Below are 230686 nucleotides of genomic sequence, written 5' to 3' on the forward strand. Positions count from 1 at the left end.
ACCCGGGCCAGGCCGACGATCTCGCGCAGGAGACCTACCTGCGGGCGTTCGCCGCGCTGCCCCGCTACGAGGGCCGCTCACCGGCCCGGATGTGGCTGCTGGCCATCGCCCGCCGCGTCGCCGCCGACCACGTCCGCACCGCTCAGCGCTCGCCCCGCACCACCAGCGTCGACGGCTGGCTGGACACCGAGGTCGCGGGCCCCGAGGGACTGGTCGCGCTGCGTGCCGCCATCGACGCCCTGGACCCGGAGCGCCGCGAGGCGTTCGTGCTGACCAGGGTCGTCGGCCTGTCCTACGCCGAGGCCGCCGAGGTCTGCGACTGCCCGGTCGGCACGATCCGCTCCCGCGTGTTCCGTGCCCGCAACGAACTCGTCGACGCCCTGGACACCCGGCTGGAGATCGCCCGCTGAGGCCGGCGGCGACACGCCCCACCATGATCACCCGTTCGGCTCAAACGGACCGGTAGGCTGCGGCCACCCGTTGCCAGATCCCGTGAGGACCGATCCATGGCCGAGGCGGCCCCGAAGATCACCGTTGTCGTGCCCACGTACAACGAGCGCGAGAACCTGCCCGTGCTGGTGGCCAAGCTGCGCGAGCTGGACCTTCCCGGCCTGCACGTGCTGGTGGTCGACGACAACTCGCCGGACGGCACCGGCGACGTAGCCGACGGCCTGGCCGGCGACGACCTCGGCGTGCTGCACCGCACCGAGAAGGACGGCCTGGGCCGGGCCTACATCGCCGGCATCAGTCGCGCGCTGGACGAGGGCGCGGACGTCGTGATCCAGATGGACGCCGACCTCTCGCACCCGGTCGACCGCGTCCCGGCGCTGGTGGAGAAGCTGCTCGGCACCGATGCCGGCGTGGTGCTGGGTTCCCGTTACGTCGAGGGCGGGCGGACGGCGTCGGAGTGGCCGTGGCACCGCAAGGCGTTGTCGGCGTGGGCGAACTTCTACGTGAACGCGATCCTGCACCTGAGGGTCAAGGACGCCACCGCCGGCTTCAAGGCGTGGCGGGCGGCGACGCTGCGGGCCATCGACCTGCCGACGATCCGCAGCAACGGCTACTCGTTCCAGGTCGAGATGAACTACCGCACCGTCAAGCGGGGCCTGCGCATCCTGGAGGTGCCGATCGTGTTCGAGGAACGCGCCGAGGGCGCCTCCAAGATGACCTTCGCCGTGCAGCTGGAGTCCGCGATCACGCCCTGGAAGCTGCTTTTCGGGCGGATGTAGCCCACACCGTCGACACCGCCGCCAGCACGCCCGCCGCCGCGCAGCCGATTCCGTACGGCAGCGCCGGTTCGTGCTCGGCCAGCACCGCCACCAGCAGCCACCCGCCGAGTCCGAACAGCGCCCCCAGCGGCACCGCCGTGACGTACTTGCCCGGCCCTGTCCGTCCACGTCGGACGGTTCGGAGCGTGGATTCCAGGTACGCCAACGAGAACAGGCAGGCCAGCAGACTGCCCGCCCCCATCGCGCTGGCCAGCGGGAACTGCTGCGCCACGGCCGGGAATTCCTGTGTGCCGGCAGCGGACTGCAGCCTGCCGGTCACCGCTCCACCCACCAGCCACCGCGTGATGGCCGGGAACGCCACCGAGTCCTGCCCGGCCGCACTGGCGATCTGGATGCCCGCGAACGACAACGACATCGTCGCCGGTCCGCCCGTGATCGGCACCGGGATGCTCAGATCGACGCTGGCCGGCTGGCCGGGCCCGGTGCCGAGGACCGCGAGCTGAGTGACGGCGACCCGCGGACCGGGTGTCGGGGCGACGAAGGCGAGAACCACCATGGCGATGAGGGAGATGGCGGCGATCAGTCCCGGCAGCAACGCGGACCTACGAGCCGGCGGTGCTTCGGAGCGGCCCGACCGGCCGCCCCCGAACTGGTCCGCCTGTTCCCGATCGAACCGGCCCGGCTGCCTTTCGCCCCGGCCCGGCTGCCCGCCGTCGAAGCGGTCCGGCCGGGTCTCCCCAGTCCGGCCCGGCTCGAACCGATCCGGCTGCGTTTCCCCGAGCCGGCAGGATTGCCCGAACCGGCCTGGCTGCCGTTCGCCTGGCCGGTCCCGATCGAATTGCCCCGGCTGCGTTTCCCCGAGCCGGCCCGACTGTCCGAACCGGCCCGGCTGGTCTTCCCCCGACCGGCCCGGCCGACCCCGATCGAAGCGGTCCAGCTGGTCTTCCCTGAACTGGTCGGACTGTTCCCCGTCGAACCAGGCCGCCCTTGTCCCCTCCTCGAACTGCGTCGCCCGGAGCGTCGGCCTCGGCGCCGCGATCGGGCGGGGCCCCGATCCGCTGCCGGCCACGCGGGGTGTGAGGTGCACCGGAATCCCGGACCGCTGCAGCCACCCGGACCCGAAGGTGGCCTCCGCGGCGGTGGCGAGGTCGGCGGCGAAAGCCTCGGCGTCGCGGTAGCGGTGGTTGGTTTCCCTTGCCAGGGAACACATCACAACTTCGGCCAGCGGCGCGGGAACGCCGGTGATGGGGCGAGGATCGCCGAAGATGTGTTGCCGCATCATGCTCAGCGCCCCGCGGTCGGTCGCGAAGGGGAGCGTGCCGGACAGCAGTTCGTAAAGGACGGTGCCGGCGGAGTAGACGTCGGCGGCGGGCGTGAGGGGGTTGCCGGAGGCCTGCTCGGGTGAGATGTAGGCGGGCGTGCCGAGCACCTCACCGCCGTGAGTCACCAGCGTCGCACCCTCGCTGATCACCTGCGCGACGCCGAAGTCGGCGACCTTGAGCACGCCTTGCCTGGTGAACAACAGGTTCTTCGGCTTGACGTCCAGGTGCAGGACGCCGGCGGTGTGGGCGGCGTGCAGGCCGGCGAGGGTGGCCAGCGTGATGGCGCAGGCGGCGTCGGGCGTGATGCCGTGGGTGTGGAAGCGGTCGAAAACCGTGCCACCATCGAGCTTTTCCATCACCAGCAGGCTGTCGCGGCCGGTCTGCACGTAGTCGTACACCGGCACGATGTGCGGATGGTCAAGGCTGGCAAGGACTTTCGCCTCGCGGTCGAACCGGCTGCCCATGCCCGGCTTGTCCAGCAGCTCGGCCGGCAACTGCTTGATCGCCACGTGCCGGCCGAGCGACCGGTGCACGCCGGCGTACACCACGCCCATGCCGCCGGCCCCGATCATCGACCCGACCTGGTACTGCGGCAACGCATTGACGACGTTGGCGGGGGCAGTCACCCGGTCACCTCGTGGGTCAGCGGCATGCGGGTGGTCTCCGGCTCGACGACTTGCGGCAGCGGGTGCGGCGTGAGGTAACCGAGCACGAGCCCGATCACGGTGGTCCCGACGACGATCGGGATCTCCACGCTCGGTTCCGGCGGAATCACGCGCAGTACGGACAACGTCACGACGGCGACCAAGCCGGTGCCGAAACCGGCGGGCATGAAGCGCAGGGCCCGGCGCAAGCGATTGGCGGGGAGGCGATGGCGGGCCAGGGCGAGCAGACACGTCACCCAGGCGGCGATGGTGAGCAGCAGCACCGCGATGCCGAAAACGCCGTACACGGAAAGGATCGAGCCCCGGACGTCGGTGACGGTGTCCACCGCGGCGAGTTCGTTGCGGCCCACATCGAACAGTTCGACCGACGCCGGCAACAGGCCGATCGCCTGCCCGTCGAGGTCCGCGAGGTCGAGACCGAAGGTGCGGGTGGCCCGGCCGTGGGCGGCGATGTCGAACGGCAAAGTCGTGTCGTAGGCGAAGAACGTGAGCGCGAGGGCCGTGCCGGACAACCGGATGCTGCGGACGTGAACCGGGCTGGGGCCGTTGTTCGTGACGGTCACCGACAGCTGCACCGGGCGGCGCGGCGTGACCACCATGGTGTGGCCGGCGATGTCCTGGCCGTCCAGTGTGGCCGTGAGCGTCAGCGGATCATCCGACGCCTGCGCCGGGGTCGTGCCGGCCAGAATCATGCCGGCTGCCAGGGCAACCGCGACACCGGTGAGACGTCCCATCGAGAACTCCCAGTTGAGCCGGGCTTGACTGGCGGGAGATGCTACCGCCGGCCGGCCGCGCATGGGCTGAACGAACCACAGTGGATGGGGACGATGCGGTTTCTTGTTCGGACAGTGACGTTGCTGGCGCTCTGCGTGGGCATCCTGGCACCGGTGACGGCGATGGCCGCGACGGCGCCGGTCGTGTCGGTGACGCCGACGAGCGGGCCGGCCGGGAGCCAGTTCACGATCCACTGGAGCGGTTTCACCCAGTGCCGCGTGATCACGTTCACCTGGGCGGGAGCGCCGCTGGCGAGCGGATCGCCCGGCACGCAGGGAAGTGTGGTGGCGACCGCTCCGGCCGACGCCAAGGCCGGCACGTACGCGATCAACGCGACCTGCGGCAAGGAAACGGGGCTGACCCGCTTCACCGTTACGGTGACAACAACCACAGTCACCAGCGCGCCGCCGCCCACGACAACAACGCCACCGGTTGTCACGACAACGACGCCGCGCGTGACGACCACAACCCCGTCGCCCGTCACGACAACGACGGCCACGACCACCACGACGACCGTTGTCACCACAACAACATCCGCGCCGCCGCCGGTGACCGACGAGCCGAAGACCGACGGCGGCCTGAAGCTGGATCACAGCAGCATCCAGCCCGGCGACACGCTGTCCGCGTCCGGAACCGGTTGCGAACCGGGTCATGACGTGACACTGACCGCGGACGGGGAGCGGGTCGGTGAGGCGAAGGCGGACGGCGGTGGCTCCTTCACCGCGCCGGTGCAGTTCACCAAGATCGAGCCGGGCCGGCACACGATCATGGCCAGCTGCGGGGTGGAGCTCACCGGGGTGGTGGACCAGGCGCTGACCAGCTCCAGCGGCGACTACTCGTCGACGTTGATCGTGCTGGTGTTCTTCGTGCTTGGGGGGATCGTGTTCGTGCGGTTCGCTTATTAGGCGGGTGTCGGTGATGGCGGGTGGTGGTGGGGTGGGTTTTTGCGGTGGGGGTCGCGTGGGCGCACTTGTGGGTCGCGTGGATTTTGTGTGGAGCCTCTGGACGATGGCCTCCGAGGGGCAATTCCGGGGCAGGCTCCGCCTGCCCCTCGCGCGGAGAGCTTAGGCCATCGTCCACCTCCACACAAAATCCACGCTTAGGTGTTCGGTGTCGACGCTGAGGTGGCGGCGGCGCGATTATGCATGAAACACCAGGGTGCGCCGATTATGCATGAAACAATCACCCGTTAGTGATTCGAGTTCGATCTTCGCCGCGCGTATTCTGGACACATGAAAGAACTCACCCGTGAACTAGAGAATCGGGAACCCAGTGGGGACCTGTTCGATGTGATCATGGGTGTGGACTGGGCGAGGCTGGACGCCGACCAGTTGGTGACGGTGTCCATTCTCGCCCGGAAGATCAAGGCCTTTGCCGAGTGGGTCGAGCTGGCCGCCTTGCGCCGGGTCGAGGACATCACCGAGTTGGCCATGGCCCTCACCGAGCCGGAGCAGACCGTGGCTCGGCGCAAGGAAGCCGCCACGGTGCTGGACACGCTGCCCCGGTTGGCCGAGCTGCTACGGCGCGGCGAGTTGGACTTCCGCCGGCTCGACGCCGTGCGGGAACGGGTCCAGCACCTGTCCCCCGACCTGGTCGCCCAGGTCGAAGACGCCCTGGTCGGTGTGGCCGCCGGGTTGAACCGCACCCAGCTGTGCCGCAAGACCACCGCCCTGGTCGCCCACGCCGACCCCGACGGCTATGAGACCCGCTGCCGCAAAGCCACCAAAGACCGCCGAGTCGAGTTCGCCCCGCTCCCCGATGGCATGGCCAAGCTGACCTGGATCCTGCCCGCCGCCGAAGCCCACCTCGTGTTCCAGCAACTCTGCAAAGACGCCAAGGCACTTCCCGCCGACGATCGCACCACCGACCAGAAACGGTCCGATGCCCTACTCGACCGGTTGCGGGGCGCGTCCCGGGACTGGAACGTCCGAACCTTCGTCACCCTCTCCATGGAAACCCTGATGGGCCTGATCAACGACCCCGGCCACCTCGCCGGCTACGGCCCCATCGCCGCCGACACCGCCCGCGAGTTGGCCATGCACGGCCCCTGGCGCGGCATCCTCCTCGACCAGTACCGGCATGCCACCGCCATCACCACCGATACCTACCGCCCGACTGCGTTGATGAAGGAATTCGGCCATGTGTCCGCCGGTGGGACTTGTACTGCCCCCGGTTGCGCCAGCCCCATCCAGGAATACGACCACATCACCCCCTGGCCAACCGGCCACACCAAACCCGCCAATCTCCAGGGCCTCTGCCGGTGGCACCACCACCGCAAACACGACAACTACACCGTGACCAGAGACCCTAACGGCACCTCACACTGGACCACCCCCACCGGCCGCCACTACACGACCCACCCCACCGAATACTGACCGCCCCGGTTCTTTGACAATTCCACAGCGACCAACAACCGCCAACTCACCGCCCTCTCCGCAAGCTTGGGCCGATTTTGTGTGGAGGTGGACGATGGCCTAAGCTCTCCGCGCGAGGGGCAGGCGGAGCCTGCCCCGGAATTGCCCCTCGTAGGCCATCGTCCAGAGGCTCCACACAAAATCGGCCCACCCAACAGCGCTAATACTACAGCCGCACGGTGTGATACTTGTCGGCGTGTCGTGTTCACGGAGACCGCCGATGCGTGATCGACTTGGGTGTGCCGGACATGGAGCAGGACCTCACGGCCCTACCGGAGACGAACGCGGACGATCGCCTGGCGCGGTGGCGGGCAGGGTTCGAGGACATGTTCGCGCTGGTCGCAGGCCGGTTCGCACAGGCAGACTCACGCCACCGGGCCAGGATGTACCTGCTGGGCTTGCTGTCGGGCGCCGAGCGCAAGAACTCCTGGACGATCGCCGAGCAGGCCGGTGACCTGGCCCCTGACGGCATGCAGCGCCTGCTGAACTTCTACCGCTGGGACGCCGACGCGGTCCGAGACGACCTGCGGGACTACGTGCTGGACCAGATCACTGATCCCACCGGGGTCGTGGTCGCCGACGAGACCGGATTCCTCAAGAAAGGCACCAAATCCGCCGGTGTCCAACGGCAGTACTCCGGCACCGCCGGTCGGATCGAGAACTGCCAACTCGGCGTGTTCTTGACCTACGTGTCGGCCCGGGGGCGGGCGTTGATCGACCGCGAGCTCTACCTGCCCGCGTCCTGGACCGACGACCGCGAGCGCTGCGCGGAGGCCGGGATCGACGAGGATGTGGAGTTCGCGACCAAGCCCGTGCTGGCCCAACACATGCTGGCTCGCCTGCTGGAGGCGGGAAGGGACATCGACTGGTTCACCGCGGACGAGGCATACGGCGACAATCCCGGCCTGCGAACCTGGCTAGAAGACAACGACATCGACTACGTCATGGCCGTTTCCTGCGATCAGCGCTTCACCACCCCGAAAGGCGCTGTGCGGGCGGATGCGTTGGCTCGCAGCGCACCGCGCAAGGGCTGGCAACGCCTGTCGGCCGGTGAGGGCAGCAAGGGGCGCCGGCTGTATGACTGGCTGCTGCTGGACCCGGGCGCGGACGAGCACCTTCTCGTGGTGCGCCGGTCGATCAGCAAGCCGGACGAGTTGGCGTACTACATCTGCCACACCCGCCGTCCCGTGCCGTTGGCAGAACTTGTCCGGGTCGCCGGCAGTCGTTGGGGTGTCGAGGAAACCTTCCAGTTCGCCAAGAACGAGACCGGCTTGGACCACTACCAGGTCCGCAAGTATCAGGCGTGGTACCGACATGTCACGCTGTCGATGCTGGCCGCCGCGTTCCTGGCCGTGACCGCGTCCGCTGAACGCGACCGCGACGCAAAGGGGGCGTCACAGCCGGCCACGAGTGTTTGATCCCGTTGTCGTGCAACGAGATCAGACGTTTGTGGGCCATCCTGACGCGACCGACGCACCCCCGAGCGCACACTGATCGATGGTCGGACTGGCGGCGACTTCATCAGACCCACGCCCGGCGATGCCACTACCAGCGGCAACACCGCAAACATCACAGCCTGCGGCTGTAGTACTAAATACGCCCCTCACATCGGCCCAACCCAACACCTCTGGCTACCAGCCACCCCCTCACCGGCATTGCTCACCCAGCCCCGGCCCCGGTCGCACAACCTCCCGCGCCGCCGCCCGGCTTGCGTTCCACTCACGGGCGTCGTCGATCGGCAATGGACGCCACGGCATCGCGCACGCCTTCAATCCGTCCGGCAACCCGTCCAGCGCCGGCAGGATGTCCACCGACAGTCCTGACAGGTACAGCGAATCCAACCGCTGCGTCTGCTGCCACCGCTGCACATCCTGCCGTGCCACCAGGTATTCCGGATTGATCGCCGCCAGCACCAGCAGCGACCCCACGGCCGTGGTGATCATCGCTTTCGGCAGCCACCGCCCGCTCAGCTTGATGCCGGCGACGATCACCATCACGTACACCAGACCCAGCCAGATCTCGCACGCCTCCACCATCAACCGCAGCACGGTGAAGCCGTACGCCTCCTGGTACGCCCACATGCGACTCAACGCCGACGCCACCACGACCAGCGTCAGCAATGACAGCGCTCCGACAATTCCGCGCAGCCACAACCGATCCGCCGCCGTCTCGCGCGGCGCGATCCGTGCCGTGACGGCGATGACCGCGAGCGTCAGCACAGTGACGGCCGTCAGCTGCCAGAAGGCCGTCCGGGCGTACTGGGCATAGGTCAGGTCGGCGGTCCGCTGCACGTAGGCGCTGCCGCCGAACCACGACACCATCTGCACGCCCACGAACGCCGCGAACAGCACCACCAGCATTCCCACCGGAATCGCCCACTCCAGCCGGCGAACCACTGTCTGGCTCGGCTGCATCCGCCGCTGCCGCACGACCGGCCGCAGCGCCCCGGCCGCGAGCAAACCGCCGCCGAAGAACAGGAACAGCATCCGGATCACCGAGCCACCGTCCACTTTGGGCAGACTGTCGCTCAGCAACGTCGCGAAGTCCGGGTCCGCCGCCGCGAACAGCGCCCCGAAGATCACCACCATGCCCACGCCGACCGACACGGACAGCGTCATCCGCCCGCCGCCCCGGATCCGGCTGAACCCCTTGGTGAGGGACGGAAACGCCAGCACCGAGCCGAAAACCAGTGCCGTCGTCGTGCGGCCGCCGCTCACCGCGAGCGACCCCGTCACCAGCGCCGTCAACAGGCACAGCACGAACAGCCACTCCGCCGCCCGCAGCGTGCCGACGCCGACCAGCAGCACCGTCACCGCCGCCCAGCCGACGCTGATCAGCTTCGGCCGGCTGATCTGCGTGCACACCACCACGACCAGCAGCAGCGCCGCCGCCAACCAGCCGACGCCCGGTCTGTCCAGCGGCACCAGCGCCGCCGTGATCACACCGGCGAACAGGACGGGCCACGGTTTCGGGGCAGGATTCATCACGACTCCAAGACAGGTGTCATCGCCGTCGCGCCCGAACGGGCGGACGGGGCGTGCTTCATCGGCCGTTCCTGAGCGAACGGCGACCAGGGAAAGGTTCCGGACGGTGAAAGTGAGGTGTGGTCAGGCCGCTGGCAGTGTCACCTTGATCCGGCAGCCGGCGCGTCCCGGGTCGACCACCGCGATGGTGCCGCCGTGCAGGTCCACGACCCACCGCGCAATGGCCAACCCCAGCCCCGTACCCCCATCGCCGGAGCGTTCCCCACGGGTGAACCGCTCGAACACCCGGTCACGGTCGGCGGCGGCGATGCCGGGGCCCTGGTCGAGCACCTCGATGACGGTGTGGTCGGCGTGCGCCGAGGCCAGCACCCGCACCAAACCCCCACGGGGACCGTGCCGGGAGGCGTTGTCCAGCAGGTTGGCGACGACCTGGTGCAGCCGCCCGCGGTCCGCGTAGACGGTGGCGTCGGCGGGGGAGACCTTGACCTCGAACCGGGTGCCCCGGTCGGCGACCTCGGCCTCGGCGACCATGTCGGCCAGCAGCGGAGCCAGCTCCAGCTGTTCACGGGTCAGCGTCAGCACCCCGGCGTCCAACCGGGACAGGTCGAGCAGCTCCTCGACGAGCCGGCCGAGGCGCTGGGTCTGGGCCAGGGCGGTGCTCATGGTGGCGGGATCGGCCGGGACCACGCCGTCGACGACGTTCTCCAGCACGGCCTGCAGCGCGGTGATCGGGGTCCGCAGCTCGTGGGAGACATTGGCGATCAGATCCCGCCGCTGCTGGTCGGCGGCGCCGAGATCGGCGGCCATCTGATTGAACGCCGTCGCCAGCTCGCCGACCTCGTCCCGGGCAGTCGCCCGCACCCGGACGGCATACTCGCCGCGGGCGATGGCCTTGGCCGACGCGGTCATCTCCCGCAGCGGCCGGGTCATCCCGTGCGCCAGCACCTGCGAGGTGAACAGCGCCAGCACGATGGCCATGATGGACGTCGCCGGCGGCAGCCAGCCGATCTGCCACCGGAAGAACGCCAGCGCGGTGGCGCCGGAGGCGACCAGCAGAATCCCCAGCTTGAGCTTGATCGACCGCACCGGATCCAGTGGCCGGGGCAGCAGCTCCAACCCCGTCAACACCCGATCGGGCAACTTCATCGCGGCACCTCCAGTGCGTAGCCGACACCGTGCACGGTCCGGATCAGGTCCGCGCCGAGCTTGCGTCGCAACGCCTTCACGTGACTGTCCACGGTGCGGGTGCTGGCGGCCTCGCCCCATCCCCACACCTCGGCCAGCAGCCGCTCCCGGGGCAGCACCGCCCGCGGCCGCCCGGCCAGGTGCACCAGCAGCTGGAACTCGGTCGGCGTCAGGTGCACCTCGTCGCCGCCCCGGTGCACCCGCCGCTCGACGACGTCGATCTCCAGGTCGGCGAGCACGATGCGGTGCCCGTCCAGCTGCTCGGCGCGGCCGGCGCGGCGCAGCAGGGCGTGCACCCGGGCGGCCAGCTCCCGGATGGAGAACGGCTTGGTCAGGTAGTCGTCGGCCCCGACGGCCAGCCCGACCAGCAGGTCGGTCTCCTCGTCACGGGCGGTCAGCATGAGCACCGGCACCGGCCGGTCGGCCTGGATCCGCCGGCACACCTCCAGCCCGTCGAAGCCCGGCAGCATCACGTCGAGCACCACCAGGTCCGGCCGCCGGGCCGCGGCCGCGGCCACCGCGGACGGCCCGTCGGCGGCGATCTCCACCTCGAAGCCCTCGGCCCGCAGCCGCGCCGCCACCGACTCGGCGATCGTCGGCTCGTCGTCGACGACCAGCACCCTGCGCTGTCCATCCGCCATGGGACCGACCCTAGACGCGGGCCGTGGAGAGCGATGGCGGAAGATGTGAAGGTCTCGTGGAGGGGGTTCGACAGCGTGAACCGGGTGGTGGCCGACAGGTACGTGATCGTCGGCGAGCTGGGCCGGGGCGGCATGGGCGTGGTGTGGCGCGCCGACGACCGGGTGATCGGGCGGCAGGTCGCGCTCAAGGAGATCCAGGTGCCGCCGGGCGGCCTGGACCGGGTGCTGCGCGAGGCGCGCACCGCGGGCCGGCTCAACGACCCGGGCGTGGTCACCGTGTACGACGTGCTCACCGACCGCGGCTCCACGTTCGTGGTGATGGAGCTGGTGGAGGCCCCGACGCTGGCCGACATCATGGCCGCGCAGGGACCGCTCGACCCGAACCGGGTCGCCGCCATCGGCCTGGCGCTGCTGTCCGCGTTGGAGGTCGCGCACGCGGCCGGCATCGTGCACCGAGACGTCAAGCCCAGCAACGTGATGCTGCTGCCCGGCGACCGCGTGAAGCTGGCGGACTTCGGCATCGCCCGTGCCATGGACGACCCCGGCCACACGGCCAGCGGCGTGCTCGGCTCGCCCGGCTACATGGCGCCGGAACTGTTCAACGCCGGCTATCCCAGCCCCGCGTCGGACCTGTGGGCACTCGGCGCGACCATGTTCCACGCCGTCGAGGGGCGTGGACCGTTCCACCGCGACACCACGGCCGCCACCCTGCACGCGATCATGTACGAGGAGCCGCGGCTGCAGCTGTGCCAGGGGCCGCTGGCGGACGTGATCATGGGGCTGTTGACGCAGGACCCGTACCAGCGGTGGACTCCGGCCCAGGTGCGGCAGGTGTTGTCCGGCGGCCCTCGACTGGCGTCGACGCGGCCGGTGGATCCGTGGGCGGACGAGCCGAAACCCGGCCGCCGCAAGGCTTTCCTCATCGGCGGCGCGGCCGTGGCGGTGGTCGCCGTGGCGACGACGTCCGCGGTGCTGCTGACCAATTCGGGGCAGCAGGACGGGGTGGCATCGGCCGCGGCGATCGCCTCGACCACGGCGACGACGTCCGCGCTGCCGACGATGACGACCACGACCGCCACGACAACGTCATCGACCACCACCACAACCACCACGACGACGACCACGACCACGTCGAAGGCGCCGCCGCTGGCGTTGCTGCTGCTGACCCGGTACGCCAACCCGAAGGGCTTCCACTACAGTGGCACGCCCAAGGCCGCCGTGCCGACCGGGTTCAAGGCGGAGGGGCCGCTCGGCTCGCTGGTGGCCAAGCCGGAGCCCGGCACCGTCAAGTTCTACTCGTGCAAGATGAAGACCACCGACGACCACTTCAGCTCGCTGGACCAGACCGGCAAGTGCGAGGGACAGACCACGGTCGCCCTGCTCGGATACGTCTACCAGAGCAAGCCGTCCGGCGTCGTCACCATCCCGCTGTACCGGTGCAACGCCGGGGCCAGCCACTTCGACTCGGTGATGGCGAACTGCGAGAGCTCCAAGGTCGTCAAGGAGGGCACGCTCGGCTACCTCGTGTCCACCGGCGGCTAGCGGATCTTCGTCCGGGCGGCGACGGCGTTTTTGACGTCACGAGGTCACGTTCGGGTCCGTAGCGTTGTCCTGGCCGCGCCCCGTTTCACCCCCCGTAACGGGGACCGGCCCGCTGTCCCCGGCTCCTCACCCTTCTGGAGCCGGGGCAGCCTCTCTCAGCGCACCGGCAACGGCTGTTTGCCCAGCTCGGCGACCAGTTCCGTGAGCTGCGACCGGTACTTGCGCACCGAATCGACCTTGATCTGCTCGTAGCCGCGGACCAGGTCGGGCAGGCCGGCGATGCGCACCGCCAGCTCCTCCGGCGCGCCGTTCAGCCGGCCGACGACGTCCACGTACTCGGCGATCAGCTCCCGCTCCAGCCGGCGCAGCGCGGTGTGCCCGAACACGTCGAGCCAGCCGCCGCGGACCCGCCGCATCGACCGCAGCACGCGGAACGCCGGTCCGGCGGTGCGGCCCAGCGCCAGCTTGCGGCGCATGCCCAGCGCCCGCAGCAGCGGCGGGTGGAGCATGACCTTGACCTTGGCGTCGGGGCCGAACTGCTGGCGCACAGCCGGGTCGAGGTGCAGGCGGGCCACCTCGTACTCGTCCTTGTACGCCATCAGTTTGTAAAGGTTGCGCGCCACGACCTCCCGCACGGCCTCGCTCTCCACCCCGGCGAGAACGTCGACATAGCGGCGGGCGTAGCGCGCGTTCTGGTAGCCGATCAGGTCGGCGGTGCGGGTCAGCGCGACCGGCGAGTCGATGCCGGTCTCCACCAGCATTTCCCGTGCCGCGTCGAGGAACGGCTCCGCCCGCAGCAGCTCGTCCGGCTTGGCGTCCTCGGTGGCCGGCCAGCCCGGTTCGAGGACCAGCTTGCGGCCGGCGCGGAACGCCTGGATCGTGGTGGCGACGCCGACGCCGTTCTGCTCGATGGCCGCCTCGATCGACCTGGCGGTCATCGGCAGCAACCCGGACTGGTAGGCCGCGCCGATCACCAGGAAGTTCGCCGCGGTGGTGCTGCCGAACAACCGCGCGGCGACGCCGAGCGCGTCCACGGTGACCATCCGGCCGCCGATCGTGCGGTCGGCGATCGTGCCGAGAAGCGTTGCGCTGGCCGGGAAAACCGCCGACGGGTCGGTGACCGTCGCGCCCGTCGGCGTCTGGCTGGTGGACACCACCGCGACCGTGCGGTCCGGCGCGCAGCGGTCCAGATTGGACGAAGCCGTGGCGGCGAGGGCGTCGAGCGCCAGGTACGTGTCGGCCGCGCCGAACCCGACCAGGCCCGGCCGTTCCCGGTGCTCCGGGCCGACCCGCAGGTGCGACACCACCGCGCCGGCCTTCTGGCTCAGCCCGGTCTGGTCCATCGCGCGGGCGTCCATGCCGTCCAGCAGCGCCGCGGACGCCAGCACCTGGTTGGCCGTCACCACACCGGTTCCGCCGACGCCGACCAGCACCACGTTGGCCTGGCCCGGTCGCTGCGCCGGCTCCGGCAGGTCGCCGCTCAGCTCCGGCGGGCGAACCTTTGCCTTGGCAGCGCCGGGAACCACGGTCATGAACGACGGGCAGTCGCCGAGCAGGCAGGAGAAGTCCTTGTTGCAGGACGTCTGGTCGATGCGGGTCTTGCGGCCGAACCCCGTCTCCACCGGCTCGACGCTGAGGCAGTTGGACTTGGCGCCGCAGTCGCCGCAGCCCTCGCACACCGACTCGTTGATGAACACGCGCTGCGGCGGCTCGGGTGCCTTGCCGCGCTTGCGCTTGCGGCGCGTCTCCGCCGCGCAGGCCTGGTCGTAGAGCAGGACGGTCGTTCCCTTGACCGTCCGGAGTTCGCGTTGTACGGCATCGAGATCGTCACGATGCCTGACAGTCACGCCGCCGGCCCATGCCGTTCCGCGCGGGTACTTGCCCGGATCGTCCGTCACCACAACGATTTTCGCCACGCCCTCGGCGTGCAGCAGGTGCGTGACGCCGACCGGGTCGATGGCGCCCTCGGCGTCCTGACCGCCGGTCATCGCCACCGCGCTGTTGTAGAGCAGCTTGAACGTGATGTTCGTGCCGGCCGACACCGCCTGCCGGATGGCGAGGCTGCCGGAGTGGAAGAACGTGCCGTCGCCGAGGTTCTGGAACATGTGCCCGGTGCCGCTGAACGGGGCCGCGCCCACCCAGGTCGCGCCCTCGCCGCCCATCTGCGTCATGCCGAGGCTGCGGTCCATGAACGTGGTCATCGCGTGGCAGCCGATGCCGGCCGAGGCAAGGGATCCGTCCGGCACCACCGTGGACCGGTTGTGCGGGCAGCCGGAGCAGAAGAACGGGGTGCGGCTGACCGGCGTCAGCGTCAGCTGCGGGCGCTTGCGGGGCAACGGATGCACCGCGTCCCTGCCGAACCGTTCCGTCAGCAGCTTGGTCAGCGACAACGCGATCCGGTCGGCGTCGAGCTCGCCGTTGACGGGGATGATGTCCTTGCCCCGCACGCGTGGCCGGGTCGGCAGGTCGTACAGCGCGTCCCGGACCATCGGCTCCACGAAGGCCCGCTTGTCCTCGACCACCACGATCTCGTCCAGGCCGTCGGCGAACTCGCGGACCGTCTCCTGGTCGAGCGGGTGCACCAGGCCCAGGCGGAGCATGCGCACGCGGTGGATCTGCTCGTCGATGCCCAGCCGGTGCAACGCCTCGCGGAGCTCCACATAGGACCGACCCACGCCGATGAAGCCGATCCTGGCCCCGTCGCCGGCGCCCTCGATGCGGTTGATCCCGTTGGCCCGCGCGAAGGCCGTGGCCGCGGCCAGCCGGCCGTCCAGCACCTCGCGTTCCATCTCCAGCGCCGCCGGGATGTCCACGCCCGGCTTGCGCGACGGCTGCCACGGGCGGCCCAGCCAGCTGAACTCCGGCGTCGTCACGTCGAGCGGCTCGTCGACGTCCACCACCTCGGTGGCATCGGCGATGCTGGTCAGGACCGTCATGCCAACCCACGTGCCGCTGAACCGGGACATCTCGATGCCCAGCCGGCCCAGCCGCAGCACGTCCGCCACCGAGGCCGGCGCCAGCACCGGCATCATCGACTCCGCCAGCGCCATCGCCGAGTTCGACGGCAGCGTGGAGGACTTCGCCGCCGGGTCGTCGCCGGCCACGACCAGCACGCCGCCCTTGGGGGTCGTGCCCATCCAGTTGCCGTGCTTGAAGGCGTCGGACGAGCGGTCGACGCCGGGGGCCTTGCCGTACCAGAGGCCGAACACGCCCTCGTAGCTCGGATCGGGCAGCTGGGTGCTCAGCTGCGAGCCGTAGACCACGGTCGCGGCCAGCTCCTCGTTGACGCCGGGCACGAACCGGATGTCGTGCTCGGCCAGCAGCGCCGACTGCTTGAGCAGGAGCTGGTCGAGCCCGGCCAGCGGCGAGCCGCGGTAGCCCGAGACCAGGCCGGCCGTGCGCCACCCGCGGGCGCGATCGGCCTTGCTCTGGTCGACGAGCAGCCGGGCCAGCGCGTGCACACCGTTGAGCAGCTGCCGATCGGACACTTCGACCCTCCTTCACCCTGCGCAGGTTGACCTAGATTGCACGTCGACCGAGGGCTTATGCGCAATATGAGGGTCGTCCGATTGAGCGATATGCTCAGCCGGGATGGCCCAAGGGACGAGAGGGTGAGCAGAACGGTGACTCTCGACACACTGGACCTGCGCATACTGCGTGAGCTGGTGCGACGGCCCCGGGCCGGCATCACGGAGCTGGCCAGCCTGCTCGGCGTCGCCCGCAACACCGCGCACGCCCGCGTCCAGCGCCTGGAACGCGAGGTCGTCGGCGATCGCGGCCGTGGCGTCGACCTGGCGGCGATGGGGTTGGAGGTCACCGCGTTCGTGACGCTGGAGGTCGCCCAGGGCCGCTTCAACGAGGCCGTCGCCGGTCTCAAGACCGTGCCCTACGTGTTGGAGGCGCACGGCATCGCCGGCGCCGGCGACCTGCTCGTGCGCGTTGTCGCCCGTAGCAACCAACACCTGCACCAGGTGGTCGCGTCCGTATTGGCGTGTCCGGGCGTGCTGCGCAGCACCACCGCCGTGTCGCTCACGCAGCCCGTGTCCTACCGGGTGGATCCGCTGTTCGAGGTGGTCCAGGGCGAGTGAGGGTCATCCCGCCTTGTCGGCCTTGGCCTTCAGCTGCTGCTGCTCCCGCCGGAACTCCGCCTGGATCTCGCGCTCGCGCACCAGCCAGTCGGGGTTGCTCTCCTTCAGCTCGTCGATCTGGGCGGTGGTCAGGGCCTCGGTGATGCCGGCGCGGGCCAGGCCGCCGATGGAGACGCCCAGCTTGGACGCGATCACCTGGCGCGGGTGCGGGCCGTTGCGGCGCAGGTCGCGCAGCCACTCCGGCGGGTTGGCCTGCAGCTCGTTCAGCTCGTCGCGCGACACGACCCCGTCCCGGAACTCCTCGGGCGTGGCCTCCAGGTACACGCCCAGCTTCTTCGCCGCGGTCGCCGGCTTCATCGTCTGGGGTGTCTTCTGCGACGTCATGGGCACAGGGTAGTGGCCGGTAGCCTTGGCCCCGTGACTGCACCTGCGTCGTTCCGGCTCGCCTACGTGCCGGGGGTGACTCCCGCCAAGTGGGTGCGCACGTGGCAGGAGCGGATGCCCTCCGTCCCGCTGACCCTCGTCCGGGTGACGGCCGCTGCCGCCGAGGACGCCGTCCGTGCCCGTGACGCCGACGCCGTGCTGCTCCGGCTGCCCGTCGACCGCACCGGCCTGCACGCCATACCTCTCTATACGGAGACCACCGTCGTGGTCGTCCCCAAGGACCACTTCCTGGCCGCCGCCGACGAGCTCACCGCCGCCGACCTGGCCGACGACGTCGTGCTCCATCCGCTCGACGACGTCCTGGAGTGGACCGAGCCCCTCCCCGGCAAGCCCGCCCTCGAACGCCCGGCCACCACCGAGGACGCCGCCGAGCTGGTCGCCGCCGGGGTCGGGCTGCTGGTCGTGCCCCAGTCGCTGGCCCGGCTGCACCACCGCAAGGAGCTCACCTACCGCCCGTTCCCGCCGGCCCCGACCTCGCAGGTGGCGCTGTCGTGGCCGGCGGAGGAGACCACGGACCTGATGGAGCAGTTCATCGGCATCGTGCGAGGTCGGACGGTGAACAGCAGTCGCGGGAGCCAGCCGGAACCGGCCAAGGCCAAGCGCGCCGAGCCGCGGAAGCCGGCGGCCGGCGCGAGTCGGCAGCGGAGCGCAGGCGCCGCGCGAGGTGGCGGGCGAGGAAAGCCGCGCCGCCGCGGCTGAGCGGTGGCGGGCCTGGAACCCGCCGCCGCATCCGATCAGTCCTTGTTCGCGGCGAGGTGCTCCAGCAGCAGCGGGATCACCTTGTCCGCCGAGTCCTCGGGCAGCCAGTGGCTGGCCCCGGCCAGCTCGACGAACCGGTACGGCCCGTCCACCCAGTCCTTGGTGGCCTCGGCGGCGGTCCGTCCCAGCGCCTGGTCCTCGCTGCCCCAGACGAACAGCGTCGGCGCCGACACGCGGCCGGCGGGGATGTCCAGGTCGTCGGTGGCCACGGCCCGGTACCAGTTCAGCGCCGCGGTCAGCACTCCCGGCTCGGAGAGCCGCTTGACGTTGCGCTCCACCAGTTCCTCGGACACCCGGCCGCCGTAGGCGGCCCGCAGCCGGTTGCCGTTGTCGGCGAGGACGGCCTGCTCGGCGCCCCCGACGTTGCCGCGGAACAGTCGGATGTAGGCGAACTTCTCGTACTGGTCCCGGTCGGACTGCACGGCGGCGTGCAGGGCCTGGGGGTGCGGCGTGGCCAGCACGGTCAGGGACTTGAGCCGGTCGGAGTGCGCACCGGCCAGCGTCCACGCGACGGCGCCGCCCCAGTCGTGGGCGACGAGGTGGAAGCGCCCGCCGCCCTGGGAGTCGGCGAAGCCCAGGGCGTCGGACACCAGGTTGTCCACGGTGTAGTCGGAAACCGACGTGGGCCGCGCGCCGGGGGAGTAGCCGCGCTGGTCGACGGCCACAGCCCGGTAGCCGGCCGCGCCCAGCGCGGTGAGCTCCTCGGTCCAGCAGTCGGCGAACTCGGGGTAGCCGTGCAGCAGCAGCACCAAGTCGCCGTCCGCGGGACCGGCGGCGAGCGCGTCGAACACGTGCTCGCCGAGCGTGATCGTCAGTGATTCCATGCCGGCAGTCTGCCGGAGAACCCCCGGGTCAGCGGCCGAGAGTGGCGGCGATCGAGGACGTCAGCGGCGTGGTCGGGTGCCCGATCAGCCGCGACAGGTCGCCGGAGCCGTCGACCAGCGCCCCGCCGGCCAGGTTGCCGTCGACCTCGACGAGCAGGTCCACCACGTGCGGCGGCAGGCCGGCCTCGGTCAGGGCGGCGCGGTGCTCGGCCGAGCTCAAGTTCCGGTACTCGACGGCCTTGCCGGTCACGTCGGCGACCGCGGCGGCCAGGTCCTGGTAGCTCCACGCCACGTCGCCGGCCAGCTCGTAGATCTTGTTCTCGTGCCCGGTCCCGGTCAGCACGGCGACGGCGGCCTCGGCGTAGTCGGCCCGGGCGGCGGTGGCCAGCCGGCCCTCGCCGGCGCTGCCGATGAAGGACCCGGTGGCCGCGGCCTGCTGGAAGGTCGGCGCGTACATCTCCGTGTACCAGCTGTTGCGCAGGAAGGTGAACGGGATGCCGGCCTCGCGGATCATCACCTCGGTGGCCTTGTGCTCGGCGGCGAGGCTCAGCGGGCTGGTGTCGGCGTGCAGGATGCTGGTGTACACGAGGTGCGGCACGCCGGCGGCCTTGGCCGCGTCCACGACGGCGCGGTGCTGGTCGACGCGCTTGCCGACCTCGCTGCCGGAGATGAACAGCACCTTGTCGGCGCCGTCGAACGCGCCGGCCAGGCTGGCCGGGTCGTCGTAGCTGCCGACCCGCACCGGCACGCCGAGGTCGGCGGCCTTGGCCGGGTCGCGGACCAGCCCCACGGTGTCGGCGGCGGGCAGACCAGCGAGAACGAGACGGCCGAGGGCGCCGGTGGCGCCGGTCACGACAATCATCTGACGTGCTCCTTCGTTCAGGTTCGTACCGTCACGAGGATTGCACTAACTTTTAGAAAGTGCAAACTGCAGGGTTGTGCTGTGCGTGAGCTACCATGGGTGGCATGAGCGGGTCCGACTTCGAGGAGCACGGCCGCGTCCTGTTCGACGTGTTCGCCCGCAACTGCTCGTCCCGGGCGACTCTGGAGCACGTCACCGGGCGGTGGGGAATCCTGGCGCTGGCCGCGCTGCGCGACGGCACGATGCGGTTCAACGCGCTGCGCAGGCGCGTGGACGGGGTCAGCGAGAAGATGCTCGCCCAGACCCTGCAGGCGCTGGAGCGGGACGGCTTCGTTCGCCGCGACGCGCAGGCGACGATCCCGCCGCGGGTGGACTACAGCCTCACGCCGCTGGGTGAGGCGACCGCGAAGCGGCTGTTCGAGCTGATCGAGTTCGTCGAGGACCACATGCTGGAGGTCACCGCGAACCAGGCTCGGTACGACGCTGAGAAATAGCCAAGTCAGGACAGGCCGCGAGGCCCCGCCGATGCTTCGCACGGTTGCTGGATTTCGCCCGCCGCCACCCGACGCGCGCCGTCACCCGAGCCGACGCGGCGGGCGAAATCCAGCAAGGGCGAGGCATCGGCTACCCGGGGGCCGAGCCGCGCGCGGAACGCGCGCCATACATACGGAAGGGCCCGCGCCGGTCGGCGCGGGCCCCTCTGTTCGGCTCAGATGGCGCGGACGCTCTGGGCCTGCGGGCCCTTCTGGCCCTGGCCGATCTCGAACTCGACGCGCTGACCCTCGTCCAGGGTCTTGAAGCCGCTACCCTGGATCTCCGAGTAGTGCACGAAGACGTCGGGACCGCCACCGTCCTGCGCGATGAACCCGAAGCCCTTTTCGCTGTTGAACCACTTCACATTGCCCTGCGCCATACCACTAACTCCCTGTAAGCCGAGCCAGGCCATCACAACGAAAAGCCCCGGTCTCACGGCACATCATGCCACCACGAGGGCCCGTAGCGGAGTGTGCGGCGCGGATAAGTTCGCGATTCTCGCCCGATAGGGGAGTTTTCGCAGGTCAACGGGGGTAGGCCCGGTACGGTGCGCGGCTCGTCGTCACGTTCGGTGTGCCTCGATCGGGGTAACCAGTGCCGCCGAACGGCCTGATCAACAGGCCTTCCCGTCCACCCGGTGGTACCGCCGTGACACCATGGGCCGAGCACCTCAGGGGGAGACATGACGGACAATCCGGAGCAGTACCTCCAGTACCCGCAGCAGTACGTCCAGCCGCCCCCGGAGGCGCCCCAGCCAGGTGTGCTCCCGCTGCGCCCGGTGGACGTCGGAGCCATGATCAACGGCTCGTTCCGGGCGATCTTCCGCAACTGGCGGTCCGCGATCCTGGTGCCGTTGGCCGCTTACCTGACCGCCATGCTCGCCGCCTTCGCGCCGGCGCGCGGCATGATCGCCGCGTTCGCGGACATGGCCGGCCGGCGGCGGCCGACCGACGATCAGTTCTGGGCCTTCCTCCAGAGCTGGTTGGTCTTCGCGGCCGTGCTGCTGGTGGTGTTCGCCGCGGCGTACGTGGTCACCCAGGCCGTGGTCACGGTCGTGGTGAGCCGCGCGGTGCTGGGCCGAACCACCACTTTCGGCCAGGCGCTGCGCGCCGCCGCGCCACGGATGCTGCCGCTGTCCGGCCTGGTGGTGCTCGTCGGGCTGATGGTGTTCGGCTGCGTTTTCGTGCCGTTCGGACTGATGGTGCTGGTGGCCGTGGCCACCGGCTCCGGCGGCGTGGTCGGCATCGGCATCCTGCTGTGCCTGGGTGGGGTGGTCCTGGCCTACTACCTTCTGATCTCCTACGTGCTTGCGCCGACCGCGCTGATCCTGGAGCCGGCGCCGGTGCTGACCGCGCTGCGCCGCTCCAGCTGGCTGGTGCGCGGCGGTTGGTGGCGGGTGTTCGGCATCTTCCTGCTGGCCATGGTCATGAGCTACGTGGCCAGCTACCTGGTGCAGATCCCGATCTCGGCGGTGCAGTTCACCCAGCTGCCGAACATCATGAACAGCCGGAACCCGGATCCGGCGGCGATGTTCGGCGCGCTGCTCTCGCCGCCCGTGATGATCGCGTTCGGCGTGCTGTACGCCGTGGCGATGGCGATCACACAGCCGTTCATGATCGGCGTGCTCACGCTGCTCTACCACGACCTGCGGATCCGTAAGGAGAGCTTCCACCTGCCGCTGTGGGAGATGTCGCAGCAGCCGGACGATCTGGTCACCCCACCGCCGTCAGCGCATCCCGAAGCCACGACGTGAGGTAGCCGGCGAACGAGGGTCGCACCAGCAGCCGGTACGTCGGCGCGTCGTCGACCTGGTAGAGCACCACGTTGGCGCGGGCCAGCATGGTCTGCGCGCACCGGCCCGGGCCGAAGGCGCGCGGGTGCAGGTCGATCGAGCAGCCCTGCTCCAGCACCTCACGGGCGTCTGCCCCGGACAGCTCCAGGGCCACTCGGTTGGCCGAGACGTCCACGACGGAACCGGGGGTGTCGCCGAGCGCGGCCCGCAGCTGGGCTTCGGTCGCGCCGAACACCAGCCACTGGTCGGGTCCGAGCCACAGCACGGCCTCGGAGCCGGTGTTCGGCACCACCGGCAGCGGCGTGCCGAGCAGCTCCCCGATCCGGGTCACCGCCGGGCCGACGGGATCGACCCGCAGGTCGACCTGGTGCGGCAGGTCGACCTCGCGCAGCTCGACGGTCGTGGTGTGGCCCTCACCCATCTCGGCGCGTCCCCTCCGGGTCGTAGAAGATCGGCTCGGTCACCGTGGCGGCGATCGTCCGATCGGCCAGCGGCGCCAGCACGGTCCGGCCGACGAGCTGCCTCCCACCCTTGACCAGCGCCAGCGCGAAGGTCCGTTCCAGCGCGGCGCTGTGGTAGCTGGACGTCACGTGGCCGATCATCGGCACCGGCGGCTCCAGCGGCGTGTCCGGCGCGATCAGCTGCGCGCCTTCGGGCAGCAGGTCGTCGGGGTTCTGCGGCAGCAAGCCGACCAGCTGCTTGCGGTCCGGCCGGGACGTGTCGGGCCGCTGGTACGAGCGCTTGCCGACGAAGTCCTTGCGTGGCGAGACGATCCACTCCATGCCGAGGTCGTGCGGGGTGACCGTGCCGTCGGTGTCCTGGCCGACGATCACGTACCCCTTCTCCGCCCGCAGCACGTGCATGGTTTCGGTGCCGTACGGCGTCGGCAGTCCGGTCGCCATCACGGCGTCCCAGACGCGGGCGCCGTGCCGGCCGTCCACATGGATCTCGAAGGCCAGCTCGCCGGAGAACGACACCCGGGCGATCCGCGCCGGGGTTCCGTCGCCCAGCTCGACGTCGCGGAACGTCATGAACTCGAACGCCGCCGCCGAGCAGTCCACGTCCGGCGCGACCAGGGCCATCACGGTACGGGCCTGCGGTCCGACGACCGCGATCGTCGCCCACTGCTCGGTGACGGAGGTGAACCACACCTTGAGGTCCGGCCACTCCGTCTGCGCCCACTCCTCGAACCAGTCCAGCACCGCGGCCGCGTTACCCGTGGTTGTCGTGGCCAGGAACCGGTTCTCGGCGATGCGCATGACCACGCCGTCGTCGAACACCATGCCGTCGGCCTTGCACAGCAGCCCGTACCGGCAGTGGCCGACCTTGAGCTTGGCGAACGCGTTGGTGTACATGCGGTTCAGGAACTCGCCGGCGTCCGGACCCTGGATGTCGATCTTGCCAAGGGTGGACGCGTCCATCACCGCGACGCCGGTGCGCGCGGCCCGGCACTCGCGGAGCACGGCCGCCTTCATGTCCTCGCCGGGCCGCGGGTAGTACCAGGGACGCTTCCACTGGCCGACGTTCTCGAACACCGCGCCGTTGCGGACATGCCAGTCGTGCATCGGCGTCATGCGCACGGGATCGTGCAGCTCGCCTCGATCCCGACCGGCCAGCAGGGCGAACGACACCGGCGTGTAGGGCGGGCGGTAGGTCGTGGCGCCAACGCCACCCGGCGTGGACGCCCCGAGCAGCTGCGCGATCACGCCGATCGCCGCGAACCCGGCGGTTTTGCCCTGGTCGTGTGCGGTGCCGATGGTGGTGTACCGCTTCACGTGCTCCACCGACCGCATGCCCGCTCCGGTCGCCCGGCGCACGTCGGCGACGGTCGCATCCCGTTGCAGGTCAACGAACTGGCGGTCCTCCGGGCCGTCCACGAACCACACCGGTTCCGGGGGTGCGGTGGCTTCCGTCGTGGTGTGAGGAACTTCCGGCAGGGTGCCGGCGAATCCGGTCAGCCGTGCCGCCTCCAGGCCGGCTCGGAAGCCTTCGTCCAGGCAGCCGGCGAGGTCGTAGACGGCGTTCGCGGCGCCCACGATGTGCTGCGCCTGCACGGACTTGTCCGGCACGAAGGCGGCGACCCGCTCGTCGTACCGGGTCTTGCCCTGGGACTGGGAGAACAGGTGCACGGCCGGGTTCCAGCCGCCGGACACCGCCAGCAGATCACAGGCGATCAGTCGGTCGCCCACCCGCACGCCGCCGATTCGGCGCGTGCCCAGCGCCTGCCGCACCACCGAGCCGGTGAGCACCTCGATGCCGAGTTCCCTGGCCCGGCTGACCAGCCCGGCCGGAGGATTCGGTCGACTGTCTACAATCGCCGATGTACGGTCGGCCAGGTCGAACGCCGTCTCGTATGCGCTGTCGTTCGTCGTCGCGACCACGATGTTTTCGCCCGGCAGCGCCGCGTACCGGTTGACGTACTGGCGGACCGCCGAGGACAACATGATGCCCGGCAGGTCGTTGTCGACGAACACCAGCGGCCGCTCGTGCGCGCCGGTCGCCAGCACCACCCGCCGTGCGCGAACGTGCCATACGCGGTGCTTTTCCGCCAGGGCAACGAAGTTCTGGTCGTAGTAGCCGAATGCCGTGGTGCCGGTGAGAACCCTGGTCTCCGGCAAGGAGTCGAGCTCCTCGACGGCGTCGGCCAGCCAGTCCAGCAGCCGGTTCTCCGTCAGGAGCGAGCCGCCGAGCTCGCGCTGCTCGTCGGCGAGGATCGTGCGCGCCCCGGTCCGCCCCGCTGCCAGCGCCGCGGCGACGCCCGCCGGGCCGCCGCCGATCACCAGCACGTCGCAGTGCACGTTCCGCTTGTCGTACCGGGCCGGATCCGGCGTGTCGGTCAACCTTCCCTTGCCCGACAACAGGTTTGCCGCCAGGCCGTCGACCAGCTCGACGGTCGTGGCCAGCTGCATGGGATCGTCCAGCTGCACCAACGCGTTCGGCTCGTCCACGCCCGCCGCGAAGATCCCGCGCGGCCGTCCCCGGTACGTGCTCGGCGCGACCTCCAGCAGCCCGTTCGCGATCATCGCCGACGCCAGCGTGTCGCCGGCGCAGCCCGTGTACTCGATGTCGTCCACGGTGAAGCGCAACGGCTTCGTGCGGTCGATTCGACCGCCCTCGGGGAGTCTCATCGGACGATCTCATGTGTCGCCGTGTCGCGGACGATGCTGAACCAGCGCCGGCACCCGGCCGCGTGCGACCAGCGTTCGGCGAACGGGCCCTTCGGATTGTCGCGTACGAACAGGTATTCGCCCCAGTCCTCATCGGACAGTTCCGCCGGCCGCTCCGGGTACGGCACACCCGCCTGGCCGCCGTAGTGGAACTCGGTCTCGTCGCGGTCGCCGCACCAGGGGCACGGGATGAGCAACATCGGTACCTCCCTCTAGTGTGCGACGGCCGCGGCGCCGTGCTCGTCGATCAGCGCCCCCGTGGTGAACCGCTCCAGGGCGAAGGGCGCGTTCAGCGGGTGCGCCTTGCCGGTCGCCAGCGTGTGCGCGTACGTCCAGCCGGAGGCCGGTGTCGCCTTGAAACCGCCGGTGCCCCAGCCGCAGTTGACGAAGAGGTTGTCCACCGGGGTCGGGCCGATGATCGGCGACGCGTCCGGGGTGACGTCGACGATGCCGCCCCAGGTGCGGAGCACGTGCGCCCGGGCGAAGATCGGGAACAGCTCCAGCGCGGCCGCCATCTGCTGCTCGATCACGTGCACCGAACCGCGCTGCGCGTAGGAGTTGTACGGGTCGATGCCCGCGCCCATGACCAGTTCGCCCTTGTGCGCCTGGCTGACGTAGACGTGCACGTGGTTCGACATCACCACGCACGGGTGCACCGGTTCCAGCAGCTCCGACACCAGCGCCTGCAGTGGATGGCTCTGCACCGGCAGCCGCACGCCCGCCAGGCTGGCCAGCACACTGCTGTGCCCCGCCGCCGCGAGCCCGACCCGGCCGGCGCCGATCGGCCCCAGGTTCGTCTCCACCCCGACGACCTTGTTGCCGTCCTTGAGAAATCCCGTGACCTCGCAGCCCTGGACCAGGTCCACGCCCAACTCGTCCGCCTTGCGCGCGAACGCCCATGCCACGTGATCGTGCTTGGCGATGCCCGCTCGCGGCTGCAGCGTCGCGCCCAGCACCGGGTAGCGCACGTCCGGCGAGGTGTTGACGATCGGGCAGAACTTGCGGACCTCGTCCGGGTCCAGCCACTGCGCGTCCACCCCGTTCAGCCGGTTCGCGTTCACCCGGCGGGTTCCCTCGCGGACGTCCTGCAGCGTGTGCGCCAGGTTCAGCACTCCCCGCTGGCTGAACAGGATGTCGTAGTCCAGCTCGGCGGACAGGCCCTCCCACAGCTTGAGGGCGTGCTCGTAGATCGCCGCGCTCTCGTCCCACAGGTAGTTCGAGCGGATGATCGTCGTGTTCCGGGCCATGTTCCCGCCCGCCAGCCACCCCTTCTCCAGCACCGCCACCCTGCGGATGCCGTGGTTGGCCGCCAGGTAGTACGCGGTGGCCAGCCCGTGCCCGCCACCGCCGACGATGACCACGTCGTAGCCGGACCTGGGTTCGGGATTCCGCCACAGCCGGTCGGGGTGCTCGGACATGACACCTCCAGGGAGCCTGCGCTGTTGCAGATTAAGCGCACCGTTGCGCTCTCCACAACACCCGTGCCGTGGCACCCCGCGAGTCCCGCTCTCCGTCCTACCGAAATACGGTTTCGGGCATACCCCCGCGAGTCCCGCTCTCGGGCACCTCGGCGAGTTCCGCCCTCGGGCTACTTCCGGCGTGGTTGCGTCAGGTGGGTGGGCCCGAGGACGGAACTCTCCAGCCCGAGAGCGGGACTCGCGTGCTGGCGGTCAGCCGGTGTGGCCGATGCGGTGGCTGATCTCCTTCGCGCCATCGGCCGCCAGCCGGGCGACCTCGGCGAACCGGTCGGTCGTCAGCCGGTACGACGGCCCGGACACGCTCAACGCCGCCACGACGTTGCCGTCCATGCCGCGGATGGGCACGGCCACGGCGTTCAACCCGATCTCCAGCTCGTCGGCGGTGCTCGCCCAGCCGGCGGCGAGGGCGGCGTCGAGCTCGGCGCGGAGCAGGCCGGAGTCGATGATGGTGCGAGGGGTGTACATGGTCAGGGGCCGGGCCAGCAGTTCCTCGCGGATGGTCGCGGGCTGGTTGGCGAGCAGGACCTTGCCGCTGGAGGTGGCGTGCAGCGGCGTCCGCTGCCCGACCCAGTTGATGGTGGCGACGGTGGCGTTGCCCCGCACCTGGCTGACGTTGATCGCGTAGCCGCCGTCGAGGATCGCGACGTTGACGGTCTCGCCGACCTGGGCGGCCAGCCGCTCGCACACCGGACGGCTCTCCCGGGACAGGTCCATCTGCGCGGCGGTGGCCCCGGCCAGCCGGACGATGCCGAAGCCGAGCCGGTACTTGCCGCGGTCGCCGGTCTGCTCGACGAGCCCTCTGGAGTCCAGCACGGACACCAGCCGGAACGCGGTGGACTTGTGCACCCCCAGCTCGGCGGCCAGTTCGGTGATGCCCATCTCGCCGTGCAGGGCCAGGAACTCCAGGACGGAGACCGCGCGGTCGACCGACTGCACGAGTGCGGCCGACCCCTCGCTTGAAGCCATGCGCGCACTGTAGTCGAGCTGATGGAGCCTTGACGGCGCATCGCCGGGTGCTCACTCTGTTGCGTGCAGCACGACAAGTTGTGCTATACGCAACCGGAGGTCGAAGTGATCGAGGTGTGCAGAGTCGCCGAACTGCCGCCGGGGGAGGCGGTCAGAGTCGCGACCGTCGACCCGCCCATCGCCGTCTTCCATACGGAAGGCGGCGAACTGTATGCAGTCGACGACACCTGCACGCACCAGGACGCCTCGCTGGCGGACGGCTGGCTGGAAGGCTGCACGGTGGAGTGCCCGCTGCACGCCTCCTGCTTCGACCTCCGCACGGGCCAGCCGAGCGGCCCGCCGGCGACGAAGCCGATCCGCACCTACCCGGTGATCGTCGAGGACGGCGTTATCCGGGTGGCCTACAGCGAAGTGGCCTGCTGATGCGCACGGCGGCGGTGGTCGGCGCCTCCCTGGCCGGTCTGTCCACGGCCCGCGCCCTGCGCCAGCAGGGCTTCGACGGCCGCCTGGTCATCGTGGGCGACGAGCCGCACCGGCCGTACGACCGGCCACCGCTGTCCAAGGAGTTCCTGGCCGGCAAGAGCTCGGACATCGGCCTGCGCACGCCGGACGACGAGGCGCTGGACTTCGACTGGCGGTTGGGCACGCGGGCGCTGAGCCTGCACCCGCGCGACCGGTCCCTGCAGCTGTCGAACGGCCAGACGCTGCGCTGCGACGGCGTGGTCATCGCGACGGGTGCCCGGGCGCGGTGGCTGCCGGGCACCGAGGGCGTCAACGGCGTCCACGTCCTGCGGACGTTGGACGACGCGATCCGGCTGCGCAGCGAACTCGTGCCGGGTGCCCAACTCGTGGTCGTCGGGGCCGGCTTCATCGGCGCCGAGGTGGCGTCGACCGCCCGCTACCTGGGCGCGGACGTCACGGTCATCGAGACGGAATCCGTGCCGCTGGCCCGCCAGCTCGGGTCGGAGATGGGTCTGGTCTGCGCCGGCCTGCACGCCGACCACGGCGTCCGCCTGATCACCGACGTCCCGGTGAAGCGCATCCTCGGGGCGAGCCGGGTCCGCTGCGTGGAGCTGGCCGACGGCCGGCAGATCCCGGCGGACGTGGTGGTCGTCGGCATCGGGGCGACGCCGAACTTCGAGTGGCTTGCCGGCTCGGGGCTGCAGCTGGCCGACGGCGTCGTCACGGATGCGGCCTGCGCGACCGGGTTGCCCGAGGTGGTGGCGGTGGGCGACGTCGCCGCGTCGTACAGCGTGTACCTGCACGACCGGCATCGCGCCGAGCACTGGACCAACGCCCTGGAGCAGCCTCTCACGGCGGCGGCGACGCTGCTGGGCGAGCCGCGGCCGCACCTCTCCGCGCCGTATTTCTGGTCAGACCAGTACGGGGTTCGCATCCAGTTCGCCGGTCGCCGGAGGGAGGGGGACACCGTCCGGGTGATCGAGGGCAACACCGACCAACGCAGCTTCCTCGCCGTCTACGAACGTGGTGATCTGCTGGTCGGGGTGCTCGGCATGAACCAGCCGAAGTTGTTCTCCCGGTGGCGACGGCAGCTGGCCAGGCCGGTGCTGGCCCCTTGACGAGCCGGCGGGCACCGTCAATGCTGTTGCGAATTCAGCGTGCCGTTGCGTAATCAGCAACAAGCCTGATCGGGGGTCCTCGTGGCGGAACTGTTCATCGGCGGGAACTGGACGGCCGGGAGCGACACCCGTCCGGTGCTCAACCCGTTCGACGGCAGCGTGCTCACGACAGTCGCCGAGGCCGACGCGAAGGACGCCCTGAGAGCCGTGCGAGCCGCCAGGGCGGCCTTCGATGCGGGCTCGTGGCCGAGGACGCCGGCGGCCGAGCGCGGCGCGCTGCTGAACACCGTCGCCGACCTGCTGCTGCGCGACCGCGACGACATCGCCAGAACGGAGACGCTGGACACCGGCAAGACGCTCGGCGAGAGCATCGCGGACGTGGACGACGTCGTCCGCGTCTTCCGCTACTACGCCGACCTGGCCGACAAGCACCCGGGCCGGATCGTCGACACCGGCATCCCGAACGCGCAGAGCAAGATCGTGTACGAGCCGGTCGGCGTCTGCGCGCTGATCACGCCGTGGAACTACCCGCTGCTGCAGGCGTCCTGGAAGATCGCGCCGGCGCTGGCCGCCGGCAACACGATCGTGGTCAAGCCGAGCGAGATCACGCCGCTGACCACGATCGCCCTGGTCCGCCTGATCGAGGAGGCCGGGATCCCGGCCGGCGTGGTCAACCTGGTGTTGGGCGCGGGCGCCACGGTCGGCGCGGCGCTGGCCGAGAGCGACGACGTGGACCTGGTGTCGTTCACCGGCGGCCTGGCCACCGGGCAGCGGATCATGGTCGCGGCCGCCGGCAACGTCAAGAAGGTCGCCCTCGAACTCGGCGGCAAGAACCCGAACATCGTGTTCGCCGACGCCGACCTTGAGACCGCCAAGGACCAGGCGCTCAACGCCGTCTTCCTGCACGCCGGCCAGGTCTGCTCGGCCGGGGCCCGGCTCCTGGTGCAGGACAGCATCTACGACGAGTTCGTCGCCGAGATCGCCGCCCGCGCCGACCGGATCCGGATCGGCAACGGCCTGGACGAGAACAGCCAGAGCGGGCCGCTGGTGTCCGAGGAGCACCGCGCCAAGATCGAGCGGTACGTCGAGTCCGCGATCGCCGAGGGCGCGAAGCTGCTCGCCGGCGGCCGCCGGCCCGACGAACCCGAGCTGCAGCAAGGATTCTTCTACCGGCCGACGGTGTTCGCGGACTGCCGCCGCGACATGACCGTGGTGCGAGAGGAGACGTTCGGCCCGATCCTCACCGCCGAACGCTTCTCCACCGAGGAGGAAGCCGTCGAGCTCGGCAACGACACCGACTACGGCCTCGCCGGCGCGGTCTGGACCCGCGACGCCGGCCGGGCCGCCCGGGTCGCCGGCGCGCTGCGGCACGGCACGATCTGGATCAACGACTACCACCCCTACCTGCCGCAGGCGGAATGGGGCGGCTTCAAGCGTTCCGGCATCGGCCGCGAGCTCGGTCCCACCGGCCTCGACGAGTACCGCGAGGCGAAACACGTCTACACCAACACCGATCCGAAACCACTCGGCCTGTTCCCGGGGTGATGAGGATGTACGACTTCGTCGTGGTCGGCGGCGGGTCCGCCGGCAGCTGCCTGGCCAACCGACTGTCCGCCGATCCCGCCACGAAGGTCCTGGTGCTGGAGGCCGGCCGGCCGGACTACTTCTGGGACGTGCTGGTCCACATGCCGGCCGCCCTCACCATGCCGATCGGAAACCGCTTCTACGACTGGAAGTACGAGTCCGAGCCGGAGCCGGCGATGGGCGGCCGGCGCATCTACCACGCCCGTGGCAAGGTGCTCGGCGGCTCGTCCAGCATCAACGGCATGATCTTCCAGCGCGGCAACCCGCTGGACTACGAGCGGTGGGCCGCCGACGAGGGCATGAAGTCCTGGGACTACGCGCACTGCCTGCCGTACTTCAAGAAGATGGAGAACTGCCTGGCCGGCGCGGATGAGTACCGCGGCGGCGACGGGCCGCTGGTCCTGGAGCGCGGGCCGGCGGACAGCCCGCTGTTCAAGGCGTTCTTCCAGGCCGTGCAGGAGGCGGGTTACCCGCTCACCAAGGATGTCAACGGATACCAGCAGGAGGGCTTCGCCCCGTTCGACCGCAACCTGCACCGCGGCCGGCGGCTCAGCGCGGCCCGCGCGTACCTGCACCCGGTGCGCAACCGTCCCAATCTGACGATCCGGACCCGGGCCTACACGACGAGGATCCTGTTCGAGGGCACGCGGGCGGTCGGGGTCGAGTACGTCCAAGGTGGACGGACGAAGGAGGTCCGGGCCGGCGAGGTCATCCTGTGCGGCGGCGCGATCAACTCGCCGCAGCTGCTGCAACTCTCCGGCGTCGGGAATGCCGAAGAACTGAAGGCATTGGGCATCGACGTCGTGCACGACCTGCCCGGCGTGGGGGAGAACCTCCAGGACCACCTGGAGGTGTACATCCAGTACGCCTGCACCAAGCCGGTGTCGGTCGCGCCGTACATGAAGTGGTACCGCAAGCCGATGGTCGGGTTGCAGTGGTTGTTCCGCAAGGGACCCGGCGCCACCAACCACTTCGAGGGCGGCGGCTTCGTGCGCGGCAACGACGAGGTGGCCTACCCGAACCTGATGTTCCACTTCCTGCCGATCGCCGTGCGCTACGACGGTTCCCTACCGGCCGGTGACCACGGCTACCAGGTGCACGTGGGACCGATGTACTCCGACGCCCGCGGCTCCGTGAAGATCACGTCCCGTGATCCGCGGGTGAAGCCGGCGCTGCGGTTCAACTACCTGACCACCGAGCAGGACCGCCGCGAGTGGGTGGAGGCGGTCCGGGTCGCGCGGAACATCCTTACCCAGCCGGCCTTCGACCCCTACAACGGTGGCGAGATCTCGCCCGGGCCGTCGGTCCAGACCGACGAGGAGATCCTGGCCTGGGTGGCCAAGGACGGAGAGACGGCGCTGCACCCCTCGTGCACGTGCCGGATGGGGGTGGACGAGCAGTCCGTCGTGGACCCGGAATCGCTGCGGGTGCACGGGGTCGAGGGGCTGCGGGTCGTCGACGCGTCGGTGATGCGCTACGTCACCAACGGCAACATCTACGCGCCGACCATGATGATCGCGGAGAAGTCCGCGGACCTGATTCTCGGTCGGCAGCCCCTGCCGCCGGCCGAGGTGGAGTTCTACCGCCACCGGGAGCAGTGATGAGTTCTGACGACGGACACGGGCTCGCTGAATTAGGCTACAAGCAGGAGTTCGAGCGAACTCTGGGGAACTTCCACACGTTCGCCGCCGGCATCAGCTACATCTCCATCCTCACCGGCACGTTCCAGATGTTCTACTTCGGCTTCTCCGTTGGCGGGCCGGCGAACTGGTGGTCCTGGCCGATGGTGTTCGTCGGCCAGCTGATGGTCGCGCTGTGCTTCGCCGAGCTGTCCGCCCGCTACCCGGTGGCCGGCTCGATCTACAACTGGTCCAAGAAGCTGGGCAACCCGCACGTGGCGTGGCTGGCCGGCTGGATGATGCTGGTGGCCTCGATCGTCACGGTGGCCTCGGTGGCGCTGGCCTACCAGATCACGCTGCCGCAGATCGCCGACTTCTTCCAGATCGCGCCGGACAACGCGGTGAACGCGGTCATCCTGGGCTCGGTGCTGATCCTGTTCAGCACGGTGGTGAACGCGTGGAGCACCAAGCTGATGGCGCGGATCAACAGCGCCGGCGTGTTCATCGAGCTGATCGCCGCGGTGCTGCTGGTGGTGCTGCTGGCGTTCGAGGTCGTGCGCGGGCCGCAGATCGTGCTGGACACCGCCCACAAGGGCGACGGAATGACCCTGGGCTACTTCGGGGCCTTCCTGGTCGGCTCGCTCGCGTCCGCATACGTCATGTACGGCTTCGACACCGCCAGCTCGCTCGGCGAGGAATCCCTGAACCCGCGCAAGAACGCGCCGCGGGCCATCCTGCGCGCGCTGATCGCCTCGTTCGTCATCGGTGGCCTGATCCTGCTGCTGGCGCTGATGGCCGTGCGCAACATCAACGCGCCGGAGCTGAGCACGATCGGCCTGCAGTACGTGGTGATCGACGTGTTGGGATCGGGGCTGGGCAAGGTGTTCCTGGTCGCCGTCGCGATCGCGATCACCGTCTGCATCCTGGCCGTGCACACCGCGGCGATCCGGATGACCTTCGCGATGGCCCGCGACAACAACCTGCCGGCCGGGTCGTGGCTGGCCAAGGTGCACGGCAAGCAGCGCACCCCGGTCCGGCCGGCGGTGCTGATCGGCGTGATCGCCGTGGTCCTGCTGGTGGTCAACATCGGCCAGCCGCAGATCTTCCAGCTGGTCACCAGCATCGGCGTCGTCCTCATCTACGTGGCCTACCTGCTGGTGACGCTGCCGATGCTGATCGCCCGCCTACGCGGCACCTGGCCCGGCAAGGACACGCCCAAGGGCGGCTTCTCGTTGGGGCGCTGGGGTTTGCCGGTGAACGTCCTGGCCGTGTTGTGGGGCGCGGGGATGGCCATCAACCTGGGGTGGCCGCGCAGTGAGGTCTACAACCCGACCCCGCCGTTCCACTGGTTCCTGCAATGGGGTGCGGTGTTGTTCGTGGGTCTGGTGGCGCTGGTCGGCTTCGGCTACTACTGGATCGTGTTGCGGCACAAGACCGGCGTCCTCGCCGACCACGCCGCCGAGGTGCCGGCCGTGGCGGCGGAGGAGGCGGTCTGATGCCGAAGGTCGTGATCATCGGCGCCGGCGTCGTCGGCTGCGCCCTGGCCGACGAGCTGACCGAGCGCGGCTGGACCGACGTCACCGTGCTGGACCAGGGGCCGCTGTTCGCCACCGGCGGCTCCAGCTCGCACGCGCCCGGCCTGGTGTTCCAGACGAACCCGTCGAAGACGATGGCCGAGTTCGCCACCTACACGGTGGAGAAGCTGGTCGGTCTCGGCGCGTTCACCCAGCTCGGCGGCCTGGAGGTCGCGACCACTCCCGAGCGGCACGCCGACCTCGCCCGCCGGCACGGCTGGGCGACGTCGTGGGGAATCCCGTCCTCGCTGATCGGTCCCGACGAGTGCCGGGCGCTGGTTCCCCTGCTGGGCAGGAGTGTTCTCGGCGGCCTGCACACGCCGACCGACGGGCGGGCCAACGCCGTGCTGGCGTGTGAGAAGCAGGCGCGGCGGGCGATCGACCGCGGCGCGCTGTTCGTCGGCCGGCAGAAGGTCGTCGCCGTCGAGCAGGCGAGCGGCCGCGTCACCGGCGTCCGCACCGAAACCGACACCTTCGCGGCGGACATCGTCGTGTCCTGCGCCGGATTCTGGGGCCCGGCGGTCGGCGAGCTCGTCGGCCTGACCGTGCCGCTGACGCCGCTGGCGCACCAGTACGCCAAGACCACGCCCGTCGCTGGGCTCACCGGCAGGATGCCGATCCTGCGGCACCAGGACCGGGATCTGTACTACCGCGACCACGGCGACCGGCTCGGCATCGGCTACTACGGCCACCGGCCGATGCCGGTCGACATCGGTGACCTGCCAACGGATCCGATGCCGTCCATGCTCACGTTCACGCCAGAGGACTTCGAGGACGCCTGGACCGCGTCCGCCGAGCTGCTGCCGGCGCTGGGCCGGTCGTCGGTCGGCGAGGGCTTCAACGGCATCTTCTCGTTCACCCAGGACGGCTTCCCGCTGATGGGGGAATCCCCGTCGCTGCGGGAGTTCTGGGTGGCCGAGGCGGTGTGGGTGACCCACTCCGCCGGCGTCGGCCGGGCGATGGCCGAGTGGCTCGTCGACGGGCAGCCGGCGACCGACGTGCACGAGTGCGATCTCAACCGGTTCGAGGAGCACCAACTCGCGCCCGCGTACGTGTTGGAGCGCGGCCAGCAGAACTTCGTCGAGGTGTACGACATCCTGCACCCGTTGCAGCCGATGGAGTCGCCGCGTCCACTTCGGACCTCACCGTTCTACGAGCGGCACCAGGAGCTCGGCGCGATGTTCCTGGAGGGCACGGGCTGGGAGCGGCCCCACTGGTTCGAGGCCAACGAGTCGCTGATCGAGCGGATCGACGTGCCCGAGCGTGACGACTGGTCGGCCCGCTACTGGTCGCCGATCGCCGCGGCCGAGGCCCGCACCACCCGGGAACGCGTCGCCCTGTACGACATGACCCCGTTGAAGCGCCTGGAGGTCAGCGGTGCGGGGGCGCTGGAGTTCCTGCAGGGCTTGACCACCAACAACCTGGCCAAGTCGGTCGGCTCGGTCACGTACACGCTGATGCTGGACGAGACCGGCGGTATCCGCAGCGACCTCACCGTGGCCCGGCTCGGCGAGAACAGGTTCCAGGTCGGCGCCAACGGCAACCTCGACCTGGACTGGATGCTCCGCCGCGCTCCCGAAAGCGTCTGCGTCAAGGACATCACCGCCGGCACCTGCTGCCTCGGCGTGTGGGGTCCACTGGCTCGCGACCTCGTGCAGCCGTTGGTGGACAAGGACTTCTCGCACCAGGCCTTCGGCTACTTCCGGGCCAAGCGGGCCTACCTCGGCGCGGTCCCGGTGACCGCCATGCGACTGTCCTATGTGGGCGAGCTCGGCTGGGAGCTGTACACCACCGCCGACATGGGCCTCAAGCTGTGGGACACGCTGTGGGCCGCCGGGCAGCAGCACGGCATCATCGCCGCCGGCCGCAGCGCGTTCAACAGCCTGCGGCTGGAGAAGGGCTACCGGGCCTGGGGAACGGACATGACCCCCGAGCACTCGCCGTCCGAAGCCGGCCTGGACTTCGCCGTACGCATGGACAAGGGCGACTTCGTCGGTCGTCAGGCACTGGAAACCCGTGCTGTCGAGCGGAAGCTGGCCTGCCTCACGGTCGACGACCCAGGCTCCGTCGTGCTGGGCAAGGAACCCGTGTGGTGCAACGGTTCCGCCGTCGGCTACGTGACCAGCGCGTCCTTCGGCTACAGCGTCGGGCGGACCGTCGCCTACGCGTGGCTGCCGCCCGCCGTCGCCGAGCCGGGCACGGCCGTGACGGTCGAGTACTTCGGGGAGAAGATCCCGGCAACGGTGCGCGCCGAGCCGCTGTTCGACCCCGAGATGGCCAGAATCCGCCGGTGAGAAGGGAATGTCCGTGACCGCCAGCCTCATCCCCACGCTACCCGGCGCGTACTACACGGATCCGGAGATCTTCCGGCAGGAGCAGGAACGCGTCTTCGAGGCGATGTGGTTCTGCGCCGTCCGGGCCACGGACATCCCGACGCCGGGCAAGTTCCGCACCGTCCAGATCGGACGGGAGAGCGTGCTGGTCTCGCGCGCAAGGGACGGTGCGGTCAAGGCGTTCCTGAACATCTGCCGCCACCGGGGTGCCAAGCTGTGCCTGGACGAGGAAGGCGAGGTCAAGCGCGCCTTCCAGTGCCCGTACCACGCGTGGACGTACGGTTTGGACGGCAAGCTCGTCGCCGCCCCGAACCTGACCAAGATGCCCGACATCGACCGGGTCGAGTACGGCCTGGTCAACGTGCACGTCCGGGAATGGCTCGGCTATGTCTGGGTGTGCCTGGCCGACAAGCCGCCGTCCTTCGAGGACGATGTCGTCGGCGCCTGCACCGAGCGTCTCGGCGACGCCGACGCCATCGGCCACTACGATGTCGCCAATCTCGAGGTGGGCCGGCGGATCGTCTACGACGTCAAGGCCAACTGGAAGCTCATCGTCGAGAACTTCATGGAGTGCTACCACTGCGCCACCATCCACCCCGAGCTCACCGAGGTGCTGCCCGAGTTCACCGAGGGCCTGGCCGCGCAGTACTACGTCGGTCACGGCGCCGAGTTCGGCGACGAGATCCGGGGCTTCACCGTCGACGGCAGCGAGGGTCTGGACCGGATCCCGACCGTCACCGAGGAGCAGGACCGGCGCTACTACGCCATCACCGTCAAGCCGCAGGTGTTCATCAACCTCGTGCCCGACCACGTGATCCTGCACCGCATGTTCCCGCTGGCCGCCGACCGCACCGTGGTCGAGTGCGACTGGCTCTACCTGCCCTCGGTCGTCGAGTCCGGCAAGGACGTCTCCCGGTCCGTCGAGCTGTTCCACCGGGTCAACGAGCAGGACTTCGAGGCGTGTGAACGCTGTCAGCCGGCCATGAGCTCCCGCGCCTACGCCAAGGGCGGTGTGCTCGTGCCCAGCGAGCACCACATCGGCGTCTTCCACGAGTGGCTCCTGGGCAAGCTCGTCCAGGCGCAACGAGGCCGGGTCCGCCCGGCGTAGGAGCCGGCGGCGACCAGCAGCCCGATGCCGAGCCCGCCGAACGCCAAACCGCCGAATCCGGTCATCCACGCGGTGTCGGTCGCGGTCGGCAGTGGCCACACCGGAGCCGGGGGAGCGACCAGACCAAGCAGCCACGCCGCCGACAGGACTGTCAGCACGATGCCGTACGCGCCGAGGCTGACGCCGGTGAGCCAGGCCGGCGGTAGCGGCAGCAGCCGAGGCAGGCGGGTGCCCCAGCGCTGGACCAGGCTGAGCATCAGCAGCCCGCACGCCACCGCGGCCAGCACGGTGAAGTCGATGCCCGCCGACGACAGCGCGTTCATCAGCGCGGAGTCGCCGGCGTTGGCGGCCCGCCACTGTTCGCCGGTGACGCCGAGCGCCGTGCCGCCGAGCGTCCAGACGATCTTCGTGGCGGCCCACGGCACGACGCCGAGCATTGCCGAGTACACGGTCCAACGGACGCCTCGACCCGCCGTCGAGGCAGCCGGATGCACGAGCGGGCCGCCGTAGCCGCCGGGATGATCACGGCCGCACCGAGGGCACCGACCGCGTGACACCCGGAGACGTGACACCAGCGTCGCCAGCAGCGGCCCCACACCGAGCACGTCGAGCGCCATGTGCACCAGCGCTATGCCGCCGACGCCGTCACCCGAGCCCGAGGCCAGGGCCACCAGCTCCATCGGCGAGCCGAAGGTGCCGATTCCGAACACGATCGTCGTCACGAACAGCAGCGGCACATGGCCGCGAACCGCCGCGACCGCCGCCACGACGGCGGCCAAAGCAAGGAACACCTGCACCCAGGCCGGAAACGCGAAGTGCGGGCCGAGTGGCAGCTGAGCTCCGGCCAGCACCCACCCGACCTGCACGCCGGCGTAGCAGACACCCCAGACCGCCGTCACCCACGGCACCCACGCCGGCCAACGCCCCCACATGCCGCCGAGCATGCCCGCAACCGGCTGAGTGACCTCTCAGACGGTTTGATTTCCCAGCTCATAACGGGTATTTAGAACGAACGGGGGCATGACGGTCGGGAGTGCGGGTGGGCGCGGAGTTCCGCGTGCTGGGTGAGCTCCGGGCAACGGTCGACGGCCGTGACGTCGACCTGGGACCCCGGCGGCAGCGGTGTGTGCTCGCGGTCCTGCTGGTCGAGACCGGCCGGGGGGTGTCGGTGGACGAGCTGATCGACCGGGTGTGGGGTACGGCGGCGCCGCAGCGGGCGGCCGGCACGCTGTACAGCTACCTGTCCCGACTGCGCGGGGCCCTCGGCGGCGCGACCCTGGTCAACGCCAGCGACGGCTACCGGCTGGCGATCGGCCCGGACGACGTGGACCTGCACCGCTTCCGGCGGCTGATCGCGGAGGCCCGGGCGAGCGACCGGGACGAGGTCGCCGGCGAGCTGTTCCGGCAGGCGCTGGGGTTGTGGCAGGGGCAGGCGCTCAGTGGCCTGTCGAGCCCGTGGCTGGACGACATGCGGAGCCAGCTGGAGCAGGAGCGGCTGGCCGCCCGGCGCGACCACGTCGACATCGAACTCCGCGCCGGCCGGCACGCCGAGCTGCTGTCCGAGCTGACCACGGAGGCGACGCGCCGCCCGGAGGACGAGCGGCTCGCCGGGCAGCTGATGCTCGCCCTCTACCGCAGTGGACGGCAGGCCGACGCGCTGCGGCACTACGACCTCACGCGACGGTGGCTGGCCGAGGAGCACGGCGCGGACCCGTCGCCGCCGCTGCAGGAGGTCTACCAGCGGATCCTCACCGGCGACCCGCGGTTGGCCGGCACCACCGCGCCCGTGCCGCGGCAGCTGCCGGCCGCGCCGGCGTGGTTCACCGGCCGCCGCCGGGAGCTCGCCGAGCTGGACCGCGCCGGGGCGATCTCGGTGATCGCAGGCACGGCCGGCATCGGCAAGACCTCGCTCGCGCTGCACTGGGCGTACCAGCGGCTGGACCGGTTCCCGGACGGCCAGCTGTTCGTCAACCTGCACGGCTTCGCACCCGGCGGCGAGCCCGTCTCGCCGGCGGGGGCGATCGGGGCCCTGCTGGACGGCCTCGGCGTGCTGGTGGGGGCGCGCCCGGTCGATCTCGACGCCCAGATCGCGCTCTACCGCAGCCTGGTCGCCGGCCGGCGGATGCTGATCGTGCTGGACAACGCCGTGGACGCCGCGCAGGTGGCGCCGCTGTTGCCGGACAGCCCGTCCGGCACGGTGGTCATCACCAGCCGGAACCGGCTGAGCGGGCTGGTCAAGACGCCGGTGCCGATCGAGGTGCTGTCCGAGGAGGAGTCCCGGGACCTGCTCGTCCGCCGGCTGGGCACGTCCCGTGTCGCCGCCGAGCCCGATGCCGTCGAGGAACTCGTCGCCTACTGCGGCGGCTCCCCGCTGGCGCTGGGCATCGTCGCCGCACGCGCGGCCGTGCACCCCGACTTCGCGCTGGCCGGCCTGGTCGCCGAGTTCCGCGACGCCTCGACCCGACTCGACGCGCTGGACGAGGACCACCCGATGGCCAGCCTGCCGGCCGCGCTGTCCTGGTCGTACAACGCTTTGACGCCCGAGCAGGCGGAGATGTTCGCGCTGCTGGGCCTGGCGCCGGGGCCGGACATCGGGCTGCCGGCCGCCGCCGCCCTCGCCAACCGTCCCGCGGCCGCCCTGGTACGGGCGTTGGAGCGGGTTTCCCTTGTGCAGCAGGACAAGCCGGGCCGCTACCGGATGCACGACCTGGTCCGCCTGTACGCCCGGGACCGGGCCTGCCACGATCTCTCGTCGGAGCAGCGGACCTCGGCGCTGCTGCGGTTGACCGACCACTACCTGCACTCCGCCTACGCCGGCGACCGGCTGATGTACCCGTCCCGTACGCCGATCGAGCTCACCGAGCCGGTGCCGGGCAGCCGCCCGCACCACCACGCCGACGTCGCCGGCGTGGTGGCGTGGTTCGACGCCGAACACTCGTGCGTGCTGGCGACGCTGCGGCTCGCCGAGGAGCAGGGCTGGCACCGGCTGGTGTGGCAGCTGGCGTGGAGCCTGGACACCTTCCACCACCACGGCGGCCACGTGCACGACGACCTGGCGACATGGACGGCCGCCGCCCGCCACGTCGACGACGACCTCCGGGGGCTCACCCTGCGCCGCCTGGGCACCGCCTACTCCCGCCTCGGCCGGCACGCCGAGGGCATGGAGCACCTCCTGCGGTCCTTGGCGCTGGCCGAGGAGGCCGAGGACGACGCCGCCCAGGCGCACTGCCACCGCGCGCTCGCGGCGGCCGCGGGCTTGGCCGGCGACAACCGGTCCGCCCTCGACCACGCCATGTCGGCCCTGCGCTACTACGAGAAGCTGGACAGCCCGATCCAGCAGGCCAACGCCCTCAACCAGGTCGGCTGGTACGCGGCCCAGATCGGGCAGTACGCGATGGCCCGCAGCCACTGCGAGGCCGCGCTGGCGGTGCTGCGGGACCACCCCGACCCGCAGGGCGAGGCGGACACCCTGGACAGCATGGGCTACATCTGCCATCACAGCGGCGAGCACGCGCTCGCTCTCGGCTACTACCGGCGGGCTCTCGCCCAGTGGCGCAAGGTCGGCGCGGCCGCCCTGATCGCCGAGGTGCTGGAGCGGGTCGGCGAGACCCACACCGCCCTCGGCGACCACGAGCAGGCCCGCGCCGCGTGGCGGCAGGCGTTCGAGCACTACCGGTCCCAGAACCGCCCGACCGATGCGGCCCGGGTCGAACGACTCCTCTAGACCGCGGCGGGTTCCTCGGAGCGTTCCTTGGCGTCGTCCAACACGATCCGGCCGAGGACGGCGTACGTCTCGGGCCGGAACCGCCGCAGTGCCAACGCTCCGACGACGCCCAGCACGAACAGCGCGCCGACGATCCACGGGATGGCGTGGAAGAACGGCGTCGAGGCGGCGGCGCCCGCGGCCGCGTCGAGATTGTCCACCAGCAGCCACACCACGGCGATCATGCCGATGCCGCCGAGCAGGGGAGCGGTGAACGTCGTGAACCAGTGCCGGGATTCCTTGTGGTTGCGGGAGAAGTAGCCGATCACCGCGAACGAGCAGAGCGTCTGCACGATCAGGATCGCCATCGTGCCGAGGATCGCCATCAGCGTGTACAGGCTCAGGTACGGGTCCTGGCCGGCCAGGCTGAACAGGGCGACGATCACCACGGCGATGACGGTCTGGGTGAACGAGGCGACGAACGGCGAGCCGTGCTCGGGATGGGTCCGCCCCAGCCGCCGCCAGATCAGGCCCTCCCGCCCGATGGCGTACATGTACCGCGCGGCGCACTGGTGGAACGCCATGCCGCACGCGAACGAGCCGGTGATCAGCAGCCACTGGAACAGCAGCACCGCCCAGTGACCGACGAACGTCTCGGTGGGACCGAAGAAGAAGCCCAGCGGGTCCTGGGCCGCCACCTGGACGGAGCGGGCCAGGCCGTTGCCGGCGATGGCCATCCAGGACACGAAGACGTAGAAGATCCCGACGCCGACCACGGAGATCAGGGTGGCCCGCGGAATGGTCTTCTTCGGCTCCCGCGACTCCTCTCCGTACATCGCGGTCGACTCGAAGCCCACCCACGACCAGAAGGCGAAGAACAGCCCCAGCCCGGCCGCCGGCCCGCCGAACGCGTTGAGCGGGTCGACGGGAGACAGGGGGATCCCGTCGGGTCCGCCGCCGCGCACGAGGACGGCGACGGCCATCAGGAACAGCATGCTGACCTCGCCGACCAGCATCACGCCGAGCACCCGTGAGGTCAGGTGGATGTCGAAGTACGACAGGATCGCCGTCGCCGCGAGCATGATCGCCGCGAACAGCTGCCACGGCAGGTGCACGCCGAACTGGGCCAGCACCGTGCTCTGCGCGAAGTACGCGAAGATCCCGACGATCGAGGCCTCGAACACGATGTAGGCCATCACCGCCAGCAGCCCGCTGGCCAGGCCGACGACACGGCCGAGGCCCTGCGACACGAAGCCGTAGAACGCGCCGGTGGCGGTGATGTGCTTGGTCATCGCCACGTAGCCGACGGAGAACACCGTCAGCACCACGGTGGCGAACAGGTAGCCCGCCGGTGCGCCGATTCCGTTGCCGAAACCGACCGCGACCGGAACGTTGCCGGTCATCGCGGTGATCGGGGCGGCGGTGGCGATCGCCATGAACACCACCCCGACCACGCCCACCGAGTTGGCGCGTAAGCGATCCATCAGATGAGCTGCCCCTTCACAGGAGTTGTTGCGCCTTCTCGAGGGAGGCGCGCAGGATCTGCTCCATCTCGTCGAAGTGCGACTGGTCGCAGATCAGCGGCGGCGACAGCTGCACGACCGGCTCGGCGCGGTCGTCGGCGCGGCAGTAGAGGCCGTTGTCGAACAGCGCGCTGGACAGGTAGCCGCGCAGCACCCGCTCCGACTCCTCCGCGGTGAAAGTCAGCTTGGTGTCCTTGTCCTTCACGAGTTCGATGCCGTAGAAGAAGCCCGCGCCGCGGACGTCGCCGACGATCGGCAGGTCCCGCAGCTTGTCCAAAGTGGACCGGAACGCGGCCTCGTTGGCCAGCACGTGGTCGTACAGGCCCTCGTTCGCGATCAGGTCCAGGTTGGCCAGCGCCACGGCGCAGGACACCGGGTGGCCGCCGTAGGTTGAGCCGTGCATGAAGATGTTGTGGCCCTTGAGGAACGGCTCCATCAGCCGGTCGCTGGCCAGCACCGCGCCCAGCGGCGCGTAGCCGGAGGTCAGTCCCTTCGCGACGGTGATCATGTCGGGCTGGTAGCCGTAGCGGTTGGCGCCGAAGTCGTGGCCCAGCCGGCCGAACGCGCAGATCACCTCGTCCGACACGAGTAACACGTCGTAGGAGTCGCAGATCTCGCGGACCCGCTGCCAGTAGCCGGGCGGCGGCGGGAAGCAGCCGCCGGTGTTCTGCAGCGGCTCCAGGAACACCGCGGCGACGGTTTCCGGGCCCTCCATGAGGATGGCCTGCTCGACCTGGTCGGCGGCCCAAAGCCCGAACGCCACCAGGTCGTCGGCGTGCTCGCGGGCCCGGTAGAAGTTGGTGTTGGGCACCTTGATCGCGCTGGGCACCAGCGGCTCGAAGTCGGCCTTGGCGCCGGGGATGCCGGTGATCGACAGCGCCCCCTGGGAGGTGCCGTGGTAGGCCATCGACCGGCTGATCACCTTGTGCTTGGTGGGCTTGCCGGTGAGCTTGAAGTACTGCTTGGCCAGCTTCCACGCGGTCTCGACGGATTCCCCGCCGCTGACCGTGAAGAAGACGCGGTTCAGGTCGCCGGGCGCGTCCGCGGCCAGCCGTTCGGCCAGTTCGACGGCGGCCGGGTGGGCGTGCGACCACAGCGGGAAGTAGGCCAGCTTGCGGGTCTGCTCGGCGGCGGCCCGGGCCAGCTCCTCGCGGCCGTGGCCGACCTGCACGGCGAACAGGCCGGCCAGGCCGTCGATGTAGCGCTTGCCGTTCGTGTCGTAGACGTAGGCGCCCTCGCCGCGCTCGATCACGGGGATGTCCGTGTCCTCGAAGGCGGAGTGGCGGGCGAAGTGCAGCCACAGGTGGTCGCGGGCCGATGTGGACAGCGCGGCCGCGCCGGCGGTCCCGGGGTGGGCGGTGGCAGTCATGGCGTCCTCACCGATTTCGTCGTTCAACTGCGTCTCGACTACGTTTATCGCACATCGGTGAGGTTGATACAAGGGATTCCGTAGCTGCTAGCGGGTGCCCCACTGGTAGGACTGCTTGTGCAGCCGCAGGTAGGGCATGGTTTCCACGTCCCGCACGCCCTCGACGGTGCGGATCCGGTTGGACATCAGGTCCAGCAGGTCGGCGTCGTCCTCGCAGACCGCCTCGCACAGGATGTCGAAGCGGCCGGCGCAGACCACCACGTAGTCGATCTCCGGCATCGCCGCGAGCGCGTCCGCGACCGGCTCGATCGGGCCGCTCACCTTCAGCCCGAGCATGGCCTGCCGGAACAGTCCCACCTGCATGGGGTCGGTGACCGCGACGATCTGCATCACGCCCGACTGCACCAGCTTGGCGACCCGCTGCCGCACGGCGGCCTCGGACAGGCCGACGGCCTTGCCGATCGCCGCGTACGGCCGCCTGCCGTCCTCCTGCAGCTGCTCGATGATCAGTTTCGACGCCTCGTCCAGAGGCTCGGTGTTCCTGCGCACCGGCGCATCATCGCAGTTCCCCGCCGGTTGGCACGGCAGCGGCGACCGTGTCCGCCTCGACGGCGGTGCGTGCGAAGTACGCCGAACCCTTCCGCCACGCCGCCAGCATCGGCACGACGCCCACCGCGAGCAGGCCCAGCCCGATCCCGTTGACCACGGCCGAGTTGGAGCCGATGGCCTGCACGAACATCCACAGCAGGAAGACCGCGCCCAGCCCCGGCCACAGCCCGATCAGCACGAAGTTGCGCAGGCTCTTGAACAGCTCGGCCCGGTGCGACACCACGACGGCGAGGCCGGCCAGGCCGTAGTAGAAGGCGATCTGCAGGCCGATGGCGCTGATCGCGTCGGACAGGATCTCGCCGACCGTGCCGAGGAAGTTGGCCGCCACGAACAGCACCACCGACACCACGGCGACGGTGATCGTGGCCAGCGTCGGCGTGCGCCGGCGCAGGTGGGTGCGGCCGAAGGCGCGCGGCAGCGTGCCGTCCCGGCCCATCGCGAACATCGTCCTGGTGACCTGGATCAGCGTGGTCTCCAGCGTGGCGATCGTGGACAGCACCACCGCGATGGACAGGATCTTGCCGCCCGGGCCGGGCCAGATCGCCTGGCCGAGCAGGTCGAGGAGGTTGCCGCTGCTGTTGCCGATGGTGTCCGCCGACAGCAGCAGGTTCACCAGCACGGTGAAGCACAGGAACAGGCCGAACACGATCACCACGCCGACGATGCCGCCCAGGCCGGCGGCTCGGCGCGCGGACCTCGTCTCCTCGTTCAGGTTCGCCGACACGTCCCAGCCCCAGTAGTAGAACGCGGCGACCAGCGCGGCCGCGGCGAAGCCGCCCATGCCGTCGAAGTGCGTGAAACCCAGCCAGGACCAGGAGAAGTGCTCCACCGCGATGCTCGGCGCGCGGAGCAGGCCGACCACCAGGAAGATCACCAGGATGGCCACCTCGATGCCGGACATGATCCACTGGGCCCGGGCCGTGACGTGCGCGCCGAGGTAGACCACCAGCGCCATGGCCGCGAACCAGACCGCGCCGACCAGCGTCACCAGGGCCGTGTTCGAGGCCAGATCCGGGTCGAACAGCGACAGCGTCAGCGAGCCGGCGGGGATCGCGCCGGCGACCATGAACAGCGTCGCCGAGACGATCAGCGCCCAGCCGGACAGGTAGCCGAGCACGGGGTGCAGGGCGCGGCCCACCCACGCGTAGCTGGCGCCCGCGTTGACCTCGGTGCGGCCGAGGTGGCTGAACGCCCAGGCGATGCCGAGCATCGGGATGCCGCACCAGAGCAGCGCCGCCGGGCTGCCGAGACCGGCCACCGCCACCAGCGCGGCCGTGCTCGCGCCGATCGAGTACGCCGGCGCGCTGCCCGCGACGGCCATCATGGCGGTGTCGGCCGCGCCCAGCACGTCCGCTCGTAACGTGCGCTCCTCTGACATCGAGCCTCCAGCGATCGGCGGGTGACGGGGGCCACACCCGTGCGGCACAGTGAAGGCGTTCCGGCGTGCGAAGTCAATGCCCTGGGCGACCGAAACAGCAACTTAATCGACTGGTTGCAATCGATACCGTCGCGCGGGAGCATGGTTCGCAACTAAATCCGTGTCTGGGAAGGATCCGTTCGGTGGCCGACAAGACCGTCTTCACCAACCTCGTCAACGGCGAGCGGGTCGGCGCGGCCGACGGCCGCACCCTCGACGTCGTCGACCCCTCGACCGGCGAGGTGTACGCCACCGCGCCGCTGTCCGGGCCCGCCGACGTGGACGCCGCCGTCGGCGCCGCGAGCGCCGCCTTCGAGACGTGGCGCGACACCACACCGGCGGAACGGCAGCTGGCGCTGCTCCGGATCGCCGACGCCATCGAGGCCCGCGCCGACGAGTTCGTTCAGGTCGAGTCGGCCGACACCGGCAAGCCGCTGGCCGTCACCAAGTCCGACGAGATCCCGCCCTGCGTGGACCAGCTGCGCTTCTTCGCCGGCGCCGCCCGGGTGCTGGAGGGGCGGTCGGCGGGGGAGTACCTGGCTGGGCACACCTCGTACGTGCGGCGCGAGCCCGTCGGCGTGTGCGCCCAGGTGACGCCGTGGAACTACCCGCTGATGATGGCCATCTGGAAGATCGCCCCGGCTCTGGCCGCCGGCAACACCGTGGTGCTGAAGCCGTCCGACACCACGCCGGCGTCGACGACCCTGCTGGCCGAGGTGTGCGCCGAGTTCCTGCCGCCGGGCGTGTTCAACGTGATCTGCGGCGACCGGGACACCGGCCGGTCGCTGGTGTCGCACGACCGCCCCGACATGGTGTCGATCACCGGCTCCGTGCGGGCCGGCATGGAGGTCGCGTCGGCGGCGGCTCTGGACCTGAAGCGGACGCACCTGGAACTCGGCGGCAAAGCGCCCGTTGTCGTCTTCGAGGATGCCGACCTGGAGGCCGCCGCTTCCGGCATCGCCGCCGCCGGCTACTTCAACGCCGGCCAGGACTGCACCGCCGCCACCCGCGTGATCGTCGCCGCCTCCGTGTACGAGGAGTTCGCCGCGGCCTTGGCCGCCCAGGCCCGGGAGACGTCCACCGGCGCGCCCACGGAGGACGTCACCTATGGGCCGTTGAACAACGCTTCCCAGCTGGACCGCGTCGGCGGCTTCATCGGCCGGCTTCCCTCGCACGCCTCGGTCCTGGCCGGTGGTTCCGCCGTCGGCGACCGCGGCTACTTCTACGCCCCCACCGTGGTTTCCGGCCTACGCCAGGACGACGAGATCATCCAGAACGAGGTGTTCGGGCCGGTGATCACCGTGCAGTCCTTCGCCGACGAGGCCGAGGCGGTGTCGATGGCCAACGGCGTCAAGTACGGCCTCGCGTCGAGTGTGTGGACCCGCGACCACGGCCGGGCCATGCGGATGGCCAAGCGCCTCGACTTCGGCTGCGTGTGGATCAACACCCACATCCCCATCGTGGCCGAGATGCCGCACGGCGGGTTCAAGCACTCCGGCCACGGCAAGGACCTGTCCATGTACGGGCTGGAGGACTACACCCGCATCAAGCACGTCATGTCCTCGTTCGAGTAGCCGCCCCGGTCTCCGCACGTGAGTGGCTCACTTGGTCCCGGGAGCCAAGTGAGCCACTCACGTGCCTCGGCCCTCGTCACACCGCCGCGGTGGCCAGGGTTTCGTGGATGAGGCCGCGGATCATCGGCGACGGCGCCATCCCCAGCTCCCTGGCCAGCAGTGCTCGGTAGTGCTGGTACGCCGACAGCGCCTCCGCCACGTTGCCTTCCGCCAGGTGCACCTCGATCGCCAGGCGGTACGGGCTCTCCCGCAGCGGATCCGCCCGCACCGCCGCCAGCGCCGCTTGCAGTGCGTCGCCGTGCCTCCCCGCCCGCAGGCACGACGCCGCGAAGCCCTCCACCGTGTGCAAGTACAGCTGGCGCAGGCGTTCCCGCTCCACCAGCACCCACTCGTCGTACCAACCCGGCAGCAGTTCGTGCGGGCCCGCCAACAGGCTCGGCGGTAGCTCCTCGCCGCCCTGCCTCGACATCGCCACCAGCTCGCCCACGTCCAGCCGTAGCCCCGGGGCCAGACTGATCGTGTCGCCGCCCACCCGCACCGTCGGCGCGGGCAACTGCTGTAGCCGCCACAACGCCGTTCGCAAGCTCGCCAGCGACTTCGCCTCGCTGCCCTCCGGCCACAGCATTCCCACCGCCGTGTTCCGGTTCGTGTCCCGCCTCAACGCCACCAACGCCAGCAGCCTCTGCTGCGCCTTCGGCACCACCAACTCCCGGCCGCCCACCGTCAGCGCGAAGCCGTCGAGCAGGGACAGGCGCGCGGCGTCGGACATGGAGTACCCCCGAAAGATGAGCCGTTCTACGCCGTCATGGTCACGCACAACCAGAGGAGTCACTCCGGCATCCGGCCGATACCACCCGAAGGGGCAGCGTGTATGCCGCGCGTGCCGCGCGGGGCTCGGCCCCTTCGGGGGCCGATGCCTCGCCCTTGCCGGATTTCGGCCGCCGCGTCGGCTCGGGTGGGTGGGTGCGTCGGGTGGCGGCGGCCGAAATCCGGCGACCGGGCGAAGCATCGGCGGGGCCTCGCACTCTCCTGTGTCGGAGGCCGAAGAAGTGGTCAGGTCGCCGCATTCCTGGCCTGTGACCACAAGGTCAGGCGTAGCCCCGTTTGAGCATCATGGCTGCGGCCTTGTCGAACTCGGCGTCGGTCGGAATGGCGAAGTCCAGGGCGTTGGCGTAGCGGGTGATGATGTTGAACAGGGCCGCGACCGCCGACGCATCCACGAGTTGTCGCCGTGTGACCCCAGCGGCCGTCGCCGCTCGGGCTTGGGCGGCTTGCAGTTCGTCCGGGTGCAAGGTCATCGTTTCCAGGACGGCGAGCGTCGCGCGCAGTTGGTCCGAGATGGGGGCGGTGCGGTAGTCGGTGAGGCACGCGTCCGCCACCGCCTTGTCCATGCCACGCACGGCGACGGCCCGGTGGGCCCCGACGCAGAAGGGGCACGAGTTCCACTTGGCGACCATCGCGGCCATCAGTTCCCGCTCCGCCACGGACCACTCACTCGGTCCGCGCATCGCCCGCTGTGTCCACGCGCCGAGTGCCGTGCCCACGAAGTTCTTGTGGTAGAAGGCAACCCGGGCCGCATCCGGGAGACGTGCGCCCAACGCCGCGGAGATGATCCGAATCAGCGCCCTACTACGGAGGCTGTCGCCGCGCTCGACCTCAGGCAGACGCATCGCTCGCCTCCTCGATGATGCGAGCAGCGGCGTCCCAGCGCGCCAGTCCCGCCCCGACACAGGCCGACATGATGATCTCGAATGCCGCTTTGTCGGTGCCCGCTGCCTGCCGGACGGCGTCGACCTCGGCGTCGGTCACCCGGTAGGAGGCTGCGCCGATCTCTCGGGCGAGGGTGTTGTAGGGCTCGGCGATCGGCGGGCCATCCGCGGCCCTGGCCGACACAGCGGTCCGCAGCGCCGCGTCGGTCACTCCAGCGTCGTTCGCCACCGCCGTGCGCAGGGCTTCCGCGAGCTCGTGGTGCCGGGCGCCGGTGTCCGTGCTCATGGGACCTCCATCGGTTCGGCGTGGACGGTAGCGGTTTCAGGAATCCCAGGCATGCCGGGCGACGAACGCCCTCGGCGCGAGGTGTTGGTTCGAACGGCCTTCCGTGATCGCCGGCGCCTGGCGCATACACAGAGTAGAAAAGGACGTGCCCGGTGATCTGATCCGGTGATGCGGACGAATTCCGGGTTTACGGAATGTGATCGGAGATGACTGGTAGGTCACGCCTGGTGTCGCAATTGGCGCAGCGCGTGAGAGTATCCGGCTCATGTACCACCGTCGCCGCCCAGTGCTGATCGTGGGGTTTTCCCCGCTCACCCGAATCGGATTGGCGCGAGTGTTGTCCCGGCTGCCGGAGGTGGGGGCGGTGAGTGCGGCGTCGTCGATGGCGGCCGTACGCTTCGCGGCGCGCAACGGCGCGGGGATGGCAGTGGTGGACCAGGCGGCCGACCCGGGGTTCACGCTGGTACGGACGCTGAGCAGCGGATATTCCTCCTGCCCGGTGGTGGTGCTGCTGACGCCGTCGAGTCACGCGGACGAAGACGCGAGGTTCGCCTTCGGACAAGGGGCGCAGGCGGTGGCGCTGGCGACGGCGTCCGCCAGCTATCTGCACCAGGTGTTGGCCGGCGTTTATCTCGGGGTCCCGATACAGTCGAAAGGCGAGGCATCCACCGGCGACCAGAAACGCGCCCACACGTTGTCCCAGCGCGAAACGGAAATCCTCGCGCTGATCGCGGAAGGCATGAGCAGCAAGTCGATCGCGGAACGCCTCGTGGTCTCGGTGGAAACGGTCCGCTCGCACGCGAAGAACATCATCCGCAAGCTGGAGGCGAACGGCCGAGCGGAAGCGGTTTCCATCGCCTACCGCACCGGCATCCTCGACTCCGACGCCCTCCCACTGGCCTGAGAGCGCATGGTTGGGTGGGCTCGCCCCGCCTCTGACGCCGGAGAGTGCTCGGGTGGCACGCGTGGCATAAAACACTGAACCGTGGTTCACTGCTTGGGTGCCCTACCGTCGCACGCCCCGGGTGCAGGCCCGGCTCGACGCCCAGCGCGAGGCGCTGCTGGCGGCTGCCGTCGCGCTGCTGTCGGAGCAGGGATACGCGGGCTGCTCGGTGGCGGGGGTGGCGGCGCGGGCGGGCGTCTCCACCGGCAGCGTCTACCGGTACTTCCCGGGCAAGGCGGAGCTGGTGGTCGAGGTGTTCCGGGGCCTGGTGGGCCGCGAGGTCCAGGCCGTCGAGGATGCGGCGAACGGCCCGGGCGACCTGATCGACCGGGTCGTGGCCATCGTGGAGACGTTCGCCAACCGAGCGCTGAAGGCCCCGCGGCTGGCGTACGCACTGCTGGCGGAGCCGGTGGACGCGCCGGTGGAGGCGGAGCGCCTGGTGTTCCGGCAGGTGTTCCAGAAGGCCTTCGCCATGCACGTCACCGAGGCGATCAAGGCCGGCGTGCTGCCGGCGCAGGATGCCGGCGTCACCGCCGCGGCGCTGGTGGGGGCGGTGGCGGAGGTGCTGGTGGGCCCGCTGTCGGCGGGCGTCGCGAGCGCCGACACCGTGCCGAATCTGGTCCGTTTCACCCTTCGTGCCCTGGGAGCCGACGATGCCGCCCACTCATGAGGTCACCAACCAGGTCCCGCCGCTGGTCGGCTACGACGTCGCGGCGCACGCGTCGCTGATCGCGGGCCTCCGCCGCGAGGGAGCGGCGTGGGCGGAGCCGGAGCTGCACGAACTGGGCCGGCTCGCGGGCAGCGCGCAGGCGCAGGAGTGGGGCCGGGGCGCCAACGCCAACCCGCCGGTGCTGCGCACGCACGACCGCTACGGCAACCGCATCGACGAGGTGGACTTCCACCCGTACTGGCACGAGCTGATGACGGTCGGCGTCGAGCACGGGCTGCAGGCCGCGCCCTGGCGGGACGAGCGGTCCGGCGCGCACGTGGCCCGTGCGGCGAAGTTCTTCGTGTGGAGCCAGGTCGAGGCCGGCCACACCTGCCCGCTGGCCATGACGTACGCGGCGGTCCCGGCCCTGCGGCACAACGAGGAGCTGGCGAAAACCTACGAACCGCTGCTGGCGGCCAAGATCTACGACTACGGCCTGCGCGAGCCGAGCACGAAACGCGGCCTGATCGCGGGCATGTCGATGACGGAGAAGCAGGGCGGCTCGGACGTCCGCGCCAACACCACGACGGCGACGCCGACCGAAAACGGCGAATACGTCATCCGCGGCCACAAGTGGTTCACGTCCGCGCCGATGTCGGACATGTTCCTCACTCTCGCGCAGGCGCCCGGCGGCCTGTCCTGCTTCCTGCTGCCGCGCGTCCTGCCGGACGGCACCCGCAACCGGATCCACCTGCAGCGGCTGAAGGACAAGCTGGGCAACAAGTCCAACGCCTCCTCCGAGATCGAGTACGATGACGCGCTCGGCTGGCTGGTCGGCGAGGAGGGCCGGGGCGTGCCGACCATCATCGAGATGGTCAACAACACCCGGCTGGACTGCGTGATCGGCAGCGCCGCGGGCATGCGCGCCGGCGTCGCCCAGGCGGTGCACCACGCCAGCCACCGCAGCGCCTTCACCAAGCTGCTGGTCGACCAGCCGCTGATGTCCAACGTCCTCGCCGACCTCACCGTCGAGGCCGAGGCCGCGCTGGTGGTGATGCTCCGGCTGGCCGGCGCGACCGACCGCGACGAGACGGCGTTCCGCCGGCTCGCGCTCGCGGTGACCAAGTACTGGGTGTGCAAGCGGGCCCCGATGCACGCCGCCGAGGCGCTGGAATGCCTGGGCGGCAACGGTTACGTCGAGGAATCCGGCATGCCGCTGCTGTACCGGGAGGCGCCGCTGCCCTCGATCTGGGAGGGTTCCGGCAACGTCGCCGCGCTGGACGCGCTGCGGGCGATGGCCCGGCAGCCCGAGTCGGTGGAGGCGTTCTTCACCGAGGTGGAGCTGGCCGCCGGCGCGGATGCCCGGTTGGACCGGTCCGTCGAGCTGCTCCGCAAGGAGCTGGCCGACCTCGACGACATCGAGTTCCGGGCCCGCCGGCTGGTCGAGACGATGGCGTTGGTGCTGCAGGGATCCCTGTTGGTGCGGCACGGCAACCCGGCGGTCGCCGACGCGTTCTGCGCCTCCCGTCTCGGCGAGGACTGGGGCATCGCGCTCGGCACGCTGCCGTCCGGTGTGGACAGTCGCGCGATCGTCACGAGCTCGTGGACGGAACCCCGCTGAGCTCGGCGGCCATCCGCGCCCGCACCAACGCGACCGCCTTGGAGTGCGCGAACGCTCGCGACACCTGCGCCAGCCAGCGGGTTTCCGCCGCCAGGCTGGGATCCACGCGGTGCGGGTCGGCCACCCCGGCCGGGTAGCTGACGCCGGCGTCGTGAGCGAGCACGGCGGCGGCGATCGTCGCCGCCTCGATGGTCGCCTCGCGACGGGAAGGATGGGTGCCGGCGCGGCGCACCGCGTCCGAAGCCCACTCCTGCACCGAGGGATGGATGTGCCCGCGCAGCGCCAACTGCGCGTCGCGGATCTCGATCACGTGCCGGTACAGCGCGAACTCCACGCCGCCCTGCTGACGGGCGACGGAACTCAGCGCGATCGCCGGCATCGCTGCGTGCATCGCCGCCCACAGCGGCCGCAGCTGCGCATACCGCCACTGCGCGCCGAGCCAGCGGACCGGGCCACTCAGGTACGGTCCCCACACGGTCAGCGTCGCCCCGGCGGCCGACACCAGCACGCAGCAAGCGGCCAGCACCGCCGACACCTCGTCCTCGCTGGTGGTGTTCTGGTGCTGCGACAACGCGATCCGGATGTCGTCGAACTGCCACGCCGCCCACAGCACGCCGATCAGCGCGCCGACGGTGATCAGGCGTAGCCCGGTGCGCAGCAGGCTCGGCTCGACCATCCGGGCGTAGCGGCCGATCAGCGTGGTGAACGTCAGCAGCCCCCACACCTCGTAGCAGATCAGCACCACGTCGTAAGCCACGAAGAAGCCGACCCGGTCCGGCGTGAACGTCACGACGTCGGCCGACTGGTCCGCGCCGGAGACGAAGAACAGCACCAGGCAGGTGGCCATCGTCCACGCCGTGACCAGCACGTACCGGCGGCCACGGATCGCCGCCGGCCGCACCGAGTTGGCGAACAGGATCAGGAAGCCCAGCGCCGCCACCTTCAGCTCGTCGCTGACCAGGCCGGCGATCGCCGGCATCGGGCCGGTGATCTCCAACGTCATCCAGGCGTCCAGGCCGAGCGCGCCGGCGATGCACACGGCGAAGCCGGCGATGTGCCGGTGGCCGGGCGTCTGCCGGTCCGCGCCGGCCAGCCGCACCTTGTAGCAGACCACCACGACGGCGACCAGGCAGCCGAGATAGGCCAGGACCTCAATCATCGTGTCGCCGCCGCGGCCGGGAGCCGAACAGCTGGTCCAGCCGGACGACCTCGGCCGGCGCCCCCGCCGACGGCGGCCGCGGCAGCCGCGCCGCCCGCTGGGCGATCAGCGACGCCAACAGCTCGGCCTCGCGCTCCTCGATCTCGGTGTAGACGGTGCGGCCGAGCACGCGGCGCACCAGCTCCGGCGACAGGTTCGGCATCAGCGCCCGCGTCGCGGCGGCGTCGATCTCCGCGGTGCCGGTGTGCCCGCACAGCAGGTGCGCGACCTCGTGCATGAGGATGTGCTGCTGGTGCAGTTCGGTGGTGTTGACCGGGTACAGGATGTAGTCAGCGCTGTCCGTGGTCATCAGCAGGCCGCACGGGGCGCCGGCGGTCGCGGGCACCGGCATCAGCTCGATCCGCCGGCCGCGGTGCTCGGCCACGGCGTCGGCGAACGTGTCCGGGCGGAACGGGGCGGGCATCGGCACCGAGTCGGCCAGCTCCCGGCAGCGTCGCCACAGCTGCTTGTCCTGCCGCACCATCACTCCTGATCAGCGGGAGTCCCCGTCGCGGATCGCCTCCCTGCGGGCGATCGCATCGATCATGTCACTGATGGTGTCGAGCCCGGCGGGTGAAAGCGTTACTGCTCTCAGCGCAACATTGCGTACGCCGGCGTCCCGAAGGGCGCCGAGCAGCTCCAGCTCCTCGGCGATCTTGGCGCTCTGCTCGTCGTCGAAGAAGTAGGCGGGGGAGACCTGGAAGAACTGGGCCAGCGCCTCCAGGTGCCGCTTGGTGGGGTTGTCCCGGCGGCCGGTGCGCAGCTGCCACAGGTAGGTGGTCGAGAAGCTCTCGCCGGTGGCCTCGCGGCAGGCCTTGGCCACCTCGTCGTGGCTGTACTGCTCGCGGTTGGGCTTGCGGACCACCTGGAACAGCTTGTCGATCTTCGCGGCGAGTGACGTCCGCTCGGGCTCGGGCGCCGACACCGTCCACCTCCCTCAGCACGGATGAAGCCGACGTACCTAGGTATTCATCACAGTTTACAGGCGGCGACCGGGGTGCACGCGCCGACGGCGAGGCTACGCCGACCGGTTACGGCGTTGTCGCACCGGTCAGAACGCCCAAAACACCCGATGATCGATTGGCGCAACCCTGCTACCCAGCGGTTTCGTGCCGTCGACGGTGCCGATCACCGTCGTCGAATGTGACGATCAATTCGGTGAGTTGTCCCGTGGCTGCGCCGATCAGCATGCGGGCCCTTGGTCCGAACCGGTCGGAGTCCGCCCCGGACGGGTCCGCCGGGCGCACGTGCAGTGCACTTGCGACTGTCGCCGGCTCCCGAATTCGTGGTGTGTCAGCGGATCGCGAGCTGCGCCCGCAGCGTCGCGTCGAGGTGGGCGGTGATCGCCTCACGTGCCGGGCCGGGATCGCCCGCGGCCAGCGCCGCCACGATCGCCTCATGCTCCGTCAGAACGGCCTCGCGGCGGCCCGCGCTGCCGCCACGCAGTGCCACCAGGCCGGAGACGACCTGCCGCGCTCGCAACGTCTCGTAGGTGCGGGCCAGCATCTCGTTGCCGGCGGCGCGCACCAGGATCGTGTGGAAACGTGTGTCCGCCTCGATGAACGTACGGTCATCCTTGCCCCTCTGGTCGGCCAGCGCCGCCAGCAGCTCCTCGATCGGCGCCGTGCCGGTGGCCAGCACGCGTTCGGCCGCGAACCGCTCCAGCACGCCGCGCAGCTCGATCAGCTCGCGCAGCTCGCCCGCCGTCAGCTCCGGAATGTACGCGCCGCGCTTGGGGACGAGACGGACGAGTTCCTCGGCGGACAGCATCAGCAGCGCCTCACGGATGGGCGTGCGGGATACGCCGATGCGGTCGGCGATGTCCTGCTCGTTCAGGAACGTGCCCTGGGCGGCCGGATCGGCCAGCACGGTGTTGCGCAGGTAGTCGTAGGCGCGGTCCCGCCCGGAAACAGACATCCTCCGAGTATACGGACGGTATACACTGAAGCCCGTGCGTATCGCGCTGAGCCAGTTCGTGTCCGACACCGACCCCGAGGTCAACCTCGCGACGATCGGCGAGCAGGTCGCCGAGGCGGCCCGCCTCGGCGCGCGGATCGTGGTGTTCCCCGAGGCCGCGATGGCCCGCTTCGGCATCCCGCTCGGCGGCCTCGCGCAGCCGCTGGACGGGCCGTGGGCCTCGGCCGTGCGGGACATCGCCAAGCGGCACGACGTGCTGGTCGTCGCCGGCATGTTCACGCCGTCGGACGACGGCCGGGTGCGCAACACGCTGCTGGTCACCGGTCTCGGCGTCGACGAGCACTACGACAAGATCCACCTGTTCGACGCCTTCGGCTTCGCCGAGTCCGCCACCGTCGCCCCCGGCGACCGCAGCGTCACGGTCGAGGTGGACGGCGTCGGCATCGGCGTCGCCACCTGCTACGACCTGCGCTTCCCCCAGCTCTTCCAGAAACTCGCCCGGTCCGGGGCGTCGGTGATCCTCGTGCCGGCGTCGTGGGGATCGGGGCCCGGCAAGCGCGAGCAGTGGGAGCTGCTGGTCCGGGCTCGGGCCCTGGACTCCACCAGCTGGCTCGCCGCCTGCGGGCAGGCCGATCCGTCGACCGTCGGCGTCACGACCAAGCCCGGCGTCCCCACCGGCATCGGCTACAGCGCCGTCGTGTCGCCGCTGGGCGAGATCCGGGCCCAGGCGGTGGACCGGCCGGAGTTGCTCGTCGTGGACATCGATCCGTCCGAAGTGGACGATGCCCGCTCGAAGGTTCCGGTGCTGGCCAACGCCCGCGACTTCAGCTAACGGTCGGCCCCGCATCTGCCAATACCGGGGTGAACCGGCGGGCGGATGAAGGTGGTGTCGCTGTGGGGTCGTGGCGATGTTCAGCGGCATCACCGTCACGGACATCGTGTCCAGCGCGTTCCCGCTGATCCTCGGCTACTTCTTCGGCCAGGCCGGCGGCCGATCGGCGGGTGGGTCCTAGCGGACGTTGCCGAGGACCCTGTGGATGGCGATCTCCAGCACGACCCGGTTCGGGTTGACGCGGGGCTGCCGATAGCGCTCCGCGTAACGTCGCACGGCGTCGGCAATCGCTTGCGGATCCTCGTTGAGGGTGGCGACACCCTCCACTGTGGACCAGCGTCGACCGTCCACCTGGCACACGGCGGCGTTGACCTTGCCGGCCTTGCGGAGCTGGCGGGCCTTGGCCGAGTTGCCGTCGGTGATGACGCGGGCGATGCCGGCGTCGAGGTCGAGGGTCACGCCGACGGGCACGACGTGCGGCGTGCCGTCGGGGCGGACGGTGGTGAGAGTGCACAGGTGCCGCTCCCGCCAGAACTCGGCGAAAGCGGCACCGGTCGTGCTGAAGTCGGACACCCTGTCAGGGTATCAACGCCGCCGCCCGCGCCAGGCCGGGCGACGCCAGGTGGGACGGTTCGTGCCGATGCCGGCCAGGTGCAGCGCCACGCACAGCAGGCCGGCGGTGAGCAGGTTCGTCGGCGTCAGCACGGATCCGAGCGAGATGCCGGCGAGGTCGATCAGCAACGCCAGGGCGAAAAGTACCGCCGCGATCACGGCAACCATGACTGCGCTCCTCCTTGTCGGCCCCAGGAGCCCTGGAATACCCGGCGCCGGCAACGGCGGAACGAGCCATTCGGAGCAATCGGCGAGTCACGCTGTGGGGCACACCGAATGTAGGTTTCGGGCAGAAGTGAGCTCCGGGGCTCACTTCTGCTCCAGTCTTACATTCGGTGTGCCTGAGAGCGTGACTCGCCGGGGTTCTCAGGCGATGGCGCGGTCGGTGGGGCGGATGGGGGCGGGGAGGACGTCGCGGCCGGTGAGGTAGGTGTCCACCGCCGCGGCGGCGGAGCGGCCCTCGGCGATGGCCCACACGATGAGCGACTGGCCGCGGCCCATGTCGCCGGCCACGAAGACGCCCTCGACGCTGGTGGCGAAGGACCGGTCCCGGGCGACGTTGCCGCGGGGATCCAGCTCCACACCGAGCTCCTCCACCAGACCCTCGCGCTGCGGGCCGACAAAACCCATGGCCAGCAACACGAGTTGGCACTCCAGCTCCCGCTCCGTGCCCTCGACGGGCACGAACCGGCCGTTCTCCATCCGAACCTCGACCAGCTTGAGGCCCCGCAGCTGCCCCTCGTCGTCGCCGAGGAACTCGACGGTCGACACGGAGTACAGCCGCTCCCCGCCCTCCTCGTGCGCCGACGTGACCCGGTACAGCATGGGATAGGTCGGCCACGGGTGGTGCGGGGCCCGCGACGCCGGCGGCTGGGGCATGATCTCCAGCTGCGTCACGGAAGCGGCGCCCTGCCGGTGCGCGGTGCCAAGACAGTCGGCGCCGGTGTCGCCGCCGCCGATCACCACGACGTGCTTGCCGGCGGCGTTGATCGGCGACTGCGCGTACGCCTTGTTGGCCGGCGGCAGGTACTCCATCGCCTGGTACACGCCGGTGAACTCACGCCCCGGCACGGGCAGGTCCCGCCACGCGGTCGCGCCGCCGGCCAACACCACGGCGTCGTAGGAACTGCGAAGCTCCTCTACCGTCACGTCAACGCCGACGTTCACGTTGGTGCGGAACTCCGTGCCCTCGGCCCGCATCTGGTCGAGCCGGCGGTCCAGCCGCCGCTTCTCCATCTTGAACTCGGGGATGCCGTACCGCAGCAGCCCGCCGACGGCGTCGGCCCGCTCGTACACGACGACGTCGTGCCCGACCCGGGTCAGCTGCTGCGCCGCCGCCAGCCCGGCCGGGCCGGAGCCGATCACCGCCACCTTCTTGCCGGTGCGAGTGGCCGGCGGCTGCGGGACGACCCAGCCCTCGTCCCAGGCCCGGTCGATGATCTCCACCTCGACCCGCTTGATGCTGACCGGGTCGGAGTTGATGCCGAGCACGCACGCCGCCTCGCACGGCGCCGGGCACAACGTCCCGGTGAACTCCGGGAAGTTGTTGGTGGCGTGCAACCGCTCGATGGCGTCGCGCCAGTCCTGGCGCCACACCAGCGTGTTCCACTCCGGGATCAGGTTGCCCAGCGGACAACCCTGGTGGCAGAACGGGATGCCGCAGTCCATGCAGCGGCCGGCCTGCTTCTCCAGCCGCTGGTGCCCGAACTCCTCGTACACCTCACGCCAGTCGGTGAGCCGGATGTCCACCGGACGGTGGCTGGCGTTCTCCCGCGGCGTGGTGAGAAAGCCCTTGGGGTCAGCCATGTGCGGCCTCCATGATCGCGGTGTCCACGTCCCTGCCGTCGGCCTCCGCGCTGGCCCGCGCGGCCAGCACCCGCTTGTAGTCCTTGGGCATCACCTTGGTGAACCGGCCCACGGCCAGCTCCCAGTCGGCCAGCAGCAGGTCCGCCACCGCCGACTCGGTCTCCCGGCGGTGCCGGTCGATCACCTCGTGCAGGAACGCCTGGTCCTCCTCGGTCAGCTCGTCCAGGTCCACCATCTCCTGGTTGACCCGCACCGGGTTGAGGTCCAGCACGTACGCGACGCCGCCGGACATGCCGGCCGCGAAGTTGCGGCCGGTCGCGCCGAGCACGACGGCCCGGCCCCCGGTCATGTACTCGCAGCCGTGGTCGCCGACGCCCTCGACGACGGCCAGCGCGCCGGAGTTGCGCACGCAGAACCGCTCGCCGACCTTGCCGCGCAGGAACAGCTCGCCGCTGGTCGCGCCGTACGCGATCACGTTGCCGGCGATGATGTTCTGCTCGGCCACCAGCGGCGCCGACGGATCCGGGCGGACCGTGACGCGCCCGCCGGACAGGCCCTTGCCGAGGTAGTCGTTGGCGTCGCCGACCAGCCGCAGCGTGATGCCGCTGGGCAGGAACGCGCCGAACGACTGGCCGGCGGTGCCGGTGAACGTCACGTCGATGGTGTCGTCCGGCAGGCCCTCGCCGCCCCAGCGCTTCGTGAGCTCCGAGCCGAGCATCGTGCCCACGGTCCGGTTGACGTTGCGTACGGGCAGCTCCAGCCGTACCCGGTCGCCCGAGCCCAGCGCGCCCTCGGCCAGCTGGATCAGCGTGTTGTCCAACGCCTTCTCCAGCCCGTGGTCCTGATCCGTGGTGCGGTGCCGGGCCGCGCGGGGCGGCAGCTCGGGCACGTGGAAGATCGGCGTCAGGTCCAGCCCGGCCGCCTTCCAGTGCTCGACCGCGCCGGCGGTGTCCAGCAGCTCGGCGTGCCCGACCGCCTCCTCGACGGACCGGAAACCCAGCTGCGCCAACAGTTCCCGGACCTCCTGCGCGACGAACTCGAAGAAGTTCACCACGTACTCGGCCTTGCCGCTGAACTTCTCCCGCAGCACCGGGTTCTGCGTGGCCACACCGACCGGGCACGTGTCCAGGTGGCACACCCGCATCATCACGCAGCCCGACACCACCAGCGGCGCGGTGGCGAAGCCGAACTCCTCCGCGCCGAGCAGCGCGGCGATCACCACGTCCCGGCCGGTCTTGAGCTGGCCGTCGGTCTGCACGACGATCCGGTCCCGCAGCCGGTTGGCCAACAGCGTCTGCTGCGTCTCGGCCAGGCCCAGCTCCCACGGCGCGCCGGCGTGCTTGATCGAGGACAGCGGCGACGCGCCGGTTCCGCCGTCGTGGCCGGAGATCAGCACCACGTCGGCGTGCGCCTTGGACACGCCCGCCGCGACCGTGCCGACGCCGACCTCGGACACCAGCTTCACGTGGATGCGGGCGGCCGGGTTGGCGTTCTTCAGGTCGTGGATCAGCTGGGCCAGGTCCTCGATGGAGTAGATGTCGTGGTGCGGCGGCGGCGAGATGAGGCCGACACCGGGCGTGGAGTGCCGGGTCTTGGCGATCCACGGGTACACCTTGTTGCCGGGCAGCTGCCCGCCCTCGCCGGGCTTCGCGCCCTGCGCCATCTTGATCTGGATGTCCTGCGCGCTGACCAGGTACTCGCTGGTCACGCCGAACCGGCCGCTGGCCACCTGCTTGATCGCCGAGCAGCGCTCGGGATCGTCGAGCCGGTCGGCGTCCTCGCCGCCCTCGCCCGTGTTGGACTTGGCGCCGAGCCGGTTCATCGCGATCGCGAGAACCTCGTGCATCTCCTTGGAGATCGAGCCGTACGAGATCGCGCCGGTCGCGAACCGCTTGACGATCTCGGAGACCGGCTCGACCTCCTCGATCGGCACCGGCGGCCGCACGCCGTCGCGGAACTTGAACAGCCCGCGCAGCGTCATCAGCCGCTCGGCCTGGTCGTCGACCGCCTTGGTGTACTCCTTGAACACCTCGTACTGCCGGGTGCGGGTGGAGTGCTGCAGCTTGAACACCGTGGTCGGGTTGAACAGGTGCGCCTCGCCCTCGCGGCGCCACTGGTACTCGCCGCCGACCTCCAGCTCGCGGTGGCTGGCGTGCACGCCGTCGGCGGGGAACGCCTTGCGGTGCCGGCGGGCCACCTCCTCGGCGATCTCGTCGAAGCCGACGCCGCCCAGCCGCGACGTGGTGCCGGTGAAGCACTCGTCGACGACCTCCTTGCCGACGCCGATCGCCTCGAAGATCTGCGCGCCGGTGTAGGAGGCCACCGTGGACACGCCCATCTTGGACATCGTCTTGCGGACGCCCTTGCCCAGCGCCTTGATCAGGTTGCTGGTGGCCTTGTGCGGCTCGACGTCCGGCAGCTCCTCGACCGTGGCCATCGCCAGGTACGGGTTGACCGCGGCGGCCCCGTAGCCGATGAGCAGCGCGATGTGGTGCACCTCGCGGGCGTCGCCGGCCTCGACGATGAGGCCGACCTTGGTGCGCGTCTTCTCCCGTACCAGATGGTGGTGCACGGCGCCGGTCAGCAGCAGCGAGGGGATCGGCGCGTACTTGGCGTCCGCGCCGCGATCGGACAGCACGATCAGCCGGGCGCCGTCGTCGATCGCCTCGGACACCTCGGTGCGGATCTCGTCCAGCCGGGCCCGCAGCGCCTCGCCGCCGCCGTCGACCCGGTACCGGCCGAGCACGGTGACCGCCTGGAAGCCGGGCATGTCGCCGTCGTCGTTGATGTGCACGAGCTTGGCCAGCTCGTCGTTGTCCAGCACCGGGAACTCGAGCGAGATCCGCCGGCAGGACGCCGGGGTGGCGGCCAGCAGGTTGGTCTCCGGGCCGACGGTCGCGGTCAGGGAGGTGACCAGCTCCTCCCGGATCGCGTCCAGCGGCGGGTTGGTCACCTGCGCGAACAGCTGCGTGAAGTAGTCGAACAGGCTGCGGGAGCGGTCCGACAGCACGGCGAACGGGGCGTCGTTGCCCATCGAGCCGATCGGCTCCGCGCCGGTCAGCGCCATCGGCCGCAGCAGGATCTGCAGTTCCTCCTCGGAGTAGCCGAAGACCTGCTGCCGGGTGACGAGGGCGGCGTGCTTGGGCACCTCGCGCTCGCGGGCCGGCAGCTCGGCCAGCCGGACCATGCCGGCGTCCACCCAGTCCTGGTACGGGTGTTCGGCGGCCAGCCCCGACTTGATCTCCTCGTCGTCCACGATCCGGCCGGCCTCGGTGTCCACGAGGAACATCCGGCCCGGCTCCAACCGTCCCTTGCGGACAACCTTGGCCGGGTCGATCTCCAGCACACCGGCCTCGCTGCCCAGCACGACCAGGCCGTCGTCGGTGACCCAGTAGCGGGCGGGCCGCAGGCCGTTGCGGTCGAGCACCGCGCCGATCACGCTGCCGTCGGTGAACGACACCAGCGCCGGGCCGTCCCACGGCTCCATCAGCGCCGAGTGGAACTCGTAGAACGCGCGCCGGGCCGGATCCATCTCGGTGTGGTTCTCCCACGCCTCGGGGATCATCATCAGCACCGCGTGCGGCAGCGAGCGCCCGCCGAGGTGGAGCAGCTCCAGCACCTCGTCGAAGGACGCCGAGTCGCTGGCGTCCCGAGTGATCACCGGGAACAGCCGGGCCAGGTCGCCGGGGATGAGGTCCGAGGCGAGCATGGCCTCCCGCGCGTCCATCCAGTTCCGGTTGCCGCGCAACGTGTTGATCTCTCCGTTGTGCGCGATGTACCGGTACGGGTGGGCCAGCGGCCAGGACGGGAACGTGTTGGTGGAGAACCGGCTGTGCACCAGGCCGATCGCGCTGTCCACCCGCTCGTCCACCAGGTCGGGGAAGAACCGGGCCAGCTGCGGCTCGGTGAGCATGCCCTTGTACACGATGGTGCGGCCGGACAGGCTCGGGAAGTACACGTCGGCGTCGTGCTCGGCGCGCTTGCGGACGCAGAACGCGATCCGCTCCAGCGCGATGCCGTGGACCGCGTCGTCCACCGGGGCGAGGAACAGCTGGGCGAAATGCGGCATCGTGCTCGCCGCGGTCGGCCCGACGTGCTCGGTGTCGACGGGCACGTCCCGCCAGCCCAGCACTCTCGTGCCCTCCTCGGCGGCGATCCGCTCGACGGCGGCGATCGCCGCCGCGCGTTCGGCGGTGTCGACCGGCAGGAACGCCGTGCCGACGAGGTAGCCGCCGGCCGCCGGCAGCGGCAGGTCGGTCACCTCGCGGAAGAACGCGTCCGGCACCTGGATCAGCAGGCCGGCGCCGTCGCCGGTCTCCGGCTCGGCGCCGCGCGCGCCCCGGTGCTCCAGGTTGCGCAGCGCGGTCAGGGCCTTGCGCACGATGTCGTGGTCGCGGCGGCCGGCGAGATCGGCCACGAAGGCCACGCCGCACGCGTCGTGCTCGAACTGCTCGTCGTACAGGCCCCCGATGTGGGGGTGGTGGTGGATCACGGCTTGCGGCCCTCCCGTGGTGGGACGCCCTGTCGCGGGGGCGTGCGTCTGACGCGGGGGTGCTCGAAATGGCCCGGGAACGGGCGGTTAGGGTGTTCGCACGACGCTGTGCGTTGACCGACGGCCCTCTTGAGGCAGGTCGATGTCGCCCCGGGGGTGGGCGGGGTCTTGTGACGATAGTGTGAACGTGGGGTTATCCGCACTACCCGTGTCGCAGGCCACAGCAACTTGCATCTCAATTGTTGCGCAGATGGCCGTGTTTCGCCTGGTCGGCGGTACCGCGGACTAGGCTCGATGATCTCAGCATCCGGGAGGTCACTGGTGTCCGTGAAGATCACCGCAGATCCGGCCGAGCACGGCTTCGACGCCGGGCGGCTGGCGCGCGTCGACCGCCGCTTCGACCGCTACGTCGACGAGGGCAAACTGCCCGGCTACCTGGCCGTCGTCACCCGACACGGCGAGGTCGTGCACGTCGGCCACGGCGGGCTGCGGGACGTGGAGGCCGCGCTGCCGGTCGCGCCGGACACGCGCTGGCGGATCTACTCCATGACCAAGCCGGTCACCTCGGTCGCCGCGATGATGTTGTTCGAACGGGGCGAGTTCGAGCTGACCGACCCGATCTCGCGGTGGCTGCCCGAGTTCGCCGCGCCGCGGGTGTACGTGAAGGGATCCTCGGCCGCGCCCGGCACCGTGGCGGCGACGGAACCGATCCGGGTCTGGCATTTGTTAACCCACACCGCCGGCTTGACCTACGGCTTCCACCATGCCCACGCGGTGGACGAGATCTACCGCCGCAACGGCTACGAGTGGGGTTTCCCGGCCGGGCTGGACCTGGCCGGCACCGTCGAGGCGTACGCGTCGATGCCGCTGGTGCACCAGCCCGGCGCGGAGTGGAACTACTCGGTGGCCACCGACGTGCTCGGGCGGCTCGTCGAGGTCGTCTCCGGGCAGCGGCTGGACGAGTTCTTCGCCGAGCACATCTTCCGCCCGCTGGGCATGGCGGACACCGGTTTCTGGACCGACAGCGACCAGCTCGCCGCCCTGTACTCGCCGGAGCCCGGCACGGGCCGGTTGCTGCGCAACGAGGCCATGGGCGCGGCGGCTTCCCGGCCGCCGGCCGTCCTGTCGGGCGGTGGCGGCCTGGTGTCGACCGCCCTGGATTACCACCGGTTTACGCAGATGTTGCTGCGCCGCGGGGAACTCGACGGCGTGCGGCTGCTGTCGCCGCGGACCGTCGACCTGATGACGGTCAACCACCTGCCCGGCAACGCCGACCTGGAGGCGTTCGGCCGGCCGCTGTTCGCCGAGACGTCCTATCTGGGCGTCGGTTTTGGGCTCGGCTTCTCGGTGACGCTGGACCCCGTCGCCGCGAAGTCCTTGGCGCCGGCGGGGGAGTACGCCTGGGGCGGCGCCGCCAGCACCGCGTTCTGGGTCGACCCGGCGAACGAGGTGACGGCCATGTTCTTCACCCAGCTGCTCCCGTCCAGCACCTACCCTCTCCGCCCCCAGTTCCGGACCCTCACCTACCAAGCCCTCCGGTGAACCCCCGCGAGTCACGCTCTGCGGCACACCGAATGTAGGTTTCGCGCAGAACTGAGCCCCGAGGCTCAGTTCTGCCTGATTCCTACATTCGGTGTGCCTGAGAGCGTGACTCGCCGGGGTGGGTGTGGCGCACCCAGGGTGGCGCTCCCTTCCTGGGCGTGGTGGCCGACGGTGGACTGGTCGGCATGTCGAAAGTCGTTCTTGTCACCGGAGCCAGCAGCGGTATCGGCGCGGCCACCGCGCACCACCTGGCCGCCGCCGGCCACCGCGTCGTCGCCGGCGCGCGCCGCGTCGACCGGCTCGCCGCGCTCGCCGGCCCCTCCGTCGACGTCCACCCGCTGGACGTCACCGACCTGGACAGCGTCCAGGCATTCGTCGACGCCGCCGTAGACCGGCACGGCCGGGTCGACGTGCTGGTCAACAACGCCGGCGTGATGCCGCTGTCGCCGATCTCGGACCTGCGGATCGACGAGTGGAACCAGATGATCGACGTCAACCTGCGCGGTGTGCTGCACGGCATCGCCGCCGTGCTGCCGAGGATGCGCGCGCAGGGTGGCGGCCACATCGTCAACGTCTCCTCGGTGTCCGGGCACCGCGTCGACCCGACGGCGGCCGTCTACAGTGCCACGAAGTTCGCCGTTCGGGCGCTGTCCGAGGGTTTGCGCCAGGAGAACACCGACATTCGCGTCACCGTCGTCAGTCCGGGCTTCACGGAGAGCGAACTCACCGACCGCGGCGGGGCGCCCGAGGCGCAGGCCGCCGCCCGCGCCGCCGCGCGGCAGTTGGCCATCCCGGCGTCGGCAATCGCCGAGGCGATCGGGTTTGCCGTGGACCAGCCGTCCACTGTGGACGTTAACGAACTCGTCGTGCGGCCGACGGCCCAGACCTGATGCACGTCCGGAGCTGGTCCCGCTCCAGCTCGCGCCGCGTGGAAAACCTGTAGGGTCAGTGAGTTCGGAGGATTTCTACGCATGGGGTGACGATGCGAGCGACCTTGCTCTACGGAAAGGGCGACATCCGCGTCGAGGAGGTGCCGGACCCGAAGATCCAGCAGCCGACCGACGTCGTGGTGCGGGTGACCCGGTCCTGCGTGTGCGGCAGCGACCTGTGGCCGTACCAGAGCGCGCCGGAGGTCGAGGGCGGCCGCCGGATCGGCCACGAGTTCATCGGCGTGGTCGAGGAGATCGGCGCGGACGTGGCGACGCTGGCCAAGGGCGACGTCGTGGTGGCGCCGTTCCTGGTGTCCGACAACACGTGCGACTACTGCCGCGCCGGCCTGCACACCTCGTGCCGCAACGGCGGCAACTGGGGCGCGCGGGGCGTCGACGGCGGCCAGGGCGAGTACGTGCGCGCCCCGCACGCCGACGGCACGCTGGTGAAGCTGCCGGTCGGCGAGGACGACGAGCTGATGCCGTCGCTGCTGACGCTGTCCGACGTGTTCAGCACCGGCCACCACGCGGCCCGCACGGCCCGGGTGGAGAAGGGCTCCACGGTCATCGTGATCGGCGACGGCGCGGTGGGCCTGTCGGCGGTGCTGGCGGCCAAGCGGCTCGGCGCCGAGCAGATCGTGCTGCTGGGCCGGCACCAGGCCCGTACGGACCTGGGCCGCGAGTTCGGCGCCACCGACGTCGTGCCGGAGCGTGGCGAGGAGGCCATCGCCAAGGCCAAGGAGCTGACCGACGGTGACGGCGCGTTCCACGTGCTGGAGTGCGTCGGCACGCTGCCGGCGTACGAGACGGCGCTGGGCGTGGTCCGTCCCGGCGGCGCGATCAGCCGTGTCGGCGTGCCGCAGTACACCGAGGGGCCGGTCGGCCGCGTGCTGTTCAACCGCAACGTCACGCTGACCGGCGGCGTCGCCCCGGCCCGCGCCTACATCGAGGAGCTGCTGCCGGACGTGCTGTCCGGTGCGATCCAGCCGGGCCGGGTCTTCGACCGCACGATGCCGTTGACCGAGATCCCCGAGGCCTACCGGGCGATGAACGACCGGGAGGCGCTCAAGGTCCTGATCAAGCCCTGAGCCGGCTCAGGCGGCGGGAGCTGGGCCAGCGCACGTCGTGCACCCAGCCCAGCTTCTCGAAGATCCAGATCAGCCGCGCCGACACGTCGACCTGGCCCCGCAGCACGCCGTGGCGTGCCGAGGTCGGGTCGGCGTGGTGCAGGTTGTGCCAGGCCTCGCCCATGCTCAGGATGGCCAGCGGCCAGAAGTTCGCCGACCGGTCCCGCGCCGCGAACGGCCGTTCGCCGATCATGTGGCAGATCGAGTTCACCGACCACGTGACGTGGTGCAGGAAGGCCACCCGGACCACACCCGCCCAGAAGAAACCGGTTACGGCGCCCCACCACGACCAGGTGACCAGGCCGCCGACCAGCGCCGGCAGCAGCAGCGTGACGGCGGTCAGCGGGCCGAACAGGCGATGCACCAGACGCATGTCTGGATCGGCTTCCATGTCCGGCGCGAATCGCTGCCGGTTGGTCAGGTCCCGGTCGAAGATCCAGCCCATGTGGGCGTGCCAGAAGCCGCGGACCAGGGCCGCCGGCGAGGTGCCGAAGTTCCACGGCGAGTGCGGGTCGCCCTCGCGGTCGGAGAACGCGTGGTGCCGGCGGTGGTCGGCGACCCAGTGCAGGACGGGGCCCTGCACGGAGAGGCTGCCGGCCACCGCCAGCGCGATCCGCATCGCCCGGCCCGTCTTGAACGAGCCGTGGGTGAAGTAGCGGTGGAATCCGACGGTCACGCCGAGGCAGCTGACCGTGTAGAAGAACGCCGCCGAGATGAGGTCGGCCCAGCCGACTCCCCAGCCCCACAGCACGGGGACCGCGGCGACCAGCGCTATCGCCGGCACTGTCGCGAAGATGTACACGGCGACCTGCGCGGGCATCTTGCGCTTGCCCTCGAGCAGCGTGGTCATCCGGCGGGTGTCCTTGGCTTCGGCCAGGGTCGTCATGCGCCGAGAGTACGGGTCCATGGTGCGGGTTACCCCAAACCCGCCGGTGAAGACTAGTTGTCTAGTGGTTTGCCTCGGCCTGCACGTTGGCCGCGAGCAGCGCCAGCGTGTCGCCCAGCTCGGCCAGCCGCTCCGGCGGGATGCCTCTCCGCAGCCGCTCGTCGAACTCCGTCGCCGCCTTGCGGAGCCGGTGGAAGGCCTGCTCGCCCTCGTCCGTCAGCTCGATCTGATGCACCCTCCGGTTGGCCGGGTCCCTCCTTCGGGTGATCAGCCCGTCCCGCTCCATGCCGGACAGGTGATGCGTCATCGTCGCTTCCCGCAGCTCCAGCGCCTCGGCCAGGTCCCGCTGGGTCGCGCCGGGGTTGATCTTGAGCTGGAGCAGCACGAGCCAGGCCGACTGGGAGCTGCCGGCCGCCGCGAGCGCGTCCTCGAAGGCCCGGCTGAGGGTGCGTGCCACGCGGGCGACCGCGAGTCCGATCGGTGGCTGGTGTGGACGGCCCATGCCGGTGAGCTTAGGCGGGGCGGCCGATGGGGCTCAGCTGCGTGCCGGCCAGCCGCCATCCGTCGTGCTCTCGCACCCAGATGTGGGTCGACCGGAACTGCCCGTCCGACGGCGTTCCCCGATACGCGGCCTTCTGTTCGTGGACGCCGACCACCAGCGCCGTGTCGCCGATCTCCCGCACCTGCCGGTCCCGCCAGTCCAGTTCGGACGTCACGAGGTCGCCGCTGCGGTACCGGTCGAGCCACTGGGTCTTGTCCAGCACGAACCCGAACGGCCCCACCAGCGTGAAGCTCTCGGTCGCCAGCTCGTCCAGTGTGGACACGTCTCCGGCGATCTCCGCCCTGGCCCACCGGTTCTCCAGCTCGTCGATGCTTGTCATGACTCCTCCTTGAAGTGCTTTTCCGCCCAGCTCCTGAACGTCGTCGCCGGCCGGCCCAATACCTGCTCGACGACGGGCGAGATGTCCGCCCCGTAGTCGCCGTTCATGACGTGCTCCACCATCGCCTCGGCGATGTCCCGGGCCATGCCGCCCCGCACGATGCCGTCGATCGTCTGTTCCACCGTCGGCTCCGCCAGCGTCAGCCGACGGCCCAGGATCTCCCCGACGATCGCCAGTTCCCGTTCCGGCGTCAGGACTTCCGGCCCCGACAGCTCCAGCGTCTCGTTCGCGAGGTCGCTGTTCGTGAACGCCTCCACGGCCACCGCCGCGATGTCCTCCGGCGCGATCGGCGCCGTCGCCTTCTTCGCGAACGCCACCTGCACGGTGTCGCCTCGGCGCAGCATGTGCTTCCACACCAACGTGTTCGACATGAACCGCCCCGGCCTGAGCATCGTCCACTCGATGCCGCTTTCCGTCACCGCCGCCTCGTCCTCGCGATGCCAGTCCGCCACCAGCTCGTGGCTCGATTCCCCTCCCTCCGCCACCGACAGCTTCACCAGGTGCCCGACGCCCGCCTCCCGGGCCGCCCTCACCTGTTCCACCGTGTGCAGCTTTCGGCTCCCCGTGGCCTGCGCCGTCATCAGGAACGCCCGCTCAACTCCCTCGAACGCCTTCCTCAGGCTCTCCGGCTCGTCACAGTCGCCCTGCACCACCTCCACGCCCTCCGGAAACCGCACCCCTTCCGGCCTGCGCGTCATCGCCCGCACCGGCAGCCCTCGCTCCAGCAGCTGCCCCACCACCTCGGCGCCCACGTGCCCCGTCGCCCCCGTCACCAGGATCATGCCGTGAACCTTAGACACCTAAGACTTAGATGTCAAAGTATCGCCCCGGGAGATGCCACATGCGCCTTCCCATGTGGCATCAGGGCGCACACGGGAAGCGCATGTGGCGTTTGGCCGTCAGCGGCCCGTCCACCTCGGCGGACGCTTCTCGGCGAAGGCCTGGGCGCCTTCGCGGGCGTCGGCGGAGGCGAAGACGGGGCCGACGATGTCCTGCTGACGGTCGAAAGCCTCCGACGCGGGCCAGTCGGGGGACTCCACGATGACCTTCTTGGTGGCGCGAACGGCGAGAGGGCCGTTGGCGGCGATCTCGGCGGCCAGGGAGCGGGCGACGGACAGGGCCTCGCCGGGGGAGGCGAGGCGGTTGACGAAGCCGAACGCATGCCCTCGGGAAGCGTCGAGGAAGTTGCCGGTGAGGGCGAGCTCCATGGCGACGTGGTACGGCAACCGGACGGGCAGCCGCATGACTCCGCCGCCGGCGGCGACGAGGCCGCGCTTGACCTCGGGGATGCCGAACTGGGCATCGGTGGCGGCGACGACGAGATCGCAGGCCAGGGCGATCTCCAAGCCACCGGCCAGGGCGTAGCCCTCGACGGCGGCGATCAGCGGCTTCGACGGCGGCCGCTGGGTGAGGCCGGCGAAGCCACGGCCCTCGATGCTGGGGAACTCGCCGCGAACGAACGCCTTGAGGTCCATGCCGGCGCAGAAGGTCCCGCCGGCCCCGGTGACGATGCCGACGACAAGATCGTCGCGGCGGTCCAGCTCGTCGACGGCGGCGGCGAGGCCCTCGGCGACGGCCCGGTCCACGGCGTTGCGCGCGGACGGGCGGTTGATCGTGATCACGGCGACGCCGTCGGCGTACTCGGTCAGCACCTCGTCGGACATGATCCCCAGGCTAGAGCCAAGCCGCCGGACATGCTCAAGGAGCCAGGATCGCGCTGGCGTAGCTGCTCAACGCCTCCCGGTCGGGCTGCTGCGTCTTGGCGATCAGGCTGGCCACGTGTTTCTCCACGGTCCGGGGCGAGATGTGCAGCCGGTTGGCGATGGCCTTGTTGCCGAGCCGCTCCACCAGCAGCCGGAACACGTCGTACTCCCGCACGGTCACGCCGACGGACCGCAGCGCGCTGGGAACCTGCTCGGCGCCGACCCGCCGCTGCTGCACGGAGACGCCGACCTGACGCAGCAAAGCCCGGCAGGCGGAAGCCGTGCCGGTGACGCCGTTGCGGTGGAAGTACTCCTCGGCATTTCGTAGCCACGTGACCGGATCGCCCCACCCGTCGGCGTGCGCCGACTCGGCCACGAGCCGCAGACCCAGGTTGCGGGCCATCGGGAACGCGCCGCCGACCTGCTGCGCCGCTGCCATGGCGCACTCGGCCTGCTCGGCCTTGCCCTCACGGCCGTACAACACCGCCCCGGCCAGCTCGGTGAAGTGCCGGTTCCACCGCATCCCGCCGGCCGGCGTCGCGGTCACCTGACGGTGCTGCGCCCAGTCGAAACGGCCCTCCAGCACGCCCAGCAACAGGTCCAGCCCGTGCCGACCGGCCAGATGAAAGGTCGTCGGGTTCTCCGCCTCCAACGTCAGCGCCTGCGCCAGCTCCCGGTCGGCCAGCTCCCGGTTCTCCTCCAGCAAAGCGCAGAAAACCCGGGCCAGACCGAAGGAAAGCGGCAGCTCCTGCGACCTTTCCCCGCCCCACTGCCGAAACTCGGCCAGGGCGTCGTCCATTTCCCGCCGCCGCCCCTGATGCGCGGCCAGGGTCGCCTTCGCCATCAGCGCGTACCGGACGATCGAACTGAGCTGCAGCCGGGTCGCGGACTCGCTGCAGGCGGCGATCCGCTCGGCCGCGAGGTCGAAGTCCCCGCCCAGCACGGTGTGCAGCGCGATGATGGCGTCCGCGTTGTACGCCATGGTGATCGCGCCGATCCGCAGCGCCTCCTGACGGGCCCGCTCCAGGCTGCCGATGTCCGATGTGGACAGCCAGTCGATGCCGGCCAGCCGCATCATCGCGTACGCCCGCTGCATCGGCAGCTGGTGCTTCTCACCGAGCTGCTTGGCCTTCTCCAGGCAGTCCATCGCCCGCGTGATGTCGTGTTCACGGGCGATGATGCCGAGCAGCTCCCACGCCTCGCACGCGACCACCGGCTGCTCGGACCGCTCCGCCGCGGCCACCGCCCGCCGGGCCAGTTCCTCCGCGCGAGTCAACCGATCCGGCCGGGGCGTGTCCAGTTCCAGGTACGCCGCGACGACATCCACCGGCGCGGTGTCCTCGTCCGCCGCGTTCGAGCCGAGCAACGCCCGCGCCGCAGCCACCTGCTCCGCGCCGTCCGTCGGCCGCCCGGCCAGGTATGCGACCTTCGCCAGCCGCGTGTGCAGGGCGGCCCGCCGGCGGGCGTCGAGACCGTCGCCGTCGAGGTCGGCCAGCTTGCCGGCGAGCTGGAACGCCCGTTCGAAGTGCCCGGCCTCGGCCAGCGCCGGCAGCAGCGACTCCAGGATGTCGGCGCGGATACCGGTGTCCAGCTTCCGGGTCAGCAGCCGATGGGCCTTGTCCAGCAACGTGATCGCGGACCCGGCGGCGCCGTCCCGCAACGCCCGGCGACCCGCCTCGGCGAACAGCCGACCCGCCGCCGCGTCCTCGCCGGCGTCCAAACGCAACGTCGCGACCAGCTGGCACCAGTGCCCCGGCAGCGCCGGATGCAGCTCCATCACGGCATCGGCGGCCTTCGACGACAGCTCCGCGCGGTCGATGGGCGTGAGCTGGCTGAGCAACGCCTCCGCGGTCAGCGGGTGCCGGAACGCGTACCAGTCCGGCGCCGGCTCGTCCGGCGTGACCAACTGCGCCGCGACGCCGGCGTGCAGATGGGAAAGCAGTCCACGATCGTCGATGTCGGCGACCTTGCGTACCACCGAAAGTGGGAACCGGTGACCCAGCACCGCAGCCACCGAGAGTAGCATTCTGCCTTGCGGGCCAAGGCGATCCGTGCGGTTGGCGATGCTGCGCACGACCGCCGCCGGCACCTCGGTGCGGAGCTGCCCGACCACCTGCCAGCCGTCGCCGCTGGGCACCAGCAGGCCGTTGTTCACCATGCCGTGCAACAGTTCCTCGACGATGAACGGGTTGCCGGCGCTGTCCACCCACAGCCGCTGCACGACCTCGTCGGCGACCTCGCCCCCGGCAACCTCCAGACAGGACGCCGCCATCGCCCGCACCTGCGCCCGGTCCAGCCGCCGCAGCTCCAGCAATGCCCCGGTGCGCCGCTGCTCGCTGGCCCGCGCCAGATCCAGCGCCGCGCCGGGCTCGCCGCGAATGGTGGCCAGCAGCATGATCGGCTGCAGGTCCAGGTTGTCCGTCAGGTATTCGACGACGGCGAGCGTCTCGGCGTCGGCGTCGTGCAGATCCTCAAGCACCAGCAGGCATCCGCGCCCGCGACCGGCGACCGACAGCAGCCGCAGCACCGCCTCGGCCAGCACCACCAGCGACACCGGCTGCGGCGGCGCGCCCGCGCCCCACTCCGGGATCAGCCGCCCCAGAACGGGACGGTACGGGCCGAGCTCGTTGTCGTCGAACGGCTCGCCACCGCGGAAGAGCGAGAGCAGCGCCTCGGTCAGCGGCCGGAACGGGACCATCGGGCCGATCGTGCTGCCGCGCCCGCGCAGCACCCGCATGCCGGAGTCGAAGGCCCGGCCGGTGGTCATCGCGGCCAGCCGTGACTTGCCGATGCCGGCCTCGCCGACCAGGAACGCGGACCCGCCGCGCCCCGCCCTGGTTCCGGACAGCGCCCGCGTCAGCTCGGTCAGCTCGGCGTCGCGACCGACCAACAGTGGCGCGCGGGTCTGCATGGAGCGACCCTAATCGCCTCAGCTGGGAAATCCAGAAGAACACCGCCGGAGTGACCGAATTGCGGGACGGTCTGCCCCAAGGTGTACGGCGAATCCCCCCATCCGGGCACATCGGATGGGGGGACCGGCGATCACGTGGTCAGACCGTGCCCGGCGCGCTGACCGTGGTGAACGGCATGGCCGTGACCGCCATGAAGGCGCTCATGCCCAGCGTCATGCCGGCCAGCGCCCGGGCCCGCGCCCCCGCGCGAGTTCTGGCGGTCACCACGATCTCGCCCGCCGGGTTCTCGCCACTGGCGGTGGCGAACTCGACGTCGGTGGCGGTCTCGTCGGCGGTGAAGTCGTTCATCCCAGTCTCCCTCAGTGAATTCCCTCAGTGGCACAACAGAAATCTGTTTCCCCAGGTGCAGGAACTAGCGATGGTGCGAGACGTCGAGCAGGAGCACGGACGGCACCTGGTCGGCGAAGCCGAGGCGCAGCAAGCCGTAGCCGATGCCGGCCAGGCCGCTGAGCAGTCCGGGGGTGGGGACCTCGTTGGGCGTGCCGCAGCGCGCCCCGTACTGGTCGAGCGAGCCGAGCACCAGGCCCGCGCGGCGACCGACCGCCGCGGCGGCCCGCTCGTCGCCCGCGTGACCGAGCACGGTGAGCGCCTCGATGGCGCCGAGCTCACCGTGACACAGGCTCAGGTCACGCAGCGGCGGGTGTCCCGCCAGGGCGTCCACACAGCGGGCGAGCCCTTCGTCCGCACGGCCCATCCGCGCCAGCACCGCCCCCGGAACGCCGGCGCACCAGCCGTGATCGTCCAACCGTGCCGCGGGATCCCCGTCCGCGGCGAGATACGTGGCGCCGACGGCCTCGTGCCGGTCGCTGCCGATCGCGGTCGCCAGCCGCAGCAGCGCCCAGCCGGCGCCGGCCGGGCCACGGGCGAAGCCGACCTGGTCGGTGGTGGCGTGCCGGCCCGTGGCCAGCCGGTCGGCGTAGCGGATGGCCAGCGTGCCGGCCGTGGACAGGCCGGTCTCGGCGTGCACGGCGAGCATCGCGGCCAGCCCGCCGGCGAGGCCGTTGGCCACGTCGGCCGGCTCGTCGCCGGCCTCGGTCTCCAAGGCCGTGGCCAGCCGCACGGCAGTGGTCAGCCAGCCGAGGACCTCGGCGTCGTCGCCGAGCAGCCGGTGCAGGCGGGCCAGGGCGTAGCAGATGCCGCCGAGCCCGTGGAAGCCGCCGGAGCCGACCGCCAGCGCCAGGGCCAGGTCGTCGCCGAGCGCGTCGAGCAGCCGCGGGATCGGCTGGATCGCGCGCCGGGCCAGGTCGCCGTACCGCGGCGCGCCGGTCAGTTTCGCCAGCTGCGCAAGGAACAGCGCCAGGCCGGGGTAGCCGTTGGCGAGGCCGGCGCCCATCGGCAGCACGGTCCACTGCTTGTCGTCCACGAGCTCGAGGCCGAGCCAGTTCGTCCGGTCCGGGCCGGGAACCGCCCGCCCGACCAGCTCGTCGGCGATGCCGCAGGCCGCCGCGAGCAGCCGCTGCGGATCCGGCACGATCGTGGCCACCGAGCCCGGCAGCACGTCCGTGCCGCGGTGGTCGACCGGCCGCGGGCGGGTCGCGAACGAGGCTCGGATCAGCCACTCCTGGTTGTGCCGGTCCACCTCGCCCATGTCGGCGATCTTCGCCTCGGCCGCGGCCAGCCCGGACTCCGCGAGCAGGTTGGGCAGCCGGACCCCGGTGGCGGAGAAGACGTCCCGCGAGCCCACCCGGCAGGTGAACATCGGCACGTCACCGGCCCACAGGTCGGCGATCTCGTGCGGCACCAGCCGGCGGCGCATCGGGTCGTCCAGCGAGTCCGTCCACAGCAGGTCGAACACGCTGTCCCGGTCCAGCGCGTCGCGCAGCACGTCCGGGTGCGTCGACTCGTCCAGCAGCGTCGTGTACAGCTGCGTCGGGCGGGCCACGAAACGCAGCTCGGCCGTGGCACACGTGCGCAGCAGGGGCACGAACTCGGCCCGGTGCTCGACGATCGCGTCGTAGCCGGCCTGGAACCCGGTCAGCAACGCCGCCTGGTAGTCCCGCGGCTCGGCCTCCTGCTCGCCGAGCCGCGGCCGGTTGCGCCCGCCCCGCATCGCCACCGGCCGGCGCACCAGCCGCATCGAGTCGGTGCCCGCGCCGTCCCAGCCCACCCCATCGGTCGGGAAGACGCCCTGGTCACCGCCCAGCCCGGAGACGTCGAACGAGCCGTTCTCGCCCAGCATCACCTGCGGCAGCAGGGCCGTGCGGAACACCGAGCGCACCAGCTCCTGCGCGGCCGGGTCGTGGCCGGTCGCCGTGTCCACCTGCATCGTCGGGTGGAACAGCGTCTCCACGTCCACCAGCACCGGCTGGTCCCCGGCGGCGATCAGGTTCTCGTAGTGCATGTCGCTGCCGTCGACGGCGTACAGCAGGGCCAGCAGCGCCCCCTGGCGGCGGTAGAACCGGCTCAGCCCGGTCACCTCGTCGCACGGGGCCGCCGACACGAACTCCTGCCAGCCGTAGCCGTCGCCGCACAGCAGCGCGACCTTGCGCAGGCCCAGGTCCGGCACCCGGCCGTTGAGCCAGTCCAGCATGTCGTTGAAGTGCGCGTGCAGGTCCAGCGGCCGGGGCTTGTAGACGACGGTCCGGCCGTCGGAGAACGTCACCAGCGCGACCGACCGGCCGTGCTGGTGCGCGTCCCCGCCGGTGGACTCGATCTTGGCCAACGGGCCCGGGTCGCGGCCGTCCAGCAGCGTCTCGACGATCGCGTCCCGGTCGGAGTCGAGCCGCTCCAGCAGCTCCAGGTGCGCGGCGACGGCCTGCTGGCACGCCTGCGCCAGCAGCCGGGCCAGCACCGGGTACTCCGCGAACAGCGCGTCCAGGTCGGGGCGGCGGGCGAACTCCGCGAACCGCTCCGCCGGGGTGCGGCCGGTCAACTGCCCGCGGGCCCGGGCCCGGTTCAGCTCCAGCACCAGCGTGCGGGCCGCCAGCCGGGCCAGGCAGCGGCCGAGGCAGTGCACGAAACCGGCGGTCACGTCCGGGTTCGCGGTGCCGGCGACCGCCGCCTCCGCGATCTCGACCAGCGGCCGCAGCCCGGTGGCCAGCGCGCCGATCCAGTCGTCGCCGAACGCCTTGCGCCGGTCGCTCGCGCCCGTCAGCGCCGAGTCGACGAAGTCGGCCCAGCCCGGTCGGGCCACCCGCTTGGCCAGCGCGTCCGGGGCCTCCGCGAGCAGGCCGGTCAGGAGCTTCTCGTCCAGGCCCGCCGCCGCCAGCCGGCGCTCGAACCAGTCCGGGGCCAGCTCCTCGTGCGCCCGGCGCCACCGCTCCAGCCGCTCAAGCGCGTTCGCGGTGCCGCTGACCTGCTGCGACGGGCGGGGTAACCGCTCGTGCAGGGTCAGGCCCCCGGCCCACCAGAACGTCGCTGACTTCGTCACGTCGAGAAAGGTGTCACGTTCGGCATCCCCCTACATGGGGGTGCGGCCCCCATATTCCCCACCCCCACTCCCGGGCCCACCGCCACCTGCGCTCCTCATGTGGCTCCTGGTGTCACATATGGCGCGCATGTGACATTGGAGGTCACTCGTTGGGGTGTATGGGGGCCGTGACCACTCGCGCTCGGGGTGGTCACGGTCGCGGTGACTCAGGCGTTCTGGGCTCCGTTGTAGACCTGCCACGCGGCGTCCCGGTAGTAGGCGAAGTACGAGTCGCCCCAGCTGCCGAAGAAGCTGGCGGTCTGCATCGCCGAGCCGTCGCCCTGGTAGTTGACGATGAACGCGCCGCCGCTGGCCCCGCCGGACAGCCCGATGCAGTTGGGGATCTGCACGCCGCCCTGCGGCCCGTCGTACGGCTGCCCCTCGCACCAGACGGCGTAGTCCTTGTCGCCCGGGATGCCGATGCCGTGCGCGTAGTTGTTGCTCGGCTGGTTGAAGCCGATGCCGGAGCTGCCGACCGCGTCCTGCACGTGCCGGTTGCCGTTGCCGCCGGTGCTCAGCACGATGAACGCGTTGTCCCCGCCGGGGCTGGTGTCGTCGATCCGCCAGCCCATCGACCGCCAGTTCCACCAGCCGTAGGGGGCGCTGCCCCGGTTGTAGGACGGCGCGAAGCGGAAGTTGTTGTAGGTCTGGCCGGTGGCGATGTCCATCACGCAGTGCCGGGCCGTGGCGATCACGTCCCGGTTGTTGCTGGTCACCACGTTCGCGGAGCAGAGGTAGTCGCCCTTGCCCGGCACGGAGAACACCAGCCGGCCGATGGTCGTCCAGACGCTGCTCATCGGTTGGAAGCCGCTGGGTTCGGTGGCGTGGACGAACTTCGGCGCGCCCGTCTGCGGCTGTTCGTTGCTCTGCACGGCCTTCGGCGCCGGCATCGGTTTGGCCTGCGCGAGGCGTTGTGGCGTCCAGTACTCGTCGAGTGCTTCTGCGGACACGGTGTTGGTGGCGGTGGCCACCGCGGCGTGCGCGGGAGCGACGGTGACCAGCAGGGACAGTGCGGCGGTGAGCAGGATCGCGGCGGTTCTGTGCACGATGTCAACCCCGTTCATGAGCAGCGGTTGGAATCGTGGCGGCCGGACCATGGTGCCAGAGCAATCGGCGTAATCGTTGCGGTGCAGGCGATTCCTGTCCGGTAACGGACATGGGCCGCCCGCGATAAGCCTCCCGTGGTGTTCCGACGTGCATCTGAGCTGGGCGACCGGCTGCTCGAACTGTCCCGGTTCAAGTATCCCGCGGACACCACCGCGCTGGAACACGGCGCCCGTCTCGCGGGCTATTTGGACGACGACGAGTCGATGCTCGAAGTCGTGCACGCCCGGCACTCCTTCGGCGCGACTGTCGCATGTGGACTCGTGCTCACCGAGCGGCGGTTCATCTTCATGCCGGAGACGCGCCACTTGAGCGAGGTCCGTCGGCTTCTGCCCGGCAGCGGTGGTGCTTTCGGACTACCGCTGTCCGACGTGACCGCCGTGCGGACCGAGGGCTCGGCGGAGGAGACCGACTGGCTGGAGGACCTCTTCACCCACCAGTCATCGCACGCCGGCCTCGTGATCTCGGCGCGCGGTCTGGACGACCTGCACTTCGGCTCGGTCGTCCCGGTCGACGGCCCGACCCGGCTCGTCGACCGTCTGAGACAGATGGGCATCCGCGGCTGACGAGGACCGGCCGCGGAAGCCTTGACGGCCTGCTCGGCGGCCGGTGCAGCGGAGGGCGCCGTACGTGAGTGGCTCGCGTGGGCACAGGAGGCAAGTGAGCCACTCACGTGGGCAGCAGGTCGCGGGGGCCACCGGGCGTCCGCACTACCCTGGACCGTATGAACGTTGATATCCGACGGGCCGTCGCCGCCGACGTGCCGGCGATCGTGGCGATGCTCGCCGACGACCCGCTCGGCGCGAGCCGGGAGAATCCGTCGGACATCGACGCGTATCTCGCGGCATTCGACAGAATCGACAGGGATTCCGATGAGCTGCTGATGGTGGCTGATCGCGACGGGGAGGTCGTCGGCACGTTGCAGTTGTCGTTCCTGCACGGTTTGTCGCGGCAGGGGGCGACCCGCGCGCAAATCGAGGCGGTGCGGGTGCGGGCCGATGCCAGAAGTGAAGGACTGGGCGCACGCCTGATCGAATGGGCGGTCGCGGAATCCCGCCGCCGCGGCTGCCATCTGGTCCAGCTGACCTCGGACAACAGCCGGACCGGCGCACATCGGTTCTACGAGGGCCTTGGCTTCACCGGCAGTCATGTCGGCTACAAGTTGACATTGGTCTGACTCGGTTCACCTGCCGTTCGCCTACGCCGTTTACGTTGCGGGCCTGACGATGCGGCAGGAGGCGCGGATGGATCTCTCGCTCCTGGTCATCGTGGTCATCGTGACCGCTTTGGCCTTCGACTTCACCAACGGTTTCCACGACACGGCCAACGCGATGGCCACCTCGATCGCCACCGGGGCGCTCAGCCCGCGGGTCGCGGTCGGCGTCTCGGCCGTGTTCAACCTCGTCGGCGCGTTCCTGTCGGTGCAGGTGGCCAAGACCATCTCCAGCGGCATCGTGGACGAGACCAAGATCAACAGTGCCATCATCTTCGGCGGCCTCGTCGGGGCCATCGTCTGGAACCTGCTGACCTGGCTGCTCGGGCTGCCGTCCAGCTCCTCGCACGCCCTGTTCGGCGGCCTGATCGGCGCCACCTGGATCGCGGCCGGCGCCGACGCGGTGCACTTCACCACCGTGGTGGAGAAGGTGATCGTGCCGGCGGTCGCCTCGCCGATCATCGCGGGCGTGGTCGCCACGGCCGCCACCTTCCTGGCGTACAAGGTCACCGAGAAGGCCGACAGGACCGAACGGGCCAAGGGCTTCAAGGCGGGCCAGATCATCTCGGCGTCGCTGGTCTCGCTGGCCCACGGCACCAACGACGCGCAGAAGACCATGGGTGTGATCACCCTGACGCTGATCGCCGCCGGCACGCTGCCGGCCGGCTCGAACCCGCCGCTGCTGGTCATCCTGGGCTCCGGCCTGGCCATCTCGCTGGGCACCTTCCTCGGCGGCTGGCGGATCATCCGCACCCTGGGCAAGGGCCTGACCGAGATCGAGACGCCGCAGGGCTTCGCCGCCGAGGCCAGCGCCACGGCGACCATCCTGGCGTCCTCGCAGGTCGGCTTCGCGCTGTCCACCACGCACGTGGCCACCGGCGCGATCATCGGCTCCGGCGTCGGCAAGCGGCTGTCCGAGGTCCGCTGGGGCGTCGCCGGCCGGATGGCGGTGGCGTGGCTGTTCACGCTGCCGGCCGCGGCCATCGTCGGCGCGATCGCCGGCCGCACCGCGGCGCTGGGCAACGTCGGCACCGTCATCGTGGCGCTGGCCGCGGTCGCCGTGGCCGTCGGCGCCTACCTGCTGTCCCGCCGGCAGCCCGTCTCCGCCGGCAACGTCAACGACACGCCGTCCGTCGCCACCCCGGCGCCGGCGTCGGCCTGAGCGGGGGTCCCCATGACGATCAACTGGAGCGGCCTGGGCGAAGTGTTGCTGGTCGCGATCGTGGCCTCGGTGCTGTTCGTCGGCCTGTTCTCGGTCGGCATCGGCTCGTGGACGCGGCGCGGCGAGGCCGCGCTGAACAACGTGCTGGCGATCGTGTGCTTCGTGCTGTGCGCCGCGATCGTCGGCTACGGCATCTTCGCCATCGCCGTCAGGTAGCCGCGTTCATCAAGTCCAGTGCGCTCTGCTGCCGGGCCGCGTCGGTCTTGTCGAACGGCCCGGCCCAGAGCAGGCCATATGTCGAAACCGTTGCGGTCGTTGAGATAGGTCGATTCGCCCGCCGCCACCCGGCTTGTCGCCCGGGTCGTGCAGGATCCCATCGGTGTTGACGCAGGTCGCCGTGATGCCGTCGTTGACCATGTTCTCGATGTTGATCATCCCGCTGGCCCTGAACCACGCCCAGCCGTCCCCGGCCCGCCGCCGGTACCCCGTGTCGCCGGGAATCCTGTTGTGCAGGGCGGCATCCAGCTCGACATAGAGCGCGTTGGTGATGGCGTTCTGCGGTCGCCGGTCAGTCGTAGGCTGGCACAGGCGGGGCGGCCGCGGCGAGCGGCAAATTGAGTGGCATCCGGCGGCCGGTTTCCCGCAACCTGGTGCGATGGAGACCGATCGCCTGCTGCTCCGACCGGCCCAACCGTCCGATGTGGACGACCTGCGGGCGCTCGACGCCGACCCCGAGGTGATGCGTTTCCTCGGCACGGACGGCGCCAGTTCGGTTGGCCTCATAGGGCGTGACGGCTACTGGGTTGGCATCGAGCGTGCCACCGGAGACTTTGTCGGCTGGTTCGGGCTCGGCGACGAGCTCGGGTACCGGCTCCGTCGCGACAAGTGGGGGCTCGGCTACGCCACCGAGGGCGCGTTCGCGGTGCTGCGGAAGGCGTTCGCCGACGGGCTCGAGCGCGTCACGGCGCAGACGATGTTCGTCAACAGCGGGTCACGGCGGGTGCTGGAGAAGCTCGGCATGCGGCACGTGCGGACGTTCCACGTGGACTGGGACGACCCGCTGCCCGGCTCCGAGCACGGCGAGGTGGAGTACGAGATCACCCGGGCGGAGTTCACCGCTTGGCCAGGTACGACAGGAACTGCTCGGCCGCGTGGGCGGTAGCGACGGTCCGGGCGCTGGCGACGGAGTCGAAGGCGTGGTGGGCGTAGGGCAGCTCGGCGTAGCCGAACGGCGAGCCGAGTTCCCGCGCCCGGGTGGCGAACTCGCGGGCCTGGTTGACGGAGACGATCTCGTCGCGATCGCCGTGCACGACCAGCAGCGGCGGCGAATCCGGGGTGAGCCGGTGGCTGGGGGAGGCGTCGCGGAAGGTCGCCGAGTCGGGCTCGTCGTCGATCATCACGCGGCGGATGTGGTCGCGCAGCCCGGTGGTGCCGTCGTCGTTGAACGCCGACAGGTCGTAGACGCCGTAGAGCAGCGCGCCGGCCTGGATCGACGTGTCGGCGTCCTCGAAACCGGGCTGGAAGGCGGGATCGTTGCCGGTCAGCGCGGCCAGACCGGCCAGGTGGCCGCCCGCGGAGCCGCCGGTGATCGCGATGAACGACGGGTCGCCGCCGTAGCGCTCGATGTTGGCCCGGACCCAGGCGATCGCCCGCTTCACGTCCACGATCTGCGCCGGCCAGCGGTTCTTGGGGCCGAGCCGGTAGTCGATCGCCACGCACACCCAGCCGTTGTCGGCCAGGTGCGCGAGGACCGGCAGGTTCTGCTGCCGGCGGTTGCCGCCCGTCCATGAACCGCCGTGCACCTGGATCACCACGGGCGCACCGGTGACGCCCGGCTTGCGCCACACGTCCAGCAGCTGGTCCTCGCTGTAGCGGACGCCGTCGGCGACGATGAACTCCGCTCGGCGGTACCGTCCCGGCAGCGCCGGCGTCGGGGCCCACAGCTCCACCGCGCCGCGGCCCAATGCCTCGTCGACCGCGCCCTGCAGGTGCCGGCGCGTGTCGTTGGCCGGCTTCTGCAACGCCGCCAGCCCGATCGCCGCGCCCGCCGACACCGCCAGCGCGGCCGCGCCGATCTTGCTGCGATGTGCCTTCAACGCTGCGGCGGCACCCGTCACCGCGAGCTGGGCCGCCGCCGCGGGCACCGGCAGCTCCGTGCCGACGACACCGAGCGCCGTGCCCGGCAGGTACCAGGGGTAGTGCCGCCACGGCGACCGCCGCGCGATCACGTTCAACGCCACGCCGCCGACACCCGCCGCCACCGCCAGTGCGGTCCCCGTCCTGCTCACGATCCCTCAACGAAGCAAGGTCCCATGAACGCCGCTACCGCCGAGTGAAACCGATCACAAGACCGCAGGCACGGTCCCCCCAACAACCCCGCTTCGTCCCATACCCGTCGAACCCTCAACTGTCAACCCCTTGATGTTGGGAAAGGACCATTCCTCTCATTCAATGACAGGAATGGTCCCTTCCCAACGCTGGCTGGATCGGTCAAGACACGGTCAGGGCGGTGTCGTCGAGCACGAACGAGGTCTGCTTGGTGTAGTCCTCGCTGCCGGTGAACTTGATCGTCACCGACTGGCCGGCGTAGGCGGAGAGGTCGACGCTGTGCTGCTGGTAGCCGGAAGCGGCGTCCTGGTTGGAGTAGCTGGCGACGGTGCTGGAGCCGACGGCGACGGTCAGCGTGTCGTACTTGGTGCTGGTGGGTTCGGCGGTGTCGATGTGCAGCCAGTAGCTGAGGCTGGCCGAGCACCCGGCGGGGATGGAGACGGTCTGGCTCTCGGTGTTGGTGGTCGTGGTGCCGGTGCCGTCGAACAGGGCATCGGCCGAGCCGGAATGCGGCGCCTCGACGGAACCGATGCGGGCGTTGCCGCTCCACGACGCGGTCCCGCTCTCGAAGCCGGGGTTGGCCAGCAGTTGGCCTGGGGCGGCGCAGTTGCCGCCGCCACCACCGGACGTCGACCCCTGCGCCAGCCACGCCGTCGCGTTCAGGGCCAGGGCGGCGTCGTTGGCCGACGAGTCGGTCCAGCCGTTGTACAGGGTCTTGCCGGACTCGCCGGTTCCGTCGTCGATGGGGGAGCTGTCGTCCCAGATCGCGACCCGGCCCTTGCCGAAGGTGCTGGTGACGAAGGCGGCGTTGGTGTTGCCCGGCGACGAGCTGCTCAGGTACAGCAGGCCCTTCACGTTCGGGTTGTCGGCCGGCTTGAGCGTGAACGTGGTGCCGTCGGCGATCAGGCTGTGCTTGACGGTGCCGAACGAGCCGTTCAACACCGGATCGGACGAGTCGCTGATGGCGACCGGATGATCGGAGTTGACGTCCTTCAGGTCGACGGAGAAGCCGAACGGGTCGGTGTTGTCGACGCCGTTGCTGGTCATGATGTCGTTGATGATCTTCGGTGAGTCCCAGCCGTCGTTGTTGCGGTCGCTGCCGGTGTGATCGGACACCAGGAACAGCCCGCCGCCGTTCTGCACGAAGGTCAGCAGCGCCGTCTTCTCCGAACTGGACAGCCGGATGTTGGGCTCGGGCAGCACGAACTCGTCGAAATGGCTGAGGTCCAGGGCGTTCGAGGAGTTCCCGTACGTGATCGTGTTGCCGGCCGGCAACGTGTCCAATGTGTACTGACCGGTCTTCTGCAGTGCGATGCCCCACGAGGACAGCGCGCCCGTCCAGTCCTTGTCGCTGCTGGGCGTGGAGTCCTGTTTGAGCGGATCCGGCTGGCTCGTGCTGATGATCCAGTCCGCGTTGCCGGCGGTTTCGGCCTTGCTGGCGTCGAAGAGGACACGATGCGTGGTGGCAGCGTGTGAAACCGCCGCCAGGCCGGGTAGGACGGCAGCGGTCAGCGCGGCGGCGAGCGCCGCGCCGGTGATGGGGCGCATGGGTGCGTACCTCCGGTGCAGGGAGCGGGGATGTCGCCGCACGAGGATCTCCCGCCCACGCATCGGGATCAATGATTCAATCTTCACTTCACCGAGACGTCATCGATTAGCCTCCGACACGTGGACGCGGTGGTTTTCGATCTCGACGGCGTGCTGGTCGACTCCGAGCGGACCTGGGACGAGGTGCGCCGGGCCGTGACGGCCGAGCACGGCGGGACCTGGGACGGGGAGAACACGACCCGGGCCATGATGGGCATGAGCACGCCCGAGTGGGCGGAGTACCTGGCTACGGCGCGTGGTGTGCGGCTGCCGCCCGACAAGATCGCCCAATTGGTGGTCGACGGCATGGTGCACCGCTATTCCGAGGGCCCGCCGCTGCTGCCCGGGGCCGTCGAGGCCGTACGCGCGACGGCGGAGCGCTGCCCGGTGGCGATCGCCAGTTCCTCGCCGCCCGCGCTGATCACCGAGGTGCTGCGGGTCACGGGGCTGGACGACGTCGTGAAGGTCGCCCTGTCCAGCGAGCTGACCGGCGCCGGCAAGCCCGCGCCCGACGTGTACCTGGCCGCTGCCAAGGGCTTGGGCGTGGACCCGACGAAGTGCGTCGCCGTCGAGGACTCCACCAACGGCATCAGGGCCGCGCTGAACGCCGGGATGATCACGGTGGCCGTGCCGAACGAGCACTTCCCGCCGGACCCGCAGGTCCTGGCCCGGGCGGCCAAGGTCATCACCGGCGTCCGCGAGCTGCCGGCCGTGCTCGATCTTTTGTCAGGGCCGTGACAATCCCGCTGTCGGCCGATCCCGCGCCGTGACGGGAAGGCCCTATCCTGGCCGCTTGCGGAAATTGACCCTGCGTGAACGAGCGATCATGGAGCTCGACCGGGTCGTCGCGTGGCTGGAGACCGGTGCGGTCGACGACGCCCACGTGCTCGGCTCCGACGACGAGCGTGACTGGATGCTGCGCATGTGCGCCGCGCTGCTCGCGCTGCTCAACGAGCACGAGGTCGACGAGTTCGGGCGCTGCACGCGCTGCCGGGAACCTCGCTCCGGGCTGCGCAAGGCGCTGCCCGGCAGCCGTCGCGCCAGTTCGTGTGCCGTGCTCGATCACGTGATCGCCGCCTTCGGCGACTCCGTCGAGACCGTGTGGACCCGGGTGCTCACCACCCTCGGCGCCGACATGACCGAGGACGAGGTCCGCGAGTGGCTCGCCACCCCGCCCGTCCCCGAAGCGCCGAGCCCCTCCCTGTTCAACGTCGACGTCATCGGCGGCTACGGCTTCGGCGCCGCCGAGTTCAACCTCGAACAGGTCAAGTCCCTGCCCGAGACGCCCGACGAGAGCACCGACCCCATCTCCGGCTGGTTCCGCCGCCCCTACATCTTCGCCGAGGACCCCACCGAGCCCGGTACCGCTCTGCGAGCCGTCAACCAGTACCGGCAGCAGGCCAAGGTGTGGCGCACCCCCGAGGAGCTGGCCTGCGAGTCCGACACCGCCGTGCTGCCCCGCCTCGAGTTCGCCGACACCGTGCCGATGTACCTGCCCTCCTTCGGGCCGGCCGTGCGGGCGTGACCCCCGCTCACGTGATCCCGCCACGCTCGTGCGTGGGCATTCGCGTGGTCGCTTCTCCACGCTTCCCGGTCAGCATATGGCTATGTCGCGTCAGAGTCGGCGTCTCGCCCGGCTTCGACATTGCTTCGTCGAAGCCGTGGGAGTACGGCTGATCGTATGCGTATTGGTCTGGTTTCGATGATTACTCTGCTGGCGACGTTGATTGTGGTGCCGGCGACGAGCGCGAATGCGACGGTTGTGACTCCAGGTTCGATCGTCGCGAGCCCGACGCAGGTCCACCGGGTGTACGTCGGTGGCGGCGGTGCCTGGAAGCCTGGCCCGGCCCTGCAGGCGGCCATCGAGAACGCCAGGCAGAGCACGCGAGCAGACGGCGTCAGCAACGTCGAGGCGTGCCGGTTGGTCGACTACAAGATCGACTGGGACCCCGAAACGCATTGGTACATCGCGGAGGCGACGATCTCGTGTTGACGTGACGCCGCAGCGATCGGCTCGGACCGCAATGGTGGCGCGAACCGGGGCGCGGCCTTCCTTCTGAAAGGTCGGGTTTGCGAAGGCGGTGTTTTCACATGCGATGGTGTAGCAGGGCTTTGGTAGGCGGCGCGGCGGCAGCGCTGATCGTGTCGAGTGGAACGGGAATCAGCAGCGCCGCCCCCGCGACCATCCCGGCGGCGGATCGGCAGGTCCAATTCGTGGTGGACGGCACCACCACCTACGGCACCCTGCATGTGCCGGCCCACCGTCCCGGGGCTCGGTTGGCCGTGGCGCTGCTTCTTCCCGGTAGCGGCCCCACCGACCGGAACGGCGACCAGCCACCGGGCTTCACCCCCGCGACACTTCGGTTGATCGCCGACGTGCTGGGGCAGGACGGGGTGATCAGCCTGCGCTTCGACAAGTACTTCACCGGACGGACCGGCCCCGGACGCTATCGGGACGACCCGGGTCGGATCGACATGGCGGCGTTCACCCGGCAGGCCGTGGCCGCCTACGACGTGATGCGGGAACAGCCCGAGACCGATCAGCATGCGCTGCTCATCGTCGGCCACAGCGAAGGCGGCCTCCAGGCACTGCTGGTCGCACGGGCCGCGCGGCCGAAGCCGGTCGGGCTGGCCCTGCTCGAACCGCAGGACCTGCCCGCCCTCGACATGATGGACTACCAGGTCGCCGGGCAACTCGACCAAGCGGCGGCGGCGGGCGTCATCACCCGGGAGGTGGCCGAACGGAACAAGGCGGCCGTCCGCGAGGGGATCACTGACTTCCGTGCCCGTCACCCCGTGGTCGTCGAGGGACTGCTGCCGGGGGTCGCCGCGCTCCTGCGCGACCTGGACAATCCGCTCAAGTCCCGGTTCATCCACAGCGTCGACGCCATCTACCCGCCGGACGTGGCGCGGCGGATCGGCCCCGGCACCCGGGTGATGGTCACCTGCGGGACCGCCGACACCCAGGTTCCTTGCTGGACAACGTCTCCGCTGCTCCGTGCGCTGTCCGCGGCGCATGCCACCGGTCCCGGGCTGAGGGTGCTGCCCGAGGTGGATCACTTCCTCCACCCGGCCGGCACTCCCGTCGACGACCAGATTCTCGCCGAATCGGCGCGGCTGGCCCTCCACGAGTTCCTCCGGCCGTGGTGGAACGACGGCGGCGGTGATGCTCGGTTGAGGTGAACGCAGGGCTACGGGGGTTGGGCCTCACCGGTAGGCAAGGCCCAACGCGGCGTCGTCAGGACGAGAACAGGAAGCGACCGAAGCCGCCCTTGCGCTGGCGGCGGTCGCCCCAACCGGGGCCGCCGTGGTGGCCGCCGCCGTAGTCGCGGGAACCGGCGTAGTGCTGCTGCGGACCGCCCCACTGCTGGCTGGACCACTGGGCCTCGGCGCGGGTGAGGGCCTCGAGCTCGCCGTGGTCCAGGAAGATGCCGCGGCACGTGTCGCACTGCTCGACGTGCACGCCGTTGCGCTCGTAGCTCCGCATGGAACCGGGGCACTTGGGGCAGTTCATCGGGTCTCCTCACTATCGGTCATCCGGCGGCACGCGGCGAGCATTGCCCGGTCCACGTCGTCCAGGGGGCGGTCGGTCAGCAGGGCCGTCGCGGCGGTGTAGACCACGAAGGCGCGGGCGATGGGTTCGAGGAACGGCCAAGGGTCGCCGGACAGGGGCAGGGCGGGGCCGTGACCGGCGCGGTAACCGGCGAGGAACCGCTGCCAGCCGTACTCCGGCAGCGCCCCGACGGCGTAGCCGGCGGCGATCCGTCCGAGGTCCCACCCGGGATCGCCGAGCCCGAGGTCGTCGACGTCGATCAGAAGCCACCGGCCCCGATACTGCACGAGCTGCCCGAGGTGCCAGTCGCCGTGCACGAGGTGGTAGCCGGGTTCGAGCGGCGCGACGGTCTCCCACGCGGCGAGAACCGTTGCGGCGTCACGACTTGCGGGTAAGCGGGAGATGGCGCCGGACAGGCGCGCGGGGGTGCCGGCGGCGGGGATGGGGCCGAGCCGGGACGGGTCGACGCGATGCAGTCGGGCGAGCAGCCCACCGGCCTCGGCCCACGGCGCGGTCGCCTCGTCGTCGGCGACCGGACGGCCCAGCGGCCACACGCTCACCCAGCGGTCGCCGACCGCGATCGGCCGGCAATCCTTGGGCGGCAACAGGATTCCGTGCAGAGCCGGATGCGCGGCCAGGCGCATCCGGTCGGCGAGCGCGCGGCCGTCGACGCCGTCGTGATGGGCCTTGACGACCTCGTCGGCCGTGCTGACGACAACTCCGGCTGCCACGCTCCACCTCCTCCGTTCACCAACACTGGGTAAACGGTCTGTAATGGAGCGAAGGTTCCCGGAGAACCTGTCAATGACCTGAGAAAGTCGCCTTGCCGGGACCGTCGGTCAGGAAGGAGCGCACCGCCCCGCGCAGGTCGTCGGTGTCGAACAGCTCGGCGGCGATGGCGGTGACGTGCGCGTTCGCCTCGGCGACGCCACCGTGCTCGAAGTGCCGCAGCACCTGCTTGGTCGCCGCGTGCGCCTTGGTCGGGCCGGCGGCCAGCCGTCGCGCGTACGCCAGCGCGGCGTCGTCGAAGCCCTCGTCCGGCAGCACCTTGTTGACGACGTTCCAGCGCTCCAGCGTCGCCGCGTCGTAGCGGTCGCCGGTCATCACGAACTCCTTGGCCCGGCCGACGCCGGCCCGCGCCGCGAGCCGCTGCGTGCCGCCCATCGTCGGCGTCAGGCCGATCACGTTCTCCACCAGCCCGAACTTCGCCCGCTCGGCGGCGAGCAGCACGTCGCAGGCGACGGCGATCTCGAACGCCCATGTCAGGCACAGCGCGTGCGCGGCGAACACGGTCGGGAACGGCAGCGCCGCGATCCGGTCCGGGATCGTCAGCATCTCGTCGAAAAGTTCCTTGGCGGCGGCGGCCGACGGCTGCGCGTCGAAAAGGGCAACGTCGACGCCTCCGCTGACCACGCGGCCGGCGGCCCTGATCAACAACGCCCGTGGCTGCGACGCTTCCACCTGCCCGATCGCCTCGCCGAGTTCTGCCTGCATGGCGGCGGTGTAGAGGTTCAGCGGCGGCGCGTCGACGGTCAGCACGGCCAGCCCGGCGTCCTCCCGGTCCAGTCGCAGCAGCTCCACGGCCAACTCCCGTCTGCAGTGATCTTTGCTTTACCCACCCTCTCACGCTCATGATTGCCGGGTGTCGGAGATTGCGTCGTGGAACGGCGAGCACCCGCAGGTGAAACTGCTCGACCCCGTGCTGTTCGCTCAGCTCGGGGCCGGCGAGGGCGGGTACGCGGAGTTGCTGCTGGCCGAGTACGGCCGGCCGGAGCAGGTGATCGTGCGCAACGAGGTGCCGCACGGAGTACTGCACTACATCCAGTTCGAGGAGCGGCCGGACCGTCCGGCCTGGACAACACATCTGATCTTCGGTGGCGCCACCGAGCCGCAGGTGCGCGAGTACCTGGTGACGATCGGCCTGGGCTCGGTGGAGATCCACACGGTCTACGGCGCCACCGAGCCCATCTACGACGCCCCCGAAGAGGTCGACGAGCTCTAGACCGTCGACGGCGCCGGGGCGCCGGTTCCCGGGTCGGTGATCGTCGACGTCGTCGGGTCGGCCGGCGCGGAGCTGACGATCGTGCCTGGGTCGTAGGCGGGCGGTGGGTCGTTGTGCGGCACGCCGGCGGGGCTGCTGTCCGTGGCGGGCGGCGGGGTGTCATCGGTCGCCGGCGGCGGCGTGGCCGACGCCGACGGGCTGTCGTCCGGGGGAGGTCCGATCATCGGGGCTCCGGTGCGATCCTCGGCGCTCGTGGTCGGGCCCGGCTGCCCCGGCGTCTGAGCGGAGCTGCCTGCGGTGGAGCTGCTGCCGGACGTCTTCGAGGTCGACGTCGTACTGCTGTGCCCGGTGGTCTTGGACGGCTTGCGCGACGCTGCGTGCGCGGCGCCCGACGCCGGCGGCTCGGCGACGGTCGGCGTGGCGCCGGGAGTCGCCGCCTGGGCCGGGGAGCCGACCTCGGTGGTCTGCGCGCTGTACACGAGCGCGCCGCCGGCCATCGCGACCAGCGCCAGCCCGGCAGCCCCGGCGAGCATCCGAGGCCGGACCATCCGTCGCGGCCGGACCGGCGTGGCCAGGTGCAACGGGATCTCGGGCTCCTTGGGACGCACCGGCGGCGCGGCCATCGCGACGACGGCGGGCACCGGTTCCACGACGGTGTCCAGCGACGCCGACAGCGCCGCGCCAACGGCAACCGTCGCCTTGGGATCGGCGTCGACGGCGACGGGACGCCCCAGCCCGGCCGACAACAGCTCAGTGACCAGCGGAATCCGGGACGAGCCGCCGACCAGCAGCACCGCCGCCAGGTCGGACTCGGTGAGGCCGGCGGAGCGAACGGTCCGCCGCATCAGGTCGACGGTTTCCTCCAGCGCGGCCCGGATCATGGCCTCGAACTCGGCGCGGATCAGCCGGGCCTGCCGCTGCCCGGACGGCAGCAGGACGGGGATCATGACCTCGGTGTCGAGGGAAAGAGCCTCCTTGGCCTCGGTGATCTCCCGCCGCAGCCGGCCGACGGCGCTCACCACGAGCGGGTCGTCGGCCGACAGTCCCGTCATCAGCTCGGGGAACTGGTGGCGGATCCGTTCGAACACGAGCTCGTCGAAGTCGACGCCGCCGAGGTGGTCGTCGCCGGCGGGCTCGCCGAGCAGGTCGAACGAGCCGACGGAATCCTTGCGCAGCACGGCCGTGTCCACGGTGCCACCGCCCAGGTCGTAGACGCCGATCGTGTCGCCGGGCGCGACCCGCTCCGTCGCGGCGTACGCGATCGCGGCGGCGGCCGGCTCGGTGAGCAGCAGGCAGTCACCGAGCCCGAACTCGGCCAGCGCGGCGCCCAGCAGCGCGGTCTTGTGCCCGCCCCAGCCGGCCGGGTGCGTGATCGCGATCTGCTCGGGTTCGCCGCCCTCACGGGATCGCACCAGGTCGACGACCCAGCGCGCGAGCAGCGCGGTCAGCTCGTGCGCGGTGTGTCCGCCGTCGCCGAGCAGCATCGGGGTCTCGTCGCCGATGCGGCGCTTGAACTCCCGCGCCACCCCGGACGGGTCGACCGCGGCCCGGCGCTCGGCCGCGTCGCCGACGAGCACGCCGCCGTCCCGGCCGATGTGCAGCACCGAGGGCACACACGTGCTTCTGTTACCGAGGGTGACCATTTCCGGTGACCCACCGCCCCGCCGGATGGCGGCTGCGGTGAACGTCGTCCCGAGGTCCAAGCCGAGCAGATAGCCCACGGGAGGCACATCGCGACACTCTGGGTGGTCATTAGCGTCGAAATCCCCCAACAATCCCCCAACGCACCCCCGTACCGGATCCCCCAACGCCGGGGATGCGGGACGGGGGACGGCACCCGATGCACCCGCGGGTGATCGCTACCTAGCGTTATGGGCAACTCGCCGATCGAGGAGGAGATTCCCATGGCGACCGGAATCAGCTTGCTGGACTTCATCATGGAGCTGCTGGGCAACCAGACCGCCCGCGACCAGTTCGAGTCCAACCCGCAGCAGTCGCTCGACGACCACGGCTTCAGCCACCTGTGCGCCGCCGACGTGCACGACGCGATGCCGCTCGTCATCGACGCCGCGCAGTCGTTCGACAGAACCTACGACGCCGGCGGCCCGAGCCATGTGGTGACCCCGCCGCCGCCCCCGCCGGTGCACGGTGGCGGCGGCGTCGAGCACGCCATCGAGCAGATCCGCTACATCACGCAGAACTACTCCTACTCGGTGGACAGCCACAACACCGTGGTGGACAACTCGGTGAACCAGAACGTGTGGGCCCGCGACGTGTGGCAGAGCTTCGACAACCACTCCGTGGTCACCACGGGCGACCACAACGTCGTGGGCAACGGCAACGAGGTGCTCAACGGCGACCTGTCGGCCGATCACGGCGGCGCGGTGGCGGTCGGAGGTAGCGCCACGGGCTCCGCGGACGACTACTCCACCGACGTGCACGCCTACGGCAGCGGCAACGTGGCCGTGGCGAGCAATGGCAGCAGCACCGGCCAGAGCGACTCGCACAACAGCACCGACAGCCACAACACGACCGACTCGCACAACAACACCGCGATCGGTTCGGGCAACGACTCGCACGACAACACGGCGATCGGCTCCGGGAACGACTCCCACGACGACTCGCACGACAACACCGCCGTGGACTCCGGGAACGACTCGCACGACGACTCCCACGACAACACCGCGATCGGTTCGGGCAACGACTCCCACGACGACGTGGCCTCGAACAACAACACCGCGATCGGGTCCGGGAACGACTCGCACGACGACATCGGCTCGGACAACACCACGGCGATCGGTTCGGGCAACGACTCGCACGACACCAGCCTGACCGAGCTCGACTCGCACGACCACACGAACATCGCCTCGAACAACGACATCGCGTCCGACAACGACGTCGACCACACCATCATCCACATCTGACGGGAGCCGTCACCATGCCGCCGACCGCCGCCGAGCTGCTGGACCTCGCGATCCGGGCCACCACGGCCTACCGCAGGGAGGACCTCGGCGCGCGGTTGGCGGTGACCCGCCGGCGGCTGCTGGACCCGGAGGTCCGGGTGCTGGTCGTCGGCGAGTTCAAGCAGGGCAAGAGCATGCTGGTCAACTCCCTGGTGGACGCGCCGGTCTGCCCGGTCGACGACGACCTGGCGACGGCGGTGCCCACGCTGGTCCGCTACGCCCCGGAGCCGTCGGTGGTGCTGGTCGGTGACGACGAGCACCAGCGCCGGCCGGTGCCGATCGACCAGCTGGCCCGGCATGTCTCGGAAGCGGGGAATCCCGGCAACCGCGAACGTCTGCGCCACGCGGAGGTCGGGGTTCCCCGCACTGTGCTGTCCGGCGGCCTGTGCCTGGTCGACACGCCCGGCGTCGGCGGCCTCGACTCGGCGCACGGGGCGAGCACGATGGCCGTGCTGCCCACTGCCGACGCCGTGATCCTGGTGTCCGACGCGGCCCAGGAGTACACCGGCCCCGAGCTGGATTTCCTGCGCCAGGCCATGAAGATGTGCCCGACCGTCCTCTGTGTGCTGACGAAGACCGACCTCTACCCGCAGTGGCGGCGGATCGCCGAGCTCAACCGCGGGCACCTGGCCGCGGCGGACGTGGACGCCGACCTGATCGCCGTCTCGTCGACGCTGCGGCAGCACGCGATCCGCACCCAGGACGCGCAGCTCAACGAGGAATCCGGCTTCCCGGAGCTGATCTACCGGCTGCGCAACGACATTTTCGCCCAGGCGGCCGCGCTCGCCGACCGGTCGGTGGCCAACGACGTGCTGTCGGTGACCGTGCAACTGTCGGCGTCGATGCAGGCGGAGCTGGCCGCGTACCGGAATCCGAACCACGCCGAGGACCTGATCGCCGAGCTGACCCGCGCCCGCAACCGTGCCGACGCGCTGCGGGAACGCTCCGCCCGCTGGCAGCAGACCCTCAACGACGGCGTCAGCGACCTGATCGCGGACATCGAGTACGACCTGCGCGACCGGATGCGGCACCTGTTGCGGGAGGCCGAGGAGGAGCTGGAGCTCGTCGATCCGGCCACTGTGGACGAAGAGTTCACGCTGTGGCTGCACCAGCGCGGGGCCGCCGCGGCGTCGGCGAACTTCGTGTGGACGCACCAGCGGACGCAGTGGCTGGCGCGGCAGGTGGCCGAACACTTCGGCGACGCGGGCGACCAGGCCATGCCGGACCTGAGCTTCCACGCGCCGACCGCCACGAGCACGTTCGAGATGCCGGTGGCGGAGTACTTCAGCCTGGGCCAGAAGCTGATCACCGGCATGCGCGGCGGCTACGGCGGCACGATCATGATCGGCATGCTGAGCACGGTCGCCGGGCTGACGCTGCTCAACCCGGTGTCGGTGGGGGCCGGCGTGCTGCTGGGCCGCAAGACCGTGAAGGACGAGCGCAAACGCATGCTGCAGCGGCGGCAGAGCGAGGCCAAGGCGGCGGCGCGACGATTCGTCGACGACCTGATCTTCCAGGTGGGCAAGGAATCCCGTGACCTGCTGCGCGAACTGCAGCGCACGCTGAGGGACCACTTCACCGCCCACGCGCAGGAACTGTCCCGGTCGGTGCAGGAGGCGCTCGCCGCGGCGCAGCAGGCCGTGAAGGCGGACTCGGGCAGCCGGGACGGGCGGATCAAGGACGTGACGGCGGAACTGGCCCGGGTCGACCACCTGGCCGGCCTGGCCCGGGAGCTGGCCCGATGAGCCGGCTCGGCGGGCAGGTGCGGACGCTGGTGCGCGACGCCGTCGACGTGTTCCGGGAGTCGCCGGAGATCGCGCAGTCGCTGCGTGATCACCTGGACCGGCTGGACGGGCCGTTGCGGGTGGCGATCGCCGGCCAGGTCAAGGCCGGCAAGTCGACGCTGCTCAACGCGTTGGTGGGGGAGCGGCTGGCGCCGACCGACGCCGGCGAGTGCACGCGGATCGTCACCTGGTACCGGCAGGGGCACCGGCCGCGGGTCAGTGCGCAGCCGCTCGTCGGCGGCCCGCGTCAGCTGCGTGTCGACCGCGAGGACGGGGCGCTGCGCATCGACCTGGAGGGCCTGAACCCCGCGCACGTGGAGCGCTTGGTGGTGGACTGGCCGTCCCGTGGGCTGTCGGACACCATCCTGATCGACACGCCCGGCATCGCCTCGCTGTCGACCGACGTTTCCGCACGGGCCAACGGGTTTCTCGTGCCGGAGGACGAGCCGAGCGAGGCCGACGCCGTCGTCTACCTGATGCGGCACCTGCACAGCGCCGACCTCCGGCTGCTGGAGTCGTTCCACGACAACGGGATCGCCCGCGCGAACCCGGTGAACACGATCGCCGTGCTGTCCCGGGCCGACGAGGTCGGTGTCGGCCGCGTGGACGCGCTGATGTCGGCCACCAGGATCGCGCGGCGGTACCGGTCCGATCCGCGGCTGCGGCGACTGTGCCAGGGCGTGGTGCCCGTCGCCGGGCTGCTCGCGGAGACCGCTCGGTCGTTGCACCAGCACGAGTTCGACGCCCTGGCCGAGATGGCCGCGAAGCCGCGCTCCGACGTCGAGTCCGCGCTGCTGTCGGCCGACCGGTTCGTGCAGTACGCGGGCGGGTTCGGGCTGCTGGAGCGGTTCGGGCTGTTCGGCGTGCGGCTGTCGCTGGCGCTGGTCCGGCAGGGCTTCGGCGATCCCGGCCGGCTGGCCGCGGAGCTGGTCCGGCGCAGCGGCATCGACGAGTTGCGGGCCGTGTTCGCCGCCCAGTTCATGCAGCGTCGCGACCTGCTGAAGTCCCGCTCCGCCTTGCTGGCCGTGGATGCCTTGCTACGCAAGGACGCCCGCCCCGGTACGGATGTCCTGCGCGACGAGGTCGAGCGGATTCTCGCCGGCGCCCACGAGTTCACCGAGCTCCGTGTCCTCGGCGCGCTGCGCACCTGCGTGACCGGCCTCAGTGAGGACGCCATGGACGAGGCCGAGCGCCTGCTCGGCGCCGGCGGCGCGCAGCCGTGGTCCCGCCTCGGCCTCACCCCGGACGTCGACCGTGCCGAACAGCGGGCGGCGGTGCTCGACGCCCTGGCCCGATGGCAGCGTCAGGCCGAGAACCCGTTGGCACGCAAGGCGACCGTTGACGTGGCCCGCGTGATCGTCCGCACCTGCGAGGGCATGGCCGCCGAGCTGTCGTGACCGCCACGGCGAAAGCCCCCGCCTGGCACGGAAAGCGCTGGTGGCCTGGTCACTGCCCGTTGACCAGGGCGCGCAGCCGGGCCAGCAGCTCTCGGCGCGAGGCCGAGCCGAGACGCTGCCGGATCCGGGCGACGTGGTGCTCGACGGTCTTGGCCGAGATGAACAGGCGCTCCCCGATCTGCTTGTACGTCATGCCGCCGACCAGCAGCTCCGCCACCTCGATCTCCCGGGCGGACAGCTGCGGCGCGGGCGATTCCTCGGCGCTGTGCGGGACCCCGTGCAGCGCGCGGGCACACGTGAGCAGGGTCGTCATCTCGTTGCGGTCGGCGGTCCGGATGGCGGCCTGCCCGGCGAGCCGAGCGCCGTCCCAACCCAGCCCGACCGCCCGTAGCTCACGGGCGGCGGCCACCACCTGCTCCACCTGCACGTCCCCGGCCAGCACCCGCAGCCACGCCCGCGCGCACCCGGCCAGCGCCGCGGCGTAGCGGGAGCTGCGGGCCATCGTGGACAACGCGGCGGCGTGCCGCGCAGCCGTCGACGGCGACTCCGACGCGACCGCCGCCTGCAACGCGAACCAGTGCAGCGGCACCGACCACAACGCCGGCCGGCCCAGCCGTGACAGCAGGTCGTCGGCTTCCGCCAGCCTCGGCGCCAGCCACTCGTCCTCGTGCAACCGTGCCGCGGCAACGGCGATCTCGCCGACGGGCTGCAGCACGAACAGGTCCACCGGATGCGCGATCACGGCGTCCCGGGCTCGTGGCCACGCGTCGAGCAGGCCGGCCAGGTCGGACCGCCGTCGGGCCACGCCGATCTCGATCGCCGCCGCGAACAGCTCGTCACGGGGACGGGCGCACTGCCCCGGCACGTCGGCGGCGGCAAGATCGCCGCGCTGCAAGGAGATCCAGGCGCGGAGCAGGGCGTGCCGCATGGAGTCGTCGCCCACCGCGGACTCGGCCATGTCCAGCTGCCCCAGATGCAGCGCCACCAGGCACGCCAGCGCGGAAGGGGTGTCCGGCAGTAACACCTTGCCGGCGTGGGGTTCCAGCACCGCGGCCGCCTGCACGAGCTGGGACAACGCGGCCACGGCCGACCCCGTCACGGATTCGGTCACCGCATGGGCCACAAGGGATTCGACTGTGGACAGCGAAGTGGGCGTGCGCACGGAGTCGTCGAACGCGGCGAGTTGCTCCCGCGCCTGCGCCAGGTCGCCGACGCCCAGCAGCGCCGCGACCACGAAGCCGGAGCGGACACCGTCCACGCTCTCCGCCCACCGGTACAGCGTGACGCTGTCGGCCAGCATGCCGCGCTGCGCGAGCACCGCCGCCGCGACCTCCGCGCCGCGCCGGTCGCCGTCGAGGATGGCCTGGTCGGCCAGTACGGAAGCGGTGTCGAGGTCACCGTCCAACGCGGCGGCCACGGCCTGTGCTGACAGCGGCCCGGTCTCCACGGCGTCGTCGACCACGTGGGTCATCTCGCTCCCGACGGTTGTCGTTCGGACCTACGCATAGTCGTACCGTCGAGTCGTTTCGTTAGTTCAACTCCAGCAATGCCTTACCCTTTCGGGTGACGGAGTGCAGCACAGCCTGTCCGTGGCGCCGGCTCACCACGAAGCCCGCGTTGCGCAGCAAAGTCACCTGCTGGCTGGCCGACGCCAGCGACATGCCGATCGTCTCCGCCAGTTCCGACGTGGACCGCGGCGTGCGCAGCGCGACCAGGATCCGGGCGCGCGTACGGCCGACGACCTGCGCCAGGTGGAACTGCGCACGCTCCTCGGCGACCGGGTCGCGGCGCAGCGGCCGGGCCGGAAACACCAGCACGGGCGGCAATTCCTCGTCGATCAGGGTCACGGGATCGCCGACGCAGAAGAACGACGGCACCAGCGTCAGCCCGCGGCCGCCGAGCCGGATCTCGTGCGAGCGCGGATAGTCCGTCTCCAGCCACGGCCAGCGCCATCGGAAGGACGGCCCGAGCCGGGCGAACATGCCGCCCAGACCGTCGTCGAGCAGCTCACGCAGCCGCGATTCGCCGTCGGCACGGACATGGTCGCCGACCTCGTCCCACACCGGCGCGATGGCCGTGTCGTAGTAGCGGCGCAGCGCGCCGACCAGGTCGGTCATCTGTTCGGCGTTGCCGGCGGCCAGGCCGCGGCAGAACCGGGAGCCCTCGACACGCCGCAGCCGAGCGGGGCTCATGTCCAGGGTGAGTCGGGAGCGCGGTGTAGACCGTATTACGTCGAACGTCCCCTCGATGCCGTCCGATGTGGGCAAGGGCGTCAGGAAGTCGGGAAAGTTGCCGCGGCGCGGCACGAGCTGGCGCAGCAGCCGGAACGCCTGGAGCGATTCGGCGTCGGCCAGCCGAGGTCGGACCTCTCGCCGCCACACCGCGTGACGGTCCGGTTCGCCGGTGGGCAAGAGGTGATCGACGCTCAGCACCAGCTCCCACATGGGGTCCGGCTCCGTGAGCACCCGCGTGCGCAGCAGATCCTCGGCCGTGAAGTGCAACCGCAGCGTGCCCGCCATCTCTCCCACCCCCCTGACCGGACAATGGTCCCACCCCGGCCCGCCGGACCTTTCGGACCTGCCTGAAAGGTCCTACCAGCCGCGCGTCCGTCGTGCCATGGTGACTGTGCACGATCACGTTGGGGGGCTCGCTGATGGACGACGCGTCGCTGCGCATGCGCGTGGCCTTCGACGAACGGATCGGCGATTCCCGGGCCGAGCTGGCGGAACTGCTCGCGTGCTGCGGCACGACCACCGCCCGCACGGGCTACCTGGCGGAACTGGCCGCGCGGCTGGAGGTGTTCGGCAGCGCGGGCGAGCCTTCCTCCACGCCGATCCTGGACGCCGGCGCCGACGGGCTGGAGTACTTCCGCCGGCACGGGCCCGAACACGCCCGCCGACGGCACCGGGCGTTCGACTTCGACACGGAGATCGGCGCCCGCTACGACAGGCAGCGCGACATCCCGCTGGCCGAGTTGCGGGCCGACGCCGAGAGCCTCGAGTCGCTCTGTTCCGACATGCTCGACGCGCGCCGCGACCCGTGGCAGCGGGTGGTGTGGCAGCGCATCGGCGGCTTCGCCGACACGCTGCGGGTCGCCTGCGACGCGGTGGAACGCATCGTGTTCGACAAGGCCGACGCCGTCCACCGGCTGGCCGAGGGCATCGACTCGTACGACGGCGACCGCTACGAGGCCCGGCTGGCGGTGTTCGACGCGGCCTGCCGCCACGCCGACGCCGACGTCGCCGACGTGCTGCGCCGGCTGGGCGACGAGATGGCCGCGACGGGCACGCGTGACCTTGCCGAAAACCGGTACGCAACGTGACGAGGCCGCTACCCTCGTGAAGATCGGTGCTGTGTCGACTGACATTTGGGGATGCACCGGTTACGGGGGACAACTTGATGGATGCCGAACCAGCACGGGTCACCTTCGGGACCGTGCTCAAGACCGGCGAGTTCCGCGCGCTCTGGTTGGCTGAGCTGCTGTCCACGCTCGGTGACCAGGTGGCCAGGGTGGCGCTGGCGGTGCTGGTCTTCAACACCACCGACTCGGCCGTGCTCACCGGCCTGACCTTCGCGCTGACCTACGTGCCGACGCTGCTCGGCGGGATCTTCCTGGCCGGCCTGGGGGACCGGTTCCCGCGCCGCGAGGTGATGGTCGCGGCCAACGTCGTGCAGGCGGTGCTGGTCGCGGCGATGGCCGTGCCGAACGTGCCGCTGCCGGTGCTGTGCCTGCTGCTGGCGGTGTCGGTGCTGGCCACCGGCCCGTTCAACGCCGCCCAGCTGGCGATCCTGCCGGACCTGCTCAGCGGGCAGCGCTACGTGACGGCGATGTCGCTGCGCAACGTGACGACGTACTCGGCGCAGCTGGCCGGCTTCGCCGGCGGGGGACTGCTGATCGCCGTGCTCAACCCGTACCTGGGGCTGGCCATCGACGCGCTGACGTTTGTCGTGTCGGCGCTGCTGCTGTGGACCGGGCTCCGGCCGCGGCCGGCGGTGCGGTCGGAGGAGCACGCCGAGCCGACGTCGATCCTGCACGGGTTCACGGTGATCTGGCGCGATCCGCGGACCCGGATCCTGCTGGGCATCGGCGCGCTGGCGCTGTTCTACATCGCGCCGGAGGCACTGGGCGCGCCGTACGCCGAGCAGCTGGGCATGGGGCCGACCGCGGTCGGGCTGCTGATGGCCGCCGACCCGATCGGCGCCGTCGTCGGTTCGCTGCTGTTCGACCGGCTCTCCGAGGTGGCCAGGCTGCGGTCGGTCGGCTGGCTCGGGGTGGCCGCCGGCGCGCCGATCGCGGCCTGCGCGCTCTACCCGAACCTCGTGCTGTCGATGGCGTTGTTCGCGTGCAGCGGGGCCGCCGCGACGATTTACACCATTCAAGCGATGACCACCGCATCGCGTTTACTGCCTAATTCGGTACGGGCCCAGGGAATGGGATTCGCGTCCGCCGTCATCCAGTCGGTGCAAGGGGTCGGCGCACTTGTCGCCGGCGCATTCGCTCAGGTGTTCACGCCGGCGGGCGGAATGGCGGTGGTCGGCTGCGTCGGGGTGGTGCTGGCGGCCGGACTGGCGCTGGCGTGGCGCCGGGTGGCGAATCCCGCGCAGTTGGCCGTGCAGCTGACCGGGTGAGTGGACACGGTCGGCGACGGATGGCGGTCCGCCGCCGACCCCGTTGGATGGATCACCTTGACCTGATCAGGTTGTCCTACCACGCATTGTCCGACCTCCGTTGCGCTAGCCGGGTGGTCCTGATCCGTTTCCAGAACACACTCCGCAGCTTCCCGCATACTCCATGGAAACCGTGGGGGGAGAGCCATGGCGAGCATACGACAAGATGACCTTGGGTTGGGTCGAATCGGAAAATGGCCGTTGTGGGGGCGGCCGGTGCTCTCGATCTGGTATGTGCTTGCCGTCGATCTCGGCGCGCTGGCGGTCATCGCCACCGCATTCGCCGAGCCCGGCGGCGCGGATGTGCCCGTGGTGAGCGCGGCGGCCCTGGCGGCCGCCGCTTTTGTTCAGGGGGAGGCCTCTCGGCGAATCGAGCGTTTGCGCCGCGTGATGAGCGGTTCCGTGCACATCAACATGGTGTCGGTGTGGGTGTTCGCGGCCGTGCTGACGCTGCCGATGTCGTGGGTGGCGGTGCTGACCGGGCTGGTCTCGTCGCACGTCGTGCTGCGCAGCTACCGGATCCAGCGCAGCTACCCGCACCGGCAGGTGATGAATGCCGCCGCGATGGTCCTGGCGGCGTGGGCCGCGCGGCTCGTGCTGGACGCGGGGGGCGTTCCGGTGCTGACCCGCGCGACCGACCTGGACGCCGTGTCCATCGGGATCGTGCTGGCCGCGGCGGTGGTGTTCTTCGCCGTCGACGGGGTGCTGATCGCGGTCAGCCTGCTGGTCGACGGCGGCGGCGAGCGGTCGCTGCGCGACCTGGTCGGCTCCGCCGACGACAACGCCCTCGAGCTGGCCACGATCTGCATCGGCGCGGTGATCGGGCTGGTGCTCGTGTACCAGCCGTTCGCGCTGCTGTTCCTGTTCGTGCCGCTGTTCGTGCTGCACCGCAGCGTGCTGGTCAAGCACCTGGAGGAGCTGGCCACCAAGGACCAGAAGACGGGCCTGCTCAACGCCTCGACCTGGCGGGACGTGGCCGGCAAGGAGCTGACCCGGGGGACGGCGTTCGGCGTGCTGATGGTCGACCTGGACCACTTCAAGCGGGTCAACGACACGTACGGGCACCTGGCCGGGGACGAGGTGCTCAAGGCCGTCGCCGGCGCCGTGCGGCGGTCCGTGCGGGACTACGACTCGGTCGGCCGGTTCGGCGGCGAGGAGTTCGTGGTGCTGCTGCCCGGGCTGCGCAGCGGCGATGTGCTGGCCATCGCGGAGCGGATCCGGCGGGCCATCAGCGAGCTGCGGGTGCCGCTGTCGGACAGCGACACGGTGTTGTCCACGCTGACGGCCTCGATCGGCGTCGCCGTGTACCCGGAGGCCGCGTCCGGTGTGGACGAACTGCTGCACGCCGCCGACACTGCCCTCTACCGGGCGAAACGCGCCGGCCGGAACCGGGTCGTCAGCAGCATGGCGGTGTGTGACACCCGAACGGGCTAGGCGCTGGACGCGCGGCGCCGCCGGTTCGCGGGTACCAAAGGGGGACGACTCCAGCGAGGAGGTGGCCTCCATGACCGAGCCGAACCGCGGCGCCGCCGCCCAGCACGAGACGCCCGAGGTCCCGCCCATGCGCGACGCCGTGCCCGAGACGCCCGCCGTCCCGGCCATGCCCGGCGGCATGGTGCCCGGCGGCGGGGCGGCGATCGAGCCCGCCGCCACCGACACCGAGGTCGGCCGCCCGGGCGCCGTCGAGCCCGGCGTCGCCGACACCCCCGCCGCCGAGCCCGTGCGCCTCAAGCGGACCCGCATCAGCGGCCTCTGGGTAGGCATCACCGTGGCCGCCGTCGTGTTGTTGCTGCTGCTCGTCTTCATCGTGCAGAACAACACCTACGTGACCATCTACTTCTTCGGCTGGGGCGGCCAGTTCCCGCTCGGCGTCGCCCTCCTGCTGGCGGCGATCTGCGGCGTCCTGCTGGTGGCGATCCCCGGCTACGGCCGGATCATCCAGCTGCGGCGGTCGTTCCGAAAGGCGTCGAAGCAGGCCTGACGCCGTCGGCGTCAGGCCCGCTTCCCCGCTCAGCCCCGGGGCAGGACCTCGGGCAGCACGGTGGTGAGCTGCCGCCAGTCGGTGCCGACCACGCTGGCGCCCTTGCTCGCCACCAGCGCGACCCGGTCCTGCGCCTGCTGCACGGTCGGGTTGACGTCGTCGATCGCCGGCTTGACGTTCTGCGCGTCGGTCATGATCAGGAAGTAGTGGTTGGCCACGTAGAACGAGGTGTCGATGCCGCCGTCGATGTAGGCGCTGGCGTCGCCGTCGAACACCACGAACCACGGCCGCAGCGAGGCGTCGCTGTACTGGCTGCGCGGGTCGCCGGCGGCGGCGTTGTGCACCGCCGGGAAGATCTGCGCCTGCGCCAGGTTGCCGGAGCTGGCCAGGCCCTTGAGGTACTGCGCGTACTCGACGTCGGTGCGCAGGTGGTCGGTCGGGTTCTGCTCCTCGACCGTGCCGGGGATGATCTCCACCAGCACCTTGCCGGCGAGCGCGGCCCGGGTCGGCCAGTTGTTGGCCTTGGCGGCGTCGTCGAGCGACGGGTACGAGCCGAGCAGGTCGACCGGCCGGAACACCCGGCTGCCCAGGCTGTTGTGCACGTAGCTGTCCAGGCTGGCCGGGCCGAGGCCGATGGTGGCGTCGAAGCCGGCCTTGAGCTCGATCTTCACCGTGAGCGGGCCGGCGTTCGGGTGGTTGCCCAGCCACACGTTGATGTCGTCGAGGCAGTCGTTGAGGTTCTGGTTGCGTGTGCCGCTGTACAGGTTCGCGGTCGGCGACTTGGCCTGCACGCAGTTGTTGTCGCTGCCGATCGGGTTGCTGTGGCTGACGTTCCACTTCTTCGTGAAGATGTTGAACCACGCGTCCAGCTCGACCAGGTTCGCGCCGGCGTCCAGCGACTGCGCCAGGTACTGGTAGGCGGCGGTGTCGTAGGTGTTGTGGATGCCGACCGTGGTGGCCTCGGACAGCCGCAGCGATCCGGTCCCGTCGGCCGTCGCGGTCCCGGCGGTCAGGCCCGCCAGCGCCAGCACCGCGACCGCCACCTTGCTCACCCGCATAGGGATCTCCTCAGTTCTCGTCCGATCACGGGGTGTGGCGGCACCCGGGTGCGACCCTACGGGCGCGCAGGCGGCATCGACAGGCTCAACCGATAACGGAAGCGTGCTGGTAGCCGGATGGATGAACGGTGTTAACCCGGCGGCCGTGCGGACTGTCGTATTCGCCGGTCACGCCCGATTTTCGGGCGGCCGTGTGAGCGGCGCCGCACCCGCATTGGTTGCACTCCCGATAGTAGGAAGGCAAAGTATTTGGGAGGCCACCCACGAGGAGTCCCAGTGAGCGAGCTTGCGAGCGAACCATTCAACGCCGAGCGTCCGCGAACGCGGACACCGAGCGCTAGCGAGGTGGCGCAGTGAGCGGAGCAGTTGCTCTCCACAAGCCGAGCAACCCGGTCCGGTTCATCACCGCCGCCAGCCTGTTCGACGGGCACGACGCCGCCATCAACATCATGCGGCGCATCCTCCAGTCGCAGGGCGCCGAGGTGATCCACCTGGGCCACAACCGGTCGGTGGACGAGGTCGTCACGGCCGCGATCCAGGAGGACGCGCAGGGCGTGGCGATCAGCGCCTACCAGGGCGGCCACGTCGAGTACTTCACGTACCTGGTGCAGCTGCTGGCCGAGCGCGGCGCCGGGCACGTCAAGGTGTACGGCGGCGGGGGCGGCGTGATCGTGCCGCGGGAGATCGAGCTGCTGCACTCCCGGGGCGTGGCCCGCATCTTCTCGCCGGCCGACGGCCAGCACATGGGCCTCGCCGCGATGATCAACACCATGGTCGCCTCCTGCGACACCGACCTGTCCGAGCAGGTCCCGGCCACCTGGGACGGCCTGTTCACCGGCGCGCAGGACGCGCTGGCCCGGGCCATCACGGTGATCGAGGCCGGCAAGCTGCCCGGCGAGCTGCGGTCGGCGATGACCGAGGCGGTCGGCGACCGGCGCGTGCCGGTCCTGGGCATCACCGGCACCGGCGGCTCCGGCAAGTCCTCGCTGACCGACGAGCTGGTCCGCCGGTTCCGGCTGGACCAGCAGGACAAGCTGCACATCGCCGTGCTGGCGGTTGACCCGAGTCGTCGCCGCGGTGGCGGTGCGCTGCTGGGCGACCGGATCCGGATGAACTGCCTCGACCGGGAACGGGTGTTCTTCCGCTCCATGGCGACCCGCCGGGCCGGCGCGGAGGTGCCGGACGGCCTGGCCGACGCGATCCTGGCCTGCAAGGCGGCCGGCGCGGACCTGATCGTCGTCGAGACGCCCGGCATCGGCCAGGGCGACGCCGCGATCGTGCCGTTCGTCGACCACTCGCTGTACGTGATGACGCCGGAGTTCGGCGCCGCGTCGCAGCTGGAGAAGATCGACATGCTGGACTTCGCCGACGCGGTGGCGATCAACAAGTTCGAGCGCCGCGGCGCCGAGGACGCCCGTCGCGACGTGGCCCGCCAGCTGGTGCGCAACCGCGAGGCGTTCGGCTCCACCTGGGAGGACATGCCGGTCTTCGGCACCAGCGCCGCCACCTTCAACGACGACGGCGTCACCGCGCTGTACCAGCACCTCGTGGCGGAGCTCGGGTTCGAGCACGGCGTGCTGCCCAGGGTCGAGGGCAAGGTCTCCACCTCGGCGTCCACCGTCGTGCCGGCCGCCCGCGCCCGCTACCTCTCCGACATCGCCGACACGGTTCGCTCGTACCACAGGCGGACCGAGGAGCAGGTCGAGGCCGTCCGCCGGCACGCCCACCTGGTCGAGGCGCAGAAGGCGCTGGACGCCGCCGGTAAGTCCACTTCGGACCTTTCCGCCCTGGTGGACGAGACCGAGCGCAAGGTGGACCGGGACAGCGCCGACTTGCTGGCCGACTGGCCGCACACGGTCGAGCAGTACTCCGGCGACGAGCTGGTGTTCACCGTGCGGGACAAGGAGATCCGCACCGCGCTGACCCGGGAGACGCTGTCCGGCAACAAGGTCCGCCGGGTCAGCCTGCCCCGGTTCGACGACGACGGCACGCTGCTGCGCTTCCTGCGCAAGGAGAACCTGCCCGGCCGCTTCCCGTACACGGCGGGCGTCTTCCCGTTCAAGCGGGACGGCGAGGACCCGGCCCGCATGTTCGCCGGCGAGGGCGACGCCTTCCGCACCAACAAGCGGTTCAAGCTGTTGTCCGAGGGCTCGGCGGCGACCCGGCTGTCCACCGCGTTCGACTCCGTCACGCTCTACGGTCGCGACCCCGACACCCCCCCGGACGTCTACGGCAAGATCGGCACCTCCGGCGTGTCCATCGCGTCGCTGGAGGACATGAAGGCCCTCTACGACGGCTTCGACCTCACCTCGCCGACCACGTCGGTGTCGATGACGATCAACGGCCCGGCGCCGACGATCCTGGCCTACTTCCTGAACACGGCGATCGACCAGCGCGTCGACGCGTTCCGGGCCGAGCACGGCCGGGAGCCGTCGGCCGAGGAGACCGCGGAGCTGCGGGCGTGGGCGCTGGCCAACGTGCGCGGCACCGTGCAGGCCGACATCCTCAAGGAGGACCAGGGCCAGAACACCTGCATCTTCTCCACCGAGTTCAGCCTGCGCATGATGGCCGACATCCAGGAATGGTTCATCGCCAACAAGGTGCGCAACTTCTACTCGGTGTCGATCTCCGGCTACCACATCGCCGAGGCCGGCGCCAACCCCATCAGCCAGCTGGCGTTCACGCTGGCCAACGGCTTCACCTACGTGGAGTCGTACCTGGCGCGCGGCATGGACATCGACGACTTCGCCGCCAACCTGTCGTTCTTCTTCTCCAACGGGATGGACGCCGAGTACAGCGTGATCGGCCGGGTGGCGCGGCGGATCTGGGCCATCGCGATGCGGGACCGCTACGGCGCCAACGAGCGGTCGCAGAAGTTCAAGTACCACGTGCAGACCTCGGGTCGCTCGCTGCACGCGCAGGAGATGAACTTCAACGACATCCGCACCACGCTGCAGGCCCTGTGCGCGCTGTACGACAACTGCAACAGCTTGCACACCAACGCCTACGACGAGGCCGTCACCACCCCCACCGAGAGCTCGGTGCGCCGCGCCATGGCCATCCAGCTGATCATCAACAAGGAGTGGGGCCTGTCGATGAACGAGAACCCGTTGCAGGGTTCGTTCGTCGTCGACGAGCTGACCGACCTGGTCGAGGAGGCCGTGCTGGCCGAGTTCGACCGGATCTCCGAGCGCGGCGGCGTGCTCGGCGCCATGGAGACCGGCTACCAGCGCGGCCGGATCCAGGACGAGTCGATGCTGTACGAGCAGCGCAAGCACAACGGGACGCTGCCGCTGATCGGCGTGAACACGTTCCTGGCGCCGCAGGCCGACGAGGGCCCGGTGGAGATCGAGCTGGCCCGCGCCACCGAGCAGGAGAAGGAGTCCCAGGTCGAGCGGACCCTGGACTTCCAGCGCCGCCACCGCTCCGAGGCCGCCGACGCGCTGGCCCGGCTGCGCACGGCCGCCACCAGCGGCGAGAACGTGTTCGAGGTGCTGATGGACGCCGCCCGGGTGTGCACCCTCGGCCAGATCACCGAGGCGTTCTTCGAGGTCGGCGGTCAGTACCGGCGCAACATCTGACGGGTTCGCCACGTGAGTGGCTCACTTGCTCTCAGCGGCGAAGTGAGCCACTCACGTACGCGTCGACGGGCTGGGAGAGCGCGGCTTTGGTCCGCCGGGTCGGCTCGTCGGCCAGCACCTCGGCCTGGTCCGCCAGCAGCGCCCGGACGGTCTGCTCGGCGACGTCGTCAGCGGTGATCTTGGGCCCGGTGACCCAGGCGCTCATGTCGGTGTCGACGAAGCCGGCATGCACGCCGACGACGAGCGTGCCCTGGTCGGCCAGGCCGGCGCGCAGCGTCTGGGTGAGGGACCACTGGGCGGCCTTGGAGGCGGCGTAGGCGGGCCAGCGGGCGCTGCCGACCCACGAGGCGAGCGAGAGCATGTTGACCACGGCTCCGCCGCCGTTGCGGGCGAGGATCGGGGCGAAGGCCCGGGACACGGCCCAGGTGCCGAAGTAGTTGACCTCCATGATGCGCCGCGCCTCGTCGAAGTCGCCGGTCATGAGGTCGCCCTTGCTGCCGATGCCGGCGTTGTTGACCAGGATCGACACGTCGCCGGCCGCCGCGGCGGCGCGGGCGATGTCGTCCGGGTCGGTGACGTCGAGGCGCAGCGGAACCAGGTCGGGGTCGGTGATCGACGTGAGGTCCCGGGCCCCGGCGTAGACCTTGGCGGCGCCGTGGGCGAGCAGCGAGCGGGCGAAGGCGTGGCCGATGCCGCGGTTGGCGCCGGTGACGAGTGCGACGGATCCCTTGATGTCCATGGTCTTTCCCCTGTCCTCGATCGCCGGCGCCTTCGGTCGGCGGTGTCCCCGGTCGGCGGCTCACGACCGCGACTCCGAACCTACACGCCTGGATATAATTTTGCTATCCAGCTGCGGGTGAAGCAGGTCACGGAGGGTGGCCGGGGGAGATCTGCTGTCGGTGGCACGGGCGGTTGCCGGTGATCGGCGGGGGTATGTGCGGGGCGCTCTGCTGTGGGCAGAGCGAGCGGTTCGGGACGGAACCAGGCTTGTAGGGTCGCGTCCGTGACGTTGCTCTTGCGGTACAAGGACTTCCGCCGGCTGTTCGTCGGGAACTCCGTGTCCCTGCTGGGATCCAGCGTGACGACGGTGGCGCTGCCGCTGGCGGCGGTGGTCTACCTGCATGCGACGCCGTTCGAGATGGGCTTCCTCGGCACGGTCGCATTCCTGCCCCACCTGATGCTCGGTCTACCGGCCGGGGTATGGGTGGATCGGTTGCCGTACAAGCAAATCCTGGTGATCACCGATCTGTGCCAGCTGGTGCTGATCGGCTCCGTCCCGGTCGCCGCGGTGCTGGGCGTGCTCTCGTTGGCGCAGCTGTACGTTGTGGTGACCTTGGTCGGTGTGTGCGCGCTGTTCGACGCCGTCGCCGCGCAGTCGTTCACCCCGATGTTGGTGCCTCGTGAGCAGCTGTTACCGGCCAACAGCGCCCTGATGCTCACGAGTTCCACCGTGAACGTGGCCGGATCCGCGCTCGGCAGCGGGCTCGTCGTGCTGCTGACCGCCCCGCTCGCGACGGCCGTCGACGCCGTGTCGTTCCTTGTCGCCGCACTGTGCAAGAGCCGGATCACCGTTTCCGGCGGCGGGAACCCCTTGCGGGGCAAGCCCGACCTTTTCGGGGGCCTGCGGATCGCCTTCACGCATCCGGTGCTTCGACCCGTCACCATCGCCGCCACCCTCGGCGCGCTCGGCGGTCAGATGCAGAACGCCGTGCTGGTGCTGTACTTGGTGCGGGTGCTGGGTTTCTCGCCTGGCCTGGTCGGCGTCGCCGTGACGATCGCCGGTGTCGCCGGCATTTCCGGCGCATTGATCACGCCTGTGGTCACTCGGAGGCTGGGCCCCGGTAAGACCTTCGTGCTGGGCATGCTCCTGTCCTCCTGCGCCGGCCTCCTCCTCGCCGCCGGCCCCGCCCTGCTCTCCCAGGCGCTTCGCGGTGCCGGGCCCGCCCTCTACGGCGTCAACCAGCAGACCTTCCGGCAGGCCATGGTCGCCCCAGAGCAGCTGTCCCGCGTCAACGCCGGCTGGCGCTTCCTCGTCTACGGCACGCAGCCGGTCGGCGCCGTCCTCGGCGGCTTCCTCGGCACGGTCGACCTCCGCGCCGCCCTGATCTTCAGCGCCGCTGTCATGCTCGCCGGCACCGCCGTCGCGCTGCCGGTCGGCACCGCCCGCTGAAGCCTGTCACAGATCCGGGCTGCGCCGGAGCACGTGATCAAGGCCGGCGAGCCGATGGTCACGCTGGTCGAGTACGAGGAACTTGCGCGGCGGGCACCACCGCGCCGTGGTGCCCGCGCGGACGCCTACAGCGGCTTCGTCAGCTCCTCGTTCATGATCAGGAACGTGCCCAGGCCGTGCTGGTCGTTCGTGGTACGCGGCCGGCCGTAGTAGCCGGAGAGCGATCCGGTGACGCCGGTTCCCGGGCAGATGTCGGCGATGTTCGTGCGGCCGTCCGAGCCCAGCGTCACCTTCTTCAACACGCCCTGATAACCCTTCTGCGCCGCCGCGGACAGGCTCGACGACACATAGCCGGCGCGCACCGCCCGGGAGATCGCGTAGGTGTACATGGACGAGGCCGAGGTCTCCGTCCAGTTGTTCGGATCCGTGCCCTTGTCGACGACCTGGAACCAGCGCCCCGTGGCCGGATCCTGATACTTCACGAAGGCGTTCACCAGCTGCTGCACGTTCTTGACCAGTTGCGCCCGCCGGGAGTCGTCGGCCGGCAGCGCGTCCAGCACGTCGAAGTGCGCCAGCGCCACCCAGCCGATCGCCCGGGCCCAGAAGTACGGCGAGGTGTGCGTCGTCTTGTTCGCCCACGACGCCTTGCCGTCCGCCGAGTACGCGTGGAACAGCAGCCCCGTCGGCGACGTCAGGTGCCCGAAGTACGTCGTCAGGTTGTGGTACGCCTCCTGGAAGCAGTACGTCTGGTCGTTGTACTGCTTGCCGTAGTCGGCCAGGAACGGCTGCCCCATGTACAGGCCGTCGCACCACAGCTGTTGCGTGAACGACGTCGAATGCCACATCGCCCCGTCGCTCGTGCGGGGGTAGCTCGGGTACCGGTTGCGAAGCTGCTGCGCCGCCGTGCGGTAGCGGCTGTCGCCCGTCTCCCGGTGCAGGATCGGCAGCAACACGCCTGCCTGCATCGAGTCCAGGCTGTTGAACGAGTTGTTGATGTGGCCCGAGCTGTCGACGGAGTAGTCCACCCAGCGCTTGATGTAGGCCAGGTACGAGGGCGTGCGCAGGCGTTGGTAGACGAGGTACGTGCCGTACAGGAACAGGCCCTGCGTGTACCCCCAGCCTCCGAGCGACTTCGGGTCCGGGTTGCGGGCGATGGTCGAGTCCACCACCGCCTTCGACCAGTCCGTCGCCGCCTCGGTGGTTTCCGGCGCTGCCTCCGCCGTGCCGGCCGCTGCCGCCAGCGCACCGCCCGTCAACACCGCCAGGCGGCCGAATTCCCGCCGCGAGATCGAGCTGGACATGCTTTCCTCCAGCCGAGCCGGCGGCGTGGCCCGACGTCGTAGTGGGGACGACTTTCTCTGCAGGCGTACACGGATATGCGTCACAGCCGCAAGAGGTCGGACGCCCCGTGTGGTGGATCCACGGCGGGGAACCGTCCCGTACCGTCGAAAACGAGGTGACGGGACGGGGGTGCCGTGGACAACGAGGTGAATGCCGATTCCATAGCCAATGTCGTGCAGACCGGCGTCATTCACGGGGGAGTGCATGTGCACACGGCGGTTGGTGCGGACCGGCCGCCGCTGCCGCGGCAGTTGCTGCCCGCGCCGGTGCATTTCACTGGGCGGCGAGCCGAACTGGCCGCGCTGGACGACATGCTGATCGAGGCGCAGGCGGGCGAGTATCCGCTGGTGGTCGTGCTGACCGGGCAGGGTGGCGTCGGAAAGACGGCGCTCGCGTTGCAGTGGGCGCATGCCCGACGGAACCGCTTTCCCGACGGCGAACTCCACGCCGATCTGGCCGGGTTCGGCGGCTCCGATCCGGTGCCGCCGAGCGAGATTCTCGGCGCGTTTCTCCGCACGTTGGGCGTCGACCCGCAGCGGATGCCGGTGGGCCTGTCCGAGCAGGCGGCGCTGTTCCGCAGCGTGACCGCCGACCGCAAGCTGCTGGTGTTCCTCGACGACGCCTTCTCGGCGGCGCAGGTCCGGCTGGCGCTGCCGGCGTCGCCGGGCTGCGCCGTCGTCGTGACCAGCAGGCACCGGCTGACCGGGCTCGCCGCGGACGGGGCCCGGATACTCGAGGTGGAACCGCTCACGTCCGCGGCCGCGGTCCGATTGCTGGCCAGGACTGTCGGGGACGACCGGGTGGACCGGCAGCCCGATCAGGCGCAGAGCCTGGTGGACCTGTGCGGCGGCCTGCCGATCGCGGTCAGGGTGGCGGCGGCTCGCCTCGCGAGCAGGCCCAAGTGGTCGGTGGCGAGGGTGGTGACCGAGCTGTCCGACGAGCGGCGTCGGCTGGACGCGCTGTCCGCCCCGGGGCAGGTGTCCGTGTTGGCCAGCTTCGATCTGTCGTACCGGGCGCTGTCGGACGCCGAGGCGACGCTGTATCGCCGGCAGGGGTTGCAGCCCGGCGCCGAGTTCGGCGTGGGCCCGGCCTGCGCGGTTCTGACGGGCGCCGATCCGGCGGTGGCCAGGAAGCTGCTCGGCGAGCTGGTCGAGGTGAGCATGGTGGAGGAAGTCGGCGAGGACCGGTTCCGGCTGCACGACCTGCTGCGGCTGCACGCGCGTGAACAGTGCGTCCGGCACGACGGCGACGACGAGCGGGCGGCGGCACTGCGGGCCGTGGTGGAGTGGTATCTCGCCGCGGCCGGCCGGGCCGATCGGCTCGTGAGCCCGAGCCGCCGTCGGTTGCCGTACGCGTTCGCCGCCGAGCCGGTCGAACTGCCGGAGTTCGCCGGCCGTGACGAGGCGCTGGACTGGCTGGACGGCGAGCGGGTCAACCTGATCGCCGCCGGGCGCGCGGCGATGGAGCAGGGGTGGGCGGAGCTCGCGTGGCAGCTGTCCGACGTGATGTGGCCACTGCTGCTGTACCGCAAGCACTATCTCGACCGGCTGGAGATCGACCGGCGTGGGGTGGCCGCCGCCCGGACGTGGGGCAACGTGTTCGCGGAGGCCGACATGCTGAAGCGACTGGGCCGGGTGTGCGCCATTCTCGGCCGGCGCGACGAGGCCGAGCAGTGTTTCCGGCTGTCGATGGACTGCGCGCGGTCCATCGACGACGACCGCGGTGTAGCCGACGCCCAGGAGGGACTCGCGCTGTTGCACCTGGAGTCCGGCCAGCCGGAGCCGGCGATCGACGAGTTCAGGTCGCTGGCCGCGACCAACCGTCGGCTGGGCGCGGCTCGTTCGCTGGGGCTGACGCTGATCAATCTCGGCACGGCGCTGTCGGCCGCGGGCCGCCACCGCGAGGCGCTCGACGTGCTCGCCGAGGCGCCCGCGGTGTTCGCCGGCTTGGACGTCGCCGATCCGTACAACGAGGCGAGGGTTCTCGTGGCCCGGGGCCGGGCCGCCGCCGGCGCGGGGGACACGGACATGGCCCGCGAGACGGCCACCCGTGCCCTTTCCGAGCTGGCCGCCCTCGGCTCGCCGGCCGGGGTGGCCGAGAGCCACGAGGTGCTCGCCGACATCGCACGGCGGTGCGGCGACGTCGCCGATGCCGTCGAGCATCTCCGTGCCGCGGTCGAGATCTTCACGACGTTGCGGTCGTGGCGGTTGCCCGCGGCACGGAATCTGCTCAACGACTTGACCACATCGCATGCAGCACGAGAGCCAGCTGGTCCACAAGGGACCGACCGGTGTGGACCGTGAACGTCGCGCCGCCCCGCACGGCGACCACGAAACCGTTGTCCGGCAGTACGAAAAGGAGGACACCGGCGGGATGGTCGGCGAGCGTCTCCCGTGCCAGGCGGTGTGCGGTTCGTTCGTCAGGGGCTTCGGCGACGAGCACATCCGCCAGCTGCGCGAGTCCGTCGTGGACGGTGCAGACGGTGGTGCCGTCCACGGCGCGGTGCACGGTCACCACCCGCCCGGGGCCGGCACCGGCACGGGCTCGACAGCGCGATGCCGACCCGAGGGAGTCAGTCCGAGTAACCGGTACAGCTGCTCGGCCAGCGTGGCCATGGCGGTGCCCGGCCGGGAGGTGATGCGGTTGGCCACCAGCGTGCTCACCGTGACGGCACGGCGCCGGGCAGCGGCGAGCTGGGGCTCCACCGGTTCTCCCGGCGCCAGTCGGACCGCCGCTGCCGACAGCGACTCCTGCGCCGAGCCGGCGGAGTGCACCGCTCGCAGCGGCTGGTCGGTGAGCAGCACCGGACGGCCGATCGAGGCGGCGTAGGCCGGGACGGAACCGTGGTCGCCGATCAGATAGTCGGCCGCCACGACCACAGCCCGCCAGTCGGCCTCCGGTGGCACCAGCAGGAGGCCGGCCGCTCGACTGTCCGCCAGCCACGACCGCAACTGCCGCCGCCCGTGACCGAACCACACCGCCGGGTGCATCAGCGCGGCCAGCCGGTAGCGGTCGGCGGCGAGGTTCTCGTGCAGATGCGGCAGCAGGTCGCCGTTGCGGGCGAACAGCGAGTTCCCTCCCCACGTCGACGCGACGACGACCAGTTCCTGGCCCGGTGCCAGGCCGAGCGCCGCGCGGTAGGCATCGCGCTGCGGGACGCTGGCCTTGAGACGGTCGTAGCAGATGTCGCCGACCACGACGGCTCGGTCGACCGCCTCCGGGCACTGTCGGCGTAGCAGTTCCAGTTGGCTGTCATGGGAAAGCACGACGGCGTCCATCAGCACCCGGCCGTTGTGGGTCAGCCGCTGGGCGTCCAGCCCGTAGCTCTCGGCCCGTACGCCGCCGTCGTGAGTCTTGCCGTACCCGGCGCCGTGCGGCATCACCAGCAGCGGTGCGTGCAGTTCGTGCAGCCCACCGTACGCCGCGCTGATCGCAAGATCGAAATGCGTGTTCACGGCTTGGTGCCAGTCCAGCACCACGCCTTCGGTGTCGCGCAGGAAGTCGCCGACCCCGTTGCTGAAGGCGTCCGGGCCCTGGGTGAACAGGATCTGCACCCGTGGGTCGGTTTCGACGGTTTCGATCGCCTCGAGCAGGCGCTGGCCGCTCGTGACGGTGTGGACGACGGCGAGCACGGTGCGCAGGCCCGAGCGCGTCACCCAGCGGGACGCGTTGATGCCGACCGGCGCGGTCAACCATTCGGCGGCGGACATGTGGTACCCCCTTGCGTTATCCCCGACTCCGCGCGTCCAGCGTGACCTTCACGGTTGACGGCGCACTTGCGGTTCGCTTGCCGACTAGACCGATCGGGAGAACAACCCCGAATTTGCGGTGGTGCGGCGCGCGCACTGGTGCACACTGGAAATCCGAAGTCTTAAAGGGTGACCAGCGAAGGGCGGCGCTGGTGGAATTCACGATCCTCGGACCTACCCGGCTGCACGTGCACGGGGTTCAGGTCGATCTTGGCACGACCAAGCAACGCGGCCTGCTCGCGTTGCTGCTGCACGATGTCAACAACTCCGTTCCGATCGACACGCTGGTGGGTGAGTTGTGGTCGCCGGACCGGACTTTCGAGCAGGTCAGAAGCAACTTCCACGCACTGGTGAGCCGCCTGCGCAAGGCGCTGGAAAAGGCGGCCGCGCCGGCGCGGATCGAGCGTGACGGCAATGCCTATCGCATCAGCACCGATCCCGGTCTCATTGATCTGCACAGGTTCCGCGCGATTGCCGAACAGGCGTACGAATCGGCGGCGCGGCACGATCATTCGAAAGCGTCCGCCCTGCTCAAGGAGGGATTGGCGCTGTGGACGCCACGACCGCTGGCCGAGGTCAAGGGTCCTTGGGCCGATCACTGCCGCGAACAGCTGGAGACGTTCGACCGTCTGCGCGCCCACTACGCGCTGTTCGACAGCCAACTTGCGCTCGGCGAGAACACTGAGGTCCTTCGTGTCGTTCGCACCCTCGTTCGCGGCCGCGAACTCGACGAGGAACTGATCCTTCGGCAGATGCGCGCACTCGCCGCGCTCGGCCAGATCAGCGAAGCCATCAGGGTCTACAACCGCTTCCGGGAGCGGGTCGCCGACGAACTGGGCACCGATCCCGGCCCCGAGCTCCGCGCGCTGTACACCGGCCTGCTCCGCTCGGAACGCGATTCCGTCGTGCACACGCAATCGACCGTGCAGACGCGCTCGGCGCGCCAATTGCCCCGAGCCGTCCCCGACTTCGTCGGCCGCGCCGATCTCCTCGCCCGGCTGGACACACTCCTCGCCAACGGCGAGGCCGCCGGGACGCATCGGGTGTGCACCCTGCACGGAATGCCCGGCGTCGGCAAAACCAGCCTCGCCGTGCAGTGGATCGATCGCAACCGCGACCGCTTCCCGGATGGCCAGTACTCGATAGACCTGCGCGGCTACGGCCCCACCGGACCGCTGGCCCCGGAAGACGCCCTGTCGGTGTTGTTGCTGTCGCTCGGCGACCATGACATCCCGAAGAGCGTGGACGAACGCCAGGCCCGCATACGCAGCATGTTGGGACAGAAGAGGATCGCCCTGCTGTTCGACAATGCCCGGGACACCAGTCAGGTCAAGCCCTTACTCGCCGCCGCGCCGAACTGCGTCATCCTGATCACCAGCAGAGACCTGCTCGCCGGACTCGTCGTGCACGACCACGCCGAGTCGATGACCGTGTCCCCGCTGGACGCCGAGGAGTCCCTCTCGCTGCTCACCTCGTCACTCGGCCCGGTCCGCGCCGCCGAGGACCGCGACGCGGTTCGACATCTGGCCAGCCTCACCAGCGGACTTCCGCTCGCGCTGCGCATCGTCACCCAGCGCGTCGTCGAGCGCCCACACGCCCGCCTCGTCGACCTGGCCCGCGAGCTGCAACGGCAGGACGTGCTCGGCGCCCTCGGCAGCGACGACGACGAGGCCGCCACCCTCGCCGCTCCGTTCAGTTGGTCGTTCCAGGCCCTTTCGCCGTCGGCCGCCGGCACCTTCGCCGCACTCGGGCTGTTACCCGGCACCGACTTCTCCGCCGACGCCGTGTGTGCCCTGCTCGACGCCGAACGGTCCGAAGTGGACCAGAACCTGCGCGCCCTGGTCCGCGTGAACCTACTGCAGCACGGCACCGGCCGCCGTTTCCGCTTGCACCAGCTTCTCCATGGCTATGCCGCCCAACTCGCCGAGCGTACCGAGGCAGTGCCGGACGCTCGGGCCGCGCAACGTCGAATGCTCGACTGGCTCGTCTTGTCCCTGGCGGCCGGCTATCGCCGCCTGGTCCCCAGTGGCGCGGAGATTCCTTCCTTGCCTGCTCCGGCCCCGGTGCAGCCGATGACCTTCGAGGACGATTCGGCCGTCATCGCCTGGGCGAGCGCCGAGTCGGCCACCCTGAGTGCCGCCGTGGCCATCGCTCGCCGGGGATTCCCGGAGCACTGCTGGCGGCTGGCCGCGTACTGCCAGGAGGTCATGGATCGGCTCCGCATGCACACCGAACTGCTGGCGATCCATCGCATCGGCCTGGACGCGGCCCGCGAACTGGGCAATTCCGAGGGCGAGTGCGGAATGTACAACGACCTCGGCATGATCAATCACCGCCTCGGCAAGTACGCCGACGCCGAGACGGCGCTGCGCCGGGCGTTGGCCATCGCCTCCGCGCATGATCTCCGCGAGCTGCTGCCGATCGTGTTGTCCAATCTGGCCAGCGTGCACGTGGCGACCGGCGATCTGGACACCGCCGTCGGCCTGTACGAGAAAGCGCTGTCCGCTGTCCAGGAGATCGGGACTCAGAACACCGAGGCCGTGGTCATCGATCAGCTGGCCAACGCCTACCGCAAACTCGGCCGCGACGACGAGGCACTCGAACTGTACCGACGAGCCCTCAGTATTCGCGAGAACATCGGACACACCAGGGGAAAGGGCACGACGCTGGCGGAAATGGCGACTCTCTTGCACGAGCACGGCGAGAATTCGGAAGCATTACCCCTGGCTCGCAAAGCGCTCGCTCTACACATCAGGAGCGGCGATCGGGTGAAGGTCGCCGAAACGCAGGTGACGCTGGCCGAGATCCATTACGATTTCGGCTCCTTCGACAACACCATCGCATGGGCTGACCGCTCCCTTGGGCTACCGGAAACGGCGAAGTCGCCGGATTTGCGGACTCGTGCCCTGCTTGTACGCGGTTATGCGCTTGCCGCCCGCGGTGATCACAGCGGCGCGCGGTCCTCCTGGCGTGCCGCCCTGGACTTCCTGACCGACACCGCCGTCCCGGACACGGATGGCCGAGTGACGCAGTTGCGCAACCTTCTGCGCGGGGCCGGCGGTGACATGAATCCGGGCGGGCCGGAGTGGCAGCACGGAGCGTAGCAAGGACACGCTCGTCACCCGGACGAATAATTTAATGGGCAACTAACAACGTTCGGTGCACGTGCACGAGTAGCGCACGAACGGGGGGTTGACCCCAGACAGGTGACCCCCGGCGAGGGGGCGGCTTACGCCGTCTGGCATCCTCCCCGCTCATGACGTTGATCGTTTGTAAGCGGGCGCTTGCCGCTGCGCTCTTCGTTGCGGTTGCACTCACCCCTATTGCCGTGCCGGCCTTCGGCTCGGCGCCCGCCAAGGCGGAGAAGGCCGCCTGGGGGCTCATCAACCGAGTGGACAGCCCGTCCACGACAACCACGATGGTCTGAACCAGTAAACCGACACGCGGGGGTGTCGAAAATGGAAGCTAGCGGTGTTTTAGTCACGAGAACGACCCGTCGGGGCTGGCTGGAACAATCGCCTCGGAAAAGCGGTCGCTGGCCTTGACACGAACCGCGTGGTGGTGGCGCCGGGCAACACTCGTCCGCCACCATCACGCGGGCCGGCTGCTACTTCTCTTCGTGCGCTCAAGGCGGCCGATGGGTGCTCCTCCTCACGGCGGCGTCGAGCCACGTGGCGGCCATATCTACGGAGCGATCGACCCGACCTGGGCGTCGCGGGTGAGCCCGTGACCGCCGCCACGTGACGCTGTTCACCGCGCGGCTGCGGGCGGGGGCCGCCGTGGCACACTCCCGAGAGGGAGGTTGGCTTTGGCAACTGATATCGCCGATGCCCGGACGGCGTGGATGGAGCCGGGGGCGTACGAGGTGGCGCCGGGGGTGCACCGGATCCCGCTGCCGCTACCCAACGACGGCCTGCGCGCGGTCAACGTCTACGCGGTCGCGGACGGCGACGAGCTGGTGCTGGTGGACTCGGGCTGGGCCCTTGACGAGGCGCGTGACCAGCTGGAACAGGCCCTGGGCAGCATCGGGCACGGCTTCGAGAGCATCAGCCGGTTCCTGGTGACGCACGTCCACCGCGACCACTACACGCTGGGCATCACGCTGCGGCGCATGTTCGGGTCCCGGGTGAGCCTGGGCATCGGGGAGCAGCCCTCGCTGGAGGCGATCCTGCACGGGCGGGTCGAGGGCCAGCTGAACGACCTGGTCCGCTGGGGCGCGGAGGACATCGCGGAGCGGATGCGGCAGGGGATGAAGAAGGGTGGCCCCCGGCAGGACGGCTACGAGCAGCCGGACGAGTGGATCCGGGGCGCGACGGACATCCGGCTGGAGACGCGGACGCTGCGAGCGCTGCCGACACCGGGGCACACGGCGGGCCACCTGGTATTCCTGGACGCCGACTCGTCGCTGCTTTTCGCCGGTGACCACATCCTCCCGCACATCACGCCGTCGATCGGCTTCGAGCTGGTCCGGCAGGAACTGCCGCTCGGCGACTACCTGGACTCGCTGCGGCTGGTCCGCGAGCACCCGGAGATGCGGCTGCTGCCGGCGCACGGCCCGGTCGCCGACTCCACCCACGTCCGCGTGGACGAGCTGCTCGACCACCACCGCCGCCGCCTGGACGAGACGGAACACGCCCTCGCTCAGGACGAGGCGACGGCGGCCGAGGTGGCGGCCCGGATGGGCTGGACCCGGCACAACCGCAAGCTGTCCGAGATGGACATCTTCAACCGGATGCTGGCCATCGGCGAGACCTCCGCCCACCTGGACGTGCTCGTCCGGGACGGACGGCTGCGGTCGTCCACAGTGGACGGAGTCGCGCGCTATCGCGCCTAGCCCTTGGTGGCGGTGATGAGCACGGTGTGCCGCAGGCCAGCGGCGCTCGGCCGGAGCGGACGGCCGTAGCCCTCGGCCGCGGCTAGGACCGGCGTGCTGGTGACCCGCCAGCCGTGGTCGGCCAGCCACTGCACGGGGGCGAAGGTCTTGTCGTTCGGCCACATGTCGGTGATGTCGAACCCGAAGTCCTTGGCCATGTCGGCCATCGGCTGCTGGTTGGCCAGGTCGCTGACGTCGATGTCGATGTGCTCGACGGCGAACCGGCTGCCCGGCGCGGACAGCTCGTCGACGAGGGTGAACAGCCGCTCGACGGCGTCGTTCGGCAGGAACGGCAGCAACCCCTCGGCCAGCCAGGAGGTCGGCGCCGTGCGGTCGAAACCGGCGCGTTGCAGCGCCGTCGGCCAGTCGTCACGCAGGTCGACGTCCACGTTCCGGACCTCGGTGCGCGACGCGACGCCGTTGTCGGCGAGCACGTTCTGCTTGAACTGCAACACCTTCGGCACGTCCAGCTCGTAGACGACGGTGCCGGCCGGCCAGTCCAGCCGGTAGCCCCGCACGTCCAGTCCGGCCGCGAGCAGCACCGCCTGCCTGGTCGCGCCGGCGGCGAAGTACTCGTCGAAGAACCGGGACCGCACGCCCAGGTAGTCGCCCATGTCCTGCCACGGATCCGGCGCGTCGGCCGGCCGTGTCGGCATCGGCGGCTGCGGCCGCGCCGCGGCGACGAAGAGCTCCGCGTACGGATCGGACACCAGCGGATTCGCCCGGTGGCTCTCGATCGCCCGCGCGGCGGCGACGGCCAGCGCGGTGATGCCCACGTCGGTGACAATGTCCCAGTCGGCCTGCTGCGTCATCGGTGACCCCTCCCGACATCGCGTAGTCAGTTGCGTACGCAACGTATCACTTAGTAGCCCTAACCAACCTTGTGAGCCGGGTCACCGGTCGACCCGCCGTTGTGGCGTCTGGGGACGTGGGAATATCAACCGGTCTGCCCGCCCTCTCATTGAGGTCGGAAGGAACGGATCTGGTAGTTGCCCTGTAGGTTTCCGCCCGCATGGGCGAGGGTGGATCCGATGCGGTTGTGATAATTGTTCCCGGTGTAGTACTGCACCCGGTGTCCGGTTCCGTTCCACACAGAACGGACGTTCTGTCCTTTCTGGATGAAGGAACAGAGGTCGGCGGTGTCCCGCACGCTGGGGTCCGACCACTGGCATTTGGTGCCTCCGCCGTTCCAGCCGCTGTAGATGCAGAACCAGCCGGGTTTGCAGCTGTCGTAGCCCATGGGCTGTGCGGATGCCGCTGGAGCGGCGGCTGCCATCGGGGCGGTGCCGAGCGCGGCGAGCAGGGCGACCGCGGCGGAATAGATGCGAAGCACGAATAGCTCCATTCATGGTTTTGTGTGGAACATGCATAATCAGCTCTACTCTCGCCGCTTCGGTCGAACAAGCTCGACCTGCGGCGAGATGCCGCCGCTGGCGCCATCTCGCCGCACGATTGTTTGTGGCCGCAATTACGGGGATTCGAATTCTGGAATTGTTTCTTCGGGGTCGTTGGCGAACTCGGGCCGCCTCGCCTTGCCCTTCTCGCCCCGCCTCGCTCCGCCTGGGCCCGCTCAGCCCCGACTGGGTGAGCGCCGGCCTTCCTTGGGCAAACTAGTTGATGGAGTCCATCAACTACCTCTACAGTGGGCGCATGGTGAGCCGGGAGGACGTCGAGGGACTGGTCGCGGCGCTGTTCGTGGTGAACAACGGCATGACGCGGGCGATGAAGCAGCGCCCCAAGGCCGGCGAGCTGCGGCTGCTCCAAACCGTCGCCATGCACGAGGGCAGCCGGCCGTCGGAGCTGGCCGAGGCCATGGGGGTGGACCGGTCGCTCGTCACGCGGCAGCTGCGCGACCTGGAGGACGAGGGCAAGGTGACGGTCCGCCCGGACCCCAGCGACGGCCGGGCGTTCGTCGCGGAGCTGACCGAGCAGGGCCGCCAGGAGATCGCGGAGCTGACCGAGTTCGGCATGCGCCGGTTCGAGAGCTTCGTCGAGGACTGGGACGCGGACGAGATCCGCGAGCTGACCCGCCTGCTGTGGAAGTTCGAGCACAGCAAGGCGGCCGTTTCGGAACGTGAGCAGGAGGAGCGGCCCGAACGCGGCCGCCGCCGACGTTGAGGGGGAACCTTTCCATGAACACGGCCAAAGCACGCGTCTTACTCGTCGCGCTGCTCGACATGGCGCTGGACATCGTCGTCCCGATCGCGGTCTACCTCGCCTTGCAGCCGCTGGGCGTGCCGTCGGTCCTGTCGCTGGCGGCCGGCGGCATCCTGATCGCCGGCAAGGCGGCCTTCGGCAAGCTGACCGACACGGGTGAGCGCGACACCGCGCTGCTGCTGACCTGCACGATCGTGTCGCTGGCGGTGATGTTCGGCCTGTACGCCCTTGGCGTCGCGGCGGCGATCGCGCTGGTGGCGGGTGTGGTGCTCCAGGGCGTGGGCATGGCGGTGTCGATCATCCGCCGCCGCAAGCTGGACGGCTTCGCCCTGCTGGTGCTGACCGAGCTCGCGCTGGGCATCGTGCTCAGCTTCGTCACCAGCGGCGACCCGCGGTTCCTGGTGGCCCGCCCCGCCTTCTACACCTTCGTGGCCGCGGTCTACGTGTTCGCGACGGTGTTCCGCGGCAAGGCCTTCATGTTCGTCGTCAGCCGGCCGATGGCCGTCGCCGGCGACCCGAAGCGGGACGTGGCCTACGACAAGGCCTGGGAGAACTCCGCGGAATTCCGTCGCCTGGAACGGATCGGCACCGCCGCCTTCGCCGTCGTGCTGCTGGCCGAATCGGTGCTGCGGGTCGTGCTGGCGTTCCAGTACAACGCCGACGAGGTCGTGGCCTCGAGCCTTGTCTCACAGTTGCCGGTGATCGGTCTGCTGGCGCTGTTCATCCTGGGCTACAAGGTGATCCTCGTGCCCAGGCTGAGCCGGCTCGTCGAAGCCGAGATGGCCGTCAGGGCCTAGCCCACTGGGCGCCGCTGCCGGGATCCTCCTCGAACACCAGCCAGGTCCGGGTCCCGCGCACCCCCTTGATGCTCTGGATCTTCTCCAGCACCACCTCGCGCAGCGCCACGTTGTCCGGCGCGTGCACCAGCGCCAGCACGTCGAAGTCGCCGCCGACCAGCGCCAGGTGCTCGATGTAGCGGATGCCGCGCAGCGCCTTGGCCACCGAGCGCCATGTGTTCTGCTCGATCGTCAGCAGCACGTACGCGCTCGTGCCCAGGCCGGCCCGGCGCGGCGAGATCTCCGCGGTGAAGCCGGTGATCACCTGGTCGGCCAGCAGCCGGTCCAACCGCGCGTAGGCGCTCGTGCGCGAGATGTGCACGCGCTCGGCCAGCGTCCTGATCGACATCCGGCCGTCCCGCCGCAGCTCGGCCAGGATCGCGCGGTCGGTGTCGTCGAGCTCGGCGGCAGAACGTCCGGCCGGCGACGGTGTGACGTCGGTCTCGATGGACAAATGGCCCTCCAGACGGCCCGGTGGCGGAAATCTGTCTCGGATCTTCCGCCAGTGTCGGACAAGGAGCTCAGAATGTCGAGAAAGCGCCTGCAAACGTCTGCCGAAGGAGGACCCCGGTGTCCGATCACATCGCCACGGACCTGCTGCCCTCGGCCACCCCCGTCCGCTACCTCGCCGAGGACGGCACCACCGTCGACGGCCCCGCCGGCTACACCCTGCCGAGCGTCGAGGAGCTGCGGGACGCCCACCGCCGGATGGTGGTGGGCCGCCGCTTCGACGCCCAGTCGACCGCCCTGACCAAGCAGGGCCGGCTCGCCGTCTACCCGTCCAGCCGCGGCCAGGAGGCGTGCCAGATCGCCGCCGCCATGGTGCTGCGCGAGGACGACTGGCTGTTCCCGACCTACCGCGACAGCATGGCGATGGTCTCCCGGGGCATGGACCCCGTCGAGGTGCTGACGCTGCTGCGCGGTGACGCGCACTGCGGGTACGACCCCAATGCGGCCCGGGTCGCCCCGCAGTGCACACCGCTGTCCACCCAGACGCTGCACGCCACGGGTCTGGCGTACGCGTTGCGGCGCAACGGAACCGACAGCGCGGTGCTCGCGCTGATCGGCGACGGCGCGACCAGCGAGGGTGACTTCCACGAGGCGCTGAACTTCGCGGCGGTGTTCGAGGCTCCGGTGGTTTTCCTGGTGCAGAACAACAAGTACGCGATCTCCGTGCCGCTGGACAAGCAGAGTGCGGCGCCTTCGCTGGCGTACAAGGGAGTCGGCTACGGCGTGCGCTCCGAGCAGGTCGACGGCAACGACCCGGTGGCCATGCTCGCCGTGCTGCACAAGGCGTTCGAGCACGCCCGCGCCGGCGCGCCGTTCCTGATCGAGGCCCACACCTACCGCATCGAGGCGCACACCAACGCCGACGACGCCACCCGCTACCGCGACAGCGCCGAGGTCGACCGCTGGCTGGACGCGGATCCGTTGGCCCGCCTGGAGAAGCACCTGCGCGGCATCGGCGCGCTGACCGACGAGGACGTCGCCGAGGCGCAGGCCGAGGGCGAGCGCCTGGCCGCGGACCTGCGCAGCCGGATGAACGCCGACCCGCACCTGGACCCCATGGCCCTGTTCGACCACGTGTACGCCCGGCCCACCACGCAGCTCGTCGAGCAGCGTGACCTGCTGGCCACCGAGCTCAAGGCCCAGGAGGGCTGATGGCCGCCACCACCATGGCGCAGGCGCTCAACCGCGCCCTGCGCGACGCCATGACGGCCGACGAGCGGGTGCTCGTCTTCGGCGAGGACGTCGGCCAGCTCGGCGGCGTCTTCCGCATCACCGACGGCCTGACCAGGGACTTCGGCGAGCAGCGCTGCTTCGACACGCCGCTGGCCGAGTCCGGCATCGTCGGCTTCGCGCTGGGCATGGCGATGGGCGGCTACAAGCCCGTCGTGGAGATGCAGTTCGACGCGTTCGCCTATCCGGCGTTCGAGCAGATCACCTCGCACGTGGCCAAGATGCGCAACCGGACCCGTGGCCACCTGTCAGTGCCGATGGTGATCCGCGTGCCCTACGCCGGCGGCATCGGCGGCGTCGAGCACCACTGCGACTCCAGCGAGGCGTACTACGTGCACACCCCGGGTCTCAAGGTGGTGTCGCCGGCGACCGTCAACGACGCGTACACGCTGCTGCGCGAGGCGATCGACGACCCGGACCCCGTGATCTTCATGGAGCCGAAGAAGCTGTACTGGTCCAAGGAGGACATCGAGCTCCGACACGTCGACGAGCCGCTCGGGCACGCCGCGATCCGCCGGCACGGCAAGGATGCCACGCTCATCGCGTACGGGCCGTCGGTGCCGGTCGCGCTGCAGGCGGCTGCGGCCGCCGCCGAGGAGGGCATCGAGCTGGAGGTGATCGACCTGCGCTCGCTGGTGCCGTTCGACGACGACACCGTGATGCGGTCGGTGCGCCGGACCGGGCGCTGCGTCGTCGTGCAGGAGGCCTCCGGCTTCGCCGGCTTCGGCGCCGAGATCGTGGCCCGGATCCAGGAGCGCTGCTTCCACTCCCTGGCCGCGCCGGTGATCCGGGTGTCCGGCTTCGACATCCCGTACCCGCCGCCGATGCTGGAGCACTCGCACCTGCCCAGCGTGGACCGGGTGCTGGACGCCGTGGACCGGCTGCAGTTCACCGACGAGCCCGATCACCGGTACCTCACGGGGGCGCACTCATGACCGCCGACACTCTCTTTGCCGTGGAGGCGGTGTCATGACCGTGGAACAGCTGTTCCGGCTGCCCGACCTGGGGGAGGGGCTGACCGAGGCCGAGGTGCTCGGCTGGAAGGTCGCCGTCGGCGACACCGTGCACGTCGACCAGGTCGTGATCGAGGTGGAGACGGCCAAGGCCGCCGTCGAGGTGCCGGTGCCGTTCGAGGGCACCGTGCTGAAGCTGTTCGCCGAGGCCGGTTCCGTGGTGTCGGTGGGGGAGCCGCTGATCGCCGTCGGCGCGGCCGTTTCCGGGGAATCCGTCGGCGCTGAGCAATCCAGTGGCTCCGAGCAAGCCGCCGGCTCCGGCAACGTGCTGATCGGCTACGGCACCAAGGACGACCAGCCCCGCACGCGTCGCCGCCGGGCCAAGGTCGCCACCGTGGCCAGGCCCGCCGAGCCGGCCGTCGCGCAGGCGCCGAAGGTGATCTCCCCGCTGGTCCGGAAGTTGGCCCGGGACAACGGGATCGACATCGCGACGCTCACGCCCAGCGGCCCCGACTCGATCATCCTCCGCAAGGACGTCGAGGCCGCCATCGCCAAGCCCGCGCCGGCCGTCGACGGGGAGCGGATCCCGCTGCGCGGCATGCGCCGGGCCATCGCCGACAAGCTCAGCCGCAGCCGTAGCGAGATCCCCGACGCCACCACCTGGGTGGACGTCGACGCCACCGGGCTGATGGACGCCCGCAAGGTCATCGGTGTCGGCGTGCTGGCCCTGATGGCCCGCATCTGCGTCGCCGGCCTGGCCCGGTACCCCGAGCTGAACTCCACTGTGGACACCGAGCGGCAGGAGATCGTCCGGCTCCGGTCGGTCAACCTCGGCTTCGCCGTCCAGTCCGACCGCGGCCTGGTGGTTCCCGTCGTCCGTGGGGCTGACCGCCTCACCACCCTGGAACTGGCCGCCGAGCTCACCCGCCTCACCGAGCTGGCCCGCGCCGGCACGCTCGGCGTCGAGGACATGACCGGCGGCACCTTCACCCTGAACAACTACGGCGTGTTCGGCGTGGACGGCTCGACCCCCATCATCAACCACCCGGAGGCCGGCCTGCTCGGCGTCGGCCGCATCACCGACAAACCCTGGGCCGTCGACGGCCAACTCGCCGTCCGCAAGGTCACCCAGCTTTCCTTCACCTTCGACCACCGCGTCTGCGACGGCGGCGTGGCCGGCGGATTCCTCCGCTACGTCGCCGACTGCGTGGAAAACCCGCTGACCCTGCTGAGAGGTTTGTAGAAACCCGGATCCGTAATCGCCGGTCAATTCGCGTCAAAAAGGCGGCGGGGACATCCCCGCCGCCTTTGCCGCTACGGAACAATCACCGGCCGAGCGGACCGGGCGGGCCGTCGCCCCGCTGGCCGGGGCCGCCGCGGCCGCGGCGGCGCAGGTAGCGCTCGAAGTCGGCGGCGATGGCGTCGCCGCTGGTCTCGGTGAGCTGGTTGTCGGCGTCGCCGCGCTCCTCGAGGGCGCGGACGTAGTTGCGCACGTCCTCGTCCTCCTCGGCCATCTCGGTGACCGTCTGCTCCCACTCCTCGGCCTGCTCCGGCAGCGCCCCGAGCGGCACCTCGATGTCGAGGGCCTCCTCCACCCGGTGCAGCAGCGCCAGCGTGGCCTTGGGGGCCGGGGGCTGCGAGACGTAGTGCGGCACGGCGGCCCAGAACGAGATCGCCGGCACGCCGGCCTGCACGCACGCGTCCTGGAACACCCCGACGATGCCGGTCGCGCCCTCGTACCGCGAGCTCTCCAGCCCGAACTTCGCCGCCGAGTTGGCGTCGTAGGCCATGCCGGTGACCGGCACGGGGCGGGTGTGCGGGGTGTCCATCAGCATGGCCCCCAGCGTCACGACGGTGGTCACGCCCAGCTGCTCGACGTAGCCGATCAGCTCGGCGCAGAACTTGCGCCACCGCATGTTCGGCTCGATCCCGTGCACGAGCACCACGTCCACCGAGGATCCCGGCGGGCGGCAGACCGACAGCCGGGTGGTTGGCCACTCGATCCGCCGCGTGATGCCCTCGACCATCCGGACCGTGGGTCGGGTGACCTGGAAGTCGTAGTAGTCGTCCGGGTCGAGTTCGGCGAGGGGAGTGGCGTCCCAGGTGAGTTCGAGGTGCTCGATCGCGGTGCTGGCGGCGTCGCCGGCGTCGTTCCACCCTTCGAAAGCGGCCACGAGGACGGGGTCGGTGAGCTGACGCTGCTCGGCCGAGGCGCCCTCTGGGTTCAGGTCCGGATCGGTCACCGGCCCAGCCTACGACCCGGGCCGCCGCCTACTCGTTCGGTGCACCTCATAAGTGCCCGCGCGTCGTAACGACGTCGCCTCGGCGCAGGGGTGTGTCGCTGGCCGCACCGGCCCTCGCAACGGCCGGTCGGCGGGGTCGGCTCGGTTACGGTGGGACGCGGTTGCACCTCGACAGGCGGGAGTTACCGTGCGCAGGCCGGCGGCGGTCTTGTTCGACATGGACGGCACTCTGATCGACTCGGAGAAGGTCTGGGACGTCTCGCTGGCCGATCTGGCCGCCGGCCTCGGCGGCGTGCTCTCGCCGGAGACGCGGGCCGTGATGATCGGGTCCAACATGGACCGGACCATGGTCCTGATGTTCGACGACCTCGGGCTGCCGCACGACCGGCTGGCCATGGAGGAGGGCGGCCGATTTCTCACCAAGCGAACAGAGGAGTTGTTCCGCGAGGGCCTGCCGTGGCGGCCCGGGGCGGCCGATCTGCTCGCGGCGGTGAAGGAGGCGGGCGTGCCGACGGCGTTGGTCACGTCCACCGAGCGCGCCCTGACCGAGGTCGCGCTGGACACGATCGGCCGTGACTTCTTCGACGTGACCATCTGTGGCGACGAGGTGGACGGCCGGAACAAGCCGCTGCCCGAGCCGTACCTGAAGGCGGCGCGGCTGCTGGGCGTCGACCCGGCCGACTGCGTGGCGATCGAGGACTCGCCGACCGGCTCCGCGTCGGCGGCCGCCGCGGGCTGCACGGTGCTGGTCGTGCCGTGCGACGTGGAGGTCCCGATCGGGCCGGGCATGGTGCACCGCGAGTCGCTGGTCGGCGTGGACGTGCCGGCACTCGGGGCACTGCTGGACCGGTAAATAGCGCCGCCAACTGGTATATCACCCGTTCGGCTGGCATTCTGGCAGGTACTACCGGGGACGGACGGGCGCCGGGGCCGAACAGGCCCCGGCGCCCGATTTCTTTCCCGCATTAATCGAAACGAGACAGGGTCGTTTTTTGGTGTGGCGGACGCGACCGTCGGCGGAATTGCCTTACCGATCGGTAGCGGATCTCCTTGACGGACCGTGTTTTTCCGCGCCGACGACAGGAGCCGCCGCTGTGAGGGCGTCCATCCGCACCAGCGTCCCCGTGCGCCACGCCGCCATGCTCGGCGTCGGGGCGTACCGGCCACGGCTGGTCGTGGACAACGACCAGGTGGCGGGGCTCATCGACTCCTCGGACGAGTGGATCCGCACCCGGTCCGGCATTCGCAGCCGCCGATGGGCGAGCGAGGACGAGACGATCGTCGAGATGGCCACCGCGGCGGCGTCGGCGGCGCTGGAGAGCAGCGGCATCGACCCGGAGCGGATCGGCTGCGTGCTGCTGGCGACGATCTCCAACCTGCGGCAGACGCCCGCGGCGGCCAGTGAGGTCGCCACCCGACTCGGCGCGGTGAACGCCGGAGCGATGGACATCTCCGCCGCCTGCGCCGGTTTCTGCTACGGCCTGGCGCTGGCCGGCGACATCGTGCGCGGCGGCAGCGCTGAGCACGTGCTGGTGATCGGCGTGGAGCGGATGACCGACCTGATCGACGACCGGGATCGCGGCACCGCGTTCCTGTTCGCCGACGGCGCCGGCGCGGCCGTCGTCGGCGGCAGCGACGAGCCCGGCATCGGGCCGGTGGTGTGGGGCAGCGACGGCAGCCAGGCCGAGTTGATCAGCCAGGACCACAGCTGGCTGGACTGGCGGGACCAGCTGGCCAAGGACCCGTCGGCGGAGGCGCCGGCGCTGCGGATGAACGGCCAGCCGGTGTTCCGGTGGGCGACCGTGGAGATGGCCAAGGTCGCGCGCCGCACGCTGGAGGCGGCCGGCATCGACGTCGCCGATCTCGACGCGTTCATCCCGCACCAGGCCAATGATCGGATCACCGAAGCTCTGGCCCGGTCGCTTCGGCTGCCGTCGTCGGTCGCCATCGCGCGGGACGTGGTCGAGCAGGGCAACACCTCCGCCGCGTCGGTTCCGCTCGCCATCGACGCGTTGCTGTCCTCTGGCGCCGCCCGCAGCGGCGACACCGCGCTCTTGCTGGGATTCGGCGCCGGCCTGAGCTTCGCCGGCCAGGTTGTCGTGCTGCCGTGACACCCGCCCGCTTGTTGCATATGAGTTGCAACTAGCCTTCGAGTGAACTGATCCGGTTCTCCGCGCGAAGTGATCTGGTGACCCGACTCGCGCCAGTTCGTACCTTCTGTCTGGAGACCCGGATCATGACAAGTCTTTCCCCAGTGTCGCGCCGCAAGCTGCTGCGCGGCGCGCTGGCCGTCGGCGCCGCCGGTGTCGTCGGCGGTGTCGCCGTCGAGGCGTTCACCACGGGCGCGTCGGCGCAGACCGACCCGCAGGCCGCGGGCGGCACGGCCGAGCCCGTGGTCGCGCACGTCCGGGACGTCGCGTCGGGGGACATCGACATCTTCGTCGGCACCAAGCTGGTCCGGCTCAAAGACCCGCAACTGGCCGCCCGACTGGCCCAGGCCGCCCGCTGACGAGGAGATTGACGTTGTCATCGCATCGCGAAGCCCCCGAGATCTCGCAGGACCCGGTCGCCGACTCCGCGGACCTGTACGCGTTCGTCAGCCCCGACGTGCCCAACACCGTCACGCTGATCGCGAACTACGTGCCGCTGCAGTCGCCCGCCGCCGGGCCGAACTTCTTCGAGTTCGGCGAGGACGTGCTGTACGAGATCAACATCGACAACGACGGCGACGGCCGGGCGGATGTCACCTACCAGTTCCGGTTCAAGACCGAGCTGGGCAACAACAACACGTTCCTGTACAACACCGGCCCGATCCAGTCGCTGGACTCGCCGAACTGGAACCGCAAGCAGTTCTACGACGTCACCCGGATCAGCCGCGGCCAGAGCCAGAAGCTCGGCGCCCACCTGCCCAGCCCGCCGTGCAACATCGGCCCACTGTCCACTCCGAACTACGCCAAGCTGGCCCAGGACGCCGTGCGCGACCTCGGCGGCGGCCGCAAGGTGTTCGCCGGGCAGCGTTCCGACGGCTTCTACGTCGACCTCGGCGCGATCTTCGACCTCGGCCGGCTGCGCCCGTTCGACGGCGCGCACAACAACTTCGGGCTGGCCAAGCTGGTCAACTCCGGCGGCGTGAACGCCACCAAGGACCTCAACGTGCACACCATCGCGCTGCAGGTGCCGATCTCGGACCTGACCCGCGGCGGCTACAACGCCAGGGACGTCAACAATCCCGCTTCCGTGATCGGCGTGTGGACCGCGGCGTTTCGGCAGCAGGTCAAGCTGTGGGACGACGTCAAGCGCAAGCACGAGTGGTCCGGACCGTGGAACCAGGTGTCCCGGCTGGGCAACCCCCTCGTCAACGAGGTGCTGATTCCCATGTCCCGCAAGGACGAGTGGAACCGCTCGCAGCCGTCGGACGACAAGAACTTCGCCCAGTTCGTCACCAAGCCCGAACTCGCCGGCCTGCTGCCGGTGCTGTACCCCGGCGCCTTCCCGAACCTGGACGCCCTGAACAAGTCCGGCAAGTCCCGCGACGACCTGGCCGCCGTCCTCCTGACCGGTCTCCCCTCCGGCGTGGTCAACGGTTTCCAGAACAACACCGGTCATGTGCAGGCCGACATGCTCCGCCTCAACACCGCCGTTCCGCCGGCCAGGAAGCCCAACATCCTCGGCGTCGTCGGCGGTGACCTGGCCGGTTTCCCCAACGGCCGCCGGGTTTACGACGACGTCGTCACGGTCGAACTTCGCGCCATCGCCGGGGTCACCTTCAGCCTCATCGACAAGAACTTCAAGCCCGACGCGGTCGCCGGGCAGGTCACCGACGGCCTTACTCCCGCCAACCTCGACATCCCTTTCATGCCGCACTTCCCGTACCTGGGCGTGCCCCACGACGGTTTCGACACGCCGGCGAAGTAGGAGCGAACTCCCGTGGCTGACAGCCTCGTTCTCGACATCGGCGGCGACATCGGCGCCCTCGTCATCCACACCGGCCCCGAGCTCGACTCCGCCGAGATCGAGCTCAGCCCCGTCGGTTTCGACCACCAGCGATTCCACAACCAGGTGCACGCCCGGCACTTACCCGACGGTGTGCGGCACAACGCCGTGTTCCCCCGGGTCCATGCCGGCGAGTACAGGGTCTGGCGGGATCACGACACCGTCCACGGCACCGTCCGCATCGAAGGCGGCCAGGTCGCCGAATACACCTGGTAGAACCCCGGTGAGTCGCGCTCTGGAGCACACCGAATGTAGGTTTCCAGCACATGCCTGAGGCTTACATTCGGTGTGTCTGAGAGCGCGACTCGCCGGGGTTTTCAGGCGGCGAACACTGCTCTGACGGCTGCGGCGCCGGTTTCGGCGGCGCGGCGGAGGCGGGGGATGTTGGTGGTGAGGCCGTTGATGCCGCAGTCGGTGGTGGGGCGCAAGGCCAGCAGGCCACGGCCGGTCAGGAGTTGCATGGCGGTGGCGTGCTTCTCGGCACGGCGACGCAAGGCCTCGGCGACTACGGGATCGAGGCCGCGGGCCACCACGGACATGAGGGGGTGTTCGCCACCCTTGGGGGATTTCTCGGTGGGGGCACGGGAAAGCAGCACCAGCACATGGGTGGCCTCCCGCTCCAACGCGCGTTCGATGGCGATGGGCTCGGCCACGGAGCCGTCGATCCACTGAGCGCCCTGCAACGAGATGGCGGGGCCACAGAGGAAAGGGACACAGGAGGTGGCCCGCAACGCCGCACGCCAGTCGTCGGCGCAGTCGAGGCCGGAGAGCTCCTCGGCGGTGCCGGTGTCGAGGCGGGTGGCGACGGTGCGCACGGGGATGTCGGAGTCGGCCAGCAGTTCGTAGTTGAGGGGCTTGGCCTTCTCCAGGACGTGCTCGACGAGGTAGTCGAGGCTGATCAGCGGCCCCCGACCGGTCAGCGCCCGGCGGTAGTTGATGAAGTCACGGGACGCGAGGTCCTCGTAGTACACGGCGCCGGCCTCGGAGCCCTTGCCGACGGCGAGCGCGACGGCGGAGAAGGCGCCGGCGGAGGTGCCGTAGACGTCGTCGAAGGCGTCGCGAAGGCCCAGCGCCTCGAGGGCGGAAACCATGCCGCCGGAGTAGACGCCCCGCATGCCGCCGCCCTCGACGACGAGCGCCACCCGCAGCCCGTCCTTGCGCCGTCCCGGCCTGCTGCCGGCGGCCCGCCGGGCCCGCAGCACGTCCAACACGTCCCGGTCGCCGTGCACGAAGTCCAACGCGCCCCACCTCTCAGGCGGCGCTCACTGCCTGCCTCGCCAGCAGGTCCCGGACCTCCCGGGCCGCCGCACGCCCTGCCCTCGTCGCGCCAACGGTACTAGCCGACGGCCCGTACCCGACGAGGTGAATTCGAGGGTCCACGACAACGCGGGTTCCGTCCATGAGGATGCCGCCGCCGGGGGCACGAAGACGCAGCGGGGCGAGGTGGTCGAGGGCAGCCCTAAACCCGGTGGCCCAGAGGATGACGTCGGCCGGCACGTGCCGGCCGTCGGACCACTCCACGCCGTCGGGCACGACGCGGTCGAACATCGGCAGCCGCTCCATCACACCGCGCGCCCGCGCCTCGGCGACGTCCGGCGTAACGCCCAATCCGGTCACACCGACCACGCTGATGGGTGGCAGCCCGGCCCGCACCCGCTCGTCGACCAGCGCCACCGCGGCGCGGCCGTCCTGCTCCTTGAACGGCCCCTCACGCCAGACCGGCGGCCGCCGCGTCACCCACGTCGTGTCGGCCGCGACCAGGGAGATCTCCGCCAGCGCCTGCGTCGCCGAGGCCCCACCGCCGACCACGACCACGCGCTTGCCGGCCATCTCCTCCGGCCCCTGGTAGTCGGCGGTGTGCAGCTGCCGGCCCTGGAACGTGCGCTGGCCGGGGTAGTGCGGCCAGAACGGCCGTTCCCACGTGCCGGTCGCATTGATCACGGCCCGGGCCACCCATTCACCCTTGTCGGTGACAACAAGCAGTCGACCGTCACCCTTCTCGCGGACCGACGTCACCCGAACCGGTCGAATTATCGGCAGCTCGTTCTTGCGCTCGAACGCCGCGAAGTACTCGGACACGACCTCGGACGCCGGCCGCGACTCGTCGGGCCGGCCCAGCGGCATGTCCGGCAGGTCGTGGATGCCGTGCACCTTGCCCAGCCGCAGCGACGGCCAGCGGTGTTGCCACGCCCCGCCCGCCACCGGCGCGCCGTCCAGCACCACGTGCCCGACGCCGTAGTGACGCAGGAAATAACTGGCCGACAACCCCGCCTGACCGGCTCCGATCACCATGACGTCGACATCCACACCCTGGGCAACGGCTACGGCAACCGGGTGCTTCCGCACTGCCTGTCGGATTGCTCACAGCGACCCGTATCAGCGGTCCTGGTCGGGGCTCATGGACAACGAGGAGGGGAGACCGAAATGTTCACCTTGACCTTCTGGCAGTGCACGATCGAACGCGCCATGAAGACGTTCTGCCAAGCGCTGGTTGCCGTTCTGGGAGCGGGAAGCGTCGGTTTGCTGAACGCTCCGTGGTCCACGTCGCTGTCCACCGCCGGCATGGCCGCGCTGCTGTCCGTGCTGACCTCCGTCGGGTCCGCCCCGCTGGGCAAACCCGGCACCCCGAGCCTGGTGCCGCCCGTGCACCAGGCCACCCCCAAGTAGGAAGCGGCCGTACGGGGGATGGGAGGATCAGCTCCCGTGAAGACGTTCGACGAGCTGTTCGCGGAGCTGACCGACCGCAAGAAGGACCGGCCCGCGGGGTCGGGCACGGTGGCGGCGCTGGACGACGGCGTCCATGCCCAGGGCAAGAAGGTCCTGGAGGAGGCGGGCGAGGTGTGGATCGCCGCCGAGCATGAGTCCGACGAGCGGCTGGCCGAGGAGATATCCCAGTTGCTCTACCGCGTCCAGGTGTTGATGCTGGGCCGTGACCTGACCCTCGACGACGTCTACCGCTACCTATGAGCGACAACGGGAGTAAGCAGATGCTGCGCGTCGCGGTGCCCAACAAGGGCGCCCTTGCCGGGAACTCAGCCGACATGCTGGCCGAGGCGGGCTACCGGGGACGCCATGAGCAGCGCGACCTCACCGTGCTCGACACCACCAACGACGTCGAGTTCTTCTTCCTCCGGCCCAAGGACATCGCCATCTACGTCGGCTCCGGCGAGCTGGACCTCGGCATCACCGGCCGGGACCTGGCGATGGATTCCGGCGCCGGCGTCGAGGAGCTGCTGTCGCTGGGCTTCGGCGGCTCGCAGTTCCGCTACGCCGCGCCGGCCGGCCGCGACTGGAAGGTCGACGACCTGCAGGGCATGCGGCTGGCCACGGCCTACCCGCGGCTGGTCGTGGACGATTTGAGCCGGCGCGGCATCGAGGCGGACGTGATCCGCCTCGACGGCGCCGTGGAGATCTCCGTGCAGCTCGGCGTCGCCGACGCCATCGCCGACGTCGTCGGCTCCGGCCGCACGCTCCGTCAGCACAACCTGGTGGCCTTCGGCGACGTGATCTGCAAGTCCGAGGCGATCCTGGTCAAGCGCGACGGCTCGGAGCTGACCGCGCCCATGTCGCAGCTGACCGCCCGGCTCAAGGGCGTCGTGCTGGCCCAGCAGTACCTGATGCTGGACTACGACTGCCCCAAGGCCATCCTCGACGACGCCCTGACGATCACGCCCGGCCTGGAGTCGCCGACCGTGGCGCCGCTGGCCGACGAGACCTGGGCCGCCGTGCGGGCGATGGTGCCGCGCAAGGAAGCCAACAAGATCATGGACGAGCTGGCGGCGCTGGGCGCCAAGGCGGTGCTGGCCTCGGACATCCGCTCGTGCCGACTGTGACCCCGGGCCCACGCTGACCCACCCGCCCCAGTGCTGGCCGCGTTCGTGCCCATCCGGGCGCTGACCGTGCTCGGCGACCGCGCCGAACTGGTGCTGGGCCGGCTGGTGTTCCACGTCGCGATGCCGGCGGTCCTGTTCACGACGCTGAGCAGGACGCCGGTGTCCCGGCTGCTGACGCCGGCGCTCGGCCTGGACGGGCACCTGCTGTCCATGATCGCGCTGTCCGGCGTAACAGCGTTCACGCATGCCTAGTGCAACGATCCCGGCCATGCCCGGGAACACGATCGAGCGCACCCTGGACATCGCCCTGGCCGCCGTGCCGGCGCCGCGTCGCGTCCTCGACGTCGGCTGCGGGCTCGGCACGCTGCTGCGGCTGCTCGCCACGCGGGTGCCCGAGGCCGAGGCCCTGGTCGGCATCGACGCCGAGGCCGACGTCGTGAAGGCCGCCTCCGCCGTGCCCGGCCTCGATCCACGGATCCGCTACGGCAACGCCTTCGCCGAGCACCTGCCGTTCGCCGACGGCGGCTTCGACCTGGTCGTCAGCACCATGTCCTTCGACCGCTGGCACGACCAGCGCCAGGGCCTGGCGGAATGCGCCCGCATGCTCCGGCCCGGCGGCACACTCGTGCTCAGCGACCTGTTCTCGCCGCTGCTGGGCCCCTCCGCGTGGCTGCGGTGCCGGGCGCGTACCCGCCGCAGCGCCGACCGGCTGCTGGCCGCGGTCGGTTTCCGCGAGCCGACCTGGCATTCGTCGCTGCTGACGGCGACCGTCGTGGCGAGGACCTAGGCCGTCAGCGCCGCGATCGCGTCCGGCACCGAGGCGTGCACCTGGAACGCCGGCATCAGGCCGCTGACCTGCAACGGACGCAGCACCACCCGCTGGTCGCCGACCAGCCGGAGATCGACGCCCGAGTCGTTGGCCCGGTCGCGTGTCGACAGCAGCACGCGCAGGCCGGTCGAACCGAGGAAGCTCACCCGGTCCAGGTCCACGATCACCGCCGGGGCGCCGCTGCCGACGGCCTGCCCCAGCTCGGCCTCGGCGACGTCGGCGGTCGACAGGTCGAGCTCGCCGCTGACGTGCACGACGACGGCGTCGCCGGCGGCCTCGGTGCGGACCGTGATCAGGTCGAAGTCCTCGACGGACATGCACACTCCCTTCGCCGGGCCACCCTGGGTGACCGGGCGTGCGGGTCGGGTGAACGACAGCCTAGTCCGCTCGATCCAGCGCCGTCTCCACCCCGGGGTCCGGTTCCGGCCAGCCCGGGTACGGCGGCGGCGTGCCGCCGAACTCCGGGCACAGCGCCTTGTGGTCGCACCAGTCGCACAGCCGGCTCCGGTTCGGCCGGAAGTCACCGGTCTTGCCGGCCTTGAGGATGGCGTCCCAGATCGCCTCCAGCGTGCGCTCGAACCGGCGGAGCTCCGCCTCGTCCGGCTGGTAGGCCAGGTTCTGCCGGTCCGACAGGTACATCAGCAGCAGCTGCCGGGGCACCACGCCGCGCAGCCGCCACAGCACCAGGGCGTAGAACTTCATCTGGAACATGGCCTTGGCCTCGCCGATCTCCCGCGGCGCGGCCCCCGTCTTGTAGTCGACGACCCGGATCTCACCCGTCGGCGCCACGTCCAGCCGGTCGATGTAGCCGCGCAGCAGCATGCCCGACGGCAGCTCCGCCTCCACCAGCAGCTCGCACGCCTCCGGCTCCAGCCGGCGCGGGTCCTCCAGGCCGAAGTAGCTGGTCAGCATGCCCTCCGCCGAGGCCAGCCACTCGGTGAGCTCCTCCTCCTGCTCGAACAGCTCGCCCAGCTCCGCGCGCTCCGCCAGCAGGTCCTGCCAGGCCGGCCCGAGCAGGTCCTTGGCCGTGTCCGGCACCCGCTCGTTGGCCGGCAGCCCGAACAGTCGTTCCAGCACCGAGTGCACGACCGTGCCCCGGATCTGCGCCTTGGTCGGCTTCTCCGGCAGCCGGTCGACCGCCCGGAACCGGTAGAGCAGTGGGCACTGCTTGAAATCGCTGGCCCGCGAGGGGGACAGCGCCGGCCTGCGCACGACCTTCTCCATGATTCAAACGCTACCCAGCGGGTCTGACAGTCCCGATGCGGCCCGTGCGCCGGCGGGTGAAGACCACCCGAATGCCGTCGCGGCGAATACGGTCGCGGGTGGCGGGCCGGAGGACCGCCGATCCCGGGGTCAGTACTCGTTCTTGATGACGAAGTAGGAGCCGCGGATGGTTCCGGCCAGCTTCGACTTCTGTCGGGCGAACTTGAACGAGGCGAGTTCCGCGGGGACTTCCATCCCGTCGGAGAGCTTGAAGCCGACCGCTCGTTTCCCGGACTCGTCGACGGTGTACATCACGTTGATGGAAAGACCGTTCTCGTAGAAGACATAGGCCATCCGAATGTTCTCGACCTGGAACGCGGTCGCCTCGAGCGGGCGAGAGGAGATGACGATGCCGCGTTCTTCCGCAAGGATCCGGTGCACCCAGTCGATGGTCGGCCCGGCGTCGCTCGCGGGCTCGACCGTGAAGACGTGGTCGTACTTGTTCTTGAAGTACCGGGCCTCGTTCGCCCGCAGGCCGGCCAGCGCGGCCGCGACCGGCGACGACTCCAGGCCGACGGTCGACACGGTGTCGAAGTCCACGACATAGGGCATGACGAATTCCTCCGCGTGCATGTCCGGTGGAGTCGAACCTCTTCCACCGATGGTCGAACTCAGCGTATGCGCTGGTAGCGAAGGTGGACGACCCGGGAGCTCGGCGTCCGGGACTCGGTCAGCCGCAGGTCGAGGGTGGCCAGCGGCGGGAAGTGCGGGTGCCGCCGCCTCGTCACGGCGGCCCCACACCAGGGGCTCTACCCTGCTCTTGTGGCCACCACCAGCTGGACCCGTCCGGGCGACCCCGATGGTGGCCTTCGTCTGTTCCGGGTCGGCACCGTGCCGGTGCTGCTGGCGCCGTCCTGGTGGATCGGCTCGATCGTGGTCACGGCCCTGTACACGCCGATGGTGGGCCAGCTCATGCCGGGCATCGGCACGGCGGCGGCGCTGGTCCTGGCGGCGAGCTTCGCCCTGCTGCTGGGGGTCTCGGTGCTGGCCCACGAGCTGGGCCACTGCATGGTGGCGCTGCGCTACGGCCTCCCGGTCCGCCGGCTGAGGCTGTTCCTGCTGGGCGGCATCTCGGAGGTGGGCCGCTCGCCGGCGAAGCCGGCGCAGGAGGGCCTGGTCGCGGCGGCGGGTCCGGCGGTGTCGATCGTGCTGGCGCTGGTGTTCGGCGCGACGCTGTTCGTGGTGCCGCAGGGCGGCCCGATCTGGCTGCTGCTGCTCGAAACGACGCTGGCGAACGCGGCGGTGGCGGTGTTCAACCTGCTGCCGGGCCTGCCGCTGGACGGCGGCCGGATGCTCAGGGCGGCGGTCTGGGGCCTGACGGGCAAACGCGGCACGGGAACCCGCACGGCGGTGGTGGGCGGCGGCATCGTGGCGGGCCTGCTGCTGTTGTGGGCGCTGCTGCGCCTGGTCCAGGGCTCGACGGACCGCTGGTTGTGGCTGGGCGTCTGCGTGGTGACCGCGTGGTTCGTGATCGCGGGCGCCCGCAGCGAACTGCTCTCCGAGGTCCAGCGGACCTGGCCGGAGGGGGTGACCCTGGCCGATCTGGTACGTCCGGTGCTGCAGCTGCCGGCGGAGAGCCCGGTGGCGGACGCGCTGGCGGCCTCGGCGGGCAGGGGAGTGGTGCTGGTCCGGGCCGACGGAGTGGCCGCTGGCCTGCTGGACGAGGACGCGGCCCGCCGCATCGCGGAGCAGTCGCCGCTGACGCCGGCGGAGGTGGCGGCCGAGCCGATCCGGCCGGAGACGGTGCTGCTGGACTCGGACCCGAACGACGAGATCGCGGAGCGGGTCCGCACCACGGCCGCCTGGCAGTTCCTCGTGGTGGACGACGAAGGGCGACCGGCGGGCGTGCTGCGCCGCCAGGACCTCAGGGCCGCCTCGATGGGCCGCAAGCGGGGTTGAGAGGATGACGGCCGAGAATCCGCCGGCACATGCGGGTCCGGCCTGAATGGCGGACCGGCCCGCCGCGGAACGCGGCGAAAGGAACGCAGTGAGTGTGAGTGGGCCCTTCCAGGCCGGAGACCGTGTGCAGCTGACCGACTCGAAGGGTCGGCACTACACGATCATCCTCGAACCCGGCAAGGAGTACCACACCCACCGGGGCGCGCTCGCGCACGACGACCTGATCGGCAAGCCGGAGGGCTCGCTGATCACGTCCGCGGCGAACACCTCCTACCTGGCGATGCGCCCGCTGCTGCCGGACTACGTGCTGTCCATGCCGCGCGGCGCGCAGGTGATCTACCCCAAGGACGCGGCGCAGATCGTCATGTGGGGCGACATCTTCCCGGGCGCCCGCGTGCTGGAGGCCGGGGCCGGCTCGGGCGCGCTGACCTGCTCGCTGCTGCGCGCGGTCGGCGACCAGGGCAAGGTCATCTCGTACGAGGTGCGCCAGGACCACGCCGACCACGCCGTCCGCAACGTGGAGCAGTTCTTCGGCAAGGTCCCGGACAACTGGTCGCTGACCGTCGCCGACCTGGCCGAGCACCCGTCGGCGGCCGACGGCGGCGAGGTCGACCGGGTCATCCTGGACATGCTGGCCCCGTGGGACGTGCTGCCGACGGTCAGGAACGCCCTGATCCCCGGCGGCGTCCTCGTCGTCTACGTCGCGACGACGACGCAGCTGTCCCGGGTCACGGAGGCGCTGCGTGAGCAGCAGTGCTGGACCGAGCCGGAGTCGTGGGAAACGATGATGCGCCCGTGGCACGTGGTGGGCCTGGCGGTGCGTCCGGAGCACCGGATGATCGCGCACACCGCGTTCCTGCTGACGGCCCGCCGGCTGGCCGACGGCGTGGTCACGCCGAAGCCGCAGCGCCGGCCGACCTCGACCGGCAACAACTAGGCGGCCCCGCAGACCTTCCAGCCGCCGTCCTGCTTGACCAGCCGGACGGCGGGAACGTCCACGTCCTGACCCGGCTGCGGGTGCTTGACCAGCACCAACGTGCCGGTGGAGCCGTTGACGGCGAGCTTGCGAACCTCGTACGGCACCTTCACGCCGGCGGCCTGCGGGTTCTCCGACGAGCAGACGACCAGCTTGGCCGCCGCCACGTCGTCGTTGGCGAGGGCGTCGGTGAACTGCTGCGCGGCGGCCGCGGCCAGCGGGTCGACGGGGGCGGCGGCCGGCGAGCCGGCGCCCTGGGGCACCGGCTGGTTCCGGCTGCTGGTGATCGCCACGACGGCCCAGGCGCCGATGCCGAGCATGGCCAGCACGCCCACCGCCGTGCCGCCGATGATCCAGGCGTCCTTGCGCCGGGTCGGACCCCGGCGCACGGTGGACGAGTCGAACGGCGGTTGCTGGAAGCTCACGGCTGATCAGCCTAGCTGCCGCAGATCGTCCAGCCGCTGTCGTGCTGGACCATGGTGATGACGCCGTCCTGGCTCTGCGCCTGGCCGTCCACAGTGCCCTCGGAGTGCACCTTCGCCGCGGCGTGCGTGCTGTCCGACTGCGAGAGGCTCTTCATCTCCATGTGCGCCTGGTTGGCCGGGTTGAATATCGACTTCGGACCTTTCGCGCTGGTCGCGTAGGAGTCCCGGTCCGTGCTGCACACGAGCGGCAGGGCGGCGTCGGCGTCGTGGTTGTTGACGGCGGCGATGAACGCGGTCGCCAGGGCCTTCGGGCTGCTGGCCGGCGCGCCGCTCGATCCGGAGCCGGTGCCGGAGCCCGCGCTGCCGGACGACGGCGGCGAGCTGTGGCTGGTGGTCGGGGTGTGAGTCGTGCTCGTGCCGACCGAGACCGTGGTGTTCTGCGGCGCGTTCGCGTTGTTGAACCACACGATCCCGCCCAGGCCGAGGCCGATGACGACGACAACGCCCAGGACGATGAGGATCGTCCTGGAGTTGTTCGGCCGCGGTGGCTGCGGCGGCAGGCCGCCCGGGTACATGCCCGGCTGTTGCTGCCCGAACTGCCCGTAGGGCTGCTGCTGGGGATACGGCTGCTGCGGGTACGGCTGCTGGGGGTACGGATTCGGGGGCGGCGGCGGGTACTGCTGCTGGCCGTAGCCGGGCTGCGGAGGCGGCGGCGTGTACTGCTGGCCGTACGGATCCGGTGGCTGCGGCGGATAGGTCACTGCGTTGTCTCTCCCCCTGCTGGTTTGCCCTGGGTGACGCCATGGGTATGCCCAGGTGTCCACTCCACGGGACGGTTGTCACGTTCGGGTGGATGTTCACGCTGCCGGCGTGGACACTTCCGGAACCACGGCACTTCCGGTGCCTGAGACGCACGGTAGCGGTTGGGAGGTTCCCCCTGACACCGGTATGGAGTAGTTCATCCGGCCGAGCGGGCGTTTCGTGGCCGTTTCGCGACCAGCGCGCGGCCAGAGGTCCTCTCACTTGTCAGTGATCGCCGGTACCGTGGGAAGACGTAGAGCGGGAGGAGGGTGCCGATATGTCGACCGACCGTCCCGGCAGCCAGCCCGATGAGGGTGGCGAGCTGAACCACGGTGCGAGTGGCGCCGAATTGTCCGCGCAGATCAGGTTCCTCGAGGACGAGATCGCACTGCTGCGGCGCAAGTTGACGGAGTCCCCACGACACGTCCGGTTGCTCGAACAGCGCCTCGCTGAGGCGTCCGAGCGGGTGAGCCAGCTGACCGAGCGCAACACCAAGCTGGTCGACACCCTCCGAGAGGCACGTAGCCAGCTTCTCGCCCTCCGTGAGGAGGTGGACCGGCTGGCCCAGCCGCCCAGCGGCTACGGCGTCTACCTGGCGGGATACGAGGACGGCACGGTGGACGTGTTCACCGCCGGCCGCCGCATGCGGGTGGCGGTGTCGCCGGCCGTCGACGGCGGGACCCTCAAGCTGGGCCAGTCGGTCCGGCTGAACGAGGCGCTGACGGTCGTGGAGACCGGCGGCTTCGAGCGCACCGGCGAGGTGTGCATCCTGCGCGAGCTGCTCAACGACTACGAGTCGGGGGCCGTCCGCGCGCTCGTCGTCGGGCACGCCGACGAGGAGCGCGTGGTGTGGCTGGCCGATCCGCTGGTCGACGCCCCGCTCAAGCCGGGCGACTCGCTGCTGGTGGACTCCAAGGCCGGCTACGCCTACGAGCGGGTGCCCAAGGCCGAGGTCGAGGACCTGGTGCTGGAGGAGGTGCCGGACGTCGACTACCGCGACATCGGCGGCCTGTTCCGGCAGATCGAGCAGATCCGCGACGCGGTGGAGATGCCGTTCCTGCACGCCGAGCTGTTCCACGAGTACCAGCTGCGGCCGCCGAAGGGCGTGCTGCTGTACGGCCCTCCCGGCTGCGGCAAGACGCTCATCGCCAAGGCGGTGGCGAACTCGCTGGCCAAGCAGGTCGCGGCGGCCCGGGGTGACGACGACGGCCAGGCCAAGTCGTACTTCCTCAACATCAAGGGCCCTGAGCTGCTCAACAAGTTCGTCGGCGAGACCGAGCGGCACATCCGGCTGATCTTCCAGCGGGCCCGGGAGAAGGCTTCCGAGGGCACGCCGGTGATCGTGTTCTTCGACGAGATGGACTCGATCTTCCGCACCCGTGGCTCGGGCGTGTCCTCCGACGTGGAGACCACGATCGTGCCGCAGCTGCTGGCCGAGATCGACGGCGTCGAGGGCCTGGAGAACGTCATCGTGATCGGCGCCTCCAACCGCGAGGACATGATCGACCCGGCCATCCTGCGCCCCGGCCGGCTCGACGTGAAGATCAAGATCGAGCGGCCGGACGCCGAGGCGGCCAAGGACATCTTCTCCAAGTACCTCAACGAGACGCTGCCCATCCACACCGACGACCTGGCCGAGTTCGCCGGCGACGCCAAGCGCTGCATCAACGCGATGATCCAGCACACGGTCGAGCGGATGTACGACGAGTCCGACGAGAACCGGTTCCTGGAGGTCACCTACGCCAACGGGGACAAGGAGGTCCTGTACTTCAAGGACTTCAACTCCGGCGCGATGATCCAGAACATCGTCGACCGCGCGAAGAAGGCGGCGATCAAGGCCGTGCTGGAGACCCGCGAGCCGGGCCTTCGAGTGCAGCACCTGATCGACGCCATCGTCGACGAGTTCGCCGAGAACGAGGACCTGCCCAACACCACCAACCCGGACGACTGGGCCCGCATCTCGGGCAAGAAGGGCGAGCGGATCGTGTACATCCGCACCCTGGTCACCGGCAAGAACCAGGAGTCGGGCCGCGCCATCGACACGGCCAGCAACACCGGTCAGTACCTGTAAGTCCGATTCACGTGAACGGCCCGGGTCCTCGGACCCGGGCCGTTCGTGACTCTTTCGGGCGAGGACTCGGCCCGATTTTCGTAACCATTCGGTAAATCCTGGAATAGGGTCGATCACCACTCTGCGTGGTCATTCGCTCGTGCTGTCGTGCGAAAGCCGGGTCGCCCGGTTAGCGTCTTGCCGTCAACCGCGTTCGAAGGGGGAGACGTGCTCGAACGACTCGGCCTGGGGCTGGCCGCGCTCGGCCGGCCCGCGTACATCAACCTGGGTCGGCAGGGCGCGCTGCCCGGCGTGCGGTCCGTGCCGGCGATGCGGGCGGCCGCGTGGAAGGTGTTGGACGAGGCCTATTCCACCGGCATTCGCTGGGTGGACGCCGCCCGCTCCTACGGCCGGGCCGAGGAGTTCCTGGCCGGTTGGCTGGCCGACCGCGGGCACCAGGACGTCACGGTGTCCAGCAAGTGGGGCTACGCGTACGTGGCCGACTGGCGGCCGGACGCGCCGGTGCACGAGGTCAAGGAGCACAGCCTGGCCCGGTTCGAGCAGCAGTGGGCCGAGACCGACGCCCTGCTCGGCGACCGGCTCGCGGTGTACCAGGTGCACTCGCTGACCGCCGACAGCCCGTTGTTCAACGACCCGCTGCTGCAGCAGAGCCTGTTCGAGCTGACCGACCGCGGCATCCGGATCGGGTTCTCCACCACCGGGCCGGCGCAGGCGGACACGATCCGGCGGGCCATGGGGTTGACCGTGCACGGGAGGCCGTTGTTCAGCACCGTGCAGTCGACATGGAACGTGCTGGAGACCTCCGCCGGGCCCGCGCTGGCCGAGGCGCACGAGGCCGGCCTGCACGTGCTGGTGAAGGAGGCGCTGGCCAACGGCCGGCTGGCCGTCGAGCCGCCGGCCGAGCTGCTGGGCATCGCCGAGCGGACCGGTGTCGGCACGGACGCCGTCGCGCTGGCCGCGGTGCTGGCGCAGCCATGGGCCGACACCGTGCTGCTGGGCGCGGCCAGCCCCGCTCAGCTGCGGGCCAATCTCGCCGCCGCGCGGGTGGCGCTGCCCGGCCGGGACACGCTCGCCCACCTCGCCGTGGAGCCCGGCCGCTACTGGGGGCGTCGCGCCGAGCTGGCGTGGAACTGACCGGTCGAGCGCGGGGCCGTGATCGCCGACTACTACCCTCGGGTGATTCCTTGAGACGAATCCCGGAGGGGGCAACGCGTTGCGTCGCGCGTACGTGGTCGTCGGCATTCTCGTGCTGACGGCGTCCTGTTCAGGCAAGCCCAACGACCTGCGGCACTACGCGACCCAGGACCCCGTCGCCACCACCACGTCGACAGCCGCCCCCAGCGCCACGTCGCACCCGACCACGCCGACCACCACCACGAACAACGCCGCGCAGCTGGCCAACCAGGTCACCGCCGGGCTGATGATCGATTCTTCCGTCGCCGAGATCGGCTTCCACCCCAGCGTGCCGCAGAAGTCCACCCTGCTGTCCACGCTGCCCGCCTGCTCCGCGCCGCTGACCAAGCCGGCGGCGGCCGCCGCCGGCGGGCAGACCGGCTGGGTCGGCAACAGCTCCGTGACCACGCTGACCGAGTACGTCGCCGTCTACCCGGCGACCACCGCCGCGCAGGTCCTCGCCGCGACGAAGGCCGCCTTGACGTGCTCCCAGGCCACCAAGTACACCCTCGCCAAGGCTCCCGCCGGCGTGGACGCCAGCTACAGCTGGTGCGAGAAGGGCAGCCAGCCCAGCTGCACCCTGTTGCTGGCCAAGGGGCACCTGTTCGCCCGGGCCCAGGTGATCACGACGTCGGAGGCCAAGGCGCAGAACCTGCTCCGGGACATCGCCACCCCGGCCGCCGCCCGCCTCGTCGCGGCCCCTACGGATTGAGGGGTTCGGTTCTCGCCGAGATCCCCGTAGCCTGAAGCCGCCGCGCACCTGGCTGGGGACGCGGCGGCTTCAGGACACCGGGCCCGGCGGGTGCGGGAGTCCCACCTTCGGCGAAGGCAACCGATCCCCCCTCCTGGCCGGTTGCCGTCCACCACCCGGCGGCCGCAACCGTTCCCCCAGGCCGGTTGCCGCCCACTTGCCCGGCGGGTGCAACCGGTCCCCCCGGGCCGGTCACCGCCCACCACCTGTCGGGTGCAACCGGTCCTCCTCGGTCCGGCTGCCGCCCACTACCCGGCGCTCGCGATCCCGGTCCCCCTCGGCCCGGTGCCGCTCACTTCCCGGTAGGTGCAACCGGTCACCCCTCATGGCCGGTTGCCGCCATGACATGTCTACCGGGCGATTGTTGTTCAGTGTCGCTCCCGGCCCTCCGAACAACGAGCCCTGAACAACGCGCAGGGGTTGCGCCGGGGTTGTAGAACGGGGGGACCAGCGGTTCTGCGACGGGAGAGACAGGGATGTCCAGCGAGCAGACGCACGTCATCGTCGGCGCCGGCATGGCCGGTGCGAAGGCGGCCGAGACGTTGCGTGCGGAGGGCTTCGACGGTCGGATCGTGCTGATCGGCGCCGAACAGGAGCGGCCGTACGACCGGCCGCCGCTGTCCAAGGGCTACCTGCTCGGCGACCAGGACCGGAACAGCGTCTTCCTGCACCCGCTGGAGTGGTACGGCGACAACCACGTCGAGCTGCTCACCGGCCGCCGGGTGGCCCGGCTGGACCGCGCGGCGCACGAGGTCGAGCTGGCCGGCGGCGAGCGCATCGGCTACACGAAGGCGCTGCTGGCCACCGGGTCCTCGCCGCGGCGGCTCAAGATCGACGGCAGCAACCTGGACGGCGTGCACTACCTGCGCCGGTTCAGCCAGTCCGACGCGCTGCGCGAGGCCTTCGCCACCGGCGGCCGCGTCGTGGTCGTCGGCGCCGGCTGGATCGGGCTGGAGACCGCCGCAGCGGCGCGCAAGGCGGGTTGCGAGGTCACCGTCGTCGAGCCCATGGCCACGCCGCTGCACGGGGCGCTCGGGCCGGAGATGGGCACGTTCTTCGGCGACGTGCACCGCCGGCAGGGCGTCGACCTGAGGCTCGGCGTCGGCGTCACGGGCTTCACCGGGGCCGGCAAGGTCTCGGCCGTCGCCACCGACGCCGGGGAGATCCCCGCCGACATCGTGGTGGTCGGCATCGGCGCGCGGCCCAACGTCGAACTCGCCGAGGACGCCGGCCTCACCGTGGACAACGGCGGCGTGCTGGTCGACGCCGCGCTGCGCACCGAGGACCCGGACGTCTTCGCCGCCGGCGACATCGCCAGCGTGCCCAATTCGCGCTACGGCCGCCGTATTCGCGTCGAGCACTGGCAGAACGCCGTGGATTCCGGCCCGTCCGCCGCGAAGGCGATGCTCGGTCAGGACGTCACCTACGACCAGCTCCCGTATTTCTTCACCGACCAGTACGACCTCGGCATGGAATTCGCCGGCTGGTTCCCGCCCGGCGGATACGACCGGGTCGTCACCCGTGGCGACGTCGACGGCCAGGCCTTCTACGCGTTCTGGCTGGCCGGTGACGAGGTCGTCGCCGGCATGCACGTCAACCTGTGGGACGACGGCATCGGGCCGGTGCAGGAGCTGATCCGCAGCCGCAAGGCCGTCGACGCCGACCGGTTGGCCGACCCGGGCACCCCCATCGCCTGATTCGTTGTCCGGCCTCGTCGGGCGCTTGCCGAACAACGGCAAGTGCCCGATGGTGGTCGGGAACGACGAGGGGGGTGGATGGGGATGCCGCGTGCCGAGCGCCCGTTGGAGAACGGGCCGCTGCGCGATTTCGCCGCGGGACTGCGTCGATTACGGATCGATGCGGGCAGTCCGCCCTATCGCGAGTTGGGCGCGCGGGCGCACTATTCGGCGAGTGTTCTCTCCGACGTCGCCGGCGGGCGCTGACCGAACCCGTTGTCGTCGAGGACGGGCCGTGCCCCTATGTCGGCCTTTCCTCGTTCCAGGCCGACGACGCCGCGCTGTTCTTCGGGCGGGAGCGGCTCGTCCGGCAGGTCGGCGAGCAGCTGGGCGAGCGCCGGTTCGTGGGTGTCTTCGGGGCGTCCGGGGCGGGCAAGTCGTCCCTGCTCCGCGCGGGCGTCGCCGCGTCCGCGCAGTGGTCGTCCCTCGTTGTCGTGCCCGGACCACATCCGTTCGAGGAACTCGCCGGCCGGCTGTCGGTGCCCGTCGACGAACTCGCCGAGCATCCGTCGAACCTGGCCATGGTGCTCCGGCAGCGCGACGTCGAGCTGCTGGTCGTCGACCAGTTCGAGGAGATCTTCACGCTGTGCGGCGACGAGGAACGCACCCGTTTCGTCGCCGCGTTGACCCACCCCGCCCTCCGCGTCGTCATCGGCGTCCGCGCCGACTTCTACGGCCATTGCGGGCAGTACCCCGAGCTCGTCGCGGCGTTGGACGGCGGCCAGGTGCTCGTCGGCCCCCTCGCCTCCGACGAGCTTCGGCGCGCCATCATCCGCCCGGCCGCCGTCGCCAGCTGCGTGGTCGAGGAAGCTCTCGTCACTCGGCTGGTCGCCGACGTCGGCAACCAGGTCGGGGCGCTGCCGCTGCTGTCGCACGCCCTGCGCGAGACCTGGCTCCGCCGCCAGGGCATCTCGCTGACCCTCGCCTCGTACGAGAAGACCGGCGGCCTCCAGCACGCCCTGGCCCAGTCCGCCGAGCAGACCTTCACCTCGCTCACGCCGACCCAGCGGGCCAGGGCCAGGCAACTCTTCCTCCGCCTGGTCGCCCTCGGCTGTACGACGTGGCCGACCCGGCCGCCGTCAAACAGGTGGATGTGGAGCAGACGCAGAGCTGGCAGGTGAAGACCTCGGACGCGGGCATGACCCTCGTCGCGGGGCCCGGCCCGGTCCCGACAGCCGCCAGCGCCGACGGCAAGATCCTCGCCAGGGCGGCCGGCGACGGCAAGGTGGTGGTGTCGGGCCTGCACAGCATGGTGATCGACGCGAACCTGGACCATGTGCAGGCGATCGCCGTCGCCGGCAACGGCGATGTCTACGTCAGGACGGCAACCAACCTGTCCATCTGGCACACCGATCCGAAGCTGCTGCACGACACGGCCTGCCGGCTCGGCCCCATTCCCGAATCCCAGTGGCAGCAGTACTTTCCGGGGTTCGAGTACCGGTTGCCGGGGTGAGGGGGAAGCCATGTGGGACCTGGCGTGGCGGGAGATCGCGGCCATCGACGCCGCGCTCGCCGACGGGGTGATCGACCAGCAGGGCTGGCACGACGCCATGGCCGGCCTGCTGCGTGAGCCGTACCTGGGCGCGAAGACACCGTGGGAGCAGTCGGGCAAGTCGGGGACGGAGCAGGACTGGGTGCGGACCCGGAAGGTGGTCGTCGAGGCCCTCGACCGGCACGGGAGTTTCCTGGATGTGGGCTGCGCCAACGGATACCTGATGGAGTGCGTGGCGATCTGGGCGGGGGAGAAGGGCCTGGACGTGCAGCCGCACGGCGTGGACATCGTGCCGGAGTTCGTCGAGCTGGCCCGCGGACGGCTGCCCGGCTGGACCGATCGCATCCACCTCGGCAACGCCCTGACCTGGAATCCGCCGCAGCGCTACGACTTCGTGCGGACCGGCCTGGAGTACGTGCCGGCCAACCGGCGGCGGGACTTCGTGACCCGGCTGCTGGCCGACGTGGGCGACCGGCTGATCATCGGACCGTACACAGTGGACATCGGCGACGAGGAGACCGAGCACGAACTGGCCGACTGGGGCTTCACGTTGAGCGGCCGCGTCGAGACCCCGCACGAGAAGCCCGGCGGCGTCCGGAAACTCCTCTGGGTCGATCAGTCGTAGTAGCGTCGCAGCCACTCCAGGGCGATCGCCCGCCCGTCCGGCACGAAGTCGGTCGTCGGGTCCCGCAGCTGGCGGGCGAGCTCGTCCAGGTCCATCCACTCGCCGGAGACGATCTCCTCGGGCTGGTGCCTGATCGGCCCTTCCCATGTCGTCTCGTACACGAAGTTGTGGCACCGCACCGGCGGCTCGTCGAAGGTGAACCGGTACAGGAACCGCAACGGCGCGCCGGTGATGCCCAGCTCCTCGGCCAGCTCCCGCACCGCCCCGTCGGCCGGGACCTCGCCCGCGTCGACCACCCCGCCGACCCCGCAGTCCCGCAGCCCCGGAAAGACGTCCTTGTCCGGGCTGCGGCGATGCACGTAGACCCGACGGCCGTCGGCGGACCGGACCCAGATCGCCGTCGCCGCGTGCCACAGCCCCTCGGCCCGCATCCGTCCCCGGGTGACGGTTCCCACGGGCGAGCCGTCGGGGGAGTACAGGGCGATCAGCTCGTCGGCGGCCACGAACCGATCTTCGCACGTCATGAACCGTGACCGGATGTGAGGCGTATTCGACCGGGACCCTGCCGGACCGAGGAGCCGATGGTGAACAAGAGCATCAAGGTGGCGGTGGCGGTGCTCGCGCCGCTCGCCGTCCTGGGGACCTGCGCGGCCGTCATGCAGGCCGCGAACGCCGACCCGGTCGCGCTGCAGCCCAGAGTGACCCTCGCCGGCTCGGTGCTGCCGCGGTTGGCGCAGTCCGCCCGCATCGGCGACGTGCCGGCCGACAAGCAGCTGTCCGTCGCGGTCAGCCTGACGCCGTCGAACTCCAAGGAGCTGGACGAGTTCGTCAAGCAGGTCAGCGACCCGCGGTCGCCGGTGTACGGCAAGTACCTGACGCCGGAGCAGTTCACGGCCAAGTACGGCGCCTCGCAGAACCAGGTCGACCAGGTGACGACGTACCTGAAGTCGAAGGGCCTGACCGTCGACTCGGTGGCGGCCAACCGCCTGATCGTGGACGCCAGCGGCCCGGCGTCGGCGATGGAGCAGACGTTCGGCACGCGCCTGTCCACCCGCCGCGACGCCAGGACCGGCCAGGAGTACTACGCCAACGACTCCGCCCTGAGCCTGCCGGGCAACCTCGCGTCCGCTGTCAGCGACGTTGCCGGCCTGGACAACCACCGCAAGCTGTCGCACCCGCCGCTGCGGCAGCGGGCCGTCCGCGGCGTCACGCCGGCGCAGCTGAACGGCGCGTACGACGTCAAGGGCCTCAACGCCACCGGCGCCGGGCAGCAGGTGGCGGTGTTCGAGCTGGACGCCTTCCAACAGCAGAACATCGACGCCTACGACAAGCAGTTCGGCCTCACGCCGCCGCAACCGGTCGTCAAGAAGGTCGACGGCGGGGTGGCGCTCGGCGAGGGGCAGACCGAGGTGGAGCTGGACATCGAGGCGATCCAGGCGATCGCGCCGAAGGCCCAGCTGACCGTGTTCGAGGGCCCCAACAGCAGCCGCGGCGTGATCGACACGTACGCGGCCATCGTGAACAGCAAGATCCCGGTCGTGTCGATCAGCTGGGGCGGCCCGGAGGAGGCCGGTTCGCAGGCCGACCTGAAGGCCCAGGACACGCTGTACAAGCAGGCCGCGGCCCAGGGGCAGAGCCTGTTCGCCGCCTCCGGCGACAGCGGCTCCGACGACATCGGCAACGGCGGCACCAGCGTCGACTTCCCGGCCAGCGACCCGTTCGTCACCGGCACCGGCGGCACGCACCTCGTCGTCAGCGGCACCAACGCCCGCACGAGTGAGACCGGCTGGGACGGCTCCGGCGGCGGCAACTCCGTGCTGTTCAGCGCCCCCGACTACCAGGCTGACCTCGGCAACAAGGCGCGCATGGTGCCGGACATCGCCGCGGACGCCGACCCCGCGACGGGCCTGGCCGTGTTCAGCAAGGGCCAGTTCGGCGTCGTCGGCGGCACCAGCGCGGCCGCGCCGCAGTGGGCTGGCTTCGCGGCGCTGTACAACCAGCTGGCCTCGGCCGCCGGCAAGCCGAACCTCGGCTTCGCCAATCCGGCGCTGTACAAGCTGGCCGGCACCGCGGCGCTGCACGACATCACCAGCGGCAGCAACGGGGCCTTCACCGCGGCCAAGGGCTACGACCGGGTCACCGGCCTCGGCAGCTTCGACGCCGCCAAGTTCGTCCAGACCATGCTCGGCACCTGACACCCCCGTACCAGATTTTAAGTGTGGGAACGGACCATTCCTCAACTCCGAGTTGAGGAATGGTCCGTTCCCAACACCGAGGGGTAGTCCTCAGGGTGGATTCGTGGTAGCGACGTCAGGATGACGACTGGTGATCCACTAGGTCCCTAGCGTCTCCGGGCGTGAATCCACGGATCGTCACCCGACTCGCCCTGTCGGACCTGCGCCGCCACCCCGGCCGGACCCTGCTGCCGGGGCTGGCCCTGCTGGTCGGCGTCGCCTGCCTGATCGCCTCGCTGATGCTCGGCGACGCGATGGACGCCGCCGTGAAGGCGGGCGCGGAGCGGGTGCCGCAGCCGGTGGGCGTGGTCGTGTCGACGGTCGGGGACGAGAGCAAGGCGCCCGACCTCGACGACGTCGCCCGGCAGCTCACCGGCGCGCCGAACGTCGCCAAGGTCGTGCCGGTCCAGAAGGTGTCGATCGACATGATCGGCGCGGACGGGCGGGCGCTGCCGAACCGACTGACCGCGGCCATCGACCCGGGCGACCCGTCGCTGAACCGCTACGCGCTGCAGGACGGCCACACGCCGGCCGCTGACGGCGAGGTGGCCATCGACAAGGTCACGGCGTACCAGCGGCACCTCTCGCCGGGCAAAAAGATCGAGCTCGTGGACGCCGCCGGCCACCCGGTGCCGGTCACGGTCAGCGGCGTGACGCAGATGGGCAGCCACGGCGACGAGCCGTTCGTCATCGTCGGCAAGGACCTGGCCGCGAAGCTGAATCCCCGCTTCGACACCACCGAGCTGGATCTGCTGCTCACGCCCGGCACGAGCGACATCGCGGAGCGGGCGAACCTGGCCCAGCAGCTCGGCCAGGGCATCAGCGTGACCACTGCCGACGGCGAACGTTCCATCCAGGCTTCCGACAACACGGTCCGGGTGCTGCTGTTCCTGTTCAGCATCCTCGCCCTGGCGACCTCGGTCTTCGTCGCCGGCGCCACCTTCCGCGCGGTCTACCTGCAGCGGCAGAAGCAGACGGCGCTGCTGCGCTGCGTCGGCGCGGACCGCACGCCGATCGTGTGGGCCAACCTCATCGAGGCGCTGATCACCGGCGGCCTGTCCGGCACGGTCGGCGCGCTGCTCGGCGGCACGGTCGCCCGGCTACTCGGCTGGATCCTGGACGTCACGGGCGTGTCCACGATGCTCGGCGCGACCCAGCTGCAACCGGCGGCGCTGCCATCCATCGGCTATCTGATCACCGGGATCATCGTGGCGGCGGCGCTCAGTGCGTTCGCCGCCGTGCGGCCGTCGCTGGCCGCCGCTCGCGTGTCGCCGCTGGCGGCGCTGCGGCTGGCCGACGAGGCGACGCCCGAGCGTCGCACAGTCCGCGCCCGCAACGTCCGCGGCTGGCTGCTCGTCGGGGCCGCCGTGCTGTTCGCTCTCGGCGCACTGGCCACCCAGCGGTCCATCGGCTCCCCGTTCTTCGCCCTGTTCTCCGGCATTGCCGCGGTCGCTGGCGTCTTCGGCTCGTTCGGGCCCCGCATGGTGCCGTTCCTGGGCCGCGGGATCGGCTGGATCGCCGGCAAGGTCTTCGGCCCGCACGTCCGCCTCGCCGGCATCGAGCTGGGCCGGGTACCGCAGCGCGCCGCGTCCGTGGCGATGCCGCTGGTGCTGGCCAGCGCGATCGTGGCCGGCGCCGTCGTGCTCATCGGCACGGCCCGGGACATCGCCTTCTCCCAGGGCGATCCGACGCGGCCGGACGCGCAGATCGCCGACACGGGTCACCGCCCGCTCGGCCCGGACGTGCTCAAGGCCGCCCAGCAGCCCGAGGTCGACCAGCTGCTGCCGATCAGCGGCGGCGGCAGCGGCATCACCGTCAACGGCGCCAGGATGGGCGTCGCAGGCGTCGATCCCGCCAAGCTCGACGCGTACCTGCAGGCCGTGCACCAGCCCGTCGCCACCAAGTTCGGCCCGGACAGCGCCCTGGTCGGCGGCTGGCGGCTGGGCGACAACAAGGTCGAGGTCGGCCAGCAGGTCACCATCAGCGGCCTGGCCGGCGGGCCGCGCACCGTGACCGTCGTGGGCACGCTGCCCCGGGTCGACCTGGACTTCGCGGACGTGCTGGTCGGCGATCCGAGGATCGCGCCGGTCAGTGCCGTCGTGGTCAGCGTGAAATCCGGCTTCGACCAGGCCGCCTACCGCAACGCGGTGCTCGCCGCCCTGCCCAACTCGCCGACCGTGACCGTGACGACGGCGTCGCAGAGCACCGAGGAGACGCAGCGCAACCTGGACCTCGCCGCGGTCACTCTGATGGTGCTGCTCAGCCTGAGCGTCGCCGTCGCGGTCACCGGCATCGGCACCGCGTTGAGCATCTCCGTGCAGGAACGGCGCAAGGAGGTGGCGCTGCGGCGGGCGCTCGGCGTGACCCGATTGGGTGTGACGGCGGGCATCCTGGCCGAGGCGGTGCTGCTCGCGCTGACCGGACTGGTCGGCGGCACGATCCTCGGCACGGTGTACGCGGAGCTGCTGATCGCGGGCATGGGCGTGCACACTTGGCCGAGCCTGCCCTGGGGCCAGCTGGCAATCGGGGGAGCCGCGGTCGTGGTGCTGGCTGTGCTCGCCGCCGTAATGCCTGCTCGGACGGCCTCCCGGGTGCGCCCGGCGGTGGGACTGGCCGGTTCGTGAACCTGGTCACCGTGCTCGCTTGTCGGTCCGACGTCGTAGGCTGCTGACATGCGGCGGATCATGGGCACCGAGGTCGAGTACGGCATCTCCGTACCCGGCGACCCGACGGCGAACCCGGTGTTGACCTCGACCCAGGTGGTGTTGGCGTACGCGGCGGCGGCGGAGATCCCGAGGGCGCGGCGCGCCCGGTGGGACTACGAGGTGGAGTCGCCGCTGCGCGACGCGCGCGGCTTCGACCTCGGGGCCCCGGGCGTGCCGCCGTCCGACCCCGACGTGGAGGACCTCGGCGCGGCCAACGTCATCCTGACCAACGGCGCCCGGCTCTACGTCGACCACGCGCACCCGGAGTACTCCGCGCCCGAGGTCACCAACGCCCGCGACGCGGTGATCTGGGACAAGGCCGGCGAGCGGATCATGGAGGAGGCCGCCATCAAGGCCGCCTCCGTGCCTGGCCAGCCGCGGCTGCAGCTGTACAAGAACAACGTGGACGGCAAGGGCGCCAGCTACGGCACCCACGAGAACTACCTGATGTCCCGCAGCACCCCGTTCACCGCGGTGATCGGGGGCCTGACCCCGTTCTTCACCTCGCGCCAGGTGGTCACCGGCTCCGGTCGGGTCGGCATCGGCGCCTCCGGCGACCACGCTGGCTTCCAGCTGTCCCAGCGCGCCGACTACATCGAGGTCGAGGTCGGCCTGGAGACCACGCTCAAGCGCGGCATCATCAACACCCGCGACGAGCCGCACGCCGACGCCGACAAGTACCGCCGGCTGCACGTCATCATCGGCGACGCCAACCTGGCCGAGTACTCCACGTATCTCAAGGTCGGCACCACCGCGATCGTGCTGGACATGATCGAGGCCGGCCGCCGCTTCGACGACCTGCGGCTGGCCGACCCGGTGCGGGCCGTGCACACCATCAGCCACGACCCGACGCTGAAGGCCACCGTCGAGCTGACCGGCGGGCGCAAGTTCTCCGGCCTGGACATCCAGTCGGCCTACCACGAGCGGGCTGCCGCGTTCCTGGACGCCGAGGGCAGCGGCGACCGGGTCGCCGCGCACGTGCTCAAGACGTGGGGCGAGGTGCTGGACGCGCTGCGCCGGGACCCGATGGAGTGCGCCGACCGGCTGGACTGGCCGGCCAAGCTGCGCCTGCTGGAGGGCTACCGCAACCGGGACAACCTGGCCTGGGGCTCGCCCCGGCTGCAGCTGGTCGACCTGCAGTACTCGGACGTGCGGCTGGACAAGGGCCTGTACAACCGCCTGGTGACCAGGGGCTCGATGAAGCGCCTGGTCAGCGAGGAGGAGGTGCTGGCCGCCGTGCAGACGCCACCGGAGGACACCCGGGCCTACTTCCGCGGCCGCTGCCTGGAGCGCTACCCGACCTCGGTCGCGGCCGCGTCCTGGGACTCCGTCATCTTCGACATCGGCCGCGAGTCGCTGGTCCGGATCCCCACGCTGGAGCCGCTGCGGGGGACGAAGGCGCACGTCGGGGCGCTGCTGGAGGCCGCGAACACGGCCGAGGAGCTGGTGGACGCCCTCACCAGGGGGTAGACACGCGTTGATCACGACCCGAGTGGCTCAGAGACGAATGTCAGTGCCGCTGGGTAGTGTTGTGACCAGGCCAACCAGTCACCGGGAGGCGGCAATGGCTCAGGAACAGGTTCAGCGTCAGGGTGGGGGCGACGGCGACGAGGGCGCCGACGGCGCCGCGGCCGCGGGTCAGGAGCGCCGGGAGAAGCTCGGCGAGGACGTCGACGCCATCCTCGACGAGATCGACGACGTGCTCGAGGAGAACGCCGAGGACTTCGTGCGCGCGTACGTGCAGAAGGGCGGCGAGTAGGCCCCAGGTCCACTGCGACCAGTGGCCAACCCGTGACACCGACTCCACAGGCGGCAGGGAGAAACAGCACTACATGGAGCACAACTCGAACACGGGCGCGGCACTGCCGGCGGCCTATCTCACGCCGGGCACGTCCTCGTTCGTGGATTTCCTGCGCGCACAGGCGCCCGAACTGCTGCCGTTCAACCGGGTCTCGCCCGGCGCACGGCCGCTGGAGCTGACCCACGGCACCACGATCGTCGCCGTCGCCTACAAGGGCGGCGTGCTGATCGCCGGTGACCGGCGGGCCACCCAGGGCAACGTGATCGCGCACCGTGACATGGACAAGGTGTACGTCACCGACGAGTACTCCGCGGTCGGCATCGCCGGCACCGCGGGGCTCGCGGTGGAGATGGTCCGGCTCTACCAGCTCGAGCTGGAGCACTACGAGAAGCTCGAGGGCGTGACCATCACGCTCGACGGCAAGGCCAACCGGCTGGGCGCGATGATCAAGGGCAACCTGGAGGCGGCCATGGCCGGCCTCGTCGTGCTGCCGCTGTTCGTCGGCTACGACGTCGACGCGCCCGACCCCGACCGGGCCGGCCGGATCGTCACCTACGACGTCACCGGCGGCCGGTTCGACGAGCACGCGGGCTACCACTCGATCGGCTCCGGCTCGGTGTTCGCCAAGGGCTCGTTGAAGAAGCTGTACGACCCGGACGCGGACCAGGACGCGGCCGTGCGCACCGCCATCGAGGCGCTCTACGACGCCGCCGACGACGACTCCGCGACCAGCGGGCCCGACCTGGTGCGCCGGATCTTCCCGGTCGTCATCACCGTCAACGGGGTTGACGGCGCCGTGCGGCTGCCCGACGAGACCGCCGCCGCGGTGTCCGAGGCGGTTGTCGCGGACCGCACCCGCAGCTGAGGTCCGCCGCGATGACGTATCCACGAACCACAGGAGCCGCACAGTGACGTTGCCGTTGTACGCATCCGCCGAGCAGGTGATGCGGGACCGCTCGGAGCTCGCCCGCAAGGGCATCGCCAAGGGCCGCAGCGTCGTCGTGCTCACCTACACCGACGGCGTGCTGTTCGTCGCCGAGAACACCTCGTCGACGCTGCGCAAGGTGTCGGAGATCTACGACCGGATCGGCTTCGCCGCCGTCGGCCGGTACAGCGAGTTCGAGAGCCTGCGGGTGGCCGGCGTTCGCCACGCCGACCTTCGCGGCTACCAGTACGACCGCCGGGACGTGAACGCCCGCTCGCTGGCCAACGCCTTCGCCGGCCTGCTCGGCTCGATCTTCACCGAGCAGATCAAGCCGTTCGAGGTCGAGGTCTGCCTGGCCGAGGTCGGTGGCTCGTACGGCACCGACCAGCTCTACCGGCTGACCTACGACGGCTCCATCTTCGACGAGCCCAAGTACGTCGTCATGGGTGGGCAGGCCGACGCCATCTCCGGAGCCCTCAAGGACTCCTTCCAGGACGACGCCCCCCTGGCCGACGCCCTGCGGGTCGCTGTCGCCGCCTTCGACGCCGGCAGCCCCGCCAGCAACGGCGCCCGTTCGCTCGAGGTCGCCGTCCTGGACCGCAAGCGCCCGCGCCGGGCGTTCCGGCGGATCCAGGGCAACGTCCTGGAGCAGTTGCTCGCCTCGACCAAGCCCGCCGAGGCGGAGCCGCCCGCCGCCGAGGAGCCGGAGAAGCCGGCCGAGTAGCCCGCTTCCGGTTCCCGCTTCGTCAATGGCCCCGGCCACCTCGGCCGGGGCCATTGCTGTGCGCGTCAGCGATACACGGTCAGCGCGGTGCGGCGGGCCTTGAACGTGAACACGGTGCCCTCGGGGCCGACCTCGCCGTCGGTGGCGATGGCGACGGCCCGGCCGTGCACGCGGACGTCGAAGCCGGGCAGGTCCATCTGCCGGTAGGTGTGGCTGCGGTGCAGGGCCCCGGCCAGGGCGGCCAGCACGAATCGGATGCGCGAGAACGGCACGTCGGCGCGGATGAAGCGGACGTCGAGCAGCCCGCTGTCCAGCCGTTGCCGAGTAGCCGGGGCGAAACCCCGTGGCAGGTACGGGTTGTTGCCGACGAACACCATCCACACCGTCTGCCGGCGGCCGTTCAGGGTGACGGTCAGCGGCTCGGCCTCGTGCAGCACCCGAACCAGCGCGTAGGCGCCGGCGGGCCACTTGCCCAGGCGCTTGGCGTGCTTGTCGCGCAGGCGAACCAGGTCGGGGTAGCCGCCGAGGCTGGCGGTGTTCAGGAAGATCGTCGGCTCGGCGCCGTCGACGGACACGGATCCGAGGCCGATGGCCATGCCCTCGCCGGATTCCGTTGCGGTGCGGGTCTGCTCCAGGCTGGCGACGCCGATGTCCCGGGCGAAGTGGTTGAGGGTGCCGGCGGGCACCACGGCCAGCGGCAGGCCGGTGCCGGCGGCGACCGAGGCGACGGCGGCCACGGTGCCGTCACCACCGGCGGCGCCGAGCGCCCGCACCGCCGAGAAATCCTGGTCGGCGAGATCGTCGATGCGGATCACGGTCGCCTTGGGCCAGGCGGCCTTGATCTCGTCGGCGGGATCGGTGTCGTCGGGGCCGGAGTTCGGGTTGGCGACGATCGTCAGCCCCTCGCCGTCCTGCAGCACGGGCGTGCGGACGGGCACGGCCGACTCGGCCGGCTGGCCGACGCCGACGGGCCACCAGCGCTGCGTGAGCAGGCCCAGGCCGAGCCCGAGCGCGGCGCCGCAGACCACGTCGGACGGCCAGTGCACGCCGGTGTGCACGCGCGAGTACGCCACGGCGGCGGCGACCGGCGCGACGAAGGCGGCGGCGACCGGCGACTCCAGGGCGACGGCGGTGGTGAAGGCGGCGGCCGACGCGGCATGGCCGGAGGGGAACGACGACGACGTGGGACGGCGGGTCAGCCGGCGGGCGACGGGCACCAGGTCCGCGGCCGGCCGCCGGCGCGGGAAGATCTGTTTGCCCAGCGCGTTCGCGGTGAAGCTCGCGCCGGCGATGGCGACCACGCCGCGCAGCGCCGCTCGCCGCCCCCGACCTGGGATGGTGGCCAGCACGGCCGCGGCGGTGAACCAGATCAAACTGTGATTCGCTGAAGTCGACAGCTTCTTGACGACAACATCGGCGCGGGACGGCCGCAGAGCCGCCGACCTGCGCATCAGGGCCTCGTCGAGGCGGTTCACGGAGCGCACGTTATGCGAAGGTAGCCGAATTTTCGGCTCGATCCCCGAACGGCGCACGGTCAGTCGGCGTCGGACCGCCTACTGTGAAGGGATGCAGCGGCGGATCTTCGGAATCGAGACCGAGTTCGGGGTGACCTGCACGTTCCACGGGCAGCGTCGGTTGTCACCCGACGAGGTGGCGCGGTACCTGTTCCGGCGCGTCGTGTCGTGGGGGCGCTCCTCGAACGTCTTCCTGCGCAACGGCTCGCGCCTGTACCTGGACGTCGGCTCCCACCCGGAGTACGCGACCGCCGAGTGCGACGACCTCACCCAACTGGTCACGCACGACAAGGCGGGCGAGCGGATCCTGGAGGACCTGCTCGTCGACGCCGAGCGGCGGCTCGCCGACGAGGGCATCGGCGGCGACATCTTCCTGTTCAAGAACAACACCGACTCGGCCGGCAACTCCTACGGCTGCCACGAGAACTACCTGGTCGCCCGGGCCGGCGAGTTCTCCCGCATCGCGGACGTGCTGCTGCCGTTCCTGGTGACCCGGCAGCTGATCTGCGGCGCCGGCAAGGTGCTCCAGACCCCGCGCGGCGCGGTGTACTGCCTGTCGCAGCGGGCCGAGCACATCTGGGAGGGTGTGTCCAGCGCGACCACCCGGTCCCGGCCGATCATCAACACCCGCGACGAGCCGCACGCCGACGCCGAGCGCTACCGGCGGCTGCACGTGATCGTCGGCGACTCGAACATGTCCGAGGTGACCACCCTGCTCAAGGTGGGCAGCGCCAACCTGGTGCTGGAGATGATCGAGCAGGGCGTGCAGTTCCGCGACTTCAGCCTGGACAACCCGATCCGCGCGATCCGCGAGATCAGCCACGACCTGACCGGCCGCCGGCTGGTCCGGCTGGCCGGCGGCCGGGAGGCGTCCGCGCTGGACATCCAGCGGGAGTACCACGCCAAGGCGGTCGAGCACGTGGCGTCCCGCGCCGGCGACGCGACCGCGCAGCGGGTGGTCGACCTGTGGGGCAAGGTCCTGGACGCGGTCGAGCAGCAGGACCTGTCCAAGATCGACCGGGAGATCGACTGGGCGGTCAAGCACCGGCTGATCGAGCGCTACCAGTCCAAGCACGGCCTGGAGCTGTCCAGCCCCCGCATCGCCCAGCTGGACCTGGCGTACCACGACATCCGGCGCGGCCGCGGCATCTTCGATCTGCTGCAGCGCAAGGACCTGGTGCACCGGGTGACCGACGACGGCGAGATCGAGGCGGCCAAGGACACCCCGCCGCAGACCACCCGGGCCAAGCTGCGCGGCGACTTCATCGCCGCCGCGCAGGCCGCCGGCCGGGACTTCACCGTGGACTGGGTGCACCTCAAGCTCAACGACCAGGCCCAGCGCACGGTCCTGTGCAAGGACCCCTTCCGCGCGGTCGACGAGCGCGTGGAACGCCTGATCTCCAGCCTCTGACGGACGACGCGAAGGCCCGCCCTCACGACCGGGGCGGGTCTTCGCACGTCACGGGGTGGTGATGATCAGGAGGAGGACGTCGATCAGGGCTACGGCCATCGCCGCCTGGAACGGGTGGCGGCGGCCGTACAGGAGGACGATCGCCGACAGCGGGACGGCGTACAGGTTGAGAACGGCGCCGGCGGCCAACAGCAACACCACCGTCGCGGCCCAGCTTCGGCGCGGACCGAGGCGCTGGGGGAGCCCCCGGACGCCGGTGGCCAGATCGGCGGCGACATCGGGCAGCGTGTTGGCGAAGTGCGCGCCGGAGCCCAGCAGCGCGCCGGCGACCAGCAGCCACCACGGCGGCGTCGCAGGCAGCCCCAGGACGACGAACGCGGGCCCTGCGGCGAAGGACAGCGCGTACGGCAGCACCGACAGCACAGTGCCCTTCAGGACCGCGTTGTAGCTCCACGCGCTGAGCACGGCGAACAGATGCACCACACCGGCCACGAGCCCGGACAGGAACGACAGCGGCACCACGGCGACGGCCGCCACCACGAACGCCACCAACACCGTCCGGGCGCTCACGTCGCCGTTCGGAATCGGCTTGTCGGCCCGCTTCGCGGCGGCGTCGCGATCGCGGTCCAGGTAGTCGTTGAGCCAGCCCACGGACAGCTGCCCGGTCAGGATGGCCGCGCCGACGGCGGCGATGCCCGCCGGCGACCGGCCCCACACCACCGCCAGCCCCATGAAGATCACCGTGACGGCGGCGGCCGGCGCCGGGTGGCTCGCGCGGACCAGTCCGCTGACCGTGGACACGATCCACTACTCTGCCGCAACCGGCCGGGATCGGCCCGGACGAGGATGGTGTTGTGCCGGCGACCGATCTGACCCACGCCCAGGTGGCGCGGCGTCCCGACGCGCCCGGATGGACGATTCGCCCGACGGCCGCGTGGTTGCTCGGACACGGCGACCGGCGACGGGGTTAGGGTGCTGACGTGTCCATAGCCCGTGCCGAACGTCTCGTCAACCTCGTGCTGTGCCTGCTGTCCACCCGGCAGTACCTCACGGCCGACCGGATCAGGACGATCGTGCCCGGCTACCCCGAGGACGCCAACCCGGACGCGTTCTACCGCATGTTCGAGCGGGACAAGGCCGAGCTGCGTGACCTGGGCATCCCGCTGGAGACCGGCCGGAACAACCCGTTCGACCCGGCCGAGGGCTACCGCATCGCCCGCCGCGACTACGAGCTCGGCGACATCGACCTGGAGCCGGACGAGGCCGCCGCGGTGGCGCTGGCCGTGCGGCTGTGGGACTCGCCGGAGCTGACCGGCGCGGCGGAGGTGGCCCTGCTCAAGCTGCGTGCCGCGGGCGTGGACGTGGACCAGGCCGCGCCGGCGGCGATCGAGCCCCGCGTGCGCGCCAGCGAGCCGGCGTTCGCGACGCTGCTGCAGGCCGTGCAGACCGGTCGGGTCGTCACGTTCGACTACCGGCGACCGGTGCCGGCCGAGGTGCGGACCCGGACCGTGGAGCCGTGGGGCGTGGTGTCCTGGCGGGGCCGCTGGTACCTGGTCGGGCACGACCGCGACCGGCGGGCGGCGCGCTGCTTCCGGCTGTCCCGGATCGTCGGCGACGCCAAGGCCGTGAGCAAGCCGGGCGTGGTGGAGGCGCCCGCGGGCGTGGACCTGATGAGCTACGTGAAGGGCTTCGAGGACGACCACGGCCAGGGCACGCTGGCCCGGCTGTGGGTGGCCAGGGGGCAGGCGCAGGGGCTGCGCCGGCGGGCGCGCGTCGTCGGCACGGACGTCGTCGACGGGATCGAGGGGGACCTGCTGGAGATCGAGCTGAACCTGCCCGAGTCGGCGGCCGGCTGGATCGCCGGCTTCGGCGCGGACGTCGAGGTGCTGGAGCCGGACGTGCTGCGCAAGGCGGTGTACGAGCGGCTGCTCGGCGCGCTGGCCGCGGCGGACGGGAAGGCGTCGTGAGCTCGGGCGGGACCGACCGGCTGACCCGGCTGCTCGCGCTGGTGCCGTACCTGATCGCGCGGCCGGGCATCCCGGTCGACGAGGCCGCCGCCGACTTCGGCGTGACGGCCCGGCAGCTGCGCAAGGACCTCGAGCTGCTGTGGATGTGCGGGCTGCCGGGCTACGGGCCCGGCGACCTGATCGACCTGTCCTTCGAGGGCGAGACGATCACCGTCACGTTCGACGCCGGCATGAACAAGCCGCTGCGGCTGACCGGCGCCGAGGCGACCGCGCTGCTGGTGGCGCTGCGGGCGCTGGCCGAAACGCCGGGCGTCGCCGACACCGACGCCGTGCGGCGGGCACTGGCCAAGGTGGAGGCGGCCGCCGGCGAGGCGCGGCCGGCCGGCGTCGTGGTCGGGCTGGCCGCCCCGGAGGCGGAGGCGACCGCCGAGGTTCGGGAGGTCGTCCGGGATGCCCTGAGCCGCAAGCGGGCGCTGCGGATCCGGTACTACACGGCGTCCCGCGACGAGGTCACCGAGCGGGTGGTGGACCCGATGCGGGCGCTGCTCGTGGAAGGACGGAACTACCTGGAGGCGTGGTGCCGCTACGCCGACGACGTGCGGCTGTTCCGGCTGGACCGGATCGACGCCATCGAGGTGCTGGACGAGCCCGCCGCGCCGCCGCCGTACGCGGAGCCGACCGACGTCTCCGCCGGCCTGTTCCGGCCCGAGGCCGGGCAGCAGGTGGCCGTGCTGCGGCTGGAGCCGGACGCCCGGTGGATCTCCGAGTACTACGCCGTTGACGAGCAGACCGAGCTGGACGGCGGCCGCTGCCGGGTGGTCATGCGGTACACCGATCCCATGTGGATGGCCAGGTTGGTGATCGGCACCGGCGGTCTGGCCGTGGCCGAGGGGCCGGCGGAACTGGTGGAGCTGATCCGCGAGCGGACGTCGGCGGCGTTGAAGCGTGCCGGCCGCCAACTCGCCGGCTGAACCCCGGCGAGTCCCGCTCTCCGGCACACCGAATGTAAGTTTCGGGCAGATCTGAGCCTCGGGTCTCGGTTCTGCTCGAAACCGCATTTCGGTGTGTCCCAGAGCGGGACTCGCGGGGGTTGGGTGGGCTGTACGGGGGGCGTATGCGGGAACCTTTACTGTGTGCTCGTGTTGTACGTCATCGCCGCGCTGGTGATCGTTCTGGGCCTGGTGCTCCTGGTGCTCACGTTGCTGCGCACCCGGCGCAAGGCCGCCGGTTTCCGGGCGGCCGCGGCGCGGGCGCAGGCCGACATCGCCGACCGGCGGGGGCTGATCCGGGCCCGGGTCGCCGCGCTCGGGGTGGCGCTGGCCCAACGCCGTAGGATCGGGGCAGAGGAACGGGTCGCCGGCGCGGCGGCGGACGCTGAGGGGCGGCATCGGTGACGTCCGAGAAGAAGACCGAACGCAAGACCAAGCGGCGTCGTCGCAGCCGTCGGCTCAATCCCGACGGCACGATGACGTTGATGGAGCACCTGTACGAGCTGCGGTACCGGCTCGGCATGGCGATGCTCGGCATCGCCATGGGCGCGATCGTCGGCTTCGTCTGGTTCGAGACGGCCCCGTGGCCCATTCCGACGCTGGGTAAGTTGCTGATCGATCCGTACGACTCGATTCCGTCCAACCTGAAGCTGCCCGGAACCGAGGGCAAGCTGCTGCAGAACAGCCCGTTCGAGGGCTTCATGGTCCGCTTGCAGGTCGGTATCGCGGCCGGCGCGGTGCTGTTCAGCCCGATGTGGCTGTACCAGCTGTGGGCGTTCATCACGCCGGGCCTCTACTCCAAGGAGAAGAAGTTCGCGCGGATCTTCGTCGCCTGCGCGGTGGTGCTGTTCGTCGGCGGCGCGGTGCTGGCCTACCTGGTCGCGCCCGAGGCCCTGACGGTGCTGTCCAGCATCAGCTCCAGCGAGTTCGTCACGGCGCTGACCGCCGACAAGTACATCTCGTTCATCCTGGCGCTGCTGGTGATCTTCGGTGTCAGCTTCGAGCTGCCGCTGCTGGTGGTGATGCTGAACAAGGTCGGCATCCTGCCGTACGAGAAGCTCAAGCGGTGGCGCCGGGGCATCATCTTCGGCCTGTTCTGCTTCGCCGCGGTGGTCACCCCCGGCCAGGACCCGATCTCGATGTGCGTGCTGGCCGGCGCGCTGACCCTGCTGTTCGAGGTGGCGGTGCAGATCTCCCGCCTGAACGACCGCAAGAAGGACAAGGACAACGAGTGGGCCGGCCTGTCCGACGACGAGGCCTCGCCGCTCAACTACGACCCGCAGCCCGAGCAGGCGACACCGGAGTCCGAGGTTCGGGCGACGGCGTACGACGAAGACGCCACGTGACGGTAGCCCTGCTGGTGTGCCCCGCGGCCGGGCTCGGCGCCGCCGGGCGGGTCGCCGGCACGGTAGCGAGCCGCCTGCGCGAGGCCTGCGGTGACGTCCGGCTACTGGTCGCCTCCGACGCCGAGGGCACGACCCGGCTCGCGCACAAGGCCGTCCGCGACGGCGCCGAGGTGCTGGCGGTGCTGGGCGGCGACGGGGCCGCGCATGCGGGCGTGCAAGCGTGTGCCGGTACCAGAACCGCCCTTGCTGTCATCCCCGCCGGCACGGGCAACGACTTCGCCCGCGCCCTCGACCTGAGCCTGGACGGCGTCGTCGAGGCCCTGCGCACGGGTCGTCGGCGCTCGATCGACCTGGGGCGGGTGCAGCGCGGCGCCTGGTTCGGCACGGTGTTGTGCGCCGGCTTCGACTCGGCCGTCAACGAGCGCGTCAACCGGATGCGGTGGCCGCGCGGCCCGCGTCGGTACGACCTGGCCATCGTGCTGGAGTTGGCGCAGCTGAAGTCCCGGCCCCTGACCGTGCGCACACCCGCCGGCGAGGCGGAGCTGGAGGCGACGCTGATCGCCATCGGCAACACCCCGTTCTACGGCGGCGGCGTGCCCATCTGCCCCGACGCCGACCCCGGCGACGGCCTGCTCGACGTCACCATCGCCGGCCGGGCCAGCCGGTCCGAGCTGATGCGGATCCTGCCGAAGCTGCGCACCGGGCGGCACGTGGACCACCCGGCGGTGACCACGCTGCGGGCCAGCTCGGTCGCCATCGCCGGCAACGACTGGGTCGGGTACGCGGACGGTGAGCGGCAGCGCGAGCTGCCGCTCACCGTCGAATGCGTGCCGAGGGCGCTGACGGTGGTGGCTTAGCTCAGCACTTCGGCGCCGGGCGCTTCCACTTGTCGCCGTCGGTGGAGTCGCCGTCCTTGAGCGTGCCGGCGGACTTCATGAACGCCACCGCGGCGTCCTTCAGCATCTGCTGGAGCTTCGCCGGCGGGTCGGCCGGCACCGCCACGCCGTTCTTCGCGAACCAGCCGTTGGGCCCGAAGTCGCCGTACGCCTGCCCGTCCTGGTAGACGTGGATCTCGAAGTCGGGGTAGCGCGCGGTGTCCAGGCGGGCCGCGAACTTGTCGTACAGGTTGACCGGCGTGCGGCCGCTGCCGCCCTTCTCCGACCAGCCGCAGGCGTGGTCCGGCCGGAACGACTCCAGCCGCTTGCCCTCGGCGGCGACGTCCACCGTGGCCGCCACGAAGGCGTGCACCTTGACCTTGGCGGCGAGCCACCAGGAGACGTAGAGGGCGTCGCCGGCCTTGGCCTCCGCGTCCTGGCGGGCCTTGTCGTTGGCCTGCTGGAAGCCGGCGTGCATGTCCTTGTCGACACAGCCCATGGTGGCGGCGCCACTGGAGGGCACCTTGTCGGTCGTGGTGCATGAGCCGGCGGGCACGTCGTTGATCGTCACGTCGGCGGTCATCGTCGCCGGCACCTCGGCCGGCGGGGTCGAGCCCGGCATGGTCGTCACCGTGAAGTGCACGGTGACCTGGCAGCCGGCCTGCTCGCACTGGTCGAAGTCGTTCGTCATGTCGACGCCGGTGTGGTTGAGCACCACGGTGGTGTCGATGGCGTTGCCCAGCTGGCCGACGTCGGTCTCCAGCTCGTCGTAGGTCTTGTCGTAGCCGTCGGCGGTCATCGGCTTGAAGTCGGCCGTGCCCAGGCCGGTGTAGGCCGCCCGAGCGCCGTTCAGCTGGAGCTTGCGCCCGGGATCGGCGAACGCCGAGGCCCCCTTCTTGGTGTTCTTGTCGATCCACCGAACGACCCGGTAGGGCTGCTGCTTGGCCACGTACAGCGTGCCGTCCGGGGTGTCGCCCCTGAGCACGGGCACGCCGTTGATCGTGGTGCCGTCGTCGCTGGGCGTGGGCAGCTTCTCCGTCCGGGCCACCTCGTCACGCAGCTTGTCGGCGATCGCCTTCGGCGTCACCTCCTGCTTCATCAACGACGTCAGGTCGCCGACATCGCCGGTGACCCAGCGGTCCTTGAGCTCGGCGGCGTCGATGCCGGTCGAGGCGCCGTACGGGAGCAGCGAGCCGTCGAGCCGGACGAACATCTTGCCGTTCACGATGATGAACGGGAACTTGACGTGGTCGACGACGTCGCCGGTGAGCCAGCCGACGGCGTCGCCCTGGCTGGTGACGCGGCCGTCGAACTCGGTGCCGTCCGGCAGGGTCGACGTGTAGTCCACCACCGGCTGGGCCGCCAGGCCGACGACCGCCTGCTCGAACGGGCTGCGGTCGGGCGGCCACACCAGCCACGTCGTGACGCCCGCGACCAGCAGCACGACCACCGCCGCCGCGGTGAGGATCATCCGCTTGCTGCGGCGCTTGCGTGGCGCCACCGGAACCAGGTCCGTGCGCAGCGGCGCGTGCCAGCCCGGCGGCAGGCCGGCGTCCACCAGCAGCGGCGGATGCCACGGCTCCGGCTGCGGCCACGTCTGTTGCGGCAGCGCACCGACGGGCGGAACCTGGCCGCCCGGCTGCCACGGCGCCTGCGGCAGGTTCGCCACCGGCACCGGCTCGCCGGCCTGCATGGCGACGGTCTGCTGGTTTTCCGGCTGCCAGTGGCTCCGTGGCAGGTCGGCCACGGGCGCGGCCGGGTGCCAATCGGCCGGCGGCGCGTAACTCGCCTGCGGCGCTCCGGTCGCCTGCCACGGGTTCGCCGGCTCAGTGGCCGGCTGCGGCACGTCGGTCGCGGGCTGCCATACAGTCGCCGGCAGGTCCGCGACGGGCGTGGTCGGCTGCGATTGGTCCACAACGGGCGTGGTCTGCGGCAGCTGATCGGCCGGCGCGTCGTATCTCGGCGGCTCGGCGATCGGGTCCTCCGGCGTCTTCTGCGCGCGCGAAGGCTCGATGGACTGCTCGTCCATGATCATTCCCCCCTACGGTTTCGGGCGGAATGATGTCAGGCCAAGGTCACGGGTCAATAGCGTTTATCCAGCGCTTCGGTCAGCTCCTGATAACTGAGCGTGCTGGCCAGGCCCGCGAAGCCGGCGCCGCCGAGCACGGAGCCCAGCGCGTCTCGGGCGGAGCCCCAGGCCAGCCGGGCCAGCGCCGAGCCGGTGGAGACGCGGCGAACTCCCATGGCGGCCAACGACTCCGGCGACGGCAGCGTGGGTGAGGCGAGCACGTTGAGGGCGACGCCCGGCAGCGCGGCGACGATCTCGGGAATGAGCTCCTCCGGCAGGCCAGGGGCGAACACGCAATCCGCGCCGGCCTCGACGTACTGCCGCATCCTGGCCACGCCTTCGTCGAATCCGCCGCCGCCGAACCACCACACGTCGGTGCGAGCATTGATCACCAGCTCACGGTCGAGCGACCGCACCTGGGCGATGCGGTCGGCGGCCTCGGCGGGGCCGCGCAGCCGCGCCTCCGGGTACCGCGTGTCCTCGATGTTGACGCCGGCGACGCCGACATCCAGGGCCGCCCGGACGGTGGCGCGCACATCGCCGTAGCCGCCTTCGAGGTCGGCCGACACGGGCACGGCGGAGGCGCCGACGATCGCCGCCACGGCCTTGATCATCGTGGCCATCGGCATCCGCTCGCCGTCCGGCAGCCCGAGAGCGGCGGCCACGCCGGCGCTGGTGGTGCCGAGCGCCGGCACGCCCGGCACCGCCGACAGCAACCGCGCGGACGCCGGGTCCCAGGCGTTGGGCAGCACGAAGAAACCGCTCTGGTGCAGCTCCCGGAAGCTCGTCATGCCGGAAGCCTAGGCACGGGACGGTTCGGTGCGCGCCGAACCGTCACCCGAACGAGGAAATCCGCAACACCCAGTCGTCCTCGCCGCCGTGGTTGCGGCCGGGCGGCGTGAACTGCACCTCGCCGCGGCCCACGGGCGGGTTGGCGAGCCGGTAGCTGCCGTCCGTCGGGTCGTACCAGAACGCGATCGCGCCGGGCTGCATCTTCGACATGTCAACGGTGATCGTGCGGGACGTCGGCATGTAGACCACGGCCAGCCGACCGTCCGCGGTGCGCGCGGCGGTGGCGTAGTCGTTGTCGTTGACCGAACCCCAGGGGTTGAAAGTGCCGTAGCCCGCGGTCAGCAGCGAGTGGTCCTGGTCCGGCACGAGGTCGTACCAGCGGCTGCTGCGGAACAGGTCGGTCATCAGCCGGAATTCCCGCGTGCCCGTGGTGTCCACGTGGTCCTGCCAGCCCGGCTTGAACTGCCACGTCCAGCCGCTGCCGTAGAGCTGGCCGGTGGCGCCGCTGGTCATCGTCCAGTATTCCTGGCGCCGCAACGTCTTCGGCCCGGTGTACTCGTGCTCGTCCTCGTAGTTGGCCTCGGTCATGTACACCGGCAGCGGGTTCTCGCGGTTGTACTCCTTGAGCACCTGCGCGTACGTCGGGTAGTAGGTGTACGCCGCGTCCAGCTGGATGTACGGCCGCCAGGTGGGATCGTCGAGCGAGCCGCTGGTCATGTAGTTCAACTCGACGGTCTGCAGGTGGCGCGGGTCGGTGGCCTTGACGCCGCGCGCGACCGCCTGCACCAGCGCGGTGTCGTCGGGGTCCTGCCACGTCTGCAGGTCGCAGCCGTTGAACCAGACGATGTTGGGATACTTGGCGAATCGCGCGCCGAGGAACTTCCCGAACGCGTAGGACTTGTCGATCCCGTTGTCCCGCAACAGCTGCAGGTGCCCGCACGTCTCGACCGGGGTGAGCCAGATGGTCAGCCCCTCGTCCCGCGCGGCGGCGACCATGCGCTCGACCCGGTCCCAGTAGGCCGGGTTCGGCGTGGCCATGTCACCCGCCGTCGTGAACGGGGTGATGCCGTCGAAGGTGGCGTCGTCGGGGTGACCGCCCTGGTCCGGCGGCACCAGCGAGTTGATCCACAGCGTGTTGAAGCCGGCCGCGCGCCTGTCCGCGAAGAAGTCCTCGGCCTGCACCTCGGACATCGTCACGAACAGGCCCTGCGGCGAGTCGCCGGAGATCAGGTACGGCCGGCCGTTCTGGTCCAGCAGGTACCGACCGTTCGCGCTGGCCGACGTGGGCCACGCGTCATGGCCGGACGTGTCCGGCGCCTGTACCGACGGCGTGGCGAGCATCGACGAGACGAGAACCGTTGCTGTTACCAGGATCGGGATCCGCACGATTTCGGATCGTACGGTCCGCGATCCGGGTCCGCAGTGGTTATGGCAGAAGATCTATGCGGTGCTGTGCGACCAAATAATTCCCGCGGGCGAAGGCTTTGGCCATCGGCACGTTGGTGACGTCGGTGCCGGCGACGATCTTCTCCGCGCCCTCGGCGACCAGCATGTGGGTGGTTTCCGCCAACAGGTCGAAGGCGTAGCCGTGGCCGCGCTGCTCGGGCACGACCGCGATGTAGCCGACGGCATGGGCGCTGTAGTGGTAGCAGGGCGCGGCCAGCCCGACGAGTTCACCGTCCGGTGTGTACGCCAGCCGCCACCACTCGCGGGGGCTCGGCATCCAGCGCAGGTAGTCCAGTTCCTCCTGGGCGGAGGCGTCGAGACCCTGCTCGGCGATGATGTGCCGGACGTGCGCGTCGAGGCTGGTCGCGTTGACGCGGCGGAAAACGTCGAAGATGACGTTGTCGTCCGGTTCCGGTCGGAATTCCAACCGTGTGCTGCGCTCCGGCAGGCCGCGGTCGGGGGTCCAGCGGTAGGTGTAGCGCTCGACCAGATACTTCAGGCCGGCGGCGGTCGCCGCGTCGATACGGGCCGTGGCGGCGGCGTGCACCGCCGGATCGTCGCGCCAGTTCGGTGGCAACGGGATCGAGTACTCGGTGCGGAAGGGCGCGGTGCGCAGCAGGTGCACGGCCGCGTCGGCGTCGGTGAAGTCGAACCAGTCCAACGCCTTCGGCTCGGTGTCGGCGGGTCCCGCCCACCAGACGGCGCGGGCCACCACGACGCTGTCGCGCAGCGCGACCCACGTCCACTCGGGGCGGTAGTTGCCGGTGGCGTAGGTGGTGCCGAACGCGCCGTAGCCGACCAGATTGGGGTCGGGCAGCGAGTCGAACAGCGCCTCTTCGCCGGCGCGCAGCGGCCGGACGATCAGATCAGACATGTGTGTGGAACTCCGGGAGTGTCGGTGTGTGCTCCCGAATCACGCCCTTGGGGTCCGGTGGGAGCACGTGAACAGTCGAGTGACCATCGCTCCCACCTCCTTGTCGTGTCCGAAAGGGCGCGCCGACGATGGTAACCACGCCGGCGCGCCCCCGCGAACGGTTTTTCAGCCCGTGGTGATGAACTTGTCCGGGCTGGTCACGACCGGGGACTCGACGTACAGGCCGCGGTACTCGTCCTGGATGCCGCTGTTGTGCACCTGCAGCGCCAGCGGGCCGTCACGGCCCGCGGTCTTGTCGGTGAAGTCGAGGACCTCGGTGGCCTTGCAGGTGGTGGCCGTGCCCTTGAGCGGGCAGCACGCCATCCGCGCGACGCCGGTCGTCTTGTTGCCGATCAGCTCGCACTGGCTCCAGTTGTGGATGTCCATCTTGTCGTGCGGCAGCTGCTTGAACAGCTTGCCGCCGCCGTTGTTGTGGCCGGGCCGGTAGTCCCAGTGGCCGCCGTTGGGCGGCTGGAACTGGATGGCGCTCAGGGCGTCCTTGAGCGGGCTGGTGGTGCCCCAGATCAGCACCGTCGGGGCGTGGTTGCCCTTCACCTGGCGGACGGTGAAGATCCACCGGAAGGTGCCGACCTGCGCCTTGTTGTAGTACAGCCAGCCGCGCGACGTGCCGTTGCCGTGGATGACGCCGTCCTTGGCCGACCACTGGCCCGCTGCCTGGGACGTCCAGCCGTCCAGTGTCTTGCCGTCGAACATGGAGACGAGGTTCGGGTCGTTGTAGGGGTTGTCGGCTTTGGCCGCCTGGGACGCCGGGGCGGTGACGACCGCGATGAGCAGGGAGATCGCGATGGTGACTATCCATAGTGGACGACGAACCATGATCCCTCCGGGCCTGAATCGGATGTAAACCTTTTCATGCGCGGCGGGACCAGGTTACGAGCGGGTGAAGGCAGGCGTCAACCCCGGCGAGTCCCGCTCTGGGACACACCGAATGCAGGTTTCGGGCAGAACTGAGCCCCGAGGCTCAGTTCTGCTCCGTTCCGCATTTCGGTGTGACGCCGGGCGGGACTCGCGGGGGTTCAGGCGGCGGTTAGTTCGAAGACCATGGCCTGGCCGGGGCCGAGCAGGGGGGCCTGCACGCCGACCTGGCCCAGGACCGCGCCGGTCAGGGTGACGCCCTCGGCGATCCACGGGGTCTGCTGGACGAACCGACCCTCCGCCGGGGCCAGCTCGTCGATCGCCGTCACGGTGTAGCGGCGGTCCGCGTCCAGCCCGGGGAAGCGGAGCCGGGCTGGCACGGCGTCGGGGGAGGTTTCCAGCCTGGCGTAACAGAAAACGGCGTTGCCGTCGCCGACGACGCCGTGCAGGAGGGAACCCTGATCGGTGTGATCGGCCCGGACGGTCACACCGCCGTGCAGCAGGCCCCGCAGCCGCTTGTACACGGAGATCCATGCCGTCAGCTGGGCCAGTTCGGAATCGGACAAGCCGGTGAGGTCCCACTCCAGGCCGGCGTGGTCGAACAGCGCCGTGGCGCAGCGGAAGGGCAGCTCCGCGAAGCGGCCGGTGGTGTGGGCCTCGGGCGGACCGACGTGGCTGCCGATGAGCTCCGGCGGGACCAGCAACCCCATCCAGCGCTGGATCCGTTGCCGCTCAACGGCGTCGTTGGTGTCGGAGGCCCACACGCGGTCGGTGTGCTCCAGGACGCCGAGGTCGACGCGGGCGCCGCCGGAGGAGCAGGACTCGATCTCCAACCCGGGGTGCCGCGACCGCAGCTCGTCCAACAGCCGGTAGACGGCGAGGGTTTGGCCGTGCACGCCGGGAACGGCCTCCATCAGATCCCGGTTGTGGTCCCACTTGATGTAGTCGATGCGGTACTCGGAGACGAGGGAATCCAGCCGCTCCAACAGATAGTCGTAAACGGCGGGCAGCGCGAGGTTCAGCACCTGCTGCCGCCGCCACGGCCGGGCCGGGCGGTCGGGGGCGACCAGCAGCCAGTCGGGGTGGGCGCGGGCCAGATCGGAGTCGGGGTTGACCATCTCCGGCTCGAACCACAGCCCGAACTGCATTCCCTTGCCCCGCACGTAGTCCACCAGCGGGCCGAGGCCGTCGGGCCACACCTGGGTGTCCACGTACCAGTCGCCGAGGCCGGCGGAGTCGTCGCGGCGGCCGAGGAACCAGCCGTCGTCGAGCACGAACCGCTCGACGCCGATCTCGGCGGCGCGGTCGGCCAACGCCTTGAGCCGGTCCAGGTCGTGGTTGAAGTAGACGGCTTCCCACGTGTTCAACACGACCGGCCGCGGCGTCGACGGATGCGAGTCCCGGGCCCGCATCCAGGCGTGCAGGCGCGAGCTCAACCCGTCCAACCCCTGGTCGGACCAGACGAAAAACGCCCACGGCGTCGCGTAGGACTCGCCCGGCGCGAGCCGGATCTCACCCGGCGAGAGGAGTTCCGCCGCACCGAGCACGCTGACGCCCTCGGCGAGCCGCTCCGCGAAGTGGTCGTGGTTGCCGCTCCACGCGAGGTGCACGCCCCATACCTCGCCGTGCCGGAAGCCGAAGCCGTCGGTGCCGGCGACGAGCAGCCCGGTGGCGTCGTGGCCGGTGCGGCCGCGCCGGCTCTCCCGTGCCCGCAGGCCGTGCAGGAACGGGCTGCGCTGCGGCGACCGCTCCCGGCACCAGCGGCCGGTCAGGTCCAGCAACTCGGTCGCGTGTGTCGGCACGGGCAGCATCAGCCGCAGGGCGTCCACGGTCCACGTGTCGGCGCCGGTGTTCACGACCTCGTGCCGGACCCGCAGCACGCCCTGCGGGTCGAGGTGCAGCTCGACGTGGAACTCCACGCCGGCAACGGGATCCGCGGCGGTGAAGCTCACCGAATTCCCGTCCACGGCGACCGGCGCGAGCAGCTCGGGGCGCACGTGCTGCCACGAGCCGTCGCGGTGGCCGGCCGTGCCGGGCCGGCCGAGCCAGCCCTCCTGTTCGGACGGCAGCAGGGTGAGCCGGATCGGTGTGTCGACCGAACTCGGCGCCACACCCGGCACCGCGGCAAGCACGAAAGCATCGTCGACCGGGCCGAGGTCGGCGCCCCAGTGCAGCACGCGGGGCAGGCCCGGTCCGGTCTCGACGACCAGGCCCACCCCGTTCGCCGCCAGGCTGATCAGCTCACTCATGAGCGGCAACCTAGGCGACACCCGAGAACGTTTTCAACTATCGGACGGCCACCAGCACGCGATCGTCACCGGACTGCCACACGGTGCCGATCTCCCGGAAACCGGCCTGCTGGAGCAACTCCACGTGGACTTCCAGCCCGGGGCCGATGCCGTGGTCGTGCGCCGGCAGCGCCCGTTCCCGCCGCTGCGCGAGCAGGTCGGCAAACGTTTCCTCGGCCTCGACCGCCGTCCACCACTGCTCCCAGCTCTCGTTGGTGATCACGCCCTGGCGCGCCTCGCGCTGGTGCCGCACCAGCCGCTGCAGCTCGTGCAGCCGGGGCTGCGCCTCGGCGAAGTGGTCGCCGTCGACGAAGACGCCACCGGGCTCGATCAGCTCGGCGAGGTCCCGGTAGAGCTGGCCGAGCGCCGCCTCGGACAGCCAGTGCAGCGCCGTTGTGGACACCGCCGCCTGGACCTTGCCGGCCAGCCCCAGGGCGTCCGTCCAACCGGGATCGCCGAGCCGCGCCTCGACGAATCGCACGGCCGACGGAGCGGTGGCGCGGGCGAAGGCCAGCAGCAGCGGGTCGGTGTCGATTCCCACCAGGTGGGCGGCGGGCAGGCGCTCGGCCAGCCGGGCGGCCAGCGAGCCGGGCCCGCAGCCGAGGTCGAGCACGGTGGGCGACGAATGCTGGCGGAGCGTGTCCGTCGCGACGTCCCCGATAACTGTGAACCGCAGCTCACGATCGGCGATGTAGCGCTCCTGCTGCGCGTCCCAGCGGCGCAGCCAGGCGGCCGCGACGGCCGGATCGACGACATCGGTGCTGGTCATGGGCCCTCCCCTGTTTCGGTCCTTACTGCAAGCTACTTGCAACAAGTCGAGATCTCAAGGGGTGGACGGCCGATCGACGGATGCCGAGGCCGGATAGGGTCTGCGACCATCCGTGCACGGACCGATATCGAGGTGGGGGATCACCATGACCTGGCGACGACCGTCCCTGTTGGTGGCCGGTGTGTTACTGGCCGGCACCGCGACCGCCTGCGGCGGCGGCAGCCAGAACACCGCCACGGCGTTCGACCCGAACAACTGCCAGGGCGGCACGCTGGAGATCCTCAACCAGAACGACGCCGGCTCGCACCTGGACCCGGCCCGGCTCTACACCTCCGGCGGCGGCAACATTCCGTCGCTGCTGTTCCGCACGCTGACGACGCGAGCCCGCAAGGCCGGCGCCGACGGCGCGAAGGTCGCCCCCGACCTGGCCACGGACACCGGGGAGCCGAACGCCGACGCGACCGTGTGGACCTACCACCTCCGTGACGGCCTGAAGTTCGAGGACGGCACGCCGATCACCGCCGCGGACGTCAAGTACGGCATCGAGCGCGGCTTCGCCGCCGAACTGCCCGGCGGCGCCCCGTACCTGCACGACTGGCTGGTCAACGCGCAGAACTACCCAGGTCCGTACAAGGACCCGAACGGCATCGCGGCGATCGAGACGCCGGACGCCAAGACCATCGTCTTCCACCTGAACTCGCCGCACGGCGACTTCCCGTACCTGGCCACGGCCACGCAGTTCGCGCCGGTGCCCAAGGCCAAGGACACCGGGGCGGACTACGAGAAGCACCCGGTCTCCAGCGGCCCGTACAAGATCGAGTCGTACGACAAGGGCAAGAGCGTCGTGCTGGTCCGCAACACCAACTGGTCGCGGGAGGTTGACCCGAACCGGCTGGCCTGCCCGGACCGCATCGAGGGCACGTACGGCCTGGACCCGGCGGTGATCAACCAGCGGCTGTCCACCGGCACCGGCAAGGACGCCGACGCGGTCACCACCGACACCGACCTCGGCCCGTCCGAGCTGGCCCAGCTGGACGGCAACCCCGACCTGGCCAAGCGGGTGGCCAAGGGCGGCTTCCCGTACACGTTCTACCTCGCGTTCGACAACACCAAGGCGCCGTTCGACAACATCAAGGTGCGCCAGGCGTTCAACTACGCCATCGACCGCACCTCGGTGGTGAACGCGGCCGGCGGCAGCTCGCTGGCCTACCCGGCGACGACCTTCCTGCCCAACAACAAGAACATGGGCTACCAGGCGTTCGACTTCTTCCCGGCGGGCGCGAGCGGCGACCCGGCCAAGGCCAAGCAGCTGCTGGCCGAGGCCGGCTTCCCCAACGGCATCACGGTGACGCTGGCGCACCGGTCGGACGACGCCGAGCAGGACGGGCCGAAGGTGGCCACCGCCGTGCAGGACGCGTACAAGAAGGCCGGGATCACGGTCAAGCTGCAGAGCATCGACAGCGACAGCTACGGGACCACTGTGGACAATCCGGCCACGCAGCCGCAGATGGCGGTGCAGGGCTGGGGCGCGGACTGGCCGTCCGGCGGGCCGTTCATCATCCCGATCTTCGACGGCCGCCAGTACCTGGCCGGCGGCGGCAACTTCAACACCTCGCACTTCAACGACCCGAAGGTCAACGCCGAGATCGACGAGATCAACAAGATCACCGACCCGGCCCAGGCCGCGCAGCGGTGGGGCCAGCTCGACGCCGAGATCAGCAAGCAGGCGCCGAACGTGCTGCTGTTCCACACCACCCAGCTGCGCCTGTTCGGCAAGAACGTGCGCAACGCCTTCGTCAGCGACTGGACCGGCGTCTACGACCTGTCCCAGGTGTCCGTGAAGTGACCGCTCCGTCCGAGGCCAGACCCGGATTCCGGGTTTTCGCCGGCCGGTTCCGCACCGACCGCGCCGCCGTGTTCGGCGCGGTCGTGGCGGGCCTGCTGGTGCTGCTGGCGATTCTCGCCCCCGTGCTGACGGCGATCGAGGGGCAGGACATCGCCACGTTCCACAACGACCTGGTGGACTCGGCCCGCGGCGGCGTGCCGATCGGGCCGCTGGGCGGGATCAGCGGCCAGCACTGGCTCGGTGTGGAGCCGCAGACCGGCCGCGACCTGTTCGCCCGCGTTGCCCAGGGCGCGCAGATCTCGTTGCTGGTGGCCGTTTCCGCGACGGTGGTGCAGGTCTTCCTCGGCGTGGTCGTCGGTCTGGCCGCGGGCCTGGGCGGAAAGCTGTTGGACACGGTGTTGTCCCGGATGGCCGACATCACGATCGCGTTCCCGGTCATCATCTTCTCGCTGGCGCTGCTGACCATCGTGCCGGACAGCTTCCCACGGCCGCTGCTGCTGGCGCTGGTCATCGGCGTGCTCGGCTGGGGCGGCACCGCCCGTATCAGCCGGGGGCAGACGTTGTCCTTGCGCACCAGGGACTTCGTCGCCGCGGCCCGGCTGTCCGGCGCCGGCGGGTTCCGCATCGCGCGCCGGGAGATCCTGCCCGGGCTGGCCGCGCCGGTGATCACCTACGCGGCCTTGCTGTTGCCGACCAATGTGATCACCGAGGCGGCGCTGTCGTTCCTCGGCGTCGGTGTGCGGCCGCCGACCTCGTCGTGGGGCCAGATGCTGTCCACCGCGACCACGTGGTTCCGCAGCGATGTGATGTACGTGCTCATCCCCGCGTTCATGGTGTTCCTCACCGTGCTGTCGTTCACGTTGATGGGTGAGGGGGTCCGGGTGGCGCTCGACCCGCGCACCACCCGGCTGACCAGGAAGGCGGGCTGAGGTGCTCGGCTACGCGGTGCGCCGGCTGGGCGGCGTGGCGGCGGTGCTGCTGATCATGTCGGCGGTGGTGTACCTGCTGTTCTACCTGATGCCGGCCAATCCGGCCCAGCTGGTGTGCGGGGTCAAGGCCTGCACGCCGGACCGGCTGGCGCTGATCTCGCACAGCCTCGGCCTGGACGAGCCGCTCTACCTGCAGTACTGGCATTTCCTGTCCGGGCTGGTCGTCGGCCGGGACTTCAGCATGGGACCGTCCATTGTGCACTGCGCGGCGCCGTGCCTCGGTTATTCCTTCCAGTACACCGAACCCGTGCTGCAGATGATCCTCGACCGGCTGCCGGTGTCCGGTTCGCTCGTGGTGGGCGCGGCGATCCTGTGGCTGACCTTCGGCATCGGCATCGGCGTGCTGTCCGCGCTGCGCCGGGGCCGGTGGGTCGACCACGCCGTGAACACGATCGTGCTCGGCGGGCTGGCGGTGCCGGTGTTCATCACCGCTCTGCTGTCGCTGATGGTCGTCTGTGTCTACCTGCAGTGGCTGCCGTTCCCGACCTTCGTGCCGTTCGACGAGGATCCGCTGCTGTGGGCGCAGAACCTGATCCTGCCGTGGATCGTGCTGGCGTTGACCACGATGCCGGTCTACGTCCGGATGTCCCGCGCCGGCATGCTGGAGGTGTTGGCCGAGGACCACATCCGCACCGCCCGCGCGTACGGGCTGCCGGAGCGGCAGGTGATCGGCCGGCACGCGCTGCGCGGCGCGCTCAGCCCGCTGATCACGTTGGCGGCGCTGGACATCGCCGCCATCCTGACCTCTTCGGTGCTCACCGAGTCGGTGTTCGGCCTGCCCGGCATCGGCCAGCTGACCGTGCAGGCGGTGCGCAACGTCGACCTGCCGGTGGTGGTCGGGTTGGTGCTGCTCATCGGGTTCGTCATCGTGGTGTGCAACGCGGTCGCCGACCTGCTCTACGCGGCGGTCGACAAGAGGGTGAGCGTGTCGTGAGTGAATCCGTTGTGTCGGTGCGGGATCTCGTCATCGACTTCCACACCGAGGGCGACACCGTTCGCGCCGTCGACGGGCTGTCCTTCGATCTGAAGGCGGGTCGGGCGCTCGGCATCGTGGGGGAGTCCGGCTCCGGCAAGAGCGCGACCGCGCTGTCCCTGCTGGGTTTGCACCGTGGTGGCAACGCGGACGTCACCGGTTCGATCGACGTGCTCGGCACGGACGTGCTCAAGGCGTCGAACGAACAGGTGCGGCGGCTGCGCGGCAGCCGGATCGCCATGGTGTTCCAGGACCCACTGTCCGCTTTGGACCCGTTCTTCAGCGTCGGCGACCAGATCGTCGAGGTGTACCGGGCCCACAACAAGGTCGACCGGCGCGCCGCCCGCGCGCGGGCGGTCGAGGTGCTGGACCGCGTCGGCATTCCCGACGCCGCGAGGCGGGTGAAGGCCTACCCGCACGAGTTCTCCGGCGGCATGCGGCAACGGGCGCTGATCGCGATGGCTTTGGCGCTGTCGCCTCAGGTCCTGGTGGCCGACGAGCCGACCACGGCGCTGGACGTGACTGTGCAGGCGCAGATCCTGGACCTGATCCACGACCTGCGCGAGGAGACCGGGATGGCGCTGATCCTGGTCACCCACGACCTCGCGGTGGCCGCCGGCAACGTCGACGACGTGCTGGTCATGCAGCACGGCAAGGCCGTCGAGCACGGCCCGGCGGCGGAGGTCCTCGGGGCGCCTTCGGCGGCGTACACCCGCGAACTGGTCGCCGCGATCCCGCGGTTGGAGCAGCCGCGGGAGTCCAAGGTCGTCGGCGGCGAGCCGCTGGTGCAGGTCAAGGACGTGCACCAGGTCTTCACCGTCGGCTCGTTGCTCAACCGCGCCAAGGTGCACGCCGTCGAGGGCGTGACGCTGGACGTGCTGCGCGGCGAGGCGCTCGGTGTGGTGGGGGAGAGCGGCAGCGGCAAGACCACGCTGGCCCGGATGATCGTCCGGCTGCTGCGGCCGACCTCGGGGCAGATCCTCTTCGACGGTCGGGACATCGCCTCGGACAAGGAGATCCGGGCGGTCCGGCGGGACCTGCAGATGGTGTTCCAGGACCCGGTGTCCTCGCTCAACCCGCGGCGCACCGTCGGCGAGAGCATCGCCGACCCGCTGCGCGTGCAGGGCGAGGACGCGTCCCGCAAGCGGGTCCGCGAGCTGCTCGAACTCGTCGGCCTCGACCCCGACCGGATCGACCGCTACCCACACGAGTTCTCCGGCGGGCAGCGGCAGCGCATCGGCATCGCGCGGGCCCTGGGGTTGCGGCCCAAGCTGCTGGTCTGCGACGAGCCCGTGTCCGCGCTCGACGTGTCGACCCAGTCGCAGATCATCCGGCTGCTAGCCTCCCTGCGGACCGAGTTCGACCTGACGCTGATCTTCGTGGCGCACGACCTCGCGGTGGTGCGGCAGGTCAGCGACCGGGTCGCGGTGATGAGCAAGGGAGCCGTGGTGGAGCTCGGCGAGACCGATTCGCTGTACGACAATCCCACGCACCCGTACACCAAGGCACTGCTGGCGGCGGTGCCGGTGCTCGACCCCGAGCTGGCCCGGCAGCGCCGGCTGGAACGCGGGCAGCTCGCCCTGTGAGGGTCGGCCCGGTGAAGCTGCCCGTCCGCTGGCCCGTGGTGATCGTGGTCGGCGTCGTGCTGGCCACGGTCGGCCTCGTCGGCGGGTACTGGGACCGTGTCGACCACTCGGCCGCGAACGCCCGACACGCGGCGGCTGTCGCCGAACTGCGGGCCGACGACGTCGAGGTGCGCGTCCACGGCGTGAACGAGCTGGAGCAGGTGACCAAGCAGTCGCCCGGCGACCAGCCCGTGATCACGACCGAGTTGTCCGCGTTCATCCGGTCCGCGGCGGGAGCCCGGAACTGCCGGGACCACCAGGTCGGCCGGGACGTGCAGGCCGCGCTGAGCGTGCTGACCCGGCGCCGCCCCACCTCCGACCAGGACGCGGTCATCGACCTGCACGGGACGTGCCTGCGCAAGGCGGAGATGGCCGCCATCAACCTGGTGCACGCCAATCTCGCCGGGGCCGACCTGGGCGGCGCCAACCTGCGCTGGGCCGTGCTGGACGGCGCCGACCTGAGCGGCGCGAACCTCGGCGGGGCCGACCTCAGCTACGCGCATGCAGTGGACGCCAACCTCACGCGCGTTAACCTCGACGGCGCGAACGTGGTGGGAATCAACACGAACTACTCCCGCTGACGCGTGCCTCAGCTGCACCGCGCGCAGGCTCACTTCGTCGGGAGCAGCACCGCCGATGGGTGGGCGGCGTCGTGGAAGACCTCCACGGTGGTGCGATGCGGCGTCGTGGCGGTCGGCAGGGGCTCGTCGCCGCCGAGATTGCGGGCGTACCGGGGGAAGGCGCCGGCGGCGACCAGAACCCGGATCCGGTGCCCGCGGCGGAACACGTGCGCGGTGGGCGACAGCTGCACGGACACCTTGGTGATGCCGTCGGGCCGGACCTTCACCAGGTCGTCGCAGATGTTCACGGACCGGCCCCGCCGATCCACGTCGCACACCCGCACGAACAGGTCGCAGCTGGGCCGGTCGGCCCGCAGCCACACCTCGGCGGCGACCTCGCCGATCACCTCCAGGTCGGCCTCCAACACGTCCGAGGTGAACGTCAGGACGTCGGAACGCCGCTCCAACGGCCGGTTGTCCACCGCCCCGGCGCCGCGCGCCTCCAGCTTCGCGCCGCCGAGCGAGGGCGTCGGGTCGGACGGGTCGTACGTGAAGGCGGTCGGCGGCATGAAACCGCCGGGCACCGGCCCCAGGGCGTTGCCCTCACGAAGATGCCAGCGCTGCTGCGTGTACCCCGCGGGCGGCCACTGGTCGAACTCCCGCCACTGCTTCACGCCCATCACGAACAGCCGCACCGGGGCCCGGTAGGCGGGCTTGGCGCCCCGGGCCAGCGGCCCGGCCCAGCGGACGGTCTCCCAGATCGACGCGGCCATGCCGCGGAGGTCGGAATGCGCCCATGGGCCGATCGTCAGCCGCGGCGGCCGGCCGGCGGCCACCAGCGCCTGGTAGTCGCGCAGTTGGTCGGCCAGGAAGATGTCGTACCAGCCGGCGATGGAGCTCACCGGCACCTTCACCTCGCCGACGGTGTCGCTGAAGTCCTCGTCCTTCCAGTACGGGTCGTCCTGGTCGTGGTGCAGGCAGTCCTGGTAGAACGGCCACTCCCGGCCCAGCGCGACCCGGTCGCCGTCGGCCAGCGGCAGCGTGCGCATCGCCGCCTCGACCTTCTTGCGGCGGAAGGACGCCCGGAGCCCGGCGAACCGCTGTTCCTGGGTCGCGGTCAGCACCGACCAGTTCATCAGGGTTTCCAGCTCGATCCGGCCCGGCCGCAGGAACGTCATGGCCAGCCGCGACGACGTGACGTGCGGAACCATCGCCTTCACCTGCACGGGTGCGTCCGCGGCGACGACCCACTGGGTGTAGCCGAGGTAGCTGGGACCGGTCAGCACCACCGAGCCGTCGAACCACGGCTGCTCGGCCAGCCAGCGCAGCACCGCGTGGCCGTCGGCGCGCTCCTGCCGCATCGCGCGGAACTCGCCGCCGCCGGAGCCGAAGGTGCCCCGGGTGCTGACGACCACGACGTGGAAGCCGCGCTCGGCCAGCAGCCGGCCGAACATCCAGCCCAGCGGCCCGCCCCGGCCGTAGGGGGAGCGGATCAGGGCGGTCGGGTGCTTCTGCTCACCCTCGGGAGACCAATGGTTCGCGAGCAGCGTCACACCGTCGTCCGCGGGGATCGGCAGGTCCCGCTCCACCGCCACCTTGCGCACCGTCGCCGGCGGCAACTTCAGCAACCGTTGCGCGACCCAACCAGTCACCGTCATCGCCCCAGCCTGCCATGGCTACTCTCCGTGTGCGTTCGGTACCGCGACCACGGTCGGCATTCGGGTGATTACTGCCCGTTTCGCTAGGCCGAGCGGGTTGTTCTGGATGAACCGGGATTAAACGGGCGCGCGTGGAGGCACCTTTGTGGTGCATTCTTGCTGGTACCGGCCCAGCGAGGGCAGGAGGTACCCCTGATGCCAGACAGCTCCGCGGCCCTTCCGCTCCGCAACTACAACCGGCTCACGTTCGGTGAGCTGGCCGACCAAATCCAGTGCCTCACCGCGCACGAACTCCACCAGTTACTGGCCTACGAATGGGTGCAGCGGCAGCGCGCCGAGGTGATGGCGCTGCTGCGGGCCCGACTCACGGAACTGGGCACCGGCGTCGCCCCCTCGGGCACGCCCGGCGTCTTCATTCCACGGCAGGCCAGCAGCCCGGAGAACCTGCCGGTGATGCCGCGGATCGACGCCGCCGTCGAGGGAACAGAACACGAGCGTCCGACGTTGTGAGGACTGGTCGGCGGCGAGCGAGCCGCGGTGACCGCGTCGATGACTCCCCTCACATCCGCGGATAGCGGCAGTCCCGAATGCCGCCCGCAGGCGCCCCGCCGACCCAGTCGCCGTTCCGGGACAACTACCCCCGTGCGTCCCGGAACGGCGCCCCGAAGGGGCATCCAGCCCCGGCCTGTTTCCCGTTTCGACGGCACGGACGTGATCAGAATTACCTGAACCCTTATTTCGGGAGTCAAATCCGTGTTGAGGGGGTAAGAGAAGGGGCAGAGGTCGGGGAAAGGAACCTGAGATGAGCGTGGACCGTGACTTCACGGGGTGGGCCGAGCCGGAAACAGACCGGGTCGCCCTGACGGAGCCCGAGGCGGGCCGTCACCGTGCGGACACCGTGAGCAACGGGATCAGCGTCGAGGAACTGCTGGTCCGGGTCGGTCAGGGCCGGGCCTGAGGCCGCGGCGGATGTGACGTAGCCGACGTCGGGCACCGGCGTCACGCTACGTGGAATTAACCGTCCCGTACTCGCGTTGGACAGCATGCGGACACCCCGAGAGGGGCCGACCGGCTCCCGGAGTCCGCTACTCCCCGAACGTAGCAAAGCAACAGCCACGCGCGCTCGGGACCGGCGAAGACGTGAGGAGGTCATCGTGGCGGAGGTGAGGACGCCCCGGCAGCGGGTCGCAACCGACGGCGACCAGGACCTGGTGCGCCACTACCTGGCCGACATCGGGACCACCCCGCTGCTGACCGCCCCCGAGGAGGTCGCTCTCGCCCGGCGGATCGAGGCCGGCGTGTACGCCGCCGAGCTGCTGCGGACGGGCGAACTGGGGGGACGGACCCGCGAGGACCTGGCGATGGTGGCCAGGGACGGCGAGTTGGCGCGGGACCACATGATCCGGGCGAACCTGCGGCTGGTGGTTTCCACCGCCCGCAAGTACAGCCACCGCGGGCTGCCCTTCCTGGACGTCATCCAGGAGGGCAACCTGGGCCTGATCAGGGCGGTCGAGAAGTTCGACTACGCCAAGGGCTTCAAGTTCTCCACCTATGCGATGTGGTGGATCCGGCAGGCGATCGAGCGCGGGGTCGCGGAGACCTCGCGGGTCATTCGCCTTCCCGTCCACGTCGTCGAGCAGGTGAACCGGATCGCCAAGGCGGACCGGCAGCTCAACCTGAAGCTGGGCCGCGAGCCCTCCCTGGTGGAGATCGCCGAGGAGGTCGGGCTGCCCGTGGAGCGGGTGGACGAGCTGCGGCGGGCCAGCCGCGAGGCGACCAGCCTGGACGCGACGGTCGGCGAGGACGGCGAGACCACGGTGTCCGACCTGATCGAGGACACCGACTCGGTGCGCGCGTCCGACGTGCTGGAGCGCGAGGCGATGACCGAGTCGGTGCGCGCGGTCGTCAACACGCTGCCGCAGCGGGAGGCGCTGATCGTCAGCCTGCGGTTCGGGCTGGACGGCGGCAACCCGCGGACGCTGCAGGAGGTCGCGGAGCGTGTCGGCCTGACCCGTGAGCGCGTCCGGCAGCTGGAGAAGGGCGCGCTGGCCCAGTTGCGCAATCCGGAGCACAGCAGGCCGCTGTTGGAGTGGGCCAGCTGAGCCGAACCCGAGGCGCTTGATCGGCCGAGTGGAGTAATCCTGGCGGTAAGCGCCGTAGGGAAACGTGACTCGGCCGGTCCGCAAGATACCTTCGTGGGGTGTTCCCCCGAAGAGCTCGTTTCCTGGGGCCACGTTCCGCAGCGCTGTCGTCACTGGTCGCACTGGCCTTGACGGCTGCCGCCTGCGGAACGCCCGTGCCCGCCGTGAAAACCGGCACCGGTGTCACCGACAAGACCATCCGGCTGGGCGTGCTCAGCGATCTGTCGGGACCGTTCGGCCCGCTCGGTGAGGCGGTCGTGCAGGGCAACCAGCTCTACGTCGACAAGCTCAACGCCGCGGGCGGCGTGTGCGGCCGCAAGATCGAGCTGGACGTGCAGGACACCGGCTTCAACACCGACAAGGCCGTGCAGCTCTACTTCAAGCAGGAACCCAGTGTGCTGGGCCTGCTGCAGGTCGTCGGCAGCGACATCACCAGCCGGATCACCCCGGACATGCTGCAGCAGCAGGTGATGGCCGCGCCGACGTCCTGGTCGAGCGCCCTGCTCGGCAACCCGTACATGGTCGTGGTCGGCGCCACCTACGACCTTGATGTGATCAACAGCCTCGACTACCTGGTGCGACAGGGCAAACTGCACCAGGGCGACGTCATCGGGCACATCTCCAACGACGACCCCGAGTACGGCGGCAACGCCCTGCAGGGCAGCCAGTTCGTCGCCGACAAGCTGGGGCTGACGCTCAAGGCGATCCAGGTGCCGTCGACCAAGACGGACTTCGCCGCCGAGATCGGGCAGCTCAAGGCGGCCGGGGCCAAGGCGGTCGCGATCAGCACCTACCCGAAGCAGACCGCGGTCGCCGTCGGCACCGCCGCCCAGGCGGGGCTGACCGTGCCGTTCCTGGTGTCCAACCCGGGCTTCGACCCGTCCGTGCTGGCCAGCCCGGCCGGCCCGGCGTTCCAGCAGCTGGTGCTGGTGTCGTCCTCGGTGGCGCCGTTCGGCGCGAAGCTGCCGGCCGCCGAGGAGCTGGCGGCCGCGTACAAGGCCAAGTACCCCAACGGAAAGCCGTCGATGGCCGTGGACTACGGCTACGTCGTCGGCATCGGCTACGGCGCGATTCTCAAGCGGGCCTGCGACGAGGGGGACCTGACCCGGGCCGGCGTGCAGAAGGCGTTCCACGAGCTGACCGGTGTGGACACCGGCGGGCTCACCGCGCCGCTGCTGTTCTCCTCCTCGAACTACCCGTCCAGCCGGCAGTCCTTCGTGCTGCGCCCCAACCCGAACACCGTGGGCGGTCTGGACATCGTCGACCCGTTGAAGGAATCGGACCTGGTCCGCCAGCGGATCGGCTGACAGAGTCGCGAGGCCCCGCCGATGCTTCGCCTGGTTGCCGGATTTCGACCGCCGCCACCCGACGCACTCACCACTCAAGTTGATGCGGCGGTCTAAATCCGGCAAGGGCGAGGCATCGGCTTAGAAGGGGCCGAGCCTGCGCTGCCGGAGGCGGCGCGAAGAACACTGTGGACGGACCAAGCTGGGGTGGCGGCGGGCGCGGTGCGCGGGACTGCCCGCCGCCATCAGCATCAGCTCCTGGTCCGGCGTCGGGCAGCCGTCGGCCATGGCCTTCTCGGCCAGGGCCAGCGGGATCACCTCCGCCAGCCGCGGGCTCGGGATCACCGGCTCGGCGGGGCGCCGACGGAACAGGCGCGCGAGGGCACGCAGACCGAGCATGGGTCCTCCCAGAAAGCCGCGGACTTCAAGTGTGACAGCGGACACAGGCGTCTGACTGTCCGCCGAACAGGCTCTAGTGCCAGAAGGCGGCGATCTCGGCGGCCAGGGCCGCGCCCTGCCGCTGCCCGGCCTGAGCCACCGGCGTCCGCACGGTCGGGTCCAGCGGGTTGAGGCCCATGGCGGCCACCACGTCCTCGTCCGGCTTCACCACCAGCACGGTGGACCCCTGGCCGCGCAACGACTCCACCTGCTCGTCGAGGTCGGTGACGCCGGGCAGCTTCATCGCCTGCAACACCAGCACGACCTCGTGTCCGGCGGCCAGGTCGGCGTTCTCGCCACTGCGCACGCCGCCGTCGATGTAGCGGGTGTCGCCGATCGTGACCGCCGGCCAGATGCCGGGCACGGCGCAGCTCGCCGCCACCGCGTCCACCAGGCTCACCCCGCTGTCACGGTCGAAAACCCGCCCCTCGCCGGTGTTCGCGTCCACCGCGACGATGAACAGCCCTTGCTCGGCGGGCCATGCGTCGACCGGCAGCCGGGCCTCGATCACCTTGCGCCGCTCGGTCTCGCTGACGGTGTCGGTGAGCAGCGCGATCCGGCCGATCTGCCGGCGCAGCGCGGCCCGGTCCGGCGGGTTCTCCTGGCCGTACGCGAAGATGGCGGCCATCCGCTCCGGGTCGACGGTGGCGGGGATCTCCGGCGCCTGCTTGGCCGGATCCACCTGGCGTGCCAGCAGTTCCGCCAGCGGCAGCCCGCTGGCCAGCTGCGCGGCCACCACCGAGCCCGCGGACGTGCCGACGACCAGGTCCGCCTCCCGCAGCGGCAGCCCCGCCTCGTCCAGGCCGGCCAGCAGGCCGATCTCCCAGGCGATGCCGGCCACGCCGCCGCCGCCCAGCACCAGTGCGTGTCCCATTACCGGATCATCCCAGGGTCGAAGGTCCCGGCCGAACGGGCCGGTAGTCGCTGTCGTGGCGGCCGGTTCCGGTCGAGTATGGCCCCATGAGCCTCGATCAGTCCGCCGCGGGCACCGACTCGACCGGGCTGACCGTGCTCGACGAGGCGGAATGCCTGCGGCTGCTGGCATCCGTGCGGCTCGGCCGGATCGCCGTCAGCGACCGCGCCATGCCGTCGGTGCTGCCGGTGTACTTCCTGCTGCTGGGGCGGACCGTGCTGCTGCGGGTGTCCGGCGCCGGCCGGCTGGCCGCCGCGACCCGCGCCGCGGTCGTCGCGTTCGAGGCGGACGAGATGGGGCCGACGGGCGGCTGGAGCGTGCTGGGCATCGGACGCACCCGATCGGTGCGTCCGGACGAACGCGCTGCGGCGAGTGGCCTGAGAAGGTGGGGTGCGGGGGAGCACGACCGGTTCGTGGCCGTCGGGCTGGAGGTGCTCACCGGACGCCGGCTGCCCCTGCCGACAGGGTGATCGGCCGACGGCCGTTCGGCGGTCACGCCGACGGCGTCGGATCTGGATCATCATGGGGTCGCGGGCGGAGCTGGAGTGAGGTTGTGCGGAAGCGGAGACCCGGGTCTGCGCGGTCGGAGCGGTTGCAGGGGTTGCTGGACGCTGTGCTGTCGGTGTCTTCGGGCATCGAGCTGGAATCGACGCTGCGCCGGATAGTGCGGGCCGCCGTCGACCTGGTGGACGCCCGCTACGGCGCGCTGGGGGTGCTCGGCCCCGACCGCACGCTGGCCGAGCTGGTCGACATCGGCCTCGACGACCACACCCGGCGGCTGATCCACGACCTGCCCACCGGACACGGGCTGCTCGGTGTGCTGATCCACGACCCGAAGCCGCTGCGGCTGGACGACCTGACCAGGCACCCCGCCGCGATGGGCATGCCCGCGCACCACCCGCCGATGCGAACCTTCCTCGGTGTGCCGGTGCGGGTCCGTGACGAGGTGTTCGGAAACCTGTACCTGACGGAGAAACGCGGCTCCGGCGGGTTCACCGAGGAAGACGTTTTCGTGGTGGAAGCGCTCGCGACGGCGGCCGGGGTGGCCGTGGAGAACGCGCGGCTGTTCGAGCAGAGCAGGCGGCGGCAGCGGTGGCTGGAGGCCTCCTCGGAGGTGCGGGCCGAGCTGCTCGCCGGGTGCACCGCGACGGACGCGCTGCAGATGGTGGCGCGGCGGGTGCGCGAGCTGGCCGAGGCCGATCACACGCTGATCCTGTTGGTGGACGAGGAAAACGACGTCCTGCGCGTGCATTCCTACGCCGGGCCCAACGGGCGGACCCTGGTCGGGCGGCAGCTGTCCGACGGCGACTCCGTGCTGGCCGCGATCACCCGTGACGGCGTGCCGCGGCTGATCCCGAACCTGGCCGACGCCCTCGGCGGTGAGTTCGGCGTGGACGCTGTGGCCTTCGGACCCGCGGTCGCCGTCGCCCTGCGGTCCGCGGGTGGCGCCACCGGTGTGCTGATCGCCGTGCGGGACAAGGGATCCCGCCCCCTGGAACCGTCCGAGGTGCCGCTGCTCAGCTCGTTCGCCGATCAGGCGGCGGTGGCCATCGAGTTCGCCGAGAAGCAGCGCACCCAGTGGCTGCTCGCCGTGCTGGCCGACCGCGACCGGATCGCCCGTGACCTGCACGACCACGTGATCCAGCGGCTTTTCGCCACCGGACTCGGCTTGCAGGGCACGCTGCGCCGTACCGCCGATCCGGACGTGCGGGCCCGGATCCAGAAGGCCGTCGAGCAGCTCGACGAGACCGTACGCGAGATCCGGACGTCCATCTTCGACCTGCACACCTCCGGCGGCAACGGCATGGAAGGCTTGCGCCGCAGGCTGTTGGACACCGTCGCCGAGCTCACCGCCGATGCCACCCCCACGCCTTCCGTCCGCATCTCCGGCGCCGTGGACACCCTCGTGCCGCCTTCCGTCGCCGAACATGCCGACGCCGTCGTTCGGGAGGCGTTGAGCAACGCTCTGCGGCATGCCCGCGCCACCGAGCTGACGCTCGCCGTCGACGCGGGGGAGGACCTGGTCATCCGGGTAGGTGATGACGGAATCGGCATACCGTCGGATGTCCGGCGCAGCGGCCTGGCCAACCTCGCCGAGCGGGCCAGGGCGTGTCGCGGCACCTTGGACGTGGTGCCAAGGGAAACCGGCGGCACGTTGTTGACCTGGCGGGTCCCGCTCCCCTGACCCACCCCCGCGAGTCAGTTCCGGTCCCGACTCCGCAGCTCCGTCGCCAGCACGGCCACCTGCGTCCGCCGCTGCATGCCGAGCTTGGCCAGCAGGTGCGACACGTAGTTCTTCACGGTCTTCTCCGCCAGGAACATGCGCTCCGCGATCTGCCGGTTGGTCAGGCCGTCGCCGATCAGCTCCAGCACCGTCCGCTCCTGATCGGACAGCTCGCGCAGCGGATCGGCGTCGTCGCGCTGCCGGCGCAGCCGGTTCATCAGCGCGGCGGTCGTCCGACCGTCCAACAGCGACTGCCCGCCGGCGACGGTCCGGATCGCCGCCAGCAGGTCGTGGCCGAGGACCTGCTTGAGCACGAAGCCGGCGGCGCCGGCCATGATCGCGTCGAGCAGGGCCTCGTCGTCGGAGAACGACGTCAGCATCAGGCAGTGCAGCTCGGGCATCCGGGCTCGCAGTTCGCGGCACAGCTCGACCCCGTTGCCGTCGGGCAGGCGCACGTCGAGGACCGCGACATCGGGCCCGGATGCCGGGATCCGGGCCAGCGCCTCCGCGGCCGAGGCGGCCTCGCCGCACACCTGCAGGTCGGGCTCGTCGTCGAGGAGGTCGGCGATGCCACGCCGGACGATCTCGTGGTCGTCGACCAGGAACACTCTGGTGGGCACACCCAACCCTAGTCAGATGCCCGAGATCCGTGGCAGTGTCCAAGGTCCTGTCGAAAAGAGGTGAACAAGACGTGGCCTGCAGGCGTCTTCACGTTCGGGAGTGATCGCACCAGACCGGCGACGTTCGGAGGACCGTTGTGCTGACCCGGCGCAATTCCGGTGACCAGTGGACCAAGTTCGAGGCGACCACGCTGCTCAACGCCATTCGGCACGCGCCCGTGCTACACCCCGAGCGGCCGTACGTGCTCCAGCTCGGCGAGCGGGCGGCGTCCCTGTTCGAGCTGGGCCCGGGCACCCGCTACGAGCGCGCGGGCGTGAACCGCCTGCTGTACTGCGGCACCGCGCTGGCCAACCTGTTCCTGGCGATGCGGGTCCTCGGCTGGCGCGCCACCATCGAGCTGGCCGGCGACGGCACGGCCCCTGACCTGGTGGCCACCGTGAAGGCGCTGTCGCCCGCGCCGCCGACCGACCGCGAGACGCTGCTGCACCGTCAGATCGAGCGCATGCCGCCGTACTGGGCCGAGCCCAGCGAGTGGGTGCCGGACTCGGCGGCGGTGGCCAAGCTCGTCGCCTCCAACTGGTGCCCCGGCACCGAGCTGCGGCTGCTCAGCGACCGCGCCGCGGCGATGGAGACCGCCCGGCTCGTGCTGCACGCCGGCAGACGGATGGACGGCGACCGCTGGTGCGCCGACGAGCTGGCCCCGTGGCTGGCGCCGCAGCAGACCACGCCGGTCGCGCAGGTGGCCGCCCAGTTCGGGCCGCTGGCCACGATGTCGGCCGAGCCGTACGCCGACGCCGTCTGCTCGATCGCCGCGCGACTGGTGGCCGACCCGGTGCTCGTCGTCACGACCAGCGGCGACAGCCCCCGCGACCACGTGCTCGCCGGCGCCGCGATCCAGAACGCCCGGCTGTCCGCGTCCGCGTTCGGACTGGCCATCCGGCCGGTGACGAGGCTGATCAAGCTGGACGAGGTGCGCGAGGGGCTGGCCCGTCAGCTCGGTCACGGCGTGTACCCGCACGCGCTGCTGCGGATCGGAGGCCTGCCGACACACGTGTGAATGCTTTTCCGGCATGGCGGAAAACGCCTCCACGGCGTTCTTCTTGTCGGTACGCTGCGTCGGCCCATCGGTCCGAGCAGAAAGCCATGCTGGATGAGCAAGAACGAGGACGATCCCGTCACGGGCAGGTCCGAACACGCGGAATTCGGCGGCGGTGAGGTCGAGCCGACGTATGCGCGATCCGAGCGCCTCGACCGGCCGTCGGCGCCGTTGCCCGAGGCCAGGGCACAGGCTCGGCCGCCGGTCCCGGTCCCGGTCCCGGCGACGGCCACGGCTGTGGACCACCCGAGGTCGCCGTGGGTCATCCGACTGCTGATCATCGTCATCGTTCTGCTGGTGATCGTCGTGCTCGTGCTGCTGCTGCGCCCGGTCGGCGGTGGCGGCGGCGAGGCCGCGACCACGTCGCCCACTCCGACCAGCACGTCGACATCGTCCTCGCGGCCCGTGCCCACCAGCCTGCCGACCACGAGCGCGGCGACGACCGCGCCGACCACCGGCTCGGCGTCGACCGCGCCCGCCGGCGGTCCGCCGCCCTCGTCCGCGACCCTGACCGCGGGGTCCTACGTCGACCTGGACGCGATGTATCCGACAACCACGGCGTCCAGCGAGGACGAGATCAAGGTCGGCGAGGACAGAATCACTTTCGGCGATGTCGCGGGGACATGGTCGAAGACCCGGGTCGTTCTCGTACCGACCGCCAGCATTTCCCAGGAAGCGTGCGACAAGTCGACGGTGCTGGTCACGGGGGCCACGCTGCTGAAAAGCGATATCACTCCCGATCAGAGCATCTGTGTTTCCACCAACCACAGCAAATGGGTGGTGCTGACCTCGCGCGACCACCATTTCAGTTCCGACGACAGCACCTGGTACGACCAGTACACCTTCGCGACGCAGGTGTTCCCGGGGCCACAACCCACATGACAGGCGGCGTCGTGCCGACCTAGGTTGCTGATCGTGAGCAGTCGACTGGTCGCCGTCATCGTCGCGGGTTCGTTCTTCATGGAGCTGCTGGACGGCACCGTGATCAGCACGGCGCTGCCCAACATCGCCAGCTCCTTCGGCGTCGGCGCCGTCGACGCGGGCCTCGGCGTCACGGCCTACCTGCTGACCGTCGCCGTGATGATCCCGCTCAGCGGCTGGCTGTCCGACCGATACGGCGCGCGGCCCGTGTTCTGCGCCGCGATTGTCGTGTTCACCCTGGCGTCCGTGCTGTGCGCGGCCTCCCAGGCGCTGTGGCAGTTCGTGCTGGCCCGGGTCGTGCAGGGCATCGGCGGGGCGATGATGGTGCCGGTAGGGCGCACCGTCGTGCTGCGTGGCGCAGCCAAGGCGGACTTGATGGCGGCCACCGCGATCATCACCTGGCCCGGTCTGATCGCGCCCGTGCTGGGCCCGCCGGTCGGCGGCGTCATCACCACGTACGCGTCCTGGCGCTGGATCTTCCTGATCAACGTGCCCCTCGGGGCCGCCGCGCTGGTCGCCGCGCTGCTGGTCGTGAAGGCGTCCGCGCGAGAACGGCGACCTTTCGACGGCCTGGGCTTCGCCCTGAGCGCCGTCGCCATCGCGTGCCTGGTGTACGGCATGGACCTCGCCGGCAGCGGGACGAACTGGCTGCTCACCGCCGGTCTGCTGGCCGTCGGCCTGATCGTCGGCGCAGTCGCCATCCGCCACGCCCGCCGCCACCCGACGCCGCTGCTCGACCTGTCCCCGCTGCGCATCCGGACCTACGCCGCCACCTCCGCCGAGGGCTCCCTGCTCCGCCTGGCGATCAACATGGTGCCCTTCCTGCTGCCGCTGCTCTTCCAGGTCGGCTTCGGCCTCAGCGCCGTGACCTCCGGCCTGCTGGTGCTCACCGTGTTCGCCGGCAACCTCGTGATGAAGACCATCACCACTCCCACCGTGCGCCGCTTCGGCTTCCGGCGCGTCCTGGTCGGCAACGGCTTGCTCGTCGCCGTCTCCCTCGCCGCGTGCGCCTTCTTCGGCTCCGACACCCCCTACTGGCTCATCGCTGCCGTCTGCTTCCTCGGCGGCGCCTTCCGCTCCCTGGAATTCACCGGTATCAACACCCTCGCCTTCGCCGACGTCCCCGCCGCGTCCATGAGCGCCGCCAGCACCCTCAACGCCACTATCACCCAGCTCGCAACCGGCATGGGGGTCGCCGTGGCCGCCACTGTCGTCGCCGTCGCCGCTGACGGCCGGGTTCCCACCGTCCTCGACTTCCACCTCGGCTTCCTGGTCGGTGCGGCGATCGCGCTGACCGGCGCCCTGCTGTTCCTGCGCCTGGACCGCGCGGACGGCGCCGTGGTCAGCGCCGGCCGGGCTCGAACCCCCGCCACCCGCGCCTGACCCCGCCGTGCGCCCAGCGCCAACAACGACGCTCATGTGGCATTTGCCTTCACGATCTTGCCGGATTGGTAAACTTGCCAAATTGGCAAGATCGTGGCTACCGTGGGGGCATGACGGGGTTGCGGGAGCGGAAGAAGCGCGAGACGAGGCTGGCGTTGAGTCGGGCGACGATCGCGTTGGTCGTCGAGCGGGGCTGGGACGAGGTCGGCGTCGAGGACATCGCGGCGGCGGCGAACGTCTCGGAGCGGACCTTCCGCAACTACTTCACGAGCAAGGCGGAGGCGGTGGCGGCCAGCCACCTGGAGCGAGCGCTGGTCGTCGCGGACGAGCTGCGGTCGCAGCCGGCCGATGAGCCGTTCTGGCCGGCGGTGGTGTCGGCGGTCCGGGCCAGCGTGTCGGCGGCGCCGGCCTCGTCGCACGACGGGGCGCACATGGAGCGGGTCAAGCTGGTGATGACCCATCCGTCGCTGCACGCCGAACTGCTGCGCGCCGACGACATCGCCAAGGACGAACTCGCGGCGGCGATCGCCGAGCGGTTGGGGCTCGACGCGGAGCGGGATCTGTTCCCGCAGCTCGCGGCGTCGGTGGTGACCGCGGGCGTCGCCACGGCGATGCGGTTCTGGATGGTCAACGATCCTCGGGGATCGGTGATCGAGGTACTGGGTCGAGTATTCGAGGAAATCGGGCGCGGGTTGCCCGTGCCGGAGGGGGAGTCATGAACGTGATCATTTCCGGGGCCGGCCCGAACGGGCTGATGCTGGCGTGCGAGCTGGCGTTGGCGGGCGTCCGGCCGGTGGTGCTGGAGGCGTTGCCGGAGCCGAGCGCCGAGCCCAAGGCCAACGGCCTCGTCGGCGAGGTCGTCCGGCTCATCGACCATCGCGGCCTGTACGAGGCGTTGGCCGGCGTTCCCGGGCCGCCCCGGCCGAACTCGGGCTATTTCCCTTACGCGGGCATGTATCTCGATCTCGGGTCGCTCGACGAGAGCCCGCTGCACGTGCTGCCCGCGCCGCAGCAGAAGATCGTCCGAGTGCTCACCGAGCGGGCGCTCGAGCTCGGCGTCGAGATCCGCCGCGGCCACGAACTCGTCGGCCTGCGCCAGGATTCGTCGTCGGTGACGGTTCAGGTGGACGGCCCTGACGGCCGCTACGAGCTGCAGGCGTCCTACCTCGTCGGCGCCGACGGGGCTCGCAGCGCGGTGCGCAAGCTGTCCGGCATCGACTTCGGCGGCATCACCTACGACCGGCGGACCCTGCGGATGGCGCACGCCACCGTGCCGGCGGACTGGGTGGATCCGACCACGCGCGGGCTCAAGATCCCCGGTTACGGCCTTGCCTTGCCGTTCATCGGCACCCGTACCGAGCACGGCGGCTTTTCCTATGCGCCGCTGCCGGACAAGCCGCCGACCATCGCCACCACCGAGTGGGACGAGCCGCCGACCGACGAGCCGATGACCATGGACGAGCTGCGGGCCAGCGTGCGCCGCGTGCTCGGCGTCGACGTGCCGCTCGGCGAGCCGACCGGGGACGGCCCGCACCTGATGAACCGCCTCACGCGCGGCAACACCCGCATCGCCGCCCGCTTCCGTGACGGCCGCGTGTTCCTGCTCGGCGACGCCGCGCACATCTACGCGCACGGCGGCGCCGGTCTCAACCTCGGCATGCAGGACGCCGCCAACCTCGGCTGGAAGCTCGCCGCCGAGATCAACGGCACCGCGCCCGCCGGGCTGCTCGACACGTACGACACCGAGCGCCGCATCGCCGCCGAGCGCATGGTCGTCTACGCCCAGGCGACAAACGCCCTGCTCGGGCCCGGCAGCGACGTCACCGCGCTGCGCACCCTGTTCGGCGAGATGCTCGGCGACGCCGCCACGGTCCAGCGCATCGCCGACCTGCTCGCCGGCTCCGACATCCGCTACGACATGGGCGTCGACGATCCCCATCCGCTCGTCGGCCGGTTCGCCCCGGCCATGGATCTCGTGACGCCGGACGGTCCGGTGCGTCTGGCCGAAGTCGCCCGCACGGCCCGCCCGCTGCTGGTGGACTTCACCGGCGCCTTGGCTCGTTTCCAGGGCCCGGTCGACGTGATCACCGCCGAACCCGTCGAAGGCATCCCGGCCGCCGTGCTGATCAGGCCCGACAGCTATGTCGCCTGGGCCTCCTCGTCGCCCGACACCGACGGGCTTTCGGCCGCGCTCGAACGGTGGTTCGGCCTGGCCGTGAACCACGTCTGATCTTCCGTCAGCCATCCGTCGAACCGCAACCCGACGGCCGCCAGCTCCGCTCGCATGTCCGATGTGGACAGTTTGCGCGCCGTGAACTCGTGCTTCCAGTGCCGGTCGACATGGTCGTAGTGGACCGTCGCGGAGAGGAGATCGGCGTCGCGGACGATGTCCCGGACGGTGATCGTCACCGGTCCCAGCTGTCCCGGTGTGGAGTCCACATTGCCGAACCATCCCGGCGGATGCCACTGGATCAGCACGATTCCGTTGTCGCTCACGTGATGTGCCGCCGTGGCCAGCAATCCCCGGCGAAGCTCGGCGTCCGTCGTGTTGACGAGTTGGCTCGCCAGGATGACCGCGTCGAATCGGCGGTCCAGCCGTAGTGACTCGATGTCCGCCCGGATGGTCTCGGCGTTTCGGACATGGGCCAGCATTTCCTCGGAGTTGTCCACCGCCAGCACCGGATGTCCCAGTGCCGCAAGCGGTTGCGTTACCCGGCCGGCGCCTGCGCCCAGTTCGAGCACGGTCGCGCCGGCCGGGATCGCCGCGTGGATCAGCGCCGGTTCGCCCGCGTCCGGCAACAGCGCGTAGAGCTCCACGGGACTGCCGTCCGCCGCCGTGTTGTCCACCGTCGTCCCCCGTTCGTGAAGAGTTTCGCTACGGCGTTGACCACTTGAACACGTCCGCCGTGCTCGCATTCCCGCCACACACCACGAACCCGAGCCTCGCATCGCCACCTACCCTCGCCAGGACCCGGCGCGCCGCGGGCACCAGGCATCCGGCCGCCGGCTCGGCCCACACCTTGCCGTGATCGGCCAACTCCAGCGTCCCTCGCACGGCCTCCGCGTCGGACACCAGCACCACCTCGGTGACCAAAGTGGACACATGGTCGTACGTCAGCTGCGACACCGTGGGCGCGCTCAACGTGGACACGATCGACGACAGCGTCGTCGGCACGGGCCCGCCGGCCGCCAACGCGTCGGTCATCGCTTGTGCGCCTTCGGTTTCCACGCCCCACACCCGAATCCCGGGCCGCCGCGCCCGCAGCGCCACCGCGACGCCGGAGATCAAGGCCCCTCCGCCGATGCTCACCAGCACATCGGTGAGCTCGTCGGCGTCATCGCTCAGCTCCAACCCGACCGTGCCCTGACCGGCGAGCACGATCGGGTCGGCGAAGGGGTGCAGGAGGGTGAGGCCGTCCCGCTGGAGTTGTTCCATCAGCGCGAACGCCCCGGCCATGTCCTCGGTCAGCCGCACGTCCGCCCCGGCCGCCCGTGCCGCCTCCGCCGCGCGGGCGGGCGCCGACCGCGGCATCACGACCGTCGCGGCGACACCGAGCGCGCCGGCCATCACGGCGACGCCGATGGCGTGGTTGCCGCCGCTGACGGCAACCACTCCCGCCTCGCGCTCGACATCGGTCAACGTAAGCAGCTTCGCCGCCGCCCCGCGCACCTTGAACGACCCGCCTCGCTGGAGCAGCTCCAGCTTCGCCGTCACCGGCACGCCGAGCAGGTCGGACAACCCGGGGCTGGACACGGTCGGCGTTCGCAGCACGTGCCCCTGGATCCGTTCCGCCGCCGCCTCGATGTCCGTGATGTCGACCACTGCCGCTCCCTGTTGCCGAACCAGCAAGTTACTTTGCCGACGGTCGCCGGTCGTCCGCATCATCCGTCCCATGAACGATAGCTACGACGTGATCGTGATCGGCGGCGGCGCCGCCGGACTGAGCGGCGCCCTGGCCTTGAGCCGGGCCCGCCGATCGGTGCTGGTCATCGACGCGGGCCGGCCGCGCAACGCGCCCGCCGGCAACGCCCACAACTACCTCGGCCGGGACGGGGTCAACCCCCTCGAACTGCTGCGCATCGGCCGCGCCGAGGTCGAGTCCTACGGCGGCGAGATCCTGCCCGCCGAAGCCGTGAAGGCGGCCAGAACCGACCGCGGCTTCACCGTGCAGCTCGCCGACGGATCCACAGTGGATGGTCGGCGATTGCTCGTCGCCACCGGTCTCACCGACGAGCTGCCCGACATTCCCGGCGTCGCCGAGCGCTGGGGCAAGGATGTGTTGCACTGCCCGTACTGCCACGGCTGGGAGGTCCGGGACAGGAGCATCGGGGTGATCGGGTGCAACGCGACATCCCCGCGCCAGGCGCTGATGTGGCGGCAGTGGAGCGCCGACATCACCTTCTACCTCAACGACGTCGTCGAACTCGACGACACGCAACGGAAGCAGTTCGAGGCGCGAGGGATCCGGATCGTCGAGGGCCCGATCCGAAGCCTCGACGATCTCGACCACGAGGCGTTCGTCATCGCGCCCAGGGCGAGGTCCAACGCGGACGTTCTGGCCACCCTCGGACTGACCACGGCCGATCACCCGGCCGGCACGTACGTCCCCGCGGACGGCGAGGCGACGGCGATTCCCGGGGTGTGGGTCGCCGGCAACGTCACGAACCTGATGGAGCAGGTCATCGGCGCGGCGGCTGCCGGCCTCCGCGCGGCCGCGGCGATCAACATGGATCTGATCACCGAGGAGACGGACCGGGCGGTGGCCGAAGCGTTCCCGGCCGCTTGATGGCGTCGACGACCCGGCACGTCCGGTTGCTGCCGCTGCTTGTCCGCACGGATGATGAAGTGTGAGCTGGCAAGGGTTGAGTCCCCGGCGGCGGATGCTGTTCGCGGTGGTCGCGGTGGTGATCGTGGCGCTGGGCGCGGTGGTCGTGGCGAGGCTGTGGCCGGCGTCGCCGACGGCGGTGGCGCCGGATCGGCCGGGGACGGTGCTGCTCGTGCCGGGGTTCGGCGGCGACCGCACGTCGCTGGAACCGCTGGCCGACCGGATCCGGCAGGACGGCCGCCGGGCGGAGGTGCTGACACTGCCCGGGGACGGCACGGGCGACCTGCTCCAACAGGTGTCCGTGCTGGACGACGCCGTCGACGATGCCCTTTCGGGCGGTAGTTCGTCCGTCGACATCGTCGGCTACTCGGCGGGCGGCGTCGTCGCCCGGCTCTGGGTCGCCAACGACCACGGCGCGGACAAGGTCAAGAGGGTGATCACCCTCGGGTCGCCGCTGCACGGCACGCAGCTCGCCGCCGCCGGTGGCGCCCTTGCGCCCGGCGCCTGCCCCACGGCCTGCCAGCAGCTGGCGCCGGGCAGCCCCGTCCTCGCCCCGGTCGCCGGCGCGGCCGGGCTGCCGTGGGTGTCGATCTGGACGGAGGACGACCAGACCGTCACGCCGCCGGACTCGGCCCGGCTGCCCGGCGCCGTCAACGTGCCGCTGCAGCAGGTCTGCCCCGGCGCGCGGGTGTCGCACGAGCAGTTGCCGACCGATCCTCGGGTCATCGGGCTGGTGGTCGAGGGCTTGGCCGGGGACGCGCCGACCGGATGCCCCGGGGCGGGTGCCCGGTAGCCGACGCCCGTGCCCGACGTCGCCGGTCGGGGCCGAATGTCCGAGGGAGGGTGTTTGGTAGGGAATGTCCCGATGCTCACAACCGGTCCGGCTCGGCATGATGCCGCCGCACAAGATCGAGCAGAGGGGCATCTGATGAGACGCATCGCGACCGTGTTGGCCGGGGCGGCGCTGATACCCGGCGGCATCGCGCAGGCCGCGACCGCCGAGACGTCACTGGTGAGCGTCACGGTGGACGGATCGCCGGCGGCGGGCATGAGCGGCCGGCCGTCGATCTCGGCGGACGGCCGGTTCGTGGCCTTCTCGTCGTCGGCGACGAACCTGGTGCGGGACGACGGCAACGGCGTCTCCGACATCTTCGTGCGGGACCGCCAGAACGGCATCACCACCCGGGTCAGCGTGGACTCGGCCGGCGTCGAAGGCAACGGCGCCAGCGGCAACCCGTCGATCTCGGGCGACGGCCGCTACGTGGTGTTCGAGTCCCGGGCGACGAACCTGGTGCCGGGCGACACCAACGGCTTCCAGGACATCTTCGAGCGCGACCTGGTGACCGGCAGGACCAGGCTGGTCACCTCGCCGTCACTCTGGGAGCAGGCCAACGGCGACAGCTTCGCCCCGGTGATCTCGGCCGACGGGTCGCACATCGCGTTCGACTCGGTCGCCAGCAACATCCGCGGCGGCGACTCGAACGGCGTGTCCGACGTCTTCGAGGTGGCACGGGGCAGCAGCTTCATCGACCGGATCAGCGTCGACTCGAACTTCCAGGAGGCCGACGGGCCGAGCTGGGGGCCGTCGATCTCGGCCGATGGCTCGTACGTGTCGTTCACCTCGGATGCCGACAACCTCAACGTCGGGCGGCCGGACGTCAACCACGCCTCCGACGTGTTCGTGCACGGCGGGGTCGGTGGGACCCGGCTGGTCAGCTACAGCTACCTCGGCGGGAAGGGCAACAGCACCAGCCGGAACGCGGTGATCTCGGCCGACGGCAAGCACCTCGTCTTCGAGTCGTACGCGTCGAACCTGGTGCCGGACGACACCAACGGCCGCGCCGACCTGTTCGTCTCCAACTGGTGGGACTGGTCGATCAGCCGGGTCGACGTCGACCCGGCCGGCGTGGCGGTCGGTGGCGAGTCCGGCGCCAGGGCGGCGATCTCGGCCGACGGCCGGTACGTGGCGTTCGCGTCGGGCCAGGACGGTCTGGTCCCGGGTGACACCAACGGCCTGTGGGACGTGCTGGTCCGCGACACCGTCGCCGGCACCACGACCCTGGCCAGCGTGGCCACCAACGGCGCACCGGGCAACGACTTCTCCCTGGAGCCGGCGATGACGCCGGACGGCCGGCACGTGGCGTTCAAGTCCTACGCGAGCAACTTCGTGCCGGACACCCCGCGGCCCTCGGCCAACACGTACGTCCGCGACCTGGCTGGCTGAGCTCAGCAGGTGGTGTCGGGGTCGAGCGGCTTTCCGGCCGGCCACACCAGATCCTCCTGCGTCGCCGACCCGTCCGGCCGGATCTGCATGATCGGCATGGCCTTGTCGACGGGGTCGCCGCCGCCGGTGTTGGGGAACGCGATGTAGCCGGTGGCGCCGCCGACGGGGTTCTTGCACTGCTGCTGCATGACGAACGGCGCGATGGTGTTCACCGTGGTGACGTCCTTCGCCTTGCGGATGGCGACCGCCGCGGTGAGCACGGCGTCGTGCTCGGACATGGCCTGCCCGTCGTCGAGGTCGGCGGCGGGCAGGCCGTTGTCCGCGAACGCCTTCGCGAACGCGTCGTAGTTGCGCACGTAGTCCGAGCCGGGCGGGAACGCCCGCCACTGGTCGCGGTGCGCGATGGCCGTGTAGTAGAGGCGGACGTCCGCGTTCAGCGCGAGGTCCTTGTCGCCGACCAGGCTCGACGCGTCGTCGCCGGTGATGATGTCCATCGGCCCCAGCGCACACGCGCCGCCGTCGGCCAGCGCCTGGAGGAAGTACTTCAGGTCGCTGCCGCGGCCGGCGAAGTACACCAGGTCGGGCCGGTCCGCGCAGATGTCGCTGTGCATCTGCGCGAACAGGTTCGTCATGTAGCCGGCGCGGGTCTGCCCGGACAGCTCCGGCGGCGCCTTGTAGCTCTTCCGGTAGCGCGGCTGCAGCGCCTCGGTGGATGCCTTGGTCAGCGTTTGTGTGTAGCTGTCGGCGGGATTCAGGTCGGACACCAGCAGCATCCGCTGGTACGGCCGCTGCTTGAGATAGCCGGCGGCCACCCGCACCTCCTCGGTGTTGGTCGGCGAGACCCGGAAGAAGTTGTCGATGGTGTGCCCGGACAGGTCCTGGCTCATGTCGTCGGCGGTCACCTGCGAGCCGATCACCGTGATGTCCGCGGCGGACAGCGCCGCGGCGGCGGCCCGGGTGGTGTCCAGGCTCTGCCCGAGCCCGACGACGGCGACGATGTGCTCGGCGGCGCGGGCCCGCACGATCGCCGACACGGCGGCCTCCTGCTGCTGGCCGTTGCTGCCGAAGTTGGCCAACAGCAACCGGATTCGCGGCATGGTGCCGAACGCGGCCGAGGAGTTGTCGGCCCGCCACACCGCGGCCACCGCGCCCTCGATGTCGTGCTTGGTGACCTGGAGCAGCAGGCTGTCCGCGTTGGGGTCCGGCGTCATGTCTTCCAGCAGCACGATCGTCGCGTACGCCCCGGTCGGCGGTGGGTTCACCGCCGCGACCTTCTGTTCGAGCTCGCGGAGCGGATCGTCGGGCCGGAACGCCGCGGTGTCCAGGTTCAGCCCGACGCAGACGTCGCGATCGCCGGTTCCGGTGAGGCCGCGGCCGCAGGTCCACCACAGTGGATGCGAGTACAGGGCGATCGCCACCACTGCGACGACTCCGGCGGCGATGGCCGGCAGAAAGCGGCGGATCCGGCTGCGTGGCGTCAGCAGGCGGGGCGCGGTCGGCGCGATCACTCCACGCTCCACCAACGGATCCGCGGCCCGGCGGGCGGCGTTGAGCAGCGCGTTGACGTCGGCCTGGTGCGACAGCGGCGGCAACTCCCGGCCGTAGGCGTGCTCGACGATGTCCCGCTCGTCCGGCGGCACCGTGAACATGGTGGTGGCCAACCAGTTCGCCACCACCAGCCGGCTCACCACGTTGCGTACCAACTGGGACCGGTCGCGGTCCCGGTTGGCCTCCTTCACCAGGGCGTCGAACAGCTGCTTCACCGTGCTGGCCAGCGGCTGCGCGTCCGGCGCGCGGCAGACCATCTCCAGCCGGTCCACCCACTCCCGGTGCGGCTCGGTGTCGAACGTCTCCGCGAAGTCGTCCACCACGTCGGCGACCTGGCCCAGCGCCAGCTGGCAGTAGGCGCGCCGCGCACGGTCGGTGCCGAAGTCGTTGAGCAGAACGGAGAACTGCTCCTCGTAGGACGGCAGACCGGACGCCGGGTCGCGATGGGTGAGCGCCAGCACCAGGTTGCCGGCGATCCACGGGTGCAGCACGGCCGGATCGGCGGTGGCGCTGCCGTCCCGCCGCTCCAGCACCCACAGGGCGTTGCGCAGCTCGGTCAGGATCCGGCCGACGTTGCGGTGGTTCACCCGCGTCGACGTCCACGGCAGCAGCCACGGCGCGGTGGCGAACGGGGCGGCGCTGACGAACTCCTCGATGCCGAGGTCGGGGGCGTGCCGGGCGAGGCCGAGATCGGTCAGCCGGCGCTGCCACGGGTTGTCGCCGGGGTCGAGCACGTTGCGCGCGCCGGGGATGAGCGTGGCCTTCTCCAGCAGCGGCCGGACGCTCTCCACCGCCGCCGGCAGCCCGCCGGTGGCCCGCCGAGCCAGCAGGGCGGCCGGAGAATCCTCCTGCACACCAAGCAGATGCGCCGTCTCGCGCAGGGTGAGCGGCTCCAGCAGCACCGGGTAGTACGGGTGCGGCGGACCCGCCGGCGAGTCGCCGGCCCAGTCGTCGTAGTCGGCGTGCCGGCAGGAGCGGACGGTGCGCGCGGGCGCCCTGCCGGCCGCCGCGGACAGCCACGGCGGCCGCCATTCCGGTTCCCAGCCGGGATTCCACCGCCCGCTGGTGGCGATCACCAGCAGCGGGTCGTGCTCGAGCACATGCTGGCGAGCCGTGGTCAGGTCCCGCAGGAACCGTTCGCCGTCGGGGTGGTCCACGTTGTCCAGCAGCAGCACCCAGTTGTGCCGGTGTCGGGGCCGGCTCGGCCGCCCACACCGGCACTTGCTGCCCAGGTCCGCCCGGGCCAGCCGTTCCTGGCTCTCCCGGATGTCGGCCAGGAACGCCGCCAGCAGCCAGACGTCCCGGCCGGTGGCGGGCAGCCGGTTCAGGTCGAGCAGCGCGTCGTACGGGTCGTCGGCACGCGGGTCCGGATGGTCGCCGTGCCAGCGGATCGCCCGCCGCAGCGGCTCCCGGCCGGCGGCGTTCACCAGTTCGGGCAGGCTGTTCTTGAGCAGCACGCCCATGGTGGCGTCGAGGATGTGCGCGTCCACCGCGGCGTCCACCAGATCGCGCAGCGCCGTCGTGAACGACGGCCGCTGCCGGCTGGTGTACTTGGCGAACTCGGTGCGCAGCTTGTCCTTGGCCTGCCGGTGATGCAGGTCGGCCAGGTCCGTCTGCACGGCGATCAGCCCGACCGCCAGCCGCGCGAACCGTGGCCGGCCACGCTGCGACCACTTGCGGCTCAGGTCGAATGCCAGCCGCGCCAGCACCTCCCTGGTGTCGGTCGCGGTGGTGCGTTCGAAGTCGTAGCCGGCGTGCACCACGTCGTTGCCGCAACTGCCCGCGATGGAGCCCAGCGTCCAGCTCTTGCCGGCCCCGGTCGGGCCGAGCAGCACCACGATCGGCTGCCGGCGGCGCGGCCCGCGGGCGTCGCGGTGCCACAACAGACGCGCCGCCAACGCCGTGGCCGGGGGCAGCCGTCTTTCCTCGGGCACGGGTCCTCCCTGGCGAAATCGGTCGGGCTGGGCGAACCAATTCACGGGTCGGTTTCTCCCCATGAAACGCGTGGCCGCCCGGTCAGGACGCGGATACGGTGATCACGTCACCCGAACGGACCGTGACCGTTGGCCCATCTCCCGCACAGCAGGGACTACGAGGTCACGTCCTTGGTGGCCAGGTTGGCCCAGGCGGCGCCGAAGAAAACCACGACATAGCCCGCCTGCAGCAGCAGTCCCTTGTCGATGGAGTCCCAGAAGATCGGGTCGCGGAAGAAGTCGATCCAGGAGAGCCAGTAGTTCGTCGGCAGGTACGGGCGCACGGCCGAGGCGGCGTCCAGGGTCTGCAGCACGGCACTGGTGATCAGGATGGACAGCGCGCCGAGGGCCGCGCCCAGGGAGGAACTGGTCAGGGTGGACAGGAACAGCCCGATCGCGCCGAAGCCGATCATGGCGACGACGATGTAGCCGATGGAGTACAGCAGCCGGGCGGTGAGCTGGCCGTGCGTCAACGACACGCCGGACAGCGAGGTCGCCGCGCCGGCCGCGGCGCCGCCGGTGACGCTGGTGCCCGTGCCGAACAGGATCACGCCGACGATCAGGGACGACACGACGACGCAGGCGATGGCCAGCAGCACGAAGGCCACAAGGGCGACGATCTTGGCGAACAGCAGGCGGGTCCGGCCGACGGGGCGGATCAGCAGGTAGCGCAGGGTGCCGCCGACGGCCTCGCCGGCGATGGAGTCGCCGGCGACGACGGCCACCGACAGCGGCAGGAAGACGGGCAGCACCAACGCGAGCGCGGCGGCCGGGAAGAGCAGGCCGTTGCCCCGCACGGCGGACAGGAACGCCCCGCCCTGTCCGGGCGGCGGCGCGAAGTCGGCGGTCTTCAGGAACACGCCGACGATGATCGGCAGCGCGCACAGCAGCAGCACGTTCGTCCAGATCCGCGGGCGCAGCACCAGCTTGCGCAGCTCGACGGCGATCACGACGCGTCCACCCGGTCCGAGCCGGCCCCGGTGACCTTCAGGACGACCTGCTCCAGGGTGCGCCGCTGCTCGGTGATCGACGCGACCCGCAGCCCCGCCTCGACCAGCATCGCGTTCAGCGCGGCCGGATCTCCGTGTCGTATCAGCAAATTCTCTCCGTCACGGGTGACGAGCTGACCGTTGAGCATCGGGACGACGTCGGCGGCGTCGGGGCTCTGAACGAGAACGAGGCCGGTGCGGCCGCGAATGGTGGCCAATTCCTCCTCCAGCACCAGCCGTCCGCGATCGACGATGCCGACCCGCGTGCACAGCTGTTCCACCTCGGAAAGCAGGTGGCTGGACAGGAAAACCGTGGTGCCGTTGTCGTTCAGCGCGATCAGCAGGTCGCGGATCTCCCGGATTCCCTTGGGATCCAGCCCGTTCGTCGGCTCGTCGAGGATCAGCAGCCGCGGTTTGCGCAGCAATGCGGCGGCGAGGCCGAGCCGCTGCCGCATGCCCAGCGAATACGCCTTCACCGGGCGGCGGTCGATGCCGGAGAGTCCCACCTGCACAAGGGCTTCCTCGATGCGGGCCCGCCTGGTCCGCCGGCTGCCGCCGGGGCCGCTGGCGTCGAGCAGCGACAGGTTCCGCCGGCCGGAGAGATGCGGGTACGCGGCCGGGCCCTCGACCATCGCGCCGATCTGCGGCAGCACCTCGGCCGCTCGCCTCGGCATCCGTGAGCCGAGCACTTCGATCTCGCCGCTGGTGGCGTAGACCAGGCCCAACAGCATGCGAACCAGGGTGGTCTTCCCGGAGCCGTTGGGGCCGAGGAAGCCGTACCGGTCGCCCTCGCGGACGTTCAGGTCCACGCCGTCGACCGCGAGCACCGAGCCGTAGCGCTTGGTCAGCCCACGCGTGACGATCATGAGCGCCTCCTCGGCAGCGTCGACAGCTCGGCGGCCGCCTGGGTGAGCAGCGCGGGATCGACCACGCCGGCGAGCAGGAACGTGCGGTAGCCGGACCGCTCGACCAGCACCGACAGCGGGGCGATGGTGAGCAGGGTGCCCTGGCCGCGGGGCAGCGTCAGGGTCTTCGCGCCGACCTTGCCCATGGCGTTCACGACGCCGCCACCGACGTCACGGGGCAGCGGCGCGACGACGAAGGCGGACAGGCCGGTGCCGTAGAAGCCGAGCCCGCGGCCGCCGCCGACGCGGTCGGTCTGCAGCGGCCGGCCGGCCAGCTGCGGCGGCAGCGGGATCTGCCCGAACGCGCCGATCACGTCGGGCGCGTCGGTGGTGGTGAAACCGCTGTCCGGAGAGGGTTTCGGCGTGATCACGTCGTCGCCGGGGCGCTGCGTGCTGACGGACTGGAAGGCGGTGACCACGAACGGCGCGTGTTGGCCCTTCGCAGTGACCTCGACCCGCAGCGGCAGCCCGCTGTCCGGATCGGCCCAGATGTCGACCTGTCCGATCGCGGTCTGCGGGTCGGACGGCGTCACCCGCAGGCCGGCGGCGTCGATGCCGGCAATCCGTTTCGCCGGCACAGCGGCGACCTTGTCCTCGTTGCTCAGCACGCGGCGGGCCAGGTCGGGCGGCAGCAGGTCGCCGCCGCGCGGCAGCCGGATCGGCTCGTCGCCGACGATCTGCGTGTACTGGTTCTGCCCGTTGTCCCACACGAATTCGCTGCCCGGCACCGCATAGGTGTCGCGCTCGCCGACGCCGGTGATCTCGTCGACCCGCCAGCGGTCCGGCGCGACGTACCAGGAACGCAGCCGGGTGGTGCCGCCGAGCAGCGACGTCACCTCGGACAGGTTCGGCAGGTCGGGCAGGCCGAGCGAGCCGGTGCTCTCCGCGTAGCCCTGGTAGGGCCGGTTCACCGAGGCCAGCATGTGTGCGCGCAGCGCGGCCGGGTCCACGCGCGCGGACGCCGGCAGCGCAGCCAGCACCACCGGTGCGGCGACCAGGACAGCCGCCACGGCGGCCACGACCGCCCAGCGCCACCGGGTCCTCGACACGCTCACCACCTTCCCCGTCCTCCCTTTCTACGCCTGCCGGGGGTGGTTCGGTTGTGATCGATGTCTTACGGAGTGCCCGGCGTCACGTTTGCCAATCGCCGAACCACCGTTTCGGGTGATTCGGCGTGTCGAATTCGGAAGATCAAATCTGGGTGGACCTGCCGAATCACGTTCTTATCGCGACACGATAGACAACGGATATCCTTGATTGCCGCGATGGCCGTGCCTACGTTGTCGCCGGGTCGGAGTTTCGGCCCAGCGGTACCGATTCGGCGAGCGCCATGCTCCGTCCGGAAACCGGATCGGGTCACGTTGTCGCGTGAAGGGAACCGCCGGACGGAGGGCGCGTGCGCGAGGCGCGGCGGGTGAGGCGACGATGTCTCCTCGTCGAGTGAATCGGCGGATCGCCGTGGGTTCCGCAGCGGGAATCGCGGCATTGGTCATAACGGTCGGACCGGCGGCGGGATTCGCCCTGGCCGATTCCGGCGTCAACTGGGACAAGGTGGCCGCCTGCGAGAGCGGCGGCCGCTGGTCGGCCAACACCGGCAACGGCTACTACGGCGGCCTCCAGTTCTCGCCGGGCACGTGGCACGCCAACGGCGGCACCGGCTCGCCGGACCAGGCCACCCGGGAGGAACAGATCCGGGTCGCCGAGAACGTGGTGCGGGCCAGGGGAACCGGCGCGTGGCCGAACTGCATGGCCGGCGCCGCAGGGCACTCGGCCCCGTCGCGGCGCACACCCGTTGCGCCGGCGGCGAAGTCCCTGCCGGCCTCGGTCGACAACCCGGCCGGCGACTACACGATCCAACCCGGTGACACGCTCAGCGCGATCGCCGACCGGCTCGGTGTCCAGGGCGGCTGGCAGCGCCTGGTCGAGCTGAACCCGGCCGCGCTCACCAACCCGGACCTCATTTTCCCGGGTGCGCGCATCGTCACGAAGTGACCGCATGGCGGCACGCCGGCCGATCACCGTGTCGGCCGGCGTGCCGCCGGATCTATTGTCGGGGCATGGATCTTCGCCAACGGTTCGAGACGCTGACCACCGCGCACATCGCCGACGCCTGTGTGCGGGCCCAGCTTCCGGTGCGGTGCCTGGGAATTCACGCCGTGGTCCCCGGCGCCAGGATCGCCGGACGGGTGCTGCCGGCCCGGCACGCCGGCAGTGTCGACGTGTTCCTCGAGGCGTTCGAGGGCGCCGCCGCCGGCGACGTGCTGGTGGTGGACAACGGCGGCCGCCTCGACCACGCGTGCGTCGGCGACCTGATCGTGCAGGAGGCGCAGACCGCGGGGCTGGCCGGCGTGGCGATCTGGGGCCTGCACCGGGACACCGCCGACGTGCGGGCGATCGGCCTGCCGGTGTTCAGCCTCGGCTCGCTGCCGACCGGGCCGCTGGCGATCGAGGAGCGGCCGGCCGACGCGTTGACATCGGCGCGGATGGGGGAGTGGGTCGTCGACTCCACCGACGTCGTGTTCGGCGACGACGACGGCGTGATCTTCGTGCCGGCCCGGCACGTCGAGGACCTTTTCCTGCTGGCGGAAGGCATTCGCGACAAGGAACGTCGTCAGGCCGAGCGGACCCGTGACGGCGAGACGCTGCGCGACCAGCTCAAGTTCGACGTGTTCCTGGCCAACCGGGCGGAGAACCCGGCGCTGTCGTTCCGCGAGCACATCCGCCGGATCGGCGGTGCGGTGGAGGAATAGCGCCGCCGGTCCGACGTTCCGCGCTCAGGCGGTGACCTGGGCGCGCAGCGGGGCGAGCGCGTTGCTCCAGGCCACGACCTGGTCCAGCGTGGTGTGCAGGGCGGCGACCTGGTGCTCGCCCGGGGCGAAGTCGCGGAAGTTCTGGAAGTCGGTGAACAGCGACAGCGCCACCTGCGAGCGGACGTCGGCCAGCTGCAGCTCGCCGGAGATCAGCCGCAGGTGCTCCACCGCGCGGGCGCCGCCGACCGAGCCGTAGCTGACGAAGCCGACGGCCTTGTTGTTCCACTCGGCGTACAGGTAGTCGATGGCGTTCTTCAGGGCGCCGGAGGTGGAGTGGTTGTACTCCGGCGTCACCATCACGAAACCGTCGAACGAGGCGATCTTCGCCGCCCACTGCTGGGTGTGCGGCCGGCTGTACTGGCCCAGCGACGGCGGCAGCGCCTCGTCCAGGTGGGGCAGCGGGTAGTCGAGCAGGTCGACCAGCTCGAACTCGGCGTCCGTGCGCTCGCTGGCGATCTTGTGCACCCACGCGGCGACGGCCTCGCCGTTCCGGCCGGGGCGGGTGCTGCCCAGGATGATGCCGATCTTGGTCACGTCCAACCTCCGATATAGTTACTTCGGCAAGAAAGTACATTCTGCTTCCTTGCCGAAGCAAGTACGCTGTGGCGGTGAACACTGAGCTGGTTCGCCCGCTGGACGCCGACGAGGAGGCCCTGATCCGGTCGCTCGACCGGGTCGTCAACGCGCTGCCGCGGGTCATGGACGCCACGATGCTGCGCGAGCGTCAGATGTCGATGACCGACTACCTGACGCTGTCGCGGCTGTCCGAGGCGCCGGACCGGCGGATGAGGATGAGCGAGCTGGCCGAGCTCTCCTACCTGTCACTGAGCGGGATGACCCACGTCGTGACCCGGCTCGAGGCGCAGGGCCTGGTGGTCCGGGTGCGCGACGAGCACGACCGGCGCGGCTGGCACGCGGTGCTCACCGACGAGGGCTTCGCCCGGCTCGACGCCGCGTGGCCGACCAACCTGAGCAGCGTGCGCAGGTACATCCTGGCGCACCTCAAGGACTTCGACCTGCGGGCGCTGGCCGAGGCGTTCGAGAAGTTCGGGACTAGTTGACCGGCGGCACCGGGTCGGCGCCGCGCCGGCCGCCCGGACGGCAGCGGAGCAGGCGGCCGACCATCAGGCGGGTGCCGCGCAGCGCGCCGTGCCGGGAGATGGCCTGCGCGGCGTACTCCGAGCAGCTCGGCTCGAACCGGCAGACCGCCGGCCGCTTGGCGCTGATCTCCCGCTGGTACACCCGGATCGCCGCGATCATCATCTCGGACGGCCGGCGGGTGCGCGGCACCGCCGAACCGGCCGCCACCAGCAGGTGCGGCAACGTCAGCAGGCCGGCGATCAGGCAGTTGCCGTCGCAGCTCTCGGCGATGCAGCAACCGCTCTCGATCAGGCAGGCGTCCCGCAGGCACGAGGACCCGCCGCCCCGATACGGGCGCTGCTGGTAGTACGGGTCGTCGTAGCGCCGGCGGCGTCGAAAGAAGGGCACGGGGCCAATGTACGCATGTCAGCTGTGGGCCAGGGCTTGATCCACCGAGGACACCACCGTGACCAGCTGATCGACGCCGGTGATCTCCATCGGGCGCAGCACGATCCGGCTGTCGGCGACCACCCGCAGGTCCAGGCCCTTCGCCGTGGCGTCGTGCTGGACGTCGACCAGCACGTGCAGTCCCGCCGAGGCGAAGAACGTCACCCCCGTCAGGTCGAGGACCAGCGTCTCCGGCTCCGCGGCCATCGCCTCGGTCAGGTGTCGGCGCAGCAGGTCCTCCGACGCCATGTCGAGCTCGCCCGTCACCCGGACCACCATCACCGGCCCGACCTGTTCAAGGCCAACGGCGGCATTCGACGACATGGCCGGCACTCCCTCGCTCGCGTTGTGGGCATGAGGCACCCACGCGGCTGTGGTCTCAACCGGCACCACCCACCGTAGGCCGGTCGGTATCTCCCGGCAACACGCCGGCTCAGTGGGCGACGACGACCCGCGCGGCGGGCCGGGGGAGAAGGGTGTCGCGGGGCGGCTAGTTCCGGCGAAGCCACGCCCTGATCTCGGCCCCGTGCTCGTCCAGCGCGGGCGGCGCCAGGTCGTGCCGGACGGGCGTGGCCGAAAGAGTGAGCGGGTTGCGGACGGTCGGCACGCCGCCGGTGCTCACGACCGGATCGAGCCCCAGCCCGGCGGCCAGCTCGATGCCCTGGCGGACGTCGTTGATCGGCCCGCACGGGATGTCGGCGTCGGTCAGGATCCGGAACCACTCCTGCGCCGGCTTCTCCGCCAGCCGGGCCAGCAGCAGCGGCCGCAGCTCCCGGCGGTTGGCGTTGCGCGCCGCCATCGAGGCGAACCGGGGGTCGTCGGCCAGCTCGGGGACGCCAAGGGCGCCGGCCAATCGCCGGAACTGCCGGTCATTGCCCACGGCAACGATCAGCTCGCCGTCGCCGGTGGCCATCGGTTCGTACGGGTACAGGCTCAGATGCTCGTTGCCCATCCGCTGCGGCACCACGCCGCCGGCCACGTACGCCGAGGTCTGGTTGACCAACGAGGACAGCGCCGCCGACAGCAGGTTGGTCTCGACGTGCTGCCCCTCGCCGGTGACGTCCCGGTGGTGCAACGCCGCGAGGATGCCGGTCGCCCCGTGCAGGCCCGTCATCACGTCGACGACGGCGACGCCCGCCCGATACGGTGGCCCGTCCGGCGAGCCGGTGAGGCTCATCAGCCCGGACAGCGCCTGCACCAGCAGGTCGTAGCCGGGCAGCGTGGCGTCGGGGCCGAAGCCGCTGATCGAGCAGTAGACCACGCCCGGATTCACCGCCGCGACGTCGTCGTAGCCGAGGCCGAAGCGCGCCATGCCGCCGGGGCGGAGGTTGTGCACAAGCACGTCGGCCCGGGTGGACAGTTCCCGCGCGACCGGCGCTGCCGATGGAGGGCGGCACCACGTTCCACTTCGTCACCGACGGCCTGGAGTCCGCACTCGAGCAGGCGTTCAAGGCCGCCGACGGCAAGGACGTGCGGATCGGCGGCGGCGCGGCGGTGGTCCGGCAGTGCCTGCGGGCCGGGCTGATCGACCTGATGCACGTCGTGGTGGTGCCGATGTTCCTCGGCGCGGGCGAGCGGCTGTTCGGCGACCTGCCGATGGACGGCTACCGGGTGGCCCGGCGGGTGTCGACCGACGCCGCCACGCACCTGTGGATCGAGCGCGCCTGATCTGTGGACTTCCTGGCCCGATCTCGGGGTCTCGCCCGCGTGCGGGCGACCTAACTTCGGTGGCATGACACTGGTGTTGTTGGACCACCCGAACCTGGCGCAGTCCCGGATCAACGCCGCGCTGGCGGCGGCGGCCCGCGACCTGCCCGGGGTGACGCTGCACGACCTGCACGCCGAGTACCCGGACCGGAACCTCGACGTGCCGCGGGAGCAGCGGCTCGTCGAGGAGCATTCGCTGATCGTGTTCCAGTTCCCGTTCCACTGGTACTCGGTGCCGTCCCTGCTCAAGCAGTGGATGGACGAGGTGCTGCTGAAGGGCTGGGCCTACGAGGGGGCGACGCCGCTGCTGACCGGCAAGACGCTGCAGGTCGTCACGTCCACCGGCGGCGTCGAGGAGGCGTACCGGGAAGGCGGTTTCCACCGGTTCCCGATGTCGGTTCTGCTGGCGCCGCTGGAGAACACCGCCCACCGGGTCGGCATGGAGTTCGCCCCGCCGCTGGTGCTGCACGACGTGCGTGGCGTCACCGACGCCGAGTTGGCCGAGCACGTCGAGCGCTACCGGGACGTGCTGGCATCATCACAGGCGTGCCTCACCGCGTGACGATCCTGGCCTTCGACGGCGTGACGATGATCGACATCGCCGGCCCGTCGGATGTGTTCGGCCACGCCAACCGGCTCGGCGCGGACTACGTGCTGCGGATCGTCTCGCCCGACGGGCAGCCGGTGCGGACCGCCAGCGGCACCACACTCGGTGTCGACGGGAGCGTCGCCGACAGTCCGGAAGGGACAGTGCTCGTTCCCGGGGCGTACGGCATGGTCGACTTTCCTTTTGCCGAGGGGTTGGTGGACGCCGTGCGCCAGCTGGTGTCCAGCGCCGCACGGATCACCTCCGTGTGCACGGGATCGTTCCTGCTCGCCGAGATCGGGTTGCTCGACGGCCGCAAGGCGACCACCCATTGGCGGCAGGTCGACCGGTTCGCGCACCGGTATCCGAAGGTCGCCGTCCAGCCCGACGCGCTGTACGTGCGGGACGGCGACGTCGTCACCTCGGCCGGCGTCAGCTCCGGCATCGACCTGGCGCTGTCGCTCGTCGAGGAGGACTTCGGACCTGACCTGGCCGCCGGCGTCGCGCGGGAGCTGGTGGTGTTCATGCAGCGGTCCGGCGGCCAGTCCCAGTTCTCCGCGCCGTCACGGGCGCACGTCGGCCGGGACAGTCCACTTCGGACGCTGCTGGACGCCGTCGCCGCCGATCCGGCCGAGCACTGGACCGTGACCACCATGGCCGCCAAGGCGTCCGTCAGCCCCCGTCAGCTCACGCGCCTGTTCCACGACGAGATCGGCACCACGCCCGCCCGGTACGTGGAACTCCTCCGCCTGGAGGCCGCGCAGGACCTGTTGTCCCGTGGGCACACCGTCGCCTCCGCCGCCGCGCGCAGCGGCTTCGGCAGCGACGAGACCCTGCGCCGGGTGTTCGTGCAGCGGCTCGGCGTCACGCCCGGGGCGTACCGAGCTCAGCACTGACCAGGGCGGCGTCGAGGAACAGGGCGGAGCGCTCGGCGTCGCCGAGGCTGAGCAGGTACAGGCCGGTGGACACCCGTTCGACGAACGTCCATTCGGCGATGACAGCGGCCGGCAGCTCGGTGACCTCGGCGAGTTGCCGGCACAGCCCGGGAAACTCCTCGGCCTTGGTGTGCCGGAGCACGACGCCGCAGTCGTACGCGGGGTCGCAGACGAAACTCTCCGGGTCGACGAAAACGTAGCCGTCCGGGCTGAGCAGGGCGTTGCCGCAGTGCGGGTCCCCGTGTACGACAACCTTGCGCGAGGTGTCGGCGGCCCGATTCGACGCGTACGCCAACGCCTGGTCGCGCAGGGCGTCCGGGTAGGGCGGGGCCAACTCCCGCCACAGGTCCGTGATCATCCGGGCGAGGCTGTCGGCCTTCGGGTAGGTGGGCTCGTCGGTGGCACGCCACGCGATCCGGAGCAGCCGGCCCAGTTCGGCGACCATGCCCTCGGCCGGCAGCTCCATGCACGGTCCGAGCGACTCCAACAGCAGGGCGCCGGCTTCCAGGTCGCAGGCGTAGAGCTTGGCGTAGCCGGGATGGCCGAGCGCGGCGGCCTCCTGCGCGACGCCGGTCCCCGGCACCGCCAGCTTGAGCACGGCTTCCCGGTCGGCCGTCCGCACCCGGAACACCACCGAGCCGAAGCCGCCTTCCAGCTGCTCGTTCACGGTGAGCGACCACCGGTCGGCCGTGGTCGCCAGTAGGGAATCCAGGCCCGCCAACCACTGCTCGCCGAGCGGGCCCTCAAGCTCGGCCCGACGCCGGACCACCGGATGCACGATCACGAGCGGCGCAGGTCCTCGACGATCTCGGTCAGTGCCTGGCGGGCATGGGCGGCCCGTGCCGGGTCGGTGAGATCGGCCCTGGACGGCAGGATCGACGTCAGCCCCCAGACCCGGCCCCGGGCCCAGGTCGCGTCGTCGACGGCGAGCAGCTTGCGGAACTGGTCCCGAGCGCCGGCGGGAAGGAATCCCCACGCGGCAATGAGATCGCACGCCGGATCACCGACCGCCAGCGTGCCGAAGTCGATCACGGCGGCGAGCCGGCCGTCCCGCGCCACCATGTTCGCCGCCACGGGATCGCCGTGGATCCACACCGGCGGCGCGTCCCAGGCCGGGGCGTCCAACCCGGCCTGCCACACCTCCATCACGGCGTCGACGTCGAAGAACCCGTCCAGCACGGCGATCCGCTCGCGCAGGTAGAAAGCCACGACCGGCGAATCGCGGTGGTCGTGCAGGCCGACGCCGCGGAAACCGTTGCTCCACTCCGGCGGCGGCCCGTCCGCGGCGTCGACTTCCCTCAGTGCCAACAGGAAATCGGCCAGGTCGACCGCCGCCTGCCCGTGGTCGGCGAGCCGGGACAGGTCGGCGTTCGAGCCCTCGATCCACGCGTAGACCGACCACGGGAACGGATATCCCTCGCCCGGCCGGCCCTTGCCCAGCGGGACCGGCACGGCCAGCGGCAGGTGCGGCGCCAGGATCGGCAGCCACCGCTGCTCCCGCGTGACCTGCCCGATCCAGCGGGCGAACCGCGGCATCCGGATCAGCTTGTCGTCGCTGAGCCGGAAGGTGATGTTGTCTACGCCGGACGACGCCACCGGCGTCACCGAAAGGCCGGCCCACTCCGGAAACTGCGCGGCGACGAGCCGCCGCACCTGCGGGACGTCGACAACTACGGCGTCGGAAGACAACCAGCACTCCTCAACGGTCGGTGTGCCTCCATCACACCGCACGTGTCGAGGCAATTACCGGCAACTCCCGCAGTCCCCGCACCAACGTGCTGGTCCGCCAGTGCAGATCGGCCGGATCGACCGCCAGGCGCAGCGACGGGAACCTCGCCAGCAGCCGGCCGATCGCGATCTCGCCCTCCAGCCGGGCCAGCGGCGCGCCGAGGCAGTAGTGGATGCCGTGCCCGAACGCCAGGTGCCCGCCCGCGGGGCGGGTGATGTCCAGCTCGTACGGGTCCTCGAACCGGGCTTCGTCGGCGTTCGCGGCGAGCAGCGACACCATGACGAACTCGCCGGCCGGGATCTCCACGTCGCCGACGGTCACCGGCTCGGTGGTGAAGCGCAGCGTGGCGATGTGGATCGGGCTGCCGGTGCGCAGGAACTCCTCGATCGCGCCCGGCAGCAGCGACGGGTCCGTGCGGAGCAGTCGCTCCTGTTCGGGATTGCGCAGCAGCGAGTACACCGCGTTGCCGAGCAGGTGCACGGTCGTCTCGTGGCCGGCGAACAACAGCAGGAACGCCATCGCCACCAACTCGTCCTCGGACAGCCGGTCGCCCTCGTCGGACACGTGCACGAGATCGCTGAGCAGGTCCTCGGCCGGCTCGGCCCGCTTGGCCCTGATCAGGTCCCGCAGCAGCGCCGACTGCTCGCGGGCCGCGGTCGCGAGCGGCTCGCCCGTGACACCGGAGACGAACACCCGGCTCCACGCCCTGATCCGCGAGCGGTCCTCGTGCGGCACCCCGAGCAGCTCGCTGATCACCGCGATCGGCAGCGGGAACGCGAACGACTCGATCAGGTCCGTCTCGCCGTCGACGCCGTCCAGCAACTCGTCGGTGATGCGCTCGATCTGCGGCCGCAACCGGTTCACCGCGCGGCTCGTGAACGCCTTCGTGACGAGCTTGCGCAGCCGGGTGTGGTTCGGCGGGTCGTCGTTGAGCATGTGCTCGGACAGCCGCGTGATGTAGCCGCCGGCCGTGCCCGGCGGGAACAGCTCCCGCGCGCGGTGCACGTTCTTGCTCAGCCTGCGGTCGTCCAGCAGCGCCCGGGCCTCGGCGTGGTCGGTGACCAGCCAGCCGGGCACGCCGTCGGGCATCACCACCCGCCGCAGCGGCCCCTGCCGGCGCAGTTCGCGGTACAGTGGCCACGGATCACGGATCCACGCCTTGTCGAGCTCCACGCCGTCGATGATGCCAGCGGGTCACGGTGCACTGGCCGTTTCGACCGGCAAACCTGCATCCTCCTTCACCAGTTTCATGGTCAGGTGTGATGTCAGGCGGGCCACCCCCGGGAGCAGCGACAGCGTCTCGGTGTGGAAGCGCTCGTACGCGGCGATGTCGGCGACCGCGACCCGCAGCAGGTAGTCCGGGTCGCCGAACAGCCGCAGGGCCTCCACCACCTCGGGCAGCTCGGCGATGCGCCGCTCGAAGTCGGCGACGGTCGGGCGGTCCTCCTGCGCCATGACCACGCTGACGAACGCCTGGAAGCCGCGGCCGACCGCGGTCGGGTCCAGCAGCGCCCGGTAGCCGCGGATCACACCGTCCTGCTCGAGTCGGTTCACCCGGCGCAGGCACGGCGACGGGGTGAGGCCCACTCGCTCGGCCAGCTCGGCGTTGCTGAGCCTGCCGTCGCGTTGCAGTTCCCGAAGGATCTGCCGGTCGATTCGATCCACTTCGTTATTCAAACATCCGGACGGTTCCGGATTCCGTGCCCAGGTGGGCAGGTCACGTCCCGCGGCCGGACATCCAGTGCCACCCGTCCCCTAGCCGGCCGGGGATTCCGCGTGCAGGTAGGAATGCAGCAGAGCCGCGGCGGTCAGCATCGACTCGGCGCGCCGGGCCAACTCCGCGTGCCGCTGCGCGATCGCCGCCCGCAGCGCGTCCCGGCTGCCGCTGCGGCGCAGGTCGTCCAGGATTGGCCGGATCTGTGGCAACCCGTGCATGCCCTGCCGCAGCATCAGGATGATCCTGGCGTCGCGGGTCTCCCGCGGCCCGTACGTGCGGTAGCCGGTGGCCGGATCCCGTTGCGGGGTGAGGAGTTCGGCGTCCTCCCAGACACGGAGCGTCGACGTGCGGACGCCGAGGTGCGCGGCGAGCTCGCCGATCTGCATCGCCGCGCGGGCCGGCGGCTCGGTGTCCACGACCGTCTCCAGCGCATCGGCGGTGAGCTTGAGGGCCTCCCGCTGGCGGTGCAGGTCGGCGTGGCCGGCGTCGATCATCGCCAGCGCCTGGGCGGCGTCGCCGGCGTGGATCGCGCGCATGATGTCCCCGGCGGCGTTCCACCCGTGCCCCTCGGCCAGCGCCCGGTACGCCAGCAGCGCCTTGCGATGACGGTCGTCGAGCTGGCGGTAGCCGGTGGCGGACCGGGTCGCCGGCGGCAGCACGCCCGCGTCGAGGTAGTTGCGGACCTGCTGCGGCGAGATGCCGGCGAGTCGGGCCAGGTCAACGGGTCGGTTGAGGGTTTTCCGCACGTCTCTCCTGGTCGTCGTGGAAAAGTCTGCTATAGACGGTTCAACGATACGCTTGAAGCCATGGAATTCGTCCGGGTGATGGGCGCCCGTGAGCACAATCTGACCGGCGTCGACGTCGACTTACCCAAGCGGGTGATCACCGTGGTGACGGGTGTGTCCGGCTCCGGCAAGTCGTCGCTGGTGTTCGACACGATCGCGGCCGAGGCACAGCGGCAGCTGCACGAGACACTGCCGGCCTTCGTGCGCAGCTTCCTGCCCCATCGGTCGCGGCCGGACGTCGACATCATCGAGCACCTGCCCGCGGTGGTTCTCGTCGACCAACGGCGGCTGGGCGGCGGGTCGCGGTCGACGGTGGGCACCATCACCGACATCGCGCCCCTGCTGCGGCTGATGTTCTCCCGTGCGGGCGACCCGTACATCGGGCCGGCGGACTCGTTCTCGTTCAACATGCCGTCGGGCATGTGCCCCACCTGCGAGGGCCTCGGCGTGGTCACCGACGTCGACCTCGCCGTCTTCCTCGATCCGGCCCGATCGCTGGCCGACGGTGCGCTGCTGGCGCCGGCGTTCAAGGTCGGCACCTGGCACTGGCAGATCTTCGCCAACCGGTTCGACGTCGACAAGCCGGTCGCTTCCTTCTCGGAGGCGGAACGGCACGACCTGCTGTACGGCGAGGGTGGGACCGTCGAGGTGGAGAACCTCGGGCAGCGGATCAACGCCACCTACGAGGGCGCGGTGGTCAAGTTCCGGCGGCTGTACGTGCGTAAGGACACCGCCGACCAGGCCGAGCGGACCCGCCAGATGGTCGCCCGGTTCACCACGTCCGCCACCTGCCCCGACTGCGGCGGCACCCGGCTGTCGCAGTCCGCGCTGGATTGCCGCATCGACGGCCGCAACATCGCCGAACTGTCCTCTTTGGAGGCGGTCGAACTGCTTGCGGTGCTTGAGGGTTTCGACCTGCCGGAGATCGCGCCGGTGTTGACCGGCCTGCGGCAGCGAGTCGGGCACCTCGTGGAGATCGGGCTCGGCTACCTGTCTCTGGACCGCGCCACCGACACCTTGTCCGGCGGCGAATCCCAGCGGATCAAGATCGTCCGCCAGCTGGCCAGCACGCTGTCGGACATGCTGTACGTGTTCGACGAGCCCAGCATCGGCTTGCACGCCCGGGATGTCGGCCGGCTGACGCGGCTGCTGACCACGTTGCGGGACAACGGCAACACCGTCCTCGTCGTCGAACATGACCGCGACGTGATCACCGCCGCCGACCATGTGGTCGACGTCGGACCGGGTGCGGGCGGCGCCGGCGGTCGGATCGTCTTCAGCGGAACCGTTGCCGCGCTTGCCGATTCCGGCACGGTCACCGGTCGGTACCTGAAGGAGCGGCCGGCGCTTCGGACCCGGGCGCGGAGGCCGACCGGGTGGTTGCCGCTTTCCGGCGTCACCCTGCACAACCTGCGCGACGTCAGCGTGGACATTCCCACCGGGGTGCTGACCGCCGTCACCGGCGTCGCCGGTTCCGGCAAGTCCTCCCTGATGTACGGCGCTTTCCGCTCCCGCTACCCCGATGCCGTCGTCGTCGACCAGTCAGCTCCGACAGCGAACCGGCGGTCCAGCGTCGTCACCTACACCGGCGCCATGGACCACATCCGGAAGGCTTTCGCCAAGGCCAACGGTGTCAGCCCCGCTCTGTTCAGCGCCAACTCCGCCGGCGCTTGTCCGGAGTGCGAGGGCGCCGGCGTGATCGTGACCGACCTGGGCTTCCTGGCCGGGATCACCACCGTTTGCGGCTCGTGCGAGGGCCGGCGCTATTCCGCCGAGGTGCTCGGCTACCGGCTCGGTGGGATGTCCATCAGCGACGCGTTGGACATGACCGTCGGCGAGGCTGCGGAGTTCTTTGCCGTCCACCGGTCGGTGGTGTCGATTCTACGCGGGCTGGTCGACGTCGGTCTGGAGTATCTCCGCCTCGGGCAGCCGTTGCCGAGCCTGTCCGGTGGCGAGTGCCAGCGGATCAAGCTCGCATCCCACCTGCACCGCTCCGGCGCGGTCTATGTGCTGGACGAGCCCACCACCGGTCTGCACATGTCCGATGTGGACCGTCTTGTCGGCGTGTTGGACCGGCTGGTCGAGATGCATGGCGCCAGCGTGATCGTGATCGAGCACAACCTGGACGTGATCGCCAGAGCGGACTGGGTCGTCGATCTCGGGCCCGAGGGCGGCAGCGCCGGCGGCCAGGTGCTGTTCTCGGGACCGCCGGCCGATCTGGTCGCGTTCGACGGATCCCACACCGCCGACGCGCTGCGGAAGGCCATCCGATGATCGCGGAGTCGGCTCGCCGCGTTGCCGCTCTGCTGGACGCCCATCCCGTACGGGGGACCGGTGGGTATCCGATCGGGGAGGTGGTTCGCGGGTTGGACGCCGAACTGGCGGAGCTGCGGAAAGCGGTGGCGGAAAGTCCCGGGCCACTGGGGGACATCGCGCCGCAAGTGGCGTTGTTGATGATGTGTATGCAGCACGTGGTGGTGCTGTTCCACGGGTTCGAGGACCTGCCGGACTCGATGAGGGCGCAGGCGCGTCGGGAACTGGCGACAGCGCACCAGACGGCACGGAAGTTGCGGCGGTGATTGGAGGCCTGCTGTCACGGTTGGGTTGATTCAGGTCTTTCGCGGTGTGGGCTGGGCCGATTTGGTGTGGAGCCTCTGGACGATGGCCTACGAGGGGCATTTCCGGGGCAGGCTCCGCCTGCCCCTCGCGCGGTGAGCTTAGGCCATCGTCCACCTCCACACAAAATCGGCCCAAGTGCATTGTTGGGGTGGTGGGTTGGCGGTTGTCGGTCGCTGTGGAGTTGTCAAAGAACCGGGGGTCAGTATTCGAATGGGCGGGTCGCGTAATGGCGGCCGGTGGGGGTGGTCCAGTGTGAGGTGCCGTTAGGGTCCCTGGTCACGGTGTAGTTGTCGTGTTTGCGGTGGTGGTGCCAGCGGCAGAGGCCTTGGAGGTTGGCGGGCTCGGTGTCGCCCTGTGGCCAGGGGGTGATGTGGTCCAGCTCTTGGATGGGGCTGGCGCAGCCGGGGGCGGTGCAGGTTCCGCCGGCGGCCACGTGGGCGAATTCCTTCATCAGGGTGGTGGGGCGGTAGGTGTCGGTGGTGATGGCGGTGGCGTGGCGGTACTGGTCGAGGAGGATGCCGCGCCAGGGGCCGTGCATGGCCAACTCGCGGGCGGCGTCGGCGGCGATGGGGCCGTAGCCGGCGAGGTGGCCGGGGTTGTTGGTCAGGCCCATGAGGGTTTCCATGGAGAGGGTGACGAAGGTCCGGACGTTCCAGTCGCGGTTGGTCCCCCGGAGGCGGTCCAGCAGGACATCGGAGCGTTTCTGGTCGGTGGTGCGGTCGTCGGCAGGGAGGGCTTTGGCGTCTTTGCAGAGTTGTTGGAACACCACGTGGGCGTCGGCGGCGGGCAGGATCCAGGTCAGTTTGGCCATGCCGTCCGGCAAGGGCGAGAACTCGACCCGGCGGTCTTTGGTGGCTTTGCGACAGCGCTGCTCGTAGCCGTCGGGGTCGGCGTGGGCGACCAGGGCGGTGGTCTTGCGGCACAGTTGGGTCTGGTTCAACCCGGCGGCCACACCGACCAGGGCGTCTTCGACCTGGGTGACCAGGTCGGGGGACAGGTGCTGGACCCGCTCTCGCACCGCGTCCAGTCGGCGGAAGTCCAACTCACCACGCCTTAGCAGCTCGGCCAACCGAGGTAGCGTCTCCAGGACTTCGCTGGCTTCCTTGCGCCGGGCCACGGTCTGCTCGGGTTCGGTGAGGGCCATGGCCAGCTCGGTGATGTCGTCGATCCGGCGCAGTGCGACCAGCTCGACCCACTCGGCAAAGGCCTTGATCTTCCGGGCGAGAATGGACGCCGTCACCAACTGGTCGGTGTCCAGCCTGGCCCAGTCCACACCCATGATCACATCGAACAGGTCCCCGCTGGGTTCCTGATTCTCTAGTTCACGGGTGAGTTCTTTCATGTCTCCAGAATACGCGCGGCGAAGATCGAACTCGAATCACTAACGGGTGATTGTTTCATGCATAATCGGCGCACCGTAGGGTTTCATGCATAATCGCGCCGCCGCCACCCCGCCATCGACACCGAACACCTAAGCGTGGATTTTGTGTGGAGGTGGACGATGGCCTAAGCTCTCCGCGCGAGGGGCAGGCGGAGCCTGCCCCGGAATTGCCCCTCGTAGGCCATCGTCCAGAGGCTCCACACAAAATCCGCGCGACCTACATATGTAATACCCTTACCTATGCGTCAGTCGATACCCGAACTGCGCCGTGAACTCGGCGGTCAACGCGAAGCGGTCGCCGCGAACCCGCGTCTGCCGCCACTCGATCGCCCGCCCCTGCGACAACCCGAGGCGGTTGATGGCGAACAACGCCGTCCCCGCCGGGCACCGTAGTTGCGCGGTCTCGGCCGGACTCGGCACGACGGCATGGACGTCCTCCTGGCCGGCGTCGAGGCGAACGCCAGTGCGGGAGGCGAGTTCGCCGTAGAGGCTGGTGTGCCGGAAATCGGCGTCGAGCAGGGGGGAGGCCACCGAGAAGGGAAGCCAGACGCGGTCGATGGCGAGGGGCTCGCCGCCGGCCAACCGTAGCCGCTCCAGGTAGACCAACGGAGTGGAGCCCTCCAGGCCCAGGCGTTCGGCGACCAAGGCGTCGGCCCGCACGTCCAACACCCGAACCACCGAGTCCTGCGACAACCCGGCGGCCTCGACGGAGGCGAACAAGCTGTACAGGGCGCCGAGGGGCTGGTGGATCTCGGGGACGGGGGCGACCCGGGGTTGGCGGCCGCGTTTGGCGACGACGACGCCGTCGGCGCGGAGTTGGCGGAGGGCCTGTCGCACGGTGGAGCGGCTGACGTCGTACTCCTCGACCAGCGCCAGCTCGCCGGGGAAGTGGTCGGCGAACTCGCCGGCGGCCAGTCGGTCGAGCAGGGAGTGCTGGAGCTGCTGCCACAGCGGTGTCGTCCCGGATCGGTCCAATGTGCGCCCCACCACGGGAGGAACGCTACCGGTTGCCTAATGTTCGGACATCTCGTAGCGTAAATGTACGGACATTAGGAGGTGGTCATGGCCCGGACGATCGTCGCGGCACCGCAGACGCACGTCGCGAACCGCATTCCGGGCCTGGCTGTGACCCTGCTGGTGGCGGCCGTCGCCACCGGCCTGGGCCTCCTCGCTCCCGTGGTGGGCGGACCGGTGTTCGCGATCATCCTGGGCGTCCTTGCGGCCACGGTCGTCAAGCCGCTGCGGTCGAGCCGGCTCGCGCCGGGATACGCCCTGGCCTCGAAGGGCGTCCTGCAGCTGTCCATCGTGGTGCTGGGCACGGGCCTGTCGCTGCAGCAAGTGGTGCACGTGGGTGTGTCGTCGCTGCCGGTCATGCTGGGCACGCTGGCGGTGGCGCTCGGCGGCGCCTGGCTGCTGGGCAAGTGGCTCAAGGTCGGCACGGACACCAAGACCCTGATCGGCGTCGGCACGGGTATCTGCGGCGCGTCGGCGATCGCGGCGACGACGGCGGTGATCAAGCCGAAGGACACCGAAGTCGCCTACGCGATCGGCACGATCTTCACCTTCAACATCGCGGCGGTGCTGCTCTTCCCGCCGCTGGGCCACCTGCTCGGCCTGAGCCCGCACGCCTTCGGCCTGTGGAGCGGCACGGCCGTCAACGACACCTCGTCGGTGGTCGCGGCGGCCTACGCGTACGGCGGCGACGCCGGCCCGTACGCGATCGTCGTCAAGCTGACCCGCAGCCTGATGATCATCCCGATCGTCATCGGGCTGGCGTTCCTCAAGGCCCGCCGGGACGACGAGGTGCACCTGCCGTGGCACCGGATCGTGCCGCTGTTCCTGATCGGCTTCGTGGTCGCGGCGGCCACCGACACCGCGGGCCTGATCCCGGACAGCTGGCACCCCGCGCTGTCCACTCTCGGCACGTTCCTGATCACGACGGCGCTGGCCGGCATCGGCCTGTCCCTGCGGTTCGCCGACATGCGCAAGGCCGGCACCCGTCCGCTGCTGCTGGGCGGCCTGCTGTGGATCGCTGTCGCCGCAAGCAGCCTCGGCCTTCAGGCCCTCACCGGTCTGTAGGAATCGCCGCCACAGCCTCGATCTCCACGGCGAACTGCGGCGCGGCAAGCTGCGTGACGACCATCAGCGAGTGCGCCGGGAACTCCCCGTCCGGATACCACTCCGCGAAGACCTCCGACCGCGCGGCGCGGCTGCCGGCCAGGTTCTCCACGCCGGCGATCAGCGACAGGAACTTGACGATGTGCTCCGGTCCGCCGCCGGCCGCCGCGAGGAGCTCCCGGATGTTCGCCAATGCCTGCCGCGTCTGGCTTTCCGCGTCGGGCCCGGCCAGGGCGCCGTCGGGCAGCAGCCCGAGCTGGCCGGACACGAACACGAGCTCGTGCCCGGCCGGCACGGCGGCCAGGTGGCTGTACTGCCCGGCGGGCGCGGCAACCGACGGGGGATTCCAGCGACGGATCATGATCGGAGCCTAACCCGCGGCTCGGCGGCGCCGCCTAGCTTTCCCACAACTCCAACGACCGAGCGCCGACCAAGGCGCCGATCCGGCCCAGCGCCTCGTCCACCGGCATCGAATCCAGCCGCCGGCCGTCCCGCAGCCGCAACGCCACCTCCTCGTTGGCGACCTCCTTCGCCCCGATCACCGCCTGGTACGGCGCCAATCGCGACTCCCGGATCCGCGCGCCGAGGGAACCCCGTTCCACCCCAACGACTTCAGCCCGCAACCCGAGGTCCAAGCACCGCTGCGCCACCGCCGCAGCCGCCGGCCACTCGTCGTCCGACACCGGCAGGACAGCCAACTGCACGGGAGCGAACCACGCCGGGAAAGCGCCGCCGTGCACCTCGATCAGGTGCGCCACCACCCGTTCCATGCTGCCGATCAGGCTCCGGTGCACCATCACCGGCCGGTGCCGCGCCCCGTCCGCCCCGATGTAGCTGAGGTCGAACCGCGCCGGCTGGTGGAAGTCGACCTGCACGGTGGAAATGCTCGACTCCCGCTCGGCGCTGTCGGCGATCTGGATGTCGATCTTCGGCCCGTAGAAGGCGGCCTCGCCGGGAGCCTCCTCGTGGTCGACGCCGGACAGCACCTCCCGCAGCAGCGCCTCGGATCGTTGCCACATCTCGGGATTGTCCACGTACTTGCCGCCGTCCCCGCGTAGCGACAGCCGATACCGCACGGGCTTGATTCCGAGGTCCCGGTGCGCCCGCTGGATCAGCTCCAGCGCCGCCCGCGCCTCGCGGAGAACCTGGTCGGGGGTGCAGAACACGTGCGCGTCGTTGAGCTGGATGGCCCGTACCCGCGACAGCCCACCGAGCACGCCGGACAGCTCGGCGCGGTACATGCCGCCGATTTCGGCCATGCGCAAGGGAAGTTCGCGGTAGCTGTGCGCCCGTGACCGGTAGATCAGCGCGTGGTGCGGGCACAGGCTGGGGCGCAACAACATCTGCTCGCCGCCGACGTCCATCGGCGGGAACATGTCGTGGTTGTAGTGCGACCAGTGCCCGGACTGCTCGAACAACGCGCGTTTGCCCAGCACGGGCGAATAGACGTGCCGGTAGCCGGCGCGGCGTTCGAGGTCGCGCACGTACTCCTCGAGCACGTGTCGAATCGCCGCGCCGTCGGGCAGCCAGTACGGCAGACCAGCGCCCATCAGCGGGTCGGTGTCGAACAGACCCAGTTCACGGCCGAGCTTGCGGTGGTCCTGCATCGTGGTCTCCTCGTCCAGAAGGGGAGAGTGACCACAAAGCGAAAGCCCCGGGGCACTCGCCCCGGGGCTTTCGCTTGTACGTGGATCAGCGCGCCGGGACTGTGTCCGGCGTCGTCGTGACGTTGGCGCGCTGCATGTCAGTCACAGTAGCACGTCGTCAGCACGACCGCGGCCGCACTTCCGCCGCGCCGCGACGGCTCGCCCGCCGCGATGACCCGGCCGCCCGGCTTGAACTCCAGGCCGGAGGCCACGCCGATGGTCGGCGCGATCTTGATCGTCGGATCCAGCGGTGACGTGTCGTTGATCGTGAACGTCTGGCCCAGCGCCTGCAGCCCCGGCGTGGTCGCGGCGGCGATGAACGCCGGTTCCGCCGTGGTGGCCGCCGTGTTGCGCTGCGACGCCCGCGGCGCGGCGATGGCGTCCTCCAGCCGCATGCCGAAGTCGATCCGGTTGACCAGGATCTGCAGCACGGTGGTGATGATCGTGGAGCCGCCGGGCGAGCCGACCGCGAGGAACGGCTTGCCGTGCTGCAGCACGATCGTCGGCGACATGCTGGACCGCGGACGCTTGCCCGGCGCCGGCAGGTTCGGGTCCGGCGCGGAGCCCTGGGTCGGCGTGAAGTTGAAGTCGGTCAGCTCGTTGTTGAGCAGGAAACCGCGGCCCGGCACGACGATGCCGCTGCCGCCCAGCTCCTCGATGGTGTTGGTGTACGACACCACGTTGCCGAAGGCGTCGGAGACCACGAAGTGGTTGGTGTGGTTCTCCTGGTCGCTGCTGGACGCGGCGGTCGTGCTGGCGCAGCTGCCCGGCGAGGCGGGGTTGCCCGGCGCGACCGGGCTGGTGCCGGCCTTGTTCGGGTCGATCAGGCAGGCCCGGCTGGCGGCGAACTGCGGCGACAGCAACTGCTGCTGCGGCACCGAAACGTAGCGCGAGTCGCCGATGTAGCGGTTGCGGTCGGCGAAGGCCAGCCGGCTCGACTCCAGGTAGTGGTGCAGCGCCTGCACCCGGTCCATGTTCTTGAGGTCGAAGTTGGACAGGATGTTCAGCGACTCGCCGACGGTGATGCCGCCGCTGGACGACGGCGCCATGCCGTACACGTCGTAGCCGCGGTAGTTCACGTGCGTCGGCGCCGTGTCCAGCGCCTGGTACGAGCTCAGGTCGGACAGCTGCATGGGGCCGGGGATGGGCTTGAGCGTCGCGCCCGGCGCCAGCGGCAGATGCTGCACGGCGTCCACGAGGTCACGCCCGATCGAGCCGCCGTACAGCGCCCCGCTGCCCTTGCGGCCGATCTCCCTGTACGTGTCGGCCAGATCCTTGTTGCGCATGGTGGAGCCGACCACCGGCAGCTGGCCACCGGGCAGATACTGCGCGGCAGAGGAGGAGAACTGCGCGAACCGGGCGGCGTTCTCCCTGGTCAGCTCCTGGAACGTGGCGTCGACGACAAAGCCGCGGTCGGCCACCTCCTCGGCCGGCCGCAGGTCGTCGGCCAGGCTGAACCGGCCCCAGCGCTGCAGCGCCCGCTGCCACGTGGCCAGGTTGCCCGGCACGCCCACGGACAGGCCGCTGGTGACGGCCGTCGGGAACGCGTAGGCCTTGCCCGTCGCCGGATCCACGAACATGTTCTGGCCGTCGGCGGCCGGCGTGGTCTCGCGTCCGTCTATTGTGGACACTTGATGGGTGCGGGCGTCGTAGTACACCAGGAATCCGCCGCCGCCGATGCCGGCCACGTACGGATCGGTGACGCCGAGCGTCGCGGCCACCGCGACCGCGGCGTCGGCGGCGGTGCCGCCCCGGCGCAGCACGTCGATGCCGGCCTGGGTCGACTCCGGCGTGTCCGAGACGACCGCGCCGAAGTAGCCCTGTGCGACCGCGTGCTTGACCGGGGCGGGTCGCGCCGAGCCCGGCGCCGCGCCGGCCACGAGGGTGAGGCCGGCCATGAGCCCTACCGACAGTACCGAGCTGACGCTGCGGCGTAGTCGCATGGCGATCCTTCCGCTCTTCGAACAGATCTCCATGTTCTACTCGCCCACTTGCCGTGCTGGCCAGGCTTGCGCCCGGGTCACGCTGCGACAAACCGGTGAAGGGTGCGGGGACCGTCTACTTCAGACGGACTTGAGCAGGATCTCGGCGAAGCGTTCGGGCTGCTCCAGGTTCACGATGTGGCCCGCGTCGGACACGGTCACCAGCTCGGCCCGCTTGGCGTCACCGACGATGCGTTCGACCACGTCGGCGATGTCCGGCGAGTCGAGGTCGGCCAGCACCACGGTGATGGGCATCGCCAGCTCGGCCAGCCGGTCGATCGCACCGACCTCGACCGGCCGGATCCGCCAGCCGGTCCCGTGCCGGGAGACGGTGTCGGTCTTGATCCGCTCGCAGCGCGCCCGAACCTCCGGGTCGACCTGCCCCGGCGCGCGGTGCGGCCCGTCCACCCACATCCGCAGCAGCGCGTCGACGACGTCCTCGACGCTCTGGGCGGCCTGGAGTCGCTCCAGCTGGTCGAGGATGAACGGGTCCTTGAACGTCATGCCGCTGACCCCGGGGGAGTTCAGCATCAGCCGGTCGACCCGGTCCGGCCAGGCCAGCGCGAAGTCGACGGACGTCCGCGAGCCGAGGGACATGCCGACCAGGCTGGCCCGGTCGATGCCGAGCCCGTCCAGCAGCAGGCGCAGGTCGTCGTGGTTGGCGTACGGCTCGGTGGCCGTCGAGGACTGGCCGTGGTTGCGCGCGTCGTAGCGGACGACCGTGTGTTCGGCCGTCAGCAGCTCGAACTCACGGTCCCAGGTCCTCGAACTCAGAGCGCCAGGGTGTAGCAGCACGACCGGGCTGCCCGTGCCCGCGATCTCGTAGTGGATTTCGCCACCGTCAACTGTGATCCGCCCCAGAGCCACTCGACCAGGTTAGACCGGTAGGCGCTTCCCGAACGGGCTGAACCTGTGCGTGTCCGCGCGCGTACCCACTGGTGACCGACTACGAGAGGGCGCAGAAGTGAGCCGGGCCGCGAGTACCCCGTTCGACCGCGCGATGAGCGCGAGCACCGCGCTTGTGGTGTCCGCGATCGCCGGCGTGGTGCTGGGCATGGCGTTCGTCAAGATGCCGCCCCCGGCCACCACGGACTTCCAGGGCCAGCAGGCCCCCGTGCAGACGACGACATCGACCGGTCCCGTGGCGCCCGCGCCCGTGATCCACACGAGCGCCGGCCGGCCGTCGCGGTCGTCGTCGTGGCCCACCGCCACGACGACGACCACCAGCACGACCACGTCGACGACGACCACGGGCACCCGGCCGACGAAGACGTCCAAGCCCAAGCCGCCGAAGCCGACGAAGACGACCGGCGGCACGTCCACCACGACGACGACCGACGACGGCGGGCTACTCGGCCCGATCCTCCCCGGCCTCGGCTGACGGCTTCGTGAACCGTTCCCACGCGGACTGCCTGGTCATGCTGAGTTTCTCGCCGATGCGCACCCAGGTCACGCCGCGCCGGCGCAGCTCGCCGACCCACTGGTCCAGGCCGGCCTCCACCTGGGCCATGGTGCCGGCGATGCGCGGGAGCTTGTCGAGCATCTCCTGGTCGGACAGCTCCGCCCACTCCGGCACGCGTCCCGCCGACTTCTCCTCGGCGAGGACCTTGTTGCACAGCTCGACGCAGTTGTCGCAGATGTAGACGCCGGGGCCGGCGATCAGCTTGGCCACGTGGTCCTCGTCCTTCGTGCAGAACGAACAGCTCAGCACGGTGTCCCTCCCCATTCATGTCAGGTTGTGCCTGACACGCTAGCGCGGGAAGGGGCGGTTTGTCAGGTAGCTCCTGACAGTTTTATCGGACGAGTTGCGGCCGGGCGTGCTGCACGCGCAGGAGGTCGGCGACGACCATGTCCGCGATCAGCCGCTGCTCGTCGTCGAGGTCGGCCGGCGGCCGTGGCGGCTCGACGCCGTCATCGAGGGCGCGGGCCGCGTCGGCGGTGAAGTCGGCCAGCGCGGGGGCGGTGTTGCCGAGCCGGAACAGCGCCAGCGACGAGGCGGCCAGGCCGCGCAGGCCCTCACCGGCCTCGTCCAGCGCCTCCTGCTGGTCGGTGGCCGGCGCCTTGCTGCCCGGCGCGGGCGCGACCAGGTTCTGGTGCGCCCGTGCGGCGTCGCGGAAGCGGACGCCGACCGTGCGGCCCAGCACCTCGTCGCCGCGGAGCAGGTTCGACACCATGCGCAGCAGCCGCTGGAGTTCGGTCGTCGCGTCGGCGAACCGCGCGCTCAGCGGCGGACGCGGCACGCCCGGCACCGCGAGGAAGCCGAACAGCAGGCCGATCGCGACGGCCCCGGCCATCAGCAGCACGTACTCGATCAGCGTCGAGACGGGGTCGAGGTGCTTGGTGGACGCGTTCAGGCCGACGCTGAGAAACACCATGCAGCCGTTGAACAGCATTGGCTGGGCCTGCATGAACGGGAAGCCGATCAGCAGCGCCACCAGGGCGACCGGCATCAGCGCCGACTGCGGCAGCAGCCACAGCACCAGCGCCAGCGCCGCCGCGCCGGCCAACGCGCCACCGACCCGTTGCCACGCCTTGTCGAGCGTGTCGCGCCACTCGGGCTGCATGATCGCGAACGTGGTCATCAGGAACGAGACGGTCAGCGGGTCGCCCGGCCGGAACGCGGCGATCGTCAGCGCGATGGTCATGCCGAGGGCGCAGCGGATCGCGTGCCGTAGCTGCGCCGAACGCCACGAGAAGGCGCCTTCCAACTCGCGGCGCAGCGCCTGGCGAACGAAGTGCCGGGGGAAGTTCGACGTGGACCGGTCGCGAGTGGTGACGGCATCGTGCACAGTGTCGATCAGGCGCCACAGATCGT

At 70.6% G+C, this 230686-nt stretch carries 215 protein-coding genes and 1 pseudogene (2 of these 216 cut by a window edge); 115 read left to right on the plus strand and 101 right to left on the minus strand.

The window, feature by feature from the left end; genetic code table 11:
* On the plus strand, positions 1-410 hold the 3' portion of the coding sequence (locus BJ998_RS33695; RefSeq protein WP_312890448.1) for a sigma-70 family RNA polymerase sigma factor. 118 nt of this gene lie to the left of the window's left edge; only the last 410 of its 528 coding nucleotides appear in the window; its start codon lies off the left edge, out of view; its stop codon occupies positions 408-410.
* Between the two features lie 96 nt (positions 411-506).
* Positions 507-1229, plus strand: a complete 723-nt coding sequence (locus BJ998_RS33700) for a polyprenol monophosphomannose synthase (RefSeq protein WP_184867352.1) — start codon at positions 507-509, stop codon at positions 1227-1229.
* Here BJ998_RS33700 and BJ998_RS46740 read toward each other — a convergent pair.
* Together BJ998_RS46740 and BJ998_RS33710 are read right to left on the minus strand one after the other, a co-directional pair.
* Positions 1195-3177 carry a serine/threonine-protein kinase gene (locus BJ998_RS46740; RefSeq protein ID WP_312890449.1) on the minus strand — a complete coding sequence of 661 codons (1983 nt, stop codon included), beginning with the start codon at positions 3175-3177 and terminating at the stop codon, positions 1195-1197. The two genes, BJ998_RS33700 and BJ998_RS46740, sit on opposite strands and share 35 nt — an antisense overlap.
* Positions 3174-3950: a hypothetical protein gene (locus BJ998_RS33710; protein ID WP_246488708.1), complete on the minus strand. Its 777-nt coding sequence runs from the start codon at positions 3948-3950 to the stop codon at positions 3174-3176. Before BJ998_RS33710 ends, BJ998_RS46740 begins: the two co-directional genes overlap by 4 nt.
* Before the next feature lie 93 nt (positions 3951-4043).
* Here BJ998_RS33710 and BJ998_RS47850 point away from each other — a divergent pair, with 93 nt between their 5' ends.
* The 3 genes from BJ998_RS47850 to BJ998_RS33725 all read left to right on the plus strand — a co-directional run bounded on the left by BJ998_RS47850 (position 4044) and on the right by BJ998_RS33725 (position 7822).
* Entirely contained in the window at positions 4044-4895 is an 852-nt protein-coding gene (locus BJ998_RS47850) for a hypothetical protein (protein WP_246488709.1), read from the plus strand.
* A gap of 327 nt (positions 4896-5222) precedes the next feature.
* Positions 5223-6365, plus strand: coding sequence for an HNH endonuclease signature motif containing protein (locus BJ998_RS33720; RefSeq protein WP_184867353.1), 1143 nt, complete (start codon positions 5223-5225; stop codon positions 6363-6365).
* A gap of 365 nt (positions 6366-6730) precedes the next feature.
* Entirely contained in the window at positions 6731-7822 is a 1092-nt protein-coding gene (locus tag BJ998_RS33725; RefSeq protein WP_184860234.1) for an IS701 family transposase, read from the plus strand.
* Between the two features lie 228 nt (positions 7823-8050).
* Here the strand turns inward: BJ998_RS33725 and BJ998_RS33730 are convergent, their stop codons facing one another.
* The 3 genes from BJ998_RS33730 to BJ998_RS33740 all read right to left on the minus strand — a co-directional run bounded on the left by BJ998_RS33730 (position 8051) and on the right by BJ998_RS33740 (position 11214).
* On the minus strand, positions 8051-9388 hold the full coding sequence (locus tag BJ998_RS33730; protein ID WP_184867354.1) for a DUF4153 domain-containing protein: 1338 nt from the start codon (positions 9386-9388) through the stop codon (positions 8051-8053).
* 123 nt (positions 9389-9511) lie between these two features.
* Positions 9512-10534: a HAMP domain-containing sensor histidine kinase gene (locus BJ998_RS33735; RefSeq protein ID WP_184867355.1), complete on the minus strand. Its 1023-nt coding sequence runs from the start codon at positions 10532-10534 to the stop codon at positions 9512-9514.
* The gene (locus BJ998_RS33740; protein WP_184867356.1) at positions 10531-11214 is read right to left on the minus strand and encodes a response regulator; all 684 of its coding nucleotides are present in this window, start codon (positions 11212-11214) and stop codon (positions 10531-10533) included. The genes BJ998_RS33735 and BJ998_RS33740 overlap by 4 nt, the downstream gene beginning before the upstream one ends.
* An 84-nt stretch (positions 11215-11298) precedes the next feature.
* Here BJ998_RS33740 and BJ998_RS33745 point away from each other — a divergent pair, with 84 nt between their 5' ends.
* A complete protein-coding gene (locus tag BJ998_RS33745; protein WP_312890450.1) occupies positions 11299-12756 on the plus strand; it encodes a serine/threonine-protein kinase in 1458 nt (485 codons plus the stop codon).
* A 155-nt stretch (positions 12757-12911) separates the two neighbouring features.
* Here BJ998_RS33745 and BJ998_RS33750 read toward each other — a convergent pair whose 3' ends face one another.
* Complete coding sequence (locus tag BJ998_RS33750; RefSeq protein WP_184867358.1) at positions 12912-16244, minus strand: indolepyruvate ferredoxin oxidoreductase family protein; 3333 nt, start codon at positions 16242-16244, stop codon at positions 12912-12914.
* A gap of 123 nt (positions 16245-16367) precedes the next feature.
* On the opposite strand from BJ998_RS33750, the gene BJ998_RS33755 reads away from it, so the two are divergent.
* Positions 16368-16844, plus strand: coding sequence for an Lrp/AsnC family transcriptional regulator (locus tag BJ998_RS33755; RefSeq protein WP_312890451.1), 477 nt, complete (start codon positions 16368-16370; stop codon positions 16842-16844).
* 3 nt (positions 16845-16847) lie between these two features.
* Here BJ998_RS33755 and BJ998_RS33760 read toward each other — a convergent pair whose 3' ends face one another.
* Positions 16848-17228, minus strand: coding sequence for a DUF5997 family protein (locus BJ998_RS33760; RefSeq protein WP_184867359.1), 381 nt, complete (start codon positions 17226-17228; stop codon positions 16848-16850).
* A gap of 33 nt (positions 17229-17261) precedes the next feature.
* Between BJ998_RS33760 and BJ998_RS33765 the strand changes: the two genes are divergently transcribed.
* Positions 17262-17987, plus strand: a complete 726-nt coding sequence (locus tag BJ998_RS33765) for a LysR family transcriptional regulator substrate-binding protein (RefSeq protein WP_312890452.1) — start codon at positions 17262-17264, stop codon at positions 17985-17987.
* 35 nt (positions 17988-18022) lie between these two features.
* Here BJ998_RS33765 and BJ998_RS33770 read toward each other — a convergent pair whose 3' ends face one another.
* Complete coding sequence (locus tag BJ998_RS33770) at positions 18023-18871, minus strand: alpha/beta fold hydrolase (RefSeq protein ID WP_184867360.1); 849 nt, start codon at positions 18869-18871, stop codon at positions 18023-18025.
* 28 nt (positions 18872-18899) lie between these two features.
* Entirely contained in the window at positions 18900-19733 is an 834-nt protein-coding gene (locus BJ998_RS33775) for an SDR family oxidoreductase (RefSeq protein ID WP_184867361.1), read from the minus strand.
* A gap of 104 nt (positions 19734-19837) precedes the next feature.
* Between BJ998_RS33775 and BJ998_RS33780 the strand changes: the two genes are divergently transcribed.
* Positions 19838-20227 (plus strand): winged helix-turn-helix transcriptional regulator, encoded by a 390-nt coding sequence (locus tag BJ998_RS33780; RefSeq protein WP_184867362.1) that lies wholly within the window; start codon positions 19838-19840, stop codon positions 20225-20227.
* A gap of 215 nt (positions 20228-20442) precedes the next feature.
* Here BJ998_RS33780 and BJ998_RS33785 read toward each other — a convergent pair whose 3' ends face one another.
* Entirely contained in the window at positions 20443-20646 is a 204-nt protein-coding gene (locus BJ998_RS33785; RefSeq protein ID WP_184867363.1) for a cold-shock protein, read from the minus strand.
* Positions 20647-20949: 303 nt separating this feature from the next.
* On the opposite strand from BJ998_RS33785, the gene BJ998_RS33790 reads away from it, so the two are divergent.
* Complete coding sequence (locus tag BJ998_RS33790) at positions 20950-22020, plus strand: DUF7847 domain-containing protein (RefSeq protein ID WP_184867364.1); 1071 nt, start codon at positions 20950-20952, stop codon at positions 22018-22020.
* Here the strand turns inward: BJ998_RS33790 and BJ998_RS33795 are convergent.
* The 5 genes from BJ998_RS33795 to BJ998_RS33810 all read right to left on the minus strand — a co-directional run bounded on the left by BJ998_RS33795 (position 21980) and on the right by BJ998_RS33810 (position 27670).
* The gene (locus BJ998_RS33795) at positions 21980-22480 is read right to left on the minus strand and encodes a sarcosine oxidase subunit gamma (protein WP_184867365.1); all 501 of its coding nucleotides are present in this window, start codon (positions 22478-22480) and stop codon (positions 21980-21982) included. The genes BJ998_RS33790 and BJ998_RS33795 overlap by 41 nt on opposite strands.
* Complete coding sequence (locus tag BJ998_RS33800) at positions 22473-25187, minus strand: 2Fe-2S iron-sulfur cluster-binding protein (protein WP_221338210.1); 2715 nt, start codon at positions 25185-25187, stop codon at positions 22473-22475. Before BJ998_RS33800 ends, BJ998_RS33795 begins: the two co-directional genes overlap by 8 nt.
* On the minus strand, positions 25184-25426 hold the full coding sequence (locus BJ998_RS46745) for a sarcosine oxidase subunit delta (RefSeq protein WP_221338211.1): 243 nt from the start codon (positions 25424-25426) through the stop codon (positions 25184-25186). The genes BJ998_RS33800 and BJ998_RS46745 overlap by 4 nt, the downstream gene beginning before the upstream one ends.
* Positions 25427-25438: 12 nt before the next feature.
* Positions 25439-26644, minus strand: a complete 1206-nt coding sequence (locus tag BJ998_RS33805; protein WP_184867366.1) for a sarcosine oxidase subunit beta family protein — start codon at positions 26642-26644, stop codon at positions 25439-25441.
* Between the two features lie 252 nt (positions 26645-26896).
* A complete protein-coding gene (locus BJ998_RS33810) occupies positions 26897-27670 on the minus strand; it encodes an IclR family transcriptional regulator (RefSeq protein ID WP_184867367.1) in 774 nt (257 codons plus the stop codon).
* 105 nt (positions 27671-27775) lie between these two features.
* On the opposite strand from BJ998_RS33810, the gene BJ998_RS33815 reads away from it, so the two are divergent.
* The 7 genes from BJ998_RS33815 (at position 27776) to BJ998_RS33845 (ending at position 37468) form a co-directional block, all read left to right on the plus strand.
* Entirely contained in the window at positions 27776-28093 is a 318-nt protein-coding gene (locus BJ998_RS33815) for a bifunctional 3-phenylpropionate/cinnamic acid dioxygenase ferredoxin subunit (protein WP_184869113.1), read from the plus strand.
* Positions 28093-29250 carry an NAD(P)/FAD-dependent oxidoreductase gene (locus tag BJ998_RS33820; RefSeq protein WP_184867368.1) on the plus strand — a complete coding sequence of 386 codons (1158 nt, stop codon included), beginning with the start codon at positions 28093-28095 and terminating at the stop codon, positions 29248-29250. The genes BJ998_RS33815 and BJ998_RS33820 overlap by 1 nt, the downstream gene beginning before the upstream one ends.
* An 81-nt stretch (positions 29251-29331) precedes the next feature.
* A complete protein-coding gene (locus BJ998_RS33825) occupies positions 29332-30795 on the plus strand; it encodes an aldehyde dehydrogenase family protein (protein ID WP_184867369.1) in 1464 nt (487 codons plus the stop codon).
* A complete protein-coding gene (gene betA / locus BJ998_RS33830; protein ID WP_184867370.1) occupies positions 30795-32435 on the plus strand; it encodes a choline dehydrogenase in 1641 nt (546 codons plus the stop codon). The genes BJ998_RS33825 and betA overlap by 1 nt, the downstream gene beginning before the upstream one ends.
* Entirely contained in the window at positions 32435-33949 is a 1515-nt protein-coding gene (locus tag BJ998_RS33835) for an APC family permease (protein WP_184867371.1), read from the plus strand. Before betA ends, BJ998_RS33835 begins: the two co-directional genes overlap by 1 nt.
* Positions 33949-36321, plus strand: coding sequence for a GcvT family protein (locus BJ998_RS33840; protein WP_184867372.1), 2373 nt, complete (start codon positions 33949-33951; stop codon positions 36319-36321). The genes BJ998_RS33835 and BJ998_RS33840 overlap by 1 nt, the downstream gene beginning before the upstream one ends.
* Positions 36322-36334: 13 nt before the next feature.
* On the plus strand, positions 36335-37468 hold the full coding sequence (locus BJ998_RS33845) for an aromatic ring-hydroxylating oxygenase subunit alpha (RefSeq protein WP_376775953.1): 1134 nt from the start codon (positions 36335-36337) through the stop codon (positions 37466-37468).
* Here the strand turns inward: BJ998_RS33845 and BJ998_RS33850 are convergent.
* On the minus strand, positions 37357-38400 hold the full coding sequence (locus BJ998_RS33850; RefSeq protein WP_184867374.1) for a hypothetical protein: 1044 nt from the start codon (positions 38398-38400) through the stop codon (positions 37357-37359). The genes BJ998_RS33845 and BJ998_RS33850 overlap by 112 nt on opposite strands.
* A gap of 107 nt (positions 38401-38507) precedes the next feature.
* Here BJ998_RS33850 and BJ998_RS33855 point away from each other — a divergent pair, with 107 nt between their 5' ends.
* Positions 38508-41192, plus strand: a complete 2685-nt coding sequence (locus tag BJ998_RS33855; protein ID WP_184867375.1) for an AfsR/SARP family transcriptional regulator — start codon at positions 38508-38510, stop codon at positions 41190-41192.
* Here BJ998_RS33855 and BJ998_RS33860 read toward each other — a convergent pair.
* The 4 genes from BJ998_RS33860 to BJ998_RS33875 all read right to left on the minus strand — a co-directional run bounded on the left by BJ998_RS33860 (position 41189) and on the right by BJ998_RS33875 (position 46050).
* On the minus strand, positions 41189-42655 hold the full coding sequence (locus BJ998_RS33860; protein ID WP_184867376.1) for an APC family permease: 1467 nt from the start codon (positions 42653-42655) through the stop codon (positions 41189-41191). The genes BJ998_RS33855 and BJ998_RS33860 overlap by 4 nt on opposite strands.
* Positions 42656-42671: 16 nt before the next feature.
* On the minus strand, positions 42672-44063 hold the full coding sequence (locus BJ998_RS33865) for an aspartate aminotransferase family protein (RefSeq protein ID WP_184867377.1): 1392 nt from the start codon (positions 44061-44063) through the stop codon (positions 42672-42674).
* Positions 44064-44150: 87 nt separating this feature from the next.
* On the minus strand, positions 44151-44612 hold the full coding sequence (locus BJ998_RS33870) for an Lrp/AsnC family transcriptional regulator (RefSeq protein ID WP_116179397.1): 462 nt from the start codon (positions 44610-44612) through the stop codon (positions 44151-44153).
* A gap of 7 nt (positions 44613-44619) precedes the next feature.
* A complete protein-coding gene (locus tag BJ998_RS33875; protein WP_184867378.1) occupies positions 44620-46050 on the minus strand; it encodes an APC family permease in 1431 nt (476 codons plus the stop codon).
* A gap of 182 nt (positions 46051-46232) precedes the next feature.
* Here BJ998_RS33875 and BJ998_RS33880 point away from each other — a divergent pair, with 182 nt between their 5' ends.
* On the plus strand, positions 46233-47663 hold the full coding sequence (locus BJ998_RS33880) for a gamma-aminobutyraldehyde dehydrogenase (RefSeq protein ID WP_184867379.1): 1431 nt from the start codon (positions 46233-46235) through the stop codon (positions 47661-47663).
* Positions 47664-47739: 76 nt separating this feature from the next.
* Here BJ998_RS33880 and BJ998_RS33885 read toward each other — a convergent pair whose 3' ends face one another.
* The 3 genes from BJ998_RS33885 to BJ998_RS33895 form a co-directional block, all read right to left on the minus strand.
* The gene (locus BJ998_RS33885) at positions 47740-48432 is read right to left on the minus strand and encodes an AfsR/SARP family transcriptional regulator (protein ID WP_184867380.1); all 693 of its coding nucleotides are present in this window, start codon (positions 48430-48432) and stop codon (positions 47740-47742) included.
* Between the two features lie 319 nt (positions 48433-48751).
* Positions 48752-49333, minus strand: coding sequence for a carboxymuconolactone decarboxylase family protein (locus BJ998_RS33890; RefSeq protein ID WP_184867381.1), 582 nt, complete (start codon positions 49331-49333; stop codon positions 48752-48754).
* Positions 49320-49658, minus strand: coding sequence for a hypothetical protein (locus BJ998_RS33895; RefSeq protein ID WP_184867382.1), 339 nt, complete (start codon positions 49656-49658; stop codon positions 49320-49322). Before BJ998_RS33895 ends, BJ998_RS33890 begins: the two co-directional genes overlap by 14 nt.
* Before the next feature lie 286 nt (positions 49659-49944).
* Here BJ998_RS33895 and BJ998_RS33900 point away from each other — a divergent pair, with 286 nt between their 5' ends.
* The 3 genes from BJ998_RS33900 (at position 49945) to BJ998_RS33910 (ending at position 52871) form a co-directional block, all read left to right on the plus strand.
* The gene (locus BJ998_RS33900; RefSeq protein WP_184867383.1) at positions 49945-50562 is read left to right on the plus strand and encodes a response regulator transcription factor; all 618 of its coding nucleotides are present in this window, start codon (positions 49945-49947) and stop codon (positions 50560-50562) included.
* Between the two features lie 97 nt (positions 50563-50659).
* Positions 50660-51271 carry a TetR/AcrR family transcriptional regulator gene (locus BJ998_RS33905; RefSeq protein ID WP_184867384.1) on the plus strand — a complete coding sequence of 204 codons (612 nt, stop codon included), beginning with the start codon at positions 50660-50662 and terminating at the stop codon, positions 51269-51271.
* Positions 51255-52871 (plus strand): acyl-CoA dehydrogenase family protein, encoded by a 1617-nt coding sequence (locus BJ998_RS33910; protein ID WP_184867385.1) that lies wholly within the window; start codon positions 51255-51257, stop codon positions 52869-52871. Before BJ998_RS33905 ends, BJ998_RS33910 begins: the two co-directional genes overlap by 17 nt.
* On the opposite strand, the gene BJ998_RS33915 is transcribed toward BJ998_RS33910, so the two are convergent.
* The 4 genes from BJ998_RS33915 to BJ998_RS33930 form a co-directional block, all read right to left on the minus strand.
* The gene (locus BJ998_RS33915; protein ID WP_184867386.1) at positions 52843-54030 is read right to left on the minus strand and encodes an MAB_1171c family putative transporter; all 1188 of its coding nucleotides are present in this window, start codon (positions 54028-54030) and stop codon (positions 52843-52845) included. The genes BJ998_RS33910 and BJ998_RS33915 overlap by 29 nt on opposite strands.
* Complete coding sequence (locus BJ998_RS33920) at positions 54023-54553, minus strand: M78 family metallopeptidase domain-containing protein (protein WP_184867387.1); 531 nt, start codon at positions 54551-54553, stop codon at positions 54023-54025. Before BJ998_RS33920 ends, BJ998_RS33915 begins: the two co-directional genes overlap by 8 nt.
* Before the next feature lie 9 nt (positions 54554-54562).
* Complete coding sequence (locus BJ998_RS33925; protein WP_184867388.1) at positions 54563-54994, minus strand: helix-turn-helix domain-containing protein; 432 nt, start codon at positions 54992-54994, stop codon at positions 54563-54565.
* A 368-nt stretch (positions 54995-55362) separates the two neighbouring features.
* Positions 55363-55986, minus strand: coding sequence for a GntR family transcriptional regulator (locus tag BJ998_RS33930; protein WP_184867389.1), 624 nt, complete (start codon positions 55984-55986; stop codon positions 55363-55365).
* A gap of 34 nt (positions 55987-56020) precedes the next feature.
* On the opposite strand from BJ998_RS33930, the gene BJ998_RS33935 reads away from it, so the two are divergent.
* Positions 56021-56818, plus strand: coding sequence for a carbon-nitrogen hydrolase family protein (locus BJ998_RS33935; protein WP_184867390.1), 798 nt, complete (start codon positions 56021-56023; stop codon positions 56816-56818).
* A gap of 177 nt (positions 56819-56995) precedes the next feature.
* On the opposite strand, the gene BJ998_RS33940 is transcribed toward BJ998_RS33935, so the two are convergent.
* From BJ998_RS33940 to gltB, 4 genes are all read right to left on the minus strand, one after another.
* Complete coding sequence (locus tag BJ998_RS33940) at positions 56996-57391, minus strand: pyridoxamine 5'-phosphate oxidase family protein (RefSeq protein ID WP_184867391.1); 396 nt, start codon at positions 57389-57391, stop codon at positions 56996-56998.
* 12 nt (positions 57392-57403) lie between these two features.
* On the minus strand, positions 57404-57598 hold the full coding sequence (locus tag BJ998_RS33945) for a hypothetical protein (protein ID WP_184867392.1): 195 nt from the start codon (positions 57596-57598) through the stop codon (positions 57404-57406).
* A gap of 198 nt (positions 57599-57796) precedes the next feature.
* The gene (locus BJ998_RS33950; RefSeq protein ID WP_184867393.1) at positions 57797-59236 is read right to left on the minus strand and encodes a glutamate synthase subunit beta; all 1440 of its coding nucleotides are present in this window, start codon (positions 59234-59236) and stop codon (positions 57797-57799) included.
* A complete protein-coding gene (gene gltB, locus BJ998_RS33955; RefSeq protein ID WP_184867394.1) occupies positions 59229-63728 on the minus strand; it encodes a glutamate synthase large subunit in 4500 nt (1499 codons plus the stop codon). Before gltB ends, BJ998_RS33950 begins: the two co-directional genes overlap by 8 nt.
* 294 nt (positions 63729-64022) lie before the next feature.
* On the opposite strand from gltB, the gene BJ998_RS33960 reads away from it, so the two are divergent.
* From BJ998_RS33960 to BJ998_RS33970, 3 genes are all read left to right on the plus strand, one after another.
* Positions 64023-65270: a serine hydrolase domain-containing protein gene (locus tag BJ998_RS33960; RefSeq protein ID WP_376775954.1), complete on the plus strand. Its 1248-nt coding sequence runs from the start codon at positions 64023-64025 to the stop codon at positions 65268-65270.
* 185 nt (positions 65271-65455) lie between these two features.
* Positions 65456-66160 (plus strand): SDR family oxidoreductase, encoded by a 705-nt coding sequence (locus BJ998_RS33965; protein WP_184867395.1) that lies wholly within the window; start codon positions 65456-65458, stop codon positions 66158-66160.
* A gap of 92 nt (positions 66161-66252) precedes the next feature.
* Positions 66253-67287, plus strand: coding sequence for a zinc-dependent alcohol dehydrogenase family protein (locus tag BJ998_RS33970; protein WP_184867396.1), 1035 nt, complete (start codon positions 66253-66255; stop codon positions 67285-67287).
* On the opposite strand, the gene BJ998_RS33975 is transcribed toward BJ998_RS33970, so the two are convergent.
* From BJ998_RS33975 to BJ998_RS34015, 9 genes are all read right to left on the minus strand, one after another.
* Positions 67277-68146, minus strand: coding sequence for an acyl-CoA desaturase (locus BJ998_RS33975; protein WP_246489780.1), 870 nt, complete (start codon positions 68144-68146; stop codon positions 67277-67279). The genes BJ998_RS33970 and BJ998_RS33975 overlap by 11 nt on opposite strands.
* A gap of 127 nt (positions 68147-68273) precedes the next feature.
* Positions 68274-68714 (minus strand): MarR family winged helix-turn-helix transcriptional regulator, encoded by a 441-nt coding sequence (locus BJ998_RS33980; protein ID WP_184867398.1) that lies wholly within the window; start codon positions 68712-68714, stop codon positions 68274-68276.
* 10 nt (positions 68715-68724) lie between these two features.
* Positions 68725-69093: a nuclear transport factor 2 family protein gene (locus BJ998_RS33985; protein WP_184867399.1), complete on the minus strand. Its 369-nt coding sequence runs from the start codon at positions 69091-69093 to the stop codon at positions 68725-68727.
* Complete coding sequence (locus tag BJ998_RS33990) at positions 69090-69935, minus strand: NAD(P)H-binding protein (protein ID WP_184867400.1); 846 nt, start codon at positions 69933-69935, stop codon at positions 69090-69092. Before BJ998_RS33990 ends, BJ998_RS33985 begins: the two co-directional genes overlap by 4 nt.
* A 117-nt stretch (positions 69936-70052) precedes the next feature.
* Entirely contained in the window at positions 70053-70817 is a 765-nt protein-coding gene (locus BJ998_RS33995; RefSeq protein ID WP_184867401.1) for a crotonase/enoyl-CoA hydratase family protein, read from the minus strand.
* Positions 70818-70851: 34 nt separating this feature from the next.
* A complete protein-coding gene (locus tag BJ998_RS34000) occupies positions 70852-73767 on the minus strand; it encodes an ATP-binding protein (RefSeq protein WP_184867402.1) in 2916 nt (971 codons plus the stop codon).
* A 139-nt stretch (positions 73768-73906) separates the two neighbouring features.
* Positions 73907-74116, minus strand: a complete 210-nt coding sequence (locus tag BJ998_RS34005; protein WP_184867403.1) for a hypothetical protein — start codon at positions 74114-74116, stop codon at positions 73907-73909.
* A gap of 64 nt (positions 74117-74180) precedes the next feature.
* Complete coding sequence (locus BJ998_RS34010) at positions 74181-77198, minus strand: type 2 lanthipeptide synthetase LanM family protein (RefSeq protein ID WP_312890453.1); 3018 nt, start codon at positions 77196-77198, stop codon at positions 74181-74183.
* Positions 77199-77404: 206 nt separating this feature from the next.
* Positions 77405-78283, minus strand: a complete 879-nt coding sequence (locus BJ998_RS34015) for a peptidase (RefSeq protein WP_184867404.1) — start codon at positions 78281-78283, stop codon at positions 77405-77407.
* Positions 78284-78421: 138 nt separating this feature from the next.
* Here BJ998_RS34015 and BJ998_RS34020 point away from each other — a divergent pair, with 138 nt between their 5' ends.
* The 6 genes from BJ998_RS34020 (at position 78422) to BJ998_RS34045 (ending at position 81878) form a co-directional block, all read left to right on the plus strand.
* Positions 78422-78907, plus strand: coding sequence for a hypothetical protein (locus BJ998_RS34020; protein WP_184867405.1), 486 nt, complete (start codon positions 78422-78424; stop codon positions 78905-78907).
* 158 nt (positions 78908-79065) lie between these two features.
* Positions 79066-79518, plus strand: a complete 453-nt coding sequence (locus tag BJ998_RS34025; RefSeq protein ID WP_184867406.1) for a GNAT family N-acetyltransferase — start codon at positions 79066-79068, stop codon at positions 79516-79518.
* Positions 79519-79585: 67 nt separating this feature from the next.
* Entirely contained in the window at positions 79586-80716 is a 1131-nt protein-coding gene (locus tag BJ998_RS34030) for an inorganic phosphate transporter (RefSeq protein WP_184867407.1), read from the plus strand.
* Between the two features lie 12 nt (positions 80717-80728).
* On the plus strand, positions 80729-80932 hold the full coding sequence (locus BJ998_RS34035) for a hypothetical protein (RefSeq protein WP_184867408.1): 204 nt from the start codon (positions 80729-80731) through the stop codon (positions 80930-80932).
* A gap of 163 nt (positions 80933-81095) precedes the next feature.
* On the plus strand, positions 81096-81251 hold the full coding sequence (locus tag BJ998_RS34040) for a hypothetical protein (RefSeq protein ID WP_184867409.1): 156 nt from the start codon (positions 81096-81098) through the stop codon (positions 81249-81251).
* Between the two features lie 120 nt (positions 81252-81371).
* Positions 81372-81878: a GNAT family N-acetyltransferase gene (locus tag BJ998_RS34045; protein WP_184867410.1), complete on the plus strand. Its 507-nt coding sequence runs from the start codon at positions 81372-81374 to the stop codon at positions 81876-81878.
* Here BJ998_RS34045 and BJ998_RS34050 read toward each other — a convergent pair.
* Both BJ998_RS34050 and BJ998_RS34055 read right to left on the minus strand, forming a co-directional pair.
* The gene (locus BJ998_RS34050) at positions 81829-83004 is read right to left on the minus strand and encodes an alpha/beta hydrolase (protein ID WP_184867411.1); all 1176 of its coding nucleotides are present in this window, start codon (positions 83002-83004) and stop codon (positions 81829-81831) included. The two genes, BJ998_RS34045 and BJ998_RS34050, sit on opposite strands and share 50 nt — an antisense overlap.
* 202 nt (positions 83005-83206) lie before the next feature.
* On the minus strand, positions 83207-84592 hold the full coding sequence (locus BJ998_RS34055) for a hydrolase (protein ID WP_184867412.1): 1386 nt from the start codon (positions 84590-84592) through the stop codon (positions 83207-83209).
* A gap of 120 nt (positions 84593-84712) precedes the next feature.
* On the opposite strand from BJ998_RS34055, the gene BJ998_RS34060 reads away from it, so the two are divergent.
* The 4 genes from BJ998_RS34060 (at position 84713) to BJ998_RS34075 (ending at position 87814) form a co-directional block, all read left to right on the plus strand.
* Entirely contained in the window at positions 84713-85369 is a 657-nt protein-coding gene (locus BJ998_RS34060; RefSeq protein ID WP_184867413.1) for an HAD family hydrolase, read from the plus strand.
* 55 nt (positions 85370-85424) lie between these two features.
* On the plus strand, positions 85425-86156 hold the full coding sequence (locus BJ998_RS34065; protein WP_184867414.1) for a hypothetical protein: 732 nt from the start codon (positions 85425-85427) through the stop codon (positions 86154-86156).
* A gap of 177 nt (positions 86157-86333) precedes the next feature.
* On the plus strand, positions 86334-86624 hold the full coding sequence (locus BJ998_RS34070) for a hypothetical protein (protein WP_184867415.1): 291 nt from the start codon (positions 86334-86336) through the stop codon (positions 86622-86624).
* Between the two features lie 149 nt (positions 86625-86773).
* Positions 86774-87814, plus strand: coding sequence for an alpha/beta fold hydrolase (locus tag BJ998_RS34075; protein ID WP_312890454.1), 1041 nt, complete (start codon positions 86774-86776; stop codon positions 87812-87814).
* Positions 87815-87869: 55 nt separating this feature from the next.
* Here BJ998_RS34075 and BJ998_RS34080 read toward each other — a convergent pair whose 3' ends face one another.
* The 3 genes from BJ998_RS34080 to BJ998_RS34090 form a co-directional block, all read right to left on the minus strand.
* Positions 87870-88145 carry a TFIIB-type zinc ribbon-containing protein gene (locus BJ998_RS34080; RefSeq protein WP_184867417.1) on the minus strand — a complete coding sequence of 92 codons (276 nt, stop codon included), beginning with the start codon at positions 88143-88145 and terminating at the stop codon, positions 87870-87872.
* Positions 88142-88915 (minus strand): phosphotransferase family protein, encoded by a 774-nt coding sequence (locus BJ998_RS34085; protein ID WP_184867418.1) that lies wholly within the window; start codon positions 88913-88915, stop codon positions 88142-88144. Before BJ998_RS34085 ends, BJ998_RS34080 begins: the two co-directional genes overlap by 4 nt.
* 70 nt (positions 88916-88985) lie before the next feature.
* Positions 88986-89756 (minus strand): enoyl-CoA hydratase/isomerase family protein, encoded by a 771-nt coding sequence (locus BJ998_RS34090; protein ID WP_184869117.1) that lies wholly within the window; start codon positions 89754-89756, stop codon positions 88986-88988.
* Positions 89757-89826: 70 nt separating this feature from the next.
* Between BJ998_RS34090 and BJ998_RS34095 the strand changes: the two genes are divergently transcribed.
* Positions 89827-90186, plus strand: a complete 360-nt coding sequence (locus BJ998_RS34095) for a hypothetical protein (RefSeq protein ID WP_184867419.1) — start codon at positions 89827-89829, stop codon at positions 90184-90186.
* Here BJ998_RS34095 and BJ998_RS34100 read toward each other — a convergent pair.
* On the minus strand, positions 90183-91916 hold the full coding sequence (locus BJ998_RS34100) for an Hsp70 family protein (protein WP_312890455.1): 1734 nt from the start codon (positions 91914-91916) through the stop codon (positions 90183-90185). The two genes, BJ998_RS34095 and BJ998_RS34100, sit on opposite strands and share 4 nt — an antisense overlap.
* A 174-nt stretch (positions 91917-92090) precedes the next feature.
* Here BJ998_RS34100 and BJ998_RS34105 point away from each other — a divergent pair, with 174 nt between their 5' ends.
* From BJ998_RS34105 to BJ998_RS34115, 3 genes are read left to right on the plus strand one after another with little or no spacing between them, the layout of a single operon-like run.
* Positions 92091-93110, plus strand: coding sequence for an IniB N-terminal domain-containing protein (locus BJ998_RS34105; protein ID WP_184867421.1), 1020 nt, complete (start codon positions 92091-92093; stop codon positions 93108-93110).
* Between the two features lie 14 nt (positions 93111-93124).
* Positions 93125-94894, plus strand: a complete 1770-nt coding sequence (locus tag BJ998_RS34110; RefSeq protein WP_184867422.1) for a dynamin family protein — start codon at positions 93125-93127, stop codon at positions 94892-94894.
* The gene (locus BJ998_RS34115) at positions 94891-96330 is read left to right on the plus strand and encodes a dynamin family protein (RefSeq protein WP_184867423.1); all 1440 of its coding nucleotides are present in this window, start codon (positions 94891-94893) and stop codon (positions 96328-96330) included. Before BJ998_RS34110 ends, BJ998_RS34115 begins: the two co-directional genes overlap by 4 nt.
* Positions 96331-96379: 49 nt before the next feature.
* Here the strand turns inward: BJ998_RS34115 and BJ998_RS34120 are convergent, their stop codons facing one another.
* Positions 96380-97801, minus strand: coding sequence for a helix-turn-helix domain-containing protein (locus BJ998_RS34120; RefSeq protein ID WP_184867424.1), 1422 nt, complete (start codon positions 97799-97801; stop codon positions 96380-96382).
* Positions 97802-97859: 58 nt separating this feature from the next.
* The gene (locus tag BJ998_RS34125; protein ID WP_184867425.1) at positions 97860-98849 is read right to left on the minus strand and encodes an ArsR/SmtB family transcription factor; all 990 of its coding nucleotides are present in this window, start codon (positions 98847-98849) and stop codon (positions 97860-97862) included.
* Between the two features lie 134 nt (positions 98850-98983).
* Between BJ998_RS34125 and BJ998_RS34130 the strand changes: the two genes are divergently transcribed.
* The 4 genes from BJ998_RS34130 (at position 98984) to BJ998_RS34145 (ending at position 102979) form a co-directional block, all read left to right on the plus strand.
* Positions 98984-99652 carry a hypothetical protein gene (locus BJ998_RS34130; RefSeq protein ID WP_184867426.1) on the plus strand — a complete coding sequence of 223 codons (669 nt, stop codon included), beginning with the start codon at positions 98984-98986 and terminating at the stop codon, positions 99650-99652.
* A 77-nt stretch (positions 99653-99729) separates the two neighbouring features.
* Entirely contained in the window at positions 99730-100959 is a 1230-nt protein-coding gene (locus tag BJ998_RS34135; protein WP_184867427.1) for an MFS transporter, read from the plus strand.
* 255 nt (positions 100960-101214) lie between these two features.
* The gene (locus BJ998_RS34140; protein WP_184867428.1) at positions 101215-102432 is read left to right on the plus strand and encodes a GGDEF domain-containing protein; all 1218 of its coding nucleotides are present in this window, start codon (positions 101215-101217) and stop codon (positions 102430-102432) included.
* A gap of 70 nt (positions 102433-102502) precedes the next feature.
* On the plus strand, positions 102503-102979 hold the full coding sequence (locus BJ998_RS34145) for a LapA family protein (RefSeq protein ID WP_246488713.1): 477 nt from the start codon (positions 102503-102505) through the stop codon (positions 102977-102979).
* Positions 102980-103008: 29 nt separating this feature from the next.
* Here BJ998_RS34145 and BJ998_RS34150 read toward each other — a convergent pair whose 3' ends face one another.
* Positions 103009-104037: a phosphatidylinositol-specific phospholipase C domain-containing protein gene (locus BJ998_RS34150; RefSeq protein ID WP_184867429.1), complete on the minus strand. Its 1029-nt coding sequence runs from the start codon at positions 104035-104037 to the stop codon at positions 103009-103011.
* A 353-nt stretch (positions 104038-104390) separates the two neighbouring features.
* Between BJ998_RS34150 and icmF the strand changes: the two genes are divergently transcribed.
* The gene (gene icmF, locus BJ998_RS34155) at positions 104391-107618 is read left to right on the plus strand and encodes a fused isobutyryl-CoA mutase/GTPase IcmF (RefSeq protein WP_184867430.1); all 3228 of its coding nucleotides are present in this window, start codon (positions 104391-104393) and stop codon (positions 107616-107618) included.
* 31 nt (positions 107619-107649) lie between these two features.
* Here the strand turns inward: icmF and BJ998_RS34160 are convergent, their stop codons facing one another.
* The gene (locus tag BJ998_RS34160) at positions 107650-108357 is read right to left on the minus strand and encodes an SDR family oxidoreductase (protein ID WP_184867431.1); all 708 of its coding nucleotides are present in this window, start codon (positions 108355-108357) and stop codon (positions 107650-107652) included.
* Between the two features lie 264 nt (positions 108358-108621).
* Between BJ998_RS34160 and BJ998_RS34165 the strand changes: the two genes are divergently transcribed.
* Positions 108622-109788, plus strand: coding sequence for an MFS transporter (locus tag BJ998_RS34165; protein ID WP_184867432.1), 1167 nt, complete (start codon positions 108622-108624; stop codon positions 109786-109788).
* Positions 109789-109913: 125 nt separating this feature from the next.
* Here BJ998_RS34165 and BJ998_RS34170 read toward each other — a convergent pair whose 3' ends face one another.
* Positions 109914-111089 carry a glycoside hydrolase family 88/105 protein gene (locus BJ998_RS34170; RefSeq protein ID WP_184867433.1) on the minus strand — a complete coding sequence of 392 codons (1176 nt, stop codon included), beginning with the start codon at positions 111087-111089 and terminating at the stop codon, positions 109914-109916.
* Between the two features lie 246 nt (positions 111090-111335).
* Between BJ998_RS34170 and BJ998_RS34175 the strand changes: the two genes are divergently transcribed.
* Positions 111336-113432 carry an ATP-binding protein gene (locus tag BJ998_RS34175; RefSeq protein WP_184867434.1) on the plus strand — a complete coding sequence of 699 codons (2097 nt, stop codon included), beginning with the start codon at positions 111336-111338 and terminating at the stop codon, positions 113430-113432.
* Here BJ998_RS34175 and BJ998_RS34180 read toward each other — a convergent pair.
* Together BJ998_RS34180 and BJ998_RS34185 are read right to left on the minus strand one after the other, a co-directional pair.
* On the minus strand, positions 113359-113637 hold the full coding sequence (locus tag BJ998_RS34180) for a hypothetical protein (RefSeq protein ID WP_184867435.1): 279 nt from the start codon (positions 113635-113637) through the stop codon (positions 113359-113361). The two genes, BJ998_RS34175 and BJ998_RS34180, sit on opposite strands and share 74 nt — an antisense overlap.
* Positions 113638-113639: 2 nt before the next feature.
* Entirely contained in the window at positions 113640-114839 is a 1200-nt protein-coding gene (locus BJ998_RS34185; protein ID WP_184867436.1) for a CDP-glycerol glycerophosphotransferase family protein, read from the minus strand.
* A 191-nt stretch (positions 114840-115030) separates the two neighbouring features.
* Here BJ998_RS34185 and BJ998_RS34190 point away from each other — a divergent pair, with 191 nt between their 5' ends.
* From BJ998_RS34190 to BJ998_RS34200, 3 genes are all read left to right on the plus strand, one after another.
* Complete coding sequence (locus BJ998_RS34190) at positions 115031-117982, plus strand: AfsR/SARP family transcriptional regulator (protein ID WP_184867437.1); 2952 nt, start codon at positions 115031-115033, stop codon at positions 117980-117982.
* 152 nt (positions 117983-118134) lie between these two features.
* A complete protein-coding gene (locus tag BJ998_RS34195) occupies positions 118135-118305 on the plus strand; it encodes a hypothetical protein (protein WP_184867438.1) in 171 nt (56 codons plus the stop codon).
* Positions 118306-118722: 417 nt separating this feature from the next.
* Positions 118723-119712 (plus strand): MBL fold metallo-hydrolase, encoded by a 990-nt coding sequence (locus BJ998_RS34200; RefSeq protein ID WP_184869119.1) that lies wholly within the window; start codon positions 118723-118725, stop codon positions 119710-119712.
* Here the strand turns inward: BJ998_RS34200 and BJ998_RS34205 are convergent.
* The gene (locus tag BJ998_RS34205; RefSeq protein WP_184867439.1) at positions 119709-120563 is read right to left on the minus strand and encodes an SAM-dependent methyltransferase; all 855 of its coding nucleotides are present in this window, start codon (positions 120561-120563) and stop codon (positions 119709-119711) included. The genes BJ998_RS34200 and BJ998_RS34205 overlap by 4 nt on opposite strands.
* Before the next feature lie 146 nt (positions 120564-120709).
* Positions 120710-121084, minus strand: a complete 375-nt coding sequence (locus BJ998_RS34210) for a peptidase inhibitor family I36 protein (RefSeq protein ID WP_184867440.1) — start codon at positions 121082-121084, stop codon at positions 120710-120712.
* Positions 121085-121401: 317 nt separating this feature from the next.
* On the opposite strand from BJ998_RS34210, the gene BJ998_RS34215 reads away from it, so the two are divergent.
* The gene (locus BJ998_RS34215) at positions 121402-121869 is read left to right on the plus strand and encodes a MarR family winged helix-turn-helix transcriptional regulator (RefSeq protein WP_184867441.1); all 468 of its coding nucleotides are present in this window, start codon (positions 121402-121404) and stop codon (positions 121867-121869) included.
* A 14-nt stretch (positions 121870-121883) separates the two neighbouring features.
* A complete protein-coding gene (locus tag BJ998_RS34220) occupies positions 121884-122705 on the plus strand; it encodes a VC0807 family protein (RefSeq protein WP_184867442.1) in 822 nt (273 codons plus the stop codon).
* On the opposite strand, the gene BJ998_RS34225 is transcribed toward BJ998_RS34220, so the two are convergent.
* Positions 122695-123198 carry an Lrp/AsnC family transcriptional regulator gene (locus BJ998_RS34225; protein WP_281393029.1) on the minus strand — a complete coding sequence of 168 codons (504 nt, stop codon included), beginning with the start codon at positions 123196-123198 and terminating at the stop codon, positions 122695-122697. The genes BJ998_RS34220 and BJ998_RS34225 overlap by 11 nt on opposite strands.
* A 116-nt stretch (positions 123199-123314) precedes the next feature.
* On the opposite strand from BJ998_RS34225, the gene BJ998_RS34230 reads away from it, so the two are divergent.
* Genes BJ998_RS34230 through BJ998_RS34240 form a run of 3 tightly spaced genes read left to right on the plus strand, consistent with a single transcriptional unit; the run spans position 123315 to position 126680 of the window.
* Complete coding sequence (locus tag BJ998_RS34230) at positions 123315-124406, plus strand: thiamine pyrophosphate-dependent dehydrogenase E1 component subunit alpha (RefSeq protein ID WP_184867443.1); 1092 nt, start codon at positions 123315-123317, stop codon at positions 124404-124406.
* Positions 124406-125419 carry an alpha-ketoacid dehydrogenase subunit beta gene (locus BJ998_RS34235; protein WP_184867444.1) on the plus strand — a complete coding sequence of 338 codons (1014 nt, stop codon included), beginning with the start codon at positions 124406-124408 and terminating at the stop codon, positions 125417-125419. Before BJ998_RS34230 ends, BJ998_RS34235 begins: the two co-directional genes overlap by 1 nt.
* A 34-nt stretch (positions 125420-125453) precedes the next feature.
* Positions 125454-126680 (plus strand): dihydrolipoamide acetyltransferase family protein, encoded by a 1227-nt coding sequence (locus BJ998_RS34240; RefSeq protein WP_184867445.1) that lies wholly within the window; start codon positions 125454-125456, stop codon positions 126678-126680.
* 82 nt (positions 126681-126762) lie between these two features.
* Here BJ998_RS34240 and BJ998_RS34245 read toward each other — a convergent pair whose 3' ends face one another.
* A complete protein-coding gene (locus BJ998_RS34245; RefSeq protein WP_184867446.1) occupies positions 126763-127680 on the minus strand; it encodes a PAC2 family protein in 918 nt (305 codons plus the stop codon).
* A gap of 187 nt (positions 127681-127867) precedes the next feature.
* Here BJ998_RS34245 and BJ998_RS34250 point away from each other — a divergent pair, with 187 nt between their 5' ends.
* From BJ998_RS34250 to BJ998_RS34270, 5 genes are all read left to right on the plus strand, one after another.
* Entirely contained in the window at positions 127868-128533 is a 666-nt protein-coding gene (locus BJ998_RS34250; protein WP_312890456.1) for an HAD family hydrolase, read from the plus strand.
* 241 nt (positions 128534-128774) lie between these two features.
* The gene (locus BJ998_RS34255) at positions 128775-129791 is read left to right on the plus strand and encodes a beta-ketoacyl-ACP synthase III (protein ID WP_312890457.1); all 1017 of its coding nucleotides are present in this window, start codon (positions 128775-128777) and stop codon (positions 129789-129791) included.
* Between the two features lie 125 nt (positions 129792-129916).
* Positions 129917-130189: a twin-arginine translocation signal domain-containing protein gene (locus BJ998_RS34260; RefSeq protein WP_184867447.1), complete on the plus strand. Its 273-nt coding sequence runs from the start codon at positions 129917-129919 to the stop codon at positions 130187-130189.
* 14 nt (positions 130190-130203) lie between these two features.
* Entirely contained in the window at positions 130204-131595 is a 1392-nt protein-coding gene (locus tag BJ998_RS34265; protein WP_184867448.1) for a DUF4331 domain-containing protein, read from the plus strand.
* Between the two features lie 12 nt (positions 131596-131607).
* Positions 131608-131889 (plus strand): phospholipase, encoded by a 282-nt coding sequence (locus BJ998_RS34270; RefSeq protein ID WP_184867449.1) that lies wholly within the window; start codon positions 131608-131610, stop codon positions 131887-131889.
* Positions 131890-131990: 101 nt separating this feature from the next.
* Here BJ998_RS34270 and BJ998_RS34275 read toward each other — a convergent pair whose 3' ends face one another.
* Together BJ998_RS34275 and BJ998_RS34280 are read right to left on the minus strand one after the other, a co-directional pair.
* Positions 131991-132902 (minus strand): patatin-like phospholipase family protein, encoded by a 912-nt coding sequence (locus BJ998_RS34275; RefSeq protein WP_312890588.1) that lies wholly within the window; start codon positions 132900-132902, stop codon positions 131991-131993.
* 22 nt (positions 132903-132924) lie between these two features.
* Complete coding sequence (locus BJ998_RS34280; RefSeq protein WP_184867451.1) at positions 132925-133965, minus strand: NAD(P)-binding domain-containing protein; 1041 nt, start codon at positions 133963-133965, stop codon at positions 132925-132927.
* A gap of 132 nt (positions 133966-134097) precedes the next feature.
* Here BJ998_RS34280 and BJ998_RS34285 point away from each other — a divergent pair, with 132 nt between their 5' ends.
* Genes BJ998_RS34285 through BJ998_RS34305 form a run of 5 tightly spaced genes read left to right on the plus strand, consistent with a single transcriptional unit; the run spans position 134098 to position 136293 of the window.
* Complete coding sequence (locus BJ998_RS34285) at positions 134098-134340, plus strand: holin (protein WP_184867452.1); 243 nt, start codon at positions 134098-134100, stop codon at positions 134338-134340.
* Between the two features lie 36 nt (positions 134341-134376).
* On the plus strand, positions 134377-134640 hold the full coding sequence (locus BJ998_RS34290) for a phosphoribosyl-ATP diphosphatase (protein WP_312890458.1): 264 nt from the start codon (positions 134377-134379) through the stop codon (positions 134638-134640).
* 20 nt (positions 134641-134660) lie between these two features.
* Positions 134661-135506: an ATP phosphoribosyltransferase gene (gene hisG / locus BJ998_RS34295; protein WP_184867454.1), complete on the plus strand. Its 846-nt coding sequence runs from the start codon at positions 134661-134663 to the stop codon at positions 135504-135506.
* A gap of 30 nt (positions 135507-135536) precedes the next feature.
* Positions 135537-135758: a hypothetical protein gene (locus BJ998_RS34300; protein WP_184867455.1), complete on the plus strand. Its 222-nt coding sequence runs from the start codon at positions 135537-135539 to the stop codon at positions 135756-135758.
* Complete coding sequence (locus BJ998_RS34305) at positions 135751-136293, plus strand: class I SAM-dependent methyltransferase (RefSeq protein ID WP_184867456.1); 543 nt, start codon at positions 135751-135753, stop codon at positions 136291-136293. The genes BJ998_RS34300 and BJ998_RS34305 overlap by 8 nt, the downstream gene beginning before the upstream one ends.
* Here the strand turns inward: BJ998_RS34305 and BJ998_RS34310 are convergent.
* The 3 genes from BJ998_RS34310 to BJ998_RS34320 all read right to left on the minus strand — a co-directional run bounded on the left by BJ998_RS34310 (position 136290) and on the right by BJ998_RS34320 (position 138150).
* Positions 136290-136652 (minus strand): STAS domain-containing protein, encoded by a 363-nt coding sequence (locus BJ998_RS34310; RefSeq protein WP_184867457.1) that lies wholly within the window; start codon positions 136650-136652, stop codon positions 136290-136292. The genes BJ998_RS34305 and BJ998_RS34310 overlap by 4 nt on opposite strands.
* Before the next feature lie 61 nt (positions 136653-136713).
* Positions 136714-137559, minus strand: coding sequence for a RecB family exonuclease (locus tag BJ998_RS34315; protein ID WP_184867458.1), 846 nt, complete (start codon positions 137557-137559; stop codon positions 136714-136716).
* 129 nt (positions 137560-137688) lie between these two features.
* Positions 137689-138150, minus strand: a complete 462-nt coding sequence (locus BJ998_RS34320; protein ID WP_184867459.1) for a DUF8821 family protein — start codon at positions 138148-138150, stop codon at positions 137689-137691.
* A 210-nt stretch (positions 138151-138360) separates the two neighbouring features.
* Here BJ998_RS34320 and BJ998_RS34325 point away from each other — a divergent pair, with 210 nt between their 5' ends.
* Together BJ998_RS34325 and BJ998_RS34330 are read left to right on the plus strand one after the other, a co-directional pair.
* The gene (locus tag BJ998_RS34325) at positions 138361-139497 is read left to right on the plus strand and encodes a site-2 protease family protein (protein WP_184867460.1); all 1137 of its coding nucleotides are present in this window, start codon (positions 138361-138363) and stop codon (positions 139495-139497) included.
* Between the two features lie 88 nt (positions 139498-139585).
* Complete coding sequence (locus BJ998_RS34330) at positions 139586-140434, plus strand: tRNA (adenine-N1)-methyltransferase (protein ID WP_184867461.1); 849 nt, start codon at positions 139586-139588, stop codon at positions 140432-140434.
* Here BJ998_RS34330 and BJ998_RS34335 read toward each other — a convergent pair.
* On the minus strand, positions 140431-140898 hold the full coding sequence (locus BJ998_RS34335) for a hypothetical protein (RefSeq protein WP_184867462.1): 468 nt from the start codon (positions 140896-140898) through the stop codon (positions 140431-140433). The genes BJ998_RS34330 and BJ998_RS34335 overlap by 4 nt on opposite strands.
* An 11-nt stretch (positions 140899-140909) precedes the next feature.
* A complete protein-coding gene (locus BJ998_RS34340) occupies positions 140910-141659 on the minus strand; it encodes a hypothetical protein (protein ID WP_184867463.1) in 750 nt (249 codons plus the stop codon).
* 317 nt (positions 141660-141976) lie between these two features.
* On the opposite strand from BJ998_RS34340, the gene arc reads away from it, so the two are divergent.
* The 7 genes from arc to BJ998_RS34375 all read left to right on the plus strand — a co-directional run bounded on the left by arc (position 141977) and on the right by BJ998_RS34375 (position 149547).
* Positions 141977-143770, plus strand: a complete 1794-nt coding sequence (gene arc / locus BJ998_RS34345) for a proteasome ATPase (protein ID WP_184867464.1) — start codon at positions 141977-141979, stop codon at positions 143768-143770.
* Between the two features lie 207 nt (positions 143771-143977).
* A complete protein-coding gene (locus BJ998_RS34350) occupies positions 143978-144904 on the plus strand; it encodes an aldo/keto reductase (protein ID WP_184867465.1) in 927 nt (308 codons plus the stop codon).
* A gap of 79 nt (positions 144905-144983) precedes the next feature.
* Positions 144984-145655, plus strand: coding sequence for a hypothetical protein (locus tag BJ998_RS34355; protein ID WP_184867466.1), 672 nt, complete (start codon positions 144984-144986; stop codon positions 145653-145655).
* Between the two features lie 515 nt (positions 145656-146170).
* Positions 146171-147391: an NAD(P)/FAD-dependent oxidoreductase gene (locus BJ998_RS34360; RefSeq protein WP_184867467.1), complete on the plus strand. Its 1221-nt coding sequence runs from the start codon at positions 146171-146173 to the stop codon at positions 147389-147391.
* A gap of 74 nt (positions 147392-147465) precedes the next feature.
* Positions 147466-148551 (plus strand): nSTAND1 domain-containing NTPase, encoded by a 1086-nt coding sequence (locus BJ998_RS34365; RefSeq protein WP_376775955.1) that lies wholly within the window; start codon positions 147466-147468, stop codon positions 148549-148551.
* Positions 148518-148883, plus strand: coding sequence for a hypothetical protein (locus tag BJ998_RS34370; protein ID WP_184867469.1), 366 nt, complete (start codon positions 148518-148520; stop codon positions 148881-148883). Before BJ998_RS34365 ends, BJ998_RS34370 begins: the two co-directional genes overlap by 34 nt.
* 10 nt (positions 148884-148893) lie before the next feature.
* Positions 148894-149547 carry a class I SAM-dependent methyltransferase gene (locus tag BJ998_RS34375; RefSeq protein ID WP_184867470.1) on the plus strand — a complete coding sequence of 218 codons (654 nt, stop codon included), beginning with the start codon at positions 148894-148896 and terminating at the stop codon, positions 149545-149547.
* Here the strand turns inward: BJ998_RS34375 and BJ998_RS34380 are convergent.
* Positions 149538-150071 carry an NUDIX hydrolase gene (locus BJ998_RS34380; RefSeq protein ID WP_184867471.1) on the minus strand — a complete coding sequence of 178 codons (534 nt, stop codon included), beginning with the start codon at positions 150069-150071 and terminating at the stop codon, positions 149538-149540. The two genes, BJ998_RS34375 and BJ998_RS34380, sit on opposite strands and share 10 nt — an antisense overlap.
* Before the next feature lie 60 nt (positions 150072-150131).
* On the opposite strand from BJ998_RS34380, the gene BJ998_RS34385 reads away from it, so the two are divergent.
* From BJ998_RS34385 to prcA, 6 genes are all read left to right on the plus strand, one after another.
* The gene (locus tag BJ998_RS34385) at positions 150132-151742 is read left to right on the plus strand and encodes a S53 family peptidase (protein WP_221338214.1); all 1611 of its coding nucleotides are present in this window, start codon (positions 150132-150134) and stop codon (positions 151740-151742) included.
* Positions 151743-151903: 161 nt separating this feature from the next.
* Entirely contained in the window at positions 151904-154405 is a 2502-nt protein-coding gene (locus BJ998_RS34390) for an FtsX-like permease family protein (protein ID WP_312890459.1), read from the plus strand.
* 48 nt (positions 154406-154453) lie between these two features.
* A complete protein-coding gene (dop, locus tag BJ998_RS34395; RefSeq protein ID WP_184867473.1) occupies positions 154454-155956 on the plus strand; it encodes a depupylase/deamidase Dop in 1503 nt (500 codons plus the stop codon).
* A gap of 94 nt (positions 155957-156050) precedes the next feature.
* Complete coding sequence (locus tag BJ998_RS34400) at positions 156051-156245, plus strand: ubiquitin-like protein Pup (RefSeq protein WP_184867474.1); 195 nt, start codon at positions 156051-156053, stop codon at positions 156243-156245.
* Between the two features lie 73 nt (positions 156246-156318).
* Positions 156319-157152 (plus strand): proteasome subunit beta, encoded by an 834-nt coding sequence (gene prcB / locus BJ998_RS34405; protein WP_184867475.1) that lies wholly within the window; start codon positions 156319-156321, stop codon positions 157150-157152.
* 43 nt (positions 157153-157195) lie between these two features.
* Positions 157196-157936, plus strand: coding sequence for a proteasome subunit alpha (gene prcA / locus BJ998_RS34410; protein WP_184867476.1), 741 nt, complete (start codon positions 157196-157198; stop codon positions 157934-157936).
* Between the two features lie 65 nt (positions 157937-158001).
* On the opposite strand, the gene BJ998_RS34415 is transcribed toward prcA, so the two are convergent.
* On the minus strand, positions 158002-159387 hold the full coding sequence (locus BJ998_RS34415; protein WP_184869123.1) for a bifunctional phosphatase PAP2/diacylglycerol kinase family protein: 1386 nt from the start codon (positions 159385-159387) through the stop codon (positions 158002-158004).
* Positions 159388-159502: 115 nt separating this feature from the next.
* Here BJ998_RS34415 and pafA point away from each other — a divergent pair, with 115 nt between their 5' ends.
* Positions 159503-160861, plus strand: a complete 1359-nt coding sequence (gene pafA / locus BJ998_RS34420) for a Pup--protein ligase (RefSeq protein WP_184867477.1) — start codon at positions 159503-159505, stop codon at positions 160859-160861.
* A gap of 48 nt (positions 160862-160909) precedes the next feature.
* On the opposite strand, the gene BJ998_RS34425 is transcribed toward pafA, so the two are convergent.
* Positions 160910-161662: a UbiA family prenyltransferase gene (locus BJ998_RS34425; RefSeq protein ID WP_312890461.1), complete on the minus strand. Its 753-nt coding sequence runs from the start codon at positions 161660-161662 to the stop codon at positions 160910-160912.
* Positions 161663-161841: 179 nt separating this feature from the next.
* Here BJ998_RS34425 and BJ998_RS34430 point away from each other — a divergent pair, with 179 nt between their 5' ends.
* The 5 genes from BJ998_RS34430 (at position 161842) to BJ998_RS34450 (ending at position 166020) form a co-directional block, all read left to right on the plus strand.
* Positions 161842-162828 carry a helix-turn-helix transcriptional regulator gene (locus tag BJ998_RS34430; protein ID WP_184867478.1) on the plus strand — a complete coding sequence of 329 codons (987 nt, stop codon included), beginning with the start codon at positions 161842-161844 and terminating at the stop codon, positions 162826-162828.
* Positions 162825-163799, plus strand: a complete 975-nt coding sequence (locus tag BJ998_RS34435; RefSeq protein ID WP_184867479.1) for a helix-turn-helix transcriptional regulator — start codon at positions 162825-162827, stop codon at positions 163797-163799. The genes BJ998_RS34430 and BJ998_RS34435 overlap by 4 nt, the downstream gene beginning before the upstream one ends.
* 168 nt (positions 163800-163967) lie before the next feature.
* The gene (locus BJ998_RS34440; protein ID WP_184867480.1) at positions 163968-164222 is read left to right on the plus strand and encodes a bacteriophage holin; all 255 of its coding nucleotides are present in this window, start codon (positions 163968-163970) and stop codon (positions 164220-164222) included.
* Entirely contained in the window at positions 164219-165163 is a 945-nt protein-coding gene (gene tatC / locus BJ998_RS34445; RefSeq protein ID WP_312890462.1) for a twin-arginine translocase subunit TatC, read from the plus strand. The genes BJ998_RS34440 and tatC overlap by 4 nt, the downstream gene beginning before the upstream one ends.
* Positions 165160-166020 (plus strand): diacylglycerol/lipid kinase family protein, encoded by an 861-nt coding sequence (locus tag BJ998_RS34450; RefSeq protein WP_184867481.1) that lies wholly within the window; start codon positions 165160-165162, stop codon positions 166018-166020. The genes tatC and BJ998_RS34450 overlap by 4 nt, the downstream gene beginning before the upstream one ends.
* A 1-nt stretch (position 166021) precedes the next feature.
* Here BJ998_RS34450 and BJ998_RS34455 read toward each other — a convergent pair whose 3' ends face one another.
* The 7 genes from BJ998_RS34455 to BJ998_RS34485 form a co-directional block, all read right to left on the minus strand.
* On the minus strand, positions 166022-168067 hold the full coding sequence (locus tag BJ998_RS34455; protein ID WP_184867482.1) for a hypothetical protein: 2046 nt from the start codon (positions 168065-168067) through the stop codon (positions 166022-166024).
* A gap of 53 nt (positions 168068-168120) precedes the next feature.
* Positions 168121-168897, minus strand: a complete 777-nt coding sequence (locus BJ998_RS34460; RefSeq protein ID WP_184867483.1) for an isocitrate lyase/PEP mutase family protein — start codon at positions 168895-168897, stop codon at positions 168121-168123.
* Positions 168898-168940: 43 nt separating this feature from the next.
* The gene (locus BJ998_RS34465; RefSeq protein WP_184867484.1) at positions 168941-170284 is read right to left on the minus strand and encodes an apiosidase-like domain-containing protein; all 1344 of its coding nucleotides are present in this window, start codon (positions 170282-170284) and stop codon (positions 168941-168943) included.
* 40 nt (positions 170285-170324) lie between these two features.
* The gene (locus tag BJ998_RS34470) at positions 170325-171218 is read right to left on the minus strand and encodes a GNAT family N-acetyltransferase (RefSeq protein WP_184867485.1); all 894 of its coding nucleotides are present in this window, start codon (positions 171216-171218) and stop codon (positions 170325-170327) included.
* 165 nt (positions 171219-171383) lie between these two features.
* Positions 171384-172094, minus strand: a complete 711-nt coding sequence (locus tag BJ998_RS34475; RefSeq protein ID WP_184867486.1) for a 3-keto-alpha-glucoside-1,2-lyase-like domain-containing protein — start codon at positions 172092-172094, stop codon at positions 171384-171386.
* 200 nt (positions 172095-172294) lie between these two features.
* Positions 172295-174382 (minus strand): alpha-galactosidase, encoded by a 2088-nt coding sequence (locus tag BJ998_RS34480; protein WP_184867487.1) that lies wholly within the window; start codon positions 174380-174382, stop codon positions 172295-172297.
* 37 nt (positions 174383-174419) lie between these two features.
* On the minus strand, positions 174420-175190 hold the full coding sequence (locus tag BJ998_RS34485; protein ID WP_184867488.1) for a class I SAM-dependent methyltransferase: 771 nt from the start codon (positions 175188-175190) through the stop codon (positions 174420-174422).
* A 145-nt stretch (positions 175191-175335) separates the two neighbouring features.
* Here BJ998_RS34485 and BJ998_RS34490 point away from each other — a divergent pair, with 145 nt between their 5' ends.
* From BJ998_RS34490 to BJ998_RS47855, 5 genes are read left to right on the plus strand one after another with little or no spacing between them, the layout of a single operon-like run.
* Positions 175336-177036 (plus strand): ABC transporter substrate-binding protein, encoded by a 1701-nt coding sequence (locus BJ998_RS34490; RefSeq protein ID WP_184867489.1) that lies wholly within the window; start codon positions 175336-175338, stop codon positions 177034-177036.
* Entirely contained in the window at positions 177033-177965 is a 933-nt protein-coding gene (locus tag BJ998_RS34495; protein WP_184867490.1) for an ABC transporter permease, read from the plus strand. Before BJ998_RS34490 ends, BJ998_RS34495 begins: the two co-directional genes overlap by 4 nt.
* A 1-nt stretch (position 177966) precedes the next feature.
* Positions 177967-178959, plus strand: coding sequence for an ABC transporter permease (locus BJ998_RS34500; protein ID WP_184867491.1), 993 nt, complete (start codon positions 177967-177969; stop codon positions 178957-178959).
* Positions 178956-180584, plus strand: coding sequence for a dipeptide ABC transporter ATP-binding protein (locus tag BJ998_RS49300; RefSeq protein WP_184867492.1), 1629 nt, complete (start codon positions 178956-178958; stop codon positions 180582-180584). The genes BJ998_RS34500 and BJ998_RS49300 overlap by 4 nt, the downstream gene beginning before the upstream one ends.
* An 11-nt stretch (positions 180585-180595) precedes the next feature.
* Positions 180596-181204, plus strand: coding sequence for a pentapeptide repeat-containing protein (locus BJ998_RS47855; RefSeq protein WP_184867493.1), 609 nt, complete (start codon positions 180596-180598; stop codon positions 181202-181204).
* Positions 181205-181233: 29 nt separating this feature from the next.
* On the opposite strand, the gene BJ998_RS34515 is transcribed toward BJ998_RS47855, so the two are convergent.
* Complete coding sequence (locus BJ998_RS34515; protein ID WP_184867494.1) at positions 181234-182841, minus strand: CocE/NonD family hydrolase; 1608 nt, start codon at positions 182839-182841, stop codon at positions 181234-181236.
* Between the two features lie 195 nt (positions 182842-183036).
* Here BJ998_RS34515 and BJ998_RS34520 point away from each other — a divergent pair, with 195 nt between their 5' ends.
* From BJ998_RS34520 to BJ998_RS34535, 4 genes are all read left to right on the plus strand, one after another.
* A complete protein-coding gene (locus BJ998_RS34520; RefSeq protein ID WP_184867495.1) occupies positions 183037-183351 on the plus strand; it encodes a DUF8129 domain-containing protein in 315 nt (104 codons plus the stop codon).
* Positions 183352-183643: 292 nt separating this feature from the next.
* Positions 183644-183799 carry a hypothetical protein gene (locus BJ998_RS34525; protein ID WP_184867496.1) on the plus strand — a complete coding sequence of 52 codons (156 nt, stop codon included), beginning with the start codon at positions 183644-183646 and terminating at the stop codon, positions 183797-183799.
* A gap of 196 nt (positions 183800-183995) precedes the next feature.
* Positions 183996-184943: a sigma-70 family RNA polymerase sigma factor gene (locus BJ998_RS34530; protein ID WP_312890463.1), complete on the plus strand. Its 948-nt coding sequence runs from the start codon at positions 183996-183998 to the stop codon at positions 184941-184943.
* Between the two features lie 194 nt (positions 184944-185137).
* On the plus strand, positions 185138-186289 hold the full coding sequence (locus BJ998_RS34535) for an ABC transporter substrate-binding protein (RefSeq protein WP_184867498.1): 1152 nt from the start codon (positions 185138-185140) through the stop codon (positions 186287-186289).
* A 120-nt stretch (positions 186290-186409) separates the two neighbouring features.
* On the opposite strand, the gene BJ998_RS34540 is transcribed toward BJ998_RS34535, so the two are convergent.
* Together BJ998_RS34540 and BJ998_RS34545 are read right to left on the minus strand one after the other, a co-directional pair.
* Positions 186410-186667, minus strand: a complete 258-nt coding sequence (locus BJ998_RS34540) for a hypothetical protein (protein WP_184867499.1) — start codon at positions 186665-186667, stop codon at positions 186410-186412.
* A gap of 73 nt (positions 186668-186740) precedes the next feature.
* Entirely contained in the window at positions 186741-187580 is an 840-nt protein-coding gene (locus tag BJ998_RS34545; protein ID WP_184867500.1) for a patatin-like phospholipase family protein, read from the minus strand.
* Positions 187581-187666: 86 nt separating this feature from the next.
* On the opposite strand from BJ998_RS34545, the gene BJ998_RS34550 reads away from it, so the two are divergent.
* Together BJ998_RS34550 and BJ998_RS34555 are read left to right on the plus strand one after the other, a co-directional pair.
* Positions 187667-188089: a pyridoxamine 5'-phosphate oxidase family protein gene (locus BJ998_RS34550; protein WP_184867501.1), complete on the plus strand. Its 423-nt coding sequence runs from the start codon at positions 187667-187669 to the stop codon at positions 188087-188089.
* A gap of 83 nt (positions 188090-188172) precedes the next feature.
* Entirely contained in the window at positions 188173-189804 is a 1632-nt protein-coding gene (locus BJ998_RS34555) for a sensor histidine kinase (RefSeq protein WP_312890464.1), read from the plus strand.
* 14 nt (positions 189805-189818) lie between these two features.
* Here BJ998_RS34555 and BJ998_RS34560 read toward each other — a convergent pair whose 3' ends face one another.
* Entirely contained in the window at positions 189819-190463 is a 645-nt protein-coding gene (locus BJ998_RS34560) for a response regulator (protein WP_184867503.1), read from the minus strand.
* A gap of 137 nt (positions 190464-190600) precedes the next feature.
* On the opposite strand from BJ998_RS34560, the gene BJ998_RS34565 reads away from it, so the two are divergent.
* The 5 genes from BJ998_RS34565 to BJ998_RS34585 all read left to right on the plus strand — a co-directional run bounded on the left by BJ998_RS34565 (position 190601) and on the right by BJ998_RS34585 (position 196094).
* Positions 190601-191521, plus strand: a complete 921-nt coding sequence (locus BJ998_RS34565) for a hypothetical protein (protein ID WP_184867504.1) — start codon at positions 190601-190603, stop codon at positions 191519-191521.
* Between the two features lie 93 nt (positions 191522-191614).
* A complete protein-coding gene (locus BJ998_RS34570) occupies positions 191615-192442 on the plus strand; it encodes a hypothetical protein (RefSeq protein WP_184867505.1) in 828 nt (275 codons plus the stop codon).
* Positions 192443-192475: 33 nt separating this feature from the next.
* Complete coding sequence (locus tag BJ998_RS34575) at positions 192476-193864, plus strand: MFS transporter (RefSeq protein ID WP_312890465.1); 1389 nt, start codon at positions 192476-192478, stop codon at positions 193862-193864.
* A gap of 110 nt (positions 193865-193974) precedes the next feature.
* Positions 193975-194583 (plus strand): acyl-CoA-like ligand-binding transcription factor, encoded by a 609-nt coding sequence (locus BJ998_RS34580; RefSeq protein WP_184867506.1) that lies wholly within the window; start codon positions 193975-193977, stop codon positions 194581-194583.
* Complete coding sequence (locus BJ998_RS34585; RefSeq protein ID WP_184867507.1) at positions 194580-196094, plus strand: FAD-dependent monooxygenase; 1515 nt, start codon at positions 194580-194582, stop codon at positions 196092-196094. Before BJ998_RS34580 ends, BJ998_RS34585 begins: the two co-directional genes overlap by 4 nt.
* On the opposite strand, the gene BJ998_RS34590 is transcribed toward BJ998_RS34585, so the two are convergent.
* Both BJ998_RS34590 and BJ998_RS34595 read right to left on the minus strand, forming a co-directional pair.
* Positions 196004-196711, minus strand: a complete 708-nt coding sequence (locus BJ998_RS34590) for a class I SAM-dependent methyltransferase (protein ID WP_312890466.1) — start codon at positions 196709-196711, stop codon at positions 196004-196006. The two genes, BJ998_RS34585 and BJ998_RS34590, sit on opposite strands and share 91 nt — an antisense overlap.
* A gap of 28 nt (positions 196712-196739) precedes the next feature.
* Positions 196740-197687, minus strand: a complete 948-nt coding sequence (locus BJ998_RS34595; protein ID WP_184867509.1) for a threonine ammonia-lyase — start codon at positions 197685-197687, stop codon at positions 196740-196742.
* A 70-nt stretch (positions 197688-197757) separates the two neighbouring features.
* Here BJ998_RS34595 and BJ998_RS34600 point away from each other — a divergent pair, with 70 nt between their 5' ends.
* The 3 genes from BJ998_RS34600 to BJ998_RS34610 all read left to right on the plus strand — a co-directional run bounded on the left by BJ998_RS34600 (position 197758) and on the right by BJ998_RS34610 (position 200914).
* Positions 197758-198651 carry an NAD(P)/FAD-dependent oxidoreductase gene (locus BJ998_RS34600; RefSeq protein ID WP_184867510.1) on the plus strand — a complete coding sequence of 298 codons (894 nt, stop codon included), beginning with the start codon at positions 197758-197760 and terminating at the stop codon, positions 198649-198651.
* Between the two features lie 61 nt (positions 198652-198712).
* Positions 198713-199483 carry an esterase/lipase family protein gene (locus BJ998_RS34605; RefSeq protein ID WP_312890467.1) on the plus strand — a complete coding sequence of 257 codons (771 nt, stop codon included), beginning with the start codon at positions 198713-198715 and terminating at the stop codon, positions 199481-199483.
* 135 nt (positions 199484-199618) lie between these two features.
* Positions 199619-200914: a TolB-like translocation protein gene (locus tag BJ998_RS34610; protein ID WP_184867511.1), complete on the plus strand. Its 1296-nt coding sequence runs from the start codon at positions 199619-199621 to the stop codon at positions 200912-200914.
* A gap of 2 nt (positions 200915-200916) precedes the next feature.
* Here the strand turns inward: BJ998_RS34610 and BJ998_RS34615 are convergent, their stop codons facing one another.
* The 4 genes from BJ998_RS34615 to BJ998_RS34630 all read right to left on the minus strand — a co-directional run bounded on the left by BJ998_RS34615 (position 200917) and on the right by BJ998_RS34630 (position 207378).
* Entirely contained in the window at positions 200917-204396 is a 3480-nt protein-coding gene (locus BJ998_RS34615) for an ABC transporter substrate-binding protein (RefSeq protein ID WP_184867512.1), read from the minus strand.
* A 155-nt stretch (positions 204397-204551) separates the two neighbouring features.
* Positions 204552-205385, minus strand: a complete 834-nt coding sequence (locus tag BJ998_RS34620; RefSeq protein ID WP_184867513.1) for an ABC transporter permease — start codon at positions 205383-205385, stop codon at positions 204552-204554.
* Entirely contained in the window at positions 205382-206290 is a 909-nt protein-coding gene (locus tag BJ998_RS34625) for an ABC transporter ATP-binding protein (protein ID WP_184867514.1), read from the minus strand. Before BJ998_RS34625 ends, BJ998_RS34620 begins: the two co-directional genes overlap by 4 nt.
* Entirely contained in the window at positions 206287-207378 is a 1092-nt protein-coding gene (locus BJ998_RS34630) for a hypothetical protein (RefSeq protein WP_221338217.1), read from the minus strand. Before BJ998_RS34630 ends, BJ998_RS34625 begins: the two co-directional genes overlap by 4 nt.
* A 376-nt stretch (positions 207379-207754) precedes the next feature.
* On the opposite strand from BJ998_RS34630, the gene BJ998_RS34635 reads away from it, so the two are divergent.
* Both BJ998_RS34635 and BJ998_RS34640 read left to right on the plus strand, forming a co-directional pair.
* On the plus strand, positions 207755-208321 hold the full coding sequence (locus BJ998_RS34635; protein WP_184867516.1) for a LysM peptidoglycan-binding domain-containing protein: 567 nt from the start codon (positions 207755-207757) through the stop codon (positions 208319-208321).
* Between the two features lie 65 nt (positions 208322-208386).
* Entirely contained in the window at positions 208387-209079 is a 693-nt protein-coding gene (locus BJ998_RS34640) for an RraA family protein (RefSeq protein WP_184867517.1), read from the plus strand.
* A gap of 24 nt (positions 209080-209103) precedes the next feature.
* On the opposite strand, the gene BJ998_RS34645 is transcribed toward BJ998_RS34640, so the two are convergent.
* On the minus strand, positions 209104-209673 hold the full coding sequence (locus BJ998_RS34645) for an NADPH-dependent FMN reductase (RefSeq protein WP_184867518.1): 570 nt from the start codon (positions 209671-209673) through the stop codon (positions 209104-209106).
* 74 nt (positions 209674-209747) lie between these two features.
* Between BJ998_RS34645 and BJ998_RS47860 the strand changes: the two genes are divergently transcribed.
* Complete coding sequence (locus BJ998_RS47860) at positions 209748-210200, plus strand: MarR family winged helix-turn-helix transcriptional regulator (RefSeq protein WP_221338219.1); 453 nt, start codon at positions 209748-209750, stop codon at positions 210198-210200.
* On the opposite strand, the gene yidD is transcribed toward BJ998_RS47860, so the two are convergent.
* From yidD to BJ998_RS34665, 3 genes and pseudogenes are all read right to left on the minus strand, one after another.
* Positions 210193-210627: a membrane protein insertion efficiency factor YidD gene (gene yidD, locus BJ998_RS49305; RefSeq protein ID WP_184867519.1), complete on the minus strand. Its 435-nt coding sequence runs from the start codon at positions 210625-210627 to the stop codon at positions 210193-210195. The genes BJ998_RS47860 and yidD overlap by 8 nt on opposite strands.
* Before the next feature lie 18 nt (positions 210628-210645).
* A complete protein-coding gene (locus tag BJ998_RS34660; protein WP_184867520.1) occupies positions 210646-210990 on the minus strand; it encodes an STAS domain-containing protein in 345 nt (114 codons plus the stop codon).
* A 166-nt stretch (positions 210991-211156) separates the two neighbouring features.
* Positions 211157-212059: pseudogene (locus BJ998_RS34665) on the minus strand (CaiB/BaiF CoA transferase family protein); the annotation flags it as partial.
* On the opposite strand from BJ998_RS34665, the gene BJ998_RS34670 reads away from it, so the two are divergent.
* The 3 genes from BJ998_RS34670 (at position 212050) to BJ998_RS34680 (ending at position 213855) form a co-directional block, all read left to right on the plus strand.
* Positions 212050-212334, plus strand: a complete 285-nt coding sequence (locus BJ998_RS34670; RefSeq protein ID WP_184867521.1) for a dihydrofolate reductase family protein — start codon at positions 212050-212052, stop codon at positions 212332-212334. The pseudogene BJ998_RS34665 and the gene BJ998_RS34670 overlap by 10 nt on opposite strands.
* Positions 212335-212398: 64 nt before the next feature.
* Positions 212399-212935 carry an NAD(P)H-dependent oxidoreductase gene (locus tag BJ998_RS34675; protein WP_184867522.1) on the plus strand — a complete coding sequence of 179 codons (537 nt, stop codon included), beginning with the start codon at positions 212399-212401 and terminating at the stop codon, positions 212933-212935.
* Entirely contained in the window at positions 212920-213855 is a 936-nt protein-coding gene (locus tag BJ998_RS34680) for a GlxA family transcriptional regulator (protein ID WP_312890468.1), read from the plus strand. The genes BJ998_RS34675 and BJ998_RS34680 overlap by 16 nt, the downstream gene beginning before the upstream one ends.
* Here BJ998_RS34680 and BJ998_RS34685 read toward each other — a convergent pair.
* The 5 genes from BJ998_RS34685 to BJ998_RS34705 all read right to left on the minus strand — a co-directional run bounded on the left by BJ998_RS34685 (position 213824) and on the right by BJ998_RS34705 (position 218086).
* Complete coding sequence (locus tag BJ998_RS34685) at positions 213824-214678, minus strand: aminoglycoside phosphotransferase family protein (RefSeq protein ID WP_184867523.1); 855 nt, start codon at positions 214676-214678, stop codon at positions 213824-213826. The two genes, BJ998_RS34680 and BJ998_RS34685, sit on opposite strands and share 32 nt — an antisense overlap.
* Positions 214675-215583, minus strand: a complete 909-nt coding sequence (locus BJ998_RS34690) for an aminoglycoside phosphotransferase family protein (protein ID WP_184867524.1) — start codon at positions 215581-215583, stop codon at positions 214675-214677. Before BJ998_RS34690 ends, BJ998_RS34685 begins: the two co-directional genes overlap by 4 nt.
* Positions 215584-215614: 31 nt before the next feature.
* Positions 215615-216796: a cytochrome P450 family protein gene (locus BJ998_RS34695; RefSeq protein ID WP_312890469.1), complete on the minus strand. Its 1182-nt coding sequence runs from the start codon at positions 216794-216796 to the stop codon at positions 215615-215617.
* Positions 216797-216817: 21 nt separating this feature from the next.
* Entirely contained in the window at positions 216818-217288 is a 471-nt protein-coding gene (locus BJ998_RS34700; protein WP_184867525.1) for an Lrp/AsnC family transcriptional regulator, read from the minus strand.
* 90 nt (positions 217289-217378) lie between these two features.
* A complete protein-coding gene (locus BJ998_RS34705; RefSeq protein WP_184867526.1) occupies positions 217379-218086 on the minus strand; it encodes a MerR family transcriptional regulator in 708 nt (235 codons plus the stop codon).
* Between the two features lie 60 nt (positions 218087-218146).
* Here BJ998_RS34705 and BJ998_RS34710 point away from each other — a divergent pair, with 60 nt between their 5' ends.
* Together BJ998_RS34710 and BJ998_RS34715 are read left to right on the plus strand one after the other, a co-directional pair.
* Positions 218147-220399, plus strand: a complete 2253-nt coding sequence (locus BJ998_RS34710) for an ATP-binding cassette domain-containing protein (RefSeq protein WP_184867527.1) — start codon at positions 218147-218149, stop codon at positions 220397-220399.
* Positions 220396-220704, plus strand: a complete 309-nt coding sequence (locus BJ998_RS34715) for a hypothetical protein (RefSeq protein WP_184867528.1) — start codon at positions 220396-220398, stop codon at positions 220702-220704. Before BJ998_RS34710 ends, BJ998_RS34715 begins: the two co-directional genes overlap by 4 nt.
* Before the next feature lie 239 nt (positions 220705-220943).
* Here the strand turns inward: BJ998_RS34715 and BJ998_RS34720 are convergent, their stop codons facing one another.
* Positions 220944-222086, minus strand: a complete 1143-nt coding sequence (locus BJ998_RS34720; protein ID WP_184867529.1) for an HNH endonuclease signature motif containing protein — start codon at positions 222084-222086, stop codon at positions 220944-220946.
* Between the two features lie 273 nt (positions 222087-222359).
* Positions 222360-223115 (minus strand): GntR family transcriptional regulator, encoded by a 756-nt coding sequence (locus BJ998_RS34725; RefSeq protein ID WP_184867530.1) that lies wholly within the window; start codon positions 223113-223115, stop codon positions 222360-222362.
* A gap of 72 nt (positions 223116-223187) precedes the next feature.
* On the opposite strand from BJ998_RS34725, the gene BJ998_RS34730 reads away from it, so the two are divergent.
* The gene (locus BJ998_RS34730) at positions 223188-224204 is read left to right on the plus strand and encodes a YeiH family protein (protein ID WP_184867531.1); all 1017 of its coding nucleotides are present in this window, start codon (positions 223188-223190) and stop codon (positions 224202-224204) included.
* Here the strand turns inward: BJ998_RS34730 and BJ998_RS34735 are convergent.
* The 4 genes from BJ998_RS34735 to BJ998_RS34750 form a co-directional block, all read right to left on the minus strand.
* Positions 224191-224604: a RidA family protein gene (locus BJ998_RS34735; protein WP_184867532.1), complete on the minus strand. Its 414-nt coding sequence runs from the start codon at positions 224602-224604 to the stop codon at positions 224191-224193. The two genes, BJ998_RS34730 and BJ998_RS34735, sit on opposite strands and share 14 nt — an antisense overlap.
* A gap of 34 nt (positions 224605-224638) precedes the next feature.
* Positions 224639-225868, minus strand: a complete 1230-nt coding sequence (gene thrS / locus BJ998_RS34740; protein WP_281393403.1) for a threonine--tRNA ligase — start codon at positions 225866-225868, stop codon at positions 224639-224641.
* A 119-nt stretch (positions 225869-225987) separates the two neighbouring features.
* Positions 225988-227787 (minus strand): gamma-glutamyltransferase, encoded by a 1800-nt coding sequence (gene ggt / locus BJ998_RS34745; protein ID WP_246488714.1) that lies wholly within the window; start codon positions 227785-227787, stop codon positions 225988-225990.
* Between the two features lie 165 nt (positions 227788-227952).
* Entirely contained in the window at positions 227953-228738 is a 786-nt protein-coding gene (locus BJ998_RS34750) for an alpha/beta fold hydrolase (protein ID WP_184867535.1), read from the minus strand.
* 133 nt (positions 228739-228871) lie between these two features.
* Here BJ998_RS34750 and BJ998_RS34755 point away from each other — a divergent pair, with 133 nt between their 5' ends.
* Positions 228872-229252 carry a hypothetical protein gene (locus tag BJ998_RS34755; protein ID WP_184867536.1) on the plus strand — a complete coding sequence of 127 codons (381 nt, stop codon included), beginning with the start codon at positions 228872-228874 and terminating at the stop codon, positions 229250-229252.
* Here the strand turns inward: BJ998_RS34755 and BJ998_RS48775 are convergent.
* On the minus strand, positions 229220-229597 hold the full coding sequence (locus tag BJ998_RS48775) for a ClpX C4-type zinc finger protein (protein ID WP_184867537.1): 378 nt from the start codon (positions 229595-229597) through the stop codon (positions 229220-229222). The genes BJ998_RS34755 and BJ998_RS48775 overlap by 33 nt on opposite strands.
* 67 nt (positions 229598-229664) lie before the next feature.
* Positions 229665-230686: the 3' portion of an FUSC family protein gene (locus BJ998_RS34765; RefSeq protein WP_312890470.1), read on the minus strand. Its footprint extends 814 nt past the window's final position; only the last 1022 of its 1836 coding nucleotides appear in the window; its start codon lies off the right edge, out of view; the stop codon is at positions 229665-229667.

The organism is Kutzneria kofuensis (genome assembly GCF_014203355.1).
GTDB lineage: Bacteria > Actinomycetota > Actinomycetes > Mycobacteriales > Pseudonocardiaceae > Kutzneria > Kutzneria kofuensis.

Excerpts from the sequence above, each read along its gene's own strand:
- BJ998_RS33760 (WP_184867359.1), bottom strand. The coding sequence starts at position 17,228 with ATGACGTCGCAGAAGACACCCCAGACGATGAAGCCGGCGACCGCGGCG.
- BJ998_RS48775 (WP_184867537.1), bottom strand. The coding sequence starts at position 229,597 with ATGGGGAGGGACACCGTGCTGAGCTGTTCGTTCTGCACGAAGGACGAG.
- BJ998_RS34240 (WP_184867445.1), top strand. The coding sequence starts at position 125,454 with ATGACCGTGGAACAGCTGTTCCGGCTGCCCGACCTGGGGGAGGGGCTG.
- BJ998_RS34580 (WP_184867506.1), top strand. The coding sequence starts at position 193,975 with ATGACGGGGTTGCGGGAGCGGAAGAAGCGCGAGACGAGGCTGGCGTTG.
- BJ998_RS34675 (WP_184867522.1), top strand. The coding sequence starts at position 212,399 with ATGACACTGGTGTTGTTGGACCACCCGAACCTGGCGCAGTCCCGGATC.
- BJ998_RS34285 (WP_184867452.1), top strand. The coding sequence starts at position 134,098 with ATGTTCACCTTGACCTTCTGGCAGTGCACGATCGAACGCGCCATGAAG.
- BJ998_RS33950 (WP_184867393.1), bottom strand. The coding sequence starts at position 59,236 with ATGGCTGACCCCAAGGGCTTTCTCACCACGCCGCGGGAGAACGCCAGC.
- BJ998_RS33980 (WP_184867398.1), bottom strand. The coding sequence starts at position 68,714 with ATGGGCCGTCCACACCAGCCACCGATCGGACTCGCGGTCGCCCGCGTG.
- BJ998_RS33970 (WP_184867396.1), top strand. The coding sequence starts at position 66,253 with ATGCGAGCGACCTTGCTCTACGGAAAGGGCGACATCCGCGTCGAGGAG.
- BJ998_RS34735 (WP_184867532.1), bottom strand. The coding sequence starts at position 224,604 with ATGATCCGTCGCTGGAATCCCCCGTCGGTTGCCGCGCCCGCCGGGCAG.
- ggt (WP_246488714.1), bottom strand. The coding sequence starts at position 227,787 with ATGGCCGGCCTCACCCTCGTGGCCGGCGCGGCGCCGGGCTCGGCGCGA.
- BJ998_RS33865 (WP_184867377.1), bottom strand. The coding sequence starts at position 44,063 with ATGACTGCCACCGCCCACCCCGGGACCGCCGGCGCGGCCGCGCTGTCC.
- BJ998_RS33875 (WP_184867378.1), bottom strand. The coding sequence starts at position 46,050 with ATGTCAGAGGAGCGCACGTTACGAGCGGACGTGCTGGGCGCGGCCGAC.
- BJ998_RS33915 (WP_184867386.1), bottom strand. The coding sequence starts at position 54,030 with ATGATTGAGGTCCTGGCCTATCTCGGCTGCCTGGTCGCCGTCGTGGTG.
- BJ998_RS33780 (WP_184867362.1), top strand. The coding sequence starts at position 19,838 with ATGAGCGGGTCCGACTTCGAGGAGCACGGCCGCGTCCTGTTCGACGTG.
- pafA (WP_184867477.1), top strand. The coding sequence starts at position 159,503 with ATGCAGCGGCGGATCTTCGGAATCGAGACCGAGTTCGGGGTGACCTGC.
- BJ998_RS34360 (WP_184867467.1), top strand. The coding sequence starts at position 146,171 with ATGTCCAGCGAGCAGACGCACGTCATCGTCGGCGCCGGCATGGCCGGT.
- BJ998_RS33930 (WP_184867389.1), bottom strand. The coding sequence starts at position 55,986 with ATGTCTGTTTCCGGGCGGGACCGCGCCTACGACTACCTGCGCAACACC.
- BJ998_RS34485 (WP_184867488.1), bottom strand. The coding sequence starts at position 175,190 with ATGACCAGCACCGATGTCGTCGATCCGGCCGTCGCGGCCGCCTGGCTG.
- BJ998_RS34720 (WP_184867529.1), bottom strand. The coding sequence starts at position 222,086 with ATGAAAGAACTCACCCGTGAACTAGAGAATCAGGAACCCAGCGGGGAC.
- BJ998_RS33890 (WP_184867381.1), bottom strand. The coding sequence starts at position 49,333 with ATGCGTCTGCCTGAGGTCGAGCGCGGCGACAGCCTCCGTAGTAGGGCG.
- BJ998_RS34475 (WP_184867486.1), bottom strand. The coding sequence starts at position 172,094 with ATGGTTCGTCGTCCACTATGGATAGTCACCATCGCGATCTCCCTGCTC.
- BJ998_RS34260 (WP_184867447.1), top strand. The coding sequence starts at position 129,917 with ATGACAAGTCTTTCCCCAGTGTCGCGCCGCAAGCTGCTGCGCGGCGCG.
- BJ998_RS33735 (WP_184867355.1), bottom strand. The coding sequence starts at position 10,534 with ATGAAGTTGCCCGATCGGGTGTTGACGGGGTTGGAGCTGCTGCCCCGG.
- BJ998_RS34375 (WP_184867470.1), top strand. The coding sequence starts at position 148,894 with ATGTGGGACCTGGCGTGGCGGGAGATCGCGGCCATCGACGCCGCGCTC.
- arc (WP_184867464.1), top strand. The coding sequence starts at position 141,977 with ATGTCGACCGACCGTCCCGGCAGCCAGCCCGATGAGGGTGGCGAGCTG.
- BJ998_RS34755 (WP_184867536.1), top strand. The coding sequence starts at position 228,872 with ATGAGCGCGAGCACCGCGCTTGTGGTGTCCGCGATCGCCGGCGTGGTG.
- BJ998_RS34480 (WP_184867487.1), bottom strand. The coding sequence starts at position 174,382 with ATGAGTGAGCTGATCAGCCTGGCGGCGAACGGGGTGGGCCTGGTCGTC.
- BJ998_RS34570 (WP_184867505.1), top strand. The coding sequence starts at position 191,615 with ATGAGCAAGAACGAGGACGATCCCGTCACGGGCAGGTCCGAACACGCG.
- BJ998_RS34315 (WP_184867458.1), bottom strand. The coding sequence starts at position 137,559 with ATGGAGAAGGTCGTGCGCAGGCCGGCGCTGTCCCCCTCGCGGGCCAGC.
- BJ998_RS34170 (WP_184867433.1), bottom strand. The coding sequence starts at position 111,089 with ATGTCCAGCTCGATCTCGCGGCGGGAATTCGGCCGCCTGGCGGTGTTG.
- BJ998_RS33945 (WP_184867392.1), bottom strand. The coding sequence starts at position 57,598 with ATGGTTGCCGTGATCGCGGCGGTACTTTTCGCCCTGGCGTTGCTGATC.
- BJ998_RS33805 (WP_184867366.1), bottom strand. The coding sequence starts at position 26,644 with ATGTCCGAGCACCCCGACCGGCTGTGGCGGAATCCCGAACCCAGGTCC.
- BJ998_RS34585 (WP_184867507.1), top strand. The coding sequence starts at position 194,580 with ATGAACGTGATCATTTCCGGGGCCGGCCCGAACGGGCTGATGCTGGCG.
- BJ998_RS34310 (WP_184867457.1), bottom strand. The coding sequence starts at position 136,652 with ATGTCCGTCGAGGACTTCGACCTGATCACGGTCCGCACCGAGGCCGCC.
- BJ998_RS33730 (WP_184867354.1), bottom strand. The coding sequence starts at position 9,388 with ATGAATCCTGCCCCGAAACCGTGGCCCGTCCTGTTCGCCGGTGTGATC.
- BJ998_RS34635 (WP_184867516.1), top strand. The coding sequence starts at position 207,755 with ATGTCTCCTCGTCGAGTGAATCGGCGGATCGCCGTGGGTTCCGCAGCG.
- BJ998_RS34305 (WP_184867456.1), top strand. The coding sequence starts at position 135,751 with ATGCCTAGTGCAACGATCCCGGCCATGCCCGGGAACACGATCGAGCGC.
- BJ998_RS33725 (WP_184860234.1), top strand. The coding sequence starts at position 6,731 with ATGTTCGCGCTGGTCGCAGGCCGGTTCGCACAGGCAGACTCACGCCAC.
- BJ998_RS34550 (WP_184867501.1), top strand. The coding sequence starts at position 187,667 with ATGAGCCTCGATCAGTCCGCCGCGGGCACCGACTCGACCGGGCTGACC.
- BJ998_RS34080 (WP_184867417.1), bottom strand. The coding sequence starts at position 88,145 with ATGAACTGCCCCAAGTGCCCCGGTTCCATGCGGAGCTACGAGCGCAAC.
- BJ998_RS34145 (WP_246488713.1), top strand. The coding sequence starts at position 102,503 with ATGACCGAGCCGAACCGCGGCGCCGCCGCCCAGCACGAGACGCCCGAG.
- BJ998_RS34235 (WP_184867444.1), top strand. The coding sequence starts at position 124,406 with ATGGCCGCCACCACCATGGCGCAGGCGCTCAACCGCGCCCTGCGCGAC.
- BJ998_RS34115 (WP_184867423.1), top strand. The coding sequence starts at position 94,891 with ATGAGCCGGCTCGGCGGGCAGGTGCGGACGCTGGTGCGCGACGCCGTC.
- BJ998_RS33990 (WP_184867400.1), bottom strand. The coding sequence starts at position 69,935 with ATGATCCTGGTGACGGGGGCGACGGGGCACGTGGGCGCCGAGGTGGTG.
- BJ998_RS34030 (WP_184867407.1), top strand. The coding sequence starts at position 79,586 with ATGGATCTCTCGCTCCTGGTCATCGTGGTCATCGTGACCGCTTTGGCC.
- BJ998_RS33820 (WP_184867368.1), top strand. The coding sequence starts at position 28,093 with ATGCGCACGGCGGCGGTGGTCGGCGCCTCCCTGGCCGGTCTGTCCACG.
- BJ998_RS34470 (WP_184867485.1), bottom strand. The coding sequence starts at position 171,218 with ATGTCTGATCTGATCGTCCGGCCGCTGCGCGCCGGCGAAGAGGCGCTG.
- BJ998_RS34660 (WP_184867520.1), bottom strand. The coding sequence starts at position 210,990 with ATGTCGTCGAATGCCGCCGTTGGCCTTGAACAGGTCGGGCCGGTGATG.
- BJ998_RS34120 (WP_184867424.1), bottom strand. The coding sequence starts at position 97,801 with ATGACCCACGTGGTCGACGACGCCGTGGAGACCGGGCCGCTGTCAGCA.
- BJ998_RS34045 (WP_184867410.1), top strand. The coding sequence starts at position 81,372 with ATGGAGACCGATCGCCTGCTGCTCCGACCGGCCCAACCGTCCGATGTG.
- BJ998_RS33850 (WP_184867374.1), bottom strand. The coding sequence starts at position 38,400 with ATGTGGGGGCGTTGGCCGGCGTGGGTGCCGTGGGTGACGGCGGTCTGG.
- BJ998_RS34515 (WP_184867494.1), bottom strand. The coding sequence starts at position 182,841 with ATGACGGTGACTGGTTGGGTCGCGCAACGGTTGCTGAAGTTGCCGCCG.
- BJ998_RS34545 (WP_184867500.1), bottom strand. The coding sequence starts at position 187,580 with ATGGGACACGCACTGGTGCTGGGCGGCGGCGGCGTGGCCGGCATCGCC.
- BJ998_RS33885 (WP_184867380.1), bottom strand. The coding sequence starts at position 48,432 with ATGTCCGACGCCGCGCGCCTGTCCCTGCTCGACGGCTTCGCGCTGACG.
- BJ998_RS34150 (WP_184867429.1), bottom strand. The coding sequence starts at position 104,037 with ATGCGGGTGAGCAAGGTGGCGGTCGCGGTGCTGGCGCTGGCGGGCCTG.
- BJ998_RS33985 (WP_184867399.1), bottom strand. The coding sequence starts at position 69,093 with ATGACAAGCATCGACGAGCTGGAGAACCGGTGGGCCAGGGCGGAGATC.
- BJ998_RS33975 (WP_246489780.1), bottom strand. The coding sequence starts at position 68,146 with ATGCCCGCGCAGGTCGCCGTGTACATCTTCGCGACAGTGCCGGCGATA.
- BJ998_RS33920 (WP_184867387.1), bottom strand. The coding sequence starts at position 54,553 with ATGGTGCGGCAGGACAAGCAGCTGTGGCGACGCTGCCGGGAGCTGGCC.
- BJ998_RS33995 (WP_184867401.1), bottom strand. The coding sequence starts at position 70,817 with ATGTCCGACGAGGTGCTGACCGAGTACGCCGACGGCGTCGCCGTGATC.
- BJ998_RS34490 (WP_184867489.1), top strand. The coding sequence starts at position 175,336 with ATGACCTGGCGACGACCGTCCCTGTTGGTGGCCGGTGTGTTACTGGCC.
- BJ998_RS33800 (WP_221338210.1), bottom strand. The coding sequence starts at position 25,187 with ATGAGACTCCCCGAGGGCGGTCGAATCGACCGCACGAAGCCGTTGCGC.
- BJ998_RS33795 (WP_184867365.1), bottom strand. The coding sequence starts at position 22,480 with ATGGGTGAGGGCCACACCACGACCGTCGAGCTGCGCGAGGTCGACCTG.
- BJ998_RS34205 (WP_184867439.1), bottom strand. The coding sequence starts at position 120,563 with ATGACGCAGCAGGCCGACTGGGACATTGTCACCGACGTGGGCATCACC.
- BJ998_RS34035 (WP_184867408.1), top strand. The coding sequence starts at position 80,729 with ATGACGATCAACTGGAGCGGCCTGGGCGAAGTGTTGCTGGTCGCGATC.
- BJ998_RS34520 (WP_184867495.1), top strand. The coding sequence starts at position 183,037 with ATGCCAGACAGCTCCGCGGCCCTTCCGCTCCGCAACTACAACCGGCTC.
- BJ998_RS34215 (WP_184867441.1), top strand. The coding sequence starts at position 121,402 with ATGGTGAGCCGGGAGGACGTCGAGGGACTGGTCGCGGCGCTGTTCGTG.
- BJ998_RS34415 (WP_184869123.1), bottom strand. The coding sequence starts at position 159,387 with ATGCGCAGGTCGGCGGCTCTGCGGCCGTCCCGCGCCGATGTTGTCGTC.
- BJ998_RS33720 (WP_184867353.1), top strand. The coding sequence starts at position 5,223 with ATGAAAGAACTCACCCGTGAACTAGAGAATCGGGAACCCAGTGGGGAC.
- BJ998_RS34670 (WP_184867521.1), top strand. The coding sequence starts at position 212,050 with ATGGAGGGCGGCACCACGTTCCACTTCGTCACCGACGGCCTGGAGTCC.
- BJ998_RS34160 (WP_184867431.1), bottom strand. The coding sequence starts at position 108,357 with ATGGACATCAAGGGATCCGTCGCACTCGTCACCGGCGCCAACCGCGGC.
- BJ998_RS34220 (WP_184867442.1), top strand. The coding sequence starts at position 121,884 with ATGAACACGGCCAAAGCACGCGTCTTACTCGTCGCGCTGCTCGACATG.
- BJ998_RS34715 (WP_184867528.1), top strand. The coding sequence starts at position 220,396 with ATGATCGCGGAGTCGGCTCGCCGCGTTGCCGCTCTGCTGGACGCCCAT.
- BJ998_RS34600 (WP_184867510.1), top strand. The coding sequence starts at position 197,758 with ATGAACGATAGCTACGACGTGATCGTGATCGGCGGCGGCGCCGCCGGA.
- BJ998_RS33835 (WP_184867371.1), top strand. The coding sequence starts at position 32,435 with ATGAGTTCTGACGACGGACACGGGCTCGCTGAATTAGGCTACAAGCAG.
- BJ998_RS33770 (WP_184867360.1), bottom strand. The coding sequence starts at position 18,871 with ATGGAATCACTGACGATCACGCTCGGCGAGCACGTGTTCGACGCGCTC.
- BJ998_RS34200 (WP_184869119.1), top strand. The coding sequence starts at position 118,723 with ATGGAGCCGGGGGCGTACGAGGTGGCGCCGGGGGTGCACCGGATCCCG.
- BJ998_RS33740 (WP_184867356.1), bottom strand. The coding sequence starts at position 11,214 with ATGGCGGATGGACAGCGCAGGGTGCTGGTCGTCGACGACGAGCCGACG.
- BJ998_RS33960 (WP_376775954.1), top strand. The coding sequence starts at position 64,023 with ATGATCTCAGCATCCGGGAGGTCACTGGTGTCCGTGAAGATCACCGCA.
- dop (WP_184867473.1), top strand. The coding sequence starts at position 154,454 with ATGCGGCGGATCATGGGCACCGAGGTCGAGTACGGCATCTCCGTACCC.
- BJ998_RS34710 (WP_184867527.1), top strand. The coding sequence starts at position 218,147 with ATGGAATTCGTCCGGGTGATGGGCGCCCGTGAGCACAATCTGACCGGC.
- BJ998_RS34110 (WP_184867422.1), top strand. The coding sequence starts at position 93,125 with ATGCCGCCGACCGCCGCCGAGCTGCTGGACCTCGCGATCCGGGCCACC.
- BJ998_RS34025 (WP_184867406.1), top strand. The coding sequence starts at position 79,066 with ATGAACGTTGATATCCGACGGGCCGTCGCCGCCGACGTGCCGGCGATC.
- BJ998_RS33860 (WP_184867376.1), bottom strand. The coding sequence starts at position 42,655 with ATGGATCGCTTACGCGCCAACTCGGTGGGCGTGGTCGGGGTGGTGTTC.
- BJ998_RS34460 (WP_184867483.1), bottom strand. The coding sequence starts at position 168,897 with ATGACGAGCTTCCGGGAGCTGCACCAGAGCGGTTTCTTCGTGCTGCCC.
- BJ998_RS34280 (WP_184867451.1), bottom strand. The coding sequence starts at position 133,965 with ATGGTGATCGGAGCCGGTCAGGCGGGGTTGTCGGCCAGTTATTTCCTG.
- BJ998_RS34320 (WP_184867459.1), bottom strand. The coding sequence starts at position 138,150 with ATGCCCTATGTCGTGGACTTCGACACCGTGTCGACCGTCGGCCTGGAG.
- BJ998_RS34640 (WP_184867517.1), top strand. The coding sequence starts at position 208,387 with ATGGATCTTCGCCAACGGTTCGAGACGCTGACCACCGCGCACATCGCC.
- BJ998_RS34105 (WP_184867421.1), top strand. The coding sequence starts at position 92,091 with ATGGCGACCGGAATCAGCTTGCTGGACTTCATCATGGAGCTGCTGGGC.
- BJ998_RS33775 (WP_184867361.1), bottom strand. The coding sequence starts at position 19,733 with ATGATTGTCGTGACCGGCGCCACCGGCGCCCTCGGCCGTCTCGTTCTC.
- BJ998_RS34610 (WP_184867511.1), top strand. The coding sequence starts at position 199,619 with ATGAGACGCATCGCGACCGTGTTGGCCGGGGCGGCGCTGATACCCGGC.
- BJ998_RS34185 (WP_184867436.1), bottom strand. The coding sequence starts at position 114,839 with ATGTCCGCCGCCGAATGGTTGACCGCGCCGGTCGGCATCAACGCGTCC.
- BJ998_RS33910 (WP_184867385.1), top strand. The coding sequence starts at position 51,255 with ATGCCGCCCACTCATGAGGTCACCAACCAGGTCCCGCCGCTGGTCGGC.
- BJ998_RS34000 (WP_184867402.1), bottom strand. The coding sequence starts at position 73,767 with ATGCAGACCCGCGCGCCACTGTTGGTCGGTCGCGACGCCGAGCTGACC.
- BJ998_RS33840 (WP_184867372.1), top strand. The coding sequence starts at position 33,949 with ATGCCGAAGGTCGTGATCATCGGCGCCGGCGTCGTCGGCTGCGCCCTG.
- BJ998_RS34540 (WP_184867499.1), bottom strand. The coding sequence starts at position 186,667 with ATGCTCGGTCTGCGTGCCCTCGCGCGCCTGTTCCGTCGGCGCCCCGCC.
- BJ998_RS34005 (WP_184867403.1), bottom strand. The coding sequence starts at position 74,116 with ATGAACGACTTCACCGCCGACGAGACCGCCACCGACGTCGAGTTCGCC.
- BJ998_RS33710 (WP_246488708.1), bottom strand. The coding sequence starts at position 3,950 with ATGGGACGTCTCACCGGTGTCGCGGTTGCCCTGGCAGCCGGCATGATT.
- BJ998_RS34400 (WP_184867474.1), top strand. The coding sequence starts at position 156,051 with ATGGCTCAGGAACAGGTTCAGCGTCAGGGTGGGGGCGACGGCGACGAG.
- BJ998_RS33790 (WP_184867364.1), top strand. The coding sequence starts at position 20,950 with ATGACGGACAATCCGGAGCAGTACCTCCAGTACCCGCAGCAGTACGTC.
- BJ998_RS34130 (WP_184867426.1), top strand. The coding sequence starts at position 98,984 with ATGGACGACGCGTCGCTGCGCATGCGCGTGGCCTTCGACGAACGGATC.
- BJ998_RS34125 (WP_184867425.1), bottom strand. The coding sequence starts at position 98,849 with ATGGCGGGCACGCTGCGGTTGCACTTCACGGCCGAGGATCTGCTGCGC.
- BJ998_RS33965 (WP_184867395.1), top strand. The coding sequence starts at position 65,456 with ATGTCGAAAGTCGTTCTTGTCACCGGAGCCAGCAGCGGTATCGGCGCG.
- BJ998_RS33895 (WP_184867382.1), bottom strand. The coding sequence starts at position 49,658 with ATGAGCACGGACACCGGCGCCCGGCACCACGAGCTCGCGGAAGCCCTG.
- BJ998_RS34070 (WP_184867415.1), top strand. The coding sequence starts at position 86,334 with ATGATTACTCTGCTGGCGACGTTGATTGTGGTGCCGGCGACGAGCGCG.
- BJ998_RS34055 (WP_184867412.1), bottom strand. The coding sequence starts at position 84,592 with ATGCGCCCCATCACCGGCGCGGCGCTCGCCGCCGCGCTGACCGCTGCC.
- BJ998_RS33810 (WP_184867367.1), bottom strand. The coding sequence starts at position 27,670 with ATGGCTTCAAGCGAGGGGTCGGCCGCACTCGTGCAGTCGGTCGACCGC.
- BJ998_RS34380 (WP_184867471.1), bottom strand. The coding sequence starts at position 150,071 with ATGACGTGCGAAGATCGGTTCGTGGCCGCCGACGAGCTGATCGCCCTG.
- BJ998_RS34195 (WP_184867438.1), top strand. The coding sequence starts at position 118,135 with ATGACGTTGATCGTTTGTAAGCGGGCGCTTGCCGCTGCGCTCTTCGTT.
- hisG (WP_184867454.1), top strand. The coding sequence starts at position 134,661 with ATGCTGCGCGTCGCGGTGCCCAACAAGGGCGCCCTTGCCGGGAACTCA.
- BJ998_RS47850 (WP_246488709.1), top strand. The coding sequence starts at position 4,044 with ATGCGGTTTCTTGTTCGGACAGTGACGTTGCTGGCGCTCTGCGTGGGC.
- BJ998_RS34135 (WP_184867427.1), top strand. The coding sequence starts at position 99,730 with ATGGATGCCGAACCAGCACGGGTCACCTTCGGGACCGTGCTCAAGACC.
- BJ998_RS33700 (WP_184867352.1), top strand. The coding sequence starts at position 507 with ATGGCCGAGGCGGCCCCGAAGATCACCGTTGTCGTGCCCACGTACAAC.
- BJ998_RS34525 (WP_184867496.1), top strand. The coding sequence starts at position 183,644 with ATGAGCGTGGACCGTGACTTCACGGGGTGGGCCGAGCCGGAAACAGAC.
- prcB (WP_184867475.1), top strand. The coding sequence starts at position 156,319 with ATGGAGCACAACTCGAACACGGGCGCGGCACTGCCGGCGGCCTATCTC.
- betA (WP_184867370.1), top strand. The coding sequence starts at position 30,795 with ATGAGGATGTACGACTTCGTCGTGGTCGGCGGCGGGTCCGCCGGCAGC.
- BJ998_RS34625 (WP_184867514.1), bottom strand. The coding sequence starts at position 206,290 with ATGATCGTCACGCGTGGGCTGACCAAGCGCTACGGCTCGGTGCTCGCG.
- BJ998_RS34455 (WP_184867482.1), bottom strand. The coding sequence starts at position 168,067 with ATGGACGAGCAGTCCATCGAGCCTTCGCGCGCGCAGAAGACGCCGGAG.
- BJ998_RS46745 (WP_221338211.1), bottom strand. The coding sequence starts at position 25,426 with ATGTTGCTCATCCCGTGCCCCTGGTGCGGCGACCGCGACGAGACCGAG.
- BJ998_RS34730 (WP_184867531.1), top strand. The coding sequence starts at position 223,188 with ATGGCCCGGACGATCGTCGCGGCACCGCAGACGCACGTCGCGAACCGC.
- BJ998_RS33785 (WP_184867363.1), bottom strand. The coding sequence starts at position 20,646 with ATGGCGCAGGGCAATGTGAAGTGGTTCAACAGCGAAAAGGGCTTCGGG.